The sequence below is a fragment of the Chitinophaga sp. 22308 genome (assembly GCF_052045305.1).
GTDB lineage: Bacteria > Bacteroidota > Bacteroidia > Chitinophagales > Chitinophagaceae > Chitinophaga > Chitinophaga varians_A.
Map to the genome: position 1 here is coordinate 57,672 of NZ_JBQEOP010000004.1, position 230,686 is coordinate 288,357.

Genomic DNA, 230,686 nt, shown 5'->3' on the forward strand with positions numbered 1-230,686 from the left:
TATGATCTGGCCCATCACGCGGGCCTGTCGTTGACAGAGGAGTATGAGCTGTTGCATCTTTTTTATGAGGTACAGCGACTGGAATACCTGAAACGGCATCTTCACAAGGTTATTCCCATGATGGCGGAAATGGAGCGCCTGAAAGAACGGGTAAAGCTCAATGGTCATTTCAGGAATCTGTCTGCCGGGGACCTGTAAATTTTTTTTACCACGAAAAAACGCGCTAAGATATTGTCAAAAAAATATATTTTTGATGGGAGATGACGGCCTGTCAAGGCTTTCAGCGTTCGGGAATGTTAACTTTAACGCGCTTTTAACAGGGCGGATTTTGGTTTTTTTTGCTTCCCGCCTTAAAAAGTAGATATTTGCAGACCCATAATTTTCACTGGACAAGGGTTTAAACTCAATTCTGATACGAAATGCATTGGACAAAAGTCAGTATTCTTTGCTTCCTGGTTGGATTTTTCCTGGTGGCAAATAATGCTACAGCACAGGATAATTCACCCTACTCGCGTTACGGTTTAGGCGATCTGAACAACAACCAGAATACAGTCAACCGTGGTATGGGTGGCGTATCTCAGGCATACGGAGATCCTACATCTGTTAACTTTATCAATCCGGCCAGCTATTCCAACCTGCTGCTCACCACTTTCGATATTGGTGTGGAGGCCGGTGCCAGGTCTATCTCCGACAAAAACGCAAGTTTTAGCTCCGGCTTTGGTACCCTGTCTTACCTGCAGGTGGGTATTCCCATCCGCAAGAAATGGGGCCTGAACCTGGGTCTTCGCCCGGTGACCAGAGTGTCTTACAACATTCAGGAGTCTAAAGACCAGATTTTTTACGATACCCTTAAACTGCCGGTAGCGCACCGTTACCAGGGCAGTGGTGGTTTATATCAGCTGTATGCAGGTACCGGTGTGGGAATCGGTAATTTCAGCATTGGTGTCAACCTGGGCTATCTGTTCGGAAATATTGAAAACAATACCCGTGTTATTTATCCTGTAGCTGATATCAACGCTTCCAGGCATATGACACGCATTAGCTATAGCAGCTTCTTTTATAAAGTGGGTGTGCAGTACAAGGCCAAATTGAACAAGGATATGGACCTGACACTGGGCGCTTCCGGAAGCCTGAAGCAGGATATGTCGGTTCGCCAGGAGAACCTGAGCGAAAGCCTCATATACAATGCCGCCTCCAATAGTTTTGTTACACTTGATTCCGTGAGGTCCGAAAAAGGCCCTAAAGGTACCGTGGTGTACCCACAGGACTTTGGCGCCGGTTTCATTCTGCGCAAGCTGGATAAATGGCAGGTGGGTATGGACTTCAATACCACACAATGGAGCAACTTCAGAAAATATGAGCAGGCTGATTCCCTCCAGAATTCCTGGAAGCTGGCTATCGGCGGACAGTTCGTTCCCAATGCCACAGCGCTCAGCGGTTACTGGAACCGTGTGGCTTATCGCCTTGGTGCCTATTATGGCCTCGATTACCTGAAACTGGGTGGCCAGGACATGAACATCATGGGCTTTACGGTAGGTGCCGGATTACCCGTGCGCCGTATGCCTTACTCCAACCAGTACACGATGGTCAACGTTGCATTTGATGTGGCCCACCGTGGTAGCAACAATACCGCCCTCAAGGAAAATATCTACCGGTTGTCTCTCGGCTTTACCCTGAGTGATAGATGGTTTATCAAGAAGAAATACGATTAAGCCTGACCGTATGATCGGGAAAAGACTCATATATCTGTGTATCGCGCTGACAGCGGTTGCCTGCGAAAATGATATCCAGGCAGTGATGGAATTTGATTCCAAGAAAGCGGCTGTTGAAAACGGTACAGATATCGAGGCTATCTTCAGCCAGAACGGCAAGGTAAATGCAAAGCTGATGGCCCCTGCCATGGAAAGAAGCCTGGATAAGCCATCCTACGTGAAATTCAAGCAGGGCCTGAAAGTGCTCATGTTTAATGACACCCTCGGCGTGGAAAGCACCCTCACCGCCGATACCGGCCGTTATATGGAAGACGAAGGAGCTATATTCCTGTCCAAAAATGTAGTGGTCGTGAATAAAAAAGGGGATCGTCTTAATACCGATGAGCTGAACTGGGACCCCAAGAAAAAAGTTTTTTACTCCACCAAGGAAGTCTTTATTAAAACGCCCACCGATTCTCTGCACGGCTGGGGACTGATTGCCAACGAAGATTTTACCGACAGAAAGATTATCAACGTTAGCGGACCTATCACTGTACAGGACAGCCTGTCAATGCAATAGCCCGCTTCCCGAAAGTATATAAACGAAAGAACCCCACCTCTGCAGGTGGGGTTCTTTCGCTTTAACCTATTTTTTAACCTAAAATTTGGTAATATTAAAAACAATAACTATGCCAGATTACCCTTTTGTAGGCGTATTTCAACACGTTGTGCGACCGCTCTTCACAAACAGATCCCGACTTTTGCTTTTTTGCCTTCAGTCCGTTATTTTTAGATAAAACGAATGTAATGGAATTGATCAACTGGCAGGACTTTGAGAAAATAGAAATGAGAACGGGAACAATAGTAGAAGCAAACGACTTTCCCAAGGCCCGTAATCCGGCTTATCAGTTGTTGATAGATTTCGGCCCGGAAATCGGCATGAAAAGATCTTCTGCACAGATTACCCGGCTTTACCAGAAAGATGAGCTGATAGGCAAACAAATCATTGCTGTAGTAAATTTTCCTCCTAAACAGATCGCGAATTTTATCTCCGAGTGCCTCGTGTTGGGAGTATTGGGCGATGACAAGGAAGTTACCCTCCTGCAGCCCGGCAAGCCCGTCCGGAACGGCCAACGAATAGCCTGAGGCCAACGCCGGAATACGGTCCGTCAACGCACCCTTTTCTAAGGTTAACGCATAAAGTTATCAGGATATCAAAGGGCCAATTCAATAAAAAGCTTGAATTTTACTGCATTAAATTTATGTTAATTATTGATTTGTAAGTATGTATACATATTTATAAATAGTAATTCTATATATTTATAATATTGTAAAATTATTAATATAATAACATATTTACCATTATCCTGTTTTCACGAACAATATTACAGCGTTCACGGAAATGGAAGCCTGGGACTAAAATTCACAGTATATCTTTGTTTTAGGTTTTTCATAGGATATGGTTAAAATTATTACAAGGGCGGTATTCTTACCACCCTTTTTTTATTCCTTTACCCTGCAGCTCTACAGATTTATAATAAAACATACGTTTTATAACTTTTGCTAATGCTTTCTGGAAATCATCCCGGTCTTTCCACTCATCATTTTACGTTCACTTCCTTTTTTAATGCGTTTACCTGCAACCAGCTCGCAGCGGCTGGAAGCGACTTTACGGCAAAACAATACAACTTTATGATATAACAAACTGATAATCAAATTTATATGTTAAAATAAGATACATTATGATTAAGTAGCAAGCGTTTAACTGCAATATGCGTTCACCGTCTTTTTTGCCACGTTCCCCGAGAAAAATACATCGTTCACAAAAATGGAGTAACATCTAATTCAAAAAACGCCCACCTTTGGGTTAGGTTTTTCAATAAAGATATGGTTAAAATTTTTCGGGGCTGTAGTCTTGCAGCCCTGTTTCTTTCTCCTAAAAACCTGTGATTACTCTCCCTGATACTTACTCCCTTACCTGACATTCAAATCATTACATTTAACCCACAAGATTTTTTGGTCCTATTTACTTTGGTCCTGTTTATCCTTATCACCTGTGAAGTCGCAACTTTACCTTCCTGTACGTTGATTTACACACCCTTTATGGCAAAAAAATAAGGTCCCGGAAAAGGATATCATGCCTGATATTTTTCCGGGACCCCGTTTATAGGTTACTGTAGCGGCTATTTCGCATTGAAGGCAGACGGGAACGGCTTGTCCAGCAGATGAGTGTAAATGAACCTTGCCGTTTCGGTGGAAGCATGGAGGGCGTTAGGGCCTCTCCATCCGTGGCGCTCGCCGGGATACAGCATAAATTCAAAGTGTTTGTTCAGGCTTTGCAGTTTGTCTACCAGCTGAATAACATTTTGCATATGCACATTGTCGTCCATAGTGCCATGTGCCATGCGGAGCAGGCCTTTATAGCGGTTGGCGTAGGTCATCACGGAAGTAATTTTATATCCTTCCGGATTTTCTGCGGGAGTGTCCATATAACGCTCGGTGTAGTGGCTGTCATACAGCTGCCAGTCTGTTACCGCAAAATTGGCCATACCATGGGTGAATACATCAGCGCCATAGGTAAGGGCCATATCAGTCATATAACCACCGAAGCTGCCGCCGGTCATGCATATTTTGGATGGATCGGCCCAGGGCTGGGAGCGCAGCCACATAGCGGCGTCCATATAGTCTTCAATTTCATACTTGCCCAGCTGACGGTGGATGTAATTCATGCCGGTTTTGCCTAACTGACCGCTGCTGCGGTTGTCGATAGCCACCTGGATAACGCCTTCCTGTGACCACCACTGGGAGCCGGGGCTGAATTTCCAGGTATCGTATACGGTGCCGGCGTTAGGGCCGCCATAGATGCTGATCAGGATAGGATATTTTTTCCCGGGCTGCAGGTGTACCGGCATAGTAATGGTCATCGGTAACACCAGTCCGTCGCGGGTTTTGTAGGTAGTCAGCTCAGGCTTGTACAGGTTGTACTGGCCAAACTTGCTGCCTTTGCTGTTGCCCAGTTCCCGGACAACTTTCCCGTTATTGTCCAGCAGCGCCATCCTGTCGGGTGTTTGCAGGTTGGAATAGGTGGTAATGAAGTATTTGCCACCAGGCGCGATGTTGATGATGTGGTTGTAATTACCGAAAGTCAACCGGGTAATGGCGCCGGTTTTCATGCTTACCTTATACAGGTCGAAACGGGTGGATGCTTCCTTGCGGGCGGTAAAGTAAATGATCTGGTTTTTTTCATCTGTAGCAACCACGTCTTTTACGGTCCAGTTACCGCTGGTCAGCTGTTTTTTCAGGGAACCATCCATGTTATGGAGGTACAGGTGGGACCAGCCTGTTTTATCGCTTTGCAACAGAAAGCCCTGGTTGTTTTGCAGGAAGGGAACAGCATCGAACCAGTCCACCCATGTTTTCTGGCTTTCGCTGTAGATTTCTTTCTTGACGCCGGTTTTTGGATCAATGCTGTATATTTTCAGGTTGTCCTGGCTGCGGGGCATCCACTGCATCCAAAGTTGTTTACTGTCAGCCGTCCAGAAAGGCATGCCGAAGTACTGGTCGTCTTTTTCGTTGAAGTCGGCCCATACGGTATTTCCGCCTTCTACCGGTACAACGCCTACTTTTACTGCCGGGTTGGGGTCGCCGGCTTTGGGATAGCGGGTGTTTTCAAGATATCCATGCTGCCCTCTTTCACTGTAGATCGGGAATACGGGCACTTTGGTATCATCAAAGTGCATATAGGCGATCTGTTTACTGTCGGGGCTCCACCAGAAAGCGCGGTAATGGGTAGGGCGACCGAGAATTTCTTCATAATACACCCAGGAAGACCATCCATTGTAGATCACATCAGTGCCGTCGTGGGTATAGCGTGTTTCCTTTTTAGAAGTTATTTCCAGGCTGTACAGGTCATTGTTGCGGGTAAAGGCCACGTAGCGCCCGTCTGGCGAGAGCGTGGGATTTTTCTCTTCCAGGGTGTCATTTGTCAGGCGGATGCTGTTGCCGTCAACGCCTTTGTAGTAGATGTCCCTGTCGCGTACTTCCACGCTGGGACCGTCTACCGGAGCGGTATATATTTCTGCTTTTCCGGTGCGGACGTCCACTTTCATGGCTTGCGTACGGCCGGAAGCAGCGTCGCGGCGCATTTCCAGGTAGTGCTCCGCATCTGCCCAGCCTTTGATGACCGGTAAGGGTTGTATAATATCCGTGGCCTGGCCTCTGAAGGCCTGTTCAAAGGTAACATCCTGCTTTTCCTGCGCCTGTAAACGTGGCATAGCGGCAAGCAACAGGGCGGCACTGCCCAGGCAGGCGGGTGTAAACCATGATATGCTTCTCATAATACGATGTTGATTTTTGTTGTTGTTGGCGGGCGAAAATAAGCATAACTCAAAAATACCCTTCACAAAATCCATAAACGGCCGCCTGATACTGCCGGATATCCATCTACAGGCGCCATTTACGCAATAGTTCACCACGTTCGCTAACTCCCGCTGCTTATAGCAGTGGAACAGGCTACCTTTAAGCCGGTTTTCATAGGATATGGTCAAAAAATAAGAGGGCTGTAGTCTTACAGCCCTTTTCCATAAGATTTTCCCTATAATCAGTTATTTTTGCACTCCATTTGGCATTTACAAATAATCACATGACACAATTATCTGAGCAAGAGATTATACGCCGGGAAAAATTACAGGAGCTGCAAAAACTGGGGATCGACCCCTACCCTGCAGCGGAATACCCGGTTAATGATACTTCCGTTAACATAAAAAATAACTATTCGGAAGCTACTAAGGAGCAATTCCAGGACGTATGCCTGGCAGGCCGTATTATGTTTATCCGTGATATGGGGAAGGCAGCTTTCGTGGAACTCCAGGACAAGGCCGGCCGTATCCAGCTGTACGTACGCCGCGACGATATCTGTCCCGGTGAAGACAAGACCGCCTACGACATTGTTTTCAAGAAACTGATGGACATCGGTGACATCATCGGTGTAAAAGGATATGCTTTTGTGACCAAAACCGGCGCCACCTCCGTTCACGCGAGGGAAGTGACCATGCTGTCCAAAGCCCTGCGCCCGCTCCCGATTGTAAAATCCGTGGAAGGACAGGTTTTTGACGAGGTAACCGATCCGGAATTTAAGTACCGTCAACGGTATGTGGACCTGGTCATCAACCCGGAAGTGAAAGATGTGTTTGTAAAGCGCACCAAAATCCTCCAGACCATCCGCGATTTTTATAATAACCTTGGCTACCTGGAAGTAGAAACACCTATCCTGCAGCCTATTCCCGGCGGCGCTACCGCCCGTCCGTTCGTTACGCACCACAATGCGCTGGATATTCCTTTATACCTCCGCATCGCGAATGAATTATACCTGAAACGCCTCATCGTAGGCGGTTTTGAAGGCGTGTACGAATTTGCGAAAGACTTCCGTAACGAAGGTATGGACCGTACCCACAACCCGGAGTTTACCGTAATGGAAATGTACGCCGCCTATAAGGACTATGAGTGGATGATGCGTACCACCGAAACCCTGCTAGAAAAAGTAGCGTTGGCCCTTCATGGCACCACAGTAGTGCCGGTAGGTGATAAAACCATCGACTTTAAAGCGCCTTTCCGCCGCGTGCCGATGTACGAAGCCATTAAGGAACATACCGGTTTCGATATCTCCGGCATGGACGAAGCGCAACTGCGCGATGTCTGCAAACAACTGGACATCCATGTAGACGCCAAATTCGGTAAAGCCAAACTGATCGATGAGATCTTTGGTGAAAAATGCGAAGGCCATTATGTACAGCCGACCTTTATCACTGATTACCCGGTGGAAATGAGCCCGCTGACTAAAAAGCACCGCAGCAAGGAAGGACTGGTAGAACGTTTTGAGCTGATTGCCAATGGTAAGGAAATCGCTAACGCCTACAGTGAGCTGAACGATCCTATCGATCAGCGCGAACGTTTCGAAGACCAGGTGAAACTGATGGAACGCGGCGATGACGAAGCCATGTATATCGACTACGATTTCCTCCGCGCCCTGGAATACGGTATGCCGCCTACTTCCGGTATCGGTATCGGTATCGACCGTCTGACCATGCTGATGACCAACCAGCCTTCTATCCAGGACGTGCTGTTCTTCCCGCAAATGAAGCTGGAAAAATAGTCAGGCAAACGGATCATAAGATTAGCGGGCAGTAAGCCCGCAAAGAGATAAAATAAGACCACATTTTGTTGCTTATATTGATTTATGTTAATATGATCAACAAGGTGTGGTCTTGTCGTTTCTTCGTGTACGCGAATTTCCGGCATTAAATTTTCTATACCCTTCTCAGAAGTGCTCAGATACCGTGTCACATAGTTAACTTTAAGTAACGCTTCTGTATCTTAAAATTAGTCATATGAAAACTATACTTGTACCCACTGATTTTTCTGATACCGCCTATAATGCCGCTACTTATGCGTTGGCAATGGCCGCACAACTGAAGGTCGACCGTATCGTGCTTTATCATGCCTATGAGTTGATTGTCCCTATTCCTGACGTGCCTACGTCTATTCCCATGGTCAATCCCGATGACCTGCGGATCGCCTCACAGGAAGGATTGGACAAGATGCAGAAAGAGCTTTTACCCCTTGCGGCAAATGGCGTCAGCATCGTGACCCGGGCGGACAATACCCTGCTGGCAGCCACTATCGACGATGTGGTAAAACAGGAAGAAGCCACGCTGATCGTGATGGGTATCACCGGCGGCAGCAAAGTGGAGGAAATACTGGTGGGGTCTAATACCGTTGACGTGGTGAAACATACCACCTGTCCGGTGTTAATTGTTCCGGGGAAAGCAACATTCAAAGGCATCACGAAAATTGTATTCGCCTGCGATCTGCGCCAGGTGGCCGACACCACGCCGATTGCACCGTTGAAGAAGCTGCTGGCCGCATTTCATGCAGAACTGCATGTGATCAATATCGATCATGAAAGCAGGCACTTTTCCACCGACACGCCTTTTGAAACGCTGATGCTCGATACCCTGCTGGAAGGCTATCAGCCGGAATATCATTTCATAGACAACCCGGACGTGGTACAGGGAATTACAGAATTTGCGGAAAACATACAGGCGGACCTCATTCTGACCATTCCTAAAAAACATGGCTTGTTCGAACGGATCTTCAAACGTAGTAATACGGCTAAACTGGCCTACCAGACACATATTCCGCTATTAACGATACACGAATAAAGTTATATATTTGAAACATTAATACATCATCATCACAACATTATGCTGAAAAAAACACTGTTGGTACTCCTGGGCGTTGGCTGCATGCACGCCAGCCAGGCACAACTACTGAACAAACTGAAAAAGCTCGGAAAATCCAACTCCACTACTAACACTACCACCACTACTTCCAGCAATGGCGGCAGTATAACTGAATCAGAAGCTGGTTCTGCTATCAAGGAAGCACTGGCAAAAGGAGTTGCTAATGGCATTGCCAATCTCAATAAAACAGACGGTTTTTTTGGTAATGACCTTTATAAACTGTTATTGCCCCCTGATGCGGTGAAAATCGGTAACACACTGCGTGCTATCGGCCTTGGTCCGCAGGTGGACCAGGCTATCCTGCAAATCAACCGTTCTGCTGAAAAAGCAGTAGGATATGCCGCTCCCATCTTTGTGAACGCGATCAAACAAATGACGCTCACCGATGCGCTCAATCTTGTAAAAGGCGGTAACAATTCTGCCACAGAATTTTTCAAAAGCAAAACTACAGATCAGCTGAAAGCAGCCTTTAATCCTGTAGTTAAAAAATCACTCGATAGTACCAGCGCTACACGCTATTACTCAGACATCGTGAACACCTATAACAAACTGCCGACAACGTTCAACAAAGCGAACCCTAACCTGCAGGACTATGTGACCACCATGGCTGTTAATGCGCTGTTTGACCAGATCGGCAAAGAGGAAGCGGCTATCCGTGCCAATCCTGCCGCCAGGACAACTGATCTCCTGAAAAAAGTATTCGGGAATATCCTGTAATAACTGTTTCAGATCACATAAAAAAGGAGCGAAGATTCTTCGCTCCTTTTTGTTTTTACAGGCATGTTTTTATTATGCGCTGAGCAATACCTGCCACGCCTCTCCTACCTTGTTGGCTTCCAACAGTTGTTTGGCATAATGATGCAGCTCACGCTCCATCTCATCCGGTGTGAGGCTATAGTACTGAATGATATTTTTCAGGTGATGATCATCAAACGTAGGGTCTACAAAAGGCATTTCATGTACATTACCCAGTTTACCCAGATCATTGCCGCTGAGAATAACGCTGTTGCGTATAGGTAACGGTAACGCATCTACGCCGATGCCCAGTTGCGTGTTTGGTTTGGGCACTTCAAAAACGGCATCACCGGAAGCACGGCAGTAATAATCGCCGCCCATGCGTGCTACGAGATCTATCTTGTGAGGATCTATTTTACCTTTGGCGTCGAATATTTCATCATTGATATGTATCAGTACAGGCTCGCAAATGACAAGATTGCCGGCGCCGCCCTGGTTGCCGGTTTCGATGATTTGTTTTACCACACACTCCAGTTGTACCGGGCTTTCCTTTACGCGGAACGGTTTCACTTTTTCTGATGCCAGTGGCGTAAACCCTGCTTTCACAAATTCATCCACGCCTTCCGGATACTCGCAGCTGGCGAGGGACGTTTGTTGCACCATACTATAGGTGACCACGTTGATCACCACTTCGCTGGTGGCATAAACATTGGCCAGTGTATGTTTGGTGGTGTTGTCGCGCACACGCCGGGACGGAGAAAATATCAGCGTAGGCGGATTGGTGCCGAACATATTAAAAAAACTGAAGGGTGATAAATTGGGTTTGCCTTCAGCATCTATGGTACTGGCAAAACAAATCGGGCGCGGAGCTATGGCTCCCTGCAAATAAGCCTGCAGTTCGCTGGTTTTAATTTCTGACGGAACTACCTTCATGCCTATACGTTTTTCTTAAGCGCCAGTATAGAGAAGTCTGTATCTTCCTTTACGATGGTATTGGTCAGCGTGCCCAGTCCGTCGATGTTCATTTCCACCACGTCGCCGGGTTGCAGCCATTGCTCGGTGTAATTGGGATCGTTGAGTTTGCCGGTGCCGTTCAGTTCCAGGAAACATCCGGTGCCTACCGTACCGCTGCCGATCACATCGCCGGGCATAATGTTGACGCCATAGGCGCAACGCTCAACGATTTCCGCAAAGGTCCAGTCCATATCCCCCATGTTGCCTTCGCTCACCTGCACGCCGTTGACTTTACAGGTCATCTTCAGGTTATAGTTATTGCCGGTATGCCCTGGTTTGGCAGGAATCAAAAAAGGTCCCAGTTCATCAGGCGTTACCAGCATAGGACCGATCACTGTGCTAAAATCCTTACCCTTGGCAGGTCCGAGGTTGAGCTTCATTTCTTCCATCTGCAGGGTGCGTGCGCTCATATCGTTCATGATCATAAAACCGCCGATGTAATCGTCCGCTTCTGCTGCGGTAATATTGCGGCCGGCTTTACAGATCACAATGGCTGCTTCCAGCTCAAAGTCCAGTTTGTCGAAATGGTCAGGCATGCAGTGAATATCGCCGGGGCCCTGGATGGCATTGTGATTGGTGAAGTAGAAGATGGGATACTGGTCAAATTCAGGAATCATCTCCACTTTACGGTTTCTGCGTGCGGCAGCTACGTGCTGACGGAAAGCATAGCCGTCGCGGCAGGAAGTAGGGAACGGTACGGGCGACAGCAGTTGGACGCTGTCTACAGCTATGCCATGGGCTGTGCCGGGATGTTTACCGGCTTTCAGGCTGGCATCGGCTTGCCGGGCAATATCGATCACATCTTCCCACATCATCAGGAACATACCCATGTTGTTGGGAAGGTCAGGATGCAGTTCCTGGGTGTTGTATAACAGCCCGTCAACAAGGATAGCCAGCTGGTCTGTTTCCTCTCTTAAATAACTTACAAGTTTCATGATTTGTAGTGTTCTGGTTGTATGATTGACCAAATATAAGGATGCTCCTGCGGTTTTTTTATATAAATTAGGAAGATAAATACCTGTTATGAAATCCCTTTTATGGCCCCTTTACCTGCTGCTGGTGCTGCCAATGGCAACTGTAGCGCAGTCTCCTTCACGATATGTTATTTCCCCGTTGGCAAAACTCCCGGCGGACAGTCTTCTGAAAGCAAGGCTCCTGATAAGCCTGGATGGGTTTCTAAGGGATAAAGACCAGCCGGGACTGCCATCTGTTTATACAGACACGGCTTATCTGCGGGGCGACAGGATGGGTTTTGAAGAAATCGTGAAGATAGAGAAGAGTGCCAAACGTCATGATACCGGCTTCTACAAGGCACAGTTACAGAATGTGATAAAACTTAAGCAGGAAGACACATACCTGGTTAAACTGGGGTTCGTGGGCCTGGCCGACGGGCAGCCGGTGGTACGTATGATTTACAGTATCATCGGAAAGGACAGGAAGGACCGGTTTGTCTTTTATCCTGCGCGTGATTATGTGGTCAGAGACTGGAAGCAGCAATGGGTAGGCAATATTCATTACCTGTACCCATATACGCTGGATACGGCAGCTGCCCGGCGGTTTGATCGCTTTAACACAACTGTGGCGGGATGGTTTGGCGCAAAGCCGGTGAAGCTGCACTACTACCATTGCAGCGATGCGCAGGAACTGCTGCGGGTAAAGGGCGTAGACTATGATGCAAACGCCAGTTATATGCGGCGCGGCGATTCAGATAAGGACAATGATATTTTCATGAGTGGAGTTGGCAGTCCGTGGTACGGGCATGATCTCATTCACTTCTACTGTGATAAATTTCTTCCCCGGCCGGTAAACAGGGCCATGGAAGAGGGCCTGGCTTATTATGCCGATGGCGGCTGGGGCGAGTCTTATGCTACCTGTCTGGCTATCCTGAAGAAATATGCTGCCGACCATCCTGGTGAGGATTTATACCAGGCCTTTAAAAACAATGTCAGTGTGGGGGATATCAGCCTGAAGTTTACCATTAATGCACTGCTGCTGGAAGAGGTCGTCCGTCGGCAGGGTTTTCCGAAGGCACTGGAGGCATTGAAAGCAGAGAATAATGATGCCGGACTGGAACAGTCGCTCCACACCCATTTCGGGCTTACACCAGCTAATTTTAACGAAAACATCAGGAAGCGCTTAGTAGCCAGCTGATAATTTTATATTTTGGCAATCAGAACCACTATTGCTGCTCTATGACGCGTCACTGTTTGTTGTTGTTGCTTTGCGGCTGCCTGTCCTTTGCACAGGCACAGCCCCGTACAGATACCCTGCTTAAAAACATGTTCAACCGCGAGGCTACGCCGTTGTTGCGGCATATGCTGCAGCATCCGGACTCTTTCCGGTACCAGCTGATCTACACGCAAATTGACCGGGATGCCAATAACAAACCGCATTTCCGGCATTATTACCTCAACGTGGACGCAGACCAGTATTTTAATCCGGCCAGTACGGTGAAGCTGCCTATTGCCTTGCTGGCATTGGAAAAGATGCGGGAGCTGAAAGTGCCGGGGCTGGATGGTAATACCACGATGTTTACCGACAGCAGCGGAAGCGGGCAGTTGACCGTGCATACTGACAGTACCGCGAAAAGCGGGCTTCCCTCCATCAATCATTACATCAAACGGATATTCCTGATCAGTGACAACGATGCCTATAACCGTCTGTATGAGTTTGTCGGACAACAGTCTATTCATGAGCGGCTCTGGAAAAAGGGATATAAGGATGTCCGTATCGTCCGGCGGTTTATGCCTTTGTCTGAAGATGAAAACAGGCGCACCAATGCCATCCGGTTTGTTAAAAACGGCAAAACGCTGTACTGGCAGGCGCCCGCTGTGAGCACGCTGCAATATGACTATAGCAGGAACATCCGGATCGGTGCGGGGTACATGGATAAAAACGATCACCTGGTATCTGAGCCAATGGATTTTACGAAGCATAATAACCTGCCATTGCAGGATCTGCAACAGCTGCTGCAATCGGTGATTTTCCCGCAATCAGTGCCGGCGGCGCAGCGTTTCCGGATAACGCCTGAGGACTACCGGTTCCTGTACCGGTATATGTCGGAGTACCCTTCTGAAAGCACAGACCCCGTTTACGACACTACGGAGTACTTCGACAGCTATACGAAGTTTTTCCTTTTCAAGGGTGCGGGGCGTCATATACCGTCCAGCATACGGGTCTTCAATAAAACGGGCTGGTCGTACGGTTTCCTCACAGATGCGGCTTACATCGTTGATTTTGAGCATCATGTGGAGTTTATGCTGACCGGAACGGTGTATGTGAACCGCGACGGTATTTTAAATGATGATAAATATGAATATGAGGAAGAGGGGTATCCATTTTTCCGGGATGCCGGGAACATCCTTTATCAATACGAGTTACAACGCAAACGGGCCTACCAGCCGGATTTAAACGAGTTTCGTATCAATTACAGGCAGTAGCGGAAAGCGGGCGTTATAATATTTGATGGATAATTTAGGAACTAAAATATCCCAATTAAGGTGAAGATTGTATTTTTGTGCCTGAAATCGGCAGACGGGGACTAAACTACCTGCCGGGGTAAATAAGAAGGGTCTTATTCATTTTCCCGTAACTGTTACGCGTTAAAACTGGGATTCATGAAATTTGAAAAGATTAAGAACAAAGGACAGGCAAGATTATTTGAAAGCCAGTACCTCGAGATGCTGACAAAAACGCATCCCCTGGTGATCTGGGGAATGTATTTGCCCATTATTGGCTATATGCTTTACTATAGCCACGACTCATTAGGTTTTGAAGTTGGAACGGTAGCCCTGATATTTGTTGGCGCGATGTTATTCTGGTCGCTCTTCGAGTATATCATGCACCGGTTCATCTTTCACTTTGCCAGTGAGAGTCCCAGGGTGCAACGCTTTATTTATGTGATGCACGGTAACCACCACGAATATCCGCGGGACAAACAGCGTTTGTTCATGCCGCCGGTGCCAAGTCTGATCCTGGCTTCAGCGATCTTTGGCAGCCAATATATTTTCCTGCGGCAGTATACGTTCATGTTCTTCCCGGGCTTTCTGCTGGGATATCTCATTTATGGCAGCATGCACTATGCCATTCATGCCTGGAACCCACCCTTTAAGTTTATGAAGCCACTGTGGCGAAATCACCACCTCCATCACTATAAAACCGAGGAGAAAGGTTTTGGCGTAAGCTCTGCATTCTGGGACCGCGTGTTCGGCACCTTCTTCGACCTGGACAAGGAAAAAGAAGACAAGGAGAAAGTAAAAGAGCTGATGTTTTGATTTACGAACTTTTTGATTTACAGATCAATAAAAAAACGGCCAAAGCAGGTTTCCGCTTTGGCCGTTTTTTATATTCATTTAACTAGTCACGAAATCAAAAAATCCGTAAATGCTTCACCATCTTTCTTCATCGTCCGGCAGGTTATCTTGCCGGAAAGCTTCCCGGGAAGCTATTTTCTGCAGCTGCCTTTCGATGATCAGGGCAGCGATGGGCCGGTAGGGATCAGTGCCCTGTTCGGCGGCATATGCGAGTATTTGTTTTACTTTTTTCTCTGCCACGTCTATACGATAGAGCAGAAAGATAAATTGTTGTAAATCGTTGCTGATAAGATACTCCAGTCTCCTGCCCAGTATTTCCTGCAGTTGATCGAAACTGATATTGCCCGGTGGTACGCTCACCTCAAATGTTTGTTGCGCCCAGGTGGCCGTCTCCTGAAGGTATGGTGCAGGAAAGCTGTTCATTATTTCATCTGTTTTATTTTGTAGGAAGCGTTGGTGATTACTTTCACCGGCACTTTCAGATCGTGTTTAATGCCTTTTGCTTTGTTCACTTTGTAGGTGTAGTTACCATTCATTTCCGTATTCTGTACGCAGATGCTGGGCATACCGCTGCTGCGCATGACCAGGTAGTTGGACGAGGTGGTGCCGCTGATTTCGGCCGTGGCTTTGATATCATCGTCGAGGGTCAGGGTTTGCACCTTGTCAGTATTGATTTTGGAGGTACCTCCAATCTTGGCGGTCTGGGAGTCCCAGGTCTGGAGATTCCAGTAAAGGTCTATCCTGCCTATGAGGCCGCCGCGAAGGGGTATGCTTTCTTCCCATTGGGTACCTGTTTTGATGCCATGTGCCGGATACATAATGAGCAGTTGTTCCAGCCAGGCGCGGAAGGCGTCGGTGCCAAACTGGTCTTTCATCAGTTTTTTATACGCTTCCTGCTCATTTTTTTTCAGGGAACTGAAGGCTGCTTCTGCGTTGCTGAGCAGGTTATCGAGGCCGTCGATTTTAGTGATCACGCCGGTGCTTTGCAGTTCCACGGTAAACGGCTGGTCCAGCAGTTTTTTCAGGCCGGCCTGAAAAGGTTCTTCGGCTTTATCTACTTTGGCATCCACAAAGATGTTCTGGTTTTTAGCGTTGAAATTGAATCGCAGCTCTTTATACCGGAACGTGAGCACGGCTTTGCCGGGTATTACATCGGTGACATCGATGGTGATGATATTGTTATAGTCGCGGGTAACCCGTTGCTGAGTCTCATTAACAGTGGTATAGGTCTCCGTACGGCTTTTCTGTTCCAGTTCGAACTGTTCTCCCTTGTTGAAGTTGTAATTGATCGACATATAGTCCTGTGCTTTTGCGGCAAAGGATAATGTCAGCAAGGTTGCAATGGCGCCCAATAATTTTTTCATTACCGTAAATTAATTTAATCAAACATACTTTTCGATCACACCTAATCCAAACAGGGCGAAGTCGTATTTGGCCGGATCTTCCGGGTCCAGTTTTTTGAGCTCGTGGGTGAGCGATACCGCTGTTTTCCAGTCAGACTTCGCGTCTGATATAAGTCCCAGTCTGGTGGCCACGCGGCTTACATGAACATCCATCGGGCATATCAGTTGTGACGGTGAAATATGTTGCCACAGCCCAAAATCCACGCCATTTTCATCTTTTCGCACCATCCAGCGCAAATACATGTTCAATCGTTTGCAGGCAGAATGCTTGGCAGGGGAAGAGATATGTTTTTCGGTACGGGCGGGGTGTTCCAGGGAGAAAAACATTTTATGGAAGCCGGTCAGGGCTTTTTCAACGTTTTCATCCTCCGGGCTCAGATGTCCGCTGAAGGCGAATTCAAGGGAGGTGATGTTGGTGTAGTAATGCTGTAGGAATTCCACGAAATACAGGAGGTCTACCCCGTTGAAGGTGCGGTGGCAGAAGGTCATCAGCTTCATCCGGTCGCGCGGGTCATGATTGCGGATGTAGTCATAGGGAGCATTGTCCATATGCCGCATCAGTTCCGTGCATTTGTTGATAATGCTGGTACGGTTGCCCCAGGCCAGTATGGCGGCAAAGAGGCCGGCAATTTCTATGTCCTGCAGTTCGCTGAAGCGGTGCGGGATGCAAATGGGGTCATTTGCAATAAAATCCGGATGATTATAGGATGCCGCTTTCGCATTCAGGAAGTCCTTCAGTTGTTGGATCTTCATAGTGTGTCACATGTAGCATCTGCAGCCTGGCTATACGCGTCAACCACCTGTACTGCTGCCCTCCGGCAACCGTACAGGTGGTTTATTTCGTCAGCACTGTTTAAAATAGGCTGTGGATATGGTCCAGGTAAAATGATATACCTGGTAAAGATAATTTTTAACCTGTAAGAATTAAAATCAGATTGATGAGCGTGTTATCCGATGGCCTGGTCCAGGTCAGCGATCAGGTCGTCCACATCTTCGATGCCCACGCTCAGGCGGATGAGTGAATCGGCCAGCCCGTTTTTAATCCGCTCTTCCCGGGGGATGGATGCGTGCGTCATGCTGGCCGGGTGTCCGATCAGTGACTCTACGCCACCGAGCGATTCCGCCAGGGAGAACAGGTGTGTATGGCTCAGGACCCTGTTGGCAGCGTCCATATTATCATCTTTCAACGTGAAAGACATCATGCCGCCATAGCCCCGCATCTGGCGTTTGGCGATATCGTGGTTGGGATGATCCGTAAAGCCAGGCCAGTATACCTTGTCCACTTTATCATGATTACGCAGGAAGTGAGCGATTTTTTCCCCGTTTTCACAATGGCGTTGCATACGCACATGCAGGGTTTTAATGCCGCGCAGCACCAGGAAGCAGTCCTGAGGCCCCGGCACAGCGCCGCAGCTGTTTTGTATGAAATACAGTTGTTTGGCCAGTTCTTCGTTTTTAACGATGATGGCGCCATGTACCACATCACTATGGCCGCCCAGGTATTTGGTGGCTGAATGCAGTACGATGTCGGCGCCCAGGTCCAGCGGATTTTGCAGGTATGGAGACGCAAAGGTATTGTCTACGCACAGCAGTACGCCGTTCTTTTGGGCGATCTGCGCCACTGCAGCAATATCAATGATGTTCAGCAGCGGGTTGGTGGGTGTCTCCAGCCAGATCATTTTGGTTTTAGGCGTGATATGCGCTGCCACGCTGGCGGCATCACGCATGCCTACAAAAGAGAACTTAATGCCATACCGTTCAAATACTTTGGTGAAGATGCGGTAGGTGCCGCCGTATAAATCATTGGTTGCCACAACTTCATCGCCGGGCGACAACAATTTCATGACTGCATCGGTAGCAGCCAGGCCGCTGCCGAAATTAATACCATGGGTACCGTTTTCAATGGCCGCCAATGCATTTTGAAGGGCGTCGCGGGTGGGGTTTTGTGTACGGGCATATTCGTATCCTTTGTGTTCCCCCGGAGCACTCTGTACATAGGTGGAGGTTTGAAAGATAGGTGTCATAATGGCCCCTGTGGAGGGATCGGGCGCTACACCTGCGTGTATGAGTTTAGTTCCCAGCTTCATGTCTTAAATATTTTATAATGAACAATTTCTGGCGGTTTTTCAAATATACTCCCTTTTGTGATTGGAACATTTTAGCGGGCACGGCAATTATTGTCCAATTTAGCGTCCGAAAAATTGTTGATGGAATGATTTAGCACGCTTACGAACATTTTTATATCGTTCACCAAATGAAGTCTAACGGGTACGGATATTCGATATACATTCGTTTAGGTTTTTCATAGGATATGGTTAAAATTCTTAGGGCGGTAGTCTTACCGCCCTTTCTTTTTGAAACATAGTTAATACTATATAAATACAATGGCCCAACGGTTTTGACATCGTTGGGCCATTTGTATTTTTATCTTGTGAGGGTGCTATTTCCTGGCACCGCCATCTGTCCACCGGATAGGCAGGCTTACGCTTACCTTGTCCCAGGCGATGATCAGATTGGCACCGGGATCACCTTTTTCAAATACCATGGTGAAGGCGTCCAGCGGGGTGTCCAGTGGCGTTACGGGGAGGGCCGTTCTCACCACGTCTTTACGCTGGTCATATTTAAATGCGCCCCAGATATCTGTTTCCTTATTGAGGATAATGGTCCATGTTTTTTCGGTGGGAATGGCATACATGGTATACCGTCCTTTCGGAACGTTTTTGCCGGCAATGACCACCGGTCTGAAAAATTCTATCTCAGTGGCTTCGTTGGCGCCCAGCCGCCATATTTTTCCGTATTCTTCCAGGTTACCAAAAATCTCCCTGCCCTTTGTCTGTGGACGGCTATAGATGACCCTGGCCACCAATGTGCCCGGCTCACCCTTCACCTTTACCACATAAGGGTACATGGGCGGGTAATAAGCCATGTCCATGGGGCTGGCGTCGAGTGGTGGTAATTTTTTATCCTGGGCTCCTGCGTTGGCGGCAAATACTCCGAGTGCAAAGGCGAAAATGATGGCTTTTTTAAACATCCTGTGAGCTTTATTTTCTTTTAAAACAATTTGCGGCCCCAAACCTAGAGATTTTTAGTGAATCCGGAAAGTAACCTGAGGGTCTTTAACAGGCCCTTAGCGGGTTTCGTTTTGTAACAAATTTTCCACATGTGTCTGGAGCGCAGGGAAAAAGGCCTGGTAGCAGTCCTTTAAGGCATCATAATGTTCCAGAAAGATAGCAAAAATAACGGCAGGACTGCTTTCCAATCCTTTGGCCCTGGCGCTGATGCCCCGAAAGGCCCGTTCCATGCCGTCGTTGCCACGGTAATTGAAGAGCCAGTTGTACTGCCGCATGTAGGTGAACATCTCCAGGAACCTTGCCGGCAGCACTTCTTCCCGGCCGGTAATGACATCATATACTTCTTTGGAAAAATCATACAGGGTGTCTTCAGAGAAACGGGTAGTGTCTGTTGCCAGGAAATGGTCATATACCAGGTCTGTAAATACGCCGCTGTAAAGGCCACAGGCCGGGCGGAAAAAAGTCTTGGCCTGTGCGGTGACAGCGTGTTGGTCGGTAAAGGTATCAATAGCCCGGTGTAACCGTATGCCCTGTTGCACATCGGGGCGGTATAACGCCAGCTGCTGCCGGCCTTTTACATAATCCGCGATCAGGTTGCCGGTGATCAGTGCCGGCTGGTGAAAGGAAAGGTAAGCATGTGCCAGATAGTTCATAATAAAGCCTTTCTGATGATTTGACCAGACAAATGTAACGATTCGTTTTGCCACTGATAGTCAAGGCATGCCGGTTTTCACGTTGAACCACATTTCTCATCCACTTTAACACAATCTTAACACACGCCCATGCAACATTGGCAAGGTGGCACCAACAAACAGGCCATGGCTGCGGTACATACGCGGTTGTCCGCCACCGGCCAGCCGAACGTCCGATAGCGGATAGCTCAAATTATCTAGTACCTCCACCAGTAAAGTATGGCTTGACCAACCATCCCTTCCCGTCGTAGTTTTGAGTCATCAAAGCAAAAAACCAACACAAAAACATTTAAAAACCTCTTAATTTTTTTCCGCCATGAAAAAATTAATCCTTTTGATGAGTGCAGCATTACTGCTTAGTGCAGGCGCCCTCTTTGCAAATCCGTACGAAACTAAAGTTAACAGCAGAATAGAACATTCTTTTAGCGAGACTTTTGCCGGAGCCAGTGAAGTAAAATGGTATACCGATGATAACAAAACCTTCACAGCTAAATTTAACATGCGCAGCAGCAAGGTGACTGCCTTCTTCGATGATGCAGGAACACTGCTGGCCACTTCACGCTACCTGGGCCCTGAACAGCTGCCGCTGTCACTGACCTCCAGGCTCAATAAAAGATATCCGAACGACAGCATTTACTGCATCGTGGAATATGCTGCCAATGGTAATGTTGTTTACTTTATCACCCTTGAGGGAAAAGATACCTGGACCACTTTAAAAGCAGATGCGAGCGGCAGTACCAGTGTACAGAGCCGTCTCAAAAAAGCATAGTTTTAGTTGTGCTTTCCGTTTGATTGAAATGAACAGGTCTGTGGGCGCCGCCACAGACCTTTCTCTTTTATGGACCTCTCCCCTTTCGCCTTGGAAAATTATCTTAACTTTGCCAGCTGTTAAGGCTTTATGAGCCAGGCTGTTAATGTATAAATGATTAAATGACATGAATAAGGGACCCATTTCTCAATTTATCCAGCACCATTACCGCCACTTTAATGCTGCTGCATTGGTGGATGCTGCCAAAGGATATGAAACACATTTACTGGAAGGTGGTAAAATGATGGTAACATTGGCCGGTGCTATGAGTACGGCCGAGCTGGGCATTTCTTTCGCTGAAATGATCCGTCAGGGCAAAGTAGACATCATCTCCTGTACCGGTGCTAACCTGGAAGAGGATATTATGAACCTCGTGGCGCACACTCACTACAAAAGAGTGCCTAACTACCGTGACCTGAGCCCGCAGGAAGAATGGGACCTCCTGGAACAAGGCTTTAACCGTGTTACCGATACCTGTATCCCTGAAGAAGAGGCTTTCCGCCGCATCCAGAAACACATCCACAAAATCTGGAAAGACGCGGAAGATGCCGGTGAACGTTATTTCCCGCACGAGTTCATGTACAAACTGCTGCTGAGCGGTGTGATGAAAGAGAACTACGAAATCGATCCTAAAAACAGCTGGATGCTGGCCGCTGCTGAAAAAAATATTCCTATCATCGTTCCGGGATGGGAAGACAGCACCATGGGCAACATCTTCGCTTCCTACTGCATTAAAGGTGAGCTGAAAGCCTCTACCATGAAGAGCGGTATTGAATACATGATCTTCCTGTCTGACTGGTACCGTAAAAATTCCGGTGGTAAAGGCGTTGGCTTCTTCCAGATCGGTGGCGGTATTGCGGGCGATTTCCCCATCTGCGTAGTGCCGATGATGTACCAGGACCTGGAATGGACCGATGTTCCTTTCTGGAGCTACTTCTGCCAGATCTCCGACTCTACTACTTCCTACGGTTCTTATTCCGGCGCTGTTCCCAATGAAAAAATTACCTGGGGCAAACTGGATATACATACGCCTAAGTTCATCGTGGAATCAGATGCCACTATCGTAGCGCCGCTGATCTTCTCTTACGTGCTGGGCTGGTAGAATTATTTTGATATTTTTTTATTTAGGGATTTGATTATTTGGAATGTGCCCGGATAATTGAATCCCTAAATTTTTTCCTGTAAAAAGGGATAGCCTGCTAACAATTTGGCCCGGGGCTCAAATGAACAAATCCGCTGCGATACCGTCTGCAAACAGCCGTCCGGCTTTGGTGAGCCGCAGCGTTTCTCCTTCTTGTACCATCCATCCTTTGGCTATCAGTGACTTACTTTCCTGTTGCAGGCGAAGGCTTTGGTCTGCGCCAAATTTTTCAGCGACCCATTCCAGGTTGCAGCCGGCGGAAGTCCGCAGGGAAGTCATGATGTATTCATTGAACTGCATCTCTTTGGTGAGACTTTCTGTTTCCGCTGGTACTTCGCCGGCGGTGATGCGTTTGATATAGGCAGCGTTATTGGCAATGTTCCACTGGCGGGAGTGGCCGTTGAATGAGTGGGCCGAAGGGCCGATGCCCAGGTAAGACCGGCCTTGCCAGTAGCTGCTGTTATGCCGTGAGTGCCAGCCAGGCAAAGCGAAATTGGAGATTTCGTAGTGCTCGTAGCCGGCGGCTTCCAGCCACTGCATCAGTTGCTCAAAATGACGGGCTGCTTTATCGGGGTCAGTGGCTTCCATTTTTTTCTTACGGATAAAATGGTCGAGCGCAGTGCCGGGTTCCACGGTCAGCGCGTAACATGACAGGTGCGGCACGCCCAGTGCGATGGCCTGTTCCACGTTCTGCCGCCACCCTTCGTCAGTGAGCGTGGGGCCGCCATAGATCAGGTCTATGGTGATATTGCGGAATCCGAGTTGTTGCGCCTGTACAATACATTCCAGCGCCTGTTGGCTGTTATGGGCACGGTTCATCCATTTCAGATCGGCTTCATGGAAAGACTGTATCCCGATGCTGAGCCGGTTGATGCCGGCAGCGCGGAGAGACTGGAGCTTAACCATGTCCAGGTCGTCAGGATTGGCTTCCAGTGTGATTTCCACGTCGGGAGCCACGTCGAAGGTGCTGTGCAGGCGGGCCAGCAGCAACTGCAGTTCTGCGGTGTCGAGTAAGCTGGGGGTGCCGCCACCGAAATAGATAGTGTCTATCCGTTCACCGCCGAGATAGTCCTTTTGCAGGTCTATTTCCTGCAGGAGGCATTGCACCATCTCTGCTTTGCGGGCCAGTGAGGTGGAAAAATGGAAGTTGCAGTAGTAACAAGCCTGCTTACAGAAGGGAATATGTAAATAAATTCCGGCCATGGACGTTTTTTATAATAGCCTGCTGTTGCCGTATTACAGGTCAACTATGGACTATTTTAATATCTTTGCAAACAGCAAAATTACGTTTCAGTTTTGTTATGTGAACAGGACGGTGTTAATTGCCCCCTGGTTGGTGTGGTGAGGGCACACGTTGAAATTGGAAAACCGATTAAAAGTCATTGCAAAATATTTTCCTGGTGCGCAACTGGTTATTGTTTCTATTTATTTTCAGCTACTTACCGATAATGGCACAAACAGCAGACAGTACTGCCGTGCCTGCCCCTGTCAAAAAGAAACCTGCGGCTGTCCGTACGGTGCCGGATTCACTTCGTCCGAAGCCGAAACCGAAGCCTGCTGCCGTGGCTTTGAAAAAAGATACGACACGGACCATCAGGAAAGATACGGTAAAGACCGCTGTGGTGCCAGCTACGGCTACAGTGCCGGTAGACACCAGCGCTCACAAAACAGACAGCGCAGCGCTGGCGGCGGCGCCCAGGCCGAAGCCGGTATCTGAATTTGACCTGTACATGAAGAAGCTGGCGCAGGAGAACATTTTCCTGAAGCCGGGAAGGCCTTCCTTTCGGGACACCAATCCCCTGCGGCCTTTTAGGAATATGGACTGGCTCGTGTATCTCGTAGGCGGTATATTATTGCTGCTGAGCATCATCCGGTTGTCGTACACCAAATATTTTGCGGACCTCTTCAGGGCTTTCCTAAACCCCACGCTGAGCCAGCGGCAGCTGAAGGACCAGCTGTCACAGGCGCCTTTCCCGAATATGCTGCTCAATACCTTTTTTGCGGTGTCGCTGGGGGTATATCTTTACCTGGTATTGTACCGGCAGCAGGTGTTTCCACAGGCAGAGCCGTGGTTGCTGATTCCCGGGCTGATCGTCCTGGTGGCGGTTGTGTATGGTATCAAATATGTGATGCTGCGTTTCTGTGGCTGGTTGTTTGGTAACAGTGAGCTGGCCGATGCTTATATTTTTATTTTATACCTGATCAATAAGATCCTGGGGGTACTGCTGGTGCCGTTCCTGGTGGTGTTGGCTTTCTGTGATGTGGAAATAGCCCGTACTTTCCTCTATATTTCGATATTTTTTATAGTATTATTAGTTGTCTACCGGTATATTAGATCTTATTCTTTAGTTAGGCAATACCTATCCTTCAGTAAATTGCATTTTTTTCTTTACCTTTGCGCATTCGAAGTAGCGCCGGTGCTAATATTAACAAAGGTGCTGCTGAATATCTGGTTAACTGGTAATCCTTGATTATCGCCTATTGTTAACACAAGAGCATAAAAAAGTATGATTAAAGGCGGGCCAAAAAAAGATTTGCAAGGTAAACAAATTCAGTCAATCCTAATTTCTCAACCTAAGCCTGAAACAGAAAAGTCTCCCTATTTTGATCTGGCGAAGAAGTTCAACATAAAACTGGACTTTTATCCATTCATCAGGGTGGAAGGCTTACCCGCTAAGGAGTTTCGGAAACAGAAAATTGACATCCTGGCTTTCACGGCAGTAATTTTTACCAGCCGTAATGCGGTGGACCACTTTTTCCGGATCTGTGAAGAAATGAAGATTAAAGTATCGCAGGATTGCAAGTACTTTTGTATCACGGAAGCAGTTGCGTTGTACCTGCAGAAATTCATTCTCTATCGTAAGCGGAAGGTGTTTTACGGAGCTGACGGTTCTACCAAAGGTGTACTGGAAGTGATGAACAAACACCGGGACAACGAGAAGTTTCTCTTCCCCAGCTCAGACAGCCAGAAAAAGGACATTGAGGAATGGTTGAAAACGAACAAATGTGAGTATGCCACAGCCACCCTTTATAAAACCGTTTCCAACGATGTAAAGGAGATACTGGGCAAGACTACCTACGACATGATCGTGTTTTTCAGTCCTTCCGGTGTGAAGTCATTATTCGAGAACGTGCCTTCTTTTGAACAAAACGGTACGCGTATCGGGGCTTTTGGGCCTACTACTTCAGCGGCGGTGGAAGAAGCAGGTTTAAGACTGGATGTGAAAGCGCCGGCCCCGCAGGCACCCTCTATGGCTGCTGCACTGGACCAGTACCTCGCAGGTCTTAACAAGAAATAAGCGAATAATGTGTGTCGCATAAATAGTTTACCAGGGATGGCAGTAGCCATCCCTGCTTTGTTACTGCTAAGCGGCCGCAGCAGCAGTTTTCTCCGGTTGTTATTATCTACTCAAAAAATCTTTTCAGGAACTGGTAATTCTGTCAAAATCTTTTTATTCTTGTAGCGTGTATCGTTATCAATCAAAACTATCCCAGTTTCAATTATTTAAGCGGATTCCATGAATAAACTTGCGGGCGAAACCAGTCCTTATTTATTGCAGCACGCGCATAACCCGGTGGAGTGGTATCCCTGGGGAGAAGAGGCACTGGAGCGGGCCAGAACGGAAGATAAGCCCATTCTAGTGAGTATAGGGTACGCCGCTTGTCACTGGTGTCATGTGATGGAGCGGGAAAGCTTTGAGGATGCAGCAACCGCTGACATCATGAATACGTATTTCATCAATATCAAGATAGACAGGGAGGAAAGGCCGGACCTGGACCATATCTATATGGACGCGGTGCAGGCCATGACGGGCGCCGGCGGATGGCCGCTGAACGTATTTCTTACGCCTGATAAAAAGCCGTTTTACGGCGGTACCTATTTCCCGCCGGTAAAGGCTTACAACCGGCCGTCGTGGAAAGATGTGCTGTTGTCGCTGGCAGATGCTTTCGCCAACAAGCGGGAAGACATCGAAACACAGGCGGATAATCTGACACAACATATTGACCAGTCGAGCCAGTTTGGGCTTGATGCCGGTGTGAACTTCAATATACCAAGGGAGGAGCTGTTTACCCGCCAGCAATGTGATACCATCTGTGAAAACATGCTGCGGCAGGCAGACACGGTATGGGGTGGTTTTGGCCGGGCGCCTAAGTTCCCGCAGACTTTTACCATTGGGTACTTGCTGCGTTACCACCATGCGTTTAAGCATCCCGAAGCGCTGCAGCAGGCGTTGCTGTCGCTGGACAAAATGTTGCAGGGTGGCTTGTATGATCAGCTGGGCGGCGGTTTTGCCCGTTATTCCACTGATGAGAAATGGCTTGCGCCCCATTTCGAGAAGATGTTGTACGACAATGCTTTGCTGATAGATGTGCTGTGTGACGCGTGGCAATTGACCCGTAATAATGTATATGCACAGACTATAAAAGATACCCTGGCTTTTATTACCCGGGAGATGACATCGCCGGAGGGTGGTTTCTATGCCGCACTGGACGCGGACTCTGAAGGGGTGGAAGGGAAATTTTATACCTGGAGCAAAGCGGAGATACACCATGTGCTGGGAGAACAGGCAGGCCCTTTCTGTGAGTTTTATGATGTGACGGAGCATGGCAACTGGGAAGAGCAGAATATATTATGGATACAACAGCCGTTGGAGCAGTTTGCCGCTGAAAGAGGCTATGATCCGGCCGTATTGGGCGCTATGCTGAAAGGCTGCCGGGAGAAGCTGCAGGCCGTAAGGGCCAGTCGTGTCCGCCCGGGGCTGGACGATAAGGCGCTGTTGGGCTGGAATGCCCTGATGGTACATGCCTGTTGCCGTGCTTTTGCGGCACTGGGCGATGAAACCTACCGGCAGATGGCGGTACGCAATATGGATTTCCTGCTGGCCAATTTCCGGCAAAACGATGGTACACAGGCGTTTTACCATACCTGGAAAAACGGGCAGGCCAAATACCCTGCTTTCCTGGACGATTATGCCTGCCTGATACGGGCGCTGATCGCCCTGCAGGAAATCACCGGCGATACCCGTTACCTGTACCAGGCGCATGATATTACGGCTTTTGTGAACGATCATTTTGGGGATGGTGGTCATCTTTTTTACTATACCATCGACGGGCAGAATGATGTGATTGTGCGGAAGAAAGAGGTGTATGACGGGGCAGTGCCCAGTGGTAATGCCATAATGGTGCAGAACCTTTGGTATCTTTCGGTTGTTTTCGATAATAAAGATTGGGGAAACAAGGCCGTAGCGGCTTTGGCAGGTATTGCCCAGACGGTGGTCCGGTACCCTACTTCTTTCGGCGTGTGGGCGAGCCAGTTATTGCAGCTGGTAAAAGGCACTCCTGAAATAGCGGTTGTAGGAAAAGATTTCCGTGTGCGGATGCAGGAGGCGGGCAACTGGTTTATCCCTTTCCGGATTTTGATCGGCTCGGAAAAAAATCAGCCGGAAATTCCGCTGTTGCAGGACAGATACCGGGAAAACGATACATTAGTATATTTATGCAAGGATTACCATTGTATTAAGCCAGTGTTTTATATACAAGAAATTATTAATTTAATAGAATAATTATGTAACTTGCCCGTTATAAGGGTGGTTTATGTAAAATAAATGTTGGACCGGTGATATAATAAAATGTTAAAAAATACGTTTAAATTAGTTACCGAACCGACGTATGTGGAATTGAAAAAGTTGTGTAAAAGTTGACTACAAATTAAATTTTATTATTACATTTGCTATCTTTCATATAAACAAAGCGGGTGATAAATATGAGAAATGTGTTCCCTAGCATTCAGGCAAAAAACACCAGGCTGGTTATAGAAAAACATATTCTGATGAAAGCTACCCTTATGAAGCTTAATTATTTAAGAGGTCTGTTGGCACTTTTGCTGGTTTCCCTGCTGGCCAGCTGTGGCGGTAGTAAAGGCCCCAAAAACGCACAAGGGCAACTGATCGGCGTAAGCCCCAGACCAAAGTACACCCCCCCTGTACCCTATGGGATGGTTTATGTTCCCGCGGGAACATTTCACATGGGCCCCAGCGATGAGGACGTGAACTATGCCTACACAGCGCGTAACAAGTCTATCTCTATTTCCGGCTTCTATATGGATGCCACGGAGATTACGAACAATGAGTACCGCCAGTTTGTGCAATGGGTCCAGGACTCTATCGCCCACATTCTGTTAGGCCATGTTAAACAGGATGATGGACATGACATCATCGACTGGAAGCAGAAGATCAACTGGAAAGACAAAGCGACAGTGGAAAAACTGGACGCGATGATATACACAGAAGCTGACCGTCTGTACGGCCGCAAGGACGTGGACGTTGGAAAGCTGGTTTATCACCAGGAAACGTTCAACTGGGACAAAGCCAAGCTGAGGGAGAACTTCGGCAAGCCTCGTTCTACGTTCATCGTTAAGAAAGACGTGCCTATTTATCCGGACACGCTGTGCTGGATCAGGGACTTCTCCTATGCGTATAACGAACCGATGACCCGTATGTACTTCTGGCATCCGGCATTCGACAACTATCCGGTAGTAGGCGTTAACTGGCACCAGGCAACCGCTTTCTGCGAATGGAGAAGTAAATTCTGGGAAGATTACCGCAACTCTAAAAAATTATTCACGGAAGATAAATTCCAGCTGCCTTCTGAAGCACAGTGGGAATATGCTGCCCGTGGCGGCAGAGAGCAAACACCTTATCCCTGGGGTGGTTACTATATCCGAAATAAAAAAGGCTGTCTGCTGGCCAACTTCAAACCTGGCCGCGGTAACTATCCGGAAGACGGCGGTTTCTACACCGTACGCGCCGATGCTTACTGGCCCAACGATTACGGTCTGTATTGCATGGCCGGTAACGTAGCGGAATGGACTGCTGACATCTTCTATGAAAACGCCTATTCATTTACGTCCGATATGAACCCTTATCTCAGAATGGACGTGCCAGACGATGCGCCTTTGAAAATGAAACGTAAAGCCATCAGAGGCGGCTCCTGGAAAGATGTGGGATACTTCCTGCAAACAGGTACCAGAACATATGAATATCAGGATAGTGCTAAATCGTATGTAGGTTTCAGATGTACGATCGCATTGAGCAGAAGGGCCAAACACAGATAATTAGATAATTGCTGATCCGTTAAACCAGAAAAGCCTTTATTTATGCACACATTAAGCAAATCACGGAGAAATAACTATTCCATACAGAGAACTTTAACACTTATCACTTTAACCAGTAAATTTTAACCTATGGCTATGAATCCTAACAAAGCTAAATGGCTGAACTTTTTCGTATGTATTGCCGCTTCTGTTGTAATTATCGGAGCGTTATTTAAACTGCAACACTGGCGGGGAGCGGATATCGCTTTGATTTTAGGTCTGAGCACTGAAGCGCTCATCTTCTTTGTATATGCTTTCGTTCCTGACTCCGGTGCCTCCCATGCTGAAGGCCAGGTAGTAGCCGTTGCCGGCAGCCCTGCTGTTGCTGGTCTCGACAAAATGCTGCAGGAAGCAGACATCACGCCTGCCAATCTGCAACGCCTGAGCGAAAACTTCCAGAAACTGGGCACTACCGTTGATAAAATGAGAGATATCAGCGACGTGGTAGCTGCTACCGGTGACTACACCCAGAAAACAAGAGAAGCTGCCGCTGCTATCGGTAATGTGGCTAACGCCTACACTACTGCTGCTTCCGCAGTATCTTCCTTCAATAGCGCCTCTGAGTCTACCAGAAGCTTCCACGAACAGATGCAGGGCATGACCAAAAACCTGGCTTCCCTCAACGCTATCTACGAACTGGAACTGCAAGACACCAACAACCACCTGAAAGCGATGAACAACTTCTACAGCAACCTGAACAAAGCTGCTTCCGCTATGAGTGGTAGTGTTGATGATGCTAAGAAGACTCAGGAGCAGATCACCATGCTGGCCAAAAACCTTAGCAACCTCAATACTGTTTATGGCAACATGCTGACTGCCATGAGCGGAACCAGATAAGTATTGCTTATAGTTTAATAAACCATTCATTAAATCTGCTAAAGAACTATGGCACTACCTAAAGATCCCAGGCAGAAGATGATCAACATTATGTACCTGGTCTTAACGGCCATGCTCGCGTTGAACGTCTCTGCTGAAATACTAAACGCTTTTAATATTGTAAATAACTCTATCGTTACTTCAAACGGCGCCCTCACTGATAAAAACAACTTCATTTATCAGCAGTTTGTGGAGCAAATGAAAGATAACGCCGAGAAAGTTGGTCCGCTGAAAGCTAAAGCTGAAGAAGTAAAAAAAGCCTCCGCTGAAGCATACAACTACGTGGAAAGCTTAAAAAATCTCATCATCACCGAAAGCGGTGGTAAAGACGAAACAGGCGAAATCAAATCCAAATCCGACCTGGACGCTCCTACCCGCGTGATGGAGAACATGAAAAAAGGCCCTGAACTGGAAGCCAAACTGATAGCCCTGCGCAAACAGTTGCTTACTTTCGTAGAACCTAAAGACCAGGCTAAATTTGCAAAAACTTTACCTCTGAAAATCGAAGTGGGAAAATCCGGCGGCGACGATCATGGTACTGGTCCTAAAACATGGACTACCTACCATTTCAACATGGTTCCTACCATCGCTGCGGTAACCATCCTGGGTAAATTCCAGAACGATATCAAAAACTCTGAGTCTGCCATCATCGACGACCTGTATCGTCAGATCAATGCGAAAGACTTTAAGTTTGATAAAATCAGGCCGTTCATCTCCCTGAACTCTAAAAACCTGATGTCAGGCCAAACGCTGACTGCTCAAATCGCAGTAGGCGCCTATAGCACTACCGTAAACCCAACTATCACAGTTAACGGTCAAACGATTACTGCTACTGAAGGCCTGGCTACCTACTCCCTGCCGGTGAGCGGCCTCGGTGAAAAAACCATCTCCGGTACTATCACCCTGCCTAACCCTGCTGGTGGCGAACCTATCACGCAGTCTTTCACCGAAAGCTATAACGTAGGTGCTTCTACTACCTCCATCTCTGCCGACAAAATGAACGTACTGTACATTGGTCTGCAGAACCCGATCTCCATCTCTGCTGCTGGTGTACCTGCTGAAGCAGTGTCCGCTTCCATCAATGGTGGCACCATTACCAAACGCGGCTCCGGTGAATACACTGTAACCGTTAGCCAGCCTGGTAAAGCGGTGATCAATGTAGTAGCCAACATCGACGGTAAAGTAAAACAGCTGGGCCAGAAAGAATTCCGTGTAAAACGTGTTCCGGACCCTGTTCTGAAAGTAGGATTTAACAAAGGTGGCAGCATGAAAGCCGCTGACTTCAAAGTTCAGCTGGGCCTCGCTGCTGCTCTGGAAGACTTCGAATTCGAAGGTGTGAAATATGACGTAGTAGGTTACCGTATCGGTGTATCTGCCAAAGGCAAAGAATACCAGGAAGGTGAGGCCAACTCCGCTTATTTCCCTAACAACGTAGCCGCTTCTATCCGTGCGCTGCGCCCGGGTGATGAAGTATACTTCGAAAACGTAAAAGTAAAAGGCCCTGATGGCATTGTACGTACAATGCCCAGCACAATATTCAAATTAAATTAACAGGTCATAAATTACTGAAATATGCGAGCAGTAATATTTAACAGAATTGGTTGGTGTACGATGTTGCTGGTAATGCTGGCAACAGCTGCGGAAGCACAAAGACGTGGTGGTACTACCCGCCGCAGAACAGCTACCGAAGCACCACAGACAGACCCGAACGCGCCGGTTGTAAACCCCGCTACCGGGAATGCTGTAACACCGCCTCCTCCTGCTCCTAACGCCGCGTCCCAACGCCCCGACGGTATCACCGCCCCGGTATCGGACACGCCGCGCAAATCATTGCGCGTAGATGGTGTGGTAGAGAGAAACCTCGCAAGAGAACGCGTTCCTATCGTATACGACTACATCCGCGAGGATGACCGTTTCTGGGAAAAACGTGTCTGGCAGGTGATCGATGTTCGGGAGAAAATCAACCTCCCCTTCCAATACAACGTGGAAGACGAAAGTGGCATTAACCAACTGTTTATTAATATTCTGCTGAACGCTATCAAGAATAAGGAAGTTGAAGCATTCAACCCTATCGATGACCGCTTCACCACTGTCATCCCGTATTCTGAAATACAGAATAAGATTGCAGGTGAAGAAAGGACCGTACGCAGTATTGACCCGGTAACCGGCGAAGAGAAAATGGTGACCACCCGCGACGACTTTGACCCCCGTACTATCAGACAGTACAAAATCAAGGAAGTATGGGTGTTCGACAAAGAAGCTTCTGCCCTGAAAGTCCGTATCCTCGGTATCGCGCCAATGGTGTCCCGTATGAACGAAGATGGCAGCGTACGCGCTTCTATCCCCCTGTTCTGGGTGTATTATCCTGACCTGCGTCCAACCCTGGCCAAGTACGATGTGTACAACCAGAACAACGACGCTTCCACTATCAGCTGGGAAGACCTCTTCGAGATGCGTTTCTTCGGTAGCTATATCGTGAAGGAAAACAATACCTATAACCGCGAGATCAAAGACTACATTAAAGACGGTGTGATGCGTCTCCTCGAAGGCCAGTCCATCAAAGACCGCATCTTTAATAAGGAACAGGACCTCTGGCAATACTAATCAATCTGTCTTACGTACTTAAGTATAAAAAGCAAAGACCCGGCATCGTCCGGGTCTTTGCTTTTTATACACAGTTATTTGTATTTTGTTGATCATGGAACTTCTGCGTAAAACAGCCTTCAGTATCATGCCCCTGCCAGAGAAAGAATGGGAAGCACTTTCTGCCTGCTGGACCCCGGTAACCTTTAAAAGAAAGGACATGGTCACCGTTGCCGGCGAAGTGGAGAAATATATCTACTTCGTGGAAGAAGGCGTGCAACGGCTGTTTAGCCTGGAAGACGACCGGGAAGTGACCATCCTGTTTACCTATACCGGCTCCTTCTCCGGAGTGATAGACTCCTTCCAGCTACAGCGCCCCTCCCCCTGGTATCTTGAAGCGCTGACGCCCAGCCGTATGTTGCGCATGTCATGGCCGGATTTTGACGGCCTTACCCGGCAATATCCACTGATCGACAGATGGGTGCGCCTCGGTTCCATAGCCGCTCTGGGCGGCATTCTGGAACGACACAAGGAAATCCTCTCCTATAGCGCCGAGCAGAAATTCAGGACACTGCTTACCCGCAGCCCGCATGTATTGCAGCTGATACCACAAAAATACCTCGCCTCTTACCTCGGCATAGACCCGGCCACTTTCAGCAAGCTGCTGAAATCAGTAAAGTTGTAAAATCTTGATCTGCGCCAACTTTTTTCGTTGGCCCCTAAAGTAGTTTTGCAGTAAATCTTTTGAATATGGCATCCGTTAACACCAACGTGCTTTTAAAACAACTTGGCAGACAGATCCTGGCAGCACAGTATAAAGCAGAAGACCGTTTCGGTGGTCAGCCGGTGGAAGTATTATCTTACACGCCCCAGGCGGGAAAATGGAGCGCGCTTCAGTGCCTGGAACACCTGAATACCTATGGCCGGTTTTATCTGCCGGCATTAGATAATGCCATTACGGCCGCGGAACAAAACAACAGCCGGCCGCTGGAAACGTTTAAAAGCAGCTGGCTGGGCGCCTGGTTTACCAAACAGATGCAACCCACGCCGGAAGGAAAACTCCGCTCCCGCATGAAATCTCCGAAAGGGCATCTGCCCTCCGTACAACCCGATGCCGGAATGGTACTCAGTGAATTTATCCAACAACAGGAAACGATGGAAGCACTGATGGACAGGGCGTCAAAAATCAATCTGCAGCAGGCAAAGGTCGCCACCTCCCTCTCCAGTTTAATCAAACTGTCGGTGGGTGATACCTTTGGCTTTATGACAGCACATATCAACCGGCATGTGTTACAGGCGGAAAATATGGTCCGCAGTTGTCCGCAAAAAGTGGGAAAAGCGGTATAGCATTAGCTTTTATGGAAATGGTCCCACACCAGTTTGGCTTTGGCGCCGCCAATTTCCTGCGCCAGGTCCTCTTCCGTAAGTTGTTTGATTTTGGCAACAGAGCGGAAGGTTTTCAGTAGCTGCGTGGCGGTTTGTTCCCCGATGCCTTTAATGGTTTCCAGTTCATTTTTAAAGGTGCCCTTGCTGCGTTTCTGACGGTGGAAAGTGATACCGAAACGGTGCACCTCATCGCGGACACGGCGTATCAGCTTCAGGCTTTCACTGTTGAATGGCAGCTTGATACTTTCTGAATCACCGGGGAAGAAGATCTCCTCTTCATTTTTTGCCAGGCCCACAACAGTCATGCTGCCAATCAGGTCCAGCTCACGGATGCTTTCCATGGCTGATCCCAGCTGCCCTTTACCACCATCAATGATGACAAGCTGCGGCAACGGCTGTTGTTCTGCCAGCAGGCGGGAATAACGCCGGTACACCACTTCTTTCATGGATGCGAAGTCATTGATGCCCTGTACTGTTTTGATGTTAAAATGCCGGTAGTCTTTTTTGGACGCCACGCCATCTTTGAATACTACGCAGGCTGATACGGGATAGGAACCCTGGAAGTTGGAGTTATCGAAACATTCGATGTGCTCCGGCAGCACCGGCAATTCCAGGTCGGCCTGCAGTTGATAGAGCACCTGTTTTCGCTCCATGTCACTCTTGCCTTCGAGATGGAGTATTTTTTTACGGTATAATTCTTCTTTGAAATAGTTCACGTTTTTCTCCGACAGGTCCAGTAACTTCTTTTTGTCACCTCCCTTGGGAACGGTAACCGTGATGCTGCTGTCCGGGTATTCTAACGGGAAAGGCACAACGATTTCAGTGGTGATGCTTTTGAATACGTCCCGCAGATAGGCGATGGCGTAACTGAGCACTTCTTCGTCTCCTTCTTCCAGTTGTTTCTCCAGGGTAACGGTTTTGGTATCAGAAATAGTACCATTGAGAATACGGAGATAGTTGACATATGCATGATTGCCATCGCTGATAATGGAGAACACGTCTACATTGCCCATGCGGGTATTGACAACGGTGGATTTGGCGGAATAGTCTTCCAGGCTGGCAATCTTTTTACGCATGATTTCCGCCTTTTCGAATTCCATCGCTGCAGCGTACTGCTGCATTTGGTCTTTGAAAAGGTTCACCACTGGTGACAGATTGCCTTTCAGCACGTTTTTGACCTGTGCCAGTCCTTCCCGGTAGTCTTCCTCTGTTTGCAGCCCTTCACAGGGACCTTTACAGTTGCCCAGGTGGTATTCGAGACATACCTTGAACTTTCCTTTTTTGATGTTCTGATCGCTGAGATTAAGATTACAGGTGCGTAGCGGAATATTGTACCGGATCACCTCGAGTATTTCGCGGACGCGGCCCACAGAGGTAAACGGTCCCAGGTAATCTGAACCGTCTTTAATCACATTGCGGGTAAAGAACACCCGTGGAAACGGTTCATGTTTGATGACGATATACGGGTAGGTCTTATCATCTTTCAGGTTGATATTATACCGCGGCTGGAACTGTTTGATCAGGGAATTTTCCAGCAGAAAGGCGTCCTGCTCGGAGTCAACGATCGTAAACTCAATGTGGTGGATGTGTTCCACCAGTTTGCGTGTCTTAAAGTTGTCATGATTTTTAACAAAATAGGAGCTTACCCGTTTGCGGAGGCTTTTGGCTTTGCCTACATACAGCAGGGTGCCGTCCTTGTCGTAATATTTGTAGATACCGGCGTTGAGCGGTATAGTATGTGATATTTGCTGGAACTCTGCTGCGGTCATGTGTTACATCCTGTTTTTGGGTGTGACGGCTACATTGACTTCAATCTCTTTGGGTGCCAGAAAAGCTATTTTCTGGTAGGTGGCGATACGGATATTTTTATTCCGCTGATATAACAGGTCTTGCCTGAATTCGTATACCATATTAACGGTATAGCTGTGAACGTTAACCTGCTGTATGGTCCCGTTTTTATCCAGTTCCATGGTGATCTCGGAGGGGAATGTTTGTTTTCCTTTGGACTTATAGATCACTGATTTCCGGCCGGAGAAAGGATCGTATAAGCTGGAGGTATCGTATTCGTCCCGCAGGGAAGGTTTATTCAGGTCGACATCGGCAAATGGTTTCAGCAGGTCTTTCACTGCAGTGCTGTCGGCCCCGTCGATATGGGCGGTATCGCTAACACCGTTCAGGGTGACTGTTTTATGCAAACTGAAACTGCCGGTGCGGATGTGTTCCCGTTCTTCGTTGAAGTAGGCCGGTAGTGGCTCAAATTTGGCTGCGGCCGTTGTTTTTCCTGTTGTATTGTTGTCCTGATGGCAGGCTATAAAACCGAATATGGTTAATAGTACCGTGATGTAGCGGTAATGTCTCATTCGGCAAAATTAGTACTTAAATGTGGGTCAGAAAAAATGCGCCGTAAAAACGGCGCATCGATGCATGAGCAAATCTGTCGAGAGCACTAAAAATATGAATATCAGTCCGTAGGACTGAGAAAAAATCAGAATGGTGATAGTTAAACGGGAGGGGTGAAAGAAAAGTTACACGTCATGAAAATAATTTTTTGATAAAAGTGCAAATAAAAAAAGCGATGACCGTCGGTCATCGCTTTGTAATATGATGGATTGTAGTGTACCACTACACCAGCAGGTTGCCGGTCATTTCCTTTGGAGCGGCGAGGCCCATGAAATGCAGGATGGTAGGAGCAATATCGCCCAGTTTACCATCTTTCACTTTACCCTGGAAGTCGTTGCTGATAATAAAGAAAGGAACGAGATTCAGGGTATGTGCTGTATTGGGGGTACCGTCTTCATTCACCATATAGTCGGCGTTTCCGTGGTCTGCGGTCAGGAATACCGTGTAGTTGCTGGCCAGTGCGGCAGTCACTACCCTGTTCACGCAGTGGTCTACGGTTTCAACGGCTTTTATGGCAGCGGAGAATACGCCTGTATGGCCCACCATGTCCGCATTGGCGAAGTTGAGGGCGATAAAATCGGCGGATTTTTCCTGGAGCACCGGAACGATGGCATCGGTTACTTCGTTGGCGCTCATCTCCGGTTTCAGGTCGTAGGTGGCCACTTTGGGAGATGGTATCATGATCCTGCGTTCGCCTTCAAATTCTTTCTCGCGTCCGCCGGAGAAGAAGAAAGAAACGTGCGGATATTTTTCTGTTTCTGCAATACGTACCTGCGTATAGCCGTCTTTGGCCAATACCTCGCCGAGTGTCATGTTGAGGTTATCGTTTTCAAAGATGACGTGTACGTTTTTATAGGTTTTATCGTATTCAGTCATGGTGGTGTAGTATACTTCCAGCGGTTTCATATTGAAATCAGGGAAAGCTTCCTGTGTCAGCACCTGTGTTATTTCGCGGCAGCGGTCCGTGCGGAAGTTGAAGCAGAGTACAGCATCACCGTTCTGGATAGTGGCGAGTGGTTTGCCGGCTTCATCTTCCACGATGATCGGTTTGATGAATTCGTCGGTCACACCTTCCGCATAGGAGGCTTTCACAGCGGTGAACAGGTCGTGGGTGCCGGTGCCGGTACCGTGTACCAGTGCATCATAGGCCAGTTTTACGCGTTCCCAGCGTTTGTCCCTGTCCATTGCATAATAGCGGCCGGTCACGGAGGCTATTTTACCGGTAGACTTTTCCAGGTGTGCCTGCAGGTCTTCCAGGAAGCCCAATCCGCTTTTCGGGTCGGTATCGCGGCCGTCGGTAAAGGCGTGGATATATACTTTTTCCAGTCCATGTTCTTTGGCGATGGAGGTCAGTGCTTTGAGATGTTCTATATGCGAGTGTACGCCACCGTTGCTCACGAGGCCGATCAGGTGCAGCGCTTTGTTATTGTTTTTGGCATGGGCCAGGGTGTCCAGCAGGACGGTGTTGCCGGCCAGTTCGCCGTCACGCGCAGCTACGTTGATTCTTTGCAGTTCCTGGTATACAATTCTGCCGGCCCCGATATTCAGGTGGCCTACTTCAGAGTTGCCCATCTGGCCGTCCGGTAAGCCTACGGCTTCTCCGCAGGTAACAAGGTGGCTGTGGGGATATTTGTTATACAGGCTGCTCACAAAGGGTGTCTGTGCGTTTGCAATAGCGTCGGAAGCAGGTACTTTACCCTCGCCCCATCCATCCATAATTACGAGAATGGCTCTTTTCTTTTCCATATCCTGTCTGGTTAAGGTTAATTAGTTTTTATTGATTTCAACTCGGGAGGTGAAAGTACTTATAATGCAGTTGAATACTTTCTAAATATTTTACAAAAATAAGGCTAATCCAAAAAATACAAATGCCAGGGCTGGTCATCATGCATTTTGCTATTTAGTTATTTAAAATTCTTTGCATATTAATTTTGTCTTATTATTTATGTATTCATTGCTACCACGATGGTGTGATTTTGTTGAAACACAGCGTGTTTGGCATAGTTTTCGCATTTAATTTGTGTTGATTAAGTTACTTTCTAATAAAAAAACTGACAATGAAGAAGCTATTGATTGTGCTGATGGTGTTGTTGGGAGGAATTATTTCAGCATTTGCGCTATCGGCGGGCACGGATGAATCACTGGTGGCCGGACCGTTCGAAGATGTGGTGGGTGCCATCAAGCAAGGCGATGTAAGCAGCTTATCCCGTTACCTGGACAATAATGTCGAAATTAATATCAGCGGCAAAGCGAATTCTTATAGTAAAGCACAGGCAGAAATCATCCTCAAGGATTTTTTCTCCAAAAACCAGGTGAAGTCTTTTGAACTGGTACACCAGGGAGGGGAAGCCTCCAGGTTCGGTATCGGTAACCTGAGCACCAGCGGCGGCAATTACCGCCTTTCCTTTTTCCTGCAGAAAAAGGGAGGATCGATGGTCCTCAACGAATTAAGATTTGAGAATAAGTAACCTTGACCACATAAATTCATTGAAAAGGCCTAAGTGCTCCGCGATTAATTGCGGAGCACTTTTTATTTTTGCAGCGGTTTCACGCGAAGAAAAGTAAGAGAGCCAGGAAACGAAGCTCCGTGATCTTTGCGTGCTTTGCTTACTTAGCCCGCTTTGCGAGCTTAAATTATGCACCTATGTTAGATGAAGCAGCGCTGAACGCGTTTATCAGAAGCGCCCTGGCAGAAGATATCGGAAACGGGGACCACTCCACGCTGGCCTGTATCCCGCCTACTGCCAAAGGAAAAGCCGTACTGAAAATAAAAGAAAATGGCATCCTCGCCGGAATGGAAGTGGCTGCCGCCATCTTTAAATGGCTCGATATGCACGCCGTCTTCACCCCGTTCAAAAAAGACGGTGACGCCATGGTGGCCGGCGAAACGGCCTTTGAAATAGAAGCTGCCGTACATACCCTGCTGATGGGAGAAAGACTGGTGCTCAACTGCATGCAACGCATGAGCGGCATCGCTACGCTTACCCACCAATATGTGGAGCTGCTGAAAGGCTATCATACCCGTATCCTCGATACCCGTAAAACCACTCCCAATTTCCGCATGCTGGAAAAAGAAGCGGTTCGTATAGGCGGCGGTGTTAACCACCGCATGGGACTCTATGATATGGTAATGCTGAAAGACAACCACATCGATTTTGCCGGTGGCATCACCGCCGCTGTCAATAAAACCGTGGCTTACCTGGCAGAACGTAAACTGCCGCTGAAAATAGAAGTCGAAACCCGAAACCTCGAAGACGTGAAAGAAGTGCTGGCAGTAGGACAGGTGGACAGGATCATGCTGGACAATTTCACCCCTGAACAAATTACCGCTGCGCTGGTGTTAATTAATGGAAAGGTGGAAACGGAAGCCTCCGGGGGCATCACGCTTGATACTATCCGCGCATATGCTGAAACCGGGGTGGACTTTATCTCCGTAGGAGCCATCATTCATCATGCTGTAAGCCTGGACCTGAGTTTGAAAGCGATTATATCTTAAAACAGTTTTTTTGAAGAAGATCCTTTTTATCATAAACCGCAAAGCGGGCACAGATCGTGAGAAACGACTGGAGGGGGCCATTACCAGACATTTCCCGGCAGATCAGTTTGAGGTGAGCATCACCCATCTGGCTTACCTGGGACATGGCGCTGACCTGGCCAGGGAAGCCGTGAAGAACGGCGTGGATACCGTAGTGGCCGTTGGTGGCGATGGGTCTATCAACGAAATAGCCCAGGGGCTTATTGACAGTGATACCGCGATGGCCATCCTGCCACTGGGCAGTGGCAATGGCCTGGCCCGCGCGCTGAAAATACCGCTCGATGTGGATAAAGCACTGCGGCTGATCGTGAACAATAAACAACGGCCCATCGATGTGGGATATGCCAACGAACATTTGTTCCTCAGCAACGCCGGCGTAGGTTTCGACGCGCTGATCGCGGAACAGTTCAAACATACAAAGAAACGCGGGCTGGTAGGCTACGCTAAACTGGTGCTTAAAAGTTTCAGCAGCTACAATCCCGAAGCCTATCACATCAGTATTGACGGCCGTCAGCTGAATGAAAAAGCATTTCTGCTCACGGTGGCCAATGGTAACCAGTTTGGCTATGAGTTTAAACTGGCGCCCGGCGCCAGCGTTTTTGACGGGCAGCTGGACCTCTGTATTATGCCGCCGGTGCGCTTTTATCATCTGCTGCCCGTTAGTTTACACTCGCTGATAGGCAACATCGATAAAACACGTTATCTTAAACATCTCACCGGAAAAGAAATCACGATCCGCAGCAATTCGCTGCAATACCTGCAGGTAGACGGCGATGCGGTGCCGATCAATGGTGACGGTACGGTGCGGTTGTCTGTAAAACCTGCTGCTATTAAAGTAATCGTGAATGAATAACCTCTAAACTTTTTGTGCAATGAGCAAGAAAAAAAACAGCTCCGGCAACGGTATTGTATACTCTACGGACCCTAATTTTTCTTTTGAACAGGAACATACGGAAGAGCGGGAAACCCTTTCCCCTGCTGACCAGCAGCTGAGAGTAAAACTGGATACCAAACAACGTGGTGGCAAGGTGGTAACGCTCGTAGCTGGTTTTGTGGGGAAAGATGAAGATATAGAGAAGCTGGGTAAGGAGCTGAAAACAAAATGTGGTACCGGCGGTAGCGTGAAAGATGGTCAGATATTGGTCCAGGGCGACTATAAAGAGAAAGTGATTAAATGGCTGCAGGATTGGGGCTATAAAAAAACCAAATAATACCATTTGGCTATTTAGTTATTTGGATATTTAATTATTGATGAAAGCCTTGCCCGTAAGTCATTTTCAATAATTAAATATCCAAATAACTAAATAATCAAATGATTACCGGTTCACCAGTTTCAGTGCGCCTTCACTGTATCTGGAACCAGCGATGCCGTCTTTCAGGATGGCATTTATTTTTTCAAGGTCAGCGCCGGTCAGCTGAACGTCAGCAGCAGCGGCATTTTCCTGTAAATATTTCCTGCGTTTGGTGCCGGGGATAGGTATGATATCTTCTCCCTGGGCGAGCAGCCATGCAAGAGAGAGCTGTGCGGAGGTGATCCCCTTCTCTTTTGCGAAGCTATCCAAAGCAGTAACGGTTTGCAGGTTCTGTTCGAAATTACCTTCCTGGAAGCGTGGCAGCGTTTTACGGAAATCGTTATCTGCCAGTGTGGCCGTGTCTGTGATAGCGCCGGTGGTCATGCCCCTTCCCAGCGGGCTGTAGGCCACCAGGGAAATACCCAGTTCACGGGTGGTTTGCAGGATTTCTCCTTCCACATCCCTGGTAAATAAGGAATATTCACTTTGTAATGCAGCGATCGGATGTACGGCGTATGCTTTCCGGATGGAGGCGGCGCTGGCTTCAGAAAGGCCAAGGTAGCGTACTTTACCGGCTTTCACCAGATCGGCCATGGCACCTACGGTTTCTTCGATGGGTATGTTTTCGTCCACGCGGTGTGTGTAATATAGATCGATCACATCCACGTTCAGTCTTTTCAGGCTGTCTTCAACCGCTTGTTTCATGTGTTTGGGAGAGCCGTCAAAATAATAGGAGCCGTCTTCTTTAAACCTGAAACCGAATTTGGTAGCGATGAATATTTTATCTCTTTTGGTAGCCAGTATTTTAGAGAGCAGGATTTCGTTGGCGCCCTGCCCGTACATATCTGCGGTATCGAGGAAGTTGATGCCCAGTTCCAGCGCCAGTTCCAGCGTTTTGAGGGATTCTTCTTCGTTGGTATCACCGTAAGCAAAGGACATGCCCATGCAACCCAGTCCTATCGCGGATAATGATTCGCCTGTTTTTCCAAGTTGTCTGTACTGCATATAGTTAAATTTTTATGGTGTCAAAATTAGCCAGCGGTGAGGAGATGATGATTGTAGCAGGCAAAGTATTAATTGTAAAAATCAAAGTATTACTGTACCCGGTAGACGTGTGGTGACTGCCCGCTGTGGTTTTTAAAGAAATGGGTGAAGTTTCCCGGCTCTTCAAAGCCGAGGCACCACGCTATTTCCGCAATTTGCCAGTTGGTGTGGATCAATAGCAGCCGTGCTTCCAGCAGCAGGCGCATGCGGATATGCTCGCTCACGGTACGGCCGGTGGCCTGTTTTACGCAGGCATTCAGATGATTGGGGTGCGTATTCAGGTGCACCGCAAATTCTTTCGCGGATTTCAGTTTCACCTGGTGATGATTGAATTCAATGGGAAACTGTTTTTCCAGCATATCGGTAAAGCGGTGGGCAAGTGTCTGGGCGGCAGTCTGCGGCCGTTGCGGCGCCTGCGCTTCTGTGGCCAGCCGTTTGCCTTCCAGCATCAGTAACCGCAGGTAGATGAGGATGGCTTCTTGTTTAAAGGCGGCATTTTCATGATATTCCTTTAACAACTGCCGGAAGATAGACTGAAGGTAATCGCTTTGCTGCTGATTGAGTTTGAATACCGCCCTGGCCCCCAGTTGTAACAGCGGATGATGCAGCAGGTCTTCGTGCGGCGCATGGACAGAGTCAAACAACAGATCGGTGAAAAGGCAAAAGTAACCTTCCTGGTCGTCTGATGTGGCCCGCCATGTTTTTACCTCGTGCGGGTTCAGGAATAATAATGTCGGACCTTCTATCTCATAGCGGTCTTCTCCCATCGTGAATATACCGGTGCCTCTGCTGATAAAGCTGATTTTGTAGTAATCGCGCCTGCTGGCGGTCACTTCGTCCACACAGGGGTGGTCTGACCGGTCATGTACGGCAAAGCTGCCTTTCAGCGGTGCTTTGGGTATCATGTGCGGGGAATACAGTTTTTCGGTGAAATCCTCCATTCTTTGGAGCAGAATGGCGGGGGTTTTTCGAGTAGACATAATCAAATGTAGTAGTTTCCCGATAAATTTTTAACTGTCACGTTGACTGACTATGTTAAGTTTTTATACGGGCTGATGTCTTCAAATCCTTTACAGTACCGGATAATGTTTTTAAATGCAGCGTTGTTGCAAATTCATTTTTGATTTATTTCCGAAAATTTCACAATTTGTTAACGCCTTTATCAACCAAAATCTTGTTATCATCGATGCCCTTGATGATCCCTTGTAAAGAGCGTCCTGCCTTGCATAGCGGATAAGCAAGATACTAAAGTTACCTGCGGAATGACTGCGCTTTTTAAGACAGTTTTCCGCTTTTTTATTTTGCTGACAATTTTTTCTGACCCTGCATTTGATCAATCAAAATCGTACTCTATGGAGCTGAACCAGCGTCGTACTTCCCTGTTATTGCTCTTGCTGTTTCTGGTATTTAAGATAGTGTTTCAGTATACGGTGGTGAATCCGGCGTATGACCTGCACCGCGATGAGTATTTGCATCTGGACATGGGATATCATCTGGCGGCGGGGTATTTATCGGTACCGCCTTTTACCGCTTTTAACTCCCTCCTGGTGCGATGGCTGGGCGGCGGTGAGTTCTGGGTGCGGTTTTTTCCGGCGTTGTACGGTGCGCTGACCATGGTGGTGATATGGCGGATGGTGCGTTTCCTTGGCGGGGGCTTGTATGCGCAGGCACTGGCGCTGACAGTGTTTGTTTGTTCGGCCTTTTCCCGCTTAAATGTGCTTTACCAGCCCAACTCCTTTGATGTGCTGACATGGGCATTGATATGCTGGCTGATGATGCGTTACCTGCAAAGCCAGCAGGGGAAATGGTTATTATGGACTGGTGTGGCAGCCGGTATCGGACTGCTCAATAAGTATACGGTAGCCGTGTTGCTGGCCGGATGGCTGGCAGCATTGCTGTTGTCATCCCACCGGCGCATATTCCGTGAGAGGGATTTGTACCTGGGAGGACTGATTGCTTTGGTATTGGCGGCGTCCAACCTGATATGGCAGGTACAACAGGGTTTCCCGGTGCTGCATCATATGAATGAACTGGCAGTTACGCAGCTGGTGCATGTGGACCGGATGGATTTTGTGAAAGACCAGTTTATCTTTTTCCTGGGTGGCGCCTTTTTGATCGTGGCGGCATTTGCAGGGCTGCTGTTCTACTGGCCCTACCGGTTGTACCGCGTTGTTTTGCTGATGTATGTGCTGGTGATACTGCTGCTGGTGTATATGCGGGCAAAGAGTTACTATGCCCTGGGATTGTACCCGGTGTTGATCGCCTTCGGTTGTGCCTACTGGGAGCGTGTATTCCGGAACGGCTGGAACCGTTACCTGCGTGTATTATGGCTGGCCGTGGTAGTGGTGCCTTTTGTGTACCTGCTGAACGTTGTTTTCCCGGTGCTGGGGCCTGACCAGGCGCGGGAGAAAGGGGCTAAGTTTGCCGCCCTGGGCATGCTGCGGTGGGAAGACGGAAAAAAACATGCTTTGCCGCAGGATTTTGCGGACATGCTTGGCTGGAAAGAAGCCGCTCAGCTGGTGATGCAAGCCTGGCAGCGCGTACCGGAGCAGGCGCGGAAAAATACGTTGGTGATCTGTGATAATTATGGTCAGGCAGGGGCTGTCAACTACTTTAACCGCGGCCGCATGCCGGCAGCGGTATCTTTCAGTGCGGATTACGTGTACTGGTTTCCGAAACTGGACACGCTGCAATACATTGTGCTGCTTGGAAATGAGCCCTCTGAAGGTTATCGTCCGCTTATCGGGCGGATGGAGATGGTGGGCATGGTGCAGGATGCACTTGCCCGGGAATATGGCAGCAGTGTTTACCTGTTGTCCGGCCTGTCGCCACAGGTGCCTGTACTACTGAAGAAGGGAGTGCAGGAAAAGCAGCAGAGTTATCATTGGAAACAGGGAGAGCGAAGATAGTTTCCGGTGGCGGCCACTATTTCCTTATACTACCGTCCACTTCCGAAGCCCGATTGAAAAGGGGGCAAAAACAGCAGCGTTGCGCAGGAAGCATGGCGGGCGCTGATTACCTGCCGGTGGCAGCCGTTATTTGCTCAGCACAAACTCCACTTCCCCGAAGCCAAACTGCAGGATTTCGCCGCCCCGTTCGAGACAGAGATGCCCATCTGGTAATACTCCCCTGATGATGCCCTGAAAAACGACGCCGTCTTTCCGGTACAGGCCGGGTTGCTGCCAGCGAAAGAGCTTTGAGGTATATTCTGCCAGGAGTGTATCAAGAGCGGACATTTGCAGTGTCCGGATGCGGGCGTCCAGGCAGCTGCATAGCTCCCGGGCCATGGTGGCAGCGTCCCATGTTTTGCCGGTGATCTGCTTTAATGACACGGCGTTGGGAAGATCGTCCGGAAATTTTCCCTGATTCAGGTTGAGTCCGATTCCGATAATGGCATAATGCCACATATTACCCCGCAATACATTTTCTATCAGGATGCCTCCTGCCTTTCTGTCACGCCAGTAAATATCATTCGGCCATTTGATAATGGTTTCGTCGCCGGCATAAGCGGTGAGGAAATCATGTGCGCCGAGGGCCACTGCCATGCTCAGCATGAACTGACGGGAAAGCGGCAACATGGCTGGTTGCAGCGCTACAGAGAGAGCGAGGATGTCACCGGGACGGGCTATCCATTGTTTGCCACGGGTTCCTTTTCCTGCTGTCTGGTTGCTGGTAAACCAGGCTGTGCCGGATGTCACCTGGCCCGAATTTACCTGCTCCATGGCATAGTTATTGGTGCTGTCAATTTCGTCTAAAATATAAAACGGGTGTCCTACCACATGAACCTTTTTTAGTCTTAAAACAGCCGGAAAAGTACTTCATTTTATTATTTTCTTAACATTTGTAGGCCCTGAAGCATGATATTTCTGCATGTTATATTAGTGCTTGTTTAGTAACTTTGACAATTAAAGTTTATTTTTAACAAAAACGAGATTTATTGGCACCCTTAACCGTTCTGAGCACGAGGAAAAAGGCCCAAACGCGCCTGACCAGAGAAAGTGAAATTTTTACCACCATCATAAAAGCCATACAGGAAAAGAAGGGGGAAAATATCGTATCCCTGGATTTACGCCAGATTCCTGAAGCCGTGGCCGATTTCTTTGTAATATGTGAAGCCAATTCCAATACCCAGGTAAGAGCTATCGCCGATTTTGTAGCACACGAAGTAGAACTGAAGCTAGGTGAAGCCCCTTATAAACACGAGGGTTTTACTGCTCAACAGTGGATACTGGTGGACTACGTAAATATTGTAGTGCATATTTTCCAGCCGGAAACAAGGAAGTTCTATAATCTCGAGGAAATGTGGAGTGACGCCGACAGGATGGACCACAACGATGACTGAACAAAACAGTCGTGAAAGTATTAATTATTATATAAATATTCTGATTGTAATAAACATCCGTAAAGGAGCGTAAGATTATGGAAAAAGGAGGCAATAACTTCAACAAGGGTTCAGAGAAATCTCCAAAGAAAGGACCGAAGTTCAATATATACTGGGTATATGCTTTTATTGGCATCGCCCTGCTCGCAATGAACTTCTTCCCTGATTTCAGACCCTCTACCAAAGAGATCAGCTTCCAGGAATTTCAGGTAAGTTATTTGAAACCTGGGGACGTAGATAAATTGGTCGTTGTTAACAAGAAATATGTAGAAGTCTACATAAAACAGGACAGTCTTAAACTGCCTAAATTCACGGAAGTGGCCAGAAGCCGTTTTGGCGGCGGCCTGAATCCGGGCCCTCACTACCGCTTTTCTATTGGTAGTGAAGAAAGCTTCAAAAAGGACATCGACAAAGCCCAGGAAGGGATACCGATGGAAAACCAGGTCAAAATCTCCTATGACGAACGTCAAAGCTGGTTTGAACCTATCTTCCAGTTGCTGTTGCCCATTATCCTGATCATTGGCCTGTGGGTATTGCTGATGCGTAAAATGGGCGGCCCTGCCGGCGGTAGCGGTGGCCCGGGAGGTATCTTCAATATCGGCAAGTCAAAAGCCACCTTGTTTGATAAAGGCACCCGCGTAAACATCACGTTCAACGATGTGGCCGGCCTCGACGAAGCGAAAGTGGAAGTGATGGAAATTGTGGACTTCCTGAAAAATCCGAAAAAATACACCTCCCTGGGTGGTAAAATACCAAAAGGAGCCCTGCTGGTAGGCCCTCCGGGTACTGGTAAAACCCTGCTGGCCAAAGCGATGGCAGGGGAAGCACAGGTACCTTTCTTCTCCATGTCCGGTTCTGATTTCGTGGAACTGTTCGTGGGCGTAGGCGCCAGCCGTGTACGTGACCTGTTCAAACAAGCCCGCGAAAAAGCGCCTTGTATCATCTTCATCGATGAAATCGACGCGATCGGTCGCGCCAGAGGTAAAAACGTTATGATGAGCAACGATGAAAGGGAAAACACCCTGAACCAGCTGCTCGTGGAAATGGACGGTTTCGGTACCGACAGCGGCATCATCATCCTGGCGGCCACTAACCGCCCGGACGTACTGGACAGCGCCCTGCTGCGCCCAGGCCGTTTCGACCGTCAGATCTCTATTGACAAACCAGACCTGGCCGGAAGAGAAACCATTTTCGAGGTACACCTGAAGCCTATCAAAACATCCCCTAACCTGGATGTGAAGAAACTGGCCTCAATGACTCCCGGTTTTGCCGGCGCCGATATCGCCAACGTATGTAACGAAGCGGCCCTGATCGCTGCCCGTAAAGGCAAGACACAGGTGGAAATGGAAGACTTCAACGACGCCATTGACCGTGTGATCGGTGGTCTTGAGAAGAAAAACAAAATCATCTCCCCGGAAGAAAAAGAAGTCATCGCTTATCACGAAGCCGGGCATGCCATCTGCGGATGGTACCTCGAACACGCTAACCCGCTGGTAAAGGTGACCATCGTTCCCCGCGGCGTGGCTGCGCTGGGATACGCACAATACCTGCCGAAAGAACAATACCTGTACAATACCGAACAACTGCTGGACGATATCTGCATGACCCTTGGCGGCCGTGCGGTAGAGGAACTGGTATTCGGTAAAATATCCACCGGCGCACAAAACGACCTGCAGGTAATTACCCGTATGGCCTATGCTATGGTGACCGTATACGGTATGAACGATAAGATTGGTAACGTGTCTTTCTATGATCCAAACAGCGATCAGTCTTTCACCAAACCATACTCTGAAGAGACATCCCGGATGATCGATGAAGAAGTACGGAAACTGATCGATGCAGCTTATGTAAGGACTAAAAACCTGCTGACAGAAAGAATGGAACAGGTGAAAACCCTCGCCAAGGAACTGCTGGAAAAAGAAGTTTTATACCAGTCCGACCTGGAAAGGCTGATCGGCAAACGTCCGTATGATGTGCCGAGAGAACATCACCTGGGCAAGGAAGGCATGACTACTGACGGCGTACATCCGACAGACATCATCAATCCTTCTCCTTCACCTGCTAATGCATAAATTTTGATATGAAGATTTCTCCTGCCAAGGAAAATATTCTGAAGAGAGTACGGAATGCGTTAAGCCAGCCTGTACAGTTGCCCTTCCCCAATTCGGAGGGCAACTCCTCTGTTTTCAAAACAGAGAACGAAGGACTGGAGCTGAGGTTTGCAGAAGAATTTACCAGGTTACAGGGGAAATTTGTTTTCTGTACCAGCAAAGCGGAACTACTCGAAAATCTGCGCCTGCTGTCAGATAATAAGGACTGGCGGAACGTATTCTGCCAGACGCCTGCCCTGCTGAAAGTGATAGGTAAGAATGATCTGCCTACGCTGAACCAGGGTAATATACACGAAGCGGATGCAGCCATCACAGATTGCGAATACCTGGTGGCCCGCACCGGTACAGTAGTGCTCAGCGCCGCTCAACCCAGCGGAAGAGCGGTACCGGTTTATGCGCCTGTTCACATTATGGTGGCTTATACCCACCAGCTGGTGTTTGACCTGAAAGACGCTTTCAGCAGGCTGAAAGACAAATACGGCAACGAACTGCCTTCAGCAGTTTCTTTTGCTACAGGCCCAAGCCGCACGGCAGACATCGAAAAAACACTGGTAGTGGGCATCCACGGACCGAAAGAAGTATACGTATTTTTAGTAGACGAATAAATCATCAGCAATAGCCTTCCGCTTACAGGTTTTAACAGAACATCCCGTTCTCCTGAAACCATATGCGGAAGGCTATAATGTTTGAGAGATAACGCAAATTGTCACATGGAAATTCCTTTACCAGCCAATAAGAAAATATACTTTGCTTCCGATTTTCATCTCGGGGCGCCCAACATGACCGTCAGCCGGGAGCGGGAAAAACTCATCGTGCAATGGCTGGAAATGGTGGAAAAAGATGCTGCGCATATCTTTCTGGTTGGAGACCTTTTCGATTTCTGGTTTGAATATAAACATGTGATCCCCAAAGGATATACACGCCTGCTGGGCAAACTGGCGGACCTGACCGACAAAGGCATCGGGATATCGGTATTTATCGGCAACCATGATATGTGGATGGACGGCTACTTTGAAGACGAGCTGAACATCCCGGTTTATTATGAGCCTCAGGAATATACCATAAATGGTAAGAAGTTTTACATTGGCCATGGTGACGGGCTGGGGCCCGGCGACCATGGATACAAATTTCTCAAGAAGATTTTCCGCAATCCCGTATGCCGCTGGTTGTTTTCCTGTATTCATCCGGTAATGGGCATCTCACTGGCCAACTACTTTAGCCGCAAGAGCCGGGCCGCTACAGGCCAGGAACTGGAGCATTTTCTGGGAGAAGACCAGGAATGGCTGGCTATCTACAGTCGTGAAGTATTGCAGCGTGAGCATTTCGACTATTTTATTTTTGGTCACCGGCACCTGCCGCTGGACCTGAAGGTGGGGCCTGACAGCCGTTATATCAACCTCGGTGAATGGCTTAACTATACTTCCTACGCGGTGTTCGACGGCGCTTCCACCACGCTGGAGTTCTTTACCGAAGCGGGCGCGAAACTGGCAGGGTCAGGCGTCAAGGATCTCGTGCAGGATAGGCGGTGAATGTAATTCCGTGAAATCCGGCATATGCAGCCGGAGAAAATCCAGATAAGCGTATAATAACTTTCTTCTCTTTTCTTTTGCCATGCTGACTGCTGCCAGCTGCTGTACTTCGCTGCATTGAATCAGCCGGTCGGTGAGCTCACTGTATTCGGGGTCCAGATGGTCTGTATGGTGGGGCGGCAGATAGCAGAACGTTCCCTCCTGCAAGTCCAGGTAAGGCGTATATTCCGAGAAGTGGCCGTTGAGCCGGAAGCCCAGGAATTCCGCCAGTTTGAGGGTGTAAAACAGGGGTAGGTTGGCAATAACCGCCGTGGGAGAACCATCCAGCAGTTGCAGCGTATTTTCCGTAAAATAATACAGTTCGAGCTGTTGCTCCGGTTGCTTCAGGCTTTTCTGCAGCAGTTCGATGAGATACAGCGCAATCGTGTTTTTGACCACGTTGTAATGCAGGGAAGTATAGATATAGCCTAGTTTGAACTCGGAAATGCGGTGCAGGTTTTTGACTTCATGGTGATACACCACCATTTCGAGGATATTGCCGGGTTGAAGCAGGTTGCCTTTGGCTGCTTTGGGCTTGGAAGACCGGACACCATTAACGATATACGATTGCAGCCCGAACAGCTCCGTGAAAATGCCTACGATCACGCTCGTGTCGCCATATTTCACCGTACGTAATACTATGCCGCGTGTTTTGTGAAGCAACTGTCTCTGTTTTTAAGGATACCGCAGGAATAAAGTTGCAATTTAGGGCAAACAAATGTAATTCATCTGCCGGCAACAGGTTAGCTAATGGGTATTTTAACTACCTTTACGCCATTTAACAAATTGAAAAATCCTTATGTGGCAACGTTTAGCCAGCTTTGTGCTAAAATTCCGACTAACGCTCCTACTCCTGTTATTGGTCGCCACCGGCGTCATGGCATTTTATGCCTCCAAGGTGCAGATGTCTTACGACTATGTGGCCACCATACCGCATGATAATCCGAAATTTCTGGAGTACCAGGAGTTTAAGAAGAAGTTTGGCGGAGATGGTAATATGCTGGTGCTGGGCGTACAGACCGATAAATTTTTTCAGGCAGACTTTTTCCGTGACTATCTGCAGCTGAATCATGATCTGAAGAAGATCAGCGCCGTGGAAAATATACTGAGCGTTCCGCTGGCCATCAACCTGGTAAAGAACGACAGTACACAGAAACTGGAAGCCGGCCTGCTGTTTAAGGACAGCAGTTACACACAGGCGCAGATAGACAGTTTAGCGGGTGTTTTCAGGACGCTGCTGTTTTACAGGGGATTGCTCTATAATCCCGATACAAAGGCCTATATGATGGCCATTTATGTTAATAAAGACGTTTTTAATTCTCCTAAGCGTACCGCTGTTGTTGCAGAAATCAATAAACTGGCACAGGCCTTCCAGGACAAGCATCATACAGAAGTACATTTAAGCGGCCTTCCCTTGATTCGTACAGTCATGGCCGTTAAGGTTGCGGATGAACTGAAACTTTTCCTTAAGATCTCTTTTCTGTTGACGGGCCTCATTCTCTTTTTATTTTTCCGTTCTTTCGGCGCGGTGCTGATGTCGATGGTGGTGGTAGCTATCGGCGTGGTGTGGTCTGTGGCCACTATCGTGCTGATGGGATACAAGATCACGCTGCTGACAGGTTTGATACCATCGCTGATTGTGGTGATCGGTATTCCCAATTGCGTGTACTTCCTCAGTAAGTACCATACAGAATATGCGAAGCATGGCAATAAGACGAAAGCGCTGGTGCGTATGATACAACGGATGGGTATTGTGACGTTGTTTACCAATCTTACCGCCGCTATTGGTTTTGGCGTGTTTTGTTTTACCAACAGCGCCATCCTGAAAGAGTTCGGTGTGGTAGCAGGACTGAACATTATGTTCATCTTCCTGATCTCCTTTATTTTCCTGCCGTCTGTGTTGAGTTTTCTGCCTCCTCCGAAGACCAAACATACCAATTACCTGGAGAATGGTTTCCTGGGCTCGGTGCTGGATTTTCTTACCACGCTGGTGTTTAAATACCGCAAGCCGGTATACTTTGTTACCGGTGCGCTGGTGATTGCTGCATTGGTGGGCATGAGCCGGCTGAAATCTGTGGGCTATATGCTGGACGATATCCCGAAGACAGACAAACTGTATACTGATCTGAAGTTTTTTGAGAATAATTTTAAAGGGGTGATGCCTTTGGAGATTGCTGTGGACACCAAACGCAAGAACGGCGTGGTGAACCTGCAAACGCTCAACAAGCTGGATGAACTGACACAGCTGATTGCTGCGCAGCCTGATTTTGCGCGGCCTTTATCCGTAGTGGAAGGTATCAAGTTTGCGAAGCAGGCGTATTACAACGGAGACAGTTCCAATTATGCCGTGCCCAATACATTTGATCTGGGTTTTCTGGCGCCTTATCTCCGGATGAAATCCGCCAATACCGGCGCTAACGCTTCCGCCTCTACGTTTTCAAAGCTGGTGGCCTCATTTATGGACAGTACCAGGCAGGTGGCGCGTGTGAGCGTGAATATGAAGGACGTGGGATCGCAACGGCTGCCTCAGCTGATGGACTCGCTGGAGCCGAAAGTGACCGCTATTTTTGACACTGCGCATTATAAAGTGACCTTCACCGGTACCAGCGTTATTTTCCAGGAAGGTACACGTTTCATTATCAACGGTTTAACAGAGAGTATCCTGTTGGCTTTTGTACTGATCATGGTATGTATGCTTTACCTGTTCCGTTCATGGCGGATGTTGCTGATATCACTGATCCCGAATATTATTCCACTGGTAGTAACAGCAGGAATAATGGGATGGGTTGGCGTGGCCCTGAAGCCTTCCACGGTATTGGTGTTCAGCGTGGCCTTGGGTATAGCCATTGACGTAACCATCCGTTTTCTGGTGAATTTCAAGCAGGAGCTGCCGCATCATAATCTGGACATATCGGCCACGGTGAAGCAGACCATTCATGAAACGGGGCTGAGTATTATTTATACATCGATGATCCTGTTTGCCGGGTTTATGATTTTCAGTTTCTCTGAATTCGGAGGTACCAAGGCGTTAGGATGGCTGACCTCCCTGACGCTGGTGGTAGCGATGATCACGAACCTGACTATTCTGCCGGCTTTGTTGTTGTGGATGGAGAAAGCTTTGTTAAAGAAAGCGCGGAAAAAAGAGTTGTGGAAACCGCTGGATGAAGAAGAAGATATCGAGATGTCTAAACTGGGTGTAAACGACACCGAGTAAACTTTAAATAGGAAAGCGCAAAGCAGCAAGGATGCCGAAGTATTTTAAAAGCGGCGTCCTTGCTGCTTTGCGCATTTTATGCACTATGCTAAACAAATTATTTTTTTTAGCTAAAATGGACAAAAAAAGGCTTTAAAATAATCTAGTGGGCAGCATTCAAATACCCTTATCACCGCTTGTATAAAAGCTGTGTATATACCGGATAAAAAATAAGAGGTTTATAATGCCATTCTAACCACTAGTTCATGAAAAACAAGTACTTAAAAGGTGCTCACTTATCTGAGCGCAAGTTTAAGGAGATCCTGCGGCTGTTCGCCGACGATCTCACTGCGACGCAGATCGCGGATATCAGCGGAGTAAGCAGAGTAACGATTAACAGTTACCTGAAAAAGCTTAGAAACCAGATAGCCCGTTTTTGTGAGGCGCAGCATCCAGCGCCGGTTCCGGTCGTAGCCTACGACAACCGGCAGGTTGAAACCCAGACAGACCACGACGGCGACACGCTGGTGGCTGTCAAACCGGAAGTTGACCGCATCGTAAAGCCGGTCATTTTTGGTATCTGCAGAATTGCTGACCGGTTGCACACCGAAATTTTACCTGATGTAAGCAGACCTATGATCCACGCCGCCACCCGCGGCCGTTCCGTGTTGGAAACACTGGATACGACGGAGCGTTTGCGTCGGTTTAACGGGGTGGTGGACCTGGGCCAGTACCGTTTGTACAGACTGGGCAGTTCAACGACAGACACCGTTAACGGCGGACCGTTAATGGACGAAGTAGATGCATTCTGGGGACTTACCAAGCATCGCCTGGCCAAGTTCAAGGGATTGAACCGTAATACGGCTTATTTGCATCTGAAAGAATGTGAGTACAGGTTTAATCATCGTAATGAGGACCTGTACAGCGTGTTGCTGGAGTTGTTAAAAAACTACCCGCTCACCCTTTCCTAATAACTTATTTGTCCCACCAACCGGTGGGACAACATTTATTTCGATTTAGATTTTGATGATGAGTGCAGGTGGTACTCTTGCCGCTTGTTTATTTTCATATGTATATAAATTTGTTAAAAAAATAATAAGTTAACACTTTGTTAAAAAGATGTTATCTGAATGTTATAGCCAATTTTTCCAGCTTAATTTTTTGTTAATAAAAACTATATTTACAGCTGGTTGAAAATTTGTTAAGGAAACTGCTTATGGGAAAGAAGTTAACTACTTCTTAAAGCGATTTATTGAATAAATCGTAATAGAAGTGGTCGGTTTTTGCGATTATAATACTGTATTGTACCTGCCGGCTTTAGTTCTCCACAATTACATCAACTTTTATTTACGACAAGGAAACCAAAGGAAATTGAGACTAAAGGTCTCGATATAGATTAGTATTTATTGAAGGTTAAAAACTAGGAACAAAATCATGCTTATGAGGAAAGTATTATTTCTCCTCCTGGCCGTGCTCTGCGTGGTCGGTCAGGCTTTTGCGCAAAGTCGCAACCTAACGGGGAAAGTTACCGACGGGAAAGACGGATCTCCTATACCTGGCGCAACCATCCAGGTAAAAGGTACCACCAGAGGTACAGCCACCACTCCAGATGGCTCATTCAGCCTGCAGGTATCTGCAAACGATGTATTAGTAGTATCATTTATCGGCTTTGAAAGCAAGCAAGTGCCTGTTGGAAATGCCACCACACTCAAAATTGCCCTCTCTACAGACTCCAAGAGCCTGGACGAGGTGGTAGTAACCGGTTATACCCTGGAGAAAAAAGTTAACTCCACTATCGCCGCATCTACCATTACCGGTGCAAAGGTGAACAACATTTCCCTGCCTGATGTAAACCAGATGCTGCAGGGTAATGCTCCCGGTATTTCCGTGTCCACCAACTCCGGCCAGCCCGGCTCCAAAACAGAGGTAAGGGTACGTGGTATTGGTTCTGTGTCCGCCAGCAACAGCCCACTGTATGTACTGGACGGTATCATCATGTCCTCCGGTGATTTCACGCAGAACACACCTTCCCAGGACATCCTTTCCAGCCTGAACCCAGCCGACATCGAAAACATTACCATTTTGAAAGACGCGTCTGCAACAGCGCTCTATGGTTCCCGTGGTTCCAACGGTGTGGTGGTTATTACTACCAAAACCGGTAAAAAAGGCCAGAGCAGAATCAATTTCAATGGTAAATTCGGTTTCCAGAACCTGGCCAAAAGCATTCCGATGATGAACGCCACCGAGCTGCTGCAATATCAGCGCGATGGACTGGCCAACGTTTTAAATGCAGATGGCACCAGAAAATACTCTGATGCTGACATTAAAAAATTCCGTCCTGACCACCTGGCTGATTATAACACAGACTGGATGGACCTGGCTTTCCGTACCGGCAAGACCCAGTCCTACGGCGTCAACGCCAGCGGCGGTAATGAAAAGACTACCTTCTATGCTTCCGGCGATTACTTCAAACAAGACGGTATTCTGATAGGCAGCAACTTTAGCCGCTATTCCGGTCGCCTGAACGTAGATCACAAGTTCAACGACAAATTTGATCTGAGCGTGAAAATGAGCGGTTCCTATACCGATCAGAACAGCGCGGGTCCTGGTAACTCCTACTCTTCTCCGCTGATGGGCGCCATCACACAGGTTCCCTGGATCCCTGCGAAAGACGAGAACGGTAATCCTTATATCGGTTATGTAGGCGGACAGCCTGGTTCTCCTACCTGGTCCGGTGTTGCCGACATCCCTGATGCATGGCGTCCAACCCTGCAGGGTGGTAACTTCCTGCACACAGTTGCCAACAACTACCGCAAGAACAACAATACACAAACGATCTTCAACGCAGCCCTGGGTTACAACATCATTGAAGGTCTGCGCTTCGTGGTAAAGGGTAATGCAGAGCTCACCAACATCCGTGAGAAACAATGGACTGCGCCGAACTCCTATGATGGCCGCAACTATGGCGGTTATCTGTACAACGGCAGCACCAGCATTGGTCTGTATACCGCTCAACAGTTGCTGACTTACAACTTCAGCATCAACAAAGATCATAACTTCCGCCTGTTGGCCGGTAATGAATATTCTTACCAGAACCGCAGCTATTTCCTGTATGCAAAGAACGGTTTCCCTGGCAATCAGTTGCAGGTGCCTGACGTAGGCGCTAACCTGTTTGATGGCGCCGGCAGCGAAAGCGGTTATGCTTTCCAGGGCCTGATCGGCAAAGCTGACTACGACTATAAATCCAAATACTTCCTGAGCGCCAGCTACAGAAGAGACGGTTCTTCCCGTTTCCCTAAAGATGCCCGCTACGGTAACTTCTACTCTGTAGGCGCTGCATGGCGTATTACGGAAGAAGAGTTTGCCAAAAACATTTCCTGGCTGAACGATCTGAAACTGCGCTCCAGCTATGGTATCATGGGTAACGCAGAAGGGCTGGGTAAATACCCTGACTTCCCTTTCCGCGGCCTGTACAGCCTTTCCGGTGCTTACCTGGGTGAAACAGCTGCATTTGCCAACCAGCCTGGTAATCCTAACCTGAGCTGGGAAAAACAAAACCTGTTCGACATCGGACTGGATTTCAGCGTGCTGAATCGTCGTGTATACGGTAGCGTTGGTTTTTATGACAAACGTTCCTCTGCCTTGTTGATGGAACTGCCGCTGTCTATGACCACTGGTTTTGAAGCGATCAACATGAACGTTGGTAAAATGATGAACCAGGGCTTCGAAATAACTATCGGCGGTGTTCCTGTAGCTACTAAAAACTTTACCTGGACTTCCGACGTGAACTTCGCTACCCTGCGTAACAGAGTGTTGGACTTGGGTGGCCAGCAGGCTATTCCTGCCGGTTCCAGACAACGTATTGAAGTGGGCAGACCCTTCGGTTCCTGGTATATGCCGGTATGGTATGGTGTAGATCCGCAAACTGGCAACCCACTGTGGGTTGGCAACGATGGTAAACCTACCACCAGCTACACAGAAGCTCAGAGCAACAGACAATTTGTAGGTCAGGCACTGCCTAAGATCACTGGCGGCTGGACCAACAAAATCAACTACAAGGAATTTGATCTGTCTATGCTGATCACTTTCAGCGCTGGCAACAAAGCATACAACTCTAACCGCGCCAACCTGGAGAGCGACGGTTCCAACACCCGTAACCAGGCAAAAGACGCATTGGACCACTGGCAAAAGCCTGGTGATATCTCCGACAGACCAAAAGTGGTTTTCGGTAGCATCACTGGTAATCAGATTTCTTCCCGTTATCTGGAAGATGTTTCTTACGCCAGAATCAGAAACCTTACCCTGGGTTACACACTGCCCAAACGCCTGCTGGGTAACATGAAACTGCAGTCTCTGCGTGTTTATGCACAGGCTGAGAACCTGTACACCCTGACCAGCTACAAAGGATGGGATCCGGATATCAACACTAACCCGCTGCCTCCAACCAGCACTGCTTCCGTTGCTACTACCAACGCAGGTGTTGATTTCTATCGTTATCCTACTTCCCGCGTGTTTACATTTGGTATCAGTGTAGGATTGTAATTGAAGAAGTTGATTAACAAAAACCTTGGTTAAATTATGAAATATCCAAAACTTTCTATACTCGCGCTGACGGCCGCTACTGCGTTTTCCGCATGTAACTCCAAGCTGGACATCGCACCTTCCAATGCGTTGGATAATGAATCAGCAGTCACCGAAGCAAATGCCCGTATTCTGGCCAACGGCCTGTATGAGCGTGCCCAGGAGCTGGAATATTATGGTCGTGATTTCAACGTGGTAACTGATGTTACCGGTAACGATATGAAGATCACTGCTGCTAACTCCAACCGTTTCCTTTACGAGTTTCAGTATATCTTCACGCCACTTACTGCTTCCCAAAGCAAAACATGGTTGAACGCATATCGCGTGGCCAATCAGGCGAGCGTGATCATCGATAAGCTGCCAGAAACAGCTACCACGAAAGAGTACAAAGGTGAAGCATATTTTATGCGTGCATTGGCGCACTTTGACCTGGCGAGAAGATATACCCGTCCTTATTCCCAAATGAAGAATGATGCGACGAAAGCCAATACAGGTGTGCCACTGGCCATAAAAGCGGTAGACAATCCCGCTACTTTTAAGCCTTCCCGTGCTACGCTGAAAGAAACGTATGATGCGATCATCAGCGATCTGAAAGCAGCAAAAAACCTGGCGCCTGATGCAGCTACCAAAACTGAAAAAGTTTTCCGTGGCTCTAAAGCTGCTGCCAGCGCATTGCTGACACGTGCTTACCTCTATGTCGGTGATACATCTAATGCCACTGATCCTAACTGGCAGGCTGTAATTGATGAAGCAACACCGCTCATTAATGCTTTCCCGCTGTGGAGCGACGCCAATTATCTGGCAAACTACACCACCAATAATCCTACTTCAGAGGATATCTTCTCCCTGCGTTTCCTGACACCGGAAAACAGAGGCGCTGATAACTTCGGTAATATCTACCTGCCCAATGATGGTACATCCACCAGCGGTTATGGAGACGTGCGCCTGAATCAGAACTTTATGTCCCTGCTGGAGGCTGCCGATTACCGTAACACGATAGTGAAAACATTCTCAGGCAACAACTACATGATGAAGTGGATTGGTAACGGTCTTGGTTTGACTGGTATGTCCAATGTGAAAGTGTTAAGAGTGAGTGAGGTGTTACTGAATCGTGCGGAGGCGTATATGCGTCAGGGCAACCTGCAACTCGCTGCCAACGACATCAGCAACCTGCGTCAGCACCGTGGATTATCAGCGTTTACTGCTTCTGACTTTAACAGCGTAAGAGCAGAGCTGATCAAACAGCGCAGACTGGAACTGGTAGGTGAAGGCTTTGGTGCTACCGATCTGTTCAGGTTCATGGGTAAACGCTCTATTGCCGATGCAGATGCATTACGTCAAAGTGAGATCCTGCCGACTAGTCAATATGTGGCATTTCCAATTCCACAGACAGAAATCGACGCTAACCCGAACATCGTACAGAATCCGGGTTACAACAAATAATTCACAGTACTTACTGCATAAAGGGGCGCCATCTGGCGCCCCTTTTTTATTTAAAACCATGTTTGGCATCCTGACAACCTTATTGTTGATATCCTCCCCATCTGTAAAAAAATTCTTTTATGCAGATTTCTTCTTATTCGCATAAAAAAAATGTATTTCTCCGGGTGTATTTTTCTCAACATTTCCAAATGTCTTCCTGTTATCTAGATGTTATTTAACGAATATTTATATCTATCTATATAGCAAAATATCTGAATTTGTCTGATATTATTTTAACCAATCCTGATAATATATCAGCTTTTTTTGTCGTAATTTAACTGAGTTAACTTCTATTTAGTCAATCAAAACCAAAATTGCTTATGAAAAAAGAGCTACTACTATGGCTGTTCGTGTGCAGCAGCGTTCTCAGCGCAGTAGCCCAGACACGAACGATTAGCGGAAAGGTTACGGATGCAAAAGATGGTTCTGCTCTTCCCGGCGTTACAGTCGTAATAAAGGGTACTACCAAAGGGGTTTTTACGTCTGGTGACGGTACTTACAAGCTAAATAATGTGGCCAGTGGTACAACACTCGTTTTTTCCTTTGTGGGATATCTTACCAAAGAGGTCCCTGTCGGTCCGGGCAATGAAGTTGACGTAGTCCTGGAAGCTGATAAAAAACAACTGGGAGAAGTGGTGGTAACCGCCGTAGGGTTGAAACGGAACGAAACCTCGCTGGGTTATTCGGTATCCACGGTCAAGCCCGATCAACTGGTACAAAAATCGGAACCTGACATGCTGAAAGGCCTGCAGGGAAAGGTAGCCGGTGTAGACATCAGAACTTCACAAGGTACACCGGGCGCCGCTACCCGTATCAACATCCGCGGTAACACCTCCTTTTTTGGTAATAACGAACCATTGATCGTAGTAGATGGGATTCCTTACAATAATGACCAGGTGACCACCTCCAGCCAGACATCAGGCGGAGGTGCCTATTCCAGCGGTCTTTCATCCCTCGACCCTAATGACATTGCTTCGATGACGGTGCTGAAAGGCGCCGCTGCGGCAGCACTTTACGGATCAAGGGCTTCCAACGGCGCGATCATTATCACTACCAAATCAGGCAGCGCCAATACAGGCAAACGGAAAACAGAAGTGACCTACTCCTCTTCCCTTTCCATGGAAAGAGTGGCCAATCTTCCTAAATACCAGAATGAATACGGTCCCGGCGCCAGCTTCAATTACCAGAATGCCAACGGCTCCTGGGGACCCCGCTTCGGCACGAGGGATTCAATACCCGTTTGGCCCGACTACCTGAAAGCTTTCCCGGATTTGTTCCCCGCTTCCGGCAACATGGCTTACCGCGCAGTTCCCAATAACGTGAAAGACCTGTTCCGCACTGGCTGGATTACAGAAAATTCTGTGGGGGTGAACGGCGGCAACGATAAGTCAGCCCTTAGTGCCACTGCCTCCTATCTGAGCCAGGACGGCTATGTGCCTCACTCCTACTTCAACAGAGGTAATATGTCTATCGGTGGCGTGACCCGTCTCACAAACGGATTGACGGTAAACGCCAATTTCAGCTATAGCACCAGTAACCAGGGTGGCAGTATCTTTGGTGAGAACCAGGTGCCCGGCGCAGCTTCTTCTTTCGCGCGTAACCTCTTTCTGGGACGAAACTGGAACATCGCCGGCCTGCCTTTTGAAAATGCTGCCGGTAAACCGGTATCTACCAACAGCGCACAATATGATAACCCGCTCTGGGCTTTCGCCCATAATACTATTACCACCGCTACCGACCGGTATGTGGCTGGTTTAAAACTCAACTATGAAGTGTTACCTTGGTTTAACCTCAGCTATCAGTTTGGGGTGAACCAAAATAATTTCCTTCGTAAAGAAGTAACGGACATCGGCTCCAGAGGCGCGGAAGGTAACGGACAGATCATACAACAGAACTACCGTTTCACAGAATTGGAATCCAACCTCATTGGTACGTTTACGCCTAAACTGAAAAATGAAGACTTCGGTTTGAAAATACTGGTAGGCCATAACGTTAACCAGCGTACGACAAAATCTCAGATCAATACAGGTAAAACCATTGTAGTACCGGGTGTATACTCTCTGTTGAATACCAAAACAGTGATCCCGACAGAAGATATCTTCATGCAGCGCAGGTTGTGGGGTATTTTCGGAGAAGTGGACCTGGACTATAAGAAGTGGTTGTTCCTGACACTGACAGGCAGAAACGACTGGTCTTCCACGCTGCCTTCCAGCAACCGTAGCTATTTCTATCCCAGCGTGGCGGCATCGTTTGTGTTTACCGATGCGCTTAAGATGGAAAGCAAAGTGCTGACCTTTGGTAAACTGCGTGCCAGCTGGGCCAAAGTGGGCAGGGATGCGGACCCTTACCAGTTATTCAATATTTTCAGGGTTAACCCCGCCTTCCTCGGGCAGTCCGGTGTGATGCAAGACCCTTCTGCGGGCAATCCTAATCTGAAACCGGAGTTCACACAGGACTTTGAAGTGGGAACCAACCTGGAGTTTTTTGAGAGAAGGATAACGTTAGATTTTGCGTGGTATACCCGGTTGTCTACTAACCAGATCGCACCGCTGTCCCTGCCACCTTCTTCCGGCTACGGACAAGTGATCGATAACTATGGAAAGCTCACCAATAAAGGTATTGAAGTGGACCTGAACGTAGTGCCTGTACGTAATGAGAACCTGACATGGAGCATACATGGTATTTTCACAAGAAACAGAAGCGTGGTGAAAGAGCTGAAGCCAGGTGTTACCCGCCTGTTGCTGGCTGGTGTGCTGGATGAAATATCCCCCTTCCTGGAAGCCGGCAAGCCATACGGCTACCTGCGCGGAAGTGCTAACGTACGCGATAAAGACGGCAGCCTGCTCATTGATCCCAGCAACGGATACCTGATCAGAAGCCCTGAACAACGCATGGTAGGCGACCCTAACCCCGATTTCAAGGCAGGCCTGGGTACGACTCTAAACTATAAAGGATTTTTCCTGAATGCACTCTTCGATCTGACCAGAGGTGGTGATATCTATTCCGTTACTGTTAGCTCTCTGCTAGGGCGTGGTGTGACCAAAGACAACGGTGTTGAACAACGCGAAAATGTATACGTTATTCCGGGATACTATGGAGATGTGAATACAGGTACACCATTACTGGATGATAAAGGGAATAGAATTCCCAACCATACTGCGATTAGCCGTTTTGAAATGTTCTTTGGTGAAACTTTCGCTATCAACTCAGCGACGGAATGGAATGTGTATGATGCTACCGTGTACACCTTCCGTGAGTTGACACTGGGATATGATTTTCCAAAGAAGTGGTTCAGCAAAACGCCTATCGGTGCGTTGACACTGACACTGACAGGAAGAAACCTCTGGTATTATGCACCAGGTTTCCCCAAGTACACAAGATTCAATCCTGAAGTGGGCAGCTTTGGTTCTACCAACGTCCAGGGTATAGAATTGTCCGGTGCGCCTACTACCAGACGTTTTGGTGTAAACGTGAAAGTGACATTCTAGTTTATTACAAAAAATTGAACCGATGAAAAGACTAAGCAGTATAATTTTAGCTACGCTCGTTGTAGTGACGGGATGTACTAAGGGGTTTCTGGATATCAACAAAGATCCTAACAACCCTTCCACCGCATCATTGAGTTTACTACTAACAGGTGCGCAGCAGGGGTTGGCATATGATCTGGGTTTTACCAATGCTGCCCGTGGTGCGAATGGTCTTACGGAAGTGCTGGCGGTATACACTCACCAGATAGTGGTGAGGGAGAGCCAGGACCAGTACGGGGCCACCGGTATATCCACTGATCTTAACGGCGCATGGTCGTCTTTTTACAGCGCGCAGGCGGTAAGCGGTCTCCCTGACTTTATCGGGATGCTGCAAAACGTGGATGTGCTGATTACGCAAGCTTCCGCCAACAACGCCCGCCATTATGCCGGTATTGCGAAGTTGCTGAAAGCGTATGGTTTTAGCCAGTTTGTGGATGCTTTTGCAGACGTTCCTTTTTCGGAGGCCAACCAGTTTGCGACTAAGGGTACCCGCTATCCGAAATATGACAAGGGCGCAGATATTTATAAGCAATTGTTCCCGATGATTGACGAAGCCATTGCTGATCTACAAACAGCCAACGGTGTGTTGGAACCGGGTAAAGATGATTTGTACTATGGCGGCGATGTGAAAAAGTGGATTAAGTTTGCCAATACGCTCAAATTAAAATTGTACAACCAGGTGCGCCTGGTGCAGGACGTGTCCGGACCGGTCAACCAGTTGATCAGTAGCGGTAACCTGTTCAGCCAGACGAGCGACGGGTTTATGATGAAGTATACATCACAGGTGGCGCCCGATGACAGAAACCCGGGTTACAGTGAATATTATGCTACCCAGAAGACGCATTATATCAGTCCCTGGTTTTATGAAATCCTGAAAGGGTACAACCCCAGGTTGTTCACAGGTATTAAGGACCCTCGTATTCCGTATTATTTTTACAATCAAAACTCCAAGGCAGGCGGTTCCCAGAACCCCACAGAATATCGTGACTCTGCCTTTATTTCCATCTATTTCGGGTCTACCGGTACCAACAAAGGTGCTTCGCAGGATAACAGCATGACGGTATTCGGGCTGTATCCGGTGGGTGGTCGTTATGATGCCGGTGATGCAGTAGTGGTAAATGCTGGCAGTGGTACCGGTGCGGCGCCTTTAAGGATGCTTACTTATGCTGATGTGCTTTATATAGAAGCAGAGCTGATGAATGTTGGTCTTGTGGCCGGTGATGCCCGTAAGAAGCTGTCTGACGCGATCGATGAGTCCTTCAAGCAGGTGGATTTTGTTGCGAACCTTGCCAAAGGCGGACAAAATGTGCCGACCATTGTAGGCACTGCTTCTACCACTTACCGGAATGCCGTGCTGGGCGTATATGATGCCAGGACTACCGCTAAAGACAAGCTGGAAATCATCATGACGGAAAAATGGATACAAGCCTTCGGGTTTAGCTGTGATACTTATTCAGATTACCGGCGTACTGGTTTCCCGGTATTATTTAATCCAAATGATCCGACGATGGCTCCTGGTGGTTTTGCGCAGCCTCCTATTTTGGGTAATCCCACACTGCCGCCTCCGCAGGCTAAGGTGCCGGTCGCCCTGGGCAGGAATTATCCGCTTTCGCTGCCATGGCCCAATGTTGATATACAGGTGAATCCCAATGCCCCTGCGCAGAAGCAGCCGGATATCACTCCCGTATTCTGGGATAAATAACATCCACATTCACGGATCCAAAAAAAGTAAGTATGAAGAATAAGATTATCTATATAACAATGTTGGCGGTTGGCGTGGTGATTTTTTATGCCTGTCGGAAGAATGATAACCCGAAGCTGCCGGATGGTGTTAGTAACCGTCAGGTGCCGCAGTTGACACAGGATAAAAGCAAAGCCGTGCTGATCCAGTCAGACAACCTGCCTGATTTTAGTACAGCCTTCAACGTGGCATTGTATTTTCCGACCGGCGTACAACCCAAAGCCACGGACGTAGTGGTGGCGATGAATGGGAAATACAACAATGTGAAGGTGTTGCAGGGCGGCATTGGTTCGTTGCCCACCACGGTGACTATGACCGGAACGCAGCTAATGCAGCTGTTTGGTCTCGGCGCCAACAGCCTTAAGGCGGGCGATTATTTTGAAGTGACCACTAATTTTACCATGAATGACGGTACGCAGATACATGGGTTTGGGGATACGGTTACTTTGTCAGACGGCACTAAACGTTACCTGCGTCCTTATGGCTCCGATGTGCTGAATTCAGCAGGTCTGATCCGGATACTGACCTATACTAAGGTATGCCCGTTGATAGTAAAAACTTACCTGGGAAGTATGACGGTGGATGATCCTGGTGTTACAGAAAGCACTTATCCGGTGACCGTATCTGTTAATCAGGACAGCACGATATTTACCTTCACCGGTTGGGCAGGCCTTGCGGGAGTGCCTGTGACGGCCACATTTGACAAGGCCAGTTATAGGTTTACCATGGCTAAACAAAAGATCGCAGACCTTTTCCAGGGATATCATAATCTGACGGTTTCGGGCAATGGGCAGATCAACCCTTGTGATACTACTATTGTATTGAATGTTACCACTGAGGTGGATGAAGGAAGTTTCGGCAGTAATGTGACAACTTTATCCAAGCCTTGATATTAACAAAGAAAGCAATTAACAGAAGCGCGTCATCCGTAAGGGTGGCGCGTTTCGCGTTAATACACAGATGGTTTAACTTATCAAGAATTATTTAGGCGCAAGCTAATTTGTTAAAAATATTACCTTCGCTTAGTAGAAAATATTTTTTTGTTTTTATATCTTGTGTCCGTTTTTAAACAAAAATTAACATTTTAAACAAAAATCAAAATCTGATTATTACCAAATCTGAATTCAAGGAAAGTATTAAATACCAAATCTGAATTAAGAATTAAAATTGAATTGTGTGATGTTGTAACCCGTTACTTACAGGCTTTGCTTATGATGCGTTAGAATCCTATGCTGTGGAGTAGTGTACCTAATGCCGATGCTGTGCATTTAGACAACTCGTGTACCACCTGCGTTTTCCCGGAATGATGTTAAGCACCTAGTAATCCAACGACCCTGTGTTTTAGGTTAACTGAAATATTTATCAAATCTAAATTGCTTATGAAAAGAGGACTACTCTTGTGGCTGCTCGTGGCCATTAGCGTCATGCATGCTGCTGCGCAGACGCGAACGATTACTGGTACAGTAAAAGATAGCAAGGGTAACTCCCCTATCCCGGGAGTTTCCGTGGCTGTCAAAGGTAAAGGTACCGGCACTTCCACCGGTCCGACCGGTACTTACAAGCTCCAGGTTGCTAACGGTACTACGTTGGTATTTTCATTCATCGGTTACACTGCCCAGGAAGTAGTGGTAGGCGATCAAAACGTAGTTGACATCACCCTGGAAGAGGATAAAAAACAACTCAATGAGGTAGTAGTGACCGCGTTGGGTATTACCAGGGAAAAGAAAAGCCTCGGTTATGCCGTACAGTCGGTGAAAGGCGAAGACCTGGTACGCGCTGGTGAAAACAATATCATCGAGTCGCTCTCTTCCAAAGCTGTAGGTGTTCAGGTAATTGGTTCCGGTGGTACTCCTGGTGCTTCCGCCAAAATCCTGATCCGTGGTAACTCTACCTTCACCGGGGATAATCAGCCGCTGATCGTAATTGACGGCGTGCCCATCGACAACTCCACCAATTCCACTGTGGCATTGACTTATCCGTACAATGCCAACCTGGCTGGTGTAAACAACTCCAACCGTGCATTGGATATCAACCCTGATGATATCGCCTCTGTGACTGTACTGAAAGGTCCCTCTGCTGCTGCATTATATGGTGCACGTGCAGGTAACGGTGCTATCGTGTATACCACCAAAAGAGGTAAAGCCGGTGGTGTGCGTGTGACTTATGACTTCAACGCTGCTTTTGATAAAGTAAGCCAGCTGCCTAAAGAACAAAATATTTATGCACAAGGTGCTTATGACGCTAACGGTGTACCTGTTTACCTGCCTAACTATACGCCTGGTGTAACCCCTTCCGTTTCAAGCTGGGGCCCTAAAATCAGTTCCCTGCCTGGTGTTAAAGTTTATAACAATACCAAAGACTTCTTCCGTACAGGAACCAACTATACCCACAACATTTCCGCGACTGGTGGAAATGAGGTGTCTACTTACCGCATCTCCCTGGCCCGTACAGACCAAAGCGGTATCGTTCCCAATACTAACTTCTATCGCACATCTGTTCGTGCCAACTTCGATTCAAAAGTTACACAGCGCCTGACGGTGAATGCCTCTATGAGCTACACTGCTACAGAAGGCACTAAAGCGCAGAACGGTAGCAATACCTCTGGTGTGATGTTGCCGCTGATGAGAACTCCTGTTACCTATAACCTGAAAGATTATGTGAACAAAGACGACGGTACTAACAGAAACTTCTACAGTCCTTACGATAATCCGTATTGGACAACAGAGTTCAACCCGTTCAAAGATAAGATTGACCGTTTTGTGGGTAATATCGGCGCTAATTTCGAAATCAACAGCTGGTTGAAAGCTACCTATAAATTAGGTGCTGATATTTATGCAGATGGCAGAAAGCAAGTGTTTACCCTGGGTTCCAATAATAACCCCAATGGTATGATCGAGGAAAACACCATCAGAAGCAGACAGTATTATTCTGATCTGATCCTGAGCGGTCACAAAGAATTTAACGAGAAGTATTCTATCACTGCCAATGTTGGTGGTAACCTGACCCAAACAAGTTTACAATCTTTGTATGGCCGTGGCACAGACCTGGCTATGCAGAACTATAACAACCTCGGCAATGCTTCCACTCTGTATGCTGATGAAACGCTTACTTTCCAGCGCTCTTCTGCATTGTTCTACGACGTACAGTTTGGGTATAAAAATATTGTTTTCATTGGTACTACCGGTCGTAATGAGTGGGCTTCCACTTTCTCTGAGGCAGTAAAAAACAATTTCTTCTATCCTTCTGTTAACGCATCATTTGTGTTTACAGACCTGCTGCCAAAGAACAGCATCCTGAGCTATGGTAAGTTGAGAGGTGCCATTGCCCGCGGTGGTCTCGCCCCTACAGCCTACTCTACCAAAACTTACTATGTAAAGCCTTTCTTTGCTGATGGCTTTACCGATGGTAACTCTTTCCCTTACAAAGGTCAGACAGGCTTCATCTACAACAACGTTTTCGGCAACCCGAACCTGAAAGCACAGACCGCTGTTGAAAAAGAAGTCGGTTTGGATGTAAAACTGTTTGATGGCCGTATTGGTATTGAAGCTACTTACTACAATAAGAAAACTTCTGACCTGTTGGTTTCTAAGCCACTGGCTGGTTCTTCTGGATTCCAGAAAGTATTGGCCAACACTGGTTCAATGGTAAACAAAGGATGGGAAATCGCCCTCTCCGGTGATGTGATCCGTTCTAAGGACTTCAACTGGGGCGTGAACATTAACTTTACCAGAAACAAAAACGAAGTACTGGAATTAGGTCCAAACGTTACCGAAATCGATGTTGAACCTGCCTTTGCTTCTATCGGTTCCTTCGCTATCGTGGGTCAGCCTTATGGAGCACTTTATGCTTCCAAATGGCAGCGTACCGAGAAAGGAGAGTTGATCATCGGTGCAAACGGTCTGCCTATCGTAGCTGATGAACGTGGTAACATCGGTAATCCCTTCCCGGACTGGACCGCTGGTGCAAGATCTACTTTCAATTATAAAGGCATTACACTGGGTGTTCTTTTTGATATCCGTCAGGGTGGTAAAATATGGAACGGTACAATTGCGAGAATGCATCAGTTAGGCAGGACCGCTGAATCTGCTGACAGAGAAAGGACCTATGTTATTCCTGGTGTAACTGACGATGGTACTGGTAAAATGGTGCCTAACACCAAAGAAATCACGGCAGAAAAATACTTCAAATCTTACTTGGGCGACGGCGCCGGTTCTGCAACAGAGAACGCTGTTTTCGACGGTTCCTGGGTACGTTTGAGAGAAGTGTCCCTGTCTTACCGCTGGAATTTCAAAGGACAGAAAATACTGCGTTTTGTTGAGCTCACCGCTTCCGGTCGTAACCTCTGGTTATCTACCAAATATCCTGGCGTAGATCCTGAAACCAGCCTGACTGGTGCAGGTTCTAACCTGACTGGATTTGACTACTTTAATAACCCGGGTACCAAATCTTACGCAATTGGTCTGAAAGTGGGCTTATAGTAGTGTAATAAAGTGAGATTTTAGCGATACTAAATTTGGTAAATACTAATAACGAGATAATGAAAAAAGCCATCATAGCATTAACACTGCCCTGCGTCATGCTTGCTACTTCCTGCAGCAAGTTTGTTGACGGGTATGAAACTTCTCCCAATAACACGACCAAAGCCACGGGGCCATTAGTGCTCTCCGGCGCGGAACTGGGATTGATGTCAGTTTATACGGGAACGCCTGCACGCGCTGCCGCCATTTTAACTCAACAGTTAGGTGGTACCGCAGATCAGATGCTGGCTTATGACATGTATGATATCAAAGAAGGAGATGCCAACAACGACTGGAATAATATCTTCAACAACATCATACAGCCTTGTAATGACATCATTGCCAATTACAGCGAGGGAAATGCTCATAACAAAGGAATAGCCCTGATCGTAAAAGCAATGGCCCTAGGCGTTGCTACAGATTTGTGGGGTGATATCCCTGCAAAGGAAGCAGGTATGGGCATCATCAATGGTAATTTCACACCTAAATACGATGCGCAGAAAGACGTGTATACTTATATACAGTCTCTGTTGGATGACGCTATTACAGCACTGAAAGAGGGCAAGCCAGACATCCGCGAAGTAGGCGCAAACGATTTCTTTTTTGAAGGAGATCTAGACAATTGGACAAATGCTGCTTACATTCTGAAAGCAAGATATGCTATCCACCTGTCTAAGAAGAATCCTAGCGACGCAGCTACCCAGGCGCTTGCAGCATTAGCACATGTGACAAAAAATGCGGCTGATCTGCGTACCGTATATGGTACTCCAACTAACGAAAACAACCAATGGTATCTGTTTAAGAGTGGCCGTGCTGCACTGCTCAGAATGGGCGCTAATCTGGTTAACATGATGAATGCCAGCAACGACCCTCGACTCAGCGTTTATGCTGATACTGCTAAAGGTGGTGTCTATAGAGGAGCAGCACCTGCTTCTGAAGATCTGGCCGCTTCCAAAATCGGTTCTTATATGGCAGGTCAGACAGCACCTATCACATTGGCTGGTTATGCAGAAGCAGCATTTATCAAAGCCGAAGCCAACTTTATCCTGGGTAAAAAAGCCGAAGCCGCAGCAGCTCATAATGAAGCGGTGTTAGCACACGTTAAAAGCGCTACAGGCAAAGACGCGCCTGCCGCTTTCGTGACTGCTTATGCCAGCGAAACAGATGCTACCATTACTCTGGAGAAAATCATGAACCAGAAGTATGTTGCACTGTTTGCGCAGATTGAATCATATACCGACTGGCGCCGTACAGGATTCCCGGTACTTACCCCGAACCCTGACAACGTGTTGAACAAACCGGCTATTCCCCGCCGTTTCCCTACTGATATCAACGAACGTCTGTACAATCCAAACGCAGTACGTGTAACTGATATCCTGAAACCAGTATGGTGGGATGAATAATCACCAACATCTCTTTTCATAAAGCTGACAGGCTGACCATTATTGGTCAGCCTGTTTTTTTATCCTTCCGGTGATATTGTTGGTACTCCTGACATATCCCCCAAATACAAAGGGCTGGCCTTAAACGGGCCAGCCCTTTGCGTTGATCAATATAATCGGAAGATATTATTTCAATACTTCTTTCAATTTCGCTATCAGCTCATCGCCTCTGAGATTGCTGGCGATTACTTTACCCTGTGGATCGAGCAGGAAGTTGGTCGGGATAGCGTTGATACCATACAATGGCACTACGGAAGAATCCCAGAACTTCAGGTCGCTCACATGGTTCCAGGCGAGGCCGTCTTTTGCGATGGCTGCGGTCCACTGGTCTTTGGTTTTGTCCAGTGATACGCCAAGTACCGTGAAGTTTTTGCCTTTGAACTGCTGGAAGGCTTTTACCACATTAGGGTTTTCTTCACGGCAGGGGCCACACCAGCTGGCCCAGAAATCGAGCAAAACATATTTGCCGCGCATGGATTTCAGGCTGATCATTTTACCGTTAGGATCGGGAAGCGTGAAATCAGGGGCTTCCATGCCTACTTTTACAGCGGTAGCTTCTTCGTCATCGCCGCCGGCTGCATCACCATTGGTCAACTGGTTGTTTTTTTCCAGCTCCGCGATTTTGTCGGTCATGCTTTTTACCAGCGTGTTTTTCGGGAAGCGGGTAGTTAAACCGGTGATGGTTTGTTTATGGGAGATGATTTCTTCCGGGTTTCTTACCTGGCTGATAGCAAATACGGCGTTGGCCGGATTTTTTGTTTTTTCAGCCATGGTGAAGAATTCCTGTTCGAAATCCTTTTCTTTTTTCTGGATAGCGGCCAGCTGTGGCTGGAATACGCTGTCGGGCACTTTGGCGCCGTGGAGGCTGTCCACTTTGCGCATTTCTTCCGTCAGGGCGATGGACTGCTTGCTGATGTCCTGCAGGAACTGCTGCAGTTCGGAAGTAGCTTCAGAGCCGCTTACTTTCAGCGCTTCGAGGTTGTTGACGTCCCCTTCGAGTTTCATATCACCGGCATCGAGCGAGAGCAGGATGAATTTGCCGTTATCAAAGCGGATGCGGTAGAGCCCTTGTTCCGGCACCATGCCTTTCAGGGTAAATTTACCGCTGGCATCTTTTACGCTGGTGGAATCTACCACTTTCAGGTTGTCCAGCGTCAGTTCTTCCAGTACTACAGGTCCGAGGGGGAGATTGGTAAAATGTCCCTCAATTTTAAACTCTCCCTTTTCCGTTTGTCCGGCACATCCGGCCAGGAAGGCGGCTACGGACATCCACAATAAGTATTTTTTCATGCTACTGATTTTTTATCGTTTTCTGAGCCTTTCAACTGTCAATATTAGCTAAATATCTTCAAAGCGGCCTATCCTTTCAGTTTTTCTGCCAGCAGCTCGTTGGTAAGCCGTGGGTCGGCCTTGCCTTTGGACAGTTTCATCACTTCTCCCACAAACAGCGACATCAGGCCTTTTTTACCACCGCGGAAGGCGGCTACCTTGTCGGGGTATTTGGCCAGCACCTCATCAATAATGGGGCTGATATTGTCGGCATTGGTGTCTTGCAGGAGATTGAGCCGGGTGGCGATCGCCAGCGGGTCTTCGGTGGTGGCGCTGATCATCTCCGGTAATATCCTGGAAGAGGCGATGGAGAAGCTTACTTTTCCGCTGTCGGTGAGGTGGATCAGCGCTGCCAGGGCTGCCGGGGTGACCGGGAACTGCGAGATGTCCGTCGAATGTTCGTTGAGCCATGATTTTACAGGGCCCAGCATCCAGTTGGCAGCGGCTTTATACTGTGTGGTGATCCCGGTGAGGCTTTCAAAATAATCTGCAGTGCCTTTGTCATCGCAGATGACGCGGGCATCGTATTCCGGCAATCCGTATGTTGTCGTATATTTTTGGACCAGTTCTTCCGGCAGGGCGGGCAAAGTGGCCCTGATAGCGGCAATAAACTCATCGGTGAGATGGAACGGCGCCAGGTCCGGCTCGGGGAAGTAACGATAGTCGTTCGCTTCTTCTTTGGAGCGCAGGGAGAAGGAGCTGCCGGTGGCTGCGTCGAAGCTGCGGGTTTCCTGTATCAGGGTGCCGCCGGCTTCCAGCAGGTCTATCTGTCTTTTTACTTCATTATCAATGGCCCGCTTCACGTTGCGGATGGAGTTCATGTTTTTTACTTCCACCTTGGTACCCAATGTGGTAGTGCCTTTGATGCGTACGGAGATATTGGCGTCGCAGCGCATGCTGCCTTCTTCCATATTGCCGTCACATACGCCGAGGTAACGCACGAGCCGCCGCAGCTCGGTCAGGTAGGCGTAGGCTTCGTCGCTGGTATGCATATCAGGCTCGCTCACGATTTCCACGAGGGGCACGCCGGCGCGGTTGTAGTCCACGTAGCTGTTGGCAGGGTCCTGGTCGTGCAGCAGCTTACCGGCATCTTCCTCCAGGTGGATACGGTTGAGCTGAATCTGCCGGCTGCCGGCTTCTGTGACTACTGGTACATACCCCCCTTTGCAGATGGGGGCGGTATGCTGGGAGACCTGGTACCCTTTGGGCAGATCAGGATAGAAGTAGTTCTTACGGGCGAAATAATTATCCTTTTCTATTTCGCAATGACAGGCGAGGCCCAGTTTAATGGCATATTCGGCTGCTTTGCGGTTCATCCGGGGCAAGGTACCGGGATGTGCCAGGGAAATGGCGCTGATATGTGTATTGGGCGCCCCGCCGAAGGCAGCACTGTCACTGCAGAACAGTTTGCTGTCGGTGAGCAGCTGGGCATGCACTTCCAGCCCTATCACTGTTTCATATTTACTGTAGATATCGCTCATAATCCGTACTGATTATCGCAAATATATTCAAATAATGCTGGGTTTCCGACCTATTTCATGCCCGGAAATGCCTAACTTGAGACAGATAAAGGTTAAATTTTACCCTATGATCAGCAATGCCCAGATAAGTCAGCTGTACAATGCCCAGCATGATTATTTCGATTCCGGTGTTACCCGCCCCTATGCCTTCAGAAAAGCGATGCTGCAAAAACTGAAAAAAGCTATTCAGCGGTACGAGCCCCGTATCCTCGAAGCGTTAAAGCTGGACCTCAACAAACACCCGCTGGAAGCGTATAGCAGCGAAGTGGGATTCCTGTATGAAGAGATTGCTTATATAGCGGCCAATCTGAAACAGTGGATGGAGCCGGAAGTGGTGACTTCCCCTTTTGTGACGTACCCCAGCAGCAGCCGTGTATACCGCGAACCGTTGGGACTGACGCTGATCATAGCACCCTGGAATTATCCTTTTATGCTTCAACTGAGCCCGCTGGTAGGCGCTATCGCAGGGGGCAACTGTGCCATTCTGAAGCCTTCTGAACTGGCGCCGCATACGGCGACGGTGATCGCCGACCTGATCAAAGAGACATTTGACCCGGCTTATATTACAGTGGTGGAGGGAGACGGCAGTACCGTGATCCCGGCATTGATGGCTTTCCGCTTCGATCATGTGTTTTTTACCGGCAGCATTCCTGTGGGCAAAAAAATTATGGAGATGGCGGTGCCACACCTCACGCCGGTTACGCTGGAGCTGGGCGGCAAGTCCCCTTGTATCGTAGATGAAAAAGTGAATATAAAAGTGGCGGCTAAACGAATTGTCTGGTCTAAATTCTGGAACGCCGGACAAACCTGCGTGGCGCCGGATTACCTGTTGGTGCATCATAAAATAAAAGAAGAACTGACGGCGGCGCTGAAAGCTGCTATCGTGGAGTTCTTTGGAGAAGATCCTGCTGCCAGCAAGGATTACGCCCGGATGATCAATACCCGCCGCTTCGATGCCGTAGCTGCCTATCTGAAAGAAGGACATGTGCTTTATGGGGGGCAGACAGACCGCGATCAGCGTTATATCGCCCCTACCCTGCTGGAAGACGTGGAATGGGACGATCAGGTAATGCAGGAGGAAATCTTCGGCCCGGTATTGCCTATTCTGACCTTTGAAACGTTGCCGCAGGCGATCCAGGCGATTAAGAAAAACCCTTATCCGTTGGCGTTATATGTCTTCACCAAAAGCAAAAAAACAGAAAACGCACTGATAGAGCAGGTGCGCTTTGGCGGTGGTTGTGTCAATAATGCGCTGGTACACCTTACCAATCCTGAGCTGCCCTTTGGTGGTGCTGGCTTCAGCGGTATGGGACAGTACCATGGCCGGTATAGTTTCGAGACGTTCACCCATGCGAAAGGTATGCTGAAAACCGGTACCTGGTTGGACGTGCCGGTAAAATATCCTCCGTTTAAAAATAAACTCGGCCTGTTGAAGAAGATCATGAAATAAAGTTTTCCCCCCGGGGGGTGACGATATAAAAACGAAGAGGCTGACCACGCAGGTCAGCCTCTCGTCTGTATAATTAAACCCAAAAGAAAAGTCTTGTTTTAAAGGTCAGCCGTGTGCAGTTTTTTCGGGACCTTGATGTCAATGGTCTGTGTCTGACCATTTCGTTTAATCGTTGCCGTTATAGTTCCCTTATCGCGGTTGGCGCGATAAAGTTCTGCCACGTCATGTGCTGATTTTACGGGGCTGCCGGCCATGTCCGTGATCAGGTCATTGACTTTGAAGCCTGCTTTTTCGGCGGGAGAGCCAGGCGCCATATTGATCACCTGCGCACCATTATCGTCATCGGTGTCCTGCACCTGGATACCAAGTTTTACGCCGTCATCGGCCCTGTTAAAATCAAAGCCCAGGCCTTGTCTGTTACGGGGCATGGGAAATGTGAACAGCTCGCTCCTTCTGCGGGGAGCGTTGAAGATGCCGCCAAAAGAATCCTCTTTCCTTTCGTCCAGCGTAACGCTTGCTTTGTTTTGTTTGCCATTGCGTGTATACGATACCGTTATTTTGTCACCGGGTTTGAAATGGCCGATGGTTTCAAACAGCGCTTTGGGTTCGTTGATGACTTCATCATTGATTTTTGTGATGGCATCTCCTACTTTGATGCCTGCTTTGTCTGCAGGGCTGCCGGGGGCGACGGATTTCACGGTGGCGCCTACGGCAGTGGTTTTTTCGGTGATAACGCCCAGTACGGCTTTATTACCGGTAATGGGAAGTCCTTCGCCTTCCTCTTCATCATTGTTAAAGAGCTGGATCTCATCACGGGAAGGCCCGTTGTCAAAGCTGAAGTTGTTACCATTCATGGGGGTAATGCGCCGGCGGAAAACGGAGATGTCAGGATTGTTGTACTGGTCCATCTTTTGGCCGTCCAGCAGGATGCTGCCGTCTTTGATTTCCACGGTCACCTTTCCGCCTTTGTTGCTTTTGTTTTTGATGACGATTTCATCATACTCGCCCATTTTATCTTTTGCTGAAGCACCCGGACTTTGTGCGGTGGCTACGCTTACGGCGAGGCAACTGAAGCCTGCCAGGGTAAAATTTCTGAGTACGTTTTTCATATGCCAGTTTGATTTTTGAGTGTTACAAAATTAACCGGGGCAACAGGAAAGAAAAAGTTAAAACTGGCCGTCAGATGACGGCAGTCACCAGAGGAATTGTTAAAATTTGCCCCGGGGGCTAAGATAGTGCATAAAAAAGGCTGACCCAAAAAGGTCAGCCTTTTCCGTTGACAAGCGAAATATATTTATCCGATGATGGCTTTCACAGCAGCTATCACCTGGTCCAGTTTATCTGCTTCCTGTCCGCCTGCGGTAGCAAAGGATTTCTGGCCGCCGCCACCGCCTTTGATCAGCGGGGCTACTTTTTCCTTGATGATTTTAGGCGCTTCCCAGCCTTTGGCTGCCACCAGTTCATCCGCGATACTGAGGGCCACGCTGGCTTTGCCGCCGATGTTGGCTGCAAACAGCAGCACATGGTTGGGGATATCGTTTTTCAGCTGGAGGGCCAGTTGTTTAAGGCCTTCCGCGTTGCTAACGTTTACCACCTGCCCGAGGAAGTTGACGCCGTTGATGTCCTGGGCCTGATCACGCAGGCTGGCGGCGAGCTGGCGTACTTTTTCCATTTCCAGGGCTTCCAGTTGTTTTTCGAGGGAAGACTTGTCCTGCACCAGTGTTTCCACTGTTTTTACCAGTTCTTTCGGATTTTTCAGCGTGTTTTTGATCTCTTTGAGCTGTTGCAGCTGTTCGTTCACAAAAGCTTCCGCTTTGGCGCCGGTAACGGCTTCCACGCGGCGTACGCCGGCAGCTACCGCACCTTCAGATACAAACTTGAACAGGCCCAGTTCGCCGGTAGAGGCTACGTGGGTACCGCCGCAGAGCTCTACGCTGTAAGCCGGGTCCATGACCACTACCCTTACCACGTCGCCGTATTTTTCACCGAAGAGCGCCATGGCGCCGAGCTTCAGGGCTTCTTCCTTGGGCAGTTCCCTGATCACCACCGGAATATTCTGGCGGATTTTTTCGTTGACGATCGCTTCGATCTGTGCCAGTTCTTCGTCGGTCACTTTAGCGAAGTGGGAAAAGTCAAAGCGCAGGTTCTCAGCGTTCACCAGGGAGCCTTTTTGTGCCACGTGCGTACCTAACACCTGGCGCAGCGCGGCGTGCAGCAGGTGGGTAGCGGAGTGGTGACGGGCCGTATTATGACGTTTGTCTTTGGCGACGGTCGCTTTCACTTTTGCTGCCGGGTTAGCAGGTAGTTTATCGGTGAAGTGAATGATCAGGTTATTTTCTTTTTTGGTATCGGTAACATGTACGATCTCATCATCGAAGTGGAGGATGCCGGTATCGCCTACCTGTCCGCCGCTTTCCGCATAGAAAGGGGTCTGGCCCAGCACCAGCTGGAACTGTTCTTTTCCTTTGGCTTTTACGGTACGGTATTTCAGCAGTTTGGTGATGCTGTCCAGTTGTTCGTAGCCGATGAACACGGAATCCGGTGTTTCGTCGAGTATTACCCAGTCGCCGGCGTCTACGGCAGTCGCGGCGCGGGAGCGGTCTTTCTGCTGCTGCATGGCGGCGTCGAAGCCTGGCTCATCTACTGTAAAACCTTTTTCAGAGGCGATGAGGGTAGTAAGGTCGAACGGAAATCCGTAAGTATCGTATAATTCGAAGGCAGTCTGGCCGTCAATGGCTTTGGTGGCCGCCTGTTGGTGCATAAAGTCTTCGATCCGGCGGATACCGCTGTCGAGGGTACGCAGGAAGTTGTTCTCTTCTTCAAATACTACTTTCTTCACAAAGTCCACCTGCTGTTGCAGTTCGGGGAACACGTGAGAGAACTGGGCGGCCAGTACCGGCACCAGGTCGTGCAGCAGCGGCTTCTTCACGTCCAGGAAGGAGAAGTAGTAACGGACTGCCCGGCGTAGGATGCGACGGATCACATAGCCGGCACCGGTGTTGGATGGCAGCTGACCGTCGGCAATGGTGAAGGAGATGGCGCGGATATGGTCGGCGATTACGCGGAAAGCCACATCTTTGCGGGTGTCGGTGCCTTCATATTTTTTGCCGGTGAGCTGTTCGGTGATATGGATGGTGCCCATGAACACGTCGGTGTCGTAGTTGGAGGTTTTGCCCTGCAGTACGCGTACCAGGCGTTCGAAGCCCATACCGGTGTCCACGTGTTTGGCAGGCAGCGGCTCGAGGGATTTGTCTTTCAGGCGGTTGAACTGCATGAACACGTTGTTCCATATTTCGATCACCTGCGGGTGGTCGGCATTGACGAGCGTTTTACCGTCTATGGCGGCTCTTTCGTTGTCGGGGCGGCAGTCTACGTGTATTTCGGAGCAGGGGCCGCATGGACCGGTGTCTCCCATTTCCCAGAAGTTATCTTTTTTATTGCCCAGCAGGATACGGTCTTCCGGAACATGTTCTTTCCAGAAGTTAAAGGCTTCCTCGTCTTTAGGCAGGTTTTCGCTCGCATCTCCTTCAAAAACAGTGACATAGAGTTTGTCTTTCGGGATTTTGTACACTTCTGTCAGCAGTTCCCAGCTCCAGGCGATGGCTTCTTTCTTGAAGTAGTCGCCAAAGCTCCAGTTGCCGAGCATTTCGAACATGGTATGGTGGTAGGTATCGATACCTACTTCTTCCAGGTCGTTATGCTTGCCACTTACGCGAAGACATTTTTGCGTGTCCGCCACCCGGGTGTGGGCCGGCGTTTGGTTGCCCAGAAAGTAGTCTTTGAACTGGTTCATGCCCGCGTTGGTGAACATCAGGGTGGGATCGTTTTTGATCACGATAGGGGCAGAAGGAACGATCTGGTGTCCTTTTGACGCAAAAAAATCCAGGAATTGCTGTCTAATCTCAGATGCTGTCATAAATATGGATGCGAGTTAATATGTATTTTTGTTGCCATGTAACAACGAAAAACAGGCGTTTCTGTATTGTGTTTCAAGCCATTATAAAGTAGTTAGAAAATTGACATTCAAAAGGTTGATGTTTTAATCTAATTACATTAGGTTTGTGCGCCTTATTTTCCGACGGTTTACAGGGAGTGCAAAAATATTGAAACCTGTATGATTATTCAAAACAGGTTGTGTTACCCGGCAAAAAAGTTAAGGTGGACAGAAAATATTGCAAAAACAGCCATCCGCTTGTTTGGACCTCATGAAAATAAAATTGCTGGAACAGCGTTCACTGCTGTAGGTCAGCGTAAAGTACACCCGGTGCATGAAGAAGGTTAAATATTTTTACAACACCCAAACATTAAAATATGAGAAGCTCGTAGTATCGCTGCGGGTGAAGATCCTGAGGATACTCGGGTTTGTGTCTGCTGCTATCGTTACCGGGGCGATCTTTCTGTCGGTGGCCTACCGGGTGGTGGATTCTCCGAAGGAAAAGTCGTTGCGCCGCGACCTGGAAGGGATGAAGGAAAAATATGAAGCTTTACAGGGCCGTATGAAAGAGGTGAAAGGGAAACTGGCCGAACTGGAAGAACGGGACAATGAAATTTACCGGGTGATATTTGAGGCCTCTCCCATCCCCGACAGTGCCCGGGAAGGCAAAATCAACCGCGATGAAGAGGCTGCCCAGCTGCAATCCTTTGCCAGCAGCGAAATCATCGCTTCTACGGGCATCCTGCTGAAAGAGCTGACCAACCGTATTAAATCCCAGGAAAAATCTTACGACGAGATCGATAATCTCGTGAAAAATAAACAGCAGATGCTGGCTTCTATTCCGGCCATACAGCCAGTGGCCAACAAGGACCTGAAACACATCGCTTCCGGTTTTGGATATCGTATCGATCCGATCTATAAAACCATGAAGTACCATGCGGGCCTCGACTTTGCGGCGCCCAGCGGCACGCCTATCTATGCTACCGGCGACGGTACCGTGGAAGAAGCCAGCCTGAGCGACGTAGGATACGGTAACCATGTGATCGTACGGCATGGATATGGTTATAAAACATTATATGGACACATGTTCCGCATGAAGGTGAAGGCCGGCCAGTCCGTCAAACGTGGCGATGTACTGGGCTGGGTAGGCAGCACCGGTAAATCCACCGGTCCGCACTGCCACTATGAAGTCATTAAAAATGGCGAGAAAGTTGACCCGGTGTACTTCTTCTTTAATGACCTCACTCCCGAACAATTTGACCGCATGCTGAAGATGGCCAGGTCCGGTAACCAGTCTTTTGACTAATATCCGGCGCTGTTAGTGCTTAGGTTTTAACGTGTTGTAACAGGTAAATGATATTTTTCCGGAGGATAAAAGCTGCATGCTTGCCATGAAAAGCTTAACTTCATTCCCGTAAAGAATATTTTTCACCGTTTTTTACCATTTATGCAACAGTTAGACCTCTTTTCCACACCTGGAACTCCCCACCCGGTACCGGAGACTGCGGGAGGCACTGTCAAAGCAAAAGTGAAGAAGACCATAGTTGTACCCAGATTACCTGGTAAAAAGCGGGGACGTAAATCATTGAAAGAGGTATCGGAAGACCCAGACTTGATTATGGAGTTGGACAAATTAGTGCTGGACAAGCAATATTATTCAATCAGTGAGGTAGCTGCCATGTTCCGGGTAAATACTTCGCTGATACGTTATTGGGAAAATGAATTCGATATTCTTCAACCCAAAAAGAACAGAAAGGGGGACCGGCTGTTCCGTCAGGAAGACATCCAGCACCTCAAACTGATCTACCATTTGCTGCGGGAAAGAAAATATACCATCGAAGGCGCCAAACAAAAATTGAAGGAAGATCTCAAACTGGCCGCCCGGAATTTCGAAATGGTACAGGCTTTGCTGAAGGTACGTGGTTTTTTAACCGAACTGAAAGATCAATTATAAAAACATGATTATGCGCTTGAAAACATTACTCCTGGGAGGCGGCCTGCTTTTTTCAACAATGGCCTGGGCACAGAATGGAAACGATAAAGTGATGAAAGGCAAAATTGAAATGAAGTCCCTGATGCAGGACCAGTCTACCGATTGGTTTTATAAAGGGGTGAACAGCTATCAGCCCAACGACAATATGCTCAACTACATCAAAGCCAATCGCACCAACTACAACCTGGTGGTGGTAATGGGCACTTGGGACGAAACCAGCCGCAAAGTGGTCCCTGAACTGTATAAAGTAATGATCACTGCCGGCAGCCCGGAAGACCAGGTACTGATGTTTGGCGCTGACCAGAAAATGCAGACAGATGCTCCTACTGACTATAAAGTGAAAAAACTGCCTACCGTGATCGTTTTCCGCGATGGCAGTGAAGTAGGCCGTATCGTAGGCTCTCCGAAAGAATCTATCGAAGGGGACCTGTCCCGCATCCTGCTGAACAGCTCCAAGAAGGAAAAAGAATAGCCCACTAAAGAACTTCTTCGTGAAAAGGCCCGTTGATACTGCATCAACGGGCCTTTCTCATTCAGGATTTTGATATTCGAAAGCTGTTTAAATATCCGGATGTCCCAAACTACATATCTGAATTGCTGAAGGTGACATTTGTGGAGGTGGTAGGCAGCTTCACCTCATTGGCGGCCAGCAATCGAATAATGGACAGGTTCACGTTTTCCCGGAGAGACGCATATTGTGCACCATCAATGATATAGGTATTGAAGATGACCTGTACGACGTAGGTGTCTTTTGTGAAATCGTGCAGGTTTACGGTGAAGCCGGGCAGTATGTTGGAATTGTTTTTCAGCAGGCTGCGGATGTCGTCCAGTACCTTCATCAGCTTGTCAACAGGCGTTTCCGAGCCCATTTCGATGCGCATGGCCACCCTTTGCTGGGTGCGGAGCGACAGGTTGTCGAGGATGCTGTCCACCATTTTTTTATTAGGAACCGTCACGAAAGTCTTTTCCAGCGTACGGATACGGGTGCTGCGCAGCCCTATCTTCTCCACGGTGCCCTGCCAGGAGTCAACCTTTACACTGTCGCCCACCCGGAATGGTTTGTCGAAGAAGATGATGAAGGAGCCGATCAGGTTTTCGATGCTCTCTTTGGCGGCGAGGGCAAGGGCTGCCGCACCGATACCAAGGCCGGCGATGATCTTCTCTACCAGCGACGGGCCGAAAAGTATCCGGATAAAGGCGATCGCCCCCATAATAAAGACAATGGCCTTGAAGAAATCACGGAAGAAGATGATAAACTGATTGTCCGTTTTGTCTTCTGTAAGTTCCGCTTTCTTTTCGAGTACCAGCGCAATGAAGTCGATCAGGCGCAGCATGATCCAGATGATGCTCATGCTGAAAGCCAGTGACAGCAGAGTATCTGTGATGTCCTTCAGCGTGGCTTTGTTGTACACATGTACGTTGAGCACCGTAGGAAAGGTAAACCGGTCGATGGTCAGCATAAAAGTGACCAGCAACAGGAAGTACTCCAATGGCCGCAGCAGCAGGTTAATAAAGTCTTTTTCCTCTATCTGGGGCGACCAGTGGCGCACCAGGCGGAACAGGATGGTAGCCATCCCTTTAGACACATAACGTTTGACAAAAGATACAAAGAGCAGTACGCCAATCAGGATGAGATAGTCCCTTACGGGATTGTCCAGGAATACCTGGTTCAGGAAATCATTCATATGGTTAATTCTAAATAATACGTTTGGTGTTATCGGCAATCAACACTACGCCAGGCTGCATCCCTGCTCCGAAGCTGCCGTAGCGGCTTTCAATGCCCAGCGCTTTGGCGCCGTTGCTGGTGCCCCAGCGTAACAGCTCTGCCAGCGGTATGTCCGGGTAGCGGGCCTGTATGGTCTTTATTTCTTCCCAGACTGACAGCTGATGGTTGGAAGCCAGGCTGTCAGTACCCAGTGTGATATTACATCCTGCTTCCCGGAACAGGGGAATATCGGGCAACCGGTCTTCAATATACAAATTGGCCTGCGGACAAAAGCACCACCAGGTTTCCACCGGCTGCTGCAGGGCGAACCGGATGTCGGCTGCCGAGGTATAGGTATTGTGCACCAGCAGGATTTTGTTGTGGGCAAACCGCGGAAGATAGGCTTCCAGGCTGTTGGTGCCGGCTGCCCGGAAGCTGCCGGCGTCCATCCCGAAATGGGCATAGAACCGGAGGAAATCGCCGGTTTTGGTGTTGTAGAGTTCATTTTCCGCCTCACATTCCTGGTTGTGGATGCTGACCGGCGTATTATGCGGCGTTTGGGCCAGCAGGCCGAAAAGCGCGCTGCTGACAGAGTAGGGCGCATGCGGTACAATGGAGGCGCTATGGCCGGTTATCTCCCGGAAAGCCTGTAATACCTCGAGGCTGTATTGATAGCGGGAGGAGGCGCTTACTTCCGCCACGCCCATGCATTCCACGAAGGTATGGTAGTAAAGGCGCTGGTGGCGTTTTTGGGCCACTGTAGCGGGACTGTTGCTGATATCCCCCACCGCCGCAATGCCGGCTTCCCACATGGCTTGTTCTGCTTCCGCGATGGCGGTAGCCTGATCTGTGCCACTGTTGCGGTTTTCCATCACCCGGGTAAGGAAAGCGGGCAGCCCTGTTTTTTCAGGTATCACGCCTTTCATGTGTGAAAGCTCCAGGTGACAATGGGTATTTACAAATCCCGGGCAGAGGATGCCGTCCAGTTCCCGGACATCGCCGCCGGCGGTGTTTTCCGCTACAATGCCCGCCACTGCGCCATCTTCGTTCAATATCAGCACCTGTCCGGGCCCCAGAAATCGCTGACCGTCGAATATATCTTTTCCTTTTAATTTGATCTGTTTCAACAACCTGATATTTAATTAAATGAATGGTGTTAATTTTGCAACCCGATTAGTGGTATCACCTGCCGTCTTTCAGGAAGGGGTACTCAAAAGTCAAAGATAATTATGATAGACAAACTCGAAGCGATAAAAGGCCGTTTTGAACAGGTTGCGCTGGCGCTGACCAACCCGGAGGTAGTAAGCGACAACAAAAAATTTGGCCAGCTTAGCAAGGAATACCGGCAGCTGGAAAAAATCGTGAAGGCATATGATGCCTACCGGAAGCTGCTGGACAATATTGCCTTCAACAAGGAAGTGCTGGACAGTGGCGACGAAGAGATGCGCGAACTGGCCAAAGCCGAAACGGAAGCGCTGCAGGAGCAGAAGGTAGAGCAGGAAGAGCTGATCCGTAACCTGCTGATCCCTAAAGATCCTCAGGACGAGAAAAATGCCATCCTTGAAATACGTGCCGGTACCGGTGGTGATGAGGCCAGCCTCTTTGCCGGTGACCTGATGCGCATGTACCTGCGCTTCTGCGAAACCAAGGGATGGAGCACCAACCTGCTGAATGAGACCCCTGGTTCTGCCGGTGGTTTTAAAGAGGTGGTGATAGAAGTCAGTGGTGACGATGTATATGGCACCCTGAAGTTTGAATCCGGCGTACACCGCGTACAGCGTGTGCCGGCCACAGAAGCTGCCGGCCGTGTGCATACCTCCGCTGCTACCGTGGCGGTGCTGCCCGAAGCCGAAGAGGTGGACGTGGACGTTCGTGAAGCCGATATTAAAATGGATACTTTCCGTTCTTCCGGCGCTGGTGGCCAGCACGTAAATAAAACTGAGTCAGCGGTAAGGCTTACCCACATCCCTACCGGCGTGGTAGTGGAATGCCAGGAAGGCCGTAGCCAGCACTCCAACCGCGAAATCGCCATGAAAATGCTGCGTACCCGTATCTATGAGGCCGCAGTCCGCAAACATGAGGATGCTATCGCTTCCCAGCGTAAAAGCCTTGTGTCTACCGGCGACCGTTCCGCGAAAATCCGTACCTATAACTATCCGCAGGGCCGCGTTACAGATCACCGTATAGGCATGACTGTTTACAACCTCGACGCTTTCATGAACGGCGAAATCAAGGACATGGTGGATGCCCTCCAGTTTGCCGAGAACGCCGAGAAACTGAAACAGGGTAGCTAATCACGCCACAGCTATTAATTAAGATGATGATACAGGGAGCGTACAGCCTTTGCAGGCGGTAGGCTCCCTGAATGTTTCCTTACAGGGTTTAAATCCGTGTTAATCCTCCCCCATCTTGTTTTTTCCTGCTGAAATAATCTTACATTTAGTTTATACCACAATATTTTCTTCCACAAAATCATATCAGAATGTTAGAGCAATTAATGGAACTTGTTCGGGAACATGCGCAGAGCACTGTTGTCAATAATCCCGCTGTGCCCAATGAACAGAACGAGGCAGTAATCGGTGCTGCCACAGAATCTATTGCCAGCGGCCTGCAACAGGAATTGGCCAATGGTAATACTGAAGGCGTATTGTCTTTACTGGGCGGCCAGTCTGCTACCGGCGCTACGCAGGACAATCCTGTAGTGGGCAATATCTCCAATAATTTTGTAGGTACCCTGCTCGAGAAATTCAATCTGGACAAAGGAACTGCCACGCAGCTGGCGGCGTCCCTGATCCCGACGGTACTGGGTTCTCTGGTGAACAAAACCAATGATCCGTCCAACAGCAATTTCAACCTCAATAACATTTTCAGCTCTCTGACAGGTGGCGCCGCCAATGGTATCGACCTGCAGGGCGTACTGGGCAAGCTGTCCGGCGGCCTGGACAAAAACGGCGACGGCAAGGTGGACCTCAGCGATCTGACCAGCCTCTTTTCCAATGGCGCTCAGCAGCAACAGGGCGGCAATGATGCCGGCGGTGGCATCGGCGGCATGCTGAAAAACCTTTTGGGTTAATTCGTTGTTTACTCTCCTGATGTATTCATAACGACAAAAACACAAGTATATCGTATATAATTATTTGATTATAGATTGATTGCTTGTGTTTTTTTTAATGTTTGTTCAGATTTAGATTTCAACCAGTTGTAAATGTTAAAATGAAACTGGCAAAGTATTTGTTTCCCACTTTTCGACTTACATTTGTCATCCTGAACCATATATAATAACCTTCATGTTTAAAATTACTAAGATGAAAAGACTCAATGTTCTGGTAGCCCTGGTTTTATCAGTAACCATGTTGTTTAGCTGTAGCACCTGGCAGAGCATGGACAATACTAAAAAAGGCGCTGCTATTGGCGTGGGCGGTGGCGCTGCTGCCGGTGCCATTATTGGTAAAGCGGCCGGTAACACAGCTCTGGGCGCTATTATTGGTGCCGCTCTTGGTGGTGCTGGTGGTGCGCTGATCGGTAAGAAAATGGACAAACAGGCACAGGAAATCAAAAATGAAGTGCCGAACGCTACGGTTGAACGTGTGGATGAGGGTATTAACGTGACATTTGATGCGGGCGTACTGTTTGGGTTCGATAAATCTGACCTGTCCCCTGCTGCACAGGAAAGCGTACAGCAACTGGCAAAAATCCTGAACAAATACCCTGACACTTACGTACGTGTGGAAGGTCACACAGATGACAGAGGTACGGATGCTTACAACATGGGCCTGTCTGAAAGAAGGACCAACACAGTAGTAAACTATCTGAAAACACAGGGGGTTGCTGCTAACCGTATCCAGGGCTTCTGGTATGGTAAGAGCCAGCCTAAAGTACCAAACGATTCAGATGCTAACCGCGCTAAAAACCGTCGTGTTGAGTTTTCCATCTTCGCTAACGACAAGATGAAACAAGACGCTAAGAGAGAAGCAGGTCAGCAATAAAGATATTTAATACACATATTTCTCATAAGCAGATATACATTCCCCCCTGGTTGCAGGGGGGATTTTTTATTTAGACTGCTTCAGAAAGAGATAACGAAAGAGCTTAAACACAAAGACGCCTGCAATAGCGCCCAGTGTATCGGCTGCCACATCGTACATATCAAAGCTGCGCCCGATGGCCCAGTATTTCTGAATCAGCTCAATAACAAATCCGTAAAAAGCCGCCAGTACCACAAAAAGGAATAACATGCCGGAAGACAGCTGTTTTCGCTGCCAGTATACGCCCAGGCTCAGGAAGAACACAATGCCGCCGAAAAGGCCGAAGTGAACGAACTTATCGAAATGGACTTTTTCAAAAAAAGAGTTCGTGGGGATATCCTTACCTGGCAGGGTACACACTATCAGGATCAGGATGATCCAGGCGGTGGCAGGAATATAGTATTTCCAGATTTTCATGGTCCGGTAAATCGATTAACGTTATCCAAAAAAAAGACAACAGGACGGCGGAACACGCATCCTGTTGTCTAATGCTATATAAAATTTCAGTTGGCGTAATTGTGTTAGTCGATCAGCTTCTGGTATTGATCGGCAGTCAGCAGCGCATTAACGTCAGCAGGGTTGGAAACGGTCAGTTTAACCATCCAGCCTTCGCCATATGGGTCGGAGTTTACCAGTTCCGGCTCATCGTTCAGGTCAGGGTTTACTTCGCTGATAGTACCAGCAACAGGCAGGAACAGGTCAGAAACAGTTTTTACTGCTTCAACGGTACCGAATACTTCTTCGGCGGCCAAAGTCTTACCTACTGTAGGAATATCAACAAAGACGATATCGCCTAATTCGCGTTGAGCAAACTCGGTAATGCCGATTGTAGCAACGTTACCTTCTAATAAAATCCATTCGTGATCCTTGGTGTAACGCAGGTTTGACGGAAAATTCATAATTAGTTTGGTTTTGAGCCGTAAAAATACTGAATCCTTTAGTATTTACGTTTTTTTTGACTTTGATATTTTGATGAACCTTTTTTAAAAGAACAGCCACTTTTTAATGACCCTTATCTTCATGGGAACATTCTCCAGTGGCCTGTTGAGGCTATCGGTCTTCACGGCGGCGATTTTATCGATCACCTCCATGCCTTTAATAACCTGGCCAAATACCGTATAGTTTTGGTCAAGATGTGGGGAACCACCTTCTGTTTTGTAAACCTCTCTTTGATCTACCGGGATCTTACGGCCGCCCAGCCTTGTCTTCTCCAGTTTGTCCAGTTGCTCGTCGGTGAAGATTTTGCCTTGTACGATGTAGAACTGGCACCCGGAGGAAGCTTTGGTGGGATTATCGTCACGGGCCGCGGCCAGTGCTCCTTTGCGGTGGAACAGGTCCAGCTGGAATTCAGGAGGGATCGTATATCCTACATCGCCTTCACCGAGCGGGGCGCCGGGTTTGGCATGTTTGGAGTCCGGATCGCCACCCTGGATCATAAACTGCTTGATAACACGATGGAACAGGGTGCTATCATAAAAATGTTGCCTGCTCAGCTTCAGGAAATTGTCCCGGTGTTTGGGCGTTTGGTCCCACAGGCGTATGATCATGGTGCCATAGGGAGTAATGACCTTTACTTTCCTGTTTTTGGCCATGGCCATTGCGGTGATGGCCATCAGTAAGGTACAAAGGAGTACAGTTTTTTTCATACCGATGGATTATGCTTCCTCTTCGTCGGAGAAATACTCAATGATATGTTCTTTCAGAAATGCTTCCTGTTCTTCCAGGTTGAATTTAGGAACGGGCTGCAGTTCTTTGAAATGAGGCCATCCGTCTTTGTCGTAGCCATCCATTTCGTAGTAACCGCTTTTGCTGAGCAGGGTACAAACGGCCACGTGCATCAGGTCCTGCTTCTGTTCTTTCGTGTATTTCTTCTTCAGATGATTGATTTCGTTAACGCCGATGAGGAACAGGATAGCCTCCATATTGGGCTTTTTCCCGAACCTGGCCGTCAGCATATCTTCTACGGGTTTCCACCGCTTCTCAAGATCGTCCATGATATTGCCTTTTTTTGGGTCAGTGTTTGCTGTTAAGTGGCTCATAGCCATGGCAAATGTACGTTATACGGAAAAATATTATATAAATATGCGGGAGCTTTCTTAATTTGGGCATCCCCGTTAGGCTTGTTTACATGGGGATGAGCCACAGTGGCAAGTTTAACAGCACTTTAACGGCCATTTCACATATTGATAAGTTTTATTTGACAAGAGAATGTTTATTTTAGCACACTTGAAAAACTAACAGCATGGAAAATACATCGTCCGATATCCGGCAACTGAATGAAAAAATTCACCAGGCCAGCGCTTTTGTGGACCTCCTGAACATGGAGCTGGGCAAGGTAATTGTGGGGCAGCGTTACATGGTGGAAAGATTGCTCATCGGCTTGCTGGCTCAGGGTCACGTTTTACTTGAAGGTGTACCTGGCCTGGCAAAAACCTTGTCTATCAAATCTCTGTCATCAGCCATCAATGCTAAGTTCAGCCGTATCCAGTTTACGCCTGACCTGTTACCGGCCGACGTAGTGGGCACCATGATCTACAACCAGCAGAAAAATGAGTTTGTAGTACGTAAAGGGCCTATTTTCGCCAACTTCATCCTGGCGGACGAGATCAACCGTGCCCCTGCTAAAGTACAGAGCGCCCTGCTGGAAGCCATGCAGGAAAGACAGATCACCATCGGTGATAATACCTTCAAACTGGATGACCCCTTCCTGGTACTGGCCACCCAGAACCCGATAGAACAGGAAGGTACCTATACCCTGCCGGAAGCGCAGGTAGACCGTTTCATGCTGAAAGTGGTGATCGGTTATCCTACCAAGGAAGAAGAAAGACACATCATCCGCCAGAACCTGAACCCCGAGGCCTCCACGCCTATCCGTGCGGTAATACAGCCGGCTGATATCATGGAAGCGCGTAAGCTGGTGCGGGAAGTGTACATGGATGAGAAAATCGAAAAATATATCATCGATATCGTATTCGCTACCCGTAACCCGGAAGAATACAAACTGCAGAAGCTGAAGCCACTCATTTCCTATGGCGGTTCTCCAAGGGCCAGTATCAACCTGGCGCTGGCAGCCAAAGCTTATGCCTTTATGAAACGCAGAGGATATGTGATCCCGGAAGACGTACGCAGCATCTGCTTCGACGTAATGCGCCACCGTGTGGGGCTCACCTATGAGGCAGAAGCCGAAAACGTGACCAGCGAAAACATCCTCAGCGAAATACTCAATGCCGTAGAAGTGCCATAATCGTTTATCATGTTGGACACTGCCGAAATACTCAAAAAGGTAAGACAGATTGAAATCAAGACCAAAGGTCTTACCAACCACATCTTTGCAGGCGAATACCATAGCGCTTTCAAAGGCCGTGGCATGTCGTTCAGCGAGGTGAGGGATTATCACTTCGGGGACGATGTACGGTCTATCGACTGGAACGTGACCGCACGTTTCAATCACCCGTTTGTGAAGGTTTTTGAAGAAGAAAGAGAGCTGACGGTAATGCTGCTGGTAGATATGAGCGAAAGCTCCTCCTTCGGCACCCGGAAGCGCGACAAGCGGGACCTGATCACTGAGCTGTGCGCCGTACTGGCTTTTTCGGCTATCAAAAACAATGATAAGGTAGGCGTTATCTTCTTCAGCGACGGGATGGAAAAATATATCCCTCCCAAAAAAGGTAAGTCACATATCCTGTTCATTATCCGTGAGCTGCTATCGTTCACGCCTAAACGAAAAGGTACCAATATCAAGGAAACGCTTCGCTTTTTTAACAATGCCGCCAAAAAACGCAGCATCGTGTTTATGCTGAGCGACTTCCTGTCCGGCGAATACCAGGACGCCCTCAACATTGCGGCCAAAAGGCACGATATGGTGGGTATCCAGGTGTACGACCAGCGCGACCGGGAGCTGCCTCCCGTAGGGCTTATCCAGGTGGCCGACGCCGAAACCGGCGCCACACAGTGGGTGGATACTGCCGACCGCCGGGTAAGGCAATACTATGAACACCAGTTTGCACAACATGCGCAATATTGCAAAAATGCCTTTATGAAAAGCGGCGCAGAGCTGATGACTATCCGTACCGATGAAGACTATGTAAAAGCACTGCAGACATTTTTCCTGAACAGGGCATAAGTTAATAAGGAGAGCAAATTCAGACATGTATAAACAGCAAGTGATAAGACGTATACTTTTATCTTTCTTTATTGGGTTGTTGTTCCCACTCGGCCTGCTGGCGCAGAATACCCTCGAAGTGACTGCCAAAGCAGACAGCAGCAGCATCCGGATCGGCGAGCAGGTGAAAGTGCACCTGAAGGCCACCGTGCCCGCAGCTGTTTTCAACAAGCCCGAATTCAGGCTGCTGTTTCCCATTGTGCCGGATTCCATGGACCATTTCGAAGTGGTGACCCGCTCCAATCCGGACACGCTGACTCAGCAAGACATGAAGGTGTTGCAGCAAACGCTCACCATCACCAGTTTTGACTCCGGTCACTGGGAATTTCCTCCCCTGAAATTTGAAGTATATGGCGCCACCGGCGCCAACAGTGTAGATACGTTGTTCAGCCAGCCGCTGGCCTTCGATGTCAATACTGTGGCCGTAGATACCACCAAGGCATTTAAACCGATCAAAACGGTACAGGCAGTTCCCTGGAACATCTGGGATTACTGGTTGTACATGGCCATCGGTGCTGCCGTAGTGCTCATTGCACTGGGCCTGTGGCTGTATTTCCGTAAACGCCCGGAAAAGAAGCCGGAAGTGAAACTGCCGCTGGTAACACCTTACGACCTGGCCCGGCAACAGCTGAAGTCACTGAAAGAGGAACAGCTGTGGCAGCAAGGCGATATCAAACAGTATTATACCCGTTTGACAGATATTTTGCGCACCTATTTTGAACACCAGTTTGGTATTGCTGCTTTGGAGCAGACTTCAGAAGAGCTGTTGAAGAATATCAAGCCGGTGACCAAACTGAACCAGCAACGGGATAAATTACGCTCCCTGCTGGCCATTGCGGACCTTGCCAAGTTTGCCAAATTACAGCCTACTGCCGATGAGCATGAAGACTGTATGCACAAAGCGGAAGAGATCCTGGAATGGACAAGGCCTAAAGAGGAGCCGACAGCGCAAACGCCCGCTGCTCCGGATGAGAAGCCGCAATCAGGCGCGTAATTAGTCATTTAACTGAATTTAAGTAATGGATTTTTCAGCGTGGAAAAATATTGAATTTGCCTACCCGGTTTTCTTCTGGCTTTTATTGCTGATACCGGTGATGATATACTGGCGCATTGCCCGGCGGAAGAAATCGCAGGGCGTGATGAAGGTATCATCTGTGGCCGGTCTGAAAGGACTGCCTGTATCCTGGAAGGTGCGTTTCCGGCCGGTTTTGCTGGCCCTGCGTATCCTGGCCTATGCCGCGCTGGTAACGGCACTGGCCCGTCCGCAGACATCCAATACTTCTGAAAATATTGACAGTGAAGGGATCGATATCGTGATGGCGATTGATATATCCGGTAGTATGCTGGCAGAAGACCTGCAGCCCAACAGGATGGAAGCCGCCAAAAAAGTGGCGATGGACTTCGTGGACAAACGTATCAGCGACCGTATCGGCCTGGTAGTGTTTTCCGGCGAAAGCTTCACCCAGTGCCCTATCACAACAGATCATGCCGTGTTGAAAAACCAGATCATGCAAGTGAAAAGCGGTATGTTGCAGGACGGTACCGCCATTGGGATGGGCCTCGCTACTTCCGTGGACCGTCTGCGCAGCAGTCACGCTAAAAGCAAAGTGATCATCCTGCTGACAGATGGTGTGAACAACACCGGCCTGGTAGACCCGCTCACTGCGCTGGAGATAGCCAAAGCCTTTAAGATAAGGGTATACACCATTGGCGTGGGCACACAGGGCAAAGCGCCCTTCCCGATGCCGATGGCCGACGGCAGCGTGCAGATGGTGATGCAGGACGTACAGATCGATGAACCGCTGATGAAGAAAATCTCCAAAGAGACAGGCGGCAAGTACTTCCGTGCCACCAACACCACTGATCTGAAGAATATCTACTCAGAGATCGATCAACTGGAAAAAACGAAAGTGGAAATTACTTCCTATAAACGGTACGCAGAGCATTTCTTCCCGCTGGCCATGCTGGCGCTGGCCTGTATCCTGCTGGAGGTAGTGCTGCGTTATTCCGTATTCAGAAGCTTACCATAAGTTACTATAACAGACACAAAGCAGCAAAGGCATCAGGGATCTCCCCGGTGCCTTTGCTGCTTTGCAGAAACAAGTTACCTTTGGGGATATAAATTTCCGGACTATTGCAAGCAACAGTATACAAATCAACAGGCAGCTGGTATGTGGTGAAAACCACCACAGGTGAAATATTTCAGGCAAGGATGAAGGGTATCTTCAAAAAAAATGATGATATCACGTCCACCAATCCTATTGCCGTGGGCGATGTTGTGGAGATTGTGCCTGATGACAGCGATGCTAACGCCAAAAATGCCATGATCACGGAAATTGGCGGGCGCCGGAATTACATTGTGCGCAGTTCTCCGCATGGGCGTAACAAAAAACACATTATTGCCGCCAACCTGGACCAGGCGATGTTGATTTGTACCATCCGCGAGCCTCGCACCTCATTGGGTTTTATAGACCGTTTTTTGGTTACCGCAGCAGCCTACCATATTCCCGCGGTACTGGTGTTCAATAAAAAAGATATTTACCGCGCAAAGGAAATGGAGCTGTTTGAAGCCATCGAAGCGCTGTATACGGGGATCGGTTATCCGGTGAAGCTGATTTCCGCTACCGGGATGGAAGGCATAGAAGAAATCAGGGCGATACTGAAAGACAAGACCACCCTGATGTCCGGCCATTCCGGCGTAGGTAAGTCCTCCCTGATCAATGACCTGGTGCCGGGGCTGGACCTGCGTACCACCGCGGTCAGCGGCTGGAGCGGCAAGGGGTTGCATACCACCACTTTTGCGGAGATGTATGACCTGCCCGGCGGCGGATGCCTGATAGACACCCCCGGTGTGCGTGAATTTGGTATCGTGGACATGGAGAAATCGGAACTGTCCCACTATTTTCTTGAAATGCAGCCTTACCTGTCCCAATGCCAGTTCAATAACTGTTTGCATATCAACGAGCCCGGTTGTGCCGTCAAAGAGGCCGTAGAAGCCGGGGAGATTGACCCTGAGCGTTATGTGAGCTATGCCACGATCCTCGAATCCATTGAGGAGGAACAGTACTAGTTATTTTTTAGGCTTACTGAGTTCGTCCAGTACTTTCTCTGCGCCCCAGTTGCGTTTAGGCAGGGGGCATCCTTTCTTTTGTGTACGGCAGGCCATGAGGGTGATGGCGGCGAGCAGGGCAAGGGCGATTATTTTGCGCATAATATGGTTTTACTAGAATAAACGCATTTGTTTGCCTGCTTTGCGGTTGGACCGCTGTAAATCTTTTTTGTTGTAGCTGGTGGCGGGGCAGCCGTATTTCTGCGAAGAGCAGCCTGGCAGTACGATGACGGCCAAAAGGAGCAGGCAAATAAACGTTTTCATAGAGGGATATTTGCCTGCAATATAATGAATTTTTATAAAGCGTTAGGATTGCTTCTCTCCTTCCTGGTACCAGGAAGCGTACATATTATAGTTGCCGGAGATGCGGTTGATTTCCCCTTTGATAAGGGCCATATCGATGTCTTTCACTTTTTTGGCGGGAACGCCGGCCCAGATGGTGCCTGGCTCTACATGCGTGCCTGCCAGTATCACTGCGCCTGCAGCAATGATGCTGTTGCTGCTGATATGCGCGCCGTCCATTACGATAGCGCCCATGCCTATCAGTACGTCGTTGTCTACCGTACAGCCGTGCAGGATAGCATTATGGCCGATGGACACATTATTGCCCACAATGGTTTTGGACTTCTCATAAGTGCAGTGGATCACGGCGCCGTCCTGTACGTTCACATTTTCGCCGAGGCGGATGCTGTTCACATCGCCGCGAACGACGGCGTTGAACCATACGGTACAGCCTTTGCCCATCTCTACATCGCCGATAATGGTGGCATTGGGTGCGATAAAGCAGCCGTCAGCAATCTTCGGAGTAAATCCTCTTAAGGGTATAATATGAGACATAACTGATATGTTTTAATCTGAATGTTACAAAGATAACAATTACTAATTAGCCGTTGTTTTCTACCTTCGCAGAGAATGTAAGAGATATGAACAACAGGCAACTTTTTTTGCAGCACGTAGCGCAAACATCAGATGCGCCGCTGGCATTGGAGATCGTTAAAGCGGAAGGCATGTACATGTGGGATGTCAATGGCAGGAAGTATCTGGACCTGATTGCCGGCATCAGCGTATGTAACATGGGGCATTGTCACCCTGCCGTGGTGAAAGCTATCCAGGAACAGGCGCAGCAATATATGCACCTGCTTGTATACGGAGAATTCGTACAGTCGCCACAGGTAGCTTATGCTAAAGCGCTGACAGCACATCTACCTGAAAACCTCGACTGTGTATACTTCACCAACTCCGGCGCCGAAGCAGTGGAAGGTGCTATGAAGCTGGCCAAACGTTTCACCGGCAGAACGGAGATCGCGGCCTTTAACCGTAGCTACCACGGCTCTACTCAGGGCGCGCTCAGCATCCTCGGCGATGAATACTGGCGCAACGCATACCGTCCCCTGCTCCCTGGTATACAACACCTCGAATATAACAATTACGCTTCGCTGGAACTGATCACCCATAACACGGCAGCTGTATTCGCAGAAAGCGTACAGGGAGAAGGCGGCGTGATCGTTCCCCAACCGGAATGGATACACGCTTTGCGCGCTAAATGCAACGAAACCGGCGCCCTGTTGATATTGGACGAAGTGCAATGTGGCCTCGGCCGCAATGGAACGCTCTGGGCTTTTGAACAACTGGGCATTGTCCCTGATATACTGCTACTCGGTAAAGCTTTGGGCGGCGGTATGCCACTAGGCGCGTTCATCTCCTCCCATACCATCATGTGGAGCCTCACCAACAACCCGGTACTGGGGCATATCACTACCTTCGGCGGACATCCGGTGAACTGCGCCGCAGGCCTCGCCGGTTTCAACGCATTGCTGGAATCGCAGGTGATAAAAGATGTGAAAGTCAAAGGAGAACTGTTCCGCCAACATTTGCAACATCCGGCCATTAAGGCGGTACGCTCACTGGGACTGATGATGGCAGTGGAACTGGAAAGTTTTGAAGTCAACAAAAAAACGATTGATTATTGTATAGCGAACGGTGTGCTTACAGACTGGTTCCTTTTTGCGCCAGAATGTATGCGCATCGCGCCGCCGCTGATTATTACGGAAGAGGAGATTGTGCAGGCGTGTAAAGTGATTTGTGAAGGGTTGGATAGATTATAAAATGTAATTGATTTAAATACAAACGCCTCTACGAAAAAGAATTTTCAGTAGAGGCGTTTTTGGTTTGATACTACAATGTACCGGGTATATAAATGATATAGTATCTATAATTAGATTTTTTATTGTTCATTTTTGCCTAGCAACTTTAATGTCTTTTGATACAGGTAATTCCCAAAATTCAGAAACATCCAATTCATCGATCCCATTATAAGACCGAAAGAGGGAATCATAAGAATCGCAATGAGTGCTCCTTTAAGCCCATAATAAGGTTGATCATTAAAATATACAGGTACCAGATTAAAGAATGTTAGAAAGATAAAAAGCAACATAAGCGGCAATACAGCAAAGGTGCATGACCAGAAAAGACTCTTAAATGAAAAGCGGACATTTGACATAACTGTTATTTGTATTCTCTGAAAGGTTTAAATCAGTTATAATGGCTAAAGTAATATTAATTACACGTAGTATAAGGATTCGCACACTGCGTTTCCGGTGGTATCCAGCCAATATACAGCTTCCCTTTCTGCCAAAGTGAAATCTTTACCCAGTTGGACTTACACGCAGATACCTGGACCAATTGATTGGTCCACTCAGGAATAGTAGATTTATTCGACTTCTTACTGGGCTCACTATAAATAGCGATGTTCCCTGAATAGGATGTAAGATATGTGCCAATCTGCGCAGATTTTTTTATCCAGCCTTTTGATACGCCGCCTTTAACGAGGGAATACCTGGCAGTTACCTTAAACAGGCTGTCGTTATCTTCTTTCAGGCGAAAAACAATGAAGTCTTCGTACCGGAAATTGTGTTCCACATATTTGGTGATGTTGCCTTTGTCATCGTATAATTCGGTTTTCCCGCTGAAGTTCGGGTCCATGAGCACGAGGCAGTCGCAGGTGCTGGGTGCCTGTGCATTGCTGTATAGAGATAAGAGCTGAAGGCAGTAGAACAGGCCAATCGCTTGTAAAATTTTGTTACAGTACATAACAGGTGTTATCTGATTATTGAAGAAAAGATTTTATTGTTGGACCATTCCACTCAGCCGCCTGTCAGTAACGTTTACTTTTTCATGATTATCATAGCTAACAAACACCTCTACATCGATATTTAAGAAATTAGTGTAGACGTTGAAATAGAGTCCCTTTTCATCTTTTCGCAGAAAGGAGATGTGGCCGGGTTGCATGGAATAACACCTTAGTTCCAGGTAGGGAAAGAACGATTCCGGGCGATTAATATCTAGCTCAAAGTCCCGTGTCACAGGAGATTTAAAAAAGTTACCACTGATATATTTGATGGTGGTGTTTTTCCTGTTGTATGCAATAAGATAGTCATCATCAAAACGGAAGGCGTGAAGACGAACAGTTGTCGACATCCCGTTGGGATGGATTGTTTTAAATCCTGGCAAATGAACGGCGAATAATTGATAATCTCTGTCCGGATACAATAGAGCGCCATTGTACGGAGTGATCTCAGTCTCCAGCTGTCCGTCAACTGGCATTAGTTTCTGAAAGATACTTTTAGAAAAAGGATTCAGCATTCCGTCGGAACCTACTGACAAATCCCCTTCTACGGCATACCTGATATGATAACTGATAATATTTTGGAGGACGAGGGCGCTGTCTCGGGGAAGCATTGGTACAGGAGACTGGCTATATGCCATCATTGTCGCCATAAAGCATATGACTACTGCAATCAGGTGCTTATTTTTCAATGGAATCATTTCATACAGTTTAACTGGGATAGCATTGTAGGGTGCTGTTGTTAACTATTCAGTCGGGTCATTTCCATCACTACCTGTCGGGCAAACACTTCCAGTTTAGCTTCTTCCAGAAATTCAAGTTGATAATAATACTCTCCTTTGGAAGTCATTTCATGATGATTGTTATTCATTTCAAAGTGGCTGCGGTAAAAGAGCGTGAGTATGCTTCCGGGTTGCGTGGGATTGATACTGCAGCTTCCTAACCGGGCATCAACGAACGTAATAACAATCCTGTCGTCATCGTTGGTGAACCGCAGTTCCAGCTTTTTGGCCATCAGGCTGTAGGTAATGCGGATGCATTTAAAATCGTTGTGCAGGTCGTAATACATATCGCCTATCTCGCCGGACAGCAGCGTATCGAACAAGACGGTATGTGTTACGTCTTTTTTCATCAGAACTGCAATTTAAAGCTGCCAAATACGCCGAATTTCTTATTCGCTGGTTCATCTGGCAATACATCCGGAGCTACGCGCCAGATGAAGTCCACCCGCAGGAATTTAAAGATGTTTTCGATGCCGGTGCCAACTTCCAGGTAAGGGTTGCCTTCGAGTGTACGGAAAGGATAGCCGTTATAGAGGTTGAGTTTTTTATTTGGTTCTGACAGAGAGCCCACTACCCCTTTGGCGGTCCAGAACTGGCGCCATTTCAACTTCTTGATGAGTGGTATATATCCGAAGATACCGTTACCGATGGTATGTTCCACGTTGAAACCAACATATTGATCGCTGAGGAATTCGAAGCGGTTCATCATGTTGAAGGCGTATTTGTTGTAGTAGTAGATCTCGTTGCCCGGATGTACTTCGAGGGAAGTGTAAGGCACCGTGCCGAAGATCTTGCCACCAAAAACGTTATAGTACAGGGAGCCGAAAGGAGGCAGCTTCACATAGTCAGACACGCTGAGGGATACACGCTGATATTGTTGGCCGCTGTTGGCGATACCCGGGATACCGACAGCGTACTTCAGTTCCGTGATGGGGTATTTACTGCCAAGGCTGATCCGGTAGTAGTTGCCTTCCAGGAATTGTTCATGAAAAGCCCAGCGGAGCTTCAGTTCCACTTCTGTGGTGGTGAGCGGGTCGCGGTTACTGATGGTTTTGGGGAAGAACTCAGCGGTTGGCAATGGCTCGTATGGCCTGGCCTGTTTATGCAGCAGCGTTATCTGGTGAGAGAAGCCGCTGTAATATTCTTTAAAGAATTCCAGCCGTTGTTCCTGTATCATGAGGAACTTCTGCGGGATACCGTTTTTGCGGATGGCGAGGGTGAAAATGTTGTCAGTGCCTACTTCATCGTAGTAGTGGGAGCCGTTGTCAAGGTCTTTCGTATAGGCGCCGTAGAGGTACATGCGCGGATGTCTTTTCAGCAGCCAGAGGGCGGACATTTTTCCTTTGTAGACGTTGTCCTTGAAGCCGTAGGCCAGGTATCCGTAGAGGTAGATGTCCTTGTTGAATTTGGGCGTGGTTCCCAGGTCGAGCCGCAAACGGAACCCTTCCAGCCGGTTCTGCGAAAACAGGTAATAGTAAGGTCCCCATTCGATGGGGCCGAAGGGTTTATAGCCTGTTGCCAGGAAGCGGATGGTATTGGAGTATTTCTGGAAGAGCGGCATCCGTTGGAGGGTGTCGATCATTTTGTAGATACCCATCTCATTTTTGCTGAGACTGTCCGGGCGGTTGTCATTCCAGAAAGATTCTTTGCGTACACGGGCGCTGTCGAGCACTACGACAGCCTCGGGGTATTTTTTATCACTGAAAATGTTGGTGGCGGCAGTGTCGTTCGTGATCACATTGTCGTAGGTGGTGCTTTTGCGGCCGATAAAATCGAATGTTTTACCGGGTTTGGGGCTGGGTGCCCAGAAGTCGGCCACGAACTTGTCTTTATAAAGGAACCAGGAGCTGTCGTGCAGCTGCCGGAATTCCTGCACCATGCTCACGCGGCGGACGAAGTTGATGTTGGCGTCTTTCGGTACAGACAGGGTGGCTTTCATGACGGCGTAGGTAGTGTCATGTACCCAGATGTCGCCGATGAACGTATTCTCTCCTTTTCGTTTAGGCGTAAAGTTGAGTTTGATAAACCGCTGGCTGCTGATGTACTGTGTATCGGCTATTTTATAGTCGTAGTAGAAGGCTCCGTTGTGGTGTATCGGGCTGACGAACTGTTTATCGAATACCGGAATGAAATTGTTGTAGACATTGATATTTTGGTACATGCCACCGAGGAATTTCGTCACGCTTTCGTTGTCGATGCCGGAGGTACGGGCGGCTTTGATGACTTCTTTTGTTTTCCGGGGAGATGATTGAAAATAATAATCCGACAGGGATTCGGTCAGGAAGATGGGAAGGAATGGTTTATCTTCCGATGTGCTGTCGATATTATCAAGGATGAAAGCAAATGGTTTGGTGAACCTGTTTCTGGACAGTTTTTCCTTGTTCAGGTTTTTCATGTCCAGTTCCAGTTTATTGTAAACTTCGTATTTATAATTATCGAGCCGGTTATAGTTGTTTTCCGGTTTATGTTTAATGATCTGTTTAAGGAGGATGAGGGCGAAGTTAACGTTGGCTTTTATTTCGTATGTTTTGAGGGAGAGGTCTGAGCGGGTCACTTCAAAGTTGATGGTTTGCTCGTTCAGGGTACGGTTGACCGGCATTTTAAGAATGGTATATCCCATTACCCTGACCAGTAAGGAATCTGACGGGATAACATTTAACTCAAATAAAAATTTTCCTTCGGCATTGCTGACCATACCAGTTTGTGTGTGATCAAACTGAAGGGTGGCGAAGGGAATGATTTCCTGCGAGTGCGCATCTCTCACTGTTCCACTGACCTTATATTGCTGCGCCATCAATTCTGTACACCAAACGCTTATGCCTATTAGGACCGCTATAATTCTTTTCCAACCAAACATATCTGACAACAAACTTAGAGTATTTAACGCTAACCTGTATAGTTGCTTTCCTGAAGGTAACGCAGTTATGACGAAAAAAATATATTTTGAAATACAGGAAATTATTTTAGCTTTGTATTGCAAAGTGCTTTTTAGTATGACAGACGACCAACAACATTTGCAGACGTTAACGGACATCAAGCGTATCATGGAACGCAGCAGCCGGTTTATTTCACTGAGCGGGCTGAGTGGCGTGTCTGCGGGGCTATGCGCCCTGGTGGGTGCATGGCTGGCGCGTGTTTGGCTGGTGGCGTATTATGAGCGTTGGGACAGCACGGGCGTATATAACGATGCCGACTATGCGGAGCTGAAGGTTAAATTGATTACCACTGCCCTGGTGGTGATGGTAGCAGCGGTAAGCGGAGGGCTCTTTTTCACCTGGCGCCGGGCGAAGAAAAACAATCTTCCCATATGGGACGTGACAAGCCGTAAAGTACTGATCAATGTGTGTATTCCGCTGGCGGCCGGTGGCGCTTTTGCGGCGGGGATATTGTACAACCATATGGAAACGCTGGTGGCGCCTACCTGTCTGGTATTCTATGGCCTCGCGCTGGTGAATGCCAGTAAGTATACCCTGCCGGAATTACGTTATCTGGGCATCCTGGAAACCCTGCTTGGTATCGCTAATCTTTTTCTTTTGCGTAAAGGGCTTTATTTTTGGGCAGTGGGGTTTGGAGTGTTACACATCGTTTATGGTATCGTAATGTGGTGGAAATATGAGAGAAAGGGAAGCTTTCAATAATTAGCATGAATCCGATCGGTAATTTAAACAAGATATTTGAGAGCCGCATCCGACTGGGTGTAATGAGTGTGCTGATGGTAAATAATGAGGTCAATTTTAATGACCTTAAGCAGATGCTGGAGGTCACAGACGGCAATCTGGCCTCTCATCTCAATACCCTGGAGGAAAACGGCTACATCAAGGTATACAAAGGGTTTATTGGCCGCAAAACCAATACCACCTACGCTATTACCACTGCCGGGGAAAAAGCCTTCAAAGGCCATCTGGCGGCCCTTGAACATATGATCAAATTCACTAAATAATTTTTTTTGTCTTTTTACTTTGAAACACAAAGTGCTTTTTAAAAATCATACCATGGAAGTTCCCGAAAACAACCTCAACACCTCCTTTTTTAGTCGTTACGCTTACGCCTTCAAAGCGATTGTCATTGTCATCATGATGATGGTATTACTGATCCCGGCCAGCATGATCACCGACGTCATCCGCGAACGCCAGGACAGACAGTCCTCTGCTGTGGAAGAAGTCAGCAGCCGCTGGGGATACGAACAACATATTACCGGCCCTATTCTGGCCATTCCCTATACCGTTGCCGGTTCCGCCAACGCCAATTACGTGTACCTGTTACCGGAACAATTAAAAATCAATGGAGAATTGTTGCCCCAAAAACTTAAAAGAGGCATCTTCAGCGTGGCCGTCTACGACGCCAAAATGCAGCTGAGTGGCACCTTCAGCCCTGCCGCCATCTACAAATCAGGCGTACCGCCATCCGCCCTGAAATGGGACCAGGCGTCCGTTATCATGGGCATCACCGACCTGCGTGGCATAGACAACCAGGTTAAAATGGTCTGGAACGGGAAAACATTCCCTTTCAGCCCCGGCGTGGTCAATACTGACCTGTTTAAAAGTGGCATCCAGTCCCCGGTATCGCTGGTTTCCGGCGATACCGCGGCCCTCGCCGGCACCTTCTCCCTGGAACTGGGCGTAAAAGGCTCGGGCAGGATCAGCTTCTCCCCCGTGGGTAAAACCACTACGGTGCATACCAGCTCCAGCTGGCCCGACCCCAGCTTTGACGGCGCCTTCCCGCCGAAAGACCGCCGCGTGGACGCCAAAGGCTTTAGCGCTGCCTGGGAAATACAAGACCTCAACCGCGAATATCCCCAGAGCTGGGCCGGCAATAAATACGATGTCCACAGCGCGGATTTCGGCATCAAATTCTTTATGCCGGCTGAAAGCTACCAGCAGTCCATCAGAGCGGTGAAATACGCTATCCTCGTCATCGGGCTTACCTTTATTATCTTCTATTTTATTGAACTCTCCCAACGCCGCGCCATTCATCCATTACAGTACGCCCTTGTAGGCCTCGCCCTTTGTATTTTCTATACCCTGCTGATATCCATATCAGAACAGCTTAACTTTACACTGGCCTACCTGATTGCCAGCGGTCTCACCATAGGCCTGATATCACTGTATGTGGCCAGCGCCTATAAAAGCGGCCGTATCGCTGCAGGCATTGGTGGTACCTTGCTGTTGTTGTACGGTTTTATCTATGTGATTATCAGCGCGGAAGACCAGGCCCTCCTGATGGGCAGCATTGGTCTCTTCCTGACACTGGCTGCCATCATGTATTTCAGCAGGACCATCAAATGGGACAAATTATCCGAAAAATCAACAGTACAATAAAATATGAGGAAAGATTCTTATTTCAGCAAACGGGTGGCCAGTTTCGGATATGCTTTCAGCGGGATAGCGGCTTTTCTTCGCAGTGAACCCCACGCGCGCATCCACCTGGTGGCCACTATCGTGGTAACGGCAGCCGGCTGTTGGTATAAGCTTTCCAGGATGGAATGGATATTGCTGATCATCACCATCGCGATGGTCTGGGTCACAGAAATGCTGAACACCGTCATCGAAAAAATCATGGACCACCTGTCGCCCGACTACCATCCGCGTGTAAAGTGGATCAAGGACGTGGCGGCAGGTGCCGTGCTCATCGCGGCTATCGCCGCCGCCGGCATCGGCGCCCTGATATTTATCCCCCATATCCTGTCAACGGTTAATCATTAAAAAAACATTTGAACCATGCGACTGAAAGGCATATTCCGTTTGATCCGGCAGCGGGTTGCGAAAAACCAGCAGCGATATACGCTGTACTTTTCCATTCTGTTTAGCCTGGCACTGTTGTGTTATCGTATATACCATTCCGGTACCTACCTGCGTGTATCTTTGGTATGGAATCTTTTCCTGGCCTACGTGCCCTTTGCTATTACCCGCTGGATGGAAAAACATCCCGCCGAAATCAACAACCGCCTTACCTGGTACGGCTGTTTCGTCGCCTGGCTGTTATTCATTCCAAACGCCCCCTATATCCTCACGGACCTGTTCCATCTCTTCGATGGCGGTGTACCGCTTTGGTTCGACCTGTTCGTGATATTCTCCTTTGCCTGGAACGGCATGATGCTGGGCTACATGTCTATCCGCAGCATGGAACACCTCTGGAGCGCCCGGCATACCCGCTGGCCGGCATGGCTGTTTACCTTCCCTGTAATGTTCCTCTGTGGTATGGGAGTATATATTGGCCGCTATCTTCGTTATAACAGCTGGGACCTGGTAAAAGACCCGCTGACGCTTCTGGGGGATATGAGAGACATTGTCCTGCATCCGGTGGAAAACCGCAGCGCCTGGGCTTTCACGATCTGCATGGGGGTCTTCCTCAGCCTGATGTATCCGCTGGTAAAAAAACAAAGCATTTAGGGATTTTTTGATTTACGATTTTGGAATTTCGGAATCATAACAGCGAAGTATAAAAGAAGTATAAATAAAAGAGAAGACCGAAGCGATCGCTTCGGTCTTCTCTTTTATGCGCTTGGGGCAATCCCCGAAATTCCAAAATCGTAAATTAAAAAATCCCTAAATCAGAAGTCCACGCCCATACCGAAATACCAGATGGGGCTGCCACGGAAGAACGCTACCATTGGCCAACCGGCATCTACACGAAGGAAGTAGCCTGCAATGGTAGTACGCGCACCGAAGCCATAACCGCCAATGAACGGACCAAGGAAACCTTCTTTGATACGGGTGGTCACCAGTCCGTTATCATCGTTGTAGCTGGTATAATTGGCGTCTTTAAAGCTCAGTTTCTCATTCCAGGCGGTACCTATGTCCATGAAGGTGGTTACCTGGAAGTTGCGCAGGAAAGCAGAGTTGATCGGTTTCTCGATGAAGGTGGCGAATACAGGCAGACGTAATTCTGTATTGAGCAGCATCACGTTGTTGCCGTTTTTCGCATTCTGTTTGTAGCCACGCAGGTTTTCCGCCAGGGTCTGGAATGCGTAGTTGGCGCTCATATTCACTGGCGTATTGGTGTTGATCTGCGGGTTCAGCCAGTTGTCGATACCACCGAGGTAGTACAGCAGTTTGCGGGTACCCCAGGACATATCCAGTGAAAAGCGGGTAGCCCAGATGAAGTTGCGGTATATCTTCTCGTAGTGTCTAACGTCAACGCCCATATTATAGGTGAACCGTCCGCCGTTGGCAGGTGAATTCGGGTTGAAGATCTCATTCAGGCCGCCATTGGTCAGCTGGGAATTGATCTCTCCATAGACTTTGTAGCGGGTGCCGTTCCATATGTTGATGGCCGGATTGATGGTATTGTCATACACATATTCCAGTCGGCCGATCGCATAACTTTCGCTGTAGTTTTTGCTCAGCAGTGACGGTTTCTCTACAGCCTGTGCCACCAGCTTATCGGTACGGTAGCCAACAGTCAGGCGGATGCTGCGTACCTGGTCAAACGGATAACGTGCTTCTACCTGGTACAGGTTGGTGATGAACTTGGCCGGGGCGCGGAATTGTCCCAGCGTAGAGTCGTTCACGATAACATCGTTGTTTTTGTCCACTTTGCGGTAGTAGGTGAACTTATAATCGAAGCGTTTCTTCAGGTAATTGGCCGTGAAGAAATACTCGGAACCCTGCAGGGAAGACGGAATACGGAACCCGCCGTTAAACTTCAGGTCCTCAAACAGATCGCTGACGCCTATACGAATTAACCCGTTCACAGGATCAGTCAGGCGGATCGGGCCAGACGGAGGACCGGTAAACGGCTGGTATTTGTTGATCAGGATGGAGTTGTCCAGTTGCAACACCAGGTAGTCCGATGCGAATTTGAACTTATAAGGGAAGAGCTTCGCTTTTTTCAGCACTGGTTCTTCTTTTTTCTTCTCGAACAGGCCCGGGATGGATGAAGATGGTGTGGTACCGGACACATTGTTATTATTATTGGCATGACTGGTGGTATCCGCCGGATCATTGCCAAACTCGTTCTGGAAGAAGTTGGTATGTGGTGTGGTGTCTTTTGGGGCTGCCTGTTCAGAATAGGTAGGCAGGCCTAAACGAAGGCTGTCGGCATGCATTTCCGCCCGGCGGAAGTTGGTGGGACGGGCGTTTACATTTCTTTTCTTCAGCACGTTGGTGTCTACCTTCAGTTTCATGAGCCGTTTGATACCGGCATAGCCTACCACTTCGGATACTTCGCCCTGCTCGCCGGTGATGCGGGATTCCTGGATACCGTACGGATAGTTGGATATCGGGAAAGTGTAGGTAGAGTCCATGGTGATGGCCACGGCCTGTACAGAGTCCGGAGCAGTGGTGCCATAAGCTGCCAGCGTGGAGTCCAGCTCCTCCTTGTCCGGGTTATGGAGTATTTCCGAGCCTACGAAGAAAAGCGAGTCCACTCCGGCATTTTTTGATTTGAAGAACCCGGCATAACGGTTACGGATACCGTTAGCATCTGACACAAAGGTGAAGTGCGTGGTGTTATACTGCATGGGCAGTCTGGCATCGCCGTACTTCAGGTCGGTGAGCTGTGTGATCTGTTTTTCGCTGCTTTTGTTCCAGTTGTCCACCATGAAGATGTTGAACGGCCTGTTAGGCAGGGTGGTGTCGCTGCCTCTTCCTTTGGGCACGGGCCTGTTGGAAGAGTAGATGATACCGCTTTTGCCCGGGAAGGCGGCGAAAGACGGGTCGAGGTCGTCGTATATGTCGTTGGTGATCTGGTCAGTTTTGGAATTGCTGATGCTGTAGGTGAAGATGTCGGTATGTCCGTTTTTGATGGCAGACAGCAGGAGGGTATTTTCCTGTACCGGCATGTATTTGAAGTCTACCACACGGTCAAACTGCGGCAGGTCCTGACGTAGGGTCGTTTTCGTGATGAGGTCGTAGACCATCAGTTTGGTCTTGCCTTCATGCTCATATACAACGGCGAGGCGGTTACCTTTGGTATTCCAGGCCATCAGCGGATAGTTGGGGTCCACCTGGTTGGCCAGCTGCATGACGCCGCTGCGCAGGAGCACTTTGGGTTTGTTCCAGCCCAGCTGTATTTGTACGCGGTAGACGCCTTTTTTGAATTCTACCACGGCATATGAATTGTTTTTAGGATTGGGATTGAAGCGGTAGTAATCGGATTTACCGATTTCCTGTGCAACAATAGTGCGGCCTTTGGCAGATGTTTTACGTCTGCGGTTATCTTCAGCAAAACGTTTCTGGTAAAAAACGAAGAAGTCCTGGGTGGCCTTTTTGGGTGTCTGGTTGAGCACCTGCTCGAAGCCTTTTTTCAGTCCCCTGTTGATACGGGTGATGTACATCAGGTAAGGAACGGCATCTTTGCCATATTTGCTTTCCACATAGTACCAGAAAGCTTGTCCGGCCAGCAGTGGTTTGTCATAGGCCAGTTGGTTGAAGCTGTTGTATTTACCGGAGAGCAGCACGGACTTCAGTTCTTCATCGAGCTTGGCGGTCCAGTTTTCGGCCGCGTAGGCGATAAAGCCGTCGGTAAACCATTTAGGGAAGTCTATCAGGGCGGCGTTGCCGGCAAATTCGCCGATGTCTTCACCAAAGAGAAGGGTTTCCAGCAGAATGCGGGCTATTCCCTGGCGGATCTGGCGGTGCAGGTTTTCGTGGTTGCCATCGTAGTAAACGATCATTTTATTGCCTACCAGCTTAGTAACGCCTCCGGTGTTCTGCCAGTCAACACCGATGCCGATATTGGACTGTTTCATCTCTCCGAAGCTGTTATAGACCACAATATTGATGCGCTGGCGGGGATTCGACTCCATGAACTGTTCTATCGAAGGTAATTCCTTTTCGGCTACCTGGACAACGTACTTGCCCAGTTCCAGCCCGTTCTGGCTGAAATAGGTGTTGAAATGCCGGCTTTGGTAATATCTCCACTTAAAATTCTTGAACTGAACACGATTTTGGCCGAATTCAACGGTATTGGTCTGGGCTTGCGTAACGAATGTTCCAAGTAATAGGGCACCGAATAATAACCTGGTAATAAATCTGTTCATACAGAAAGTATTGATAATATTGTGATCTGTTTTAAAATTAGCTAAAAATCAGGTAACATGATCGAAATCCAACAATTCACTTTTGGTCCTCTCCAGGAAAACACCTACCTGCTTATTAACGGAAAAAGGGAATGTATAATTATAGACCCGGGTTGTTATTTTCAGGACGAAAGAAAAGAATTATTACAATATATACAAACGGAACACCTAAATGTTACAAGATTGCTGAACACTCACTGCCACTTTGATCACATCTTCGGTAACAAACTGGTATCGCAAACCTATGGCTTAAAACCGGAGTTTCATGAGAAAGAACAGGTGGTGATGGACAATTCCCAGGCAGTGGGTGCCATGTATAACCTGCCGTTCGACCCCTCTCCCATGCCTGGGCGTTATATCGTGGAAGGAGAAAAGATTCCCTTTGGCGCTCATGAACTGGATGTGCTTTTCACACCAGGCCACTCACCCGGAAGCATCTCCTTCTACTGCGCTGACCAGCAGTTTGTGATTGGAGGCGATGTGCTGTTTTACCAAAGCATCGGCCGTACAGACCTGCCAGGCGGCAATCATGCCACCCTGCTGAACAGTATCCGTGAGAAGCTGTTTGTATTGCCGGATGAAACCCGGGTGTTCCCTGGGCACGGTCCCGCCACTACGATTGGGTTTGAGAAGAAATACAATCCTTTCCTGGTATAGGAACTTGCCTATTTAATGTATTTCCCGATAAACGGCATCCGGGCGAACTCCTTTTTCTCCATCCGGAAGATAAACCATGCATAGGCTCCAAATAACAAGGTGGCCACTGCAAGGGATAAAGGCTTCATGGCATAGATATCGCCAGGGGAAAGCACTTTGGCATTCAGCCAGCTGAACACATAGTAGGTAAGCACGGCCAACCCGATGTAGGTGATCAGTTTAGGGAGATGGTAAGGTATCGGGTAATAACGCTGCCCCCATACGTAACACACCACCATCTGCACGAAATAGCAGACCATAGTGGCCAGTGCGGCGCCATAGTAGCCCATTACGGGTATCCACCAGTAATTAAGGAGGAAAGCCAGTACAGCCGTGATAAGGGTGATGATGGCACCGGTCTTGGTGCGGTCGGTGAGTTTGAACCAGATAGTCAGGTTGTAATAAATGCCGAGGAACATGTTCGCCAGCAGCAGCACGGGCACTATCCGCATGCCCTGGTAGTAGAAGGGCACCCGCAGGAATATCTTCCAGACATTGAGGTACAGGCTTACAAAGAGGAACATGAAACAGAGCATCACTACAAACAGCTTCATAATTCTGGCATATACCTTTTGAGGGTCTCCACTTTCCGCCTGCTTAAAGAAGAAAGGCTCCGCTCCTAACCGGAACGCCTGTATGAACATGGTGATCAGTATGGCGAGCTTGTAGTTGGCGCTGTACAGGGCGATAATCTCTTTTTTGGCCTCCATATTGTTGCCGGGAAGGAACTGTGGCAGGAACCAGGCCCTGTCAAAGGTCTCGTTGACCATGCCGGCCATGCCTACAATGATCAGCGGCAGGGCGTAATGGAGCATCTTTTTCCAGAGCGCGGGGTCAAACTTCCATTCAATCTGCCGTATTTGCGGCAGGAACAGCACCAGGGTGACCGCGCTGCCCAGCATATTACTGAGGTAAATATATCCCGTTTGGTCGCTGCCGTTATGCAGGCCCGGTACCCACTGATGACCGGCTGCAGCCAGTTTGGGGCAGATGACCAGGAAAAAGATATTGAAAAAGATAGTGGTCAGGATACCGGCTACCCGGATGGCGGCATACCGCACCGGGCGGCCTTCCAGCCGCAACTGCGCAAAGGGGATGGCTGTCAGCGCGTCAAAGGCCATGAGCAGCACGATGTAGGTGTAAAACGCCGGATGCCCGGTAAGCCCGGCCAGTTCCCCGGTGTACGAATTGATCACCGGCCCCCGTAGCAGCAACAGCAGGATAGTGATGGATATCGTGGATATCAGCAGGGATATGGTGGACGTGCCCAGCACATGGGATTTGTTTTCCTGTTTGGCAAACCTGAAAAAGGCCGTCTCCATACCATAAGTGAGCACAATATTGGCGAAAGGGATATAGGCATATACGTTAGACATCTCCCCGAAGGAGGCCCTGCTTAAAATGCCGAGGTAAAAAGGCGTCAGGAAATAATTGAGCAGCTTGCTCACAATATTACTCAACCCGTAATAAACCGTCTGTCCTGCCAGTTTCTTGATGCTCAAACCCTAAAAATTTTATGCAAAATACAATTGCCGTTATTCAAAATTGCCTCTCCGCAGCTGTTTTTTCTCCGACAACCGCTTCTTGAACTGTATCCTTTTTTCAACTACCGCCTTGGGTATTTTGGTGGCTATTCTTTTCTTGCGGGGTACCAGTGCTTTGTTGATCAGGTCATTTATCTTGAAAATAACCTCCTGTTTGTTGCCCAGCTGGGTACGGGCCGTCTGTGATCTTACCTGTAGGATGCCTTCCGAATTGATACGGTTGGCCAGCTTCTCATGGAGCAGTTGTTTCTGCTCAGGGGTTAACAAGGCGGAGGCTTCAATGTTAAAAGCACCTTCCACCATGGTTTCCACCTTGTTCACATGCTGTCCGCCGGAACCGCCGCTGCGGGCCGTTCGGAAGGTGAGCTCAGGTGTAACATTAATGTTCATTGTATGATTCTTTTTTATAATGCAAATTTACGTTAATTGGCCGGCAAAATCAATTCCGCGGCCGAAAGTCCCGGGCTGTAACGTTGAAAACAACGAAAAGGAGTTTCCGAAGGTAAGCATAATGGATGGCACATCACAAAAAGCCAGGACAGCCTGTGGCAGGCTGGCTGAAATGAATAGTAGGAAAAAGATTACCGGGAAAAAGGAATGAGATAAGCGTCGGTGCTATCTTTTTTAAGTGGTACAGCGTTATCCCCGACGGTAACGCCGGTAAGTTCGGAGGAACAGGCAACCTGCCTGAATGCCATATTTATTTTAAACTGCACGACCTTGCCGGTTTGGCCAACTTCGAGCACCATGTTTGGCGCGGCAGGGCCCTGGAGATAGGTAACGCCGTTACGACGGGTGGCCTTTTCCACCCAGAAGCCGGATTGGCCATTGGGCCGGATAAATCGTACACTGTCAAGCGGAATAGTGGCTCCCGGGCCAGTGACGAGATCTGCGCCGGTTTGCGGATCGGTCAATCGGAACGGGAAGCCGATGGCCGCCTTCAGGGTAGCAATGTCATTGCTGTTACAGGGAGTTTTGTCCTTACGGCTGCAGCTGCCTGCCAGCAGGGCGACTAACAGGATACCTGGTAAAATACGTGGCATAAACAATAGATTTTGGTATCTGTTAAGCGTACAAAAGCAGAAAATGTTACCGGGGTTTGTCTTAATTTCCCGCCTGATTAAAACAGGAATTTGATATGAGAGCAGTTATACAGCGGGTATCCGAAGCATCCGTCACAGTGGATGGCGTTATCACCGGCCAGATCGGGCAGGGCCTGCTGGTTTTGCTGGGCATTGAAGATGCTGACGGCCCGGAAGATATCCAGTGGCTGAGCAGCAAGATCGTCAACCTGCGCATTTTCAACGATGATGCCGGCGTAATGAACGTTTCCGTGAAAGACATGCATGCTGACATACTGCTGGTCAGCCAGTTTACCCTGCACGCTTCTACGAAAAAAGGCAACAGGCCTTCGTATATCCGTGCCAGTAAACCGGACGTGGCCATCCCCCTGTATGAAAAAATGATCGTACAGCTGGAGCAGGACCTTGGGACCACCATCCAGCGCGGCATCTTTGGCGCTGATATGAAAGTAGCGCTGCTCAACGATGGGCCGGTCACTATTATTATAGACACGCACCAGCGGGAATAACATAAAACCATTATGCCTGCAATCCGTTATCTTTAAACACTACAATTCATTATCCATGACTATACAGGAAGCACAGGAAAAAATCGACAACTGGATCAACACTACCGGGGTACGCTATTTCAGTGAGCTGACCAATATGGCCATCCTCACGGAAGAAGTAGGTGAAGTGGCCCGTGTAATGGCCAGGCAGTTTGGCGACCAGTCTGCTAAAGACGGTGACAAAAAAAGGGAACTGGCCGATGAACTGGCCGATGTCATGTGGGTGGTGTTGTGTATTGCCAATCAAACCGGCATAGACATGACCGTGGCACTGGAGAAAAACTTCGACAAAAAAAATATCCGGGACGCTACCCGGCATACCAACAATCCTAAACTGAAATAATCACCCGCGCTACGCCTATGCCACAGGAAGCAAATGCCTATGCATGCTTTTTGCTTCCTGTGGGTAAAAACCTGCAGCATGAATAAAACAATGGGAAAAATACAACTGTACTGGACGGTGCTAAAGGCGTCCGGCAGTGCTTTTATAGACGATAAAGTGCTGAAACTCAGCGCCGCGCTGGCTTATTATACTATCTTCTCCGTAGCTCCCATGCTCATTATCATCATCTTCTTCTGTGACCTGTTCCTTGGAAAGGAAGCGGTGGAAGGCAGTATATATGGCCAGATACAAGGCCTGGTTGGTAGCGAGGCGGCCATCCAGATACAATCCATGATCCGCAACGCTACCCTGTCCAACGATATGAGCTGGGCCACCATGGTGGGTTTTGTGACACTGATCATTGGCGCCACCGGTGTGTTTGCAGAAATACAGGATTCTATCAATTTTATCTGGGGACTGAAATCGAAGCCCAAGAAAAACGGCCTGCTGCGTATGCTCATCAACAGATTGTTGTCTTTTTCGCTGGTAGTCAGCATGGGCTTTATTTTGCTGGTATCGCTGGCTGTCAATGGCCTGGTGGAGCTGTTTCAGAATGTACTGACACAGCTTATCCCTACTAAACTGACCACCACCCTCATCGTATATGTGGCTAACCTGGTAGTGCCTTTTTTGGTGATCACCACCCTGTTTGCCATCATCTTCAAGGTCTTGCCCGATGCGCGGATCAAATGGAAAGACGTGCGGGTGGGCGCTGTGGCGACGGCCGTGCTGTTTATGATCGGTAAATTCGCCATCGGCTATTACCTGGGCGCCAGTAAGGTCAGTTCTACCTATGGGGCGGCAGGTTCTGTGGTCATTATCCTGTTATGGGTATACTATTCCGCAGCCATCCTGTATTTCGGAGCGGTTTTTACCCGCCAATATATAAAGCACTCCGGAAGAGAGATCTACCCCAATGACTATGCTGTCTGGGTAAAACAAATAGAAGTACCTCATGAGCCCCCCGCCCCTGTTGATACGGTGGAAGAGGGGTAAAAATATTTATCTTAGTTAGATATATATAATAAAATAATTACAATCATATTTTCAAAATTGGCATTTATCTTTGCGCGACTATGTCTACAGATCAGAATAAATTCCAGGCGATCATATCGCACTGTAAAGAATACGGTTTTGTTTTTCAGTCCAGCGAAATATACGATGGGCTCAGCGCGGTGTATGACTACGGTCAGTACGGTTCCGAGCTGAAAAAAAATATTAAGGACTACTGGTGGAAAAGCATGACCCAGCTGCACGAGAACATCGTGGGGATTGATGCGGCCATCTTTATGCACCCTACCACCTGGAAGGCGTCCGGTCACGTGGACAACTTCAGCGATCCTATGATCGACAACAAGGACAGCAAAAAACGCTACCGGGTAGACCACCTGATTGAAGCGTATGCGGAAACGCTGCCTGAAGCAGAAGGCAACGCCGTGCTGGCCCAAATGGACGAGCTCCTGAAAGAAAATGACTTCGCAGGCCTGAAAACCCTGATCGAAGAGAAAAAGATAAGCTGCACTGTCAGCGGAACTTCCAACTGGACAGACGTCCGTCAGTTTAACCTGATGTTCTCCACTCAGCTGGGCAGCGTTACCGACGAAGCCAGCGAAATATACCTGCGTCCGGAAACTGCACAGGGTATCTTCGTGAATTTCCTCAACGTGCAGAAAACCGGCAGGATGAAAGTGCCTTTCGGCATCGCGCAGATTGGTAAAGCCTTCCGTAATGAAATCGTTGCCCGTCAGTTCATCTTCCGTATGCGTGAATTTGAACAGATGGAAATGCAGTTCTTCGTACGCCCTGGCACACAGAAAGAATGGTACGAGAAATGGAAAGAAGAAAGGATGCAATGGCACCTGAGCCTCGGCACCGATCCTTCCAAATACCGTTTCAAAGACCACGTGAAACTGGCGCACTACGCTGATGCCGCTGTGGACATCGAATTCGACTTCCCGATTGGCTTTAAGGAAGTGGAAGGTATCCACTCCCGTACTGACTTCGACCTGAAACAACACCAGGAATACAGCAAGAAAAAAATCCAGTACTTCGATACAGAAATTAACCAGAACTACGTGCCTTACGTGATAGAAACCTCTATCGGTCTGGATCGTATGTTCCTGCTGACAGTCTGCAACGCTTACGAAGAGCAGGACCTCAGCACACCGGAAAAGCAGGACAGCCGCGTGGTACTGAAGTTCCCCGCGAAACTGGCGCCTATCAAACTGGCGGTGTTCCCGCTGACCAAAAAAGATGGTTTGCCGGAAGTCGCGCAATTACTCGTAAATGAGTGTAAACAACATTTCCATTGCTACTACGAGGAAAAAGACAGTATTGGTAAACGTTACCGCCGTCAGGACGCCATCGGTACGCCTTTCTGCGTAACCATAGACCACCAGACTAAAGAAGACGGAACCGTTACCATCCGTTACCGTGACTCCATGGAGCAGGAACGCGTTCCGCTCACAGAAGTGAAAAACATTGTTCTGAGCAAGATCATGTAACATATCCGGGGCCACAGCCGTTTAATTCGTATATCCCTTACCCCTATGCATATACGAACTGTAACGACTGTGGCCCTTTTGTTTTGCTGTACTTCCCTTTCTGCCCAAAACACGCCCCGGGACTCCACCCTTCATTCCCGCCCCCGCAAAGAACAACCGGTTTATTTGCCTAAGAAATGGCCGCATGTCGTGTATGGCACGCTGTTCGGGCCTGCCTGCGGTGTTGGCGTTAACTATGATACGCGTTTTAATGGAACACGAACTGGTTGGGGAATGCGTGCAGGCGCCGGTATAGTGCCTCGTTATGAGGAAACATGGTACTCTCATAAACGTGTCCCGGCTGGAAGAACAATCCGGGACAGTACAATTACACACGGCTTTTCCGTTCCCGACCGCCCCACTCTCTTTGGAGGTATTAATTATGTGTTCGCCCTGCCTGATCCGGACAGGAACTGCCTGGAAGTGGGTGGTGGTATGACTTACATGTTTGGCGACTCGCTTTGGTTTGAAGAAGGGGCTTCGGACCGCACTACCCTGGGGTGGTTGTCAATCGGAGGCCGGCGGTATTTTATCAATAAACATTTTATATTCAGGATAGGAGCTATGCTGATGTTTTCTTCCAATCAGGTAACCCCTAATATGGACACGGGTTTTGGCTATTGTTTCTAAGCTTTATCCGTACAGCTCAAGATGTATGTCATGGCGGTCGTACCCCATGGCGGTAATGCGCTGCCGTGCCTCATCTATCATGGCTTTCCAGCCGCAAAGGTAGAAGTTGGCGGGCCGCTTGTCGCCGGCGAGGATTTCCTCGTAGACGCTGTGCACGTAGCCTTTTTTGCCGGCCCAGTCTTCCTGGCGGCTCAGCGTAGGGATGTAATGAAAGCGCGGCATGTCCTGGTCCAGCTGCCGCATTTCATCAGCGTACAGCAGGTCCTGTTCATACCGGCAGCCGAAAATCAGGTGGATATTGGGATGTGGCAGCTGATGCAGCTGTATATGATGCACCATGGAGCGGAACGGCGCTATGCCGGTACCGGTGCAGATCAGGAACAGGTCTTTTTCCATGTCTGCCGGCAGGGTGAACATGCCCAGCGGGCCTCTTACCTGTAAGGTGCTCCCCTCTTTGATCTCATTGAAAAGATAGGTGCTGCCAACACCTCCCTCCAGCAGCACGATCACCAGTTCAAATTCATTGGTGCCGTCCGGATGGGATGCAATGGAATAACTGCGCCAGCGCTTGTTTTTCTTTTCATGAATGGGAAGGTCCAGGGTGACAAACTGCCCTGGCTTGAAATCAAATCGTTCCAGCTCTGGTATACGTATCCAGAAACGCCTTGTATTGGGTGTTTCATCTAACAGCCGGGTGACGATGCCTGTATACCAGATCTCCTGCATGGAAAAAGGAATTTGGTGTCACTGAATATAACAAAACATTTTGAATTTTATCATTTGAATATTTGGCCAGTGTGCCATTGGCTCTTTTGCTGTTACGAAAAACAAATAATTAAATCTCTAAATAACCAAATAAACAAATGTTCGTATCTTTGCAACCTTCATGAATTTACAGGCTGTATTACAATTATTTCAACGTGATGCCCGCCTGCAGACGCTGGTGAAGGGGATTCAAACACCCGCCCCACAATACTTTCAGCTTTCTTCCCTGAGTGGGAGTGCAATAAATTTTGTGGCAGTATCAGTCTGGGCCAATGCAGAAGCGAACCATCTCTTTATTCTGAATGATAAAGAGGAGGCAGCCTATTTCCAGAACGATCTGGAAGAACTCAGCCAGGCGCTGGATATTTTCTATTTCCCCGATTCCTTTAAAAAAACCGGACAGTTCCAGGAGTTCAACAGCAGCCACAGTATGTTGCGTACGGAAGCGCTGATGAAATTTTCCGGAGAAAGTATCCGTAAAAAAGTACTGGTCACCTATCCCGAAGCACTCTGGGAGAAAGTGGCCGGCAGCAAGGCCTTCAGCTCCAATATGGTGCAGCTGAAAGTAGGAGACGTGCTGAAAGTGGACCCGCTGCTGGAGAAGCTGATAGGCTGGGGATTTGAACATACCGACTTTGTATATGAGCCCGGCCAGTATGCCCTGAGAGGTGGTATCCTGGATATCTATTCTTTCGGCAACGAAAAGCCGTACCGTATTGAACTGTTTGGAGAAGATATCGATTCTATCCGCCTGTTTGACCCGGAATCACAGCTTAGCGAACGCAAGCTGACACAGGTGACGCTCATCGCTAATATGGACACCCACACGGTGGACCATCTGAAAACGTCACTTGTAGAATTCCTGCCCGCCAATACCGTGGTATGGATGAAAGACCCTGCCTACATCCAAAGCGTGGTGGAACAGCTGGAACAGCGGCTCGATGACTGGCTGCTGACCGGTCAGAAAGTGAAGGTGAACGATGACGAAGACATGGCGCTCAGCAGCGATGACTTCGTAACAGCCGCTCCCCTCATGGAGCAGCTGTTACAGAAAACAACCGTGGTTTTCGGTAATAAAGAATACCTCACAGAAAAAGGCATAGCATCAACAACCATCGCCTTTGATACACAGGAACAGCCCGTCTTCAACAGACAGTTCGATCTCCTGATCAAAGACCTGGCGCAACATAACAACAACAAATATTCTCTCTTTATCTTCGCTGATAACCCGCGTCAGCTCGAACGTTTGCGCAGTATCTTCGAAGACCTGAAGGCAGACTTTGTCTTCTTTCCTATACCGGTGGCCATCAGCCACGGGTTCATTGATCATTCCCTGAAACTTGCCTGTTACACGGACCACCAGATCTTCCAGCGTTTCCACAAATCAAGGGTAAAACAAGCCTACAACAAAAACAAGGCGATTACCATGAAAACGTTGCGGGAGCTGCAACCCGGCGATTACGTAACGCATATCGACCATGGCGTGGGCGTGTACAGCGGTTTGCAAAAGATCGAATCCGGTGGCAAAATGCAGGAAGCTATCCGCATCATTTACAAAAACAACGACCTGTTGTATGTAAATATTAACTCCCTGCACAAAATCAGCAAATACACCGGCAAAGAGGGCGTGGAGCCGAGAGTCAACAAACTCGGCAGCGACGCGTGGGACAAGCTGAAAGAAAAAGCCAAAACACAGGTCAAGGACATAGCCAAAGACCTGATCAAACTATACGCCGTGCGTAAGGCCCAGCAGGGTTTTGCACACGCACCGGACACCTATCTGCAAACAGAGCTGGAAGCCTCCTTCCTGTATGAAGATACGCCGGACCAAAGTAAAGCTACCGCCGATGTGAAAAGGGACATGGAAGGCCCCGCCCCCATGGACCGCCTCGTATGTGGCGACGTAGGCTTCGGTAAAACAGAAGTCGCTATCCGCGCAGCTTTCAAATCCATCGTGGACGGTAAACAGGCTGCCGTACTGGTGCCTACTACCATCCTTGCGTTCCAGCACTATAAAACGTTCTCCGAGCGCCTGAAAGATTTCCCCTGCACGGTGGACTATCTCAACAGGTTCAAATCTTCCAAAGAGAAAAAAGAAACGCTTAAAAAGCTGGAGGAAGGCAAGATCGACATCATCATTGGTACGCACGCCCTGCTGAGCAAAGACGTGAAGTTTAAGGACCTGGGCGTACTGGTGGTGGATGAAGAACAGAAATTCGGCGTATCTGCCAAAGAAAAACTGAAACAGCTGAAACATAACGTGGATACCCTCACCCTAACGGCAACGCCTATACCAAGAACGTTGCAGTTTTCGTTGATGGGTGCCCGTGACCTTTCGATTATCAATACGCCGCCGCCTAACCGGCAGCCTATTGAAACGGAAGTGCAGGTTTTTAACCAGGACGCTATCCGCGATGCCATCTATTACGAAACAGAAAGAGGCGGGCAGGTGTACTTTGTGCACAACCGCGTAAAAGGCCTGGCGGAAATGTCCTCACTGATACAGGGCCTTTGCCCTGATCTGGCTATTGCAACGGCCCATGGCCAGCTCGAAGGCCATCAGCTGGAAGAAGTCATTCTCGATTTCATCGACCGCAAATACGATGTACTGGTATGTACCAATATCGTGGAAAGCGGCGTGGACATCCCCAATGCCAATACCATTATCATCAATAATGCGCACCACTTCGGGCTGAGCGATCTGCACCAGCTCCGTGGCCGCGTAGGACGCAGTAACAAGAAGGCTTTCTGTTACCTGCTGGCGCCTCCTATGAGCACACTCACGGCCGACAGCCGCAAGCGCCTGCAAACCCTTGAACAGCACAGTGAGCTGGGCAGCGGCTTCCAGATCGCTATGCGCGACCTCGACATCCGTGGCGCCGGTAACCTGCTCGGTGGCGAACAAAGCGGTTTCATGGCGGAAATAGGCTTCGATATGTACCAGAAGATCCTGGACGAAGCTATCCGTGAACTGAAACAAAACGAATTCCGCGATCTCTTTAAAGAACAACTGGAAGAGAAAAAAGACTTCGTTAACGACTGTACGATCGATACTGACCTTGAAATACTGATCCCGGATACTTATATAGAAAGTATCCAGGAACGTCTGAACCTGTACCAGGAACTGGACAACACCACAGACGATGGCAGGTTACAACAGTTTGAACATGAACTGACAGACCGCTTCGGCCCCATGCCAGACCCGGTAAAAGACCTGCTCACCATGATACGCTGCCGCTGGATGGCTATTCAGCTGGGCTTCGAGAAAATGATGCTCAAAGAAGAAAACCTCCGCTGCTACTTTATCAATAACCCCGACTCCCCCTATTTTGAATCACCTACGTTCAACCATATATTAACGTATATACAAACCCGTACCAACAACGCCAAACTTAAACAGGTAGGCAAAAACTTTATGCTGGTGGTAAACCGTATCCGTAATATGAACGATCTCTATGCTTTCCTCAAAGGCATAACCGATAGCCGCAAATAATTTTCTGTAACATTTTTATTGCATAATCGTTTCATTAATAATATGAAACGAATAATTTAATATAACTATATGATGCCGTTTGAAAATTTTTTCCCCTGCTTTTGTGGAAACACGGTTTTGTACTGCATCATGAGGGTGTAATAAACATCGAAAACAATTTTTTTAAATAAGAAAAACAAAGACACATGAAAAAGGTAATGTTATTAGCCGCCGGATTATTCTTCGCTCTGAGCACTTTTGCCCAACAGGCTGACAATAAACAGGTAAAGAAAATTGAAGTAACTGGTTCTGCTGAAATAGAAATCACACCTGATGAGTTAAACCTGGACATCGCCCTGAGAGAATATTTAAAAGGGAAAACAAAAGTGGACATCACCACCCTGGAAAAACAACTGGTGAAAGCCATCGCTGATGCTGGATTACCTAAAGAAACCCTCACCATCGAAAACGTGAACGGCTTTAACAACGAGTTCTTCCTGCGTAAGAAAAAAGATCCAGTTGAATTTATGACCCGCAAGCAATATCGCCTGAAACTGACCAGACTGGATAAAATCAACGATATCCTGGGCGCTATAGACGCGGAAGGCGTGGAAAGCACCCGCATCGCTTCTTATACTTCCAGCAAAATGGACCAGTACCGTAAGGAGGTAAAAATCAAAGCCATAAAAGCGGCTAAAGAAAAAGCGGAATATATGCTGGCCGCTATCGGTAACAGCATCGATGGTATCCTCGAAGTACAGGAAATCAGCACTGACAACTATACTGATTACCGTCCGCAGATCATGGCCAACGCAATGTACAAATCTGCTGATGCAGCAGGTGGCGGCGCTCCTGAAATTGATTTCAAATCCATCAAAGTTCGCGCTGAAGTAAGAACAGTATTTACCATCAAATAACCTACATCATAAAAATGAAAAAGCCGCAGGAGTTAATTCCTGCGGCTTTTTTTATGTTGTTATCTGAACTTAGAAGCTGTATCTCAGGCCCAGCTGCATCTGGTGACGGGAGCCAAAGAAGTCTTTGGAGTAAGGAGATCCCGGATTTTCCAGTTTCAGGATAGGGTAGTTGTTCACTACTTTTCCTGTTGGTGTAGCACCTACGCTGGCAGAAGAGTTGAAGGTGTTCGGTGAGAAGTACTGAATACCCCAGTCTTTGTTGATCAGGTTGGTCACGTTCACGATATCGTAAGTGAGGGTGAGGGTGTGCATGGATTTGCCGGCTTTGAAGTTGAAATCCTGGCTAAAGCGGAAGTCAGCCTGTGTGTTCCATGGTGTACGACCACCGTTACGTTCGGTGAACTGGCCTTTACGACCGCTCAGGTATTTGTCTGCATTGATGTAGTTCATGAACTCTGTTGCTTGTTGAGCAGCAGTTTTACCACCGGCGATATCAGCAAAGAAGTTGGTTGCATCTGCTACATCTTTCGGGATGTAAGCGAGGCTCACCTGCTGAGGAGTACCCTGTACGGTAGCGTTTACGAAACCATATGTATAAGGTAAACCGGAAGAAGTGTTAAAGAACAGGGAGAAGTTGGAAACCCATTTGTTTTTAGCGTCCCAGCCGTGTTTGTAACCTACGGTAGCTACGATACGGTTGCGGATGTCGAAGTTGGAGTAAGCCAGTGCCGGATTGTTCGGGTTCAGGGCCTGGTTCAGCTGCCAGTTAGACTCCATGGAGTTACGGATACCATTGGTGATGTCTTTAGCTTGACCGTAAGTGTAGGCTGCCATAAAGTTCAGACCAAACGGGAAGGATTTAGACACCTGAGCAGTGATGCTGTAACGGTAACCTTTATCAGTGTTGGACAACAGGTAAGCATTCGTATATAACGGATTAGTTTTGGCACCAGACCAGACAGGCTGTTGTTTGTTCACGTCATATGCATAGTAGGTGGGATTGTCAGTCAGGTTGATCTGTTGGAACATCAGATCTTTGATCACTTTCGTGTAGATACCTTCGATGCTGAATTTCCACTGATCACGGGTGTTGTATTCCAGGGCGAGGCTGCTTCTCCATACCTGAGGCATTTTGAAGTTGTTGTCGATCAGGTCTACCTGGGTAGCACCGGAAGCGTCATTTACTTTAGCACCGTTCTGGGCTGCGAAGTCAGCGATACCGTTGGCAGAAGGCTTAGCTGCAGGGATCGGAGCGTTTACGAAAGGTTTGGAAGAGCGTTGGTCGTAAGCACCATAAGTTACACCGTTGTTGTAGTAAGCATAACCTAACCATGCGAAAGGAATACGGCCGGTGAAGAGACCTGTACCACCACGCAGTACAAGGCTGTTGTCACCTTTGATGTCATAGTTGAAACCTAAGCGCGGAGAGATCTGCACATTGTTCAGGAAGTTGTTTTTGATATCCTGAGGTTTAGTGTACGTGTAGGTGTTACCGTAGTTTGCGTCAACAGGGGCTTTGATGGTTTTATCGCTCAAAGGCTGTTTGTTCGGTATACCAGCATAGTCTAAACGGATACCCGGAGTGATTTTGAAGCGATCAGTCAGCTGGATTTCATCCTGACCGTACAGGCTCAGCAGGTTCACTTTGAACTGTGCGGGAGGATTAGCCATGATGTAATCACGGGAGTTGTTGGCGTAGTTATAGTTACCACGTACACGGCTGGGATTGTTGTTGAGGAAATCCTCAACGCTGTTATAGTCGATACGGCCGTTCCAGGAGTTTACGAAACCATAAGTGATGTTATAAAACTCGTTGTGGGTACCTACGGTGATAGTATGGTTGCCTTTGAAGATGGTCACGTTATCAGTTACCTCAAAGGTTTTTTGTTTCATGTTGAAGATGCTGGCTTCGCGGTCAGTACCAAGGAAGATGGTAGAACCTGCGGTACGGCCTTTGATCTGGATCTGCGGCGTAGCAGGATCAGACAGCGGGTCTCTGTAGTCATGAACGTTGGAGTAACCCAGGATCAGGCTGTTGGAGAGGGTGCTGTTGAAGTTGCTTTTCAGTTCAGCAACAGTAGAAGACTGGTTGTTCACCTGTTTGAAGTCGATGCCTTTGAAACGGAAGTTCTGTTGGTCACGTTCCAGGTTGGTGGCTTCGGAGGTGATGGTATTGTTACGGAGAGACAGGTGATGTTTGTCGTTGATATGCCAGTCCAGTCTGTTGAAGAACTTATTGGAGTTGGAATAGATGCTGGTGTTACCGGCAGTTCCAATATCAACACCATAAGTTTTCATCACAGCGGTGATGTCAGCAGCGTCTTTTTCAGAGAGGATGCCGCCGCCGTCAGCAGAACCTGCAGCGAGGATCACCGGGTCTACACGGCGGGTGATTTCTTCGTTGGTGAAGAAGAACAGTTTGTTTTTGATGATAGGGAAACCTACACGGGCGCCTGCCTGGTATTCATGGAAGTCGCTGGGCAGTTTGGAACCGTCGCCGGCGTTGTTTTTACCAATCATAGAGGCGTTACGGCCATAACCGTAGATAGAACCGTGTACTTCGTTGGTACCGCTGCGGGTAACAGCGTTCACGCTACCACCGAGGAAGTTACCAACTTTCACGTCAAAGGGAGCCAGTAATACCTGTACGTCCTGGATCGCATCGAGAGACACGGGGTTGGTACGGGTGCTGCTGCCTGGCTGGCCGCTGGTAGAGCTCTGACCGCCAAGGGAAGGGCTGAAGCCGATCGCGTCGTTGTTGATCGCGCCGTCTACAGTCACGTTATTATAACGGTAGTTGGTACCGAGGAATGAGTTGTTATTGCTCTGTGGCGTTACTTTAGTGAGGTCTTGCAGGCTGCGGCTCAGGCTGGGGATGCTTTTGATCTGCTCCTGTCCTATTTTGGTGCCGCCGGTTTTGCTGCCGGTATTGCCGGTAACCACGATTTCGCTCAGCGCGGTGGATTCTTCCTGTAATTTAAAGTTGAAGTTGATAGTACCCAGCGCCAGGTTCACATTTTCTTTTACTTCTTTTTTATAACCGATGAAAGAAACGGTGATAGTATAAGGACCGCCCGGATTAAGGTTGGGCACAATATAACGACCGTCGCTGTTGGTCTGTGTACCGTTTTTGGTGCCGGTGGCGGTGTTTAATACTACCACTGTTACACCGGGGATAGCCTGACCAGCAGGATCGGCTACTTTACCTGAGATGATAGAGGTGGTGATCTGCGCTTGTGTGTTATTAAAACATAAAACGACCAGAATGCTCGCTAAAAGCGTGACAAATGATTTCATAAAGCCTGTAAGTATTTACAGGTGCAAAACAACTACTCCAAAGCAACCAGAATGTTAACTCATCATTACCAAATTGTTAAGGACTACTTAAAATGATCTTAAAATAACCTTGTTAATCTGCAATTAAGTTAATTAAATATCAGGTTTAAGAATTTGTATGAAAACAATGTTAACAATCAACAAAGTAGGTGTCAGGACAAAATTGTTTAACAGTTCTTAAACAATAATTTCGTTAAGACAACCCATATGACTATACGAAAATAACGTATTCCCATGCCTGTTATCTACGAAAAAACCCCGCCTCAAAAGACAGGGTTTCTCTTGTTTTTTTAAACGGTTTCTGCTTAAAAATAGACTTTGAAAGTCCCGTCCGTTAAAGGTTTTTCTATTTCACCACTAATTAAAGTGCCGGAGAAGGTACCCTCCGCTTGTTTACTATTAATGCTTTCAAGTTTGATGGAGATGGCTTTGGTAATGTAGCCCTCTTCTTTTTGCTGAATATCCATCAGCGTCATTTCACCGGCGCTTTGATCGTACTGTCCGGCCTGAAGGCCATTGGGGAAAGTGATCATCAGTTCCATATGTTTGGTGAAATTGTTGGTGACACCATCTATTATCAGCGTCTTTTTGCCGGCAATAACGGTATCGGAAATATAACCCTGTGTAGAGTTGGAATGGTAGGTAACATCCCCTACCCGGAAAGTGAAGGTGCCCTCAGGCGTTGCTTCTTTCTTTTTGGAACAGCCAGCAAGTCCTGCTCCGGTAATAATCGCGACAACGGCCCATACGAAGATTTTCAAACGCATATGTTTTGTTATTTAATGCTGTCCTGTATTTGTGCCGCTGCATAAGGAAAACCGGGGAATTGGCCGGCAGAAATGCTGCCGCCAGCCATTCAAGTTGGAATAGGTGTACCGGTTAATATACGGGCATAGGGATAAATTCAGGTGCAATATATGCAATAAAAATTAAATTAAATAAAATGTTAATAAATAAATAGAGTGCTTGCAGCCGGAAGGAAGGCGGCAAAGTCAATATTAACAATATTTTTGTAGGGTAATTCCGTATTATTACTGCTCGGGATTTATCATTATTAAAAGCACATTATGTCATCGGAAGTAGTCAAACAATTACAGGAAGCCGTGCAGTTTTCACCGGAGAATGTGCCGTTGCGCTTACATCTGGCCCAGGTGCTGTTACAGGATTATGAATATGTGCAGGCAGAAGAACAGTACCGTAAAGTGCTGGAACTGTCGCCGGACCATACCGCCGCCCAGCTTGGACTGGCCCGTACCTTTTATCATCAGCAAAAATATTCTGCCGCTATAGTTGTCCTGGAACAACTGGAACATCATGAGCCGGACCATTTCGATGCGCTCCTGCTCCACTGCCGCATACTGGTAAAGGAAAACTCCCTCCAGTCAGCAAAGGAGATTTATCAGCATCTGTTGCAGCTCAATCCCGGCTTCCGCGACGAAGCCCTCGATGCCCAGTTCCGCCTGCCGCAACAACAGCCGGCCACCTCCTACGAGGAAGACGACTCTATGGAAGATCCGGATAAAGTCTTCACGCTGGAGAAACCGGATATGAACTTCTCCGACGTAGGCGGCATGGAAAGAGAAAAACAGGAAATAGACCTGAAAATCATCAAACCGCTGCAATTCCCAGACCTCTATAAAGCCTATGGCAAAAAAGCCGGCGGCGGTATCTTGCTGTACGGCCCTCCGGGCTGCGGTAAAACTTATCTGGCCAAAGCCACAGCCGGACAAATACAGGCGGAATTCATCAACGTAGGCATACACGATGTACTGGACATGTGGATCGGCAACAGTGAAAAGAACCTGCATGCGCTCTTCGAACTGGCCCGTCAACGCAAACCCTGCGTGCTTTTCTTCGATGAAGTGGACGCGCTCGGCGCTAACCGCACTTCTATGCGCAACAGCGGTGCCAGCCACCTGATCAATCAGTTCCTGGCAGAGATGGACGGTATCGCGGCAAACAATGAAAATGTGCTGATCATCGGCGCTACCAATGCGCCCTGGAGCCTCGACCCGGCTTTCCGCCGCCCTGGCCGGTTTGACCGCATCATCTTTGTGGCGCCACCCGATACAGATGGCCGCGAATCCATCCTGAAGCTGCAACTGCGCAACAAACCCGTATCGGACGTGGATTATAAAGCCGTCGCGAAAGCAACGGCCGGCTATTCCGGCGCCGACCTGAAGGCGATCGTGGACCTCGCCGTGGAAGACAAACTCCTCGAAGCATTACAGAAAGGAGTGCCACAACCTATATCACAAAAAGAACTGGTGAAAGCCATCAAAACACATAAGGCTACCACACGGGAATGGTTCAACACTGCCCGCAACTATGCCTTGTATTCCAACGAGGCCGGCTTGTATGACGATGTGCTGAAATACCTGGATATAAAGAAATAACTATGGCTGTACTCATTCAGCGTGCCCAGTTACTACTGCAACAAGGGCGTTACCAGGATGCGCTGACCACCCTGAAACAACATCTCAGCACCAGCGCCAATGACATCGACGCCCTTTTCCTGCTGGCTATCTGTTACCTCGAAATGGGCAAGACAGAAGAAGGAGAACAGGTAGTCAACAATGCGCTGAGCTTTGCTCCGGACGATGACCGGTTCCTGTACCTGAAAGCACGGCTGGCACTTAATAAAAACCAGTACAACGAAGCGTTGTTGGCTATCAGTGAGGCGGTCGCCATTCATCCCTATCAGGCTGATTACTTCGGCATGTGGAGCCAGATACTGCTGTTTAAAAAGGACTACCAGGGCGCCCTGCAAAAAGCACAGGAAGGACTGGCCATAGACCCGGAGAACCTGGTGTGTCTCAATCTCCGGTCCAATGCGCTGTTTAACCTGGGCAAAAAAGAGGAGGCATTTTCCAATTTGCACGAAGCGTTGGAACATAACCCGGAAAATGCCTATACCCATGCTAATCTCGGCTGGAAATGGCTGGAGGCCGGCGATCACCGGAAAGCCCTGGAACATTTCAGGGAATCGCTGAAACTGGACCCCAACCAGCAATGGGCCAAGAGCGGCATGGTACAGGCAATGAAAGCCCGTTACTGGCTGTACCGCCAGTTCCTGAACTATGCTTTTTTTATGGGAAGGCAAAAGGCAGGCATGCAGTGGTTGATCATTGTCGGCATCTTTATTTTCACACAGATCGCCAGCAAAGTGTTCTTTCCGTTATATGTATTGCTGGCGCTGGCCGCATTGTCCACATGGCTGATAGTACCGGTGAGCAACCTGTTCCTGCGGCTGAACCCTTACGGCCGTTATGCGTTAACACCGCAGCAGATCAGGGTTTCCACCATGGTAGGCTGTCTGCTGCTGGTGGCGTTGTTGGCTGCGGCTGCCTACTGGATCACGGGCATTCCCGGCTTGCTGGCTGTCGCTATCTGTTCCGGTGTATTGCTGTTGCCGGTTTCCAGTATGTATGCGCCTGAGTCAAAAAAGAACAAAAAAATCTTCCGCATTTATACCCTGGTATTGGCGGTTATAGGGCTGTTGGGTATCACCTTCGCATTTATCACTAACGATTATGCTAATATATTCGTGGCCGTTATGCTGATCGGTGTGTTCCTGTATCAGCTGTTGGCCAACTATATTATCTCCAGGGAATAGGCATAACAATATATAAAAGTAGAACGCCCATTGATAGTATCAATGGGCGTTCTACTTTTATACTGATAATGAACTTATGCGTCGATTTTTGCGTATTTCGCGTGTGATTCGATGAATGCTCTGCGCGGCGGTACTTCGTCGCCCATCAGCATGCTGAATACACGGTCTGCTTCGGCGGCGCTTTCGATGGTCACTTGCTTCAGCGTACGTTTTTCCGGGTCCATGGTAGTGTCCCACAGCTGTTCTGCGTTCATCTCACCAAGACCTTTATAACGCTGGATGTTTACGCTGTCTTCTTTACCACCGGCGGCCAGTTGAATGGTAGCAGCTTTACGCTGCTCCTCTGTCCAGGCGTAGATTTGTTCCTTGCCTTTTTTAACGAGGTACAACGGTGGTTGTGCAATGTATACATAACCCTGTTCCACCATGGCTTTCATGTAACGGAATACGAAGGTGAGGATCAGGGTGGCGATGTGGCTACCGTCCACGTCCGCATCCGTCATGATGATCAGCTTGTGATAGCGGAGTTTGGACAGGTTCAGCGCTTTATCGTCTTCTTCGGTACCGATGGTTACACCCAAGGCAGTGAAGATATTCTTGATCTCATTGTCTTCGTAGATCTTGTGTTCCATGGCCTTTTCCACGTTGAGGATTTTACCACGGAGCGGCAGGATGGCCTGGAAGTTACGGTTACGGCCTTGTTTGGCAGTACCACCCGCCGAGTCACCTTCGACAAGGAACAGTTCGCACTTCATAGGGTCATTGTCGGAGCAGTCTGCCAGTTTGCCTGGAAGGCCGCTACCAGTCATCACGCTTTTACGTTGCACCAGCTGGCGGGCTTTACGGGCCGCTTCGCGGGCCTGTGCTGCCAGCACCACCTTGTTGATCACCAGTTTGGCTTCGCGTGGATGTTCTTCGAGGAAGGCATCCAGTACGGCAGCTACGGAGCTGTCCACCACACCCATTACATCGGAGTTGCCGAGTTTGGTTTTGGTCTGGCCTTCAAACTGTGGTTCCGGCACTTTTACGCTGATGATAGCGCTGAGGCCTTCACGGAAGTCGTCGCCAGTCACTTCCACTTTTGATTTCTCAAACAGTTTGTTTTTATCGCCATAGGCTTTAAACACACGGGTGATGGCGCGGCGGAAACCGGCCACGTGCGTACCGCCTTCGATGGTGTTGATATTATTAACGTAGGAGAAGATATTCTCACTGAAGGCTTCGTTATATACCAGGGCCACTTCCACGGCTACGTTGGATTCAGCATCGTGGGCTTCTACGTAGATGGGCTCAGGCAGCAGCGGCGCACGGCGACCGTTTTTATCCAGCATCTGGATAAATTCGAGGATACCGCCTTCGCTATAGAAAGTTTCAGTGAAGATGTTGCCTTCTTCGTCTTTTTCACGTTCGTCAGACAGAACGATACGGATCTTACGGTTCAGGTAAGCCAGTTCCCTTAAACGGCCGGCCAGGATTTCCCGGTTGTAGGTCGTTTCCTTGAATATTTCGTCATCCGGCTGGAAATGTACAGTAGTACCGGTAGTTTCGCTTACGCCGATTTCCCGTACAGCATATTGGGGGATACCGCGGTGGTATTCCTGTTCAAACAGCTTACCTTCCGTTTGTACGGTCACATGCAGGCGGCTGCTCAGTGCGTTCACGCAGCTGACCCCCACCCCGTGCAGACCGCCGGACACTTTATAGGTGTTTTTATCAAATTTACCGCCGGCATGGAGCACGGTCATTACCACTTCCAGGGCGGAACGTCCTTCTTTGGGGTGAATGCCGGTGGGGATACCACGGCCGTCATCCTTTACCCGGATAGAGTTATCCTCGCAGATCGTTACTTCGATATTTTTGCAGTAGCCAGCCAGGGCCTCGTCGATGGAGTTATCAACTACCTCATATACCAGGTGGTGAAGTCCTTTGATGCCAATGTCGCCAATATACATGGCCGGACGCTTGCGCACCGCTTCCAGTCCTTCCAATACCTGAATACTCCCCGCATCATATCCGTTGCTGGGGCTGGTTGCTTGCACTAATTCTTCGCTCATATGTTGGTGTAAAATCGTTTAGAAACAAAATCGGTAGACAATCATGCAAAAATACGAAAAAAACGCCTGATTTCCATAAAAGAATAGCTGTTTTTGAGAGGGATGGATACCACTTTTTTGCCCCTATAATTTTCCGGCCCCGGCGGTCTCCTTCACCCCGGTAAATAATGTTTTCCACACCAGGTTAAAAAATGACTTCTGAACATCCCGTACGTGGGTAACATTGGCCACCCGGACCTTCTCCCCCGGGAGGGGATTACCGTCTTTTATGACCATCACATTTGCCACAAAACTCATCAACCCTTTACGGCTGTAGTTTTTATGGTCCTTGTCCTGCTTCAGGATGGCTATTTTCAGGTTGTCATACAACATGGTAACGCTGCCGGCGGCTTTGCGCTCGTCGCCCCGGATATTGAAATTCAGGTCCCGGATGTTGCAGGACCGTATCTCTATCATGCCCAGAGGCCGGGTTACGCTGTTCAGTTCCTTGCCGTTCATATTTTTCAACTGTCCGGACACGGCGAACTGGCCCGCCGGATTGTTGAGCGTAAAGTCAAAATGGGCCCTCAGCTTGCCGCTTTGCATGAAAATAGCGTCAAAATCGGCCATGCAGTGCTTGTTCCGGGCCACCATGGAGTCAATATTGGTGATGTTGGTCAGCCTGGCATGTACATGATTAAAGTTGATCTGGCCCACGTGCTGGGAAACCGGGCTTAACTCGGCATATTGCAGCTCCACGTTGTTGCCGGTCAGGGTATCGATTTTTATGGGCAGATGCAGCTTTTGCAGCACCTGGTTGGGGAACTGTCCCAGTTTATCACCCGGCGGCATCGGTAAGGTCCGGTCCCGGTAAATATGCAGCCGGCCATTGCTGATGTTGATACGCCGGGCCCATACCTGCTGCTCCTGCAGTAATAGCCGCGGGTCTAGTTCCTGTACTTTTATATCATTGAACTGCAGCTCATAACGATCCTGTTGTACACCGCCGGTCTGCTGCTGAAACTGCGTTTTATCGTATCGGGGCTGTAGCTCAAACTGGCCGATGTTCAGCGTCCTTTCGGCCGCATCGTAACGAATACCACGCACATACATCCAATAAAGGCTGTCGCGGGTGCGGTTCATATAGTCCCGCATACCGATTTCATAGTTACGGGCATACAGGTAACGGGTAGGATCATTCAAAGCCACAGAATCAATCAAAAAATCGTTTACCCCTACCCGTAGGTTATGGAACTGGTGTATAACACGGGAGGAATCTTTCCGGGTAAACACATATTTAAAATTGGTGCTGTCCAGCTGTAAATGCCCGATGAAGATGGATTTCATTTTGGGAGATATGTCCTCATAGGCTGTCCGGGGCCGGGTGGTGTCCCTGACGGTGCTGTTCTGGTCCATCACAATACTGGGGCCGGTCACTATCAGTTCTCCGGCGCTCAGCTCTTTTCTGGTGAAATACCGCCACGGTTTAAAGTACCGCAGTTGTAGTTTTTCCACACTGATGAGGTAGGTGTTTTCCGGAGCGCGGTGGGCTGCCAGCATACGCCTGTATACCGCTGAGTCCAGCGTCATGGCGGCTTTGTCCACTGTCAGGCTGCCGGAAAGCACATTAAGATGCAGTTCTTTGAATTGTACGGTATACAGGCTGTCTGACAGGTCCGTTACATAACCGGATAGTTCCTTGCGTAACAGCTTGGTCCAGTGTTGGTTAAGATACCAGCCTGTACATAATACCAGTACCAGCAGTATAGATAATACGGTCAGAATAATCCTGATGATCCGGGGTAATTTCCTTTTCCTGTGTTCCATCTGTTATGAATAAACGAAATTTATACCAATTGATTGCTGTCACACTGCTCCAGATATGTAAAAGTTATTCCTTATGTTAGGAATGCTTTGTAAGTGTATTGTCAAAATGTATTTGATTAAAATTGGAAGTGTTAAATTTGTCCCGGTTTTAAAACATCAGGTAAAGTGAAAGAAATTCAGGAAATACTGGCATTAGCCATCCCGCAGCCCGCCATGAGCGACCAGCTACAGCTGGCGGAGCAGGATAGCGTGACTGTCCCGGATTGCCTGGACTTTACATTGCAGCGCTTTGTTTATGACAAGCCGCTACCGGTGGAAGACGTAGCCATGGTGGTATACCAGCCGGCTAAAAGAGGGCAGTCCGCCGCAATAGAACTTCGCTATTGCGTGGCCGGCAGCAAATATTGTAAAAATCCCGCCTGCACTGACCAGTTATGTGCAGAAGGCAACAAAGAAGCCTGTAAAGACAAGGTCCCTTCGGTAGACCTCATCACCGTCAGGTTCCAGCCAGCGTTTATTCAGTCGCTTCAGAAAAATACCACCTCGTTCTCCCTCTTCGAGAACCAGGCCCGCAAACCTTTCGTGAAAACCATCCAGCCCTGCACCAAATCCAAATCAGTGCTGGAAACCATGGTACATCATGATTATGAAGGAATGCTGAAAAACATCTTCCTGCAAAGCCGCGCCCTGGACTTACTGCTGTACAGTTCAGACCAGTTCATGCAGAACGATCCCGACGAACGCTACGGCTGCCGCTTCCTCACACACCTGGAAGACCGGGAGAAAATTGAAAAAGCAAGAAGTATCTTACTGGAACAACTGGATTCCCCTATCACCATCCGCGATCTGGCCCGCAAAGTAGCCATGAATGAATGTTACCTGAAAAAAGGCTTTAAAGCCATGTACGGTACCACCATCTATGACTATTTCCAGAAAGAAAGGATGGAAAAGGCCAAAGGCCTGTTGTACGAAAAAGGCATGTCCGTGTCTGAAGTGGCTATGCTGATGGGTTATTCCTGCATATCCCACTTCTCCACTGCCTTTAAAAAACATACAGGATTAAAACCGTGTGAGTTGTTACTTCGTTGATTATCAATTAGAAAGAGTTTATATAAATGCTGATGGCCCTTCGCCATCAGCATTTTTTTTTGCAATTTCCCGCTTTGATCATTTCTTTTCCCGAATTGAAAACCGCAGTCGGAAATATCACTGTTACTTTGTAACTGTTAAAACGACGGACAGATATCCATCTGTGAACCTTCAAAGCTTCCTTATTAGATTTGACCATGGGAAGAAACTTTTCTGGTGATTACATTGAGTAAAGCCATAAATTTTAGACTTGCGTTTTTTTGTCAAACACCAGGGGAACACAAGTTAATTGCCAGAGAAGTTTTTACCAGATTTTATAAAGTCGCCTCACCTCCGTGGGGCGACTTTTAAATTTTCAGCAATGGGCAATCGCTTCGGCATATTCCACCTCATAAGTGGCCCCGTAAGTGCTTTTGTATTCTTTCAAAAACGATGCGTACAGATGGCGCGCCGCCGCATGCTGCCGCAGTGCTACCAATGCCCTGCATTTGTGACGCACAGCCTCTTCATGCAAAGAGTCGGCATGCAACATACAATCACATACTTCCAGTACAAATGCCGGAGCGGCATCGGGGTTTTCTTCCAGGAAATGACCCAGCAGCTCAATATTATGGGAGGCAATATCGGCCTTGAATTTATCCAGCCAGGGATATTCGGTGCCTTGCAGGAAGGGTCCCCGCTTCAATAGCGCTGTCAATGCACTGATATTACCAGTACCCTCCTGTAACAACTGATAATAATGGTCCAGGTCTGTCTGTACAGCCGGCTCCTCAAACCGGAAAATCCAGCGTTCATTGTCTTTCGCCAGCGTATAGGCGCCCGTTTTATCAAGTATGTTTTTTAGTTTGACCAGATTAACGGAACGGTTGTTTTTCGCGTCTTTTACAGACCTGCCCGGCCACAGCACCTCATTGATTTCTTCAGACGAAATACCACCCCTGCCAGGCAATGAATGTAGATATAACAACAGAAACAGCTCTTTCAGCAAAGGACTGAAAGCGCGGGTGATGTCATTACCGTCTTTGTCGGTAACCGTAAAATGGCCAAACAACAGCACACCGGAATGATGGCCCGTGGCGACAGGTGCTGCAGCGGGTATGATGATAGTTGTAGCTGTAACTGGCGGTGGGGCAACAGGTGCGGGCGCTGTCGCTTTCCTGCGGTTCAGTGCTGCAATGCCAAGCGCCAGTAAAAACAGCGCAATCACCACGCCTATCGCTATCATAATCCTGACAAGATACAATGGCGCCGGTCTGTCGGCCGGTGCCTGGGCGCCAAGGCCATAAGGCGAAAACAGCAAAGTATGAATACGTACCTGCGTGGTATTGTTTTTCAGGGAAAACAAAGTCACTACCGTCAGTTCATCATTTTCGGGTGTATAAAAGAGCCTTGCGGCCGACCGTATATCGTAAAAATCAAACGGTACAGGAGTGGCCATCGCGGTGTATACCGGTTCTTTCAAGGAGCCCCTGATCAGCTGAAGGGAAGAGTTCATCCGGTCGTTGGCAAAAGTCAGGGCATAATATTCCTGTTGCGCTGTATTCAGGATCATATTGCCGGCAAAGGCAAACTGTTCTTCCGGCTCTTTCAACCGGTAGATGGAGCGGAAGGTGCGGCGCTTTACATCAAACAATACCAGGTCGTACAGGTTATGCGGATTCAGTAGCTGATCACCGGTAGTGCTGCCGTAACCCCCAAGTATATACGCTGTGTCGCCGGCTTCGTTGTGCCCCAGCGCAGCCAGGTACCGGGGAGTGAAAGTGTCCCCTGTCATGGCCACCTGCTCCCACTGATGGCGTGATGGCGTATAGCGGTGTACTTCGTTTTTATACCTGAAATCGCCATAACCACCTATGATATAAACACTGCTGTCATACGCGGAAAAAAAGAGATTGGAATGCCAGTAGCTGGTGACGTTCTGTGGATTTAATGCTTTATCCCATGTGTGCCGGCTGGTATCACATACCGCTACCTGCTGGCTGTCGGCCATCAGCTGGTAAAGCTGTTTATCTGCCGGGTTAAAAACAGCGTGTAGCCCTTGGGGTGATATGTGAGGGACCTGTGCCTGTGCCACTGTCTGATGGGTGAAACAGGAATAGCGGTAAAGGCTGTCATTGCTGGTGATATAAATAGTACCGGTTGCGGCGTCCATCGCTATACCAGCGTTTCCTTTTACAATAAAGGAATCGGCTTTATGCCAGGTAGTAAATGCAGGCCGCATCCACACCGGATTTTTGACCTGCGCTGTCTGCCCAGTGACGAGATCTTTGTCGATAAAGCCATCAGTCTGGTCCAGCGGCCAGTGATGCTGTAACCTGTTACCGGCAAACAGCCGTATATCTTTCAGCCGCATGGGTGGCAGGTCAAACGTCCGGAAGGCCTTACGGTAATTGGCACCGAAGCAGATCCGGAGCATGCTGCCGGAAATAACGGGACTGCGTGCAATGCCTACCTGTTTCCCATTGACGGTAACGGCTAATGTATGTGCTTCATTGTTACCGTCCAGCCGGATGGTGTTCCATTGGTGAAACAGGCTGTCAGGGCCGATTGAGAAGGTGATGCCGGAAAATGAGTTGCCCGTGACCACATAAAATGCTTTTGTGCGGACATTATATATCAGGTCGATATTCTGGCGCTTTTCATCGGTTATCCTGAACACATAGCCGAAGTACGATCGGAAAAAAGGCTGGAAGGAAAGGTCGAAAGACAGGCTGTAACTGCCTTTCACCTGGACAGGTTTTTCCGGTGTAAGATCCAGTGAAGTGCGATCTTCCTGGGCAATGTTTTTACTGGCGAACGCCAGGCCATACCCCTCCTGTGCCTTGCCGGCTACAACAAGTGATATTAATATGATCAAAAAGACTATATATCTGTACATAGGCTACCTTACAAATCCTGTAAGTCTTTTTTCCATTTGTTCTAATAAGAAGCGGGACAGACCGGCTTTCTATAACGTGGCAAATTAAAATCTAATCGCTAGAAATTTCTGATATGGAAGTTAACTTTGCTTTAAGAAACTTCTCTAGTGTTAATTTAATAGATAAAACACGCATTTCATAATTTAATCGCTGCTTTTTTTCTGTTAATAACGGCCCGTTAATCCCTAATTAATCCGCCTGTTAACCCGCTCTTTCTTACTTGCAGCGTGATAATTAACTCCTGTTCATCAAATTACAGAATGTCACCATGAAAAGATGGTTATACATGCTATTGCTGTTGTCTTATGCTTACGGCAGTTCGGCACAAACCCTTCCGCTGAAGGGAAGGGTGCTGGATGAAAGTGGGCAGCCATTGCCGGGTGTAACGGTAAAAGTGCTGGGCACCTCGTCCGGTACCAGTACCAACCCGCAAGGCGATTTTTCATTAAATGCCCCGGCCGGCTCCCGGCTGATTTTCAGTTTCGTCGGTTATCGCCCGGATACTGTGACGACAGGCAATCAAACCTTTATTCAGGTTGCACTGAAAACCAATGTGTCCTCCCTGAGTGATGTGGTGGTAGTGGGCTATGGCACCCAGAAAAAAGTAAACCTGACAGGTGCTGTTACCCAGGTATCCGCCAAAGCACTGGAAAACCGTCCGTTGCCTAACCTGAGCCAGGGACTGCAGGGCGTAGTGCCCAACCTGAACCTCGTGCCCGGCGATGGTAAGCCCACACAGGCCCCGGCCTATAACGTCCGCGGTATCACTTCCATCGGACAGGGGGGAAACGCACTGGTACTGATCGATGGCGTGGAAGGCGACCCGAGCATGCTCAATCCTGCTGATGTGACCAGCGTTACTGTCCTTAAAGACGCGGCTTCTGCCGCTATCTATGGTGCGCGTGGCGCCTTCGGCGTGGTACTGTTCACCACCAAAACGCCGGCAAAAGACAAATTAAGCGTTACCTACTCCACCAACTACTCCCTGAAAAAACCTACTACAGTACCTAATGTAGTGACGGACGGTTATGAATACGCTAAAAACTTCAATGAGGCCTGGACTGCCTGGAATGATTATTCCCAGGTGCCCCAGAATATCAATAAAACACAACCTTTCTCACAGGCCTATCTGGCCGCGCTGAAAGAACGTGCTGAAAATCCCGGCCTGCCCAAGACTATCGTCAATGCTGCGGGCAACTATGAATATTATGGTAATACCGACTGGTATGGCTTATTGTATAAAAACCACACCAGCGCTGCAGAACATAACCTCTCCGTTTCGGGTAGCAGCGGTAAAGCCAGTTATTATATTACCGGCAGGTATTATGGGCAGGACGGACTGTTCCGTTTTAATTCTGATGATTACAAGATGTACAACCTGCGTGCAAAAGGAAATATTCAGCTGTTCCCTTTTCTGAACATCTACAACAGCACCGAGTTTTCCAGCAGGGACTACCACAATCCGCTCAACGTGGGCGAAGGCGGCGGCATCTGGCGTAACCTGGCAGATGAAGGCCATCCGTCTTCCATGCTCTTCAATCCTGATGGCACCCTCACCTACACAGCTGCCTATACGGTAGGCGATTTCTTCTACGGCAAAAATGGTGTAGACCTCAACAAGCAGGTGTTCAGAAATACGACCGGATTTTCAGCAGACATCTATAAAGACAAGCTGCGACTGAAAGGCGACTTCACCGTGCAGAACACTGCCGATAACCAGAAGCGTTTACGCGTTCCAGTTCCCTATAGCAATGCGCCGGGAGCTATCGCTTATGTAGGTCTTGGTTATAATGATCTCATGATGAGCAATTATAACACGCTTTACCTGGCCTCTAATATTTATACAGAATATGAAACCCGCTTTGGCACCGACCATTATTTCAAGGCAATGGCTGGTTTCAACTACGAGCAGTCTACCTATAAAGGTTTTTCCACTACCCGCAACGGCCTCGTGTACAGCGATGCCAAAGACCTGAACCTGGCACTGGGCACCAATATCGCCACCGCCGGCGGTTATGAGCGCTGGGCTATTATGGGTGAATTTTTCCGGTTGAACTATTCCTATAAAGACCGTTACCTGCTGGAAGTCAACGGCCGCTACGACGGCTCGTCCAAATTTCCTTCCAGCCAGCGGTATGCTTTCTTCCCTTCTGTTTCCGGTGGCTGGCGCCTTTCCAAAGAAGGCTTCTGGCATATTCCGGAAACAGCGGTTTCTGATCTGAAAATCAGAGGGTCTTACGGTTCCCTTGGTAATGGTAATATCAAGTCATATGCTTTTCAGGAGAAGCTGGAGATCAAACAATCCGGCAGAGTAATCAATGGCGTGCGCCCGCAACAAACCTCACAGCCGGTGGTATTGCCTGATGGCCTCACCTGGGAAACGTCCACAACGCGCAACCTCGGCCTGGACCTCGCCGCACTGAACAGCCGCCTCACTTTTACGGGTGACGTATATACGCGGATTACTAAAAACATGTTTACCGTTGGCCAGACATTGCCTGCCGTTTTTGGTACGGATGTGCCCAAAGGCAACTATGCCGATCTTAAAACCAACGGATGGGAAATAGCCCTCGGCTGGCGCGATCAGTTCAACGTGGCCTCCAAACCGCTGCACTACAGCGTTAACGCCACACTGGCCGATTACAGCGCCACCATCACCAAATACAATAATACCAACAATAAACTGACCGACTGGTATGCCGGTAAGAAAGTGGGTGAAATATGGGGTTATGTAAATGATGGCTACTGGACCAAAGACAATGTGGCCGCAGCTGCCAAGGCACAAGCGCTTTTTAAAGCTTCCAACTCCGGCCAGTGGCTGCCTGGTGATATCAGATTCAAAGACCTCAACGGCGACGGTATCATTAACAACGGCGCCAATACCTTAAGCGATCATGGTGACCTTACCATCATCGGCGACTCGCTGCCGCACTACACCTATGGCATCAACCTCAGCGCCGACTGGAACAATATCTTCTTCAGTGTTTTCTTCCAGGGTGTTGGAAAACAAGACTGGTGGCCCGGTGCAGAGTCAGATGTTTTCTGGGGACAGTACAACAGACCTTACAACTATATGCCTAAATCCCAGATCGGCAACATCTGGTCTGAAGATAATCAGGATGCTTACTTCCCGCGCTACCGTGGTTATGTGGCCCAGAATGGCGCCGGCGAGCTGAAAGCACAACAATCAAAGTACCTGCAGAATGTGGCTTATATCCGTCTGAAAAATATACAGATCGGCTACAATCTGCCCAAGGCGCTGATTTCAAGGGCGAAGCTCAATGCCGCAAGAGTATTCCTCTCTGCTGAAAACCTCTGGTCCTGGTCGCCGATGTACCGCATCACCCGTGACCTCGATGTGGAAAGCATTGGCCGCTCCGACACTGTCACCGATTCCGGCAACTCCGGTAACGGGAACAACTATCCCATCCTCAAAAGTTTCACGCTGGGAATTAGTGTCACGCTTTGATCATCATTGCTAAACGAAAAAAGGATAAACTATGCAACAATATAAAAACGCACTTTCCAAAAGGCTTACATGGCTGGGGATAGTGCTGACGGCCTGGGTGCTTACCGGAAGTTGCTCCAAAAACCTGGACCAGGCGCCGGTAGATACTGCTACTAAAGACGCCATCTTCGGCAGTGAAGATGGAATGAAGCTTTATTCCAACTCCTTCTACGATGTGTTGCCTGGCATCAACGATATCTATAAGACGGATAATATGGCAGACTACAGCGCTGTCAATGCCGTCCCTGATTTCCTGCGTCAGGGAGCTTACACCTCCAGAACGGCTACTGGCTGGGACTGGAAGAACCTGCGCAACATCAACTATTTCATCGCCAACTGCAATAACCCAAAGGTGCCGCAGGCTGTGAGAAACAATTACGTCGGACTGGCCCGCTTCTTCCGCGCGTGGTTTTATTTCGACAAGGTAAAACGTTTCGGTGATGTGCCCTGGATTGGAAAGCCGTTTGAAGTGAACGATAACAACCTGTATGCCGGCCGTGACCCGCGGACCCTCATTATGGACTCTGTGGTGGCTGATCTGGACTTCGCTGCCGCCAACATCACACTGGCCAATGATCCTACCTGCAGCCAGATCACCAGAAATGTGGTGCTCGGGTTTAAGTCAAGAGTATGCCTGTTTGAAGGTACTTTCCGCAGGTATCAAACTTCCTACAACCTGATGGCGACGGCGCCTGACTGGCTGAAAGCTGCTGCTGCCGCTGCAAAAAACGTTATGGACAGCAAGGCGTTTTCCCTGAACCAGGGTGGCGGCGTTGCCCAGTCCTATCGTCAGCTGTTTATCAGCAATGCGCCGGTGGCGGCCGAGATCATGCTGGCCAATATCGCCAGCGCCAGCCTCGGCGTATTCAACGATGCCAACTGGTGGTATACCAGCTCTACCTATGGCGCCCGCCTGAGCTTTACACGGAAATTCATCAATACATATCTGAATATCGATGGTACGCCGTTTACCAATACTGACCGGTACGATACCCTGCCTTTCTTCAAAGAAACACAGAACCGCGATAAACGTTTGCAGCAAACTATTCGTATGAGCGGCTATACCAGGACCAGCAACGGGGCTACCATCGCTGCGCCTCCGGTATTTTCGTACGTGTATACAGGTTATATGCCTATCAAGTGGAGCCTGGATGACACCTTTTATGACAACGGCGGCAATAATACGAACGCTATCACTCTGATGCGTTATGCCGAAATACTGCTCAACTATGCAGAGGCACAAGCTGAACTGGGGCTGCTCTCAGATGATGACTGGAGCAAAACGGTAGGTGCGTTGCGCGCCCGCGCCGGCATCAATAGCGGTACTGCCGCAAAGCCGGTTATCGTGGACGCCTATATGAAAAACAACTACTTCCCTGAAATCACTGACCCAGCCCTGATGGAGATCAGAAGGGAAAGAGGTATCGAGCTGGTGCTGGAAGGCTTCCGCTTCTATGATCTGGTAAGGTGGAAAAAAGGCGAGCTGCTGGCCCAGTCCTGGAACGGTATGTATGTGCCTGCCCTTGATGTGCCGATGGACCTCAACGGCGATGGCGTAAATGATGTGTGTTTCTACAAAACATTACCGGCTAACCAGCAGAAAGGCGTCACCTATATCAACGTGTCTCCCGTCGCCAATAATGTGACAAACCCGCAGCAGCTTGCCAATGGCAACTCCGGTGAAATTCACTGGCTGGACAATGTGCCGAAGGAGTGGAAAGATTACAAGTATCTTTATCCGGTACCCTACACAGACCTTCAGCTGAATCCCAAACTGGGACAAAATCCTGGATGGGTGGAATAATTGACCATTTAAAAAAACGCTCATGAAAAAAGTTGTTTGCCTGCTCTTTGCAGGGTTGTTGTGGTTGTCAAATACGGTAACGGGCCAACGAATTAATGTGGCCACTTATAATATGCGCAACGATAACAACAAGGAAGATTCTCTGCATGGAAATGGCTGGGGACAAAGATTCCCGGTTATAGCTTCCATGATCAGGTTTCACGATTTTGATATTTTCGGAACACAGGAATGCCTGTACCATCAGTTGGTAAATATCAAAGACAGCCTACCAGGATTTGATTTTATCGGCATTGGCCGTGATGACGGAAAACAGGGCGGCGAACATTCCGCAATCTTCTACAAAACCGGTCGCTTTCAGTTGCTGCACCATGGCGATTTCTGGTTGTCGACCATTACCGACAAGCCTAATAAGGGGTGGGACGCTGTATTGCCCAGAATATGCTCCTGGGGCGAGTTTAAAGATAGGTCCACAGGTTTTGTGTTTTATTTCTTTAACCTCCATATGGACCATGTTGGCGTGGTGGCCCGTGCGGAAAGTGCCAAACTGGTGCTGGCAAAGGTGAAGGAGATTGCAGGCGACAAACCGGCGTTGCTGACGGGAGACTTCAATGTGGACCAGCATAGCGAGTCCTATGGTGTCATCCAAAATTCCGGTGTAATGAAAGATGCCTATGAGATAACAGCGATACGTTATGCATTGAACGGTACATTCAATTCATTTAAGGCAGATAGCAAAACTGACAGTCGTATTGATCACATCTTCCTGACAAAACAGTTTAAGGTAAGCCGTTATGGCATACTGACAGACAGCTATCGCAGCAAACGTCCTGAAGAGCAGGCTGCGGACGCCGCTAATTTTCCAAAAGAAGTGAAGCTTTCGAAATACATAGCCAGAGAGCCTTCCGATCATTTTCCGGTAATGGCCGTGCTGGAATACGGCAAATGACCCGCTTTAACTGTTATAACGGGCCCGCCTACACGGCGGGCCCTGTTTGTATAACCGGCAACTTATGCAAAAGCAATTGTTTTTTTTGTCGCTGGTAGCCTTGTCTTTCCTTGTCGGCTGTGAAACGCCGCCGGAAGAATATATGGACCCCGCTATAGGCAATGTATCTACGTTATTACAACCCACCCGGCCGGTTATGCAATTGCCCAACGAGATGGTCCGCGTATATCCGTTGAGGAGAGATTATACCGATGATCAGATTACTGGTTTTCCTTTGCAGGTGGCGTCGCATCATGAGGGGGCGCTATTTATCATGAAGCCGTCTTCCCGCCCGTTATCTCCCGCCGAATGGCAACGCCGCTGTACCTATGATCCTGTGTTGGAGGTGATACGTCCCTGGTATTACAGCACTGTGCTTATAGAAGACAGTATCCGTGTGGAGTTTGCACCTGGTAGTAAAACCGGTGTTTACCGGTTTACATTTCCCCAGGATGCTGATCGAAAATTATTGTTTGCTACTCCCCTGAATTTTTCGGGGAATACTTTTACTGCCAGGACAATTTTTCATGCAGATGTTCCGGTGTACGTATATGGCAGATTTAATACAGCCATAACGGCAGGCTTCGTTTCGGATAGCTTGTATTTCGTACGGTTTCCGGAAAGAAACGAACATGCGGTTGTAATGCAATACGCTGTTTCCTATGTCAGTGCAGAACAGGCCAAACAAAATTTTCAGCAGGAAATGGCTGGCCGTGATATGGCCGCTGTGATGGCGGAAGGCCGGCGCCGCTGGCATGAAGTGGCCAGCCAAATTCAGGTGGAAGGTGGAACACAGGCGCAGCGCAGGTCATTTTACACCGCGCTGTATCGTTGTCATGAACGGATGGTGAATATCACGGAAGATACGCTTTACTATAGCGGTTACAATAAAAAAGTCAATGTGGCCCGTCGTCCTTTTTATGTAGATGACGCCACCTGGGATACTTACCAGGCGCTGCATCCTTTGCGCATGGTACTGCATCCGGAGCAGGAAGAGGATATGCTGGACGCTTATGTGACCATGTATGAACAAAGTGGCTGGATGCCTGCATTTCCACGGCTGTATGGAGATCATCCCTGTATGAATGGTTTTCACAGCACCATTATTTTTTTGGATGCCTTACGCAAAGGATTAAAAATACCACGGTTGGCAGTCGCCTATGAAGGCATGAAAAAAAATGCGATGGAAGCAACGATGCTGCCCTGGCGTAATGGCCACAGTGGACCACTCGACAGCTTTTACCAGGCAAAGGGTTATTATCCGGCCTTGCGTCCCGGCGATACAGAAGCAGTGGCAGCGGTACACCCGTTTGAAAAACGCCAGGCAGTGGCCGTCACTTTAGGGCACAGTTATGACGACTGGGCATTATCACAACTGTCAGGTGAACTGCATCTTTATGACGATAGTCTTTTGTTTGCCGCACGCGCAGAAAATTTCCGGCGGTTGTGGCATGACAGCGCCCGTTTTTTTCTTCCGAAAGACAGCGCAGGGCGCTGGATTGGCATTGATCCCGCGTGGGATGGCGGCCCAGGTGGCCGTGACTACTATGATGAGAATAATGGCTGGACTTATCTCTGGGCAGTGCAGCATAACATCCCGGCATTGGTCCGGCTGATGGGAGGAGAAAAGGCTTTTGAAAAAAGGCTGGACGAGTTGTTCCATACTGTGCCAGCGATGCCACGGTATATGTTCTGGCATCGCTTTCCGGACGCTACCGGATTAGTGGGACAGTTTTCCATGGGTAATGAACCGGGATTTCACATTCCTTACCTGTACAATTACGTAGGGGCGGCATGGAAAACACAGCGGCGGGTGCGTATGTTGCTGGACCTGTGGTTTAAGGACAATGTTTTTGGCATTCCCGGAGATGAAGATGGTGGCGGGATGAGTGCGTTTGTTGTGTTTTCGTCTTTAGGCTTTTATCCGGTCACGGCTGGAGTGCCTGTTTATGCCATTGGAAGCCCGGTGTTCAGCAAGGCCAGTATCCGGTTACCGGGAGGTAAGCGGTTCACGATTGTAGCGCGTCATTGTTCAGTGAAGAATCAATACATTCAGAAAGCCTGGTTAAACGGGGAAATGTTGTATGCGCCTTTTTTCACGCATCAGCAGCTGATGGACGGCGGCACGTTGTTACTGGAGATGGGGCCGTTGCCAGAGAAGCGCTGGGGTGCAAGTATTCATGCGCTTCGTTGCAATGATGGAAAATGAAAAACCCCGCCCAAAAGAGCAGGGTCTGTCCTATTTATCCCTATACCTATGAAATACGTGTTTAATTATTCAGTGACGGTGCCTGCTTCGTTCAACAACACTGCTTTATCTGCACCATTGTCCTGAATGTTTACTTTGTAGTAAGCAGCTACATCTGCTCTCTCAATTTTCCAGCCATCTTTTATGGTGGCTGCCGGATATTTTGATTTCAGTGTACCAGCCACTGATTCCGGCAGGGTCTGTGCGTCGTATGCGCTTCTGGTGGCAATCCATTTGCCGTCGGCGTCATACTCTGCAAGAGTCTGTATGTTGTCTTTGTGGAAACTTACGCTCCAGTGGCCAGCACTTGTCTTAGTCCACTTGGCGTCTGTAGTTCCGGCAAAGGTTTGATCAAAAGAACTTTTAACCGCTGCGGGTGCTTCCACCTTTTTAGCAACTGTTTTTGCTTTCTTAACTGATTTTTTTTGCTGTGCAAAAGTTGTGCCGGAAGTGATCAATACTGCACAAAAAATTAACGTCAACTTTTTCATAAATCAAGATATGGTTTATCCGCGTTGGGTTAAAATTACTGACTTAGGTTTTTCTAATTCTTCCTGGCAAAGAGCTAAAACAATGCCAAAAACGTAAAATAAATACTCTTTATTGTAAATTACTAAGAAATTTACGAAAAAAATTTCAAAACCCCCGTTTTTGGAAAAGTTGCCCCTTTAGGTGCCATCGTATTTTCTTAACTTCGCACAATTTTAATCAATTATTGTCTAAATAACATCAAAGGGCGGGGAATTGTTTTATGTCCAGCAAATATCAGGAATATAACCAGCTGAATTTACCTCAGATAGAGAAAGATATATTACAGCAATGGGAGCTTCACCAGGCTTTTGAGAAAAGCGTGGAAGTACGGGATGGCGCTACGCCATTTGTATTTTATGAAGGCCCTCCCAGTGCTAATGGTTTGCCAGGTATTCACCATGTGATTTCACGTACCCTGAAAGATCTGGTGTGCCGTTATAAGACCATGAAAGGGTTCCAGGTGAAACGCAAGGGCGGATGGGATACCCATGGCCTGCCGGTGGAACTGGGCGTGGAAAAGACCCTGGGAATTACCAAAGAAGACATTGGTAAAAAAATCTCTGTTGCGGATTATAACGAGACCTGCCGTAAAGAAGTACTGAAATATAAAGACAAGTGGGATGACCTTACCCTGAAGATGGGCTATTGGGTGGATCTGAAAGACCCTTATATCACGTTTGACAACAAATACATCGAATCCCTCTGGTGGAGTTTACAGACACTGTACAAAAAAGGCCTGTTATACAAAAGTGTAAGCATCCAGCCCTACTCTCCTGCTGCAGGGACCGGCCTCAGCTCCCATGAACTGAACCAGCCCGGAACTTACAAAGATGTGAAGGACACCACGGTGGTAGCTATGTTCAAGGCAAAAAACGCGGAAAACTCCAAATTCCTGTTTGATGCTGCTGGTTCAGAAGAGGTTTTCTTCCTGGCCTGGACCACCACACCCTGGACGTTGCCTTCCAACCTCGGTCTTACCGTTGGCGCCAATATTCAGTATGTACTGGTGAGCACTTTCAACCAGTATACCCATCTGCCGGTAAATGTAGTGATGGCAAAAGACCTGTTGGGTAAATATTTCAAGGCAGAAGGCGAAAACGCTGACTTTGACGCTTATAAAGAAGGCGATAAGATTATCCCCTGGAAAATATTGGCCAGCTTTAAAGGCAGCCAGCTGGAAAATATCCGCTACGAGCAACTGCTGCCCTATACGCAGCCGGAAGAAGGTGATCCGTTCCGTGTGATCATCGGCGACTTTGTGACCACTGAAGACGGTACCGGTATCGTGCATACCGCCCCTGCTTTTGGTGCGGACGATAACCGCGTTGGTAAAAAATACGGTATCGGCATCCTGACGCTGGTGGACCGCGAAGGAAAATTTACCGACAACGTAGGAGAATTTTCCGGCAGATATGTAAAAAATTACAAAGACGACCCGGATTACAAAGATGTGGACGTGGATATCGCGGTGAAGCTGAAGAAAGAAAACCGGGCCTTCAAAGTTGAAAAATACGAGCATACCTATCCTCACTGCTGGCGTACTGACAAGCCGGTATTGTACTACCCGCTGGATGCCTGGTTCATCAAAACCACAGCGCTGAAAGACCGGATGGTAGAGCTGAACAAGACCATCAACTGGAAACCGGCCTTTACCGGTACTGGTCGTTTCGGCAACTGGCTGGAGAACATGGTGGACTGGAACCTAAGCCGCAGCCGCTATTGGGGCACGCCATTGCCCATATGGCGCACGGAAGACGGTAGTGAAGAAATATGCATTGGCGGTATTGAGGAACTGAATGCTGAAATCCGGAAAGCAAATGAAGTGCTGGGCGGTGACGTAAACAAGTCCTATCTGCATGAAGGTATCCTCGATCTGCATAAACCCTATGTGGACGATATCGTGCTGGTAAGCCCTTCAGGCAAACCAATGCGCCGGGAACCGGACCTGATAGACGTTTGGTTTGACAGTGGCGCCATGCCTTACGCACAGTGGCATTATCCGTTTGAAAACAAGGAACTGCTGGACAAAGGGGAAGCATTCCCTGCTGATTTCATTGCGGAAGGAGTGGACCAGACCCGTGGCTGGTTCTACACCCTGCACGCCCTTGGGGTGATGTTGTTTGATAGTGTTGCGTATAAAACAGTGGTTTCCAATGGTTTAGTACTGGATAAGAACGGGCAGAAGATGAGTAAACGCCTGGGCAACGTCGTGAATCCGTTTGAAACAATTGAGCAATATGGTGCAGACGCCACCCGCTGGTACCTGATCACCAACGCTTCTCCCTGGGACAGCCTCAAATTTGACGTAAAAGGCATCGGAGAAGCGCAACGCAAGCTCTTCGGTACGTTATACAATACATATAACTTCTTCGCTATGTATGCCAATCTTGATAAGTTTACATACAAGGAAGCATACATACCCTTACAGGAGCGTCCGGAAATTGACCGCTGGATCATCTCTGTACTGAATTCCCTCATCAGGGACGTGACCAGTTCCTTTGATGACTATGAGCCTACCCAGGCGGGCAGGGCTATTGAATCCTTTGTGGACGAACACCTGAGCAACTGGTACGTGCGTTTGTGCCGTCGCCGGTTCTGGAAGGGAGATTATGGCCATGACAAAATCAGTGCTTACCAGACATTGTACGAATGTTTGGAAAAAATTACACAATTGATGGCCCCGGTTTCCCCATTCTTCACAGACTGGATGTTTAACAACCTGAACCGTGTAAGTGGACGCTTTAATACGCAATCCATTCACCATACTGATTTCCCCGTGTCTGATGCCGCTGCCATTGACAGCGATCTGGAAGAAAGAATGCAGTTGGCCCAGGATATTTCCTCACTGGTATTATCCTTGCGTAAGAAGGTGAACATCAAGGTAAGGCAACCTCTTCAAAAGATCCTGATACCTGTGTCCGGTAATCATATGAAAGACCAGGTGGAAAAAGTGGAAGATCTTATAAAAAGTGAGGTAAATGTCAAAGGGATTGATTATCTTACCGAAACGGGAGGTTTTATCAAGAAAAAGATTAAACCGAACTTTAAGTCGCTCGGTAGCAAAATGGGCGCGAAGATGAAAACCGTAGCTGCAGCCATTGGCGCGTTCACGGATACAGATATTGCTACCATCGAGCGCGACGGCCATTTCAACCTGGCTGTTGAAGGCGAGCAATTGCAGATACAACTCTCTGATGTTGAAATAATTTCCGAAGATATTCCTGGATGGACAGTCGCGAATAAAGGTGCTTTAACGGTAGCGCTGGATATTACTATTACTGACCAGTTACAGGACGAAGGAAATGCGCGCGAGCTGGTAAATCGTATACAGAAAATCCGGAAGGACAGTGGTTTTGAACTGACTGACAGAATTGACGTTACGGTAGAGAGCGTAGACTCGCTCAAATCGGCGATTATAAACTATAATGACTATATTTGCACGGAAATTTTGGCAGATAGCTTGGATTTAGTGGAGCAATTACAGGGCGGAACAGAAATAGAGGTGAATGACCTTAAATTTAATGTATTAGTTAACAAAAAAAGCTAATCCCCCATGGCAACAAAAAAGAAGGTTGCTAGTAAATCGACCCAAAAGGTAGTTCAGGTGAAGAAGGCAGCAGCAAAGGCGACAACTGCAAAGAAAGCCGCCAAACCTGCTCCGGCTAAGAAAGCTGCGTCTGCCGCTCCTAAAAAAGTGGCCGCCGCCAAAAAAGCCGCCGCCAAGCCCGCTAAACCCGCAGCAAAAAAAGCCGTGGTAGCTAAAGCTGCAACAAAGAAAACCGCAGCTACCCCAAAAACCGTAATTAAAAAGGCTCCAGCCGCAAAAAACAGTAAAACATCGTCCGTCCCGAAAGTTGCTGTACCTGCAAAGAAGACCGTTAAAAAAGAGCCTGCTGTAAAGCAGCAAGTGGTCACTAAAAGTGTTGCCGCTGAAAAAGAGAAACCATTAATTTCTAAGTCAGAAGAAAAAGAACTTAAAACAATGGCAGTAAAGAAAGCAGATACAAAGGAACAAGTTGCTAAGGTGAAAGAATCCACTAAGAAAGCAGCGGAAAAACCTGCAGTAAAAGCAGAAAAATCAGCAAAATCCGAGAAAACCGAAAAACCCGAGAAAACAGAAAAGCCGGAAAAAGCTGAAAAAGCCGAAAAAGCAGAGAAAAAAGGTGGAAAGCCTTCCCTGGTCGCTTATCAGCCTGAATTTACCAAATCAGTGCTGGACCAGCCCGAAGCAACTTCAGGTCCCCTTTTCAGATATAGTGACGCAGACCTGCAGGAGTTCAGGGAACTGATCCAGAAAAAACTGGAGTTCGCTAAAAAAGAACTGGTTTATCTGCAAGGCCTCATTACCCGCAAAGACGAAGCAGGTACCGATGATACTGAAAACAAATACATGAGCATGGAAGATGGCAGCGGCTCCCAGGAAAGGGAACAGCTGAACCAGATGGCCAGCCGTCAGATCCAGTTCATCGACCACCTGGAAAAAGCAATGATGCGTATCGAAAATAAAACCTACGGCATCTGCCGCGTAACCGGCAAGCTGATAGATAAAGCACGCCTCCGTGCCGTACCACATGCTACGCTGAGCATTGAAGCCAAACTGGCAAAAAGCAAATAAAAGATATCACCATAAACGAAAAACGGGATTTGAACTATCAAATCCCGTTTTTCGTTTATGGTTCACTGTCATGATTTAACAGTCCGCTTTCTGCCGGTTGCGCAGCTGCCGCATCGCGAAATACACCAGGCCCGCACCTGCCAGTCCAACAAGACTGCCAATACCAATATTGCGCGCCTGCTTCTTACTAATGGCAGGCAATTTGAATTTTTTAGAAGGGCTCGCCGGCGCAATATCCAGCAATGGCGCCAATGACAAGCCGGTAATAATTTTGTCGGCAACCTTTTCTACATATGCCCGTTGGTACTGTGGACAAAACGCAACACCAATACCCGCTTCGGTCAACAGTTGGGTGTCCTGCTTACCATCTCCCACATAAATGATATTCTGTGAATGGATATTGTACTGCTCTGCAACATAAGGCAACACAGCACTCTTACAATACTCGCCGTTTCTCAGAAAATAATCCGGCACTGTTAATTCACCGGTAGCTACGCTGTTGACTAAATGTAATTTATTGGCCAATACGAAGTCCATTCCCAGCTGATTTTTAATATGCCTTGCTACCATGGCAAAACCATCTGTGATAAGGCCACAGGCATATCCCCGCTTCTTCAGTTCCTGTATTACTTCCCGGATGCCTGGTACCAGCGGAATAGCATCGGCTACTTCCAGCAGTTCTGCAATATTGCGGCCTTCAAAAAGAGCGGCTGTTTGCTCCAGGCGTGTAAGCGCGTCCGTTTCAGTAGCCATAATGCGCTGCAGCTCTTCTTCCTGATCAAATGCAATAGCTGCCCATTGAAGATAGTTCTGCGTAAAAACAGCATGGTCCAGATTAAAGATGACCATCTTCTGCAACTTGTCGATAGACTCAAGAATGGAGTACTCCATCTGTTCCCTGATCAGGTTGATGTTGCCCAGTGTTTCCAGGTTTTCCTGCGGAATATTTTCTGCTTTACGTAAAATAGTTCTGGATACTTCGCGCGACATTTTGCTTAGCTGCTCCCAGGTCTGCATCGCGTTTTCCACCTTGCCGATGTTGGCTTCCACAATGCGGGCGCCCAACTGGTGCATGTCTATCAGTAAACCGATGTCCACGCCATAATCATTTTCAAACTGTACTTTGGACAACATGGATTTACGCCCGGCGATCATGCCGCTGAGCGGCTGCTGGAAATGAGCGAGGTCCGGATAAAGAATACTCAGCAGTGGCTTGGCCACTAATTGAGTGACCCTGCCTGCCTGCCTTTCAAAGTAGGATTTAACGAAGTCAGCTTCGTCGCGCTCGATAGGATCAGTTAATAAGTCTACAATATTATCAGGATAAGTAAGAATATCTCCGTCAACATAGGCAATAATCTCGTGCTTGGCAGCCATCATACCTTCCCGCATGGAAATCCCCTTTCCCCGCTGGCTGCTGGTAATTACCCGTACCTGCTCTTTCATGGCCTCTTCCACCGTATTGTCGGTGGAATTATCGTCTACCACAATAATTTCAATTTTGCGGTTGGTCTTCTTTACGGTCTTTATTACCTGGCGTATGGTAGCCCCTTCGTTTAATACAGGAATTACGATAGATATCATAGGAGTTCGCTATGTTAAAAGGTTAAAGAAATAAGCAAGCTGCAAAGAGCTGGTTGGCATATCAGAACGGGTATAACAAAAACAGTACCAAAAGAAAACGGGGAGATGCAGGCCAGATAATGATTTGGGGATTTTTTGATTTACGGATTTTTTGATTTCGCAGATTTTGATTTTATGATTTAACAACTTGATCTACACTATTACATCACAAAATCAAAATCTGCGAAATCAAAAAATCCGTAAATGAAATTATTTAAACTCCTGCATTTCCACCAGTTTGTGGTAGATACCTTCGCGGGAAAGCAGGTCGTCATGTGTGCCGCGTTCTTTTATTTCGCCCTGGTCCATTACCACAATTTCATTGGCGTGCTGAATGGTGCTCAAACGGTGTGCGATAACAATAGTGGTGCGGTTTTGCATGAGTTTGTCGAGCGCGGACTGTACCAGTTTTTCTGATTCGGTATCGAGTGCGGAAGTGGCTTCATCGAGGATCAGTATTGGCGGATTTTTAAAAATCGCTCTCGCGATGGTAAGGCGTTGACGCTGTCCGCCACTGAGTTTGAGGCCGCGATCGCCAATAGAGGTCTCATATCCGTTTTCCAGTTGTTCGATGAACTCATGTGCATTGGCAATCTTCGCTGCGCGGATCACAGCTTCGCGGTCTGCTTCCGGATGACCGAAAGCGATGTTGTTGAACACTGTATCATTAAACAATACAGCTTCCTGTGAGACCACGCCAATGAGTGCACGAAGATCGTTCAGCCGAAGATCGCGTACATCGGTACCGTCTATACGAATTTCACCTTCGTTGACATCATAAAAGCGGGGTAACACATCCGCCATCGTGGATTTTCCGGCGCCGCTGCGGCCCACCAGCGCGGTCACCTGGCCTTTGCGGATCGTCAGGTTGATATCTTTCAAAACATATTGCTGATCGTATTTGAAAGAAACGTTGTTGTATTCAATTTTGTCGTTGAATGCGCTGACAGGCTGCGCATTGCTTTTTTCCTGCACGGCTACCGGCGAGTCCAGGATACCGAAGATGCGCTCGCTGGCCACTATGCCACGTTGCATCGTAGTGATAGCGGTGGAAATATTTTTTGCCGGCTGCAGGATCTGTGAATAGAAAACCAGGTAAGTCATGAAAGTGGCGCCTGTCAGCAGATCGCTGCCATGCAACACCATAGTGCCACCATAGATCAACAGTACCACCACTACCATGACACCCAGTATTTCTGATACCGGTGAAGCCAGCTCACGCTGGTTGAACATGGCTTTGCTCACTGTAATAAAGCGATGGTTGACATCTCCGAATTTTTTCTGCATGAAAGGTGCCGCGGTGAATGATTGTATGATGCGGATACCGCCCAGTGTTTCCTCTGTCACATTCAGGATTTTGCCAAGCAACTCCTGGCTGAACCAGCCTTTTTGTTTCAGCTTTTTAGAGATATAGGAAATCAGCAGGCCGGAGATCGGAAAAAATACGATGGTAAAAAGCGTCAGTTTCACGGAGAGATAGAAAAGAACAGCGAAGTAACCAATGATGATGAACGGATCACGCAACAGGATCTGAACGGAGCTCACCACGGAGACTTCCACCTCCTGCACATCGTTGGTCATCACAGACAAAAGGTCGCCTTTCTGTTTTTCACTGTAATAGCCCAGTGACTGTTCTGTGTATTTTTTATACAGGTTGGTCCGTAAACGGGAAAGCATTGTCATCTTCATCCGGGTCACCACACGAGTGCTCATATAGCGGCCCATGTTGGCGATGGTAACGCAAACGCCGATCACGGCACAGACAAAGTACAGTGCGCTTTCTTTAGATCCGCTGGTGTTGATGAAATAATAAAAGTAATAATTGAACAGGTCAATGAAGTACTTGATAGTGAAGGAAAACACAGGATGGTTAACTACCTGCGGCTCAGTCGTCACCTGGTCGAATATCACGTTCAGCAGCGGGATCAACATGGCGAAGTTGACCATGCCGAAAACGATACCGATGATAGTATAAATAACATATTCCGGAACATAATGATGCAAGGGAGTAGCATATCCCAGTAATCGCTTGAAAGTCTTCATGCCTGATGCTTGCGTTTTTATTAGCATGCAAAAATAGCATAATTAAGTGACCACCTGCCTGTAAATAGGCCCAATCTTTCCCGGAAATGGTTAATTTCGCGTATAACGGGGCTGTTCGCGGTGGTCCCCGGTTGACGGTATTATATCATAAATATATTATTATTGTGCATATGTGCTGTTTTGTTAACGATTAAAATTGAATGCAATGCAGGAAACTAAAAGGCAAAAGCAAATAGGACAATTAATACAGGAGCAGCTGAGCGACGTGTTTCAGCGGATGGGGTTCAACGTAGTGGAAGGAGGCATGATTTCCATTGCTGCTGTTAAAATGACGCCTGACCTGCTGGAAGCGAAGGTATATCTGAGCATGTTCCAGATAAAATCTCCCAATGAGATGATGGACCGTATAAAAGACAGGATGGGGGAAATTAAAAAAGCACTGGGATTACGGGTAGGCAAGCAATTGCGCCGGATGCCGGAATTGACTTTTTTCCTTGACGACACCCTGGACTATGTTTTCAAAATGGAAGAACTTTTCAAGAAAATCAAAGAAGACGATTCTCACATTAAAGGAGACAACCAATAATCAATTACGAATTACGAATGACAAATGGAGGCCTTTACGTTGGCCCCATGCTGTTAGTGACTTCATCATTCGTAGTTCGTAATTTGTAATTTGTAATTCAGAAAAGTATGGTCTGGCAGTTTGCTTCCCGTTACTTCAGGGCTAAAAAATCCACTAACGCCATCAACATCATTGCCTGGGTAAGTGTGGCTGCCATTGCGATAGGTACCGGAGCGCTGATTGTTATCCTCAGCGTGTTCAACGGGTTTGAAGGTCTGGTGAAATCCCTGTATTCCTCTTTTTATCCGGCTATTAAAATAGTGCCTGCCAGTGGAAAAACGCTGTTGCTTACGCCGGCACAGTTACAAGCTATCGGGCGTACGTCCGGTGTGGCCGCTTACTCCGAAGTGGTAGAGGAAAAAGCTGTGCTTCGCTACGGGGACGAGCCTACGATTGCGGTGCTGAAAGGAGTGGATAGCAGCTATAACCGGGTGACGGACGTGAAGGGCAATATCGTTCGCGGGCGTTTTGATATCGGAGACGACGCAGCTTACCGGGCTGTATTGGGATTGGAGCTGGAAGGCGCGCTGGGCGTGGACGTAGAGCATAGCATGGTGCCGGTGACGGTATACGTGCCCCGCCGGAACGTAAACGCATTTGTGACGCCCGAAGATGCGCTGAACAACGGCGTGCTTTATCCGGCCGGCACTTTTGCCATTCAGCAGGAGTTCAACAGCAAATACGTCATCACGCATATCAATTTTCTTCGTAGTCTGCTGGAGCTGAAGCCTGACGAGATGTCTGCGCTGGAAGTGGCCGCGGCTCCGGGAGTAAACCAGAATGAGCTGAAAGACAGGCTGCAACGCCAATTGGGAATATCTTACAAAGTGCAGACCCGGTATGAACAGAACCAGTCCCTATATGCGATCATGCAGACAGAAAAGTGGGCCGTGTATGTGATTCTCAGTTTCATTATGATTATCGCTGCTTTCAATATGATCGGGTCGTTATATATGCTGGTCATAGAAAAAGAGAAGGATATCACGATCCTGAAGGCAATGGGCGCGCGTAAGTCGCTGATAATGAGAATATTTCTTACCGAGGGATTAATTATTGCCGGTATTGGCACCTTGCTGGGGTTTGTACTGGGAGGAGGCTTTTGCCTGATACAGCAGCATTTCGGGATTATCCGGCTGGAGGGCACCTCGTTCCTGGTGGACGCCTATCCAGTGAGCATGCATCTGGCTGATTTCGGGCTGGTGCTGGTGACTATTCTGATCATAGGACTGGCGGCCAGCTGGTACCCTGCACGCAGGGCGGCGGTGGAAGCCATTTCCCTGAAAGCCACCTGATAACATTTATGAATTTAGATATTTTGATATTTATAAAAAGGAAGCGGGACTTTAACCTTAAAGTCCCGCTTCCTTTTTATAAAAAATATTTTAATGTTTAGACAGATATCTGAATATTAAAATATGTAAATCCCAAGATGTTTAGTAGTCGCCGAGTGTTTCCGGCAGTTGGGCCAGTGCTTTAGCCAGTTGTTCATCGCTCGGGGCGATACCGTGCCATTCGTGGTGGCCTTCCATGAAATCAACACCCTGTCCCATCACTGTTTTCATGATGATGGCGATAGGTTTGCCCTGGCCGGTAAGGCTTTTGGCTTTTTCCAGTGTAGCAACGGTATCATCCATGTCGTTGCCGTTCATGTGAAGGACGGTCCATCCGAAAGCTTCGAATTTTGCGCCTACATCGCCGAGGCCGGCCACGTCGTCGGTAGTGCCGTCAATCTGCTGGCCGTTGAGGTCCACAGTAATGATCAGGTTGTCCACTTTGTGGTGTGGCGCAAACAGCACAGATTCCCAGATTTGTCCTTCTTCCAGTTCACCGTCGCCGTGCAGGCAGAAAACGATGCCTTTATCGTTGTTCAGCTTTTTGCTCAAAGCTGCGCCAATGGCTACGCTCATGCCCTGTCCGAGGGAGCCGGAGGCCATGCGTATGCCCGGGAGGTGTTCGTGCGTGGTAGGGTGTCCCTGGAGGCGGGAGTTCAGTTTTCTGAAAGTGGCGAGCTCCTGTACCGGAAAGTAACCGGAACGGGCCAACGCACTATAGAAAACAGGGGAAATGTGTCCATTGGAGAGAAAAAACAGGTCCTGGTCACGGCCGTCCATGTCAAAAGGTTGGGGAGTATGCTTTAACACCTTGAAGTACAAGGCTGTAAAGAAGTCTGCGCAACCTAATGAACCACCGGGGTGGCCACTTTGAACGCCATGTACCATTCGTACAATATCTCTTCTGATCTGGCTGGCAATATCCTGAAGCTGTGGCATGATAGTTGAGTGATTTTGTGCCGCAAAACTAATTGATTTCTTAGATTTTGTGACGTTGAATGTTTGTTTTTGCGGTCTCAAAGTATTAAAAATCCCGATTTTTTTAGTGTTTCTTTTACATATTTGATTGAAATAAATATCTTTGCAAAACTTAAGCCCCACTAATGGAGAATGTTTTAATTGCTACCGTCCTGAGTTTTGTGGTAACCTATTTTTCTATTCCGATACTTATCAGAGTAGCGGAGTTAAAACACTTGTACGACGAACCAGACGAGAGAAAAACGCATAAGCAACGCATACCGACGCTCGGGGGAATTGGTTTTTTCTCCGGGTTCATCATTGCTGCGACCGTATGTGTTCCCGCTTTACAAAATTCGCCGTTTCAGTATATGATGGCGGCTTTTTTCATCATTTTCATGGTGGGCATGAAAGATGACATCGTGGGACTGTCTCCGCTTAAGAAACTGATTGGTCAGCTCGTTGCCTCTTTTGCCATTATTTACCTGGGTAATTTGCAGATAACCAGTATGTACGGCTTTATGGGCATTACCACCCTTCCTTCCAACATTAGCCTGATGTTGACTTACTTCTACTTTGTTGTTGTGATCAATGCTTTCAACCTGATTGACGGGGTGGACGGGCATGCCGGCAGTATAGGTTTGCTGGTGAGCGCAGTGCTGGGCGCATATTTTCTCCATGTGGGTGAAATCACCTACGCTGTGTTGGGCTTTGCGCTGGCAGGTGGATTGGCCAGCTTCCTGATTTACAATATCTCCCCCGCCCGCATTTTTATGGGCGATACCGGTTCCCTGATGATTGGCCTGGTGAATGCCGTACTGGTGCTTAAATTCATCGAGGTGGCAGGTAACCCGGCCAGCAAAATGCCGATTGACGCCACGCCGGCGGTAGCTATCGCCATCCTGATCGTGCCGCTTTTTGATACGTTGAGGGTATTTTCCGTACGCATGCTCCAGGGCCGCTCTCCCTTTTCAGCGGACCGTAACCATATTCACCACTATTTACTGGACCTGCGACTGGACCACAGACAAACAACCCTGGTATCTGTCAGTGTAAACGCAGTCTTTATTGCAGGGGCTTATCTCCTTCAGGGATTGGGCACTACCGTGCTGACGATCGCTGTAGTGGGCGCAGCTACTACCTTTACAGGCGTCCTGTACCTGGCCCGTAAAAGAAAACAAGCTGTCAAAGTTGCTGTTACCACTATTACACAGCCTGCTGCCCAGAACGCTGCCGCGCCTAAAATACTGCGGGTTACCACAGGAGGCGTATTACAGGATAAATAGCCGGAAAACTGTTATATCCATTCTGTTAGCCATTCTTGTATCCGTTACTTTGATGATTAAAAGAAAACCTGTAGGTTTGCAGGCACTTAACTATTTATGTTATGCAAGATGATCTAACGCTTATCCTGGATGATGCAGCGGACTCGATGAAAAAAGCCATCGGGCACCTGGAACAGGAACTCACTAAAGTAAGGGCCGGTAAAGCCAATCCTCAGATATTGGACGGTATTACTGTAGACTACTATGGCGCTCCCACTCCACTTGCCCAGGTAGCCAATGTCAGCATCGCTGACGCTCGTACTCTGACCATTCAGCCCTGGGAAAAAAATATGTTGCAGCCTATCGAAAGGGCCATTATTGCAGCTAATATCGGCATCAACCCTCAGAATGACGGTATCATCATCCGCTTGTTCCTGCCACCGCTGACTGAGGAAAGAAGAAAGGAATTCGTGAAAAGAGTAAACTCTGAAGGAGAACAAGCTAAGGTTGCCATCCGGAACATCCGCCGCGACGCGATCGAAGGCATCAAAAAACTGCAGAAAGACGGATTGAGCGAAGATACCGCTAAAGATGCGGAAGCAGATATCCAGGCTGTGACCGATAAACACATCGTGCTTATCGATAAACATTGCGAAGCAAAAGAAAAAGAAATTATGGCCATCTAATTGCGCCATTTAATCATTTGGTCATTTAATCATTTAAATGATAAAATAAACAAATGAATAAATGAACAGCGGAGAGACTTGCACATCGCGTGTCTCTCCGCTGTCCGTTTTATCAGGAGGCTGTTTTAGCCCGGTTAACTAAATACACGCCCAGCAGGATAATTCCCATACACACCACCTGAATCCAGGTGACCGTTTCATGAGCCAGCAATCCCCAGCCGATAGCGACTACCGGTAACGCATAAGTGACCATGGACGCAAACATGGAACCGGCACGACGGATCAGCAGGTAAAATAATACGGCCGCCACCCCGGTGCCCATCACCCCCAACACAAGACCGGCAGACAACGAGCGCCACGGCGCGTGGTCTGTCGCAAACTGAGGAAAAAAGTCACTGAAGAGCAATACCGGAAATGTAGCCAGCCCACAGAAAAACATGGCAATAGATCCCAACTGCAATGAACCAAATCCTTTCAGATAATGATGTACCAGGCTGATGTTGGTACCATAACTGACCGTGGCGGCCACCACCAGCAGGCTGTAATACCAGTGCCCGTTAGTATTGATCCCCTTGGAACTGAAAAGCAGCACAACTCCCAGTAAACCCACACATACCCCCAGCAGCTGCGCTTTTTTAATCGGGCTTTTGAATATAATCAGCCCCGTTAGCAACGCCATTAGCGGTGTCAGCGAATTTAAAATGCCCGCGAGTGAACTGTCTATCTCGGTTTCAGCCAGACAGAAAAGAAAAGCCGGAAGCCCGTTGCCCAGGATACCGGAAAGAATGATCACTGGCAGCTTGTTGACCGGCGTTTGCCGGATAGCTTTGGGCAGAAAAGGCAATAACGCCACCCCCGCCGCTACCAGGCGCAAACTGGCCACCTGCCAGGGCGTAAAAGATTCCAGTCCGATTTTCATTAAAATGAACGAGCTGCCCCAGGTCAGTGACAGCAGTAGAAAAACGCCCCAGTGGGCAAATTTGTGGTTCAAAGTGGCATTTTTTAAGAATACAAAATTGAGAATATAAGTCTATTACGCAAAATATAAATCGTTTGGGATGCAACACTTCTGAGTTGATTTTGTTAAATTCATTGGTAAGAATGTAAATCCATGAGTAAAATCAAGTTGTCTGCCATTAGTACTACCGCACCCAAAAAACTGGACAAAGAAAAAATCAAAGTCGCCACGCGGGAAATTTTAGAGGAACTGGATGAGTTGCAAAACCTGTTATATGCCCAGCACAAACACTGTGTATTGATGGTGATCCAGGGAATGGACGCCAGCGGGAAAGACGGGGTGATTAAAAATGTGACCGGCACTCTAAACCCGCAAGGTTGTACCGTACACTCGTTTAAAGCACCTACTCCCGAAGAAGCGGACCACGATTTCCTCTGGCGTGTCCATAAACAGGCCCCCGGCAAAGGAATCATACAGGTGTTTAACCGCTCGCACTATGAAGATATTCTGATACAGCGGGTACATAAGTGGATTGACGAAAAAACCGCCCGCAAAAGGATGACAGCCATCAACGATTTCGAAAAGCTGTTGACCGTGCATAACAACACGCACATCCTGAAATTCTATCTGCATGTGTCCCGGGAAGCCCAACAGCAACGGCTGACCGAACGTACGGAAGACCCAAGGAAGATGTGGAAATATAACGAGAACGACCTCGCAGAAGCTAAATTATGGGACCAGTACATGGATGCATATGAAGACGCTTTTAGGTACTGTAATGATGTCCCCTGGATAATTGTACCGGCTGACCATAACTGGTATAAGGAATATATCGTGGCACTAACGCTCAGGGATACACTGAAATCACTCAATATGAAATATCCCCGATTGAAGAAATAATGGATTAATAATTAAGCAGTTCTGTGATTAAACACTATTTTCGTCGTCTTATTTTAACCAAATTAAAACCTTGCATTTATGTCATTCATCAAAGAGTTTAAGGAATTTGCCATGAAAGGCAATGTAATGGACCTGGCCGTAGGTGTGATCATTGGTGCTGCCTTCGGAAAGATCGTTACATCACTGGTAGACAATATCATCATGCCTTTAGTTGGAGTGGTAACTGGTGGCGTGAATTTCACTGACAAATTCGCCTACCTGGACACCAGCAAGGGGACTAATTTTCCTTCACTGGCCGCTGCAAAAGCTGCCGGTGCTAACGTATTCGCCTATGGCGCATTTATTCAGAGCGTGATCGATTTCCTGATCATCGCATTCTGTATTTTCCTGCTAGTGAAGTTTATGAATAAACTGACCAACAAACAAGCTCCGGGCCCGGCAGAACCTACCGCCCAGGAAAAACTGCTCATGGAAATCCGTGATGAACTGAAAAAAAGATAAACTCTCTTTATATCACTGCACAGTGCTCCGTTGCTCTCCCTGGTGGAGGATGGCAGGGTACTGTGCTTATATGTTAATCTAAAAAACACTAATTGATGAGAAAATTTGCTTTGTCCATTGCCTGTTGTTTGCTGGCTTTTACGGCAGTACAGGCACAAAACGACTGGATAAAGAGCCAGCGGGATGAAACCGCGAAGAAAATCAAGAAAGATGATAAAGACACAACGGTTAAGATCTGGAAGAAGGGTGTTAACCTGAATGTGAACATTAACCAGGGCTCATTGAGCAATTGGGCCGCTGGTGGTGATAATTTCACTTTCTCGCTGGGATCTACCGTATATGCGTACGCGTTCTATAAGAATGGCCGGCGTGCATGGGACAACGTTGCTGACCTGGCTTATGGTTTTATCAACACCACCAGTCTCGGCGCCCGCAAAGCAGATGACCGCATCGACCTTACTTCCAAATACGGATATGATATTGGCAGACACTGGTATATAAGCATGTTGGGCAACCTCAGGACGCAGTTCACCAATGGTTATCTGTATCCTGCTGATACTACGCCGCAATTATCTTCCCGGTTTTTTGCCCCGGCCTATGTGCTGCTGTCTCCGGGTTTTGATTATAAACCTGTACCTGAATTTTCACTGTTCCTCTCTCCTGCCACTTCCCGTTTTGTATTTGTGATGGACGATTACCTGGCAAGCCAGGGTGCGTATGGTGTAGACACCGGAAAACATTTTAAGTATGAAATTGGCGCGTACCTGTCTGCCAATTACATGAAAACAGTGGCTAAAAATATTACATACAAGGGCCGGCTGGACCTGTTCTCCAATTATCTTAACAATCCGCAGAATATCGTGGTGTTCTTTACCAACGCATTGGAACTGAAGGTGAACAAGTACATTGCAGCCACGCTTAATGTAGATATGATATATGATGATAATGTAAAGGTGTTTGAAAATAAACAAACTGGTGTAATGGGACCTCGGCTGCAGGTCAAGCAGATATTGGGGATAGGCTTCGCCGCCAAGTTCTGATTAGCCGGAATTTTGTTATTTTTGATATTATGCAGAGGCGCAAAGGCGCAAGGCATCAAAAGTCTTTGCTGCTTTGCGCCTTTGTACTTAAAACATCATCAACGTGAGTGAACAGGTTTCCTATAAAATAAAACTCCCGCAGTTTGAGGGTCCTTTTGACCTCCTGTTGTTCTTTATAGAACGCGATGAGCTGGATATCTACAATATTCCGATCAATACTATCACGCAGGAATTCCTCGACTATATTCATCATATAGAATCGCTGAATATTGAGCTGGCAAGCGAGTTTATCCTCTTTGTGTCCACACTGATGCGGATTAAGGCGAAAATGTTGTTGCCCCGCAAGGAACTGGACGAACAGGGAAATGAAATTGACCCGCGGATGGAGCTGATAGACAAGATCCTGGAATATAAACGATATAAGCAGGCTGCCGCGGAACTGGCCGAAATGGAGGCTGAGCGGATGCTGCATATCAAAAGAGGTAATATTGCTAAGGAACTGGCCGAGATTGGCGAGGTGACCAGTGAAGGAACGGAGATACAGACACTCACCCTCTTTAAACTGGCCCAGACCTTTGAGAAGGTAATGCAGCGCATGAAAGCGCGCGACCATAAGCCTCAACACGTGGTGTACAAATATGACTACACCATGGAGGGCTCGAGGATGTATATGGAAGAGCTGGCCAGGTCCGAACGGACTTTGTCATTTGAAAAAATATTTGACCACTGTAAAGACAGGGTACACGCCATTTTCCTTTTCCTGAGCATGCTGGAGCTAGTACAGATGAAGCACCTGGGCATTATGGTGGGAGAAGGCAGAAACAACTTTATTATTGAATACATTGATCCGGAAAACAGGGAGGAAGAACCTGCCGGAACATTGATAGATGGTTAACAGATGGGTGAGAAACGTGACAATATCGGTATCATTTCTTTGCCGGCGTACGCGCAGGCAGATCCAAGTTTCGTAGTGTCCAGCATCTGCGAGCTGGGTGAGAACTTCTTTGATCAGGCAGGCGTGCCGCACCGGCATGACTTCTACACTGTTTACTGGATCAAAAGAGGTTCGCTGCTACATACCATTGATACTGTTACGCACGAAGTAAAAAAGAACACCCTCTTTTTCCTGGCGCCCGGCCAAGTACACAAGCTCCAGATGAGCGAAAGAATCGACGGATATATGATCGCCTTCCAGGAGGCTTTTATGTGCCTGAAAGACCAGTCGCAGGTGTCCGGTATCAATTCCGGACTTTTCTTTAATGACCGGTTTAGCAGCGTTATCACGCTGGACCCCGAGCAATCCACTGATATTGAGTCTATTGTTCGCCTGATGCTGAAGGAGCTTAACACCCGTGAACCGGAATACGAAACGGCGCTACATGGCCTGCTGCGCTACTTCCTGGTGCTGGTGTCCCGTATTAAGGGCCAGAGCGTTGCTATTCCGGCGGAACAACATGCGGTGCACAACAGTTCTATCTTCCTGAAATTCAAAAATCTGATCGAGGAAAAATACCGGGAACTGAAAACCGTCTCCGATTATGCCGGCCTGATCCATATAAAACCTGTGCTGCTCAACGAAATCAGTAAGCAGTTGTCCGGTATTACCGCAGGAGAGCATATCCGTAACAGGGTCATCCTGGAAGCCCAGCGTTATCTTTATAATACAGACCTTACCGCCAAAGAAATCGCCTATAAACTGGGATTTGACGATCCCCATTATTTCAGCCGCTTTTTTAAGAAATATACCTCCCAAAGCCCTTCAGAGTTTAAGGAAGCCTCCCGCTCTGTGAGCCACCAGCCTTGATTTGAACCGCTCAGGTAAAAAAGTCCATCAAGGAAGGCGTTTTATCCATTCCGTATAGATGTTGTAACATGTATTTTTGTGTTGTCTTTTAAAGGAGGCAATTATGAAAAATGCAAAACATGTAAGTCAGATTTTAATAGCGCCAGCTCCCCATATGGTGGGTGACGGATTCAGGGTGCATAGCGTACTGCCCGGCGGTACCCGTTCCCAGAACAACCCTGTCAGCCCTTTTATTCTGATGGACTACGGCGCACCCAGTTACTTCCCGCCTACCAACAGACCCCGTGGCGTGGACCAGCACCCGCACAAAGGATTTGAAACTGTAACCGTGGTATACCAGGGAGAACTGGAACACCGCGATTCTACCGGCAGTCATGGTAAACTGGCTCCTGGCGACGTACAGTGGATGACCGCTGCAGCAGGTATCGTGCACGAAGAAAAACACGAAACCGAATTCAGCAAAAGAGGTGGTAAAGTAGAGATGGCCCAACTGTGGGTAAATCTCCCAAAAGCCTATAAAAACAGCAAGCCTGGTTATCAGAACCTTACCAAAGCGGAGATACCTGTGGTGAAAGTAAGTGAAGAAGGATATGTAAGAGTGATTGCAGGAGAATATAATGATGTTAAAGGCGCAGCTAAAACCTTCTCACCTGTAAACGTACTGGACGTACAGCTGAAAAAAGGCGATAAAATAGAAGTGGCTTTCCCGGCACATTTCAATACCATAGCGGTTGTGATGCGGGGAGAAGCAGACATCAACGGTAGCGCCGTCAAAGGTGTGGAAACCGTGCTCTTTGAGCATGACGGCACTGATATCACCATTACTGCAGTTGCAGACACCAGCATGTTGCTGTTGAGCGGTGAGCCCATTAATGAACCGATCGTGGCGTATGGCCCTTTTGTGATGAACACACCAGAGGAAATAAATGAAGCCATCAACGACTACAATGCCGGTAAAATGGGCTTCCTGAATTAATCCTGAACAATAAACACATCTATTTATAAAACTAAAACAAAAACATACTTGTATGACAACCTGGAAAATTGATCCCACTCATAGTGATGTACAGTTTAAAGTAAAACACCTGATGATCACTACCGTTACCGGCCAGTTCGGTACGTTCGATGCCACTATGCAAACGGAAGGCAGCGATTTCAGTTCCGCGAACATCACTTTTAGCGCTGACATCAACAGCGTTACCACACAGAACGCACAACGTGACCAGCACCTGCTGGCAGGCGATTTCTTTGATGCGGCACAGTATCCCAAACTGCAGTTCGTTTCCAAAGAAGTGAAAAAAATTGATGACGAAACCTATAAGCTGATCGGTGATCTGACTATCCGCGACAACACCCGTCCGGTAGAACTGAACGTGGAATTCGGTGGCGAGGTAGTAGACCCGTGGGGACAAACAAAAGCAGGCTTTGAGCTGAGCGGTAAAATCAACCGTAAAGACTTTGGTCTTACATTTAACGCTACCACAGAAACAGGCGGCGTGCTGCTGAGTGACGAAGTGAAACTGCTGGCCAGCGTACAAATGATCAAACAAGCATAAAGGAACGACGATGGATATTATACAAAAACTGGAATGGCGTTATGCCGTGAAGAAATTTGACCCGGTGAAGAAGCTGACTGCCGCCCAGTTGGACAGGATCACTACAGCTACCCGGTTGTCAGCATCCTCTTATGGGCTTCAGCCTTATAAGATGCTGATCATAGAGAACCCTGCCATCAGGGAAAAACTGAAGGCAGCCTCCTGGAACCAGTCACAGGTTACAGATGCCTCGCACCTGGTGGTGTTTGCCCGGGTACGCGACCTGAACGAGTCCCACGTAGACGATTATACGAATAATATAGCCGCTACGCGTAATATCAATCCGGAAGACCTTGCCGGCTTTGCGGGAATAATGAAAGGCACCGTGAACCGCCTGGATGCAGCGGCTGCCGCCGTATGGACCTCCAAGCAGGCTTACCTGGCACTGGGCACGCTGCTGACAGCCGCCGCAGCCGAAGGAATCGACGCTTGTCCGATGGAAGGCTTTGACGCGAATCAATATGACGAAATTTTAGGTTAAAGGATAAAGGACTGGCTACTGTAGTGACAGCAGCCATTGGTTTCAGAGCGGAAGACGATGCGATGCAACATGCGAAGAAAGTAAGAAAACCAATTGCTGAATTAGTGGAAGTTATTTAACTGTGACAGACAGGATTACAGTGGATTTACCTGATGAGCGAAGTTCGGTAAGAAGAATTAAAAGATGATTGCGATAACCTGGCAGGAAACCTGCCGGGTTATCTTTTTTTAGATCATGATAATCCTGTTTATTTTTGTAATTTGGGGCCTCTACGCAGAGTAATCACCTCAAATTATTTAAAGTATAATAACATGAAAAGATTTGCAACAGCCAATTGGCAAGGCACTGGTAAAGAAGGTAAAGGTACCGTTAGTTCCCAGTCAACCGTGTTGAACAATACCCAATACTCCTACAGCAGCCGTTTTGAGGAAGGTGTAGGTACTAATCCGGAAGAACTGATAGCAGCTGCTCATGCCGGCTGTTTCACCATGAAACTGAGCTTTGTGATCTCTGGTGCCGGTTTAACTCCTGGTAACATCGACACCAAATGCACCATTACCCTGGAAAACGGCGCTATTACCTCCAGCCACCTGGAAGTGAAAGCCAGCGTTCCGGGCCTGGATGCCGCCAAATTTGCGGAAATGGCTGCCGATGCGAAAGCCAACTGCCCTATCAGCAAACTGCTGAACACCAATATTACCATGGATGCCGTACTGGTATAACCATCGTTCAATACATTTTATGGGAAGTGCAGCGGTGTCTCCGCTGCACTTTTTTTGTCCACGTTTTTCAACAGATGATCCATTCTGTTCCCTTCACTTTATACCGACCTTTGTAGTGTACAAAAACAAAGGAGAACAATAGTTATGAAAAAGATTATACAGCGTGCAGAGGACAGAGGTTATGCCAATCATGGCTGGTTGAAAAGCCATCATTCTTTCAGCTTTGCTAATTATTATAATCCTGACAAAATTCACTTCGGTGCTTTGCGCGTATTGAATGATGACCAGGTAAAAGGTGGTATGGGCTTCGGCGCACATCCCCACGATAATATGGAGATCGTTTCCATTGTGCTGGACGGTAGCCTGGAGCACCGCGACAATACCGGTACAAGGGGCGTGATCAGAAAAAACGATGTGCAGGTAATGAGTGCCGGCAGCGGTATCGTACACTCTGAATTTAACGCATCCAAAACAGATGACGTGAGCTTCCTGCAGATATGGGTATTTCCCAAAGAAAGAAATATTACACCGCGTTATGATCAACGTACCTTTGATCCTGCTGACCGCCACAATGCTTTGCAGCTGGTAGTTGCGCCGGATGGCGCACAAAATGCGCTGAGCCTTCACCAGGATGCGTGGTTCTCACTGGGTGATTTTGAAGCAGGGCAAAAAATAGACCTGACACCCAAACAACAAGGCGCAGGCAGTTATCTGTTCCTTCTCAGCGGGGAATTAAAAGTAGCGGATGAAGTGCTGCAAACACGCGACGCCATTGGGTTGTCTGATTACGAAAAGGTAACAGTGGAAGTGCTGGAACCGGCAACGTTTTTGCTGATAGATGTTCCCATGCTGAACTGATCTTCCGCTTCGTTAGACATTATTATATATACAAGAGACCGTCGGAAGGCCGGTCTCTTGTTTTTTATTTTTGTTAAACCTGTGCACCAGGGTTGTATTCCCCGCACAAAGCTTTTATATTACCGTTCAACAGACGACTATCAAGATGTTATTAGCAACAGACTTAGACGGAACATTTCTGGCCGGCTCTGCGGCAGACAAAGAGCAGTTATACGAGCTGGTCCGCAGCAGAGAAGACATACAACTGGTTTTTGTAACGGGAAGGGGTATACGTAGTGTATTGACTTTATTGGAAGATGCGCGCCTTCCTCGTCCGGAGTATATCATTTGTGATGTGGGCGCCACTGTTACGCATCTGGCTTCGCTTGTATCGGTAGAGCCGGTGCAGTCCGATATTGCCAGATTGTGGCCAGGAGATCAGGTGCGGGAGCAACTGAAATCGGTGAAGGGATTATTGCACCAGGATGCGCAGCAGCAGTACCGTTGCTCCTATTATTATGACGATGCCACTGATATTGAAACAGCGCGGGAAGTTGCCGAATCGCTGCACTGTGATCTGTTATTATCCGCCGGGAAATACCTGGATATTCTTCCCCGTGGCGTGAACAAAGGGAATACGCTGCAACAATTGTTAGGAGTGCTGGCGTTGCCTCATCATGAGGTGTTGGTGGCCGGTGATTCCATGAATGATTTCTCCATGTATGAAATGGGATTTAAGGGCGTGGTAGTTGGTGGCGCTGAGCCGGAACTGCTTGCCCGTACGGAGGGAATGCCTAATGTGCTGCAAGCGGGCCGCAGCGGTACAGGTGGTATTTTAGAAGCCATGGCATGGTTTCCGGAGTTCGGCAGATATTTATAAACAATACCCGGAGAACGTTAAAAGTTGTGCCGGCGGCATTGAAAAAGGTCGTAACTTAGAAGTGGATCTTTGTTAATAGCAACGGGATGTAAACTGTTAAGTGGATATTGAAAAAAATGCTTGGGTAATGATGAATCATTATTGTTAATGGCTAAATCAATACACCATGGAAATTACAACTCAGCCAACTGATCTGACAGAGCAGATCAATTCCTGGAAGGAAGAAGTAAATGAAGTAAGAGAAGATGCAAAACTGATGCGGGAGCGCCTGGAACAAATAGCCCTCGGTTCTGCGCCCCGGGAAGTAATGACAAGAGTGGAACATTTTGAGAACCGTTTGTTAAGACAGCGGGAAGTTGCCGACGAAATGTTTCATGATCTTAAACAATGTGCCAAAAAGCTCTCGGCCGGACAGCCACCAACAGTTATCCACGACGACCGGCCCATCTGTGACTATGATACCATGTCCCACCGTATGGAGATTTTTCAGAAATTATTTGTAGAGCTGAAAGAAGATTTCAACCAGTTTATGAATAGTGAACTGTAGCCGGTATTAGTCAATATTTTTCACCTTGTGTTCTATTTTGTGAATGATTTCATCCAGCTGCCGGGTGGATTGGTGCAGCCATTCCATCAGCCTGGAATTGAGATGTACGTCCTGGTTGCTTTTATCAAACAGGTTGGTGATGCTAAGGATAGACACCACTGGCCTGCGTATTTCATGTGAATTGATCCAGGCTATTTCCCGCAGGGTTTTATTTTGTTTTTCGAGGCGTACCGCCTGTTTCACGTATTGGTCTATATCCTGTACGATGCCTATCATGCGGGTGGGCCGGTCGTTTTCATAGATGATGAACGCCCGGTCCACCACATATTTAAAAGTGCCATCAGAGCAGCGGAAGCGGTATTGCTGTGACCAGGAATTGCTTTTGTTTTGCAGGCAGGTATCGAGGGAGGCCATGACTGCGGGGCCGTCGGCCGGATGGACATTGGATTTCCACCAGTCATACAGGTCGGTATCTGGCTGGGTGGGATGTTGAAACATACTTTCGAGCCCGTGTTTCCAGAGCACCTCATTGGTGATGAGGTTGCGGTCGTAGAGCGCATCATTGGTGGCCTGTGCCAGCAGTTCGTACCGGATGCCGAGCTGATGAGCCTCTTTGGCGGCGCGTACCTGTTCATCGACATCTTTGGCCATGATAAAGCGGGCTTCCCTTCCCTGATAGTAGGCCGTATGAGCATAGATCTCCACAAAGAAATTCTCCCCGTTTTTACGGCGGTGTTTCCAGATACCCCGGTATTCAGCTCCGTTACAGCGGTCACGGACATTTTCCATCAACGCATCGAGCTCTTCATTTTCCCGTATGTCCTTTATCGTGAGAGCAAGGAATTCCTGCCGTGTATAACCGTATTTTTTACAGGCGGCTTCATTCACAAACAGGAAACGAAGGGTGTCCTTCTCGTAGATCCACATCGGGATCGGGTGATTGATGTACAGATTTTCGAACTGGGAAACCGGTTGTTTGCGTATAAGCGTAACAGTTAACAGCAGAAAGGCGCTGCAGAGTACAGTTTCATTGAGTATAAGCCAGGTTTTTTGAGTAGATGATTCGCTTCCGGTGAGGAGATAAGCATTGATAACAATGATTACAAAAAGCAAACACAAACCTGCAATCTTAATCGGGGAGCGTTGCATTTCTCGAATTTGCTAAAATTTAATGAAAATTCGCGCATGTAAAAAATAATAATCAGAGCAATATGATTAATAAAACTATTTACATTCTGGTTATTTATAATTCGATATTGATTTTATCGCTGGCAGGATAACCCACACAGGTAAGGATAAGCCCTTCTGCCAGCTCTTTGTCGGTCAGCACCTCATTGACAGACATCCAGACTTTCCCGCTGGTACATTGTGCGGTACAGGAACCGCATACACCACCTTTGCAGCTGTATGGCAGCGGCACATCATGTTCCAGTGCGTAGCTGAGGATCGTTTGATTGGCCGGTACAGACAATGTATATGTTTCGTTGCGCAGCAGAATGTTCACTTCATGAGGCGTGTCGTCAGTGGGAATGGTAGTATGGGCCAGTTTGGCCTCTGTGGTGATCACGAAGTTTTCTTTATGCAGCTGTGCGTCCCTGAAGCCCATAAAATGCAGGGTGAGCAGGATCATGCGCATATATTCCGGTGGGCCGCAGAGGAAAAATTGTGCGTTGTCCTTATGGTACAGCAGGTGTTCATTGACCAGCAGCTCCAACAGTATGTTATTGAGCCGGCGATAAGCGTGGTGGCTGTCCGGGTCGTTGCTGAAGAGGAAAAGGATTTTAAGCTGTGGATGCTGTTGTTCCAGTGTCTGCAGCTGTTCGTAGAAGATAGTCCTTTCAGGCGTGCCGTTGCTGTAAATAAGGGTGATTTTAGACGCCGGTTCATCCCTGAGCATTTGTTTGAGCAGGGAGAACACCGGGGTAATACCGCTGCCGGCGGCGAGCAGGAAGATGTCGCGTTTTTCTGGCGAGGGTTCAAAGGTAAACCTGCCGGAAGGTTCGAGGGCCGTCAGGATATCGCCGGTTTTCCAGGTGTGCAGCAGATAGCGGGATATCTCTCCGTTTTCCTTTTCCCGGATGGTAACAGCCATAACCGGGTCTATTCCGGGCGTGGTGCTGAGGGAGTAGGAACGGCGATGTTCTTTATGATTGAGCTGAATGACAAATGTGAGGAATTGTCCGGCCTGATATACTACAGGCTCCGGGATGGTATTTTCGAGGTAATAGGTCTTGGTGCCGGGCGTTTCTTCTTTTATGCCAACAATCTTTAGTTGCAAATACATGCTACGAAATTACGAATTACAAATTACGAATTACGAATTACGAATTAGAGGGCTTCTTTATAGAGCGGTTATTTTGTAACCAGTCTATAAAGAAGCCCTCTAATTCGTAATTCGTAATTTGTAATTGATTTATACGGTAACGGTGATTTTTTCCCGCAGCATTTCCCTGGTGGCACGGGCAATGCCGGATGGATCGTAGCCGCATTCGCGGTACAGTTCTTCCGGTTTGCCATGTTCGATGATTTTATCGGGGATACCGAGCATTTTCACCTGGGCGTTATAGTTGTGTTTTGCCATGAATTCCAGTACAGCGCTGCCAACACCGCCGATGATGGCGCCGTCTTCCACGGTGATCACTTTGTTGAAGTTGCTGAACACTTCATGCAGCATGGCTTCGTCCAATGGTTTTACAAAGCGGAGGTCGTAGTGGGCAGGTTGCAGGCCATCGCTGATCAGTTCTTTGCAGGCCTCAGTAACGAAGTTGCCTACATGTCCGAAGGACAGGATAGCGATTTCCTTGCCGTCACGGATTTTGCGGCCGGTACCGGCTTTGATGGCTTTGAACGGCGTACGCCATTCAGGCATCACGCCTTGTCCGCGTGGGTAGCGGATCACATATGGATGGGTATTTTCTTCCAGTTGGGCGCTGTACATCAGGTTACGCAGCTCTTCTTCGTTCATGGGAGCGCTGATGATCACGTTGGGGATACTGCGCATATAGGCAATATCGTAGGCACCATGGTGAGTGGGGCCGTCTTCTCCTACCAGGCCTGCCCTGTCGAGGCAGAATACAACCGGCAGGTTTTGGATGGCCACATCGTGTACGGCCTGATCAAAGGCGCGCTGGAAGAAGGAAGAATAGATGTTACAGAACACACGCATGCCCTGGGTGGCCATACCGGCGGAGAGGGTAACAGCGTGTTGTTCGCAGATACCTACGTCGAATGCACGGTCCGGCATTTTCTCCATCATGAATTTGAGGGAGGAGCCGGAAGGCATGGCTGGTGTGATACCGATGATTTTTTCGTTCTTTTCAGCCAGTTCGATCATCGTATGGCCGAAAACGTCCTGGTATTTGGGCGGCTGTGGCCTGTCGACCGGTTTTTTGAAGATTTCACCGGTGATTTTGTCGAACAGACCGGGCGCATGCCAGGTGGTTTGGTCCTTTTCTGCGAGGGCATAGCCTTTACCTTTGGTGGTAACGATATGCAGCAGTTTAGGGCCGGGAATATCTTTCAGGTCCTGAAGGGTGTCGGCCAGTTTGGTAATATTATGGCCGTCAATAGGACCGAAGTACCGCAATTGGAGTGATTCGAAGAGGTTGGAGGATTTAGACACCACGCCTTTGAGGGAGGCTTCCAGTTTGGAGGCCATTTCGCGGGTGAAGCGTTTGCCAACCGGCAGTTTGCCGAGCAGGTGCCACACATCGTCGCGCAGCTTGTTATAGGTAGGCGATGTGGTGATATCTGTCAGGTATTCCTTGAGCGCGCCCACATTGGGGTCGATGGACATGCAGTTATCGTTGAGGATAATCAGCACGTTGGCATTGGCCACCCCTGCGTGGTTGAGAGCTTCAAAAGCCATACCGGCCGTCATGGCGCCATCGCCGATAACGGCAATGTGCTGGCGGTCAAATTCTCCTTTGTAATGGGAGGCCATGGCCATGCCCAATGCAGCAGAGATGGAGGTAGAGGAGTGCCCTACGCCGAAGGTATCATATTCGCTTTCGTCTCTTTTTGGAAACCCGCTGATGCCTTTGTACTTCCGGTTGGTCGGAAAGGCTTCGCGCCGGCCGGTAAGGATTTTATGTCCGTAAGCCTGGTGTCCTACGTCCCATACCAGCTGGTCATAAGGAGTATTAAAGACATAATGCAGGGCTACTGAGAGCTCCACAACACCCAGGCTGGCGGCAAAGTGGCCACCATGCACACTTACCACGTCAATAATGTATTGACGCAGTTCCTCACACACCTGATGCAGCTGATCTTTGCTCAGCTTTCTCAAATCCGCTGGGGAGTTTATCTGGCTTAAAAGTGAACCGGCCGTGATATTCATACTGTTTTGATGGTTCAGGGTTTAATTAAAAACAAAACTACTAAAAAATATGGGTTATCCGGCGACATTTGGCGGGAAAAACCCCGTATTCCCTGTTAATCCGCCATTCGGTACAGGGGATTCGCCATTTACCGGTTCTGATTCGCCATTTATAACATTTAGGTTTCGGTGGGCAGGGGCATAAGGTATTTTTGGAATACTGGGGAAGTTTACTAATTTGATTTAATGCTTAAACAAGTATCCAAATATTGGTGGGGGCAATTGTTGGGATGGTCTGTATATTTTCTGGTCAACGTATTTTTCAACTTCACCCTGAATAAACCAAATCTGCACGCAGCGGTGATCTATATGATCATCTTCACCATGTGCGGCATTGCTTCTACCCACTTGTTCAGGACGCTTTTAAACAAGTTCAGGGGCTGGGGTAGCTATAACTTTGAAAAGCAATTGGTTATATTTTTGGTGCTGGTAGTCAGTACGAGCCTGGTATGGTACTTCGTGTACAACCTGGTACTGGATTATATGGTGGGCAATCGCCCGAAGGGCAAAAACTTCCTGTTGAACCTTGTTGACAGGGGCTATCTGGCCTCTTTTGCCATTTCCTTTATCTGGTGGGTGATTTATTTCATCTGGCACTATGTGGACCGTAACCGGACGACCCAGGTGGACCGGCTCAAACTGGAGTCCACAGTAAAGGAACTGGAGCTGAAAACGATCAAAGCACAGCTGAACCCTCATTTTATCTTTAATGCGCTGAACAGCATCCGGGCGCTGGTGGATGAGAATCCGCAGCGGGCCAGGACGGCGATCACGGAACTGTCCAATATCCTGCGCAGTTCCATGGCTATCGAAAAGGTAGAGACCGTTAGCCTGGAAAATGAATTAAACATTGTAAAAGATTACCTTGCACTGGAACATATCCGGTTTGAGGAGCGGTTACAGGTGCGTTACGAGATAGATCCGGACACGCTGGAGCTTCAGGTACCGCCAATGATGTTGCAGACACTGGTGGAAAACGCCATTAAGCATGGTATTTCCAGGATGGTAAGCGGCGGAACGGTGTTTATTGCCTCCCGGTTGAATGGCATGGAGCACGAAATCACTATTGAAAATACCGGGCAACTGGTAGAAAAGAATGTGGTAAACGGCCATGGTTTTGGATTAGAGAGCACCCGGCAACGGTTAAGCCTTTTGTTCGGAAACAGGGCTACTTTTGACATCAGAAATAAAAACGAGGCAACGGTGGAGGCCCGCGTGGTGATGCCGTTACTCTGATTCACTTGTTATTCGGAAACCGCTATAGCAGGGCATTGAGCCAGGCTATGGCTTAAAATGTTGATAAAAAAATTGTCATCAACCAAACTTCATATTGCCAATGAAAAAAGCATTGATAATAGATGATGAACGCCTGGCCAGGAGTGAACTGAAAAAATTGCTGGCAGACCACCCGGAGATAGTGGTGGTGGGCGAAGCAGTGAACGCGAAGGATGGTATAGAGAAGATAGAGAATCTGCATCCCGACCTGCTGTTTTTGGATATTCAGATGCCTGACAAAACAGGGTTTGATCTGCTGGCCGAGCTGGAAAAATCGCCCCAGGTGATTTTTACGACCGCCTATGACGAATATGCCCTGAAAGCATTTGAATACAACGCGCTGGATTATCTGTTGAAGCCTGTAGAGCCCAAACGCCTGGCTGACGCCATTCACAAGCTGCACCAGCAGGACGAAAAGGACCGGCTGGCCGCTTCCGGAGGGATACGTACCCTTTTATCGGAGAATGACCAGGTGTTTGTGAAAGATGGCGACCGCTGCTGGTTTGTAAAGCTGCAGGAGATCCGGCTGTTTGAGAGCGTAGGCAACTATGCGCGGGTCTATTTTGAAGGCAACAAGCCGCTGATCCTGAAATCGCTCAATGCCCTCGAGGAGCGGCTGGACGAGCGGGTGTTTTTCCGCGCCAACCGCAAGCATATCGTCAACCTGCGGATGATTGAAAAAATTGACACTTACTTCAACGGCGGGTTGCTGCTGGAGATGAAGGGGGGCGAAAAGATCGAGGTCAGCCGCCGTCAGGCTGTTAAGTTCAAGGAGATGATGAGCCTTTGATATTTGGGATTTTTTGATTTCGTCAGATGATAAAAAAGAAGACCGGAGCGAGTTTTATCTGCTTCGGTCTTCTTTTTTTATTGTTATCCGCTTGAAATCGCGAAATCAAAAAATCGTAAATCAAAAAATCCCTAAATGGTAGTGATGGGTGCTGTAGAATGCACTGCATCTGCCAGTTCCTTGATCAGGGAGAGATCATTTTCAATGGCATTGCCTACCACGATGATATCGGCGCCGGCTTTGCAGTTCCGGTAAGCTTTTTCAGCGTCGCGGATACCGCCGCCCACGATGATGGGCACTTCCACCTGGCTGGCTACCCTGCTGATCATGGTTTCGGTGATGGGGTTACGGGCGCCGCTGCCGGCATCCATATAGATCACTTTCATGCCCAGCATCTCCCCTGCCATGGCAGTACACATCGCAATATCCGCCTTGTCGGCAGGAATAGGAGTGGCATTGCTGATGTAGGAAACAGTGGTAGGAGCACCTCCGTCAATGACCATATAGCCGGTGGAAATCACTTCCAGCTGGCTTTTTTTAACAGCAGCAGCGGATACTACGTGCTGGCCGATCAATAACTCAGGGTTCCTGCCTGAAATCATGGAAAGATAAAGGAGTGCGTCTGCATATCTCGAAACCTGCGAAGGGCTTCCTGGAAACAAAATAACAGGAATATCGCAACTGGCTTTCAATTGTTGCACGCATTCATCCAGATGATTGGTGATGACCAGGCTACCGCCAAGGAAGATATAATCAACTTTGGCAGCGGTGCATTTTGCCGCAAGTTCAATGATGCCAGCAGGAGTCACCTTGTCCGGATCAATTAAAACCGCGAATGCTTTTTCTTTCCTAGCCTTTCTTTCGATGAACGAAGTGTATATTTTATTGTACATCAATAGCGCATTGTTCCGGTTGTCGCAAATGTATAATTTTTTTATTAATAACCCACAATGCTAAATAAATATGCATGCAATTCATTTTCTATTCATGAACTGCATGATATCTAATGGCATTTTCAAGATGCATCCACCCGGGCAAATCACTGTTAGCGACAAATTTTAAGCCGGATTTTTTGGTGTAAGTCTGCTTTATAACAATCCTGCCCCGAAAGTGTTGATTCAATTATCCACAAGTTGTGCAAAATAATCCAGCTGCCCGAGACTTTTAAAAACTAATTTTAGTTCACCCCCCTTTCACATATTCTTTTTAATCCTGGAAAAAACTTTTGGATATGAAAAATCCAGCAAGCAGCAAGCGTGGCATGGCCTTCTCCCGGTACTTTACCAAAGAAGGGATGCGTCCGTATGAACAGTTTGAGTATGACCTGCGCTCTTCGGTGATCCGTAACCCCGGTGGCGACGTGGTGTTTGAAATGAACAATGTAGAGGTGCCTCAGCGATGGTCGCAGATTGCGACCGATATCCTGGCGCAAAAGTATTTCCGTAAGGCCGGCGTGCCCCAGGAAGATGGCAGCACAGGCCGGGAAACGTCGGTCAAACAGGTGGTGCATCGTATGGCCAATTGCTGGCGGGCCTGGGGTGAGCGTTATGGCTACTTCGCCTCTCAGGAAGATGCGCAGGTGTTTTACGAGGAACTGGTGTACAGCATGCTGAACCAGGCTTGTGTGCCTAACTCCCCACAATGGTTCAATACCGGCCTGTATGAAAGCTATGGTATCAAAGGAAAGCCACAGGGGCATTATTACGTAGAACAAAATACCGGTCAGCTGGAGAAGTCAACATCCGCCTATGAGCGGCCCCAGCCCCATGCCTGTTTTATTCTCAGTGTGGATGACGACCTGGTGGGTGATGGTGGTATCATGGACCTCTGGATGAGGGAAGCCCGGATTTTCAAGTATGGCTCCGGCGTAGGCACCAATTTCTCCCACATCCGGGGAGAAGGTGAAAAACTGAGCGGCGGCGGAACTTCCAGCGGTCTGATGAGCTTTCTTAAAATCGGCGATCGCGCCGCAGGCGCTATTAAATCGGGCGGCACCACCCGCCGGGCAGCCAAAATGGTATGCCTGGACCTGGACCATCCGGAGGTGCTGGACTTTATCAACTGGAAAGTGGAAGAAGAGAAAAAGGTGGCAGCCCTGATAGCCGCCGGTTATTCATCCGATTATGAAGGAGAGGCTTACCGGACAGTGTCCGGACAGAACTCCAACAATTCCGTTCGCATCCCCAACAGCTTCTTCAGGCAGCTGGCGGTTGACGGCGACTGGGACCTCATAGCGCGTACTACCGGTAAGGCCGTAAAGACCATCAAAGCCCGTGACCTGTGGGACCAGATCGCCTACGCTGCCTGGCGTTGCGCCGATCCGGGCACGCAGTACGACACCACCATCAATGAATGGCATACCTGTCCGAAAGGTGGCCGTATCAACGCTTCCAATCCCTGCTCCGAATATATGTTCCTTGACAATACCGCGTGTAACCTGGCATCGGTGAACCTACGGCGGTTTTTTGACGAAGAAAAAGGGCTGTTTGATGTACCGGGATTTGAATATACAGTCAGGCTGTGGACCACAGTACTGGAGATTTCTGTGCTGATGGCCCAGTTCCCTTCCAAAGAGGTGGCGCAGCTGAGTTATGACTACCGGACGCTGGGGTTGGGGTACGCCAATCTGGGCTCCATGCTGATGGTCAGCGGTATTGCGTATGACAGTGAAGAAGCACGCGGTATTGCGGGCGCCATTACCGCTATTATGACAGGAGTGGCTTATCAGACTTCCGCAGAGCTGGCGTCACATTTGGGCGCTTTCCCGCGGTTTGCAGAAAACCGGGAAGATATGTTACGGGTAATGCGTAACCACAGGGCCGCAGCCTATGATGCCGCAGAAGCATATGAAGGGCTCGAAATTTTGCCGCGGGGCATCAACGCGCGGTATTGCCCCGATTACCTCCTGAAAGCCGCTACAAGGGCCTGGGATGAAGCTGTGCAGGCCGGTGAGAAATATGGCTACCGTAACGCACAAACGACCGTGATCGCCCCTACCGGCACTATCGGCCTGGTGATGGACTGTGATACGACGGGCGTGGAACCTGATTTCGCGCTGGTAAAATTCAAGAAGTTGTCTGGTGGCGGATACTTTAAGATCATCAATCAGTCCATTCCGACAGCATTGCACAATCTCGGGTATCAGCCCAATGAGATCAAGGCGATCGTGGACTATGCGAAGGGCACGGGTTCTTTTGCCGGGGCACCTTACATCAATCATCAGTCACTCAGCGAAAAGGGGTTCATTGCCGAAGAGCTGAAAAAGCTGGACACGTCGGTATCTTCTTCGTTTGACATCTCTTTTGTGTTTAACGTATATACGCTCGGGGAGGCTTGTTTGCAGCGGCTTGGATTTGTGCCGGAGCAGTACTTTAATCTTGATTTCAGCCTGCTGCATGCCCTTGGATTCCAGGACGCGGAAATAGAAGCGGCCAACGACTATGTATGTGGCACCATGACGGTAGAGGGGGCTCCTTACCTTCAGGAAGCGCATTTGCCGGTGTTTGACTGTGCCAATAAATGTGGCAAACACGGACAGCGTTATATTCATCCGCACGGGCATATCCGGATGATGGCGGCTGCACAGCCTTTTATTTCCGGTGCTATTTCAAAAACCATTAACCTGCCGCATGAAGCGGAGGTGCATGAGATAGCAGATGCGTATATGCTGAGCTGGGAGCTGGGCCTGAAGGCCTGTGCGCTTTACCGTGATGGCAGCAAACTTAGCCAGCCGTTGAGCAATAAGACCGATAAAAAGAAAAAAGCTGATACAGCAGCCACCGTAACAGCTACCGCTGTGCAGTTGCCCGATCTTGAGCAGGCCACGATTGATGAGTTGCTGGAGGAAGTGAACAGGCGTATGATGGCCAGCAAAGACACCACGTTGAAGCGGCAGTTGTCACGCATTGTTGAGCGGAAGACACTTCCGTCCAAACGGGGTGGATTTACGCAGAAAGCGAAAGTTGGCGGGCAGGCTATTTTCCTGCGTACCGGCGAATACAATGACGGCACGCTGGGAGAGATATTCATTGATCTGGCAAAAGAAGGATCTACTTTGCGGAGTATGATGAACTGCTTTGCCATAGCGGTTTCTGTGGGATTGCAATATGGTGTTCCACTGGAGGAATTTGTAGACAAGTTTGTGTTTACGCGGTTTGAGCCTGCGGGGATGGTGGACCATCCTAATATTAAATCCGCCACGTCGCTGGTGGACTATGTTTTCCGGGTGTTGGGCTATGAGTACCTGGGGCGTACAGACCTCGTACACGTGCTGGACGCGCCGGGAAACACAGGAGAAGAGGATGAAGATGAACCGATGGATACGCCCTCTTTATCCGGTATGCGGGTAACCGTTGGTAGCGGTCAACCGGCGAATGCTTCCAAAACGCCCAAGCAGCAAGCGGTTGCGGCACATCAAAGCGAAAGCGGCACACAGGATTATTTGCGCAGCATGCAGCGTGATGCCCCTGCCTGTAACGTTTGCGGACATATCACGGTAAGATCCGGCACATGTTACAAATGCCTCAATTGCGGTAACAGCATGGGTTGTAGCTGATTCGATGTTGCAACTCTTGTTAACGAGATGTTATTGTGCCTTTAAAATTTCAAAGAAAAATAACATGCACTTATCTTTGTATTCAAATAGGGTTTTCATAGGATAGTAACAAATTGAGGGCGCTTTTCTAGGCGCCCTTACTTTTTTTTAAAACCCAGATTTAAGTATCGTTTTCCGGTCACTTTCTCTTCGCTTCTCCCAATGGAGGTATAATCTCACATTTTATTTTATCTAATTTAAAGGCGTTTATTTTCCATTTCTGAGATTTTTTGATCTCATATTAAAAATTATTTAATTTTTAGACATCTTCTTCTGTCACGATATAATTTTATTATATTTGTTATTGTATTAATTTTTATTATGGTTACTGTCCTATGAAAAACCAAATATTCCTACACCGCATGACTCATCATGCACTGTAAATGACTCTCGAAAGCAATGGTTCGTCCATTGCTTTTGTTTTTTCAGGGGGTATGCGTGGTTATACGTATTTTTTTTCTGGATTAGAAATCTCGGAATATTAATGTATTTTTAAGACTCGAAAAATTTGGATGCCTTATGACAAAGCTGTTGTTAATGCTGTTGGTAGTTTTGGCCGCAGCCACATCAGCAAATGCCAACACTGTTCATGGTAATGGCAACGGTAACGGAGACAACGCCACTACCGGTTGCAAGAACGGGGACAACAATGGAGATAAAAACGGGGATAACAACGATAACCGTAATAATGCCAGGAATAATGATAAGCCCAAGCCTGTAAGGGTTGAAGAGTTTGTGTTATTATTCCCCCGGGTAGAGACGGGAGAGAAAGTAGATGAAGCAGAGTTGGAAAAAGCTATTGTGGACCTATACAAATGGTATTTACAAAACGAAACAAAAATAAACACCAACGACTTCCTGAAAGGAAGTGGTAAGGAGCCGGCGTTCCCTTTCAAAGTGGACCCGAAAACCTTGCAACAGTATTTCCTTTTCATCAAGAAAAACTTTCCGGGCTTCAACGAGGAATCTCTTTCCACCCTGAAGCGTAACCGTAAGAAAGAAGCACCTGTTACTGTACGTGATGAAATGGATAATCCTATGTCGATTTCCGTAAACAGATAAAAATCGTTTTGCCAGGCGCCTAATGCAGTTAGAGTTTAGTTATAACAAGGGAGATGTATTGCACGCATTACGCTATCATTTTATGCATCGGGGAGAAATAAAGGTGTTCCGCAACACCCTTATTATTCTGCTGCTGGCCACTATTGCCGGCTATGCCTTCAACCTGGTGACTCCTGGCACCCTCTCGGGCATTACCATCATGGTTGTTCTGCTGGGGCTCGTTTTCTGGTACCTCCTCCCCATCTCCATCTATAACAAAGCTGCCACCTTTAAGGATGATATCCATCTGCGCTACTCTGAAGAAGGTATCCAGATATCCACCCGCTCGAGTGACCACCTGCGTTCCATCAGCTGGAACAACTTCTCCAAAGTGGTGGAAACCAAAAAATTTTTCTTTCTCTATCGCGATAAGAAGACCTTTTTCCTGATTCCCATCAGTGCTTTTAAAACGGAGGACGCTTACCAGGGATTTAAGGAGATGGTAGAACCACTCAATAAGTAATTGATTATCATGTTTCTCTAAAAAAATCGGATAAGATTTTACATGTTGATGATCAGTTATCTGCATTTAAAACCTTACCCGATATCTTTCTGATAAACTATCGTCAGATACTTATCTTCCTGTTAATCATCGTATCAATAGTTACAGTTGCTGGAAAACCGCGAAGTGCAATATGTGGTTCATATTTCGTGAGCCATTGCCTCCCTGGACAAACTGGTTCATATATCCGATGTCGGCTTTGAGGGAACCGCTGAGTTTATAGCCAAAAGCGGCCAGAAAGCGGTTCTGGTCAAAGAAGAGGCTGCTGATGTCATTTCCCCATAAATTCAGGAATATTTCGTCCTGCAAGGCTACATAAAAGCGTGTGGCCAGCTGCTGGTGCCTTATATTGAGCTGGGTGCGGTTGAAATAACGAAAACGGTTGCCGTATTTCCAGTCGCCGATAGCGTGGGCGGCATCAGGGCTGTTTGGCTGGGCCACCCAGCGCTGTTCCAGCCGGAAGCGGTGCGTCATGTCTATTTTCGGCGCTTTATAGATGTATTGTTCGAAAAGCCGATGCTCCGGCAGCCAGGTATTGCTGACATTGTTATAGGTGGGCACAAAGGCATAACCCAATAATACCTGATGTTGTGGCGTAATGGCATATTGCAGCCCTCCCCTCATCAATAGCTGTCCTTTGTTGCTGATACCGTCGCGAATACGCCCCTGTATATCAAACGGGACAGACCAGCGCTGATTGATTTTTACATTCCCAAAATAAGTGTACCAGTGTTGATAGGCATGCGTGGTCTCTTGGGCCGTAGCATAGCGTGACAGGGCTATTACGGCCAGTAATAACAGTACTTTCTTCATAAAATCGCTTAAAACTTATTATAGGGGGGCTTAAAGATAACGCAGAATCGTTTACGAATTTGCTGATTTTGATATTTTAAGAGGGGGTGTCTTTATTTATGGCAGATTGCAGGTGGCGGGAGACAAAAAAGGCGCCCGCAAAAGCAGGCGCCGGCTGATTGTTTTAGTTGAGTGAGTATTTCGTTAGAATTTGTTAAACCACAGTTTGGTGCCTTTCTGGTCGCCACCGATGGCCTGGGCCGCTTCAGTATATGCAGCCTGGTTTTGGGCCTGTTCAGTGACCAGATAAGTAAGGCGGTAGGGCACGAATGGCGCTGACTGGTCCATGCTGCCTGAAACCGGGGCAATAAAAAACGCCTGACCGCCCGGTTTTTTGAAATTGAGCCTTGTGCGCTCGTACCAGCCCTGGAAACCTTGCGGATACAATGCCAGCCATTTCTGGGTACCGATCACGTTGCGCCAGTCGGCCGCATCGTAAGGCACTCCTCCTACAAACTTATCAACCACAGCGTCGGTGATACCGGTGTTGTTGGTCAGTTTTTTCCAGTATTCAACAGAGGCCCTGATACCATTGGTGTAGTGGGTAGAAGCCTCTCCTACGGTCATGCCGCGGGCAGCCGCTTCCGCCAGGATGAATTCCACTTCGGCGTAGTTCATCAGGATACCTGGCATGGTAGCGCTGTAGATCTGTATGCCGGGGTAGGAAAAGTGACCCGGGGAAGGTCTGGCGGCGTCAGCGCTGGCCCAGCCATAAGGCATGCCTTTCAGCGTTTTATCATCTTTGGAGGGACGTGCATAAATAGGCAGCCGGGGATCGCCGGTAGCCTGCATGTAATCCACCAGGGTGGCGCTGACGAAGAAGTCTGGTATTTCCCTTTCAGAATCGTTGAACGGGAATTTATTAGGCGCTGCATTCAGGTATACGAACTGCGCATTATCGTCATTGCTGGTAAATGCCTGCTGATAGTGGGCTTCGATGATCTGTTTGGCTTTGGCGCCGTCGGCATCGGCCATGCGCATGGCTATACGGAGCATCAGCGAGTGTGCCAGTTTGGCCCATTTGTCGGCGCTGCCGTTGTAGATTACATCGCCGGTGGCGGTGACGCCTTTATTGGCGTCGAACACGGCGATCTGCGCCTGCAGTGTATCAAGAAGATGGCCATAGATGCTTTTGGCATCATCATACTTCGGTTTGAGGTTGCCTGCGTCCAGCTGGAAAGTGGAAGAGTAAGGTACATTGCCATAAGCGTCAGCCAGTATCTGGTATATCCAGCAGGAAGATACGCGGGCGATGGCTGTTTGCACGGCCAGCTGCGGCGTTGCCGGCAGGGTGGCGTTTTGCCGCACGATCGTTTCCAGGTTGTTCAGCGAGATACGATAAAGGTTGTTCCACATGGTGGAGTTGTTACCTTCATCCAGTTTGTAGCGGCTGTCATCTGTCCGGGAGTTGGCAGACCAGTACTGGGCGTAGTGCATGGCAATGTACCCATTCTGCAGACCGCTGTACAGTACGTCCATTGCGGCTTTTTGCGCGCCGGCCAGTAAGTACTGCGGTTCCGCAGTAGTGGGTTTGGTTGGGTCGTGATTGATATCGTCAAGCTTTTTACAACCGGTGAACGCCATGGCGGCCAGCAGCAGTAAAGCGGAGCTATATTTCAGGATCTTGTTGGTCATCTTCACAAATTTTAGAATGATACATTCAGGTTTAAACCATAGGAGCGCAGCGAAGGCAGTGCTCCACCTTCAATCCCCTGTATATTGGAAGAGGAGTTGATGATGCTGGCCGGATCGACGTTAGGCGCGTTGGACTTGATCAGCCACAGGTTACGGCCATACAGGGAGAGGCGGGCACTTTGGGCGCCGATTCTCCTGTACCATGATTCCGGCAGGTTATAACCGATTTTAGCTTCTCTCAGGTAGATATAGCTGGCATCGTACATATTGGCCCGGCTGATAACGTTACCGCCGTTGGCAGCGAAGTGGTCCTGGGCGGTAATGTTAACCGTGTTGGGACGGCCGTCTGCAGTTACGCCCGGCACTACGATGCCGTTTTCACGGATATTGTTTTCCACGGTGGTCTGTAACAGGCCGGATTTCTCTCCGTACAGGTTGGTATAGGAGAAGAAGCTGCCGCCATGCTGGAAGTCGACCAATGCTGACAGGTAGATGCCTTTGTAAGTGAAGGTGTTGGTGACACCGCCTACATAATCCGGATAGGCGTTACCAAGTGGAACGCTGGTAGTGGTGGGCACATAGTGGCCTTTTTCATCCACAACCCGCTGTCCGTTCAGGTACGTGTAGTCGGTACCGATGAGCGTGCCCAGCGGTTGCCCTACCATGGCCACTACAGAAACTTTCTGTGTACGGCGGTCGGTGCCAATGAGATACACAGGAAGGTTGGTATTGTACTGGTCGATGTTCATACTGAGCAACTTATTGCGGTTGCGGGCCAGGTTGGCGTTGATATCCCAGCGGAAGCCGTTTTTCAGGCGGATGGGGTTCAGATTAAGGCCAATTTCAATACCCTTGTTTTCCACTTCACCACCGTTGGCATATGCCGTAGTGTAACCGGTGGCGGCCGGCAGGGACAGATAGATCAGCTGATCTTTAGTCCGGCGGCGATAGTAGGTAAAGTCAACGCCTATACGGTTGTCGAGGAATTTCAGTTCCACCCCTGTTTCTATTTCGGTAGTGCGTTCAGGCTTCAGGTCTCTGGTGTATTTGGTATTGGAAGCCTGTGTAGCCGGATAGTTGCCAAAAGGCGGCAGGAACTCGTAGGTGTCATAGATCCTGTATGGATCAGCGTCATTACCTACGGCAGCGAGGCTTCCTCTTACCTTACCGAAGGTCAGCCATTTCCAGTCTTTCAGCAGATCGGAGAACACGAAAGAAAGGGATGTTGACGGGTAGAAGTACTGGTTGTTGCCACTTAAAAGCGTAGAGCTCCAATCGCTGCGGCCGGTAAGGTCGAGGAACAGCATGTTCTTATAACCCAGGTTGGCGGTGGCGAAAACGGAGTTGATCTGTTTTTCGGCGAAATCGTCGATGATCTTAGCCGGTTGTACAGAGTTGTTCAGGTTGTACACGTTCTTTACCAGCAGGCCTTGTTGGGTGCTACCGCCGGTGGTGGTCCACTTGCGGTGCATGATATTGCCGCCTACTGTGGCATTCAGCTGGAATTCCTTACCGAAGTCTTTTTTGATATCGGCAGTCACCTGATAGTTCATTTCACGGGAGGTGCGTACCCTTTTGATATAGCCGCCTACAAGGTAGTCTTTGGCTGTTCTTTCTTCTTCGAGGGTATTATAGTCGTCCATGAATACGCGGCCGGTGAAGGACAGCCATTTGGTAGCGTCGATGTCTACGCCGGCGTAACCGAAGAGGCGGTTACGGCTGTCAGTTTCATAGTCCATATAACGGTTCCAGTAGGGGCCGTTGCTGAACTGTACAGCAGGATCGCTCCATGACTTACGGTTCCAGGTGATTTGTGATCCGTCGCTGTACTGGTAGTTTTTTTCTTTTTCGATATCGAGCTGGCGTTGTCCGAACATGGTAAACTGAAGGGCCGGGTTAGGGCCGGTAAAACCGGTACCTGGGCGGCCTTTGGCTTTCAGTCCTACATAGTTCATGGAAGCCACTGCCCTAACACCTTTGGTGACTTCGTAGTTACCGTTAAAGGACAGGTTGTTACGACTGGTGGTAGCATTGGGCAGCACAAAGGTCTGGTTCATGTTACCGTAAGACAGGCGGAAACCGCCTTTGTCGTTACTACCGGCCATGGATATATTATTAGTGAGCGTAAAGCCGGTGCGGTAGAAATCCTTCACATTATTGGGATGTGCTTCCCATGGAGCGGTCTGACCGAAGAGCGGGTTGCCCTTGTCTTTGTCCCATGACCAGTAGTGGCGTACGAGGCGGCCATCCAGGCGTGGGCCCCAGGAAGCATCTTCGTAGTACTGTGGCATGAGGTCATAGCGGCCTTTACCGTTATTATCGTCATATGCAGCGCTTTGTTCGTTGAGGAAAGCTTCCGGGTGCTGGTTGTAATAGAGCGTATCGAAGCGTGGGCTTGCGCCGCCACCGTACATGTTTTGGTAGGTAGGCAGTTTGTACACCTGATCGATCTGGGCATTGAGGCTGTAGGTTACGCCGATGCCTTTTTCCACGTCCGGGCGTTTTTTGGTGGTGATGAGCATAACGCCGTTAGCGCCGCGGCTGCCGTAGAGGGCTGTTGCGGCTGCGCCTTTCAGCACGGAGATATTTTCGATATCTTCCGGGTTGATGTCCTGGAGCGGGCTGCCGAAGTCGTAACCACCGCCGCCGTTGAGCTGTCCGGGATCGTTGGTGCTGTTGTTCTGCATGGGCACACCATCTATCACGAAGAAGGCGTTGTTATCACCGAGGATGGATTTTACGCCACGGATGGTGATTTTAGAGGAGCCTCCCATGGAGCCTGTGTTGGTATTGATTTGTACGCCGGGTACTTTACCAGTGAGGGCATTGACGAAGTTCACTTCTTTCGCTTCCTGTACCGCGTTGCCGGCTACTTCCTGCATGGCATAACCTACGGAGCGTGGGTTTTTCTTGATACCGAGGGCGGTAACTACCACTTCTCCCAATACTTTTTTGTTGGCATTTACAGGGGTAAGGGTAATGGTCAGCGGTTCTTTTTTCTCCACGATGATCGTCTGGTCTCCGAACGTTGGTGAAGTTATCGTGATGGTGTCGTTTTGTTTGGCTTTGATGGTGAATTTACCATCCGGATTAGACTGGGCGTTAGTACCGGCGGTCTTGTTACGGATGAGCGCACCGGGAACGGGTGTCGCTTTATCGTCCTTTACGAGGCCATTGAGCGTGAACTGTCCGATTTCCTTTTTGATGGTGGCATCATCGGGCGGAAGGATCAGTCCTGTATCTTGTTTCGGTTTCGTGGAATCCTGTTTGGGCGCCGAAGTATCCTTTGCAGGTTTTGCGGTGCCTTGAGCTGGTTTACTGCTGTCCTGTGCGGGTTTCACAGAATCCTGCGCGGGTTTTTTGGTGGTATCCTGCCTGGGTTTGGCGGCAGTGTCGGCAGCAGCTGGCTTGATAACAACCGGAACGGTAGTATCCGCAGGCTGCTGCAGGACGGTGAGATACCTTTCGGGTTTCGTGTATGCGCTGCTGGGAGTATAGCAGAAAAAGGCATAGCACAGCCCCGACCAGGCTAGTACATGGCTTCTCATTGTATAGTGCTTGATTTGGTTACAAATTTTTTGTGCAGCTCTTGCAGACTGCTTATTGTTATCTGGACAATACATATCAAATAACAATACAATCGAAAGCCCTTTTACAATGGGCTTAAATTGATTTTATCAGGTTTTTCCTCATTTCGTAGTGGGGAATGCCCACTGCTGTAAACTCTTCTCCACAGATTTCGCAGCCGGTTGCCGATAACATCCCGTTGCCTTGCTGCGCGCGTGCATCGTTAGCATTCCGAACCCCTTGTTCACTGCTGTTGTTTCTGTAAACCTGATAGTTGCAACTATCGTGGTCGATTATACGAAAATCCAGCATTCAGTCTTTTTCGGTTATGTGTGACACAAAGCTATCATGCGGTCAGGGAGCATATGCTACAGTCGTCCTCACCCTTGGGGGGTAAAACAAATAGCCTGCCAAGCGGCAGGCTGAAAATAAGTATGAGGGCTGATTTACGATGATTAGCTTTTGGCGTTGATGGCGTTCACGATAAGTTGGGCGACGGATTTGACCTGGAGAAACTCATCCTGGATAAGCAGTGCGTTGGGATGTGTGTCGGTACAGACGATGCCTTTGATGATGCCACTGTCTTTGATTTTCTGGAATCCGTTGCCTGCGAAGATGCCGTGTGTGGTAATGACATAGATATCGCGTGCGCCGGCATCGCGGTAGGCTTCTGCGGCGTGGAGCAGGGAGCCGCCGGTGCGGATCATGTCATCATAGATGATCACAATTTTATCTTTCACATCGGCGCTGATAGCAGTGATAGCGGTTTCTTCGCCGGATATACGACGTTTGAAGACAAATGCCGCCTGCACGTGAAAGTCGTTGGCCAGCGACTCCACCCATTTTGCCCTGCCGGCATCTGTACTGGCCAGTACAAACGGTTGGCCGCCAGCCAGTTCCAGGGCGGCTTCTCTTACAAAGTCTTTCGCGTAGAGATGAACGGGGCGGATATCATTTTCAAAATACCAGGTGATACCGTCCACATGCAGGTCTATCAGCATGACGCGGTTGCCCCGTGAGGTATTGGGAAGGGAAGAGAAAAGCACGGCCCTTGTTTTGGCTTTAACGATTTCACCATATTTGACTGCCCTTTCCATGGTAGAATATCCGAAGAAAGGGATGACGATGGTCAGGGAGTGGGCGCCCAGTTGTATGCAGCCGCTGGCCAGGTCGTACAATTCGAGTGTTGCCTTATCGTCGATGGTGCCGCCTATGAGGACCACCTCCTTGTTGCTGATTTCGCTGACGATGCGGTGATAATGTTCTCCGTCCGGAAAATCGCGGATTTCGAGTTCTCCGTTTTCCCAGGGAGCATCTGACAGTGACAGGATACGGTCTTTCAGATATTGATAGTGCTGTGTCGCAAAAATGATCTTCTGTGGCATGATAATGGTGAATTGAAGTAAAAATAAGCTATTTATAAGCTTGATAATTAATATTTTTGCGGCCGAGCACTGTCGCATACCCGCTTTTTTAACTTTTCATTTGCGGGTGGAACGTTAAATTTGACAGATTAGTACGTCCAATGATTCGTTTTTTAGCATATATCGGAGCACTGTTTTTCTTCTTTTTCATATGCCAACAGCATACATCTGCCCAGGTAAGATTGTCTGGTATGGTGGCTGACCAGGAGACCAAAACGGGATTGCCATTTGTTTCCATCGTTAACAAGAGAACGATGACGGGTACTCTCAGTAGTGAGAGTGGACGTTATTATATAGAGGCTTTGCCGGGTGATACCCTGGAGTTCTCCATGCTGAGCTATGCCCAGCGCCAGATCGTAGCACCGGGAATGTCCACCACACAGGACGTTTATTTGCAGAGACGGTTGTTTGAGCTGCAGGGGGTGAACGTAAAAGGGATCAACCACACCAAGGACTCCCTGGCCATGAGGCAGGAATACGGCCGTTATTTCAATTACAAGAAGCCGGGGGCCATGGACGTGTTAAAGACGTTGCCAGCCAATCCCATTACAGCATTGACTTACCTTGTGCCCAGCAAAACGCGCAAGCGGAAGGAACAGTTCCGTGAACAGTTGGTATACTGGGAGAAGGAAAAGTATATAGATTACCGTTACTCCCCTGAGCTGGTGGCAAAGATGACCAAGCTGCAATCGCCGGAACTTGATTCTTTTATGCATAAATACCGTCCCGGTTATCAGTTTTTGAATGATGCTTCCGAATATGATCTGCTGTTGTTTATTAAGCAGTCGTTTGAAGACTATCAAAAAACAAAAGCCAACAAACAATAGACAATCATCTTCCTGTATAAAAAAGGCCCGGAACAGCGATGTTCCGGGCTTTTTTTGTGTGCTTATATTACCAAATTGTTAACCTGCAAAACAGACTAGGAACATCTTATTTCCCGGACGTACTCTTTGTGTAAATACCCTGAGCAGGGACCGGGATTATGGATAAACAGTTACTGGACAAGTATTTTAAAGGGCAATGCACAACACAGGAAGTAGCCGCAGTTGAAAACTGGCTCGCTTCAGCAGACACGATGCTGCTGGACGAGTTTATGATGGGGAAATGGGAGGAAGCCAATGCACCTGTTGTGATGAAACCCCGTGTACACCCATTCTGGTATGGTGCCGCTGCGGCAGCCGTGATCGGTATCATTGTTTCCATCGCCTTTTTCTGGCAGCACCGTACAGGCGCCCGCCCTGTTGCCGTGAAATGGGACACCCTGCATAATACCAGCGACAACATACAATTGTTCACCATGGAGGATGGCAGTGAAGTCTGGCTCAATACACATTCGTCTATCATTTATCAGAACAGATATAACAAGGAATCGAGGGAGTTATGGCTGCATGGTGAAGCTTATTTCAAGGTGACCAAAGACGAGCAGCGGCCTTTTCTGGTGCATACCGGCCGCCTGACCACCACTGTACTTGGTACGGTATTCAACATTGCCACTTCCAATATGGCCGATGGCAGTATTCAGATAAGCCTGTTGGAAGGGAAGGTGGCAGTGAGCAAACCAGATGCATTTAACGAAGTATTGTTGCCCGGTCAGATGTTGAACTATACAGATGGCAGGCAGCCACAGCTGACAAGCTTCGAGAAGAGCGATGTGCTGGACTGGAAAAAAGGGAAAATTTATTTTAACCACACCCAACTGGCAGATGCATTGGCCCGGTTACAACAGCGCTATGGATGCCGGATTGTTCTGGACGATCCGTCGTTGGGCAAAAAGAAAATTTCAGGTGAATTCAGCCGGGATATGTCTTTGGAAAAAATACTATCCACATTAGGTTATGTACATGATATCTCATTCGTACGGATTAACGACACCACATACCAAACACAGAGTAAGTAGCTAACTACATCCATTTAAAATAAAGAATACATTATGCAAAAATCTACCTACAGATTTTGTACAGGGGAAAGTATGTCATGTCGTGTGATGATCCTGTTGTTTTTTTTCGTTCCACTATCGCCTATGCTGATATTAGCACAGGCTTACAAGTCCCTTACCGACAAGGTACAATTGCAGCTGGGCAAAACCAATGCTGCCGCTGTTGTGAAAGCGTTGCAACAACAAACACCCTATACCTTTATTTATGATCCGGAGTATTTGCAACAGTGCACTGTTAGTGAAGCACGGTTTCCGGGTACGCCGCTGGGAGAAGTATTGAGCTATATCGATCAACATACGCCACTGGACGTGGAGCTGACCGGAAATCATGTGATAGCACTGCGCAAAGGCAGTGTGGTTACGCCGGCAGTACAGACCAATGGCCGCATCCGCGGGAAAGTGGTGGATGCTAAAAATGAACCGCTGCCGGGCGTTACAGTAGCCGCGCAGGGCGGGCAAGGCACCATCACGGCTGTAGATGGCAGTTATGAGCTGGTGTTGAATCCTGGTACGTACAGCCTTAGCTTCAGCTTTGTTTCTTATGAGACCAGGAAAGTGACAGATATCGCTGTGAAAGAAAAAGACATTATTCCGCTGAACGTAGTGCTGAAAAACAGCGGTTCCCGCCTGAAAGAAGTGACCGTGACCGGTAATTACCGCAAGGCTTCTATCGAGGGTTTGTATGCGCTGCAAAAGAATAACGCTGCTATTACCGATGGCATCAGTGCAGAACAAATTGCGCGTACACCGGATAAAAATATTGGTGAGGTATTAAAGAGAGTGAGCGGTCTGGCCACTATGGACAATAAATACGTGGTAGTGCGCGGGCTGAGTGAACGTTATAACCAGGCAGTGCTGAACGGGCAGATCATGCCCAGCACAGAGCTGAACAGAAAGAATTTCAGCTTTGATATTATTCCTTCCAATATAGTGGAAAATATTACGGTGATAAAGACCATCACACCTGACCGCAGTGCGGAATTTGGGGGTGGCCTGGTAGAAGTGAATACGCTGGACATTCCTGCTGAAAATTTTCTGAACCTGTCTGTTGGCGGCAGTTATAATGATAAGACAACAGGAAAGGATTTTTTGTCCCTGCCACTGAGCGGCAGTGAATATCGCGGCAGTGCGGCGAAACACCGGTATCTGTTTGGCACACTGGACTGGAAGGACAGATTTGATGCGGTGGATTATTATAATAAAGAAGGGAAAAACGCGGCTTTGTTTAACAACAACTGGGCGGTAACAAAATTTAAAGCACCGGTATCACCCAACTTTCAGGCATCATTTGGTCATGTGCTGCGCGGTAATGCCGGCCAGCAATGGGGACTGGTGGCCGCTGCCAGTTATCGTAATACATTATCTACACAGGATATTGTGCTGGGACGGGAAGGTTTTGCAGAAGTGGAGGGTAACCAGGGGCAGCGTGATTTATTATTTAAAGGGCAGCGCTATGGCTTTGTTACTAATCTGGGGGGGATGCTGGGTCTCGGCTATAGGAATGAAAAAAGCCGGATAGGTTTTCAATCACTTTATCTGCGAACGCTGGACCAGCAACTGATATTCGGTACAGGCCAGAACGGAAAGTTTGGTTCTGACAATACGTTGGGATTGTTTGATCTTGCCATGCAAACGTCTTTGTGGCAAAACCAGCTGAGAGGAGAACATGCCATCGGCCGCAACGGTGTTCGTTTGAAGTGGAGCGGCAGTTACCTGAAACTGGACCGGCAGAAACCAGATAATCACATGATGCTGGCTGACTACAAGCAGGCGGATGGCGCAGACAAAAATGAGTACAACATTTCTACCGTTAGCAGCAATTTTTCGGAAGGCGCTTTGAGATGGTGGAGCCGTGCCCTGGAAAACAACTATAACTGGGATGTTGCAATATCTGTTCCCTTTAAGTTCGATGCAGGCAACGTAAAGTTTGATAACACTTTTAAAGGCGGTTATGCAGGATGGAGTAAAGACAGGTTGTTCTTTGTGCTTAACACTATGTCAAAATTCGATAATAAGGACGCCAATTATTTCCCCCTGACTAAGGCGTTCACACCAGATAACAATGTGCGGGTAGACATGAGCACATTTGGCGACAACTTCAAGCGCCGGTCAGCTTCTTTGCATGCTTTGTTCGCCATGTTTGACAACAGGATCGGTGAGAAATGGAGACTAGTGTGGGGATTGAGAGCGGAGTATTATAACCTGAACAAAGTAAATGACAATATTGACTCTATTTTCCGGAAGTACAAACGTGAACCAGGTAAAGAATATGATTATTCAGATTTGCTGAGCAGAGAACCTAACTGGCGTTTTTTCCCTTCCGCCAATCTTACTTACTCGCTTACACCGTCCATGAACCTGCGGTTAGCTTATTCAGAAAGTATTATCCGTCCGGACCTGCGCGAGCTGTCTATTTTCCAGGAGTATGATTTTGAATTAGGAGGTGAGTATGGTTCTGGTTTGTTAAGGTCGACGACTATTAAACATCTCGACTTCCGGTATGAGTGGTATCCTGGTCCTGGTGAAGTGCTTTCGGCATCTTTTTTCTATAAGGACCTTGCGTACCCCATGGAGATTTACCAGAAGGATTTGCTTAACAGTTTTGAGTTGAATAACAGTAAGTCGGCGAAGAATTATGGTGTGGAACTGGAGGTGAGGAAGTCGCTTGCTTTTACCCGGTTGCCGGTGTTGCGTAATATTACGCTGTATGGGAACTTCACCTATCTGGATGCGACTGTTAAGCGGATGATGTTGAATACAGGCCTTTTTGATCCTGCCAATCCGATGAAGGTAATGATAAAGGAAACGGTAGGAGAAGAGGAAAAGCGTCCTCAAATGGGAGCCAGCAATTTTATGTTAAACGCCGGGATTTACTACGACATGAATCCGATATCAATAAGTCTGGCTTATAATTCTGTTACCAATCGTGTTTTCCTGCCGAACCTTACCTATGCCTATTCCCTGATGGAGCGCCCTTTGCAGTCGCTGGACGCGCAGATTGGTTTCCGTTTCCTGAAGCAGCGGGCAGAGCTGAAGCTGAACTTGGGAAACCTGCTTAATAGTTATTCAGTGATTTACCGGAATCAGTTTTCTGCGGAAGAATCCAACGCTATTAAGGGAGGAAAGGCACCAAGTAAATCTGATATGAAATATAGCGAAGGAAATGATCTGATTAATTTCAAATCCATGCCTGGCCGCACTTACAGTGCAACGTTTACGTACAAGTTTTAATATTTAAACGTAGAATCCGATGAAAAAGAAGTTTTTACCAATGACCTTTGTGTCCGTTGCAGCGCTATTGAGCTTAATGGCGGGAACATCCTGTAAGAAGGAAAGCAACGTATCCAGGCAGGACCGTGTAGTAGTAGCCGGCGGTCCATCCGGTGCTTCCGGTACCTGTGGGGACAGTACCATAAAAGGGGTGATTACTTCCAATATTGTCCTGAAAAGCTGTAAGGTTTACAATTTGGATGGACTTGTATATGTGGCCAATAATGCGGTGGTGACTATCGAACCGGGAACCGTTGTCAAAGGTGTTAAGGGGATCCCGCCAGAGGCCACTAATCCTGGCACGCCGGGAGGAGGATTGATCGTTACCAAAGGTTCAAAACTGATTGCGGACGGTACGGCAGCAGATCCGATTATTTTTACTTCGGGCGATGTTGCACCTAAGTCGGGAGACTGGGCGGGAGTGGCTATAATAGGCCGGGCTACCAGCAATCACCTTTCGGCGGTGTCTTTGCCTGGTATTGGGGGTGTTCCTATGGCAGACATTAGCTATGGAGGTCCTTCCAACAATGTTCCGAATGATAATAGCGGTATTCTGCGTTATGTAAGAATAGAATACGCCGGTTACGAATTATCTCCCGATAATTCTCTGAGTGGTCTGACATTAGCTGGGGTTGGCAATGGTACAACGCTGGATTTTATCGAGGTATACAAATCCAGGACGGATGCTTTTGGGATTTCCGGAGGCACCTTCAATGCATCTCATCTGTTGGCCATTGATCCACTGGACGATATGTTCGATATTTCTGATGGTTATACCGGTACAATTACTTATGCACTTGGAATATCTGACCCCAGCCGTGCCGACAAAAGCCAGTCGAATGGTTTTGAATGTGACAACAACTACAATGGAGATGCGATAACTCCTTATACCCACCCTATATTGAACTATGTTACTCTTATTGGCCAGCGTGACGCCACTGCCGCCGGCATCACGAACGGGCTGCCTTCCGGAACCGGTAAATACGGACGTGCCGCCCATATAAGAAGAAATGCAGAGTTTACCATTAATAACAGCATTTTTATAGGATATTGGTACGGAATTTCTCTGGACAGGCAGAGACCTGCTGCTGGTGATAACTCCCAAACCAAATATACGAACGGGACTTCAACACTGACGAGCAACTATGTACATGCGTACGTATACCCATATGCTACGGAAATTAATTATGCTTCCTTTGGGGCATTTACTCCGCTGGGAGTAACCAACAGAGGTTATGTTAATGCCGATCCGAACATGAACATAAAACTTGGTGCTCCATTTTCTGCAACGCGTATCATCCGTAACTATATTCCACAGGTGTTGTCACCTGCCCGTCTTGTAGGTGCTTTCCCCACGGGGCAAACCACTTGGGCGGATGGTTGGACCGTGCTTTAATTGTTTATTCATATCATGTATAAATTCTAACGCTTTCGCGCGCGTATACCCGAAAAATATATCCTGATCAGGTATTCATCATTCATTCCGTATTCATTTGTTTTAAACTTTAAAAAGTAAAAATCCCATGAACAAAAAACCCTTAGCGGTAACCCTCGTGTCTGCAGCGACTGTGCTCGGCATGCTGTTAGGTACATCCTGCAAAAAAGACAACAACGTAGTAAACAATGACCGCGCAGTAGTAGCCGGTGGTCCTTCCGGCGCTTCCGGTACTTGTGGCGACAGCACCATCACTGGTGTGATCACTGCTAATATCACCCTGAAAAGCTGCAAAATTTACAAACTGGATGGTCTGGTATATGTAGCTAACAACGCTGTAGTAACTGTTGAACCTGGAACCGTGATCAAAGGTATCAAAGGTATTCCTCCGAGCGGCACTAATCCTGGTACTCCAGGAGGTGGCCTGATCGTTACCCGCGGTGCGAAACTGATTGCTGACGGTACAGCTTCTGATCCGATCATCTTTACTTCCAATGAAGCCGCTCCTCAGTCAGGTGATTGGGGTGGCGTGGTAGTGCTGGGTAATGCACCAACCAATCACACTGCTGCAGTAACTGTAGAAGGTATCACAGGCACTCCTCCTGCTGATGCTACTTACGGTGGCCCGGCCAACAACATTCCTACAGACAACTCCGGTATTCTGCGTTATGTAAGAATTGAATACGCTGGTTATGAGCTGGCTCCGGACAATGAGCTGAACGGTCTTACACTGGCTGGTGTTGGTAGCGGCACTATCCTCGATTACGTTGAAGTGTACAAATCCAAAGATGACGCTTTCGAATTCTTCGGTGGTACTGTAAACGCTTCTCACCTGCTGGCTATCGATGCGCTGGATGATATGTTTGATACTGACAACGGTTATTCCGGTACTATCACTTACGCACTGGGCGTATCTGATCCTAACCGCGCTGACAAGAGCCAGTCTAACGGCTTCGAAAGCGACAACAACGCTAACGGTGATCCGTTTACTCCTTACACCCATCCTACTTACAACTACATCACTATCATCGGCCAGCCTACCGCAGCTGCTGCATCCATTACTAACGGTCTGCCTTCCGGTACCGGTAAATATGGCCGCGCTGCTCATTTGAGAAGAAATGCTGAGTTTGCGATCAATAACTCTATCTTCCTGGGCTTTAACTACGGTATCTCCCTGGATACGCAGAAACCTGCTTCCGGTGCTAATACCAAAACCAAGTATGATGCAGGTACTTCTACGCTGACTAACAACTACGTACATGCGTATCTGTTGCCTTACTCTACTGAGATCAACTTTACCTCCTTTACTGCATTTACTCCTGTGGGTACTACCAATAAAGGTTACACTACTACTGACCCGAACTTCAACATCAAGTTGAACGCTCCGTTTGGCAGCACACGTGCAATCAACAACTACATTCCTGGTACCCTGTCTCCTGCTAAAGCTGCTGGTGCTTTCCCTACCGGAAACACTACCTGGGCTAACGGCTGGACTATTCTGTAATCATTTTTATCCATCATCACGTATAGAGGGTTTTCCTCTATACGTGATGATCATCTTTTTTCTGTTAATTATTTGAATATGTATCTGTTTTTTAAGCGTTTGCCGCTTCTTTTAACTGTTGTGACATTCCTGGCTTCCTGTCGCAAGGGAGAACTGCCGGAGGAACATTATTTTGGCAAAGTCAATGTTAAGTTGCTGAGTCTTCCCAATACTCCTAAAATCATGATGTATTTTGATGGAAAGCAACTGGATACCATTGATGTACGGGGAGAAGGCAGTCTGTTTGTACTTCCCGCCGGTAAGCGGGGCAAATTGAGCGCCTATGATGCCGGTAAACAGCAGTTGCTTGCAGATACACTTATTACGGTTGCGGCCAATGGCCTGCAGCGGTTTAAATTTGCCTATAGTGCGGAATTGGGACTGAAAGGTTTTGTGGGTGCAGGTGGCGGCGGTTCAGTACCGGTGGATTCATTTGATGTTCAGATATTCAATAATTTAAGCGCCTCCTTCTATCCCCTCGAAAAATATGACCTGGCATTTATTTATGCTGATCCGGATTCCGGAGAACTGCTCGATTATCCACTTGTTGTAAAAGGATGGACGAGAAAGTCATTGACAGCTGTTCTCAGGATGAGAGCGGTGAATGCTAACGGAAACACCTATACGTTTGCTGCCAAGTTACTGGACCCTGCTACAGGGCAGGTGGTTTTACAGCCTGATGGTTCCGAGTTCTTTATTCTCACAGGTGCGGAACTGGCTGGTAAATCCAACATTACTACCATATTTGATGATAGTAACGGATCTATCCTGACTAACGAAATTAACCTCTGATTTTTATGCATCCCGCGAGCAAATATGTAACCCGCCTTATCCCCTACTGCTGGTATGGTTTGAGTAGCTTATCTGTTATCACTGCGGGTTGCAAAAAAAATGACGTGATAAATCCTGCGGCTGCGCAGGAAATTAAAATGGAAATCATCCCTGTGACCGATACCATACGGCAGGTTATTACTTCCAATACGCTGCTGACAGCCAACCATCCCTGGTATATTGATGGTTGGGTGTACGTGGCGAACGAAGCGACCCTGCGGATGGAAGCCGGTGCAGTGGTCAATATACTGCCCACCGCGGTAAACAAACAAGACGGCCGTCATAGCGGTGGATTAGTCATTACCCGGGGGGCGCATATCCTGGCTGAAGGTACAACAACACTGCCCATCCGGATAACGGTGGAAAGGGCTCCGGACCACGGGCCCAGCGGCCTGCTGATATTAGGCCGTGCCCCGGTCAGAAAAGGATATACTCCTTTCCGGGACCTGACCTTTGGCGGCAATCTGCCGGAAGACAGTTCCGGTGTGATCAGGCATTTGCATCTGCATTATACTCCTGCTGCGGGCAAAGGTTTCCGGGGTGGACTGCTAATGCTGGGAGCGGGCAGCAAAACAATTACAGAAGCGATCGTGACGCACGATTTACCCGTCGCTGGGTCAGGCCTGAAAAGCGGGAAGCTGCGTTGAGACGTGTTTAAAATAATATGGAAAACCCTGTTTTACTGATTATTCTCCATTAAGTTTCATTTTTGTTAACCCCCTCTCTTTCTCTTATTTCGGAATGATCACCATACTGTTAGCAGCCGCTTGTCGACCGGCATCATAGAAATGATGATGGCTGTTGTTACTTTCGGCAGCTGCTCTTACATTACCTGCAATTACTGACAGGGCTTTAGCTACCAGCGGATCATTGGCATCTCCCAATGGTAGCAATGGTTGTTGGCTCATTTCGTCTACCGCATATTGAGGTGCGATGCCATGCGTATAATTACCATTACCATCGGCATTGGACAGCCGGTAGGTCAGCGGCTGGACCACCCAGGGAATACGGCGGGGGCTGCGCATGTCTTTTATCAGTACAGCACCTTTGTCTTTACCCACGGTGGTTTCTCCTATCTGTATCACTTTCGTATAGGGCTTCAGGTTATTTACCAGCAATTCGGCAGCAGATACCGTCTGGCTGCCGGTCAACAGAAAAATGCGCGGAAGGTTCAGCCGGGCGGAGGCCAGCGTCGAGAAGCTGACGGGATCAGCATTTTCCGGAACGGACAGCGTGGTGGCGAAGCTGAGTGTCCGGGAACCGAGACGGTTGTTGCCGCTGTATTGCACAAAGACGCTTTGGTCTGTTACGTCCGGCGCTATCAGCGCCGTGAGCATAGCTGCGGCGGCTAGGCTACCACCGGTATTGTAGCGGATGTCGATGATCAGTTCCGTTATTCCCTGACTTTTGAAGTTCCTGAAGACATCCAGCAGGCTGCTGTTGTATGCGTCTATAAAAGCGTTGTAAAACAAATAACCTGTTTTGCGGGTAGCACCGTTTATTAACGTGGACGTATATACGGGATTGGGGGTTGCCGGTCTGCCTTGCAGTAATACAGCTGTATTTTCGGTAATCGTAGCACCGCTGACGGTAGCGGGCGTGATAGTGCCGGAGGTAGCTGTCCGTAGCTGTTCGCTGAGCGTTGCGGCATTAGCGGCAGTGAGGCTGCTTTCATTGATGCGGGTAAAATAACTGCCTCTTTTCAGTCCTGCTGCTGCGGCGTAAGACCCGGGCTCTACCAGTTTGATAACGCCGATAACACCTTCCGGCCGTTGTGGCCAGTTGATAATACTATAGTCGATACCGTATTTGCTACGGATATCAGTGGCATAGGTGGCCGGATCTTCAGGATTATACAGCAGGGAGAACCTGTCTTCAGTATATTTAATGCCGGAAAAAAAAGATATTGTTTCCAGGGTGGTATTGGGATTGGCTGGCAGCTGATCATTCCACAGATAGAAATAGCGCATGCTGTCCAGTACCCAGTTGTTGATTTCCTGCTGCGTGACAGGTCCTGTTGGCACTGGCGGCACGTCATCCTTTTTACTGCAGGCGGTCATCAGCACGATACTGCCAAGGAAAAACGAACGGGAAAAGAGTCGCATGGCGATGTTGTTTTCAGGGTGAGCGGCGTCAGCTATGATTGCTGCCGAAATGACTGGTCAGTTCTTTCCGGATATATTGAAGGGCTGCAGTCAGATGGTTTTTTACCGTGGCGGGGGAAATGGATAATTGCTGGCCTATCTCCCGGTGGCTATAGCCCAGGCTTCTGCTGAGCATATATACGTTCCGCCGTTGTTCCGGCATATTTTCCACCAGCTGGTGTACATGTGTGGTGAGTTCTTTTTGGAGCAACAGTTTTTCTCCGCTGTGGGCGGTTTCAATGGTCTGGTTGTCCGCTACTTTCGCCATCGCTTTTTTTTCGCGGTAAAGTTTGCGGGTTTCGTCGATGACCAGGTTTTTGACATACACGAACAACAAAGGAAATACGTCCTGCCCTTCCTTTAGCTGGTGCATGTTTTCCCAGAGGCGAACAAAGCATAACTGGGTGATTTCCTGCGCTCTGTTGGCATCACCTGTCAACTTGAACGCAAACCGGTATACTTTTAAATTGTTCTCCTCAAATATCTTCTCAAATTGTTCTTTAGGCGGGCTATCAGACATAGTTCGAGGTTGTTGCATTATCCGGATATAAATATAAGCCGGCTATGTTACAGGAATGTTAAGGCCCGGATATTTCTTTTCAGCAGTGACGCAAAGTAACACACATAACAAAGCCCGGAAATATTCCGGGCTTTGTTATGAATTATTTGACAGTAAAGTGCCGTTATTGAAGCAGTGAACCGTTGAGCCGCTGCAGTTCCGTTTCAGCAAGTTTGGTGTTGTAACGGGCCTGTATCAGCCGGTAGTTGGAGTCTTCAAGGCTTTGCTGCGCCTGTTTTACTTCAATGGTGGTAGACACGCCCTGCTTAAAACGTTCCAGCGCCACCATCATATTTTCTTCTGCCAGCTGGTTGTTTTCTTCTTCCAGCTCCAGTGCTTTCTTGTAATATTCGTAATCCTTGAAGGCATTGTTCAGGGAAAGGTCTACCTGTGACTTGACATTATCGAGCGTTAGGCTCTGGTAATCAAAATCGATCCGGGCGTTTTTCACCTGTCGTTTTACATTGAAACCATTGAAGATGGGAATGGCAGCGGTAAGGCCGTAGTTGAACACGCCGTTGCGGTTGAACCGGGGGCTGAACGCATTGGAGGCGGCATTGGAGGTATTGCGGTTATAGTTATAACCGGAATTAAAAGTAACTACCGGGAAATAATCTGCACGGCGTTCTTTGATGGTCAGCGCGGAGATATTGATATTCTGCTGCTGTACTTTGATAGCGGTATTGTTATTAGCGACATTCTGTTGCAGGGTCACGAAAGACAGGCCGGTATTGAGGGGGATGGAATCCGGCACATCGTAGCCTGTAGCGCCGGCAGGTACGGCCATCAGCTGGTTCAACAGCGCTTTGCTTTGTTCGATGAGCGTTATTTGTCGCAGCAGCAATGCTTTTTGTGCATTGTAGTCTACTTTGGACTGCAGCAGGTCTGTTTTAGGACCAAGGCCGGTAGAGAACTTGGCGTCAGACAGCTTTACCCTTTCTTCTGAAATGGACAGCTGTTCACGAACGGCGATCAGTTGTTGTTTTTGCTGTACTATATTATAGTAGCCATTAATCACGGTGGCGATGGAATTCTGTATCTGGTCTTTGATGGCCAGCTCGCCAAGGTCTTTGATAGCTGCCAGTTTATCACGGGTGGCGAACATTTTGAGGCCATCGAAGAGCGTCCAGCTGAGCGTGGCGTTAGCGCTGATATTGTTGCCTTTGATGCCGCTGGTGTCTCTCTTGGTGCCGTTCACGAATTCCTGCTTGGTGGCGGTATTGTTCCAGGTAGTGCCTGCCGTGGCGTTGAGGCGGGGCACGAAAGCGAAATTCGCATAGGCGTAATCGTTAGCCGACAGTTCGGCGGTGTTTCTGGCCAGCCGGATATTGAAATTGTTTTTAAGCGCCAGGTCTATGGCCTGCTCCAGGGTCAGTATCTTCTGTTGTGCAGAAGCACACAGCGTGCTTCCTGCAAGGAGGATAAAGAGGAGGCCGATACCGGAGATATATTTCTTCATAATAGATTTAATAACGGTTTATGCATGAGCGGCGGCCGCTTCTTCTTCTTTGCCTTCCAGTCTTTCTTCTTCATCGCTGTCTTCAGACTTGTTACCGTGACGGGAGAAGAAGGTATACATGGCCGGGATCACATACAGGGTGAGGACAAGGGAGAAGATGATGCCGCCTACGATCACGATACCCAGCGGAATACGGCTGGTGGCGGCGGCGCCGAGCGACATCGCGATCGGTAATGCGCCGAGGGCCATCGCCAGGCTGGTCATCAGGATGGGACGCAAACGCATGGCGGAAGCATGTATAACGGCATCGGACTTGGAGAGGCCGGCATCACGCTGATGGTTCGCAAATTCCACGATAAGGATACCGTTTTTGGTTACCAGGCCAATGAGCATGATCACACCAATCTGTGAGAAGATATTCCATGTCTGGTCAAATACCCACAGTGACAGCAACGCGCCGGCAAAGGCGAGCGGCACGGTGAGCATGATGATCAGCGGATCTATCCAGCTTTCGAACTGCGCGGCGAGCACGAGGTAGATCAGTACCAGCGCAAGGCCCAATGCAAACATGGTGTTGGAGCCGCTTTCCGCGTAGTCGCGGGAGGAACCTGACAAGGCGGTGGTATAGGAATCGTCGATTATTTTCTCGTTTTCCAGTTTATTATAAATACGGTACATCTCTTTCAGGCCGTCGCCGATGGTTTTACCAGGTGCAAGGCCGGCAGAGATAGTGGCGGATTTATAGCGGTTGAAGTGATAGATGATCGGCGGACTGGTTTCTTCTTCGATGGTCACCACGTTGTCGAGCTGGATGGCTTCTCCGCGTGAGTTGCGCACGTAGAGGTTTTCGAGGTCCATCGGGTCATCGCGGTCGGCGCGGAACACCTGTCCCATTACCTGGTACTGTTTACCGTTGCGGATGAAGTAGCCATAGCGGAGGTTGCTCAGTGCCAGCTGCAGCGTCTGTGAGATATCCTGGACGGAAACGCCCAGCTGCGTGGCTTTGTCGCGGTTGATGTGAATGCGCAGTTCCGGTTTGTTGAATTTGAGGTCCACGTCGGTGCCCTGGAATACGGGGCTGCTGCCTACTTCGTCCATGAAGCGGGGCAGTACGCGGGTGAGAGAATCGAAGTTGATATGTTCCAGCACAAATGAAACGGGGAGACCGCTGCGGCGTCCTACCTGTATGGTTTGTGTTTCGATAGCAAATACTTTCCCCTGTGGATATCTGACCATGTTACGGTTCACCATATTCACAATTTCCTTTTGTGAACGCTGGCGCTCATTGGGTTCTGTCAGCATTACGTTGGCAAAGGCGGAGTTCACCGCGCCGGCGCCGCTGAATCCGGGAGAGGTAACGCTGAGGATAATTTTCTTTTCGGGTATGGAATCTGCGAGGAACTGCGTGAGCTTGTCCACGTAGTTGTCCATATAGTCGAAGGAAGTACCTTCCGGGGTGGTGATGGAAAGGCGGAACTGGCCGCGGTCTTCCAGTGGCGCCAGTTCTGCGGGCAATGTCCGGAAGAGGAAATAGATCATCACCAGACAGCCGGCGATCACGAGCCCTGCTACCCAACGGAAACGCATAAACGATTCCAGTGAATTTTTATAGCCGTCTTCCATCCAGCGGAAGAATGGTTCTGATTTGGTATAAAACCAGGAATGGGTATGTGTTTTACGTCCCAGTTTCACGTTGAGCACCGGTGTAAGTGTCAGTGACACGAAGGCGGAGATCAACACTGCGCCGGCCACCACGATACCGAATTCGCGGAACAGTTGGCCTACGAAGCCCTGCAGGAAGATAATGGGCAGGAATACGAAAGCCAGCGTGATGGAGGTGGCGATAACGGCGAAGAAGATTTCTTCCGACCCTTCGCGGGCGGCGCGCATGCGGGGCATGCCGGCTTCTATTTTTTTGTAGATGTTTTCCGTTACCACGATACCATCGTCCACCACAAGGCCGGTAGCCAGTACAATGGCCAGCAGGGTGAGGATATTGATGGTAAAGCCGCAGATGTACATAATAAAGAAGGCGCCGATCAGGGACACGGGGATATCTACCAGCGGACGGAGGGCCATCAGCCAGTCACGGAAGAAGAGGTATACGATAAGGATCACGAGGGTGAGGGCGATGATCAGTGTTTCTTCCACTTCCTCGATTGACTTTTTGATGAACTTGGTATTGTCCATCGCGATGTTCACGGTAAAGTCTTCCGGGATATCTTTTTTCAGCTGTTCATATCTTTTATAGAACTCATCGGCGATGGCCACATAGTTGGAGCCGGGCTGCGGGATGAGGGCGAGGGCGATCATGGGGCTACCGGATTCCTTGAGGATGGTTTCCTCGTTTTCCGGCCCCAGTACGGCCTGGCCGATATCGCGGATGCGTATTTCGCTGCCGTTTATATTTTTGATGATAAGGTTATTGAAGTCGTCTTCCGTGAAGAGGCGGCCGAAGGTACGTACGGTGAAGTCGGTAGCGTTACCGGCAATTTTACCGGAAGGCAGTTCCACGTTTTCCCGTTGCAGGGCGGCTTGTATGTCTGACGGGGTGAGGCTGTAGGACGACAGTTTGGCGGGGTCCATCCAGATACGCATGGCATATCTTTTTTCGCCCCATATCTGAATGGCGCTCACACCGGGGATGGTTTGCAGTTTTTCTAGCAGTACGTTAGTGCCGTATTCGGTCACTTCCAGCTGGTTGCGGGTATTGCTTTGTACCGTCATAGAGATGATGGCGTCTGAGTTGGCGTCCTGTTTGGACACTACCGGTGGCGCATCAATATCAGGCGGGAGGCTGCGGAGGGCTTGAGACACTTTATCACGCACGTCGTTGGTAGCGCCTTCGAGGTCCTGGCCCAGTTCAAATTCTACGGTGATATTGCTGCTGCCCTGGCTGCTGCTGGAGGATATGTTTTTGATACCGGCTACCCCGTTGATGGATTTCTCCAGTGGTTCGGTGATCTGAGTTTCGATGATATCGGAGTTGGCGCCGGCGTATGACGTACGTACGTTAACGATAGGCGGGTCGATGGCGGGGAAATCCCGCACGCCGAGGAAGGTAAAGCCCACGAGGCCGAATATCACGATGATGATATTCATCACAATTGCCAGCACGGGGCGTTTGAGTGATAATGAAGGTAAACTCATTTTCCAATTACGTATTACGAATGACGAATTACGAATTGGGAATTCCGTACTGCGCAGGTCATAAGGAACTTTGTCCTGATGGCCTCCCAATTCGTAATTCGTAATTCGTAATTTGTAATTCCCATTATTGAATTTTATTGAACTTCAGCGGCATGCCTGGTTTCAGTTGCAGGATACCCGTAGTGATCACGGTATCTCCGGCTTTCAGGCCGCTGGTGATCTGCACGTTGCTTTCTGTACGGATGCCTGTTTCCACGACTACAAATTTGGCTTTGCCGCTGTCGGCCACAATTACCTTTTTGTCACGGGTACCGGGGATGACGGCCTGGGAAGGTATCATCAGGGCTTCCGGCAGGTTCCGCAGGGTGATTTTCACTTTTGCGAAAGAGCCAGGGAAGAGGGAGCCATGATTGTTGGGAACGATGGCCCGGAGTTTAACCGTACGGGTAGTAAGGTCAATTTTCGGATCGATGGCATAGATGCTGCCTTTGTATTCGTTGTTGTCGCCGGCTACGAGGAAGTTCACCTGGTCTCCGTTTTTGATGACGTTGCGGTATTTCTCGGCCACTGCGAAGTCCATTTTAAGCGGGTCTATCTGTTGCAGGGTGGTGATCACGGTGGCGGAGGACACGATAGCGCCTTCGCTGACGTTGCGGAGGCCCAGCTTACCGCTGAACGGTGCGCGGAGTTCGGTTTTCTGCAGCTGGGTCTGGGTATAGTCCATATCTGCACCATAGGCGCTGACCTGGTTGCGGGTCACGTCTACGTCCTGGCGGCTGATGCCGTTTATTTTGAGCAGGTTTTCCTGGCGTTCGAGTGTTGTTTTGGCCAGCTGCTGTTGTAATTTCAGTTTTTGCAGTTGAGCGCGGAGGTCTTCATCGTAGAGTTTTACGAGGAGGTCTCCTTTTTTTACGTTGGTACCTTCTTTAAAGTAAAGGTGTGTGATACGGCCGTTGATTTCCGGTTTCACTTCCACTTCCTCGTTGCTCTGGAGCGTTCCGCTTGCTTCAATGGCCTGATCGAGGGTCGAAGTTTTCACAATCCAGGCATCCGTAAGGAGCTGTCTGGTGTTGGCGCCTTTAGCGGCGGCTCCATTAGAGGCGGCGGCCGCTTCTTTTTTGCCGGCTATTTTTTTGTAGACCAGGAAGAGCACGATACCGACAGCTACCAATATAATAATGGAGCGGACTGTTTTTTTGGTGTTGGGCATGTTAATGAGCCTTTTTGCGATTCGCTTTTAAGTGATAAATGACCGGAAGGAGCCTGTTGGGCTGTCTTATAGCGTTAAAAATGCGGCTGTTTAAGTATTGTCTGAACAGCTGAATGATCCAATAATCCAATAACCCAATAATTGCGGCTTCTCATAAGCCGGACAAATTTAATAAATGGGGATTGTGAATGCACCCGGGGACTGTTAATTAGCGTTAAGGCGTTAGATAAGTGGTGAAAAAGCAGGTTAAATGGAGATTAAAATGGGTAGACTGCGAGGGTATTTCTTTATTTGACTATTTTATGATAGGGTCATATATATTTTTTCGGAGAGATGAGGATATACCCGAATGGGTATATAAATGGGTAGAAAAGGGGAATAAATGGCTGAAAGAGGGGGGGTATGAGAGAAAATCTTTTATTAACAAAGTGCAAAATATGTTTACTGTATTGGGTTTGGTGGGATTGCACTAATGGGCAGGGGGTTAAAATTCGGGCTATCTGTTGGCAATTCAATAAAAATTATATTTTTGCAGTCAAGTTTTAAACCAAAAACACTTAAAATTATGTCAGACATTGCATCAAGAGTTAAAAAGATCATCATTGACAAATTGGGCGTTGACGAAGCCGAGGTAACTCCTGAAGCCTCCTTCACCAACGACTTAGGCGCTGACTCTTTGGATACGGTAGAACTGATTATGGAATTCGAAAAAGAATTCAACATCTCCATTCCTGACGAACAAGCTGAAACTATTACTACTGTTGGCCAGGCAGTTGCTTACCTGGAAGAACATGTAAAATAATCCTACTAATCAGAATTGTTTTAATGCAACCAAGACGAGTTGTCGTTACAGGTTTAGGCGCTCTTACACCGCTCGGCAATTCCGTAGCTGATTTCTGGCACGGATTGACGAACGGTGTATCCGGCGCGGATTACATCCGTCAATTTGACGCTTCCAAGTTCAAAACCCGTTTTGCTTGTGAACTGAAGAATTTCGACCCTACCAATTACCTGGATAAAAAGGAGGCCCGTAAGATGGACCCCTTTACACAGACAGCGGTGATATCCGCAGATCAGGCTATACAGGACGCCAATATCAACAAAGACAAGATCAATCTGGATCGTGCCGGTGTGATATGGGGTACCGGTGTTGGTGGGATGATCAACTTCAGCCATGAGCTTAAAGAATTTCATACCGGAGACGGGACTCCCCGTTTCAGCCCGTTCCTGATCACCAGGCTTATCCTTGACATTGCTGCTGGTTCTATTTCTATCCGCCACGGCTTCAGGGGGCCTAATTTCTCTGTTGTATCCGCTTGTGCATCTGCCACCAATGCTATTATTGAGGCGATGTACAGTATCCGTTACGGTAAAACGGACCTCGTTGTTACCGGCGGTTCAGAGAATGTGATCAACGAGCCTTGTGTGGGCGGTTTTAACGCCATGAAGGCTTTATCAGAAAGAAACGATGATCCTAAAACGGCTTCCCGGCCTTTCGACCTCGACCGTGATGGTTTTGTGATGGGAGAAGGTGCTGGTGCGCTGGTACTGGAATCATTGGACCATGCGTTGGAAAGAGGTGCAAAAATTTATGCAGAGCTGGCCGGCGGAGGCGCCACTGCGGACGCACATCATATTACGGCCCCTCATCCGGAAGGACTGGGCGCAATGAACGTGATGCGGCAGGCATTGGCTGATTCCGGTTTACAGGCGAGTGATATTGATTATATCAATGTACACGGTACTTCCACTCCACTTGGTGACATTGCAGAAGTAAAGGCTATCCAGAAGGTATTCGGTGAACATGCTTATGCCCTCAACATCAGCTCCACCAAATCCATGACTGGTCACCTGCTTGGTGCTGCCGGCGCTATTGAATCCATCGCCAGCATCATGTCTATCATCGATGGCATCGTACCACCCACGATTAACCATTTTACCGACGACCCTCAGCTAGACCCGAAATTAAATTTTACCTTTAACACCGCACAACATAGAGAAGTAAGAGCTGCATTATCCAATACCTTTGGTTTTGGAGGACATAATGCCTCTGTGATTTTCAAAAAATTTGTTCCTTGATCTTGATTGTGTGAAATTACTGCCAGGATTTTTATATCGACTCGTATCCAAGAAGCGGCACTTGTACAAAGAGCTCACCAGCCTGTTGGGTTTCCCGCCAGGTAACTTTGCCCTGTATGAGATAGCCCTTAGCCACCGCTCGAGCAAAGAGAAGTTCCTCGAAAGCAACGAACGGCTGGAATACCTTGGCGATGCCATCCTGGGAGCTATCGTGGGCGACTATCTCTTTAAAAAATATCCTTACAAAACAGAAGGTTATCTCACCGAGATGCGCTCCAAAATCGTTAACCGCCAGCAACTGAACGATATCGCTATCAAAATGGGGCTGCGCAAACTCACTATCTACGATAAATACAACAGCTTCCTGAAGATCAGCCAGATCTTCGGGAATACCCTCGAAGCACTGGTGGGCGCGGTATACCTGGACCGTGGCTATAATAAAACCCAGCAGTTTGTACACAAGCGCATCCTGATGCCATACATCGATATGGACCTGCTGGAAAGCGTGGAAATGAACCACAAAAACAAATTGTACGGCTGGGCCAATAAAAACGGCAAAGTCCTCGAGTTTGAACTGCTCGATGAACAAATGGACAATGGCCGGCGCATTTTTACCGTAGGCGCTGTAGTAGACGGTGAGTTGATTTGCACCGGTAAAGCCTTCAATAAAAAAGACGCCAGCCAGATTGCTGCCCAGCAGGCTATTCAGCAACTGGGACTCTCAGATTGATCCTCTTTCACTTATTTTACCGGATGCCGCAATATGGTCTTTAACTTCTCCGGTGCTGTTTTCCTGTAATCAGACAGGTATATTTCATGATGTCTGCCATTCATCTGTAATCCATGCTGGTGCATGAATTCCTCCATCTTCTGCAATGACGCCGGTTCTTCACTGAACGGACCGATATGCATCAGCTGCACACATTTCCCTTCTTCTTTCGTTTTAAGGTCTACATTTCTGAACAACTGGGACTGCTTCTTTTTTTCGGCAGACAGTACGGACGCGGATAATTGCTGCCGGGTAACATAGTCGGGCATACGAATAGCCAGTTCATAGTACCATTCGCTGCGGGGTACCTGTAACGGCTCTACGGAGGTGTCTTCCACCCACCAGAAGCCTTCCAGCTTGCTCACCGTGAAATCCTTGTCTGCCTTTTTGCACAGGAATTTGATACCATAGGCCACGGCATAGAGTGCGCCGAGATTTTCAGCGTAAACGTCTCCGTTGGGATCGCCCTTGCCATTGATGGTCAGGAACAGTCCTTTTTCAATAACAGCCAGCTGCGGAGCGGTAGTGGCCGTGTAGTAGCTCTTAAAAGCTTTAGTAAGATCCAGTTTGTCCATTTGCGTTAGATTGAGTGTAGCATCAATTTTAAATCCTATAAGTAATAACAGTGCCCACCAAAGGGCATCCCTGTATTTCATGATATCAAGGTTTTATAATACCGATCTGAACATTGGTAATGTTTTCATCCGGTTGATTGAAATCGTATTGGAAATACTGCTCCCGGTTGTAGCCGCTCATCGGGATGCCCAGTACCTGCAGGACACTTATCAGTTGCCCGTAAGTATCTCCCAGTTTGTCCCAACCGCCTTCATGGGTGGTGCTGATGCAGTCAAAGGCTGGTAGGGTTTCACATTGATAAGGCGCCGGTACCGGGGCGGTGGCAGTCACCGGAAGACCGATATCCAGGCGGAAGACTGTTTGAGGGTTGCCATCAAACTGATGATAATGCCATTGTACCGGACCGGAGACTTCCAGGTCAGCAGCGATGGCCTGTTGGTACATCTCCCGTGTGGCAGTCCGCACCAGTGGCAGCATGCCTTCCATATTTACTTTGTAGCTGCGGTAGAAGAAAGGCTGCGGGGCCACATGGCTGAATTTGGGCGCTGAGTTGGCGGCATCGAAGAAGCCGAACCAGAAAGCCAGTTCCTGTTTGTCAAGTATGCCGAGCGCGGCATAGATTTCTTTGGTAAAAGGCACCATGGCGGTACCGGCGGCGGTGATCAGGTTGCCGCTTGTGACAGCCGGTTTGTTGATATAGTGAGCTACGCCTTTATAGGCGGGGGCCATCATTTGCAGCACCTGGGCGTCGTTGCCGGTATGGGCCACATGGTCCAGCAGGCCCTGGTTGGCAAGGAAGGCTGTAGCGTCGCAGATGGCGGCCAGCAGGCGGCCGCTTTCCAGTTGTTTAAGGAGCAGGGGCAGCAATGCACGGTGTTCGTTGCCGCTGGCGATGGTAGTGCCCCCGGGGATGATTAACAGATCGATGTCTGCTGCCATGGCCTGTTCCAGGCTTTGTTGCGGCTGCACGCGTACATTGCCGCCGGAAGTGACAGGCTGGCCGTCCAGCGAAAACGGCACCACCCGTATGTCAGTAAAATTGTTCAGCCCAAAAATGGCCAGTGCGGGTTCCCAGTCAGAATAGCCATTGTAGACATACACGTAGCAGTTGCGTTGCGTTTTCATATTGTATCTTTTAATTACAATACAAAGCAACGATGGGGGTGTGACAACCCTATGTCAGGAGAAATTTATTTATTTAGCTATTTGACCATTTTCTTATTTTATTAAATGATCAAATGACTAAATGATCACATGAGATAGTGGTCTTTAAGTTCGGTGATCATCTCACGCATGGTGTCTTTGAGGGCTTCAGGCTCCAGGATGTTAACACCATTGGTGTACATGATCAGGTAGCGGGCCAGGTAATGCAGGCCGGACGTAAGGAAGGTCAGTTCTATTTTGTCTCCTTTTACAGCTTCGTCCATCAGGCCGAAGTAATAAAGCTGGTTACGCATGTAGCGCCGCAGCTCTTTGTCCACGGCTATTTTTACCAGCAACGTTTTCTCCGGGGCGGCGCTGCGGCGTTGTTCCAGGTATTCCTGCAGGGATATACGTTTGTCTTTTTTATAATAGGAAGAAGTGAGACTGAGCTTACGGATACGGTCTACCCGGAAATCGCGGTAACCCTGCCGAAGCCGGCACCAGGCAATCAGGTGCCAGTTGCTGCCGTCATGAAAGATCCCGATGGGCTCTGCCTCCCGCCGGGTGGCTACTTCTTCCTGGAAGGAAAAGTACTCCATATTGACCACCTGCTGGTGCCCCAGCGCATGTTGCAGGTCAGAGAGGAACCGGTTAGGGAAATTATCCTCTTCCACAGGGCCGTAGTTCCGCTGTACCACGATGTTCTCATCGAGTGATTCCAGGAAGTCTTTTTCTGAGCCGCGCAGCACCGACCGGATTTTTTCCATGGCAAAGCCGAATTGTTTCCGGCTGGAGTGGTCGCCAAACTGCTCCATGAGCTTCTCCCCTGTCAGCAGGGCGCCAGCCTCTTCTTTGGAGAACATCACCGGGGGCAGGTGGTAACCGTCCACAATATAATAGCCGGTGCCTGCTTCTGCCCCAATAGGCACGCCTGCCTCCTGTAAAGCCTTTACATCACGGTATACAGTACGCAGACTGATATTGAACCGCTCGGATATTTCGGCGGCTTTTACTATTTTTTTGCCTTGTAGTTGAATCAGAATGGCAGTTAGCCTGTCGATACGGTTCATGAAATTGCCAGGTTGAGACCTCTAATTTCGGGTGCCTGAAATTATTTTTCATTTTTTTTTGTCTTCCCATTAAACTTTGGGAAGATTAAACTGTCTTTAATACGTAACAAATCTCTGAAAAATAATTAAGTGGTTGATTTCGAGAGGTATAGAAATTTCAGAGATACACAAACACGATGCTACAGTACAGAATATAGGTTAAATGGTAAGCCCCTGCAATTTCTTGCGGGGGCCTGTTTTTTCCCCCAGGGCTGAAGCCCTGGGTTACAATAAGTTCTCCTCTAATTTTAGGTTCCCCGCTTACAGGAAATGTCATTTCTGTTGTTTATAGCGAGTATCGAGTATTAACGTGTGACTTTTAGGCTTGAAGCCCTTGCAGTCATCAGGATTGTTAATAGCTCATATCAGTGAGCTTCACCTTGCCCCGGAAAGTCCAGAAAACGAAAGTACTGTAGGCGATTACCAGCGGTGTGCCAACGGCAGCAATCAGTAACATGATCTTCAGTGACTTGTTGGAGGAGGCGGCCTGATAAATACTGATACTATAGGCCGGATCAGTAGTAGACAATACGATATTAGGGTACAGCCCTACCGCAAATAAAATCAGCAGGCAGGAAGTGATGATACAGGAATAGAAAAAGGCGGTAAAGTATTTCCTGGCGTCGATGTTCCGTTTGATGTTCAACAGGATAAACACCGCTACCATAGGAAGGATAAACAGTTCCGGATGATTTTTAAACTGGTGCGTCATATGCGGAATGTATATCAGTGTAGCCATCGACGTTAGAATGAAGCACAGAATGAAAAATTTACTGCAATTATTCACCATGATCGTCAGCTTGGCATAGAGGCGGTTTTCAGTCTTCATCACCAGATAAATAGCCCCATGCAGCATAAACAGCGACAAAGTGGTGAAGGCTATCAGGATGGCATAGGGATTAAAAAAGGTCCACAGGTTACCGGTAAATTCATGTTCTTTATTAATCGGTAATCCGTGGATAAGATTGCCCAGCACCAGTCCCAGCAGCAACGTAATGGCCGTGCTGGAAACGGTATAGGAGATGTCCCACATCTTCCGCCACCAGGGCCACGGCTCCTTGCTGCGGAATTCAATGGAGATCGCCCTGAAAATAAGCGCCACCAAAAATAACATAAAGGGAATGTAGAAGGTGGAAAATATAACGCCGTATACCAGCGGGAACCCGGCAAACAGCGCGCCACCAGCTATTACCAGCCACACTTCATTACCGTCCCATACAGGTCCGATAGCGTTGAGCACCAGGCGCCGGCTTTCTTCTTTATTAAAAAACAGGTGTAATGAGCCTGCTCCGAGGTCAAACCCATCGAGCACGCCGTAACCGGTGATCAGTCCGCCGATCACTAAAAACCACCAGGTGGGAAGGTCCAGTCCGAGTATTGTTTCCATGCAACTGTATTTTAAGAAGGAAGATTTGCCAAATTATTGGGATAGTACTGGTCATGGTCATCGCTCTTGCTGCCCGCTACGTCCGGTCCATGCTGTATTTTACGGTTCAGCAGATAAAGGAACAGCACAAACAGCAACATATATACCAGCGTAAACAATATCAGAGAAAACATCACCTGGTCGGCCGTTACTTTTCTGGACAGCGCGTCGGAAGTGCGTAACAGTTTGTATACCACCCAGGGTTGCCGGCCTACTTCTGCCGCATACCAGCCTACCTGGTTGGCGATCTGTGGCAGTAATACGGCCCAGGCGAATATGATCATCAGCCAGCGCTGCTGAAACAGTTTCTTTCTCCACAGTAATATCAGCGCCAGCAGGGAAAGGCCAATCAGGGCCACGCCGATAGAGATCATCATGTGATAGGTCTGGAAAACGAAGTTGACCGCGCGTGGCCTGTCCTGTGGAGGAGTGGCGTGCAGGCCTTCCACGGGCGCGCTGAAGCTGCCATGTGTCAGGAAAGACAAGCCCCCGGGGATTTTAATGCCGGTGGTTTTTTCTTCTTTATTATTGACCCAGCCGATGATATACATGTCAGCCACAGCAAGACTATCATAATGTCCTTCCATGGCGGCCAGTTTGGCCGGCTGGTATTTGCTGACGTAGTGGGCAGAACGGTGGCCGGTGAAAAGCTGTGCCAGTGCGGCAATTACGGCTACGGACAGCCCTACTTTAAACATGGCCTGCGCATGTTCCACGAAACGTTTTTTCAGGATATACCATGCGCCTACGCTCATGACGAGGAAAGCGCCTGCAAGAAAAGAACCGATGATCACATGTGCATAACGGTCCATACTGGAAGGATTGTAGACCATCTCCCAGAAATCAGTCACCACGGCCCTGGCGCCCAGGTCGTGTCCTTCAATGCGGTAACCGGCCGGCGTTTGCTGCCAGGAATTGGCAATCACTATCCATAAGGCAGACAGGGCCGAGCCTACGGCTACCATGATCGTGGAAAAATAATGCACGGCTTTGTGTACCCGGTCCCATCCAAACAGTAATACGCCGAGAAAAGCAGATTCCATGGCAAAGGCGAATATGCCTTCTGCTGCCAGCGCACTGCCAAAGATATCGCCTACATAATGGGAATAGGTGGCCCAGTTGGTGCCGAACTCAAACTCCATGACGATACCGGTGGCTACTCCGATACCAAATATCAATGCGAAGATCTTGATCCAAAACTTCGTGATTTCTTTGTACAGCAGCTTGCCTGTTTTCAGGTACAACCCTTCCATAATCACCAAACATAACCCCAGTCCGATACTCAGCGGAGGATAGATGTAGTGGAAGGCAATGGTAAAGGCAAACTGTATCCTGGATAGTATTTCAACAGAAGGCATAATTCTCGGATTATGGTCACAAAGTTAGTAGCTGCTCCAATCTGTCAACCTGATGTTTATCATGTATGTATAAATATATAATATTTTGGGGAGGTAAACCAGTATTATCGGGGGAATGCTTACGCAAAAAAATAAAGCGTGAAGGTAACTGCTGTTGACCTTCACGCTTTGTATGTTGAATGATATTTGGCAGGAAATCAGGCTTCCATGGTTTCAAATTCTTTTTTCCTTTCCCGGTATTCTTCCATGGTGAAGTTATACACCACGGAGTCGCGTTTGTTTTTGTTGGACACAAAGTGACAGGCGTGAATGTACGGTTCAGCGATATTGAGTTTGTCCAGTGGTGTCACCACCAGCAGTTGGAGGTTGAGCTGGCCGCAATATTCCATCAGGTAGTGGCTTTTCTCAGGGTCCAGTTTGCTGAAGGCCTCATCCACTGTGATGAAGCGCAGGCTGCGGTGCTGGCGGTTGGCTTCATTGATGCCGAACTGGTAAGCGATGGCGGCGCCCAGGATGGTGTAGGTGAACTGTGCTTTTTCACCACCGGAAAGGCTGGCGGTATCTTCGTAGTATTTAAAGGCTTTGTTATCGGAGATATAGTATTCTTTAGCCCCGAAGTCGAGCCAGTTACGCACGTCGGTTACCTTACGGCGCCATGCTTCATTTTGCTGCAGCTCGGTGATCAGCACTTTGATGTTTTCAAAGAGCTGTTCGCCATATGCTTCATCTTTTTCCAGGTGGTATTTCATGGAGTCTGGTACGGCGCCGCTCAGTTTCTCTTTGAAGTTGCGTATCTCCACGTCTTTAACGTGGCGGCATTCCAGCTGGAGGTAGGTGTCCGGGTTTTTGTTGAAGGTGATGTTACGGAGCGGTTCGTTGAGATCGTCCATTACTTCGCGGATCAGGTCTTCCTGGCCGTATATCCATGCCCGGTAGTTGGTGATGGCATTGAGCATACTGGTGTCCATATATTTACGGAAACGTTCCTTATGCTCGATGAGGCGCTGGTATTTGATGTTTTCGTATAGCGAGGTGAATTCGTCGAGGTACCGGACATGCGGCTGCAGGTCGCTGACGTCGCCGAGCCATTCCGGATAGGCGTCGTGGATGGCTTTGGAAGGCATCACGAAGGCTGACAGCTGCCGGGTGATTTCGCTTTCTTTTTCGGCCAGCTGGCGCATGGCATCGTGCAGGGTGGCTTTCAGGTTGTCGTCGGCCCGTTTGCGGTAAGATGCCAGTTCCGCGGTGGTTTCGGCCGGTTCGGTGAGCGACAGGTCGGAGAGGTATTCCAGCACGTATTGCAGCGAGATATCGTCCAGCGGATTTACTTTCAGCTGATTGAAATGACGCAATTTATCGGCGGCTTTATCATCGATACGGCCTTTTTCCTGCAAGGCCCTTTCTTTCTCTTTTTCTTTGTCTTGTATCTGGGCGATGGCTTCGTCGAGCTGATCGCAGATCACCTGGTATTTATCGCTGGTTTTCAGCAGTTGTGCTTTTTCCCTGGCGAAGGATTCGATGACGCCGGCATGTGTTTGCCAGTTGATCTCGCTGTAGTTGCGGAGCGAGAGGAAAGCGTTCAGCAGGGTGTTGGCGGTGGTGATGGCCTTGCGGCTGTTTTCCAGCTGTGAAATGCTGTGCTGCAGGGTTTCAATATTGCTGTTGCATTCGTCCTGTTCCGCTTTGAGCAGCCGCAGTTTGTTTTTGTTGTTCCAGCCGAGCACGTAGTTGTTCTGTTGTGAGCGGTTGGGGCGGTCATCTTTTTCGTGGCGTGTAGCCTGCCGCGTTAGTCCGTTGGAGGTAACGGCTTTGCGTGACTTGTTGAACACGGCCATATCATCGGTGCAGGTATAATCAAACTGGTCGAGCAGCTGGTTTTGCAGCCATTCTTTGAAGATGGTGCCGGGTTTGATTTCTATCTTTTGCAGGAGGCTTTCCTTTTCGGTAGGCATCCTGAGCATGGTATAGTTTTCATCTTCCACTTTGTGGTAGACGAGGCGTGTTTGCAGATTGTTGGAGTTGATGTATTTGTTGATGTCCATGATGTACTCTTCCGGCACAAGCAGGCGCAGGCCGAAGTTGTGGAGCACTTTTTCGATGGCGCTTTCCCAGCGGCTTTCGCTGTCTTTTACGCGTATCAGTTCACCTACAAAAGGCAGGTCGTCTTCCTGTACATCGAGCATGTCTGCCAGCTGTTGACGGATGCGCACCAGCTCGTAGGGGATATTGTTTTTACGGTTGAGGAAGGAATCGATTTCCTCTTCCAGCCGTGTTACCTGTGTCCTTTCGGCGGTGAGACTGCTTTTGTAGTGGAACATCTCTTCCTGCAGCGTTTCCAGCTGTTTGTCGTGTGCGGCCTTCAGTATTTCCGCGCCGGCGATATTTTCGTGGAACTGCTGTTCATCCGGATTGGGGGCCAGTTCCAGCCTGTCGGCGAGCATGTTGTACTCTTCCATCTTGTTACGTTTCCCTTCGAGGGCTTTTTGTTCGTAGTGGATGGATTTTTCGATGGAGCGCAGTTGTTCATCGACGCTGTTATTGGCTTTCTGTGCAATCAGTTCATCCTTTCGGAGGTTCATCGTTTGCAGCTGTTCGTTGATGCTGCTGAGGATGGTGGCTGTTTTCTGCTGTTCTTTCTGCAGCGCTTCCAGTTCATTTTCCAGGATGTCTTTTTCCTGTTTGTTGAACCAGGCTGGCAGTATGTCCTGCAGCATCTGCAGTTCGCGGTTGCGGTCCTGCAGTTCCTGCCAGGCTGTTTTATTGGCGATGATGGGTTCCAGCATTTTAAGCTGGGTTTCATCTTTCTGGATGGCGCGGTGGCTGGACAGGAGGCTGTCGTAGTTTTCGCGCAGTTTCAGGAATTCGCCTTCAGCATCGGTTTCTTCGAGCATCTGGCTGCGGATGAAGGTATTGAGGTCGCCCAATACTTTGATGCCGACTGTCTGGTTGAAGAGAGACAGGGCTTTTTCGCTGCGGAGGCCGAAGATATTGCTGAAGAGGGCAGCGTATTCCTTGAAGCTGTCGGTGATTTCTGTTTTGGGATATTCGAGGCGGAGTTTCTTTTTCCAGTCGCCTTTCATATCGAATTTACCGGCGCCGAAGTGGTCGTTGATATTGAGTTTGTGGGGGGAAACGATGAATTGTCTTTTCAGTTCCCCGGAATACCAGCGTACCTGCGCCAGGGTGATCTGGTGCATGGTGGCCGCATTATAGAAATAGGCCAGCAGTACGGAATACGGGTTGTTTTCCTTGTGGCGGAGCTGTTCGGTTTTGGATTGCAGCGAGTCTTCCGAAAAGGTTTTGCCGTAGTATCCCCAGAAGTAGGATTCTTCGCCGCGGTCTTTTCGTTGGTCCGTACCGGACGACTGGTTATAGAAGCGTTTGCCTGCGGGCACGAGCAGTGTCAGCAGGGCATCGATCAATGTCGTTTTACCGCTACCGTTAGCGCCGGTGAGCAGGGATGTCTGGCCACTGGTGTTTAAGCGGTATATTTTATTGTGGAACGTGCCCCAGTTGTATATTTCGAGATATTGTAACCGGAACCCGCTTTCTTTGGAATCACTGTTGAACAGGGTTGACATGCAATTTCAGTTTTGATTTGATTTCTTCCAGTTTTTCGTTGTTGACCAGTGCTTTGATCACCCTTTTTACTTCGTACTGATGCAGTTCCTTATTGGCGGCGTCTTCGCGTGTGGCCTTCAGGATACCGATGTTGAGCAGGCTGTTGATGGGTTTGTTCAGGTCTTTGAGCAGTTTGGATTTGTTGTTCCGCTCTTTGAAGAAGAGGGCGAGCCTTTCCTTGATTTCCTTTTGTGTCATGAACAGCCTGGTACCGTTGCCTTTGATGTCAAATTCATCGAGGGCTTCGCGGAGCACGATGCAGAGCAGGGTGGCTTCGTAGGTGAGCCTGGTTTTACGCATCAGGCGTGGCAGGGGCTTGTCGCCGGAGGTATCGTCTGCTTCGGGTTGCAGGATACGGGCGAATCCGTCGCTTTCGTTGATGATCAGTTGCAGTCCTACCTGGTTCAGGTATTTGCTGAGTTCTGTTTGCCAGCCCAGCAGGTCTTTCCAGTATGCTTTGTCTTCTTCGTACACGGGGCCCTGCATGAGTTTCAGGAACACGTGCGCAAAGGGAGAAATATTGTTATCGGCCATGTTTCATGTTAGTTTTGAGAGTTTGTAAACAGCACCATCGGCATGTTGATGACGCGGTTGCCCAGGGATACCGGATCAGGCGTTTCCAGTATGATGTGGCTGGATGACTGGCTGGCGATGGAGAAATAGGTGATGAGCTCTGTCAGCCCTTTTTCTGTGCCATAGATATCTACCAGTTCCTTCAAACTGATCTGTTTTTTGTTTTGTAATTGGGTGTTGATGCGGTCCTCCAGGAGGGTGCGATCAATATTGAAGTGATTGAACAGCGCGTCCATATCGGAGTCGGAGAAGTCGTTGCCACCGATGCCTTCGGGGAATTCCACGTCGGGGTGTGTTTTTTTGTCTTCTGCCATCTCCCAGCGGTCCAGCATATCTATGTCCGGGTCGCTTTCTATATCGATATAAAATTCTTCGCCGGGTATATTGTCCAGTGTCTGGAAGGCCAGCTGGCGTATATCGTTGATGAGCTCCATGGCTTTGCGGTGATCGGTGAGGTTTTTCTCACTGAGTACGCGGCTGAGTTTATCGCTCAGTTTTTTGTTGGCGTCGATCACTTTTTTGCCGGAGGCATGGAGGAACTGTTTCAGCTTTTTGAGGAAGCGGTCGTTTTTGTATTCGATGTTCCGTTCTTCGAGCAGACTGTAGAGTTTTTCTATCAGCTGCTGCATTTCTGTCTGTTTGGATTCGTCCATGAGGAACTGCCAGAACGAGTAGAAGCTTTTGCCCTGGTCTTTCTGGCGGAGGGCTTCGAAAGAGTCGAGGGTATAAGCCAGGAGGGCGCCTTTGGCGATATCGCGCTCACTTTGTTTGCGGTATATCTCCTGGGTGATCTGTTCAAAGTTATGCTCCACTTCCTTGAAGTCGCTGAGGAGCTCTCTGGACATGCGGTTTACATCGTAGCACCTTTCTTTGATCTGGGTGTCGTCGAAGACCTGTACTCTTCCGGAGATGGTGATGCTTTTGATCTCCTGTTCTATCTCGAATTTCTTTTTTTCCAGTTCCTGTATACGTTGTTTGGGATCTTTGTTGCTTTGGTCCACCAGTTCCTTCAGTTTGGAAAAGATGTCTTTAAAGCGGCTTTCTGTGCCCACAAATTCTCTTTTCTGGAGTGTAGACACCCAGTGCATCACTTTTTCCATGTCGCTGCTGAGCTCATGGATATCGTTGCCGTCGTCGTCGGGATACTTCCGGAGGAAGCCCTTATTGCTCCATTGTTCCACATATTTCCTGGCTCTTTCATCTTCATTGTCGAGCAGGGCGGAGGCGTCTATTTCGTCGTCTGTGGCGCGGTAGCCGGTGGCTACCAGGTAATCAGACAAACGGGTGACCAGTTCCACATTGGGAACGGTGGTATGGTTTTTCTCCTTGAATGTTTGGTGAAAAAATGACAACATCATTGGCGCGCTACGTGCCCGGAGTATCTTTAGTGTGATCGACTGGGCATATAGATTACATAATTGATCATAAGTCATGCGTAAAATTACGAATTACGAATTACGAATTACGAATTGGGGACTGATTATTGGCCATTTTTTAGAAATTTAGCCCCATAAGGACCCTAAATTCGCAATTCGTAATTCGTAATTTGTAATTTTTACATAATATATAGCCCGTCAAACTTGGGCTTTACCGGCTGTGGTACGGGCTCTTCTCCCATCAGTTCAATGAGGTTTATTTCGATGGTGCGGGAGATGCTGTCCAGTGGAATGCCCAGGGGATGGTACTCGAACGGGTTCATGAGGGTGATGCCGTTGAGATGGGTGACGTGAAAAACGAAGCCAAACACCCATCCGAAGAGGATGGCCCAGGCGCCGATCGACTCGGTCATCATCAGGGTGTTCATGATCACATAGAACCAGATGAACAGCCGGGTGAAATAGACGTAGCTGGGCGGGAAGACGGTGTTTTTGATGCGTTCTGACTTGCCCATTTGATCACAGTGATTGACCAGCATCTGGTTAAGTTCCAGGAAGGCGAAACCGTCTACCACGCCGGACTGGCGCAGCTGCTGCAGGTCGGCCGACTGGAGGTTGAGCAGGGCGTTGGGAATATTTTGATGTTGCTGGACGTAGTCGATTTCTTCTTTGGTGAGGTATCGGGTGTAGTAGTCGTCGGGGAGTTTCCGGAGGTTGGTTTTCAGGGCATATACAAATGAGAGGTGGCGGTAGATCATATGGCGGACGAAGGTCTGTTTCTCCTGGTCACCGTCGGTCTGCGTGTAGTGGAGCAGGCTTCTGGCCCAGGAACGGGAGTCGTTGACGAGCGCCCCCCAGATCATGCGGGCCTCCCACCAGCGGTCATAAGCCTGATTGTTATTAAAGCCGATAAAAAAGGCGATGGCGGTACCCAGTACGGCAGATACGGCCACGGGGATGGCTATATGGGCGGACAGCCAGTATTTATCAACAAAATATACAAGGGTACAGCAGAGCAGCAACATCAGGTCTACCTTCCAGGTGAAGGTAAAGATCTGGGCGAGCGAGAGTCGGTGTTTCAGCAGCATATGTCATTTTGATATTTTGGTATTTTGATATTTAAAGCGGTTTTAGTTCCCTGACAGCTTCAGATATCATCCGATTTATTTTTTTAGCAGCTTGTCTTTTAAAATGGTATTCATCACACTGTCTTTCAGTCCTCTGGACACCGGTACGGAAGCCTGTCCCATCATAATCCTGTTGCCTTCTATACTGGTGATTTTCCTTGTGTTGATGATATACGATTTATGGGTCTGAACAAATTCCGGACCGGTTACGTTTTCCGCCACCGCTTTCAGGGTGGAATGGGTCAGGTACCGGCCGTGCGTGGTATGGATATATACGTAGTTTTCCATCGCTTCTATAAAGATAATGTCTTCCAGCAGTACACGGACCAGTTTTTCCCCGGTTTTAATGTAGATGTCCCTTTCTGCCACAGGAACGTGCGTTGAGGGGGCAAATACCTCCCGGGCCCGGTTGGCGGCCTTCAGGAAGCGTTCAAAAGAGATGGGCTTCATGAGATAGTCGATGGCGTCCAGCTCAAAGCCTTTGAGGGCGTACTGTTCGTAGGCGGTGGTAAAGATCACTTTCGGCGGATGAGGCAGGCTTTCCAGCAGTTCCACGCCGTTGATATAAGGCATTTCAATATCCAGGAAGAGCAGGTCGGCCGGTTGGTGGCGGAGGAGGTTATTAAGCGACAGGGCGTCTTCGCAGACGCCTGCCAGGGAGAGGAAGTCTATTTTTTCCACATATCCGGCCAATCCTTTACGGGCTACAGGTTCATCGTCGGTGATAATACAGCTGATCTTCATAACGCAATTTTTAGGTCTGCCGAATAGTTCTCACGGCTGTTGCAGATGGCCAGTTCATGTTTGCCCGGATAAAGCAGGGCAAGGCGCCGGCGCAGGTTTTCCAGGCCAATGCCGCCTTTTTTCTGTTTCATTTCTATGGCAGGTATGGCGTTGCTGACATGAAATACCAGCCAATCGTTCCGGAGGCTGGCGGAGATATTGATCCAGTATTCGCCGCCGGCATATTTGAATGCGTTTTCCACCAGTGGCAATAACAATAACGGGTATACGCTTTGTTTGTTCAGCTGGTCGTCGATTTCCACGGTCAGCCGGAGGTGTTCGTTCATACGGCTTCGTTGCAGGTCGATATAGGATTGCAGGTATTGCAGTTCTTTTCCCACGGCAACGGTTTGCTGATGGTCGTACAGCTGGTAGCGCAGCAGTTCGGACAGTTTTTCCACGGTATGTTTGGCGGTGCCTACGCTTTCGTCCATCTGGAAATAGACGGTGTTCAGTGCATTGAACAGGAAATGCGGATGGAACTGGGCTTTGAGGAAACGGAGCTCTGTCTGGAGCTGGTCGTTGCTGATTTTCTCCAGCAAGAGCTGCTGTTCATAGCTTTTCCGCAGGGAGGCGTTGGCACGTTTGATCACATAGTACAACAGATAGAACAAGGTAGGTATCAGCGTCAGGTTGATCACATCATACAGCTGGCATCCCCGCTCTCCGGTGAAATGCTGGATAGGCAGGATGATGCCGTCGGTGAAGGCGATGATCACTGCCGATACCACCAGGTATTCCCTGATCACGGGGCCGGGCTTGGGTCGGCGTTGATAATACTGCAGCAGGTAGTTCAGCATCCAGGTGTAAATGTATCCTGTTGACAGCAGCACGCATTCAATAGCGGTTTCGAACCACGGCCGTTCCCAAAATCGGAAGCCGGTAAGCACCGCATTGATCAGGCGCATGCTGACATAAATCAGGAAGGCATATACGACCGGGAAAATGTACTTGCGCCAGAACTGTTCCATCGGAATCAAGTTAGTAAAAAAACTCGGACTGGGGCAGTTGCACCTTCACCACTTTGCCGGTGGCGACCGGCGGTGTGCCGGGTTTTACGCCAAAGAAAAAACGGGTGATCACAAAAGGTTTGATCAACACATTAAAAATAATGACAGCTAAAAGCCAGCTGCTCAGCGTCACAAAAAGGTATTCCAGTACCGGCGGATATTGCCAGTTGAGCACAAAGCCTGCTATAATGATAATGAGCGGTTGTTGCAGCAGGTAAAAAGGCCACGCAAAGAGATTGACGTACGTCCGAAGGCGATGTTCATGGTCGAGGTATCTTTTACCGTAACCTGTGAGGCAAAACACCCAGAGGCCGGCGTGTACGGGCTCTATCATCAGTGCTGCCAGCGGGCCGGCATGATAGTTTTGTCCGGCGATGACAAGGGAAACGGCGATCAGCAATAATATCAAGGAGTAGCGGCGGTTACGTTCAAGGCTGTCCATCAGCTGGGGCTGCAGCATACAAAAGAAGCCGAGTACTACCAGCAGCCACCAGTACAGGAAAACGAGCAGATGCCCGGAGGAACCCAGCAGCAGCCCCGTTATGAACAGGGCCGCTATGGGCAGCAGAAGGAGAAATATCCGTTGACCGGGAACGAACCACAGCAGCGATTGTTGAAACTTACGCGCCGAAGCCTTTCGCAGCCAACGGAACAGAGGAAGCATCATCACCATATAAAGGGCCAGGCATACCACCACCCAGAGATGGTACCAGTTGGCCGGATGCAGTGCCAGTTTTACCGCCGTGCCGTAGTCGGACCAGAGCGTTCCGGTGCTGCCGCTTTCCCAATGGCCAAGCCAGATGAGGAGCGGCAGCAGCCCGAACAGGCTGGTGAGCAGCGGCGCCAATAGCCGGCGTATCCATAGCAGCACCATTTTGGTGTTGTTACGTTTTAGGGCCATGTGCATGGAGGTGGCCCCGGAGAGGAAAAACAGCAGGGGAATACAGCTGCTGTTGAGCATATAATTTACCTGGTCCGGCTGTTCGCTGGTAGCGGGCGGTGTAAACGGTCGGGCTGCGGTAAACAGGAAAATGCCCAGTATGGCCAGTGCCCTGAGCCAGTCGAGGTAGGCCAGTCGGCAGGTTGTTGTTTGCATCAGAATGGTGTTTTAGCGCAAACCTAAGCGCTGCGGATATTTTGGCGGGTTGTGTTTTGACCATTTGCAGGAAACCTTTGACGAACTGCAGGCGTGCCGGCGCTTTGCTTTTGGATACCGGTTATGTTCTGTTGGTCCTCCTTTCCATCGGTCCTCTCTTCCTATTGATCCTTTATCTCAATATCCTTCTTCCCTTATTTCTCCCAAAAAACATTACATTACAATACGTTAAAAATCAAACTATTATATTTTTAAACACATATAGTCTATAGAATTAGTAGGATAATAGATTTTTTCCCCTATCTTTGTATCATTATTATAAACCAAAGCGTGATAAAACCCCTGCAACGGACATTTTATCAGCCATTAAAAACAGCGAGCATGTCTACCTTACACCGTTACGCAGACTACCTGCCAGCCCCGATTGCCGATCAGTTCCCTAGTCCGGTAAAGAACCGGGAGCATATCCGTCCGTTAATACCCGGGCAGTTTTTTTCGGATTTTTACCTGGAAGATGAGCAGGTGATCAACCGTGGCCCTTTGCTGAAAGATGCAACAGGCGTTACTTCCCTGCATTTACTGACAGCGCAGCCGTTGGTGGTGGTATTTTATTCTGTGAACTGGAATGGTTACGGAGATGCGCTGATAGCCGAACTAATTGAGAAACATGCTGCCATAGAAGCTGCCGGAGCGCGTTTGTTGGTACTGTCCAGCGAAAGCAAAAAGCACTTCGCCGAATTCAACCGTGAGCCGCTGCCTTTTGACGTGGTACGGGATGCCCAGCATCGTATAGCCCGGAAGGCCGGTATTTACAAAGAAACTGATCCTATCTGGGGCCGTGTTGCCGGCGTAAATGCGGACGTGCCTGTTCCGGCAGTTTATCTGATCACTCCTTCCCTCGAAATCACCTATAGCTTTACAGATATTTACCTGGAGCAAAAGTTCTCTGCTGACGAACTGTTGTCTGTGGTGGACAAACAGCTGGCCATTAGTGCGTAATAATATTACGTATAACCGTTGCAGTTACATTATATAAAAGTCCGGGTTCCGGAGGCTGTGTAAGTCATCCGGAACTCTTTGGGCGTACAGTCCTTCTTCTTTTTAAAGATGCGGTTAAAATTGGAGATATTGTTAAACCCGCATTTATAAGCTATCTCATTAACGGTATGCGTGGTTTCTATCAGCATCCGGGAGGCATGACCCAGCCTTATTTCTATCAGTGTGTCCACAAACGTTTTACCAATCCTCGCTTTAAAGAAACGGCTGAAAGCCACGTCTGTCATGGCTGCCAGCTTAGCGGCCTCGTGCAGGGAAATATTCTTGTCGAAGTTATGATTGAGATAATGCATTACCTTCTGCACACGGCGACTATTATACGAAAATGTTTCCAGGTTGCTGAAACTGGCGTCTGATAAGATGCGCATGTTGCGGGAGGTAGAAAGGTCATGCAGTACGGACATCAGTTCCAACACAGAATCGAAACCTTGTTTTTGTGGCAGGTGCACCAACCGGGGCATGATCTGCCGTGTGGTATCGGGGGAAAACAGGATACCCCTGAGCGAGCGTTCAAACATATTTTTGATGAAGCTCATCTGGTTGCGCTGCAGGAATTTTTCATCGAACAGGTCGCGGTGAAACTGAATAGTGATTTCCTTGATAATGCCGCCCTGATGTTTGTGGGTGAACCAGCCATGTTGCAGGTTAGGCCCTACCAGCACCAGTTCCAGGTCTTCAATATCCTCAATATGATCGCCGATGATGCGCCGCGCGCCGGTTGCGTGCTGGATGAAGTTGAGCTCGAATTCTTCATGATAGTGTAGTGGAAAATCGAAAGCTGTCTTCTCCCGGGAGAAGAGGGTAAAACAATCGCTTTGTGTTAGCGGGGTAATCTCGCGCAGTAATTTGCTTTTCATGTACCGTATTTTGGTGAACGTGGAATGTGTTGATTGTCTGCCTGTAACATCAGCAGGGATAAAAAAGCATCATTTTTTTATTGTTCCTGTAATAAAACCCAGCGTGGAACCTGGTATGTAATATTACTGATAATAGCTGATTTTAACCAGGGTGGCGGCGAAAATTTGTCCTGATATATTAATGAAAAGATTATCAAAGTATAACCAATAGATAATAAAGTATTACCTGCCGGTTGAAAATAAAAATCATTTTTACGGGAGATCATGACCACGTTATGTTTCGCCAGTGGCGGAGGGCGGGTTGCATTTTATGTTTGGGAGCTAACAGCGAAGCCTGTTTGAGCGGCCGGCAGACTTTGCGCACAAACAGGCTATGGGGAATTGACCAGATTAAAGCTTACTAACGGTATTGCCTATCCCGGAAGTTGTCCGTTGACAGTTGTTTTAGGCTGGCATCCGGTAATATCAGCTGACGCCTTCAGTTGCCGTTCGAGGGTGTTGCCGTCCACCAGTGCCCGGTGTTCGATGATCCGGCCGTCTTTGATGGCGAAGGAGCGGAAGCCGCTGGTGATGGCGATTTGTCCTGTTGCAGGGATACCTCGCCACAAGCCGGTATGTTTCATGTGCATGGAGATGCGGACCATGCAATGGCCGGGTTCGGCGAGGTGTTCCTCAATGAGGGACAGTGGCTGGAACGATTCATGCACCATGGACACCCATTGTTTCAGGCCGTTGGCGTCTGCCGGGAGGCCGGCCGGGAGCGAATAATCTTTAAAGGCGGGATGCAGAAAAGTATCCAGGTTGGCAGTATTGCCGTTATTCCAGACTTCGTTGATGAAGCGGACGATCAGGTCTTTTTGCTCAGAGAGATGCATATGATGGCTTTTTGTGAGCCACAAAGGTACCGGCAGGCCATCGACCGGTATTGTGTCAAACGTCACAAAACGCGGCGGCGTATGCGGCTGAGCGTTTCGCGGGAGATGCCGATATAGGAGCTAAGTTGTGTAAGAGATACGCGTTGTACCAGTTGGGGATGATGTGTTAAAACGTACTGGTAGCGCTCTTCCGGCGTATGTGTTTTGAGCCAGTCGGCATGTGTTTCACCGGCAATGGCCAGTAGTTCCAGCTGTTCGCGGCCAAAAGCGGCGATGGCGGGTGATTGCTGATAGAGTGCGGCAAGGGTGTCCTTATGCCAGCGAAGAAGCACGGAACGCTCTGTCGTGGCCAGGTGATAGGCCGAAGGTTCATTGTTCCGCAGGCTTTTCATGTTGGTGATAAAGTTGTTTTCAAAGAAAAAAGCCGTGTTGACATCGCGGGTGTGGTGCTCGTAAAACGCCCGGCAGGCGCCCTTTTCCACAAGCCATACGTGCTGACAGGTTTGGCCGGCCCGCAGGAGATGGTCACCCAGTTTGACCAACTGGATTTGTGCCGCGTTCCACATGAGTTCTTTGGAAGTACTGTCCAGTTGCGACCTGTGGAGGATGGATTCGTTGAAACAAACGATTGTTTTTTTCATGTGCGATATTCGAAAAACCGGTAGTAATACCGTAAAAATACTCACTACTAGGTATTTCAACAATCCTTTCCATCACTTACCTTTGCTTTCACAGATGTTTCACTGCCATCTGTTAACTGTCACACAAAGCTAATACTGTTCCAGGATCATCATATTTTTACCCCCAAAAAAGGGTCATCTTCTACACGAAGGGGACCCTTATCCGTTTTTTATATACATTTGTTATCAGAGAGCATTAAAAACCTACGACATTTACGGTTTATCCTATACACTATATAGCAGGACATGAGTACGTATACCGTATTATCCGAGGCTGCCAGTCTTGAAGAAAAGCTGCAGGCCCTTCAGGCCATAGAGCGCGAACTGCCGGCCGTATTTATCGTTATGAACGTGGAGAAGGATTATGTAGAATATATGTCTGAAAACGGACGGCAACAGCTGGACGTTTCCATGGAGGACCTTCGGGCCATGGGCCACAATTATTATGATACTTATTTCAATCCGCATGATGTGGCAGACTATCTGCCTAAGGTGACCGCCATGCTTACTGCATCGCCGGAGAAGGACATGGCCATTACCTTCTTTCAGCAGGTGAGGCTGGCCCGTCACCTGGACTGGTCCTGGCATCTGGGCACCACGCGGGTGTTCATGCGGAATGCCCTGGGAGCGCCTACGCATGTGATCACCTGCGCCATTCCCATTGATCCCCTGCATCATGTGACCAGCAAGGTAAACCGGCTGCTGGAGGAAAATAATTTCCTGCGGCGCAATCAGCATATTTTTGCGGCACTGACCAAACGGGAGAAAGAGATCCTCCGGTTAATGGCCCTTGGCCTCAGTGCCAGCGAAATAGCGGAAAAAGTGCATATCTCCGAAAAAACAGCCGTCACCCACCGACGGAATATCAAAAGTAAAATCGGCGCCCAGTCGGGTTACGACCTGACCAGCTTCGCCCAGGCTTTCGACCTGATCTGACAAGGGCCCGCCGTTTCCGGGGAAATCCCGAAAATTTAAAGGCTGGAATGTGCTCGATATACAGATTTATCTGTATTTTCAGTGCTGTATACCATATTTTTTCCCTGTCTGCCTGTTTTGCAGCAGACTTGTTAACCGATTATTTATGTCTTTTAAAGCAGTTCTCAACATCGACGGAGAAGAGTTAAACGTACTCGAGTGCGATTTCACCTTCAGTCAACACACTGATCACAATGGAAAGCCTGCAGCGCGCCCCAAAGGAGGCAACATCAATCTGAAAGTGGAATCTGCCGGCGAAACCCATCTTTTTGACTGGATGATTTCCAATACCCAAACTAAAAACGGCAGCATTACCTTCTTCCGCCGCGATTCCATGTCCAGGCTGAAAGAACTGCGGTTTACTGACGCCTATTGCGTGGGCTACACCGAACAGTTCAATGCCGCCAACGATCAGCCCCTGCAGATAGTACTGTCGCTTTCTGCCAGGGAACTAAAGCTCAATAACTCCGTGTACCAGAACCCCTGGCCCATGTAGGCCCGAAAGTATTTCACGCAAAGCAGCCATGCGCAGAAAATGCAGCTGACCAGGGATATCTGCTGGCCGCTGTAACCTTATGCCTATGCTGCTTTGCGTTTTCAGCTTAGCCCTCTTCCCGCTGTTACCGCTTCTTTGCATACTAAATGTGCGTACCTTTATACCGCTGCAGCGAGCCTGCACCGGGCACTTATGGAAGACAAACAAGTAATCACCTACCCTAACGGCACCATGACCATGACCCGCTGGATGTGCGATGATATCCTCATCGGGCACGGCCTGTCATCCTTCCGTGAACTGTTCGCCCACCCGGCGCATAGTGACAACGATGTAGTAAGACTGCATTTCGGCCTGCGGGGAGATTACCTGTTCAACTACCGGCAGCTGGGCAAAACCTACGACCTGATCGGAGGACATCACAATTTCATGTACTCCCATCCCTTTGATATGGTGGTGGAAAACAAAACCTTTGAACTGGAGATTTTTGGGGTACAGTTCCCGCGGGAGAAATTCCTGAGCTTCACCCAGCATGGCAGCGATCAGCTCAAACGTTTTGCGGACAAAGTCGCCGCCGGTCAACCGGTTATCTTTACAGATACCTGGGGCGCACTGGACTCCCAGATGGAGCAGGTGATATCCCAAATCCGCTTCAGCAAATACGCCGGTGATTTCCAGCGGCTTTTTCTGCTGTCTAAAAGCCTGGAACTACTGGTCCTGTCGGCTGAATCCTGCACTGCGGCAGACCAGCGGCAAGCCATCTACCTGAAAAACAAACAGGACACCGAAAAAATCATTGCGGTACGCGACCTGCTCAACGCACGGCTGGACTCCCCTCCCAGCCTGACAGAAATAGCCCGCGCCGTAGGGCTCAACGAATACAAACTGAAGCGCGGTTTTAAGGAAAAATTCAACAATACCGTTTTCGGCTACCTCACCGACCAGCGGCTGCACCTGGCCCACCAATACCTGCGCGATACCGGCAAAACGGCCGCGGAAATAGCTGCTGAACTGGGCTATGCCACCCCACAGCATTTCAATAACGCCTTTAAGAAGAAGTTCGGCTTTACTCCTTTTTCGGTTAGAAATAATCCGTAACAGGCAATCCGCCCAATCACCTTTATTTTACTTTTGTGATGCGTCACAAGCGCAGCATATTTTTTATCTACCTGTAAAAAACTATCGTATGGGACAAGCATTAATCGTGAGAAACGACATTACCATCAATGCACCAGCCGCTGTGGTATGGGATACCCTTGTCAATCCCGCTAAGACCAGACAGTACATGTTCAACTGCGAAACAGTATCAGACTGGAAACAAGGCAGCGAGCTCCTTTGGAAAACAGTATATGAAGGCAAGGAACTGGTTGCCGTAAAAGGTACTATCGAAGAGATCATCCCCAACGAAAGGCTGATTTATACCACGATCGATCCCAATAGCAATATCGACGATACTTCCGAAAACTACCTGAGAGTGACCTATCAGTTAAGCCCTGAAGACGGGCAAACCCTGCTGGTGGTAACCCAGGGCGACTACGCCACCGTGGCCGAAGGCGACCGGAGATATAAAGAAGCCATGGATGCCGGTGGATGGGCTTCTATCCTCACCGAAATCAAAAAAGTGGCGGAAGCCAGTTAAACCGGTAAAAAAAGGGCTTTTACCGGAACCAGCCCTCCGTTTACCTAGTGATGGTTGATTCCCCGGGCGCTGTGTCGCAATTTTGAGGTATAATCCTGTTTTATGACACAGCTCCCAACATCTTTTCATGTATTGATAGCCGGTGGCGGTATCAGTGGTCTGTCACTGGCGTTGTTCCTGAACAAGGCAGGCATTTCCTGCAGCATTTATGAAGCATACGGCTATAAAGCCACTATTGGCGCGGGCTTTAATATTGCGCCCAATGGTATGAACGTACTGGCAGCCCTGGGGCTGGCTGAACGGGTAACGGCCGCCGGAGCTGTGGCTGAAGAACTTTGCATGCGTAATGGCAAAGGTAAAGTGATCGCCAATTTACCAAACGGCTCTG

General features: G+C 48.4%; 190 protein-coding genes (2 of these 190 only partly in view). 112 read left to right on the top strand and 78 right to left on the bottom strand.

Going from position 1 to position 230,686, the window contains the following annotated elements:
• From ACTJJS_RS16315 to ACTJJS_RS16330, 4 genes are all read left to right on the top strand, one after another.
• Positions 1 to 198, top strand: the end of a protein-coding gene (locus ACTJJS_RS16315; protein ID WP_168870621.1) for an LON peptidase substrate-binding domain-containing protein. It extends 438 nt beyond the left edge of the window; only the last 198 of its 636 coding nucleotides appear in the window; its start codon lies beyond the left edge, outside the window; the stop codon is at positions 196 to 198.
• Positions 199 to 419: 221 nt separating this feature from the next.
• Complete coding sequence (locus ACTJJS_RS16320) at positions 420 to 1,712, top strand: hypothetical protein (protein ID WP_440664482.1); 1,293 nt, start codon at positions 420 to 422, stop codon at positions 1,710 to 1,712.
• Between the two features lie 10 nt (positions 1,713 to 1,722).
• Entirely contained in the window at positions 1,723 to 2,271 is a 549-nt protein-coding gene (gene lptC, locus ACTJJS_RS16325) for an LPS export ABC transporter periplasmic protein LptC (RefSeq protein WP_168870619.1), read from the top strand.
• 227 nt (positions 2,272 to 2,498) lie between these two features.
• Positions 2,499 to 2,837 carry a tRNA-binding protein gene (locus tag ACTJJS_RS16330; RefSeq protein ID WP_440664483.1) on the top strand — a complete coding sequence of 113 codons (339 nt, stop codon included), beginning with the start codon at positions 2,499 to 2,501 and terminating at the stop codon, positions 2,835 to 2,837.
• A gap of 1,037 nt (positions 2,838 to 3,874) precedes the next feature.
• Here ACTJJS_RS16330 and ACTJJS_RS16335 read toward each other — a convergent pair.
• A complete protein-coding gene (locus ACTJJS_RS16335) occupies positions 3,875 to 6,028 on the bottom strand; it encodes a S9 family peptidase (RefSeq protein WP_440664484.1) in 2,154 nt (717 codons plus the stop codon).
• Between the two features lie 305 nt (positions 6,029 to 6,333).
• Here ACTJJS_RS16335 and lysS point away from each other — a divergent pair, with 305 nt between their 5' ends.
• From lysS to ACTJJS_RS16350, 3 genes are all read left to right on the top strand, one after another.
• Entirely contained in the window at positions 6,334 to 7,842 is a 1,509-nt protein-coding gene (gene lysS, locus ACTJJS_RS16340; RefSeq protein ID WP_440664485.1) for a lysine--tRNA ligase, read from the top strand.
• Between the two features lie 235 nt (positions 7,843 to 8,077).
• Complete coding sequence (locus tag ACTJJS_RS16345; protein WP_343744509.1) at positions 8,078 to 8,911, top strand: universal stress protein; 834 nt, start codon at positions 8,078 to 8,080, stop codon at positions 8,909 to 8,911.
• Between the two features lie 42 nt (positions 8,912 to 8,953).
• Positions 8,954 to 9,709 carry a DUF4197 domain-containing protein gene (locus ACTJJS_RS16350; RefSeq protein WP_440664486.1) on the top strand — a complete coding sequence of 252 codons (756 nt, stop codon included), beginning with the start codon at positions 8,954 to 8,956 and terminating at the stop codon, positions 9,707 to 9,709.
• Positions 9,710 to 9,781: 72 nt separating this feature from the next.
• Here the strand turns inward: ACTJJS_RS16350 and ACTJJS_RS16355 are convergent, their stop codons facing one another.
• Both ACTJJS_RS16355 and ACTJJS_RS16360 read right to left on the bottom strand, forming a co-directional pair.
• Positions 9,782 to 10,660, bottom strand: a complete 879-nt coding sequence (locus ACTJJS_RS16355) for a flavin reductase family protein (RefSeq protein WP_440664487.1) — start codon at positions 10,658 to 10,660, stop codon at positions 9,782 to 9,784.
• A gap of 2 nt (positions 10,661 to 10,662) precedes the next feature.
• On the bottom strand, positions 10,663 to 11,676 hold the full coding sequence (locus tag ACTJJS_RS16360; RefSeq protein WP_440664488.1) for a fumarylacetoacetate hydrolase family protein: 1,014 nt from the start codon (positions 11,674 to 11,676) through the stop codon (positions 10,663 to 10,665).
• 88 nt (positions 11,677 to 11,764) lie between these two features.
• Between ACTJJS_RS16360 and ACTJJS_RS16365 the strand changes: the two genes are divergently transcribed.
• From ACTJJS_RS16365 to ACTJJS_RS16375, 3 genes are all read left to right on the top strand, one after another.
• Entirely contained in the window at positions 11,765 to 12,892 is a 1,128-nt protein-coding gene (locus ACTJJS_RS16365) for a hypothetical protein (RefSeq protein WP_440664489.1), read from the top strand.
• 41 nt (positions 12,893 to 12,933) lie between these two features.
• Complete coding sequence (locus ACTJJS_RS16370) at positions 12,934 to 14,181, top strand: serine hydrolase (RefSeq protein WP_440664491.1); 1,248 nt, start codon at positions 12,934 to 12,936, stop codon at positions 14,179 to 14,181.
• A 177-nt stretch (positions 14,182 to 14,358) separates the two neighbouring features.
• Positions 14,359 to 15,015: a sterol desaturase family protein gene (locus ACTJJS_RS16375; protein ID WP_440664492.1), complete on the top strand. Its 657-nt coding sequence runs from the start codon at positions 14,359 to 14,361 to the stop codon at positions 15,013 to 15,015.
• A gap of 114 nt (positions 15,016 to 15,129) precedes the next feature.
• Here the strand turns inward: ACTJJS_RS16375 and ACTJJS_RS16380 are convergent, their stop codons facing one another.
• From ACTJJS_RS16380 to ACTJJS_RS16405, 6 genes are all read right to left on the bottom strand, one after another.
• On the bottom strand, positions 15,130 to 15,477 hold the full coding sequence (locus ACTJJS_RS16380; protein WP_168870610.1) for a hypothetical protein: 348 nt from the start codon (positions 15,475 to 15,477) through the stop codon (positions 15,130 to 15,132).
• On the bottom strand, positions 15,477 to 16,418 hold the full coding sequence (locus tag ACTJJS_RS16385) for a DUF6263 family protein (RefSeq protein ID WP_440664493.1): 942 nt from the start codon (positions 16,416 to 16,418) through the stop codon (positions 15,477 to 15,479). The genes ACTJJS_RS16380 and ACTJJS_RS16385 overlap by 1 nt, the downstream gene beginning before the upstream one ends.
• Before the next feature lie 18 nt (positions 16,419 to 16,436).
• Positions 16,437 to 17,210 carry a TIGR02757 family protein gene (locus ACTJJS_RS16390; protein WP_440664494.1) on the bottom strand — a complete coding sequence of 258 codons (774 nt, stop codon included), beginning with the start codon at positions 17,208 to 17,210 and terminating at the stop codon, positions 16,437 to 16,439.
• A 194-nt stretch (positions 17,211 to 17,404) separates the two neighbouring features.
• Positions 17,405 to 18,544, bottom strand: a complete 1,140-nt coding sequence (locus ACTJJS_RS16395) for a cystathionine gamma-synthase (RefSeq protein WP_440664495.1) — start codon at positions 18,542 to 18,544, stop codon at positions 17,405 to 17,407.
• A gap of 353 nt (positions 18,545 to 18,897) precedes the next feature.
• Positions 18,898 to 19,488 carry a DUF2911 domain-containing protein gene (locus ACTJJS_RS16400; protein ID WP_168870606.1) on the bottom strand — a complete coding sequence of 197 codons (591 nt, stop codon included), beginning with the start codon at positions 19,486 to 19,488 and terminating at the stop codon, positions 18,898 to 18,900.
• Between the two features lie 96 nt (positions 19,489 to 19,584).
• A complete protein-coding gene (locus ACTJJS_RS16405) occupies positions 19,585 to 20,181 on the bottom strand; it encodes an ACP phosphodiesterase (RefSeq protein ID WP_440664496.1) in 597 nt (198 codons plus the stop codon).
• 376 nt (positions 20,182 to 20,557) lie between these two features.
• On the opposite strand from ACTJJS_RS16405, the gene ACTJJS_RS16410 reads away from it, so the two are divergent.
• The gene (locus ACTJJS_RS16410; protein ID WP_168870604.1) at positions 20,558 to 20,989 is read left to right on the top strand and encodes a hypothetical protein; all 432 of its coding nucleotides are present in this window, start codon (positions 20,558 to 20,560) and stop codon (positions 20,987 to 20,989) included.
• A gap of 166 nt (positions 20,990 to 21,155) precedes the next feature.
• Entirely contained in the window at positions 21,156 to 22,130 is a 975-nt protein-coding gene (locus tag ACTJJS_RS16415; protein WP_168870603.1) for a deoxyhypusine synthase family protein, read from the top strand.
• 117 nt (positions 22,131 to 22,247) lie between these two features.
• Here ACTJJS_RS16415 and hemW read toward each other — a convergent pair whose 3' ends face one another.
• Positions 22,248 to 23,372 carry a radical SAM family heme chaperone HemW gene (gene hemW, locus ACTJJS_RS16420; protein WP_440664497.1) on the bottom strand — a complete coding sequence of 375 codons (1,125 nt, stop codon included), beginning with the start codon at positions 23,370 to 23,372 and terminating at the stop codon, positions 22,248 to 22,250.
• A gap of 245 nt (positions 23,373 to 23,617) precedes the next feature.
• On the opposite strand from hemW, the gene ACTJJS_RS16425 reads away from it, so the two are divergent.
• From ACTJJS_RS16425 to ACTJJS_RS16465, 9 genes are all read left to right on the top strand, one after another.
• Entirely contained in the window at positions 23,618 to 24,640 is a 1,023-nt protein-coding gene (locus tag ACTJJS_RS16425; RefSeq protein WP_440664498.1) for a DUF4271 domain-containing protein, read from the top strand.
• Positions 24,641 to 24,703: 63 nt separating this feature from the next.
• Positions 24,704 to 25,468 carry a uroporphyrinogen-III synthase gene (locus ACTJJS_RS16430; protein WP_440664499.1) on the top strand — a complete coding sequence of 255 codons (765 nt, stop codon included), beginning with the start codon at positions 24,704 to 24,706 and terminating at the stop codon, positions 25,466 to 25,468.
• A 219-nt stretch (positions 25,469 to 25,687) separates the two neighbouring features.
• Positions 25,688 to 27,733, top strand: a complete 2,046-nt coding sequence (locus ACTJJS_RS16435; protein ID WP_440664500.1) for a thioredoxin domain-containing protein — start codon at positions 25,688 to 25,690, stop codon at positions 27,731 to 27,733.
• Positions 27,734 to 27,999: 266 nt separating this feature from the next.
• The gene (locus ACTJJS_RS16440; RefSeq protein ID WP_240975088.1) at positions 28,000 to 29,283 is read left to right on the top strand and encodes an SUMF1/EgtB/PvdO family nonheme iron enzyme; all 1,284 of its coding nucleotides are present in this window, start codon (positions 28,000 to 28,002) and stop codon (positions 29,281 to 29,283) included.
• Between the two features lie 135 nt (positions 29,284 to 29,418).
• A complete protein-coding gene (gene gldL, locus ACTJJS_RS16445) occupies positions 29,419 to 30,159 on the top strand; it encodes a gliding motility protein GldL (RefSeq protein WP_440664501.1) in 741 nt (246 codons plus the stop codon).
• A gap of 48 nt (positions 30,160 to 30,207) precedes the next feature.
• A complete protein-coding gene (gene gldM, locus ACTJJS_RS16450) occupies positions 30,208 to 31,749 on the top strand; it encodes a gliding motility protein GldM (RefSeq protein WP_168870597.1) in 1,542 nt (513 codons plus the stop codon).
• A gap of 21 nt (positions 31,750 to 31,770) precedes the next feature.
• Positions 31,771 to 32,802: a gliding motility protein GldN gene (gldN, locus tag ACTJJS_RS16455; protein ID WP_168870596.1), complete on the top strand. Its 1,032-nt coding sequence runs from the start codon at positions 31,771 to 31,773 to the stop codon at positions 32,800 to 32,802.
• A gap of 94 nt (positions 32,803 to 32,896) precedes the next feature.
• Complete coding sequence (locus ACTJJS_RS16460; RefSeq protein ID WP_168870595.1) at positions 32,897 to 33,466, top strand: Crp/Fnr family transcriptional regulator; 570 nt, start codon at positions 32,897 to 32,899, stop codon at positions 33,464 to 33,466.
• Between the two features lie 65 nt (positions 33,467 to 33,531).
• A complete protein-coding gene (locus ACTJJS_RS16465) occupies positions 33,532 to 34,128 on the top strand; it encodes a DinB family protein (protein WP_168870594.1) in 597 nt (198 codons plus the stop codon).
• A 2-nt stretch (positions 34,129 to 34,130) separates the two neighbouring features.
• Here the strand turns inward: ACTJJS_RS16465 and uvrC are convergent, their stop codons facing one another.
• The 3 genes from uvrC to gpmI all read right to left on the bottom strand — a co-directional run bounded on the left by uvrC (position 34,131) and on the right by gpmI (position 38,313).
• A complete protein-coding gene (gene uvrC / locus ACTJJS_RS16470; RefSeq protein WP_440664502.1) occupies positions 34,131 to 35,936 on the bottom strand; it encodes an excinuclease ABC subunit UvrC in 1,806 nt (601 codons plus the stop codon).
• Between the two features lie 3 nt (positions 35,937 to 35,939).
• Entirely contained in the window at positions 35,940 to 36,527 is a 588-nt protein-coding gene (locus tag ACTJJS_RS16475; protein ID WP_440664503.1) for a hypothetical protein, read from the bottom strand.
• Positions 36,528 to 36,789: 262 nt separating this feature from the next.
• On the bottom strand, positions 36,790 to 38,313 hold the full coding sequence (gene gpmI / locus ACTJJS_RS16480; RefSeq protein WP_168870591.1) for a 2,3-bisphosphoglycerate-independent phosphoglycerate mutase: 1,524 nt from the start codon (positions 38,311 to 38,313) through the stop codon (positions 36,790 to 36,792).
• Positions 38,314 to 38,624: 311 nt separating this feature from the next.
• Here gpmI and ACTJJS_RS16485 point away from each other — a divergent pair, with 311 nt between their 5' ends.
• From ACTJJS_RS16485 to ACTJJS_RS16500, 4 genes are all read left to right on the top strand, one after another.
• Complete coding sequence (locus tag ACTJJS_RS16485; RefSeq protein ID WP_168870590.1) at positions 38,625 to 39,035, top strand: DUF4783 domain-containing protein; 411 nt, start codon at positions 38,625 to 38,627, stop codon at positions 39,033 to 39,035.
• Positions 39,036 to 39,211: 176 nt separating this feature from the next.
• Positions 39,212 to 40,063 carry a carboxylating nicotinate-nucleotide diphosphorylase gene (gene nadC / locus ACTJJS_RS16490; RefSeq protein ID WP_168870589.1) on the top strand — a complete coding sequence of 284 codons (852 nt, stop codon included), beginning with the start codon at positions 39,212 to 39,214 and terminating at the stop codon, positions 40,061 to 40,063.
• A gap of 10 nt (positions 40,064 to 40,073) precedes the next feature.
• Entirely contained in the window at positions 40,074 to 40,955 is an 882-nt protein-coding gene (locus ACTJJS_RS16495; protein WP_440664504.1) for a diacylglycerol/lipid kinase family protein, read from the top strand.
• Positions 40,956 to 40,974: 19 nt separating this feature from the next.
• Positions 40,975 to 41,313 carry a translation initiation factor gene (locus ACTJJS_RS16500; RefSeq protein WP_440664505.1) on the top strand — a complete coding sequence of 113 codons (339 nt, stop codon included), beginning with the start codon at positions 40,975 to 40,977 and terminating at the stop codon, positions 41,311 to 41,313.
• Positions 41,314 to 41,418: 105 nt separating this feature from the next.
• On the opposite strand, the gene ACTJJS_RS16505 is transcribed toward ACTJJS_RS16500, so the two are convergent.
• Entirely contained in the window at positions 41,419 to 42,399 is a 981-nt protein-coding gene (locus ACTJJS_RS16505) for an aldo/keto reductase (RefSeq protein WP_440664506.1), read from the bottom strand.
• Positions 42,400 to 42,488: 89 nt separating this feature from the next.
• Positions 42,489 to 43,418 carry a helix-turn-helix domain-containing protein gene (locus ACTJJS_RS16510; RefSeq protein WP_440664507.1) on the bottom strand — a complete coding sequence of 310 codons (930 nt, stop codon included), beginning with the start codon at positions 43,416 to 43,418 and terminating at the stop codon, positions 42,489 to 42,491.
• 372 nt (positions 43,419 to 43,790) lie between these two features.
• Here ACTJJS_RS16510 and ACTJJS_RS16515 point away from each other — a divergent pair, with 372 nt between their 5' ends.
• Positions 43,791 to 45,347: a glycosyltransferase family 39 protein gene (locus ACTJJS_RS16515; protein ID WP_440664508.1), complete on the top strand. Its 1,557-nt coding sequence runs from the start codon at positions 43,791 to 43,793 to the stop codon at positions 45,345 to 45,347.
• A gap of 126 nt (positions 45,348 to 45,473) precedes the next feature.
• Here the strand turns inward: ACTJJS_RS16515 and ACTJJS_RS16520 are convergent, their stop codons facing one another.
• Positions 45,474 to 46,217 carry a biotin--[acetyl-CoA-carboxylase] ligase gene (locus ACTJJS_RS16520; RefSeq protein ID WP_440664509.1) on the bottom strand — a complete coding sequence of 248 codons (744 nt, stop codon included), beginning with the start codon at positions 46,215 to 46,217 and terminating at the stop codon, positions 45,474 to 45,476.
• A 158-nt stretch (positions 46,218 to 46,375) separates the two neighbouring features.
• On the opposite strand from ACTJJS_RS16520, the gene rsfS reads away from it, so the two are divergent.
• The 4 genes from rsfS to ACTJJS_RS16540 all read left to right on the top strand — a co-directional run bounded on the left by rsfS (position 46,376) and on the right by ACTJJS_RS16540 (position 50,459).
• The gene (gene rsfS / locus ACTJJS_RS16525; RefSeq protein WP_168870582.1) at positions 46,376 to 46,780 is read left to right on the top strand and encodes a ribosome silencing factor; all 405 of its coding nucleotides are present in this window, start codon (positions 46,376 to 46,378) and stop codon (positions 46,778 to 46,780) included.
• Between the two features lie 77 nt (positions 46,781 to 46,857).
• Positions 46,858 to 48,891 (top strand): ATP-dependent zinc metalloprotease FtsH, encoded by a 2,034-nt coding sequence (gene ftsH, locus ACTJJS_RS16530; protein ID WP_168870581.1) that lies wholly within the window; start codon positions 46,858 to 46,860, stop codon positions 48,889 to 48,891.
• Between the two features lie 8 nt (positions 48,892 to 48,899).
• Positions 48,900 to 49,535, top strand: coding sequence for a LutC/YkgG family protein (locus ACTJJS_RS16535; protein ID WP_440664510.1), 636 nt, complete (start codon positions 48,900 to 48,902; stop codon positions 49,533 to 49,535).
• 105 nt (positions 49,536 to 49,640) lie between these two features.
• Complete coding sequence (locus ACTJJS_RS16540; RefSeq protein WP_440664511.1) at positions 49,641 to 50,459, top strand: UDP-2,3-diacylglucosamine diphosphatase; 819 nt, start codon at positions 49,641 to 49,643, stop codon at positions 50,457 to 50,459.
• Here the strand turns inward: ACTJJS_RS16540 and recO are convergent.
• Positions 50,424 to 51,161: a DNA repair protein RecO gene (recO, locus tag ACTJJS_RS16545; RefSeq protein WP_168870578.1), complete on the bottom strand. Its 738-nt coding sequence runs from the start codon at positions 51,159 to 51,161 to the stop codon at positions 50,424 to 50,426. The genes ACTJJS_RS16540 and recO overlap by 36 nt on opposite strands.
• Positions 51,162 to 51,297: 136 nt before the next feature.
• On the opposite strand from recO, the gene ACTJJS_RS16550 reads away from it, so the two are divergent.
• From ACTJJS_RS16550 to ACTJJS_RS16590, 9 genes are all read left to right on the top strand, one after another.
• Positions 51,298 to 53,712 carry an efflux RND transporter permease subunit gene (locus ACTJJS_RS16550; protein WP_440664513.1) on the top strand — a complete coding sequence of 805 codons (2,415 nt, stop codon included), beginning with the start codon at positions 51,298 to 51,300 and terminating at the stop codon, positions 53,710 to 53,712.
• 245 nt (positions 53,713 to 53,957) lie between these two features.
• Positions 53,958 to 54,662, top strand: coding sequence for an IS1595 family transposase (locus ACTJJS_RS16555; RefSeq protein WP_440664514.1), 705 nt, complete (start codon positions 53,958 to 53,960; stop codon positions 54,660 to 54,662).
• A 469-nt stretch (positions 54,663 to 55,131) separates the two neighbouring features.
• On the top strand, positions 55,132 to 58,233 hold the full coding sequence (locus ACTJJS_RS16560) for a SusC/RagA family TonB-linked outer membrane protein (RefSeq protein ID WP_440664515.1): 3,102 nt from the start codon (positions 55,132 to 55,134) through the stop codon (positions 58,231 to 58,233).
• Positions 58,234 to 58,269: 36 nt separating this feature from the next.
• The gene (locus ACTJJS_RS16565; RefSeq protein ID WP_440664516.1) at positions 58,270 to 59,715 is read left to right on the top strand and encodes a RagB/SusD family nutrient uptake outer membrane protein; all 1,446 of its coding nucleotides are present in this window, start codon (positions 58,270 to 58,272) and stop codon (positions 59,713 to 59,715) included.
• Positions 59,716 to 60,074: 359 nt separating this feature from the next.
• On the top strand, positions 60,075 to 63,242 hold the full coding sequence (locus tag ACTJJS_RS16570) for a SusC/RagA family TonB-linked outer membrane protein (protein ID WP_440664517.1): 3,168 nt from the start codon (positions 60,075 to 60,077) through the stop codon (positions 63,240 to 63,242).
• 22 nt (positions 63,243 to 63,264) lie between these two features.
• Positions 63,265 to 64,983 carry a SusD/RagB family nutrient-binding outer membrane lipoprotein gene (locus ACTJJS_RS16575; protein ID WP_440664518.1) on the top strand — a complete coding sequence of 573 codons (1,719 nt, stop codon included), beginning with the start codon at positions 63,265 to 63,267 and terminating at the stop codon, positions 64,981 to 64,983.
• Positions 64,984 to 65,015: 32 nt separating this feature from the next.
• Positions 65,016 to 65,912: a hypothetical protein gene (locus ACTJJS_RS16580; protein WP_440664520.1), complete on the top strand. Its 897-nt coding sequence runs from the start codon at positions 65,016 to 65,018 to the stop codon at positions 65,910 to 65,912.
• A gap of 489 nt (positions 65,913 to 66,401) precedes the next feature.
• Positions 66,402 to 69,500 carry a SusC/RagA family TonB-linked outer membrane protein gene (locus ACTJJS_RS16585; RefSeq protein WP_440664521.1) on the top strand — a complete coding sequence of 1,033 codons (3,099 nt, stop codon included), beginning with the start codon at positions 66,402 to 66,404 and terminating at the stop codon, positions 69,498 to 69,500.
• Between the two features lie 59 nt (positions 69,501 to 69,559).
• The gene (locus ACTJJS_RS16590) at positions 69,560 to 70,942 is read left to right on the top strand and encodes a SusD/RagB family nutrient-binding outer membrane lipoprotein (RefSeq protein ID WP_440664522.1); all 1,383 of its coding nucleotides are present in this window, start codon (positions 69,560 to 69,562) and stop codon (positions 70,940 to 70,942) included.
• 165 nt (positions 70,943 to 71,107) lie between these two features.
• On the opposite strand, the gene ACTJJS_RS16595 is transcribed toward ACTJJS_RS16590, so the two are convergent.
• Positions 71,108 to 72,271: a TlpA disulfide reductase family protein gene (locus tag ACTJJS_RS16595; RefSeq protein ID WP_211092571.1), complete on the bottom strand. Its 1,164-nt coding sequence runs from the start codon at positions 72,269 to 72,271 to the stop codon at positions 71,108 to 71,110.
• Positions 72,272 to 72,339: 68 nt separating this feature from the next.
• On the bottom strand, positions 72,340 to 73,791 hold the full coding sequence (gatB, locus tag ACTJJS_RS16600) for an Asp-tRNA(Asn)/Glu-tRNA(Gln) amidotransferase subunit GatB (RefSeq protein ID WP_440664523.1): 1,452 nt from the start codon (positions 73,789 to 73,791) through the stop codon (positions 72,340 to 72,342).
• 106 nt (positions 73,792 to 73,897) lie between these two features.
• Here gatB and ACTJJS_RS16605 point away from each other — a divergent pair, with 106 nt between their 5' ends.
• The gene (locus ACTJJS_RS16605) at positions 73,898 to 75,280 is read left to right on the top strand and encodes an aldehyde dehydrogenase (RefSeq protein ID WP_440664524.1); all 1,383 of its coding nucleotides are present in this window, start codon (positions 73,898 to 73,900) and stop codon (positions 75,278 to 75,280) included.
• 98 nt (positions 75,281 to 75,378) lie between these two features.
• On the opposite strand, the gene ACTJJS_RS16610 is transcribed toward ACTJJS_RS16605, so the two are convergent.
• Complete coding sequence (locus ACTJJS_RS16610) at positions 75,379 to 76,389, bottom strand: PDZ domain-containing protein (protein ID WP_440664526.1); 1,011 nt, start codon at positions 76,387 to 76,389, stop codon at positions 75,379 to 75,381.
• 185 nt (positions 76,390 to 76,574) lie between these two features.
• Entirely contained in the window at positions 76,575 to 79,196 is a 2,622-nt protein-coding gene (alaS, locus tag ACTJJS_RS16615) for an alanine--tRNA ligase (protein WP_440664527.1), read from the bottom strand.
• A 198-nt stretch (positions 79,197 to 79,394) separates the two neighbouring features.
• Here alaS and ACTJJS_RS16620 point away from each other — a divergent pair, with 198 nt between their 5' ends.
• The 4 genes from ACTJJS_RS16620 to ACTJJS_RS16635 all read left to right on the top strand — a co-directional run bounded on the left by ACTJJS_RS16620 (position 79,395) and on the right by ACTJJS_RS16635 (position 81,679).
• Complete coding sequence (locus ACTJJS_RS16620) at positions 79,395 to 79,562, top strand: hypothetical protein (protein WP_168870564.1); 168 nt, start codon at positions 79,395 to 79,397, stop codon at positions 79,560 to 79,562.
• Positions 79,549 to 80,520: a peptidoglycan DD-metalloendopeptidase family protein gene (locus ACTJJS_RS16625; protein WP_168870563.1), complete on the top strand. Its 972-nt coding sequence runs from the start codon at positions 79,549 to 79,551 to the stop codon at positions 80,518 to 80,520. Before ACTJJS_RS16620 ends, ACTJJS_RS16625 begins: the two co-directional genes overlap by 14 nt.
• Before the next feature lie 141 nt (positions 80,521 to 80,661).
• Positions 80,662 to 81,168 (top strand): MerR family transcriptional regulator, encoded by a 507-nt coding sequence (locus tag ACTJJS_RS16630; protein ID WP_246496235.1) that lies wholly within the window; start codon positions 80,662 to 80,664, stop codon positions 81,166 to 81,168.
• Positions 81,169 to 81,184: 16 nt separating this feature from the next.
• Positions 81,185 to 81,679: a thioredoxin family protein gene (locus tag ACTJJS_RS16635; RefSeq protein WP_168870562.1), complete on the top strand. Its 495-nt coding sequence runs from the start codon at positions 81,185 to 81,187 to the stop codon at positions 81,677 to 81,679.
• A gap of 109 nt (positions 81,680 to 81,788) precedes the next feature.
• Here ACTJJS_RS16635 and ACTJJS_RS16640 read toward each other — a convergent pair whose 3' ends face one another.
• Entirely contained in the window at positions 81,789 to 82,892 is a 1,104-nt protein-coding gene (locus tag ACTJJS_RS16640; RefSeq protein ID WP_168870561.1) for a mechanosensitive ion channel family protein, read from the bottom strand.
• 10 nt (positions 82,893 to 82,902) lie between these two features.
• Complete coding sequence (locus ACTJJS_RS16645) at positions 82,903 to 84,039, bottom strand: amidohydrolase family protein (protein WP_440664528.1); 1,137 nt, start codon at positions 84,037 to 84,039, stop codon at positions 82,903 to 82,905.
• 102 nt (positions 84,040 to 84,141) lie between these two features.
• Between ACTJJS_RS16645 and prfA the strand changes: the two genes are divergently transcribed.
• The 3 genes from prfA (at position 84,142) to ACTJJS_RS16660 (ending at position 86,898) form a co-directional block, all read left to right on the top strand.
• Positions 84,142 to 85,206 (top strand): peptide chain release factor 1, encoded by a 1,065-nt coding sequence (gene prfA / locus ACTJJS_RS16650; RefSeq protein WP_168870559.1) that lies wholly within the window; start codon positions 84,142 to 84,144, stop codon positions 85,204 to 85,206.
• Positions 85,207 to 85,394: 188 nt separating this feature from the next.
• Entirely contained in the window at positions 85,395 to 85,985 is a 591-nt protein-coding gene (locus tag ACTJJS_RS16655; protein ID WP_168870558.1) for a hypothetical protein, read from the top strand.
• Between the two features lie 232 nt (positions 85,986 to 86,217).
• Complete coding sequence (locus ACTJJS_RS16660; RefSeq protein ID WP_168870557.1) at positions 86,218 to 86,898, top strand: OmpA family protein; 681 nt, start codon at positions 86,218 to 86,220, stop codon at positions 86,896 to 86,898.
• Positions 86,899 to 86,964: 66 nt separating this feature from the next.
• On the opposite strand, the gene ACTJJS_RS16665 is transcribed toward ACTJJS_RS16660, so the two are convergent.
• The 4 genes from ACTJJS_RS16665 to ACTJJS_RS16680 all read right to left on the bottom strand — a co-directional run bounded on the left by ACTJJS_RS16665 (position 86,965) and on the right by ACTJJS_RS16680 (position 88,931).
• Complete coding sequence (locus ACTJJS_RS16665; protein WP_168870556.1) at positions 86,965 to 87,354, bottom strand: VanZ family protein; 390 nt, start codon at positions 87,352 to 87,354, stop codon at positions 86,965 to 86,967.
• Positions 87,355 to 87,458: 104 nt separating this feature from the next.
• On the bottom strand, positions 87,459 to 87,836 hold the full coding sequence (gcvH, locus tag ACTJJS_RS16670; protein WP_168870555.1) for a glycine cleavage system protein GcvH: 378 nt from the start codon (positions 87,834 to 87,836) through the stop codon (positions 87,459 to 87,461).
• Between the two features lie 84 nt (positions 87,837 to 87,920).
• Positions 87,921 to 88,583, bottom strand: coding sequence for a peptidylprolyl isomerase (locus ACTJJS_RS16675; RefSeq protein WP_168870554.1), 663 nt, complete (start codon positions 88,581 to 88,583; stop codon positions 87,921 to 87,923).
• Between the two features lie 9 nt (positions 88,584 to 88,592).
• Positions 88,593 to 88,931, bottom strand: coding sequence for a hypothetical protein (locus tag ACTJJS_RS16680; RefSeq protein WP_168870553.1), 339 nt, complete (start codon positions 88,929 to 88,931; stop codon positions 88,593 to 88,595).
• Positions 88,932 to 89,179: 248 nt separating this feature from the next.
• Here ACTJJS_RS16680 and ACTJJS_RS16685 point away from each other — a divergent pair, with 248 nt between their 5' ends.
• The 5 genes from ACTJJS_RS16685 (at position 89,180) to rsgA (ending at position 94,169) form a co-directional block, all read left to right on the top strand.
• Positions 89,180 to 90,181, top strand: a complete 1,002-nt coding sequence (locus tag ACTJJS_RS16685; RefSeq protein WP_343744484.1) for an AAA family ATPase — start codon at positions 89,180 to 89,182, stop codon at positions 90,179 to 90,181.
• Between the two features lie 9 nt (positions 90,182 to 90,190).
• Positions 90,191 to 91,060 carry a DUF58 domain-containing protein gene (locus tag ACTJJS_RS16690; protein WP_168870551.1) on the top strand — a complete coding sequence of 290 codons (870 nt, stop codon included), beginning with the start codon at positions 90,191 to 90,193 and terminating at the stop codon, positions 91,058 to 91,060.
• Between the two features lie 25 nt (positions 91,061 to 91,085).
• Complete coding sequence (locus ACTJJS_RS16695) at positions 91,086 to 92,093, top strand: hypothetical protein (protein WP_440664530.1); 1,008 nt, start codon at positions 91,086 to 91,088, stop codon at positions 92,091 to 92,093.
• Positions 92,094 to 92,118: 25 nt separating this feature from the next.
• A complete protein-coding gene (locus tag ACTJJS_RS16700) occupies positions 92,119 to 93,129 on the top strand; it encodes a vWA domain-containing protein (protein ID WP_440664531.1) in 1,011 nt (336 codons plus the stop codon).
• Positions 93,130 to 93,233: 104 nt separating this feature from the next.
• A complete protein-coding gene (gene rsgA / locus ACTJJS_RS16705; protein ID WP_440664532.1) occupies positions 93,234 to 94,169 on the top strand; it encodes a ribosome small subunit-dependent GTPase A in 936 nt (311 codons plus the stop codon).
• Here rsgA and ACTJJS_RS16710 read toward each other — a convergent pair whose 3' ends face one another.
• Genes ACTJJS_RS16710 through ACTJJS_RS16720 form a run of 3 tightly spaced genes read right to left on the bottom strand, consistent with a single transcriptional unit; the run spans position 94,170 to position 95,045 of the window.
• The gene (locus tag ACTJJS_RS16710) at positions 94,170 to 94,310 is read right to left on the bottom strand and encodes a hypothetical protein (protein ID WP_168870548.1); all 141 of its coding nucleotides are present in this window, start codon (positions 94,308 to 94,310) and stop codon (positions 94,170 to 94,172) included.
• 12 nt (positions 94,311 to 94,322) lie between these two features.
• Entirely contained in the window at positions 94,323 to 94,472 is a 150-nt protein-coding gene (locus ACTJJS_RS16715; protein ID WP_168870547.1) for a hypothetical protein, read from the bottom strand.
• 42 nt (positions 94,473 to 94,514) lie between these two features.
• Positions 94,515 to 95,045 (bottom strand): gamma carbonic anhydrase family protein, encoded by a 531-nt coding sequence (locus ACTJJS_RS16720; protein ID WP_168870546.1) that lies wholly within the window; start codon positions 95,043 to 95,045, stop codon positions 94,515 to 94,517.
• Between the two features lie 86 nt (positions 95,046 to 95,131).
• Between ACTJJS_RS16720 and ACTJJS_RS16725 the strand changes: the two genes are divergently transcribed.
• Positions 95,132 to 96,313 carry an aspartate aminotransferase family protein gene (locus ACTJJS_RS16725; RefSeq protein ID WP_440664533.1) on the top strand — a complete coding sequence of 394 codons (1,182 nt, stop codon included), beginning with the start codon at positions 95,132 to 95,134 and terminating at the stop codon, positions 96,311 to 96,313.
• A 451-nt stretch (positions 96,314 to 96,764) separates the two neighbouring features.
• Here the strand turns inward: ACTJJS_RS16725 and ACTJJS_RS16730 are convergent, their stop codons facing one another.
• From ACTJJS_RS16730 to ACTJJS_RS16745, 4 genes are read right to left on the bottom strand one after another with little or no spacing between them, the layout of a single operon-like run.
• Positions 96,765 to 97,298, bottom strand: coding sequence for a hypothetical protein (locus tag ACTJJS_RS16730; RefSeq protein WP_440664534.1), 534 nt, complete (start codon positions 97,296 to 97,298; stop codon positions 96,765 to 96,767).
• Positions 97,299 to 97,331: 33 nt separating this feature from the next.
• Positions 97,332 to 98,033 carry a hypothetical protein gene (locus ACTJJS_RS16735; protein WP_440664535.1) on the bottom strand — a complete coding sequence of 234 codons (702 nt, stop codon included), beginning with the start codon at positions 98,031 to 98,033 and terminating at the stop codon, positions 97,332 to 97,334.
• 41 nt (positions 98,034 to 98,074) lie between these two features.
• On the bottom strand, positions 98,075 to 98,464 hold the full coding sequence (locus tag ACTJJS_RS16740; protein WP_440664536.1) for a hypothetical protein: 390 nt from the start codon (positions 98,462 to 98,464) through the stop codon (positions 98,075 to 98,077).
• On the bottom strand, positions 98,464 to 100,908 hold the full coding sequence (locus ACTJJS_RS16745; protein ID WP_440664537.1) for a DUF5686 family protein: 2,445 nt from the start codon (positions 100,906 to 100,908) through the stop codon (positions 98,464 to 98,466). The genes ACTJJS_RS16740 and ACTJJS_RS16745 overlap by 1 nt, the downstream gene beginning before the upstream one ends.
• Before the next feature lie 199 nt (positions 100,909 to 101,107).
• Here ACTJJS_RS16745 and ACTJJS_RS16750 point away from each other — a divergent pair, with 199 nt between their 5' ends.
• From ACTJJS_RS16750 to ACTJJS_RS16770, 5 genes are read left to right on the top strand one after another with little or no spacing between them, the layout of a single operon-like run.
• Positions 101,108 to 101,752: a hypothetical protein gene (locus ACTJJS_RS16750; protein ID WP_343744480.1), complete on the top strand. Its 645-nt coding sequence runs from the start codon at positions 101,108 to 101,110 to the stop codon at positions 101,750 to 101,752.
• Between the two features lie 5 nt (positions 101,753 to 101,757).
• On the top strand, positions 101,758 to 102,054 hold the full coding sequence (locus tag ACTJJS_RS16755) for a winged helix-turn-helix domain-containing protein (protein ID WP_168870540.1): 297 nt from the start codon (positions 101,758 to 101,760) through the stop codon (positions 102,052 to 102,054).
• Positions 102,055 to 102,106: 52 nt separating this feature from the next.
• Positions 102,107 to 103,432: a cell envelope integrity protein CreD gene (gene creD / locus ACTJJS_RS16760; protein WP_440664538.1), complete on the top strand. Its 1,326-nt coding sequence runs from the start codon at positions 102,107 to 102,109 to the stop codon at positions 103,430 to 103,432.
• 3 nt (positions 103,433 to 103,435) lie between these two features.
• The gene (locus ACTJJS_RS16765) at positions 103,436 to 103,816 is read left to right on the top strand and encodes a diacylglycerol kinase family protein (protein ID WP_168870538.1); all 381 of its coding nucleotides are present in this window, start codon (positions 103,436 to 103,438) and stop codon (positions 103,814 to 103,816) included.
• A gap of 15 nt (positions 103,817 to 103,831) precedes the next feature.
• Positions 103,832 to 104,503 (top strand): DUF1361 domain-containing protein, encoded by a 672-nt coding sequence (locus ACTJJS_RS16770; RefSeq protein ID WP_168870537.1) that lies wholly within the window; start codon positions 103,832 to 103,834, stop codon positions 104,501 to 104,503.
• A 161-nt stretch (positions 104,504 to 104,664) separates the two neighbouring features.
• Here ACTJJS_RS16770 and ACTJJS_RS16775 read toward each other — a convergent pair whose 3' ends face one another.
• Entirely contained in the window at positions 104,665 to 108,096 is a 3,432-nt protein-coding gene (locus tag ACTJJS_RS16775) for a hypothetical protein (protein WP_440664539.1), read from the bottom strand.
• Positions 108,097 to 108,153: 57 nt separating this feature from the next.
• On the opposite strand from ACTJJS_RS16775, the gene ACTJJS_RS16780 reads away from it, so the two are divergent.
• Entirely contained in the window at positions 108,154 to 108,792 is a 639-nt protein-coding gene (locus ACTJJS_RS16780; protein WP_168870536.1) for an MBL fold metallo-hydrolase, read from the top strand.
• Between the two features lie 8 nt (positions 108,793 to 108,800).
• On the opposite strand, the gene ACTJJS_RS16785 is transcribed toward ACTJJS_RS16780, so the two are convergent.
• From ACTJJS_RS16785 to ACTJJS_RS16795, 3 genes are all read right to left on the bottom strand, one after another.
• Positions 108,801 to 110,333, bottom strand: coding sequence for a lipopolysaccharide biosynthesis protein (locus tag ACTJJS_RS16785; protein WP_343744477.1), 1,533 nt, complete (start codon positions 110,331 to 110,333; stop codon positions 108,801 to 108,803).
• Between the two features lie 33 nt (positions 110,334 to 110,366).
• Positions 110,367 to 110,765 carry an alternative ribosome rescue aminoacyl-tRNA hydrolase ArfB gene (gene arfB, locus ACTJJS_RS16790; protein WP_440664540.1) on the bottom strand — a complete coding sequence of 133 codons (399 nt, stop codon included), beginning with the start codon at positions 110,763 to 110,765 and terminating at the stop codon, positions 110,367 to 110,369.
• 191 nt (positions 110,766 to 110,956) lie between these two features.
• Positions 110,957 to 111,418, bottom strand: coding sequence for a hypothetical protein (locus ACTJJS_RS16795; protein ID WP_440664541.1), 462 nt, complete (start codon positions 111,416 to 111,418; stop codon positions 110,957 to 110,959).
• Between the two features lie 95 nt (positions 111,419 to 111,513).
• On the opposite strand from ACTJJS_RS16795, the gene dtd reads away from it, so the two are divergent.
• From dtd to ACTJJS_RS16820, 5 genes are all read left to right on the top strand, one after another.
• The gene (dtd, locus tag ACTJJS_RS16800; protein WP_168870532.1) at positions 111,514 to 111,966 is read left to right on the top strand and encodes a D-aminoacyl-tRNA deacylase; all 453 of its coding nucleotides are present in this window, start codon (positions 111,514 to 111,516) and stop codon (positions 111,964 to 111,966) included.
• Positions 111,967 to 112,021: 55 nt separating this feature from the next.
• Positions 112,022 to 112,348: a nucleotide pyrophosphohydrolase gene (locus ACTJJS_RS16805; RefSeq protein WP_440664542.1), complete on the top strand. Its 327-nt coding sequence runs from the start codon at positions 112,022 to 112,024 to the stop codon at positions 112,346 to 112,348.
• A gap of 78 nt (positions 112,349 to 112,426) precedes the next feature.
• On the top strand, positions 112,427 to 113,383 hold the full coding sequence (locus ACTJJS_RS16810; protein ID WP_343744474.1) for a YihY/virulence factor BrkB family protein: 957 nt from the start codon (positions 112,427 to 112,429) through the stop codon (positions 113,381 to 113,383).
• An 80-nt stretch (positions 113,384 to 113,463) separates the two neighbouring features.
• Positions 113,464 to 114,891 carry a glycine--tRNA ligase gene (locus ACTJJS_RS16815; protein WP_168870530.1) on the top strand — a complete coding sequence of 476 codons (1,428 nt, stop codon included), beginning with the start codon at positions 113,464 to 113,466 and terminating at the stop codon, positions 114,889 to 114,891.
• A 45-nt stretch (positions 114,892 to 114,936) separates the two neighbouring features.
• A complete protein-coding gene (locus ACTJJS_RS16820) occupies positions 114,937 to 115,560 on the top strand; it encodes a hypothetical protein (protein ID WP_440664543.1) in 624 nt (207 codons plus the stop codon).
• Between the two features lie 3 nt (positions 115,561 to 115,563).
• Here ACTJJS_RS16820 and ACTJJS_RS16825 read toward each other — a convergent pair whose 3' ends face one another.
• Entirely contained in the window at positions 115,564 to 116,286 is a 723-nt protein-coding gene (locus ACTJJS_RS16825; protein ID WP_440664544.1) for a ferredoxin--NADP reductase, read from the bottom strand.
• A 289-nt stretch (positions 116,287 to 116,575) separates the two neighbouring features.
• On the opposite strand from ACTJJS_RS16825, the gene mfd reads away from it, so the two are divergent.
• Together mfd and ACTJJS_RS16835 are read left to right on the top strand one after the other, a co-directional pair.
• Positions 116,576 to 119,818 carry a transcription-repair coupling factor gene (gene mfd / locus ACTJJS_RS16830; protein ID WP_440664545.1) on the top strand — a complete coding sequence of 1,081 codons (3,243 nt, stop codon included), beginning with the start codon at positions 116,576 to 116,578 and terminating at the stop codon, positions 119,816 to 119,818.
• Positions 119,819 to 120,003: 185 nt separating this feature from the next.
• Complete coding sequence (locus ACTJJS_RS16835; RefSeq protein WP_440664546.1) at positions 120,004 to 120,714, top strand: SIMPL domain-containing protein; 711 nt, start codon at positions 120,004 to 120,006, stop codon at positions 120,712 to 120,714.
• Between the two features lie 69 nt (positions 120,715 to 120,783).
• Here the strand turns inward: ACTJJS_RS16835 and ACTJJS_RS16840 are convergent, their stop codons facing one another.
• Positions 120,784 to 124,011, bottom strand: coding sequence for a TonB-dependent receptor (locus ACTJJS_RS16840; protein WP_440664548.1), 3,228 nt, complete (start codon positions 124,009 to 124,011; stop codon positions 120,784 to 120,786).
• 344 nt (positions 124,012 to 124,355) lie between these two features.
• On the bottom strand, positions 124,356 to 124,817 hold the full coding sequence (locus ACTJJS_RS16845) for a hypothetical protein (RefSeq protein WP_168870524.1): 462 nt from the start codon (positions 124,815 to 124,817) through the stop codon (positions 124,356 to 124,358).
• A gap of 300 nt (positions 124,818 to 125,117) precedes the next feature.
• On the opposite strand from ACTJJS_RS16845, the gene ACTJJS_RS16850 reads away from it, so the two are divergent.
• Together ACTJJS_RS16850 and ACTJJS_RS16855 are read left to right on the top strand one after the other, a co-directional pair.
• Positions 125,118 to 126,446, top strand: a complete 1,329-nt coding sequence (locus ACTJJS_RS16850; protein WP_440664549.1) for an AAA family ATPase — start codon at positions 125,118 to 125,120, stop codon at positions 126,444 to 126,446.
• 2 nt (positions 126,447 to 126,448) lie between these two features.
• A complete protein-coding gene (locus ACTJJS_RS16855) occupies positions 126,449 to 127,666 on the top strand; it encodes a tetratricopeptide repeat protein (RefSeq protein ID WP_440664550.1) in 1,218 nt (405 codons plus the stop codon).
• A gap of 74 nt (positions 127,667 to 127,740) precedes the next feature.
• On the opposite strand, the gene gyrB is transcribed toward ACTJJS_RS16855, so the two are convergent.
• Both gyrB and ACTJJS_RS16865 read right to left on the bottom strand, forming a co-directional pair.
• Positions 127,741 to 129,720, bottom strand: coding sequence for a DNA topoisomerase (ATP-hydrolyzing) subunit B (gyrB, locus tag ACTJJS_RS16860; protein WP_168870521.1), 1,980 nt, complete (start codon positions 129,718 to 129,720; stop codon positions 127,741 to 127,743).
• A 123-nt stretch (positions 129,721 to 129,843) separates the two neighbouring features.
• Positions 129,844 to 131,526 (bottom strand): hypothetical protein, encoded by a 1,683-nt coding sequence (locus ACTJJS_RS16865; protein WP_440664551.1) that lies wholly within the window; start codon positions 131,524 to 131,526, stop codon positions 129,844 to 129,846.
• A 165-nt stretch (positions 131,527 to 131,691) separates the two neighbouring features.
• On the opposite strand from ACTJJS_RS16865, the gene ACTJJS_RS16870 reads away from it, so the two are divergent.
• A complete protein-coding gene (locus ACTJJS_RS16870; RefSeq protein WP_168870519.1) occupies positions 131,692 to 132,615 on the top strand; it encodes a helix-turn-helix domain-containing protein in 924 nt (307 codons plus the stop codon).
• Positions 132,616 to 132,970: 355 nt separating this feature from the next.
• Here ACTJJS_RS16870 and ACTJJS_RS16875 read toward each other — a convergent pair whose 3' ends face one another.
• Positions 132,971 to 135,472 carry a kelch repeat-containing protein gene (locus tag ACTJJS_RS16875; RefSeq protein ID WP_440664553.1) on the bottom strand — a complete coding sequence of 834 codons (2,502 nt, stop codon included), beginning with the start codon at positions 135,470 to 135,472 and terminating at the stop codon, positions 132,971 to 132,973.
• 329 nt (positions 135,473 to 135,801) lie between these two features.
• Between ACTJJS_RS16875 and ACTJJS_RS16880 the strand changes: the two genes are divergently transcribed.
• From ACTJJS_RS16880 to ACTJJS_RS16895, 4 genes are all read left to right on the top strand, one after another.
• Entirely contained in the window at positions 135,802 to 139,002 is a 3,201-nt protein-coding gene (locus tag ACTJJS_RS16880) for a SusC/RagA family TonB-linked outer membrane protein (protein WP_440664554.1), read from the top strand.
• Between the two features lie 31 nt (positions 139,003 to 139,033).
• Complete coding sequence (locus ACTJJS_RS16885) at positions 139,034 to 140,845, top strand: RagB/SusD family nutrient uptake outer membrane protein (RefSeq protein WP_440664555.1); 1,812 nt, start codon at positions 139,034 to 139,036, stop codon at positions 140,843 to 140,845.
• A gap of 22 nt (positions 140,846 to 140,867) precedes the next feature.
• Positions 140,868 to 141,791: an endonuclease/exonuclease/phosphatase family protein gene (locus ACTJJS_RS16890; RefSeq protein WP_440664556.1), complete on the top strand. Its 924-nt coding sequence runs from the start codon at positions 140,868 to 140,870 to the stop codon at positions 141,789 to 141,791.
• A 64-nt stretch (positions 141,792 to 141,855) separates the two neighbouring features.
• Entirely contained in the window at positions 141,856 to 144,039 is a 2,184-nt protein-coding gene (locus tag ACTJJS_RS16895) for a GH92 family glycosyl hydrolase (RefSeq protein ID WP_440664557.1), read from the top strand.
• Positions 144,040 to 144,104: 65 nt separating this feature from the next.
• Here ACTJJS_RS16895 and ACTJJS_RS16900 read toward each other — a convergent pair whose 3' ends face one another.
• Positions 144,105 to 144,569, bottom strand: coding sequence for a PepSY-like domain-containing protein (locus tag ACTJJS_RS16900; RefSeq protein WP_168870513.1), 465 nt, complete (start codon positions 144,567 to 144,569; stop codon positions 144,105 to 144,107).
• Positions 144,570 to 144,829: 260 nt separating this feature from the next.
• Here ACTJJS_RS16900 and ileS point away from each other — a divergent pair, with 260 nt between their 5' ends.
• On the top strand, positions 144,830 to 148,156 hold the full coding sequence (ileS, locus tag ACTJJS_RS16905) for an isoleucine--tRNA ligase (RefSeq protein ID WP_440664558.1): 3,327 nt from the start codon (positions 144,830 to 144,832) through the stop codon (positions 148,154 to 148,156).
• Between the two features lie 53 nt (positions 148,157 to 148,209).
• Here ileS and ACTJJS_RS16910 read toward each other — a convergent pair whose 3' ends face one another.
• Positions 148,210 to 148,647, bottom strand: a complete 438-nt coding sequence (locus tag ACTJJS_RS16910) for a hypothetical protein (protein ID WP_440664559.1) — start codon at positions 148,645 to 148,647, stop codon at positions 148,210 to 148,212.
• Here ACTJJS_RS16910 and ACTJJS_RS16915 point away from each other — a divergent pair.
• Positions 148,634 to 149,224, top strand: coding sequence for a TraR/DksA family transcriptional regulator (locus tag ACTJJS_RS16915; RefSeq protein ID WP_440664560.1), 591 nt, complete (start codon positions 148,634 to 148,636; stop codon positions 149,222 to 149,224). The genes ACTJJS_RS16910 and ACTJJS_RS16915 overlap by 14 nt on opposite strands.
• A 75-nt stretch (positions 149,225 to 149,299) precedes the next feature.
• Here the strand turns inward: ACTJJS_RS16915 and ACTJJS_RS16920 are convergent, their stop codons facing one another.
• Both ACTJJS_RS16920 and ACTJJS_RS16925 read right to left on the bottom strand, forming a co-directional pair.
• Positions 149,300 to 150,808: an HAD-IB family phosphatase gene (locus tag ACTJJS_RS16920; protein ID WP_440664561.1), complete on the bottom strand. Its 1,509-nt coding sequence runs from the start codon at positions 150,806 to 150,808 to the stop codon at positions 149,300 to 149,302.
• A gap of 249 nt (positions 150,809 to 151,057) precedes the next feature.
• Positions 151,058 to 152,890: an ABC transporter ATP-binding protein gene (locus ACTJJS_RS16925; protein ID WP_343744461.1), complete on the bottom strand. Its 1,833-nt coding sequence runs from the start codon at positions 152,888 to 152,890 to the stop codon at positions 151,058 to 151,060.
• Positions 152,891 to 153,095: 205 nt separating this feature from the next.
• On the opposite strand from ACTJJS_RS16925, the gene rbfA reads away from it, so the two are divergent.
• On the top strand, positions 153,096 to 153,476 hold the full coding sequence (gene rbfA / locus ACTJJS_RS16930) for a 30S ribosome-binding factor RbfA (RefSeq protein ID WP_168870508.1): 381 nt from the start codon (positions 153,096 to 153,098) through the stop codon (positions 153,474 to 153,476).
• Positions 153,477 to 153,583: 107 nt separating this feature from the next.
• Positions 153,584 to 154,807, top strand: a complete 1,224-nt coding sequence (locus ACTJJS_RS16935) for an FtsX-like permease family protein (protein ID WP_440664562.1) — start codon at positions 153,584 to 153,586, stop codon at positions 154,805 to 154,807.
• A gap of 141 nt (positions 154,808 to 154,948) precedes the next feature.
• Here the strand turns inward: ACTJJS_RS16935 and ACTJJS_RS16940 are convergent, their stop codons facing one another.
• Complete coding sequence (locus ACTJJS_RS16940; protein ID WP_440664563.1) at positions 154,949 to 155,785, bottom strand: transketolase; 837 nt, start codon at positions 155,783 to 155,785, stop codon at positions 154,949 to 154,951.
• Positions 155,786 to 155,949: 164 nt separating this feature from the next.
• Here ACTJJS_RS16940 and ACTJJS_RS16945 point away from each other — a divergent pair, with 164 nt between their 5' ends.
• Both ACTJJS_RS16945 and frr read left to right on the top strand, forming a co-directional pair.
• Positions 155,950 to 157,089 (top strand): glycosyltransferase family 4 protein, encoded by a 1,140-nt coding sequence (locus tag ACTJJS_RS16945; RefSeq protein WP_343744459.1) that lies wholly within the window; start codon positions 155,950 to 155,952, stop codon positions 157,087 to 157,089.
• A 101-nt stretch (positions 157,090 to 157,190) separates the two neighbouring features.
• Positions 157,191 to 157,754 carry a ribosome recycling factor gene (gene frr, locus ACTJJS_RS16950; RefSeq protein WP_168870504.1) on the top strand — a complete coding sequence of 188 codons (564 nt, stop codon included), beginning with the start codon at positions 157,191 to 157,193 and terminating at the stop codon, positions 157,752 to 157,754.
• Between the two features lie 112 nt (positions 157,755 to 157,866).
• Here frr and ACTJJS_RS16955 read toward each other — a convergent pair whose 3' ends face one another.
• Positions 157,867 to 158,745, bottom strand: coding sequence for a DMT family transporter (locus ACTJJS_RS16955; protein WP_168870503.1), 879 nt, complete (start codon positions 158,743 to 158,745; stop codon positions 157,867 to 157,869).
• 120 nt (positions 158,746 to 158,865) lie between these two features.
• Here ACTJJS_RS16955 and ACTJJS_RS16960 point away from each other — a divergent pair, with 120 nt between their 5' ends.
• The 12 genes from ACTJJS_RS16960 to ACTJJS_RS17015 all read left to right on the top strand — a co-directional run bounded on the left by ACTJJS_RS16960 (position 158,866) and on the right by ACTJJS_RS17015 (position 168,019).
• Entirely contained in the window at positions 158,866 to 159,612 is a 747-nt protein-coding gene (locus ACTJJS_RS16960; protein ID WP_168870502.1) for a PPK2 family polyphosphate kinase, read from the top strand.
• 78 nt (positions 159,613 to 159,690) lie between these two features.
• Positions 159,691 to 160,113, top strand: a complete 423-nt coding sequence (mscL, locus tag ACTJJS_RS16965) for a large conductance mechanosensitive channel protein MscL (protein WP_168870501.1) — start codon at positions 159,691 to 159,693, stop codon at positions 160,111 to 160,113.
• A 95-nt stretch (positions 160,114 to 160,208) separates the two neighbouring features.
• Positions 160,209 to 161,153, top strand: a complete 945-nt coding sequence (locus tag ACTJJS_RS16970) for a DUF3078 domain-containing protein (protein WP_168870500.1) — start codon at positions 160,209 to 160,211, stop codon at positions 161,151 to 161,153.
• A gap of 103 nt (positions 161,154 to 161,256) precedes the next feature.
• A complete protein-coding gene (locus tag ACTJJS_RS16975) occupies positions 161,257 to 162,048 on the top strand; it encodes a segregation and condensation protein A (RefSeq protein WP_168870499.1) in 792 nt (263 codons plus the stop codon).
• A 3-nt stretch (positions 162,049 to 162,051) separates the two neighbouring features.
• The gene (locus ACTJJS_RS16980; RefSeq protein ID WP_440664564.1) at positions 162,052 to 162,957 is read left to right on the top strand and encodes a helix-turn-helix domain-containing protein; all 906 of its coding nucleotides are present in this window, start codon (positions 162,052 to 162,054) and stop codon (positions 162,955 to 162,957) included.
• Between the two features lie 103 nt (positions 162,958 to 163,060).
• Positions 163,061 to 163,933 (top strand): pirin family protein, encoded by an 873-nt coding sequence (locus ACTJJS_RS16985; protein WP_168870497.1) that lies wholly within the window; start codon positions 163,061 to 163,063, stop codon positions 163,931 to 163,933.
• A gap of 52 nt (positions 163,934 to 163,985) precedes the next feature.
• Positions 163,986 to 164,513, top strand: coding sequence for a YceI family protein (locus ACTJJS_RS16990; RefSeq protein ID WP_440664565.1), 528 nt, complete (start codon positions 163,986 to 163,988; stop codon positions 164,511 to 164,513).
• 10 nt (positions 164,514 to 164,523) lie between these two features.
• Entirely contained in the window at positions 164,524 to 165,033 is a 510-nt protein-coding gene (locus ACTJJS_RS16995) for an NAD(P)H-dependent oxidoreductase (RefSeq protein ID WP_440664567.1), read from the top strand.
• Positions 165,034 to 165,344: 311 nt separating this feature from the next.
• Positions 165,345 to 165,755 (top strand): OsmC family protein, encoded by a 411-nt coding sequence (locus tag ACTJJS_RS17000; RefSeq protein WP_168870494.1) that lies wholly within the window; start codon positions 165,345 to 165,347, stop codon positions 165,753 to 165,755.
• 144 nt (positions 165,756 to 165,899) lie between these two features.
• Positions 165,900 to 166,613 carry a pirin family protein gene (locus ACTJJS_RS17005; RefSeq protein ID WP_440664568.1) on the top strand — a complete coding sequence of 238 codons (714 nt, stop codon included), beginning with the start codon at positions 165,900 to 165,902 and terminating at the stop codon, positions 166,611 to 166,613.
• A gap of 145 nt (positions 166,614 to 166,758) precedes the next feature.
• Positions 166,759 to 167,472 (top strand): HAD-IIB family hydrolase, encoded by a 714-nt coding sequence (locus ACTJJS_RS17010; protein WP_440664569.1) that lies wholly within the window; start codon positions 166,759 to 166,761, stop codon positions 167,470 to 167,472.
• Positions 167,473 to 167,638: 166 nt separating this feature from the next.
• Positions 167,639 to 168,019 carry a hypothetical protein gene (locus ACTJJS_RS17015; protein ID WP_440664570.1) on the top strand — a complete coding sequence of 127 codons (381 nt, stop codon included), beginning with the start codon at positions 167,639 to 167,641 and terminating at the stop codon, positions 168,017 to 168,019.
• A gap of 6 nt (positions 168,020 to 168,025) precedes the next feature.
• On the opposite strand, the gene ACTJJS_RS17020 is transcribed toward ACTJJS_RS17015, so the two are convergent.
• From ACTJJS_RS17020 to dxs, 3 genes are all read right to left on the bottom strand, one after another.
• On the bottom strand, positions 168,026 to 169,168 hold the full coding sequence (locus tag ACTJJS_RS17020; RefSeq protein WP_440664572.1) for a PAS domain-containing protein: 1,143 nt from the start codon (positions 169,166 to 169,168) through the stop codon (positions 168,026 to 168,028).
• Positions 169,169 to 169,262: 94 nt separating this feature from the next.
• Positions 169,263 to 170,303 (bottom strand): 2Fe-2S iron-sulfur cluster-binding protein, encoded by a 1,041-nt coding sequence (locus ACTJJS_RS17025; RefSeq protein ID WP_440664573.1) that lies wholly within the window; start codon positions 170,301 to 170,303, stop codon positions 169,263 to 169,265.
• 129 nt (positions 170,304 to 170,432) lie between these two features.
• A complete protein-coding gene (gene dxs, locus ACTJJS_RS17030; RefSeq protein ID WP_168870488.1) occupies positions 170,433 to 172,358 on the bottom strand; it encodes a 1-deoxy-D-xylulose-5-phosphate synthase in 1,926 nt (641 codons plus the stop codon).
• Positions 172,359 to 172,583: 225 nt separating this feature from the next.
• Between dxs and ACTJJS_RS17035 the strand changes: the two genes are divergently transcribed.
• Together ACTJJS_RS17035 and ACTJJS_RS17040 are read left to right on the top strand one after the other, a co-directional pair.
• Positions 172,584 to 173,633, top strand: coding sequence for a sensor histidine kinase (locus tag ACTJJS_RS17035; protein ID WP_168870487.1), 1,050 nt, complete (start codon positions 172,584 to 172,586; stop codon positions 173,631 to 173,633).
• A 100-nt stretch (positions 173,634 to 173,733) separates the two neighbouring features.
• Positions 173,734 to 174,462 (top strand): LytR/AlgR family response regulator transcription factor, encoded by a 729-nt coding sequence (locus ACTJJS_RS17040; protein WP_168870486.1) that lies wholly within the window; start codon positions 173,734 to 173,736, stop codon positions 174,460 to 174,462.
• A 131-nt stretch (positions 174,463 to 174,593) separates the two neighbouring features.
• Here ACTJJS_RS17040 and ACTJJS_RS17045 read toward each other — a convergent pair whose 3' ends face one another.
• Positions 174,594 to 175,355 (bottom strand): geranylgeranylglyceryl/heptaprenylglyceryl phosphate synthase, encoded by a 762-nt coding sequence (locus tag ACTJJS_RS17045; protein ID WP_440664574.1) that lies wholly within the window; start codon positions 175,353 to 175,355, stop codon positions 174,594 to 174,596.
• A gap of 338 nt (positions 175,356 to 175,693) precedes the next feature.
• Between ACTJJS_RS17045 and ACTJJS_RS17050 the strand changes: the two genes are divergently transcribed.
• From ACTJJS_RS17050 to ACTJJS_RS17060, 3 genes are all read left to right on the top strand, one after another.
• Entirely contained in the window at positions 175,694 to 179,017 is a 3,324-nt protein-coding gene (locus ACTJJS_RS17050) for a vitamin B12-dependent ribonucleotide reductase (RefSeq protein ID WP_440664575.1), read from the top strand.
• A gap of 558 nt (positions 179,018 to 179,575) precedes the next feature.
• On the top strand, positions 179,576 to 180,118 hold the full coding sequence (locus tag ACTJJS_RS17055; RefSeq protein ID WP_168870484.1) for a hypothetical protein: 543 nt from the start codon (positions 179,576 to 179,578) through the stop codon (positions 180,116 to 180,118).
• 22 nt (positions 180,119 to 180,140) lie between these two features.
• On the top strand, positions 180,141 to 180,620 hold the full coding sequence (locus ACTJJS_RS17060; RefSeq protein ID WP_343744451.1) for a YcxB family protein: 480 nt from the start codon (positions 180,141 to 180,143) through the stop codon (positions 180,618 to 180,620).
• A gap of 141 nt (positions 180,621 to 180,761) precedes the next feature.
• On the opposite strand, the gene ACTJJS_RS17065 is transcribed toward ACTJJS_RS17060, so the two are convergent.
• From ACTJJS_RS17065 to ACTJJS_RS17080, 4 genes are all read right to left on the bottom strand, one after another.
• Complete coding sequence (locus tag ACTJJS_RS17065; RefSeq protein ID WP_440664576.1) at positions 180,762 to 181,472, bottom strand: DUF2490 domain-containing protein; 711 nt, start codon at positions 181,470 to 181,472, stop codon at positions 180,762 to 180,764.
• Positions 181,473 to 181,655: 183 nt separating this feature from the next.
• Complete coding sequence (locus tag ACTJJS_RS17070; protein ID WP_168870481.1) at positions 181,656 to 183,146, bottom strand: SusD/RagB family nutrient-binding outer membrane lipoprotein; 1,491 nt, start codon at positions 183,144 to 183,146, stop codon at positions 181,656 to 181,658.
• A gap of 11 nt (positions 183,147 to 183,157) precedes the next feature.
• Complete coding sequence (locus tag ACTJJS_RS17075) at positions 183,158 to 186,694, bottom strand: SusC/RagA family TonB-linked outer membrane protein (RefSeq protein ID WP_440664577.1); 3,537 nt, start codon at positions 186,692 to 186,694, stop codon at positions 183,158 to 183,160.
• A gap of 474 nt (positions 186,695 to 187,168) precedes the next feature.
• Positions 187,169 to 188,098, bottom strand: a complete 930-nt coding sequence (locus ACTJJS_RS17080; protein ID WP_440664578.1) for a ribose-phosphate diphosphokinase — start codon at positions 188,096 to 188,098, stop codon at positions 187,169 to 187,171.
• A gap of 140 nt (positions 188,099 to 188,238) precedes the next feature.
• Between ACTJJS_RS17080 and ACTJJS_RS17085 the strand changes: the two genes are divergently transcribed.
• The 7 genes from ACTJJS_RS17085 to ACTJJS_RS17115 all read left to right on the top strand — a co-directional run bounded on the left by ACTJJS_RS17085 (position 188,239) and on the right by ACTJJS_RS17115 (position 197,802).
• Positions 188,239 to 188,964: a carboxypeptidase-like regulatory domain-containing protein gene (locus ACTJJS_RS17085; RefSeq protein ID WP_440664579.1), complete on the top strand. Its 726-nt coding sequence runs from the start codon at positions 188,239 to 188,241 to the stop codon at positions 188,962 to 188,964.
• A 158-nt stretch (positions 188,965 to 189,122) separates the two neighbouring features.
• Positions 189,123 to 190,037, top strand: a complete 915-nt coding sequence (locus ACTJJS_RS17090; protein ID WP_440664580.1) for a FecR family protein — start codon at positions 189,123 to 189,125, stop codon at positions 190,035 to 190,037.
• Between the two features lie 123 nt (positions 190,038 to 190,160).
• A complete protein-coding gene (locus tag ACTJJS_RS17095; protein WP_440664581.1) occupies positions 190,161 to 193,307 on the top strand; it encodes a TonB-dependent receptor domain-containing protein in 3,147 nt (1,048 codons plus the stop codon).
• Between the two features lie 19 nt (positions 193,308 to 193,326).
• Positions 193,327 to 194,742, top strand: coding sequence for a hypothetical protein (locus ACTJJS_RS17100; RefSeq protein WP_440664582.1), 1,416 nt, complete (start codon positions 193,327 to 193,329; stop codon positions 194,740 to 194,742).
• Between the two features lie 127 nt (positions 194,743 to 194,869).
• Entirely contained in the window at positions 194,870 to 196,285 is a 1,416-nt protein-coding gene (locus ACTJJS_RS17105; RefSeq protein WP_168870474.1) for a T9SS C-terminal target domain-containing protein, read from the top strand.
• Positions 196,286 to 196,363: 78 nt separating this feature from the next.
• On the top strand, positions 196,364 to 197,116 hold the full coding sequence (locus tag ACTJJS_RS17110; protein ID WP_440664583.1) for a hypothetical protein: 753 nt from the start codon (positions 196,364 to 196,366) through the stop codon (positions 197,114 to 197,116).
• A gap of 104 nt (positions 197,117 to 197,220) precedes the next feature.
• Positions 197,221 to 197,802, top strand: a complete 582-nt coding sequence (locus ACTJJS_RS17115) for a hypothetical protein (protein ID WP_440664584.1) — start codon at positions 197,221 to 197,223, stop codon at positions 197,800 to 197,802.
• Positions 197,803 to 197,886: 84 nt separating this feature from the next.
• Here the strand turns inward: ACTJJS_RS17115 and ACTJJS_RS17120 are convergent, their stop codons facing one another.
• The 5 genes from ACTJJS_RS17120 to ACTJJS_RS17140 all read right to left on the bottom strand — a co-directional run bounded on the left by ACTJJS_RS17120 (position 197,887) and on the right by ACTJJS_RS17140 (position 205,677).
• Positions 197,887 to 199,260 carry a S41 family peptidase gene (locus tag ACTJJS_RS17120; protein WP_440664585.1) on the bottom strand — a complete coding sequence of 458 codons (1,374 nt, stop codon included), beginning with the start codon at positions 199,258 to 199,260 and terminating at the stop codon, positions 197,887 to 197,889.
• Between the two features lie 28 nt (positions 199,261 to 199,288).
• The gene (locus tag ACTJJS_RS17125; RefSeq protein ID WP_440664586.1) at positions 199,289 to 199,819 is read right to left on the bottom strand and encodes an RNA polymerase sigma-70 factor; all 531 of its coding nucleotides are present in this window, start codon (positions 199,817 to 199,819) and stop codon (positions 199,289 to 199,291) included.
• Between the two features lie 163 nt (positions 199,820 to 199,982).
• Positions 199,983 to 201,317 (bottom strand): TolC family protein, encoded by a 1,335-nt coding sequence (locus ACTJJS_RS17130; RefSeq protein ID WP_440664587.1) that lies wholly within the window; start codon positions 201,315 to 201,317, stop codon positions 199,983 to 199,985.
• Positions 201,318 to 201,335: 18 nt separating this feature from the next.
• Positions 201,336 to 204,467 (bottom strand): efflux RND transporter permease subunit, encoded by a 3,132-nt coding sequence (locus tag ACTJJS_RS17135; RefSeq protein ID WP_440664588.1) that lies wholly within the window; start codon positions 204,465 to 204,467, stop codon positions 201,336 to 201,338.
• A gap of 124 nt (positions 204,468 to 204,591) precedes the next feature.
• On the bottom strand, positions 204,592 to 205,677 hold the full coding sequence (locus tag ACTJJS_RS17140) for an efflux RND transporter periplasmic adaptor subunit (RefSeq protein WP_440664589.1): 1,086 nt from the start codon (positions 205,675 to 205,677) through the stop codon (positions 204,592 to 204,594).
• A gap of 565 nt (positions 205,678 to 206,242) precedes the next feature.
• On the opposite strand from ACTJJS_RS17140, the gene ACTJJS_RS17145 reads away from it, so the two are divergent.
• From ACTJJS_RS17145 to rnc, 3 genes are all read left to right on the top strand, one after another.
• The gene (locus ACTJJS_RS17145) at positions 206,243 to 206,479 is read left to right on the top strand and encodes an acyl carrier protein (protein ID WP_012788038.1); all 237 of its coding nucleotides are present in this window, start codon (positions 206,243 to 206,245) and stop codon (positions 206,477 to 206,479) included.
• Positions 206,480 to 206,502: 23 nt separating this feature from the next.
• Positions 206,503 to 207,756, top strand: coding sequence for a beta-ketoacyl-ACP synthase II (gene fabF / locus ACTJJS_RS17150; protein ID WP_440664590.1), 1,254 nt, complete (start codon positions 206,503 to 206,505; stop codon positions 207,754 to 207,756).
• Positions 207,757 to 207,817: 61 nt separating this feature from the next.
• Positions 207,818 to 208,486 carry a ribonuclease III gene (gene rnc, locus ACTJJS_RS17155; RefSeq protein ID WP_247654855.1) on the top strand — a complete coding sequence of 223 codons (669 nt, stop codon included), beginning with the start codon at positions 207,818 to 207,820 and terminating at the stop codon, positions 208,484 to 208,486.
• A gap of 11 nt (positions 208,487 to 208,497) precedes the next feature.
• On the opposite strand, the gene ACTJJS_RS17160 is transcribed toward rnc, so the two are convergent.
• The 12 genes from ACTJJS_RS17160 to ACTJJS_RS17215 all read right to left on the bottom strand — a co-directional run bounded on the left by ACTJJS_RS17160 (position 208,498) and on the right by ACTJJS_RS17215 (position 223,723).
• Positions 208,498 to 209,181 carry a GyrI-like domain-containing protein gene (locus ACTJJS_RS17160; RefSeq protein ID WP_343744439.1) on the bottom strand — a complete coding sequence of 228 codons (684 nt, stop codon included), beginning with the start codon at positions 209,179 to 209,181 and terminating at the stop codon, positions 208,498 to 208,500.
• A gap of 4 nt (positions 209,182 to 209,185) precedes the next feature.
• The gene (locus ACTJJS_RS17165; protein ID WP_440664591.1) at positions 209,186 to 210,226 is read right to left on the bottom strand and encodes a DJ-1/PfpI family protein; all 1,041 of its coding nucleotides are present in this window, start codon (positions 210,224 to 210,226) and stop codon (positions 209,186 to 209,188) included.
• Positions 210,227 to 210,351: 125 nt separating this feature from the next.
• Positions 210,352 to 211,314, bottom strand: a complete 963-nt coding sequence (locus ACTJJS_RS17170) for a helix-turn-helix transcriptional regulator (protein ID WP_440664592.1) — start codon at positions 211,312 to 211,314, stop codon at positions 210,352 to 210,354.
• Positions 211,315 to 211,705: 391 nt separating this feature from the next.
• Positions 211,706 to 212,740 carry a cytochrome d ubiquinol oxidase subunit II gene (gene cydB, locus ACTJJS_RS17175; protein ID WP_168870462.1) on the bottom strand — a complete coding sequence of 345 codons (1,035 nt, stop codon included), beginning with the start codon at positions 212,738 to 212,740 and terminating at the stop codon, positions 211,706 to 211,708.
• Between the two features lie 11 nt (positions 212,741 to 212,751).
• Positions 212,752 to 214,137 carry a cytochrome ubiquinol oxidase subunit I gene (locus tag ACTJJS_RS17180; protein WP_168870461.1) on the bottom strand — a complete coding sequence of 462 codons (1,386 nt, stop codon included), beginning with the start codon at positions 214,135 to 214,137 and terminating at the stop codon, positions 212,752 to 212,754.
• A 197-nt stretch (positions 214,138 to 214,334) separates the two neighbouring features.
• Positions 214,335 to 217,718, bottom strand: coding sequence for an ATP-binding protein (locus ACTJJS_RS17185; protein ID WP_440664593.1), 3,384 nt, complete (start codon positions 217,716 to 217,718; stop codon positions 214,335 to 214,337).
• Positions 217,696 to 218,292: a DUF4194 domain-containing protein gene (locus tag ACTJJS_RS17190; protein WP_078669261.1), complete on the bottom strand. Its 597-nt coding sequence runs from the start codon at positions 218,290 to 218,292 to the stop codon at positions 217,696 to 217,698. The genes ACTJJS_RS17185 and ACTJJS_RS17190 overlap by 23 nt, the downstream gene beginning before the upstream one ends.
• Before the next feature lie 8 nt (positions 218,293 to 218,300).
• Positions 218,301 to 219,764, bottom strand: coding sequence for a DUF3375 domain-containing protein (locus ACTJJS_RS17195; protein WP_440664594.1), 1,464 nt, complete (start codon positions 219,762 to 219,764; stop codon positions 218,301 to 218,303).
• A 122-nt stretch (positions 219,765 to 219,886) separates the two neighbouring features.
• Positions 219,887 to 220,795 carry a bestrophin family protein gene (locus tag ACTJJS_RS17200; RefSeq protein WP_440664595.1) on the bottom strand — a complete coding sequence of 303 codons (909 nt, stop codon included), beginning with the start codon at positions 220,793 to 220,795 and terminating at the stop codon, positions 219,887 to 219,889.
• Between the two features lie 75 nt (positions 220,796 to 220,870).
• On the bottom strand, positions 220,871 to 221,578 hold the full coding sequence (locus ACTJJS_RS17205; RefSeq protein WP_440664596.1) for a LytR/AlgR family response regulator transcription factor: 708 nt from the start codon (positions 221,576 to 221,578) through the stop codon (positions 220,871 to 220,873).
• Entirely contained in the window at positions 221,575 to 222,588 is a 1,014-nt protein-coding gene (locus ACTJJS_RS17210; RefSeq protein ID WP_440664597.1) for a sensor histidine kinase, read from the bottom strand. Before ACTJJS_RS17210 ends, ACTJJS_RS17205 begins: the two co-directional genes overlap by 4 nt.
• Positions 222,589 to 222,598: 10 nt before the next feature.
• Positions 222,599 to 223,723 carry an acyltransferase family protein gene (locus tag ACTJJS_RS17215; RefSeq protein WP_440664598.1) on the bottom strand — a complete coding sequence of 375 codons (1,125 nt, stop codon included), beginning with the start codon at positions 223,721 to 223,723 and terminating at the stop codon, positions 222,599 to 222,601.
• A gap of 381 nt (positions 223,724 to 224,104) precedes the next feature.
• Here ACTJJS_RS17215 and ACTJJS_RS17220 point away from each other — a divergent pair, with 381 nt between their 5' ends.
• On the top strand, positions 224,105 to 224,722 hold the full coding sequence (locus ACTJJS_RS17220) for a redoxin domain-containing protein (protein ID WP_440664599.1): 618 nt from the start codon (positions 224,105 to 224,107) through the stop codon (positions 224,720 to 224,722).
• 29 nt (positions 224,723 to 224,751) lie between these two features.
• Here the strand turns inward: ACTJJS_RS17220 and ACTJJS_RS17225 are convergent, their stop codons facing one another.
• From ACTJJS_RS17225 to ACTJJS_RS17235, 3 genes are all read right to left on the bottom strand, one after another.
• A complete protein-coding gene (locus ACTJJS_RS17225; protein WP_440664600.1) occupies positions 224,752 to 225,636 on the bottom strand; it encodes an AraC family transcriptional regulator in 885 nt (294 codons plus the stop codon).
• A 413-nt stretch (positions 225,637 to 226,049) separates the two neighbouring features.
• Positions 226,050 to 226,511, bottom strand: coding sequence for an ester cyclase (locus ACTJJS_RS17230; RefSeq protein ID WP_440664601.1), 462 nt, complete (start codon positions 226,509 to 226,511; stop codon positions 226,050 to 226,052).
• 62 nt (positions 226,512 to 226,573) lie between these two features.
• Entirely contained in the window at positions 226,574 to 227,152 is a 579-nt protein-coding gene (locus ACTJJS_RS17235; RefSeq protein WP_168870451.1) for a Crp/Fnr family transcriptional regulator, read from the bottom strand.
• Between the two features lie 285 nt (positions 227,153 to 227,437).
• On the opposite strand from ACTJJS_RS17235, the gene ACTJJS_RS17240 reads away from it, so the two are divergent.
• The 5 genes from ACTJJS_RS17240 to ACTJJS_RS17260 form a co-directional block, all read left to right on the top strand.
• Positions 227,438 to 228,127 carry a helix-turn-helix transcriptional regulator gene (locus ACTJJS_RS17240; RefSeq protein ID WP_168870450.1) on the top strand — a complete coding sequence of 230 codons (690 nt, stop codon included), beginning with the start codon at positions 227,438 to 227,440 and terminating at the stop codon, positions 228,125 to 228,127.
• 145 nt (positions 228,128 to 228,272) lie between these two features.
• Complete coding sequence (gene tssD / locus ACTJJS_RS17245; RefSeq protein WP_168870449.1) at positions 228,273 to 228,662, top strand: type VI secretion system tube protein TssD; 390 nt, start codon at positions 228,273 to 228,275, stop codon at positions 228,660 to 228,662.
• A 192-nt stretch (positions 228,663 to 228,854) separates the two neighbouring features.
• Positions 228,855 to 229,757, top strand: coding sequence for a helix-turn-helix domain-containing protein (locus ACTJJS_RS17250; protein WP_343744433.1), 903 nt, complete (start codon positions 228,855 to 228,857; stop codon positions 229,755 to 229,757).
• Between the two features lie 88 nt (positions 229,758 to 229,845).
• The gene (locus ACTJJS_RS17255; RefSeq protein WP_440664602.1) at positions 229,846 to 230,298 is read left to right on the top strand and encodes an SRPBCC family protein; all 453 of its coding nucleotides are present in this window, start codon (positions 229,846 to 229,848) and stop codon (positions 230,296 to 230,298) included.
• A 102-nt stretch (positions 230,299 to 230,400) separates the two neighbouring features.
• Positions 230,401 to 230,686 carry the start of an FAD-dependent oxidoreductase gene (locus tag ACTJJS_RS17260; RefSeq protein WP_440664603.1) on the top strand. Its footprint extends 932 nt past the window's final position, so the window shows 286 of its 1,218 coding nt (coding positions 1-286); it begins with the start codon at positions 230,401 to 230,403; the stop codon falls past the right edge of the window.

Coding starts and splice junctions, on each gene's coding strand:
- ACTJJS_RS16320 (WP_440664482.1), top strand. CDS start 420: ATGCATTGGACAAAAGTCAGTATTCTTTGCTTCCTGGTTGGATTTTTC.
- lptC (WP_168870619.1), top strand. CDS start 1,723: ATGATCGGGAAAAGACTCATATATCTGTGTATCGCGCTGACAGCGGTT.
- ACTJJS_RS16330 (WP_440664483.1), top strand. CDS start 2,499: ATGGAATTGATCAACTGGCAGGACTTTGAGAAAATAGAAATGAGAACG.
- ACTJJS_RS16335 (WP_440664484.1), bottom strand. CDS start 6,028: ATGAGAAGCATATCATGGTTTACACCCGCCTGCCTGGGCAGTGCCGCC.
- lysS (WP_440664485.1), top strand. CDS start 6,334: ATGACACAATTATCTGAGCAAGAGATTATACGCCGGGAAAAATTACAG.
- ACTJJS_RS16345 (WP_343744509.1), top strand. CDS start 8,078: ATGAAAACTATACTTGTACCCACTGATTTTTCTGATACCGCCTATAAT.
- ACTJJS_RS16350 (WP_440664486.1), top strand. CDS start 8,954: ATGCTGAAAAAAACACTGTTGGTACTCCTGGGCGTTGGCTGCATGCAC.
- ACTJJS_RS16355 (WP_440664487.1), bottom strand. CDS start 10,660: ATGAAGGTAGTTCCGTCAGAAATTAAAACCAGCGAACTGCAGGCTTAT.
- ACTJJS_RS16360 (WP_440664488.1), bottom strand. CDS start 11,676: ATGAAACTTGTAAGTTATTTAAGAGAGGAAACAGACCAGCTGGCTATC.
- ACTJJS_RS16365 (WP_440664489.1), top strand. CDS start 11,765: ATGAAATCCCTTTTATGGCCCCTTTACCTGCTGCTGGTGCTGCCAATG.
- ACTJJS_RS16370 (WP_440664491.1), top strand. CDS start 12,934: ATGACGCGTCACTGTTTGTTGTTGTTGCTTTGCGGCTGCCTGTCCTTT.
- ACTJJS_RS16375 (WP_440664492.1), top strand. CDS start 14,359: ATGAAATTTGAAAAGATTAAGAACAAAGGACAGGCAAGATTATTTGAA.
- ACTJJS_RS16380 (WP_168870610.1), bottom strand. CDS start 15,477: ATGAACAGCTTTCCTGCACCATACCTTCAGGAGACGGCCACCTGGGCG.
- ACTJJS_RS16385 (WP_440664493.1), bottom strand. CDS start 16,418: ATGAAAAAATTATTGGGCGCCATTGCAACCTTGCTGACATTATCCTTT.
- ACTJJS_RS16390 (WP_440664494.1), bottom strand. CDS start 17,210: ATGAAGATCCAACAACTGAAGGACTTCCTGAATGCGAAAGCGGCATCC.
- ACTJJS_RS16395 (WP_440664495.1), bottom strand. CDS start 18,544: ATGAAGCTGGGAACTAAACTCATACACGCAGGTGTAGCGCCCGATCCC.
- ACTJJS_RS16400 (WP_168870606.1), bottom strand. CDS start 19,488: ATGTTTAAAAAAGCCATCATTTTCGCCTTTGCACTCGGAGTATTTGCC.
- ACTJJS_RS16405 (WP_440664496.1), bottom strand. CDS start 20,181: ATGAACTATCTGGCACATGCTTACCTTTCCTTTCACCAGCCGGCACTG.
- ACTJJS_RS16410 (WP_168870604.1), top strand. CDS start 20,558: ATGAGTGCAGCATTACTGCTTAGTGCAGGCGCCCTCTTTGCAAATCCG.
- ACTJJS_RS16415 (WP_168870603.1), top strand. CDS start 21,156: ATGAATAAGGGACCCATTTCTCAATTTATCCAGCACCATTACCGCCAC.
- hemW (WP_440664497.1), bottom strand. CDS start 23,372: ATGGCCGGAATTTATTTACATATTCCCTTCTGTAAGCAGGCTTGTTAC.
- ACTJJS_RS16425 (WP_440664498.1), top strand. CDS start 23,618: ATGGCACAAACAGCAGACAGTACTGCCGTGCCTGCCCCTGTCAAAAAG.
- ACTJJS_RS16435 (WP_440664500.1), top strand. CDS start 25,688: ATGAATAAACTTGCGGGCGAAACCAGTCCTTATTTATTGCAGCACGCG.
- ACTJJS_RS16440 (WP_240975088.1), top strand. CDS start 28,000: ATGAAAGCTACCCTTATGAAGCTTAATTATTTAAGAGGTCTGTTGGCA.
- gldL (WP_440664501.1), top strand. CDS start 29,419: ATGAATCCTAACAAAGCTAAATGGCTGAACTTTTTCGTATGTATTGCC.
- gldM (WP_168870597.1), top strand. CDS start 30,208: ATGGCACTACCTAAAGATCCCAGGCAGAAGATGATCAACATTATGTAC.
- gldN (WP_168870596.1), top strand. CDS start 31,771: ATGCGAGCAGTAATATTTAACAGAATTGGTTGGTGTACGATGTTGCTG.
- ACTJJS_RS16460 (WP_168870595.1), top strand. CDS start 32,897: ATGGAACTTCTGCGTAAAACAGCCTTCAGTATCATGCCCCTGCCAGAG.
- ACTJJS_RS16465 (WP_168870594.1), top strand. CDS start 33,532: ATGGCATCCGTTAACACCAACGTGCTTTTAAAACAACTTGGCAGACAG.
- uvrC (WP_440664502.1), bottom strand. CDS start 35,936: ATGACCGCAGCAGAGTTCCAGCAAATATCACATACTATACCGCTCAAC.
- ACTJJS_RS16475 (WP_440664503.1), bottom strand. CDS start 36,527: ATGAGACATTACCGCTACATCACGGTACTATTAACCATATTCGGTTTT.
- gpmI (WP_168870591.1), bottom strand. CDS start 38,313: ATGGAAAAGAAAAGAGCCATTCTCGTAATTATGGATGGATGGGGCGAG.
- ACTJJS_RS16485 (WP_168870590.1), top strand. CDS start 38,625: ATGAAGAAGCTATTGATTGTGCTGATGGTGTTGTTGGGAGGAATTATT.
- nadC (WP_168870589.1), top strand. CDS start 39,212: ATGTTAGATGAAGCAGCGCTGAACGCGTTTATCAGAAGCGCCCTGGCA.
- ACTJJS_RS16500 (WP_440664505.1), top strand. CDS start 40,975: ATGAGCAAGAAAAAAAACAGCTCCGGCAACGGTATTGTATACTCTACG.
- ACTJJS_RS16505 (WP_440664506.1), bottom strand. CDS start 42,399: ATGCAGTACAGACAACTTGGAAAAACAGGCGAATCATTATCCGCGATA.
- ACTJJS_RS16510 (WP_440664507.1), bottom strand. CDS start 43,418: ATGTCTACTCGAAAAACCCCCGCCATTCTGCTCCAAAGAATGGAGGAT.
- ACTJJS_RS16515 (WP_440664508.1), top strand. CDS start 43,791: ATGGAGCTGAACCAGCGTCGTACTTCCCTGTTATTGCTCTTGCTGTTT.
- ftsH (WP_168870581.1), top strand. CDS start 46,858: ATGGAAAAAGGAGGCAATAACTTCAACAAGGGTTCAGAGAAATCTCCA.
- ACTJJS_RS16535 (WP_440664510.1), top strand. CDS start 48,900: ATGAAGATTTCTCCTGCCAAGGAAAATATTCTGAAGAGAGTACGGAAT.
- ACTJJS_RS16540 (WP_440664511.1), top strand. CDS start 49,641: ATGGAAATTCCTTTACCAGCCAATAAGAAAATATACTTTGCTTCCGAT.
- ACTJJS_RS16550 (WP_440664513.1), top strand. CDS start 51,298: ATGTGGCAACGTTTAGCCAGCTTTGTGCTAAAATTCCGACTAACGCTC.
- ACTJJS_RS16555 (WP_440664514.1), top strand. CDS start 53,958: ATGAAAAACAAGTACTTAAAAGGTGCTCACTTATCTGAGCGCAAGTTT.
- ACTJJS_RS16560 (WP_440664515.1), top strand. CDS start 55,132: ATGAGGAAAGTATTATTTCTCCTCCTGGCCGTGCTCTGCGTGGTCGGT.
- ACTJJS_RS16565 (WP_440664516.1), top strand. CDS start 58,270: ATGAAATATCCAAAACTTTCTATACTCGCGCTGACGGCCGCTACTGCG.
- ACTJJS_RS16570 (WP_440664517.1), top strand. CDS start 60,075: ATGAAAAAAGAGCTACTACTATGGCTGTTCGTGTGCAGCAGCGTTCTC.
- ACTJJS_RS16575 (WP_440664518.1), top strand. CDS start 63,265: ATGAAAAGACTAAGCAGTATAATTTTAGCTACGCTCGTTGTAGTGACG.
- ACTJJS_RS16580 (WP_440664520.1), top strand. CDS start 65,016: ATGAAGAATAAGATTATCTATATAACAATGTTGGCGGTTGGCGTGGTG.
- ACTJJS_RS16585 (WP_440664521.1), top strand. CDS start 66,402: ATGAAAAGAGGACTACTCTTGTGGCTGCTCGTGGCCATTAGCGTCATG.
- ACTJJS_RS16590 (WP_440664522.1), top strand. CDS start 69,560: ATGAAAAAAGCCATCATAGCATTAACACTGCCCTGCGTCATGCTTGCT.
- ACTJJS_RS16595 (WP_211092571.1), bottom strand. CDS start 72,271: ATGAAAAAATACTTATTGTGGATGTCCGTAGCCGCCTTCCTGGCCGGA.
- gatB (WP_440664523.1), bottom strand. CDS start 73,791: ATGAGCGATATCTACAGTAAATATGAAACAGTGATAGGGCTGGAAGTG.
- ACTJJS_RS16605 (WP_440664524.1), top strand. CDS start 73,898: ATGATCAGCAATGCCCAGATAAGTCAGCTGTACAATGCCCAGCATGAT.
- ACTJJS_RS16610 (WP_440664526.1), bottom strand. CDS start 76,389: ATGAAAAACGTACTCAGAAATTTTACCCTGGCAGGCTTCAGTTGCCTC.
- alaS (WP_440664527.1), bottom strand. CDS start 79,196: ATGACAGCATCTGAGATTAGACAGCAATTCCTGGATTTTTTTGCGTCA.
- ACTJJS_RS16620 (WP_168870564.1), top strand. CDS start 79,395: ATGATTATTCAAAACAGGTTGTGTTACCCGGCAAAAAAGTTAAGGTGG.
- ACTJJS_RS16625 (WP_168870563.1), top strand. CDS start 79,549: ATGAAGAAGGTTAAATATTTTTACAACACCCAAACATTAAAATATGAG.
- ACTJJS_RS16630 (WP_246496235.1), top strand. CDS start 80,662: ATGCAACAGTTAGACCTCTTTTCCACACCTGGAACTCCCCACCCGGTA.
- ACTJJS_RS16640 (WP_168870561.1), bottom strand. CDS start 82,892: ATGAATGATTTCCTGAACCAGGTATTCCTGGACAATCCCGTAAGGGAC.
- prfA (WP_168870559.1), top strand. CDS start 84,142: ATGATAGACAAACTCGAAGCGATAAAAGGCCGTTTTGAACAGGTTGCG.
- ACTJJS_RS16655 (WP_168870558.1), top strand. CDS start 85,395: ATGTTAGAGCAATTAATGGAACTTGTTCGGGAACATGCGCAGAGCACT.
- ACTJJS_RS16660 (WP_168870557.1), top strand. CDS start 86,218: ATGAAAAGACTCAATGTTCTGGTAGCCCTGGTTTTATCAGTAACCATG.
- ACTJJS_RS16665 (WP_168870556.1), bottom strand. CDS start 87,354: ATGAAAATCTGGAAATACTATATTCCTGCCACCGCCTGGATCATCCTG.
- gcvH (WP_168870555.1), bottom strand. CDS start 87,836: ATGAATTTTCCGTCAAACCTGCGTTACACCAAGGATCACGAATGGATT.
- ACTJJS_RS16675 (WP_168870554.1), bottom strand. CDS start 88,583: ATGAAAAAAACTGTACTCCTTTGTACCTTACTGATGGCCATCACCGCA.
- ACTJJS_RS16680 (WP_168870553.1), bottom strand. CDS start 88,931: ATGGACGATCTTGAGAAGCGGTGGAAACCCGTAGAAGATATGCTGACG.
- ACTJJS_RS16685 (WP_343744484.1), top strand. CDS start 89,180: ATGGAAAATACATCGTCCGATATCCGGCAACTGAATGAAAAAATTCAC.
- ACTJJS_RS16690 (WP_168870551.1), top strand. CDS start 90,191: ATGTTGGACACTGCCGAAATACTCAAAAAGGTAAGACAGATTGAAATC.
- ACTJJS_RS16695 (WP_440664530.1), top strand. CDS start 91,086: ATGTATAAACAGCAAGTGATAAGACGTATACTTTTATCTTTCTTTATT.
- ACTJJS_RS16700 (WP_440664531.1), top strand. CDS start 92,119: ATGGATTTTTCAGCGTGGAAAAATATTGAATTTGCCTACCCGGTTTTC.
- ACTJJS_RS16710 (WP_168870548.1), bottom strand. CDS start 94,310: ATGCGCAAAATAATCGCCCTTGCCCTGCTCGCCGCCATCACCCTCATG.
- ACTJJS_RS16715 (WP_168870547.1), bottom strand. CDS start 94,472: ATGAAAACGTTTATTTGCCTGCTCCTTTTGGCCGTCATCGTACTGCCA.
- ACTJJS_RS16720 (WP_168870546.1), bottom strand. CDS start 95,045: ATGTCTCATATTATACCCTTAAGAGGATTTACTCCGAAGATTGCTGAC.
- ACTJJS_RS16725 (WP_440664533.1), top strand. CDS start 95,132: ATGAACAACAGGCAACTTTTTTTGCAGCACGTAGCGCAAACATCAGAT.
- ACTJJS_RS16730 (WP_440664534.1), bottom strand. CDS start 97,298: ATGTACTGTAACAAAATTTTACAAGCGATTGGCCTGTTCTACTGCCTT.
- ACTJJS_RS16735 (WP_440664535.1), bottom strand. CDS start 98,033: ATGATTCCATTGAAAAATAAGCACCTGATTGCAGTAGTCATATGCTTT.
- ACTJJS_RS16740 (WP_440664536.1), bottom strand. CDS start 98,464: ATGAAAAAAGACGTAACACATACCGTCTTGTTCGATACGCTGCTGTCC.
- ACTJJS_RS16745 (WP_440664537.1), bottom strand. CDS start 100,908: ATGGCGCAGCAATATAAGGTCAGTGGAACAGTGAGAGATGCGCACTCG.
- ACTJJS_RS16750 (WP_343744480.1), top strand. CDS start 101,108: ATGACAGACGACCAACAACATTTGCAGACGTTAACGGACATCAAGCGT.
- ACTJJS_RS16755 (WP_168870540.1), top strand. CDS start 101,758: ATGAATCCGATCGGTAATTTAAACAAGATATTTGAGAGCCGCATCCGA.
- creD (WP_440664538.1), top strand. CDS start 102,107: ATGGAAGTTCCCGAAAACAACCTCAACACCTCCTTTTTTAGTCGTTAC.
- ACTJJS_RS16765 (WP_168870538.1), top strand. CDS start 103,436: ATGAGGAAAGATTCTTATTTCAGCAAACGGGTGGCCAGTTTCGGATAT.
- ACTJJS_RS16770 (WP_168870537.1), top strand. CDS start 103,832: ATGCGACTGAAAGGCATATTCCGTTTGATCCGGCAGCGGGTTGCGAAA.
- ACTJJS_RS16775 (WP_440664539.1), bottom strand. CDS start 108,096: ATGAACAGATTTATTACCAGGTTATTATTCGGTGCCCTATTACTTGGA.
- ACTJJS_RS16780 (WP_168870536.1), top strand. CDS start 108,154: ATGATCGAAATCCAACAATTCACTTTTGGTCCTCTCCAGGAAAACACC.
- arfB (WP_440664540.1), bottom strand. CDS start 110,765: ATGAACATTAATGTTACACCTGAGCTCACCTTCCGAACGGCCCGCAGC.
- ACTJJS_RS16795 (WP_440664541.1), bottom strand. CDS start 111,418: ATGCCACGTATTTTACCAGGTATCCTGTTAGTCGCCCTGCTGGCAGGC.
- dtd (WP_168870532.1), top strand. CDS start 111,514: ATGAGAGCAGTTATACAGCGGGTATCCGAAGCATCCGTCACAGTGGAT.
- ACTJJS_RS16805 (WP_440664542.1), top strand. CDS start 112,022: ATGACTATACAGGAAGCACAGGAAAAAATCGACAACTGGATCAACACT.
- ACTJJS_RS16810 (WP_343744474.1), top strand. CDS start 112,427: ATGAATAAAACAATGGGAAAAATACAACTGTACTGGACGGTGCTAAAG.
- ACTJJS_RS16815 (WP_168870530.1), top strand. CDS start 113,464: ATGTCTACAGATCAGAATAAATTCCAGGCGATCATATCGCACTGTAAA.
- ACTJJS_RS16820 (WP_440664543.1), top strand. CDS start 114,937: ATGCATATACGAACTGTAACGACTGTGGCCCTTTTGTTTTGCTGTACT.
- ACTJJS_RS16825 (WP_440664544.1), bottom strand. CDS start 116,286: ATGCAGGAGATCTGGTATACAGGCATCGTCACCCGGCTGTTAGATGAA.
- ACTJJS_RS16835 (WP_440664546.1), top strand. CDS start 120,004: ATGAAAAAGGTAATGTTATTAGCCGCCGGATTATTCTTCGCTCTGAGC.
- ACTJJS_RS16840 (WP_440664548.1), bottom strand. CDS start 124,011: ATGAAATCATTTGTCACGCTTTTAGCGAGCATTCTGGTCGTTTTATGT.
- ACTJJS_RS16845 (WP_168870524.1), bottom strand. CDS start 124,817: ATGCGTTTGAAAATCTTCGTATGGGCCGTTGTCGCGATTATTACCGGA.
- ACTJJS_RS16850 (WP_440664549.1), top strand. CDS start 125,118: ATGTCATCGGAAGTAGTCAAACAATTACAGGAAGCCGTGCAGTTTTCA.
- ACTJJS_RS16855 (WP_440664550.1), top strand. CDS start 126,449: ATGGCTGTACTCATTCAGCGTGCCCAGTTACTACTGCAACAAGGGCGT.
- gyrB (WP_168870521.1), bottom strand. CDS start 129,720: ATGAGCGAAGAATTAGTGCAAGCAACCAGCCCCAGCAACGGATATGAT.
- ACTJJS_RS16865 (WP_440664551.1), bottom strand. CDS start 131,526: ATGGAACACAGGAAAAGGAAATTACCCCGGATCATCAGGATTATTCTG.
- ACTJJS_RS16880 (WP_440664554.1), top strand. CDS start 135,802: ATGAAAAGATGGTTATACATGCTATTGCTGTTGTCTTATGCTTACGGC.
- ACTJJS_RS16885 (WP_440664555.1), top strand. CDS start 139,034: ATGCAACAATATAAAAACGCACTTTCCAAAAGGCTTACATGGCTGGGG.
- ACTJJS_RS16890 (WP_440664556.1), top strand. CDS start 140,868: ATGAAAAAAGTTGTTTGCCTGCTCTTTGCAGGGTTGTTGTGGTTGTCA.
- ACTJJS_RS16895 (WP_440664557.1), top strand. CDS start 141,856: ATGCAAAAGCAATTGTTTTTTTTGTCGCTGGTAGCCTTGTCTTTCCTT.
- ACTJJS_RS16900 (WP_168870513.1), bottom strand. CDS start 144,569: ATGAAAAAGTTGACGTTAATTTTTTGTGCAGTATTGATCACTTCCGGC.
- ileS (WP_440664558.1), top strand. CDS start 144,830: ATGTCCAGCAAATATCAGGAATATAACCAGCTGAATTTACCTCAGATA.
- ACTJJS_RS16920 (WP_440664561.1), bottom strand. CDS start 150,808: ATGATATCTATCGTAATTCCTGTATTAAACGAAGGGGCTACCATACGC.
- ACTJJS_RS16925 (WP_343744461.1), bottom strand. CDS start 152,890: ATGAAGACTTTCAAGCGATTACTGGGATATGCTACTCCCTTGCATCAT.
- rbfA (WP_168870508.1), top strand. CDS start 153,096: ATGCAGGAAACTAAAAGGCAAAAGCAAATAGGACAATTAATACAGGAG.
- ACTJJS_RS16935 (WP_440664562.1), top strand. CDS start 153,584: ATGGTCTGGCAGTTTGCTTCCCGTTACTTCAGGGCTAAAAAATCCACT.
- ACTJJS_RS16940 (WP_440664563.1), bottom strand. CDS start 155,785: ATGCCACAGCTTCAGGATATTGCCAGCCAGATCAGAAGAGATATTGTA.
- ACTJJS_RS16945 (WP_343744459.1), top strand. CDS start 155,950: ATGGAGAATGTTTTAATTGCTACCGTCCTGAGTTTTGTGGTAACCTAT.
- frr (WP_168870504.1), top strand. CDS start 157,191: ATGCAAGATGATCTAACGCTTATCCTGGATGATGCAGCGGACTCGATG.
- ACTJJS_RS16960 (WP_168870502.1), top strand. CDS start 158,866: ATGAGTAAAATCAAGTTGTCTGCCATTAGTACTACCGCACCCAAAAAA.
- mscL (WP_168870501.1), top strand. CDS start 159,691: ATGTCATTCATCAAAGAGTTTAAGGAATTTGCCATGAAAGGCAATGTA.
- ACTJJS_RS16970 (WP_168870500.1), top strand. CDS start 160,209: ATGAGAAAATTTGCTTTGTCCATTGCCTGTTGTTTGCTGGCTTTTACG.
- ACTJJS_RS16980 (WP_440664564.1), top strand. CDS start 162,052: ATGGGTGAGAAACGTGACAATATCGGTATCATTTCTTTGCCGGCGTAC.
- ACTJJS_RS16985 (WP_168870497.1), top strand. CDS start 163,061: ATGAAAAATGCAAAACATGTAAGTCAGATTTTAATAGCGCCAGCTCCC.
- ACTJJS_RS16990 (WP_440664565.1), top strand. CDS start 163,986: ATGACAACCTGGAAAATTGATCCCACTCATAGTGATGTACAGTTTAAA.
- ACTJJS_RS16995 (WP_440664567.1), top strand. CDS start 164,524: ATGGATATTATACAAAAACTGGAATGGCGTTATGCCGTGAAGAAATTT.
- ACTJJS_RS17000 (WP_168870494.1), top strand. CDS start 165,345: ATGAAAAGATTTGCAACAGCCAATTGGCAAGGCACTGGTAAAGAAGGT.
- ACTJJS_RS17005 (WP_440664568.1), top strand. CDS start 165,900: ATGAAAAAGATTATACAGCGTGCAGAGGACAGAGGTTATGCCAATCAT.
- ACTJJS_RS17010 (WP_440664569.1), top strand. CDS start 166,759: ATGTTATTAGCAACAGACTTAGACGGAACATTTCTGGCCGGCTCTGCG.
- ACTJJS_RS17015 (WP_440664570.1), top strand. CDS start 167,639: ATGGAAATTACAACTCAGCCAACTGATCTGACAGAGCAGATCAATTCC.
- ACTJJS_RS17020 (WP_440664572.1), bottom strand. CDS start 169,168: ATGCAACGCTCCCCGATTAAGATTGCAGGTTTGTGTTTGCTTTTTGTA.
- ACTJJS_RS17025 (WP_440664573.1), bottom strand. CDS start 170,303: ATGTATTTGCAACTAAAGATTGTTGGCATAAAAGAAGAAACGCCCGGC.
- dxs (WP_168870488.1), bottom strand. CDS start 172,358: ATGAATATCACGGCCGGTTCACTTTTAAGCCAGATAAACTCCCCAGCG.
- ACTJJS_RS17035 (WP_168870487.1), top strand. CDS start 172,584: ATGCTTAAACAAGTATCCAAATATTGGTGGGGGCAATTGTTGGGATGG.
- ACTJJS_RS17040 (WP_168870486.1), top strand. CDS start 173,734: ATGAAAAAAGCATTGATAATAGATGATGAACGCCTGGCCAGGAGTGAA.
- ACTJJS_RS17045 (WP_440664574.1), bottom strand. CDS start 175,355: ATGTACAATAAAATATACACTTCGTTCATCGAAAGAAAGGCTAGGAAA.
- ACTJJS_RS17050 (WP_440664575.1), top strand. CDS start 175,694: ATGAAAAATCCAGCAAGCAGCAAGCGTGGCATGGCCTTCTCCCGGTAC.
- ACTJJS_RS17055 (WP_168870484.1), top strand. CDS start 179,576: ATGACAAAGCTGTTGTTAATGCTGTTGGTAGTTTTGGCCGCAGCCACA.
- ACTJJS_RS17060 (WP_343744451.1), top strand. CDS start 180,141: ATGCAGTTAGAGTTTAGTTATAACAAGGGAGATGTATTGCACGCATTA.
- ACTJJS_RS17065 (WP_440664576.1), bottom strand. CDS start 181,472: ATGAAGAAAGTACTGTTATTACTGGCCGTAATAGCCCTGTCACGCTAT.
- ACTJJS_RS17070 (WP_168870481.1), bottom strand. CDS start 183,146: ATGACCAACAAGATCCTGAAATATAGCTCCGCTTTACTGCTGCTGGCC.
- ACTJJS_RS17075 (WP_440664577.1), bottom strand. CDS start 186,694: ATGAGAAGCCATGTACTAGCCTGGTCGGGGCTGTGCTATGCCTTTTTC.
- ACTJJS_RS17080 (WP_440664578.1), bottom strand. CDS start 188,098: ATGCCACAGAAGATCATTTTTGCGACACAGCACTATCAATATCTGAAA.
- ACTJJS_RS17085 (WP_440664579.1), top strand. CDS start 188,239: ATGATTCGTTTTTTAGCATATATCGGAGCACTGTTTTTCTTCTTTTTC.
- ACTJJS_RS17090 (WP_440664580.1), top strand. CDS start 189,123: ATGGATAAACAGTTACTGGACAAGTATTTTAAAGGGCAATGCACAACA.
- ACTJJS_RS17095 (WP_440664581.1), top strand. CDS start 190,161: ATGCTGATATTAGCACAGGCTTACAAGTCCCTTACCGACAAGGTACAA.
- ACTJJS_RS17100 (WP_440664582.1), top strand. CDS start 193,327: ATGAAAAAGAAGTTTTTACCAATGACCTTTGTGTCCGTTGCAGCGCTA.
- ACTJJS_RS17105 (WP_168870474.1), top strand. CDS start 194,870: ATGAACAAAAAACCCTTAGCGGTAACCCTCGTGTCTGCAGCGACTGTG.
- ACTJJS_RS17110 (WP_440664583.1), top strand. CDS start 196,364: ATGTATCTGTTTTTTAAGCGTTTGCCGCTTCTTTTAACTGTTGTGACA.
- ACTJJS_RS17120 (WP_440664585.1), bottom strand. CDS start 199,260: ATGCGACTCTTTTCCCGTTCGTTTTTCCTTGGCAGTATCGTGCTGATG.
- ACTJJS_RS17125 (WP_440664586.1), bottom strand. CDS start 199,819: ATGTCTGATAGCCCGCCTAAAGAACAATTTGAGAAGATATTTGAGGAG.
- ACTJJS_RS17130 (WP_440664587.1), bottom strand. CDS start 201,317: ATGAAGAAATATATCTCCGGTATCGGCCTCCTCTTTATCCTCCTTGCA.
- ACTJJS_RS17135 (WP_440664588.1), bottom strand. CDS start 204,467: ATGAGTTTACCTTCATTATCACTCAAACGCCCCGTGCTGGCAATTGTG.
- ACTJJS_RS17140 (WP_440664589.1), bottom strand. CDS start 205,677: ATGCCCAACACCAAAAAAACAGTCCGCTCCATTATTATATTGGTAGCT.
- ACTJJS_RS17145 (WP_012788038.1), top strand. CDS start 206,243: ATGTCAGACATTGCATCAAGAGTTAAAAAGATCATCATTGACAAATTG.
- fabF (WP_440664590.1), top strand. CDS start 206,503: ATGCAACCAAGACGAGTTGTCGTTACAGGTTTAGGCGCTCTTACACCG.
- ACTJJS_RS17160 (WP_343744439.1), bottom strand. CDS start 209,181: ATGAAATACAGGGATGCCCTTTGGTGGGCACTGTTATTACTTATAGGA.
- ACTJJS_RS17165 (WP_440664591.1), bottom strand. CDS start 210,226: ATGAAAACGCAACGCAACTGCTACGTGTATGTCTACAATGGCTATTCT.
- ACTJJS_RS17170 (WP_440664592.1), bottom strand. CDS start 211,314: ATGAACCGTATCGACAGGCTAACTGCCATTCTGATTCAACTACAAGGC.
- cydB (WP_168870462.1), bottom strand. CDS start 212,740: ATGGAAACAATACTCGGACTGGACCTTCCCACCTGGTGGTTTTTAGTG.
- ACTJJS_RS17180 (WP_168870461.1), bottom strand. CDS start 214,137: ATGCCTTCTGTTGAAATACTATCCAGGATACAGTTTGCCTTTACCATT.
- ACTJJS_RS17185 (WP_440664593.1), bottom strand. CDS start 217,718: ATGTCAACCCTGTTCAACAGTGATTCCAAAGAAAGCGGGTTCCGGTTA.
- ACTJJS_RS17190 (WP_078669261.1), bottom strand. CDS start 218,292: ATGGCCGATAACAATATTTCTCCCTTTGCGCACGTGTTCCTGAAACTC.
- ACTJJS_RS17195 (WP_440664594.1), bottom strand. CDS start 219,764: ATGACTTATGATCAATTATGTAATCTATATGCCCAGTCGATCACACTA.
- ACTJJS_RS17200 (WP_440664595.1), bottom strand. CDS start 220,795: ATGCTGCTGAAACACCGACTCTCGCTCGCCCAGATCTTTACCTTCACC.
- ACTJJS_RS17205 (WP_440664596.1), bottom strand. CDS start 221,578: ATGAAGATCAGCTGTATTATCACCGACGATGAACCTGTAGCCCGTAAA.
- ACTJJS_RS17210 (WP_440664597.1), bottom strand. CDS start 222,588: ATGGAACAGTTCTGGCGCAAGTACATTTTCCCGGTCGTATATGCCTTC.
- ACTJJS_RS17215 (WP_440664598.1), bottom strand. CDS start 223,723: ATGCAAACAACAACCTGCCGACTGGCCTACCTCGACTGGCTCAGGGCA.
- ACTJJS_RS17220 (WP_440664599.1), top strand. CDS start 224,105: ATGTCTACCTTACACCGTTACGCAGACTACCTGCCAGCCCCGATTGCC.
- ACTJJS_RS17225 (WP_440664600.1), bottom strand. CDS start 225,636: ATGAAAAGCAAATTACTGCGCGAGATTACCCCGCTAACACAAAGCGAT.
- ACTJJS_RS17230 (WP_440664601.1), bottom strand. CDS start 226,511: ATGCATCTCTCTGAGCAAAAAGACCTGATCGTCCGCTTCATCAACGAA.
- ACTJJS_RS17235 (WP_168870451.1), bottom strand. CDS start 227,152: ATGAAAAAAACAATCGTTTGTTTCAACGAATCCATCCTCCACAGGTCG.
- ACTJJS_RS17240 (WP_168870450.1), top strand. CDS start 227,438: ATGAGTACGTATACCGTATTATCCGAGGCTGCCAGTCTTGAAGAAAAG.
- tssD (WP_168870449.1), top strand. CDS start 228,273: ATGTCTTTTAAAGCAGTTCTCAACATCGACGGAGAAGAGTTAAACGTA.
- ACTJJS_RS17250 (WP_343744433.1), top strand. CDS start 228,855: ATGGAAGACAAACAAGTAATCACCTACCCTAACGGCACCATGACCATG.
- ACTJJS_RS17255 (WP_440664602.1), top strand. CDS start 229,846: ATGGGACAAGCATTAATCGTGAGAAACGACATTACCATCAATGCACCA.